This window comes from Clostridium cylindrosporum DSM 605, from assembly GCF_001047375.1.
Classification (GTDB): domain Bacteria; phylum Bacillota; class Clostridia; order Clostridiales; family Caloramatoraceae; genus Clostridium_AB; species Clostridium_AB cylindrosporum.
This window is the reverse complement of sequence record NZ_LFVU01000027.1, coordinates 1-230,686: the sequence shown is the minus strand read 5'-3', so window position 1 is coordinate 230,686 and position 230,686 is coordinate 1. Positions and strand designations below refer to the sequence as shown.

General features: G+C 31.3%; 233 protein-coding genes, 1 tRNA gene, 1 rRNA gene, 1 other RNA gene, 1 riboswitch and 4 other annotated features (1 of these 241 cut by a window edge). Of the genes, 17 read left to right on the top strand and 219 right to left on the bottom strand.

Annotation, left to right across the window (positions count from 1 at the left end):
• Nucleotides 1–396: the beginning of an acetate/propionate family kinase gene (locus CLCY_RS09580; RefSeq protein WP_048570907.1), read on the bottom strand. 801 nt of this gene lie to the left of the window's left edge; the window shows 396 of its 1,197 coding nt (coding positions 1–396); it begins with the start codon at nucleotides 394–396; its stop codon lies beyond the left edge, outside the window.
• 30 nt (nucleotides 397–426) lie between these two features.
• Nucleotides 427–1,437 (bottom strand): phosphate acetyltransferase, encoded by a 1,011-nt coding sequence (gene pta, locus CLCY_RS09575; RefSeq protein ID WP_048570906.1) that lies wholly within the window; start codon nucleotides 1,435–1,437, stop codon nucleotides 427–429.
• Nucleotides 1,438–1,677: 240 nt separating this feature from the next.
• On the opposite strand from pta, the gene CLCY_RS09570 reads away from it, so the two are divergent.
• Nucleotides 1,678–2,892: a nucleotidyltransferase gene (locus tag CLCY_RS09570; RefSeq protein ID WP_048570905.1), complete on the top strand. Its 1,215-nt coding sequence runs from the start codon at nucleotides 1,678–1,680 to the stop codon at nucleotides 2,890–2,892.
• 60 nt (nucleotides 2,893–2,952) lie between these two features.
• Nucleotides 2,953–4,119, top strand: coding sequence for a hypothetical protein (locus CLCY_RS09565; RefSeq protein ID WP_048570904.1), 1,167 nt, complete (start codon nucleotides 2,953–2,955; stop codon nucleotides 4,117–4,119).
• A 22-nt stretch (nucleotides 4,120–4,141) separates the two neighbouring features.
• On the opposite strand, the gene coaD is transcribed toward CLCY_RS09565, so the two are convergent.
• The 8 genes from coaD to CLCY_RS09525 form a co-directional block, all read right to left on the bottom strand.
• Nucleotides 4,142–4,633, bottom strand: a complete 492-nt coding sequence (gene coaD / locus CLCY_RS09560) for a pantetheine-phosphate adenylyltransferase (protein WP_048570903.1) — start codon at nucleotides 4,631–4,633, stop codon at nucleotides 4,142–4,144.
• Nucleotides 4,626–5,189, bottom strand: coding sequence for a 16S rRNA (guanine(966)-N(2))-methyltransferase RsmD (rsmD, locus tag CLCY_RS09555; RefSeq protein ID WP_048570902.1), 564 nt, complete (start codon nucleotides 5,187–5,189; stop codon nucleotides 4,626–4,628). The genes coaD and rsmD overlap by 8 nt, the downstream gene beginning before the upstream one ends.
• Nucleotides 5,190–5,342: 153 nt before the next feature.
• Entirely contained in the window at nucleotides 5,343–5,561 is a 219-nt protein-coding gene (locus CLCY_RS09550) for an alpha/beta-type small acid-soluble spore protein (protein WP_048570901.1), read from the bottom strand.
• 188 nt (nucleotides 5,562–5,749) lie between these two features.
• On the bottom strand, nucleotides 5,750–5,968 hold the full coding sequence (locus CLCY_RS09545; RefSeq protein WP_048570900.1) for an alpha/beta-type small acid-soluble spore protein: 219 nt from the start codon (nucleotides 5,966–5,968) through the stop codon (nucleotides 5,750–5,752).
• A gap of 241 nt (nucleotides 5,969–6,209) precedes the next feature.
• Entirely contained in the window at nucleotides 6,210–6,419 is a 210-nt protein-coding gene (locus CLCY_RS09540; protein ID WP_048571163.1) for an alpha/beta-type small acid-soluble spore protein, read from the bottom strand.
• Nucleotides 6,420–6,528: 109 nt separating this feature from the next.
• On the bottom strand, nucleotides 6,529–8,574 hold the full coding sequence (gene recG / locus CLCY_RS09535; RefSeq protein ID WP_278336155.1) for an ATP-dependent DNA helicase RecG: 2,046 nt from the start codon (nucleotides 8,572–8,574) through the stop codon (nucleotides 6,529–6,531).
• A gap of 79 nt (nucleotides 8,575–8,653) precedes the next feature.
• Nucleotides 8,654–10,309: a DAK2 domain-containing protein gene (locus CLCY_RS09530; protein ID WP_048570898.1), complete on the bottom strand. Its 1,656-nt coding sequence runs from the start codon at nucleotides 10,307–10,309 to the stop codon at nucleotides 8,654–8,656.
• Between the two features lie 17 nt (nucleotides 10,310–10,326).
• Nucleotides 10,327–10,677, bottom strand: coding sequence for an Asp23/Gls24 family envelope stress response protein (locus tag CLCY_RS09525; RefSeq protein WP_048570897.1), 351 nt, complete (start codon nucleotides 10,675–10,677; stop codon nucleotides 10,327–10,329).
• Nucleotides 10,678–10,943: 266 nt separating this feature from the next.
• Between CLCY_RS09525 and rpmB the strand changes: the two genes are divergently transcribed.
• Nucleotides 10,944–11,135, top strand: a complete 192-nt coding sequence (gene rpmB, locus CLCY_RS09520) for a 50S ribosomal protein L28 (RefSeq protein WP_048570896.1) — start codon at nucleotides 10,944–10,946, stop codon at nucleotides 11,133–11,135.
• A gap of 36 nt (nucleotides 11,136–11,171) precedes the next feature.
• Here rpmB and CLCY_RS13905 read toward each other — a convergent pair whose 3' ends face one another.
• The 18 genes from CLCY_RS13905 to dapF all read right to left on the bottom strand — a co-directional run bounded on the left by CLCY_RS13905 (nucleotide 11,172) and on the right by dapF (nucleotide 27,582).
• On the bottom strand, nucleotides 11,172–11,339 hold the full coding sequence (locus CLCY_RS13905) for a hypothetical protein (protein ID WP_200899973.1): 168 nt from the start codon (nucleotides 11,337–11,339) through the stop codon (nucleotides 11,172–11,174).
• Nucleotides 11,340–11,434: 95 nt separating this feature from the next.
• Entirely contained in the window at nucleotides 11,435–12,073 is a 639-nt protein-coding gene (locus CLCY_RS09515) for a thiamine diphosphokinase (RefSeq protein WP_048570895.1), read from the bottom strand.
• Nucleotide 12,074: 1 nt separating this feature from the next.
• Complete coding sequence (rpe, locus tag CLCY_RS09510) at nucleotides 12,075–12,728, bottom strand: ribulose-phosphate 3-epimerase (protein WP_048570894.1); 654 nt, start codon at nucleotides 12,726–12,728, stop codon at nucleotides 12,075–12,077.
• Nucleotides 12,725–13,597, bottom strand: a complete 873-nt coding sequence (rsgA, locus tag CLCY_RS09505; RefSeq protein WP_048570893.1) for a ribosome small subunit-dependent GTPase A — start codon at nucleotides 13,595–13,597, stop codon at nucleotides 12,725–12,727. The genes rpe and rsgA overlap by 4 nt, the downstream gene beginning before the upstream one ends.
• Nucleotides 13,598–13,639: 42 nt before the next feature.
• Nucleotides 13,640–15,586, bottom strand: coding sequence for a Stk1 family PASTA domain-containing Ser/Thr kinase (gene pknB, locus CLCY_RS09500; protein ID WP_048570892.1), 1,947 nt, complete (start codon nucleotides 15,584–15,586; stop codon nucleotides 13,640–13,642).
• A complete protein-coding gene (locus CLCY_RS09495; RefSeq protein WP_048570891.1) occupies nucleotides 15,579–16,304 on the bottom strand; it encodes a Stp1/IreP family PP2C-type Ser/Thr phosphatase in 726 nt (241 codons plus the stop codon). Before CLCY_RS09495 ends, pknB begins: the two co-directional genes overlap by 8 nt.
• A gap of 13 nt (nucleotides 16,305–16,317) precedes the next feature.
• Nucleotides 16,318–17,346 (bottom strand): dual-specificity RNA methyltransferase RlmN, encoded by a 1,029-nt coding sequence (gene rlmN / locus CLCY_RS09490; RefSeq protein WP_048570890.1) that lies wholly within the window; start codon nucleotides 17,344–17,346, stop codon nucleotides 16,318–16,320.
• A 4-nt stretch (nucleotides 17,347–17,350) separates the two neighbouring features.
• Nucleotides 17,351–18,685 (bottom strand): 16S rRNA (cytosine(967)-C(5))-methyltransferase RsmB, encoded by a 1,335-nt coding sequence (gene rsmB / locus CLCY_RS09485; RefSeq protein ID WP_048570889.1) that lies wholly within the window; start codon nucleotides 18,683–18,685, stop codon nucleotides 17,351–17,353.
• Between the two features lie 157 nt (nucleotides 18,686–18,842).
• A complete protein-coding gene (locus CLCY_RS09480) occupies nucleotides 18,843–19,517 on the bottom strand; it encodes a zinc metallopeptidase (RefSeq protein ID WP_048570888.1) in 675 nt (224 codons plus the stop codon).
• A gap of 12 nt (nucleotides 19,518–19,529) precedes the next feature.
• The gene (gene fmt, locus CLCY_RS09475) at nucleotides 19,530–20,459 is read right to left on the bottom strand and encodes a methionyl-tRNA formyltransferase (protein ID WP_048570887.1); all 930 of its coding nucleotides are present in this window, start codon (nucleotides 20,457–20,459) and stop codon (nucleotides 19,530–19,532) included.
• A 17-nt stretch (nucleotides 20,460–20,476) separates the two neighbouring features.
• Nucleotides 20,477–20,923: a peptide deformylase gene (gene def, locus CLCY_RS09470; RefSeq protein ID WP_048570886.1), complete on the bottom strand. Its 447-nt coding sequence runs from the start codon at nucleotides 20,921–20,923 to the stop codon at nucleotides 20,477–20,479.
• A gap of 13 nt (nucleotides 20,924–20,936) precedes the next feature.
• Complete coding sequence (gene priA, locus CLCY_RS09465; RefSeq protein ID WP_048570885.1) at nucleotides 20,937–23,360, bottom strand: primosomal protein N'; 2,424 nt, start codon at nucleotides 23,358–23,360, stop codon at nucleotides 20,937–20,939.
• A gap of 35 nt (nucleotides 23,361–23,395) precedes the next feature.
• Nucleotides 23,396–24,586 carry a bifunctional phosphopantothenoylcysteine decarboxylase/phosphopantothenate--cysteine ligase CoaBC gene (gene coaBC, locus CLCY_RS09460; protein WP_048570884.1) on the bottom strand — a complete coding sequence of 397 codons (1,191 nt, stop codon included), beginning with the start codon at nucleotides 24,584–24,586 and terminating at the stop codon, nucleotides 23,396–23,398.
• Nucleotides 24,587–24,595: 9 nt separating this feature from the next.
• A complete protein-coding gene (gene rpoZ / locus CLCY_RS09455) occupies nucleotides 24,596–24,814 on the bottom strand; it encodes a DNA-directed RNA polymerase subunit omega (RefSeq protein WP_048570883.1) in 219 nt (72 codons plus the stop codon).
• A 5-nt stretch (nucleotides 24,815–24,819) separates the two neighbouring features.
• Entirely contained in the window at nucleotides 24,820–25,425 is a 606-nt protein-coding gene (gene gmk, locus CLCY_RS09450; RefSeq protein ID WP_278336154.1) for a guanylate kinase, read from the bottom strand.
• A 20-nt stretch (nucleotides 25,426–25,445) separates the two neighbouring features.
• Nucleotides 25,446–25,721: an extracellular matrix/biofilm regulator RemA gene (remA, locus tag CLCY_RS09445; RefSeq protein WP_048570881.1), complete on the bottom strand. Its 276-nt coding sequence runs from the start codon at nucleotides 25,719–25,721 to the stop codon at nucleotides 25,446–25,448.
• Between the two features lie 13 nt (nucleotides 25,722–25,734).
• Nucleotides 25,735–26,616 (bottom strand): YicC/YloC family endoribonuclease, encoded by an 882-nt coding sequence (locus tag CLCY_RS09440; RefSeq protein WP_048570880.1) that lies wholly within the window; start codon nucleotides 26,614–26,616, stop codon nucleotides 25,735–25,737.
• 141 nt (nucleotides 26,617–26,757) lie between these two features.
• Nucleotides 26,758–27,582, bottom strand: a complete 825-nt coding sequence (gene dapF / locus CLCY_RS09435) for a diaminopimelate epimerase (protein ID WP_048570879.1) — start codon at nucleotides 27,580–27,582, stop codon at nucleotides 26,758–26,760.
• Nucleotides 27,583–27,699: 117 nt separating this feature from the next.
• Between dapF and CLCY_RS09430 the strand changes: the two genes are divergently transcribed.
• Nucleotides 27,700–29,445, top strand: coding sequence for an Rqc2 family fibronectin-binding protein (locus CLCY_RS09430; protein WP_048570878.1), 1,746 nt, complete (start codon nucleotides 27,700–27,702; stop codon nucleotides 29,443–29,445).
• A gap of 42 nt (nucleotides 29,446–29,487) precedes the next feature.
• Here the strand turns inward: CLCY_RS09430 and uraA are convergent, their stop codons facing one another.
• The 46 genes from uraA to yfmF all read right to left on the bottom strand — a co-directional run bounded on the left by uraA (nucleotide 29,488) and on the right by yfmF (nucleotide 77,058).
• Nucleotides 29,488–30,765: a uracil permease gene (gene uraA, locus CLCY_RS09425; protein WP_048570877.1), complete on the bottom strand. Its 1,278-nt coding sequence runs from the start codon at nucleotides 30,763–30,765 to the stop codon at nucleotides 29,488–29,490.
• Between the two features lie 74 nt (nucleotides 30,766–30,839).
• Nucleotides 30,840–31,379, bottom strand: a complete 540-nt coding sequence (pyrR, locus tag CLCY_RS09420) for a bifunctional pyr operon transcriptional regulator/uracil phosphoribosyltransferase PyrR (protein WP_048570876.1) — start codon at nucleotides 31,377–31,379, stop codon at nucleotides 30,840–30,842.
• 150 nt (nucleotides 31,380–31,529) lie between these two features.
• Complete coding sequence (locus tag CLCY_RS09415; RefSeq protein WP_048570875.1) at nucleotides 31,530–32,459, bottom strand: RluA family pseudouridine synthase; 930 nt, start codon at nucleotides 32,457–32,459, stop codon at nucleotides 31,530–31,532.
• Nucleotides 32,460–32,468: 9 nt separating this feature from the next.
• Nucleotides 32,469–32,921, bottom strand: a complete 453-nt coding sequence (gene lspA / locus CLCY_RS09410; RefSeq protein WP_048570874.1) for a signal peptidase II — start codon at nucleotides 32,919–32,921, stop codon at nucleotides 32,469–32,471.
• A 109-nt stretch (nucleotides 32,922–33,030) separates the two neighbouring features.
• Nucleotides 33,031–33,597, bottom strand: a complete 567-nt coding sequence (locus CLCY_RS13360; RefSeq protein ID WP_053083302.1) for a TraR/DksA family transcriptional regulator — start codon at nucleotides 33,595–33,597, stop codon at nucleotides 33,031–33,033.
• 11 nt (nucleotides 33,598–33,608) lie between these two features.
• Nucleotides 33,609–33,920 carry a DUF5665 domain-containing protein gene (locus CLCY_RS09400; RefSeq protein WP_048570873.1) on the bottom strand — a complete coding sequence of 104 codons (312 nt, stop codon included), beginning with the start codon at nucleotides 33,918–33,920 and terminating at the stop codon, nucleotides 33,609–33,611.
• 151 nt (nucleotides 33,921–34,071) lie between these two features.
• A complete protein-coding gene (gene ileS, locus CLCY_RS09395; protein ID WP_048570872.1) occupies nucleotides 34,072–36,876 on the bottom strand; it encodes an isoleucine--tRNA ligase in 2,805 nt (934 codons plus the stop codon).
• Nucleotides 36,877–36,938: 62 nt separating this feature from the next.
• Nucleotides 36,939–37,138, bottom strand: a binding site (T-box leader).
• A gap of 47 nt (nucleotides 37,139–37,185) precedes the next feature.
• On the bottom strand, nucleotides 37,186–37,878 hold the full coding sequence (locus CLCY_RS13515; RefSeq protein WP_082141783.1) for a DivIVA domain-containing protein: 693 nt from the start codon (nucleotides 37,876–37,878) through the stop codon (nucleotides 37,186–37,188).
• Nucleotides 37,879–37,896: 18 nt separating this feature from the next.
• On the bottom strand, nucleotides 37,897–38,670 hold the full coding sequence (locus CLCY_RS09385) for a YlmH family RNA-binding protein (RefSeq protein WP_048570871.1): 774 nt from the start codon (nucleotides 38,668–38,670) through the stop codon (nucleotides 37,897–37,899).
• A gap of 17 nt (nucleotides 38,671–38,687) precedes the next feature.
• Nucleotides 38,688–38,942, bottom strand: coding sequence for a YggT family protein (locus CLCY_RS09380; RefSeq protein WP_048570870.1), 255 nt, complete (start codon nucleotides 38,940–38,942; stop codon nucleotides 38,688–38,690).
• An 11-nt stretch (nucleotides 38,943–38,953) separates the two neighbouring features.
• Nucleotides 38,954–39,478, bottom strand: a complete 525-nt coding sequence (locus CLCY_RS09375) for a cell division protein SepF (RefSeq protein ID WP_048570869.1) — start codon at nucleotides 39,476–39,478, stop codon at nucleotides 38,954–38,956.
• 30 nt (nucleotides 39,479–39,508) lie between these two features.
• Nucleotides 39,509–40,198 carry a YggS family pyridoxal phosphate-dependent enzyme gene (locus tag CLCY_RS09370; RefSeq protein WP_341372102.1) on the bottom strand — a complete coding sequence of 230 codons (690 nt, stop codon included), beginning with the start codon at nucleotides 40,196–40,198 and terminating at the stop codon, nucleotides 39,509–39,511.
• Between the two features lie 12 nt (nucleotides 40,199–40,210).
• Entirely contained in the window at nucleotides 40,211–41,059 is an 849-nt protein-coding gene (locus tag CLCY_RS09365; RefSeq protein ID WP_048570868.1) for a biotin/lipoyl attachment domain-containing protein, read from the bottom strand.
• A gap of 208 nt (nucleotides 41,060–41,267) precedes the next feature.
• Nucleotides 41,268–42,749: a stage IV sporulation protein A gene (spoIVA, locus tag CLCY_RS09360; protein ID WP_048570867.1), complete on the bottom strand. Its 1,482-nt coding sequence runs from the start codon at nucleotides 42,747–42,749 to the stop codon at nucleotides 41,268–41,270.
• A 92-nt stretch (nucleotides 42,750–42,841) separates the two neighbouring features.
• The gene (locus CLCY_RS09355) at nucleotides 42,842–43,843 is read right to left on the bottom strand and encodes an NAD(P)H-dependent glycerol-3-phosphate dehydrogenase (protein WP_048570866.1); all 1,002 of its coding nucleotides are present in this window, start codon (nucleotides 43,841–43,843) and stop codon (nucleotides 42,842–42,844) included.
• Nucleotides 43,844–43,853: 10 nt separating this feature from the next.
• A complete protein-coding gene (gene der, locus CLCY_RS09350) occupies nucleotides 43,854–45,173 on the bottom strand; it encodes a ribosome biogenesis GTPase Der (RefSeq protein WP_048570865.1) in 1,320 nt (439 codons plus the stop codon).
• Nucleotides 45,158–46,486 carry a DUF512 domain-containing protein gene (locus CLCY_RS09345; RefSeq protein WP_048570864.1) on the bottom strand — a complete coding sequence of 443 codons (1,329 nt, stop codon included), beginning with the start codon at nucleotides 46,484–46,486 and terminating at the stop codon, nucleotides 45,158–45,160. The genes der and CLCY_RS09345 overlap by 16 nt, the downstream gene beginning before the upstream one ends.
• Before the next feature lie 125 nt (nucleotides 46,487–46,611).
• Complete coding sequence (gene pstB, locus CLCY_RS09340) at nucleotides 46,612–47,400, bottom strand: phosphate ABC transporter ATP-binding protein PstB (protein ID WP_048570863.1); 789 nt, start codon at nucleotides 47,398–47,400, stop codon at nucleotides 46,612–46,614.
• 10 nt (nucleotides 47,401–47,410) lie between these two features.
• Nucleotides 47,411–49,150 (bottom strand): two-component system histidine kinase PnpS, encoded by a 1,740-nt coding sequence (gene pnpS / locus CLCY_RS09335; RefSeq protein ID WP_048570862.1) that lies wholly within the window; start codon nucleotides 49,148–49,150, stop codon nucleotides 47,411–47,413.
• 10 nt (nucleotides 49,151–49,160) lie between these two features.
• Nucleotides 49,161–49,853: a response regulator transcription factor gene (locus CLCY_RS09330; protein ID WP_048570861.1), complete on the bottom strand. Its 693-nt coding sequence runs from the start codon at nucleotides 49,851–49,853 to the stop codon at nucleotides 49,161–49,163.
• Between the two features lie 12 nt (nucleotides 49,854–49,865).
• Nucleotides 49,866–50,636: a peptidoglycan editing factor PgeF gene (gene pgeF / locus CLCY_RS09325; RefSeq protein WP_048570860.1), complete on the bottom strand. Its 771-nt coding sequence runs from the start codon at nucleotides 50,634–50,636 to the stop codon at nucleotides 49,866–49,868.
• Between the two features lie 14 nt (nucleotides 50,637–50,650).
• Nucleotides 50,651–51,142 (bottom strand): anaerobic ribonucleoside-triphosphate reductase activating protein, encoded by a 492-nt coding sequence (gene nrdG, locus CLCY_RS09320; RefSeq protein ID WP_048570859.1) that lies wholly within the window; start codon nucleotides 51,140–51,142, stop codon nucleotides 50,651–50,653.
• Between the two features lie 137 nt (nucleotides 51,143–51,279).
• Nucleotides 51,280–53,313, bottom strand: coding sequence for an anaerobic ribonucleoside-triphosphate reductase (nrdD, locus tag CLCY_RS09315; RefSeq protein ID WP_048570858.1), 2,034 nt, complete (start codon nucleotides 53,311–53,313; stop codon nucleotides 51,280–51,282).
• A 13-nt stretch (nucleotides 53,314–53,326) separates the two neighbouring features.
• The gene (gene nrdR, locus CLCY_RS09310; RefSeq protein ID WP_048570857.1) at nucleotides 53,327–53,782 is read right to left on the bottom strand and encodes a transcriptional regulator NrdR; all 456 of its coding nucleotides are present in this window, start codon (nucleotides 53,780–53,782) and stop codon (nucleotides 53,327–53,329) included.
• A gap of 188 nt (nucleotides 53,783–53,970) precedes the next feature.
• Nucleotides 53,971–54,249 (bottom strand): YlmC/YmxH family sporulation protein, encoded by a 279-nt coding sequence (locus CLCY_RS09305; RefSeq protein WP_048570856.1) that lies wholly within the window; start codon nucleotides 54,247–54,249, stop codon nucleotides 53,971–53,973.
• Between the two features lie 139 nt (nucleotides 54,250–54,388).
• Nucleotides 54,389–55,162, bottom strand: coding sequence for an RNA polymerase sporulation sigma factor SigG (gene sigG, locus CLCY_RS09300; RefSeq protein WP_048570855.1), 774 nt, complete (start codon nucleotides 55,160–55,162; stop codon nucleotides 54,389–54,391).
• Between the two features lie 89 nt (nucleotides 55,163–55,251).
• Complete coding sequence (sigE, locus tag CLCY_RS09295; protein ID WP_048571159.1) at nucleotides 55,252–55,956, bottom strand: RNA polymerase sporulation sigma factor SigE; 705 nt, start codon at nucleotides 55,954–55,956, stop codon at nucleotides 55,252–55,254.
• A 42-nt stretch (nucleotides 55,957–55,998) separates the two neighbouring features.
• Nucleotides 55,999–56,877, bottom strand: coding sequence for a sigma-E processing peptidase SpoIIGA (gene spoIIGA, locus CLCY_RS09290; protein ID WP_048570854.1), 879 nt, complete (start codon nucleotides 56,875–56,877; stop codon nucleotides 55,999–56,001).
• A gap of 316 nt (nucleotides 56,878–57,193) precedes the next feature.
• Nucleotides 57,194–58,975, bottom strand: coding sequence for an oligoendopeptidase F (gene pepF / locus CLCY_RS09285; RefSeq protein ID WP_048570853.1), 1,782 nt, complete (start codon nucleotides 58,973–58,975; stop codon nucleotides 57,194–57,196).
• 108 nt (nucleotides 58,976–59,083) lie between these two features.
• Nucleotides 59,084–60,184 carry a cell division protein FtsZ gene (gene ftsZ, locus CLCY_RS09280; protein ID WP_048570852.1) on the bottom strand — a complete coding sequence of 367 codons (1,101 nt, stop codon included), beginning with the start codon at nucleotides 60,182–60,184 and terminating at the stop codon, nucleotides 59,084–59,086.
• 22 nt (nucleotides 60,185–60,206) lie between these two features.
• A complete protein-coding gene (ftsA, locus tag CLCY_RS09275; RefSeq protein WP_048570851.1) occupies nucleotides 60,207–61,475 on the bottom strand; it encodes a cell division protein FtsA in 1,269 nt (422 codons plus the stop codon).
• 122 nt (nucleotides 61,476–61,597) lie between these two features.
• The gene (locus CLCY_RS09270) at nucleotides 61,598–62,350 is read right to left on the bottom strand and encodes a DUF881 domain-containing protein (protein WP_048570850.1); all 753 of its coding nucleotides are present in this window, start codon (nucleotides 62,348–62,350) and stop codon (nucleotides 61,598–61,600) included.
• The gene (locus tag CLCY_RS09265) at nucleotides 62,340–62,723 is read right to left on the bottom strand and encodes a small basic family protein (protein ID WP_048570849.1); all 384 of its coding nucleotides are present in this window, start codon (nucleotides 62,721–62,723) and stop codon (nucleotides 62,340–62,342) included. The genes CLCY_RS09270 and CLCY_RS09265 overlap by 11 nt, the downstream gene beginning before the upstream one ends.
• A 5-nt stretch (nucleotides 62,724–62,728) precedes the next feature.
• Entirely contained in the window at nucleotides 62,729–63,442 is a 714-nt protein-coding gene (locus tag CLCY_RS09260) for a DUF881 domain-containing protein (protein WP_048570848.1), read from the bottom strand.
• Between the two features lie 13 nt (nucleotides 63,443–63,455).
• Complete coding sequence (locus tag CLCY_RS09255; protein WP_048570847.1) at nucleotides 63,456–64,199, bottom strand: cell division protein FtsQ/DivIB; 744 nt, start codon at nucleotides 64,197–64,199, stop codon at nucleotides 63,456–63,458.
• Nucleotides 64,200–64,223: 24 nt separating this feature from the next.
• On the bottom strand, nucleotides 64,224–65,327 hold the full coding sequence (gene murG, locus CLCY_RS09250; protein WP_048570846.1) for an undecaprenyldiphospho-muramoylpentapeptide beta-N-acetylglucosaminyltransferase: 1,104 nt from the start codon (nucleotides 65,325–65,327) through the stop codon (nucleotides 64,224–64,226).
• Between the two features lie 3 nt (nucleotides 65,328–65,330).
• Nucleotides 65,331–66,440 (bottom strand): putative lipid II flippase FtsW, encoded by a 1,110-nt coding sequence (ftsW, locus tag CLCY_RS09245; RefSeq protein ID WP_048570845.1) that lies wholly within the window; start codon nucleotides 66,438–66,440, stop codon nucleotides 65,331–65,333.
• 15 nt (nucleotides 66,441–66,455) lie between these two features.
• Nucleotides 66,456–67,409, bottom strand: coding sequence for a phospho-N-acetylmuramoyl-pentapeptide-transferase (gene mraY / locus CLCY_RS09240; RefSeq protein ID WP_048570844.1), 954 nt, complete (start codon nucleotides 67,407–67,409; stop codon nucleotides 66,456–66,458).
• A gap of 1 nt (nucleotide 67,410) precedes the next feature.
• Nucleotides 67,411–68,778, bottom strand: a complete 1,368-nt coding sequence (locus CLCY_RS09235) for a UDP-N-acetylmuramoyl-tripeptide--D-alanyl-D-alanine ligase (RefSeq protein ID WP_048570843.1) — start codon at nucleotides 68,776–68,778, stop codon at nucleotides 67,411–67,413.
• Complete coding sequence (locus CLCY_RS09230) at nucleotides 68,778–70,223, bottom strand: UDP-N-acetylmuramoyl-L-alanyl-D-glutamate--2,6-diaminopimelate ligase (RefSeq protein ID WP_048570842.1); 1,446 nt, start codon at nucleotides 70,221–70,223, stop codon at nucleotides 68,778–68,780. Before CLCY_RS09230 ends, CLCY_RS09235 begins: the two co-directional genes overlap by 1 nt.
• A 62-nt stretch (nucleotides 70,224–70,285) precedes the next feature.
• Nucleotides 70,286–72,460 carry a stage V sporulation protein D gene (locus CLCY_RS09225; protein ID WP_048570841.1) on the bottom strand — a complete coding sequence of 725 codons (2,175 nt, stop codon included), beginning with the start codon at nucleotides 72,458–72,460 and terminating at the stop codon, nucleotides 70,286–70,288.
• A gap of 13 nt (nucleotides 72,461–72,473) precedes the next feature.
• Complete coding sequence (locus tag CLCY_RS09220; protein ID WP_152668141.1) at nucleotides 72,474–72,962, bottom strand: FtsB family cell division protein; 489 nt, start codon at nucleotides 72,960–72,962, stop codon at nucleotides 72,474–72,476.
• 35 nt (nucleotides 72,963–72,997) lie between these two features.
• Nucleotides 72,998–73,930 carry a 16S rRNA (cytosine(1402)-N(4))-methyltransferase RsmH gene (gene rsmH / locus CLCY_RS09215; protein WP_048570839.1) on the bottom strand — a complete coding sequence of 311 codons (933 nt, stop codon included), beginning with the start codon at nucleotides 73,928–73,930 and terminating at the stop codon, nucleotides 72,998–73,000.
• A 13-nt stretch (nucleotides 73,931–73,943) separates the two neighbouring features.
• Entirely contained in the window at nucleotides 73,944–74,375 is a 432-nt protein-coding gene (gene mraZ, locus CLCY_RS09210) for a division/cell wall cluster transcriptional repressor MraZ (protein WP_048570838.1), read from the bottom strand.
• Nucleotides 74,376–74,519: 144 nt separating this feature from the next.
• Nucleotides 74,520–75,797, bottom strand: a complete 1,278-nt coding sequence (gene yfmH, locus CLCY_RS09205) for an EF-P 5-aminopentanol modification-associated protein YfmH (RefSeq protein ID WP_048570837.1) — start codon at nucleotides 75,795–75,797, stop codon at nucleotides 74,520–74,522.
• On the bottom strand, nucleotides 75,778–77,058 hold the full coding sequence (gene yfmF / locus CLCY_RS09200) for an EF-P 5-aminopentanol modification-associated protein YfmF (protein WP_048570836.1): 1,281 nt from the start codon (nucleotides 77,056–77,058) through the stop codon (nucleotides 75,778–75,780). Before yfmF ends, yfmH begins: the two co-directional genes overlap by 20 nt.
• 197 nt (nucleotides 77,059–77,255) lie before the next feature.
• Between yfmF and ychF the strand changes: the two genes are divergently transcribed.
• Nucleotides 77,256–78,353: a redox-regulated ATPase YchF gene (gene ychF / locus CLCY_RS09195; protein WP_048570835.1), complete on the top strand. Its 1,098-nt coding sequence runs from the start codon at nucleotides 77,256–77,258 to the stop codon at nucleotides 78,351–78,353.
• Between the two features lie 36 nt (nucleotides 78,354–78,389).
• On the opposite strand, the gene CLCY_RS09190 is transcribed toward ychF, so the two are convergent.
• A complete protein-coding gene (locus CLCY_RS09190; RefSeq protein WP_082141778.1) occupies nucleotides 78,390–80,765 on the bottom strand; it encodes a Lon protease family protein in 2,376 nt (791 codons plus the stop codon).
• 413 nt (nucleotides 80,766–81,178) lie between these two features.
• On the opposite strand from CLCY_RS09190, the gene CLCY_RS09185 reads away from it, so the two are divergent.
• Nucleotides 81,179–82,522 (top strand): nucleobase:cation symporter-2 family protein, encoded by a 1,344-nt coding sequence (locus CLCY_RS09185; protein ID WP_048570834.1) that lies wholly within the window; start codon nucleotides 81,179–81,181, stop codon nucleotides 82,520–82,522.
• Nucleotides 82,523–82,585: 63 nt separating this feature from the next.
• On the opposite strand, the gene deoC is transcribed toward CLCY_RS09185, so the two are convergent.
• The gene (deoC, locus tag CLCY_RS09180; protein WP_048570833.1) at nucleotides 82,586–83,254 is read right to left on the bottom strand and encodes a deoxyribose-phosphate aldolase; all 669 of its coding nucleotides are present in this window, start codon (nucleotides 83,252–83,254) and stop codon (nucleotides 82,586–82,588) included.
• Between the two features lie 219 nt (nucleotides 83,255–83,473).
• Between deoC and CLCY_RS09175 the strand changes: the two genes are divergently transcribed.
• Complete coding sequence (locus CLCY_RS09175; RefSeq protein WP_048570832.1) at nucleotides 83,474–83,875, top strand: hypothetical protein; 402 nt, start codon at nucleotides 83,474–83,476, stop codon at nucleotides 83,873–83,875.
• Between the two features lie 45 nt (nucleotides 83,876–83,920).
• Here the strand turns inward: CLCY_RS09175 and CLCY_RS09170 are convergent, their stop codons facing one another.
• Complete coding sequence (locus CLCY_RS09170) at nucleotides 83,921–86,551, bottom strand: calcium-translocating P-type ATPase, SERCA-type (protein WP_048570831.1); 2,631 nt, start codon at nucleotides 86,549–86,551, stop codon at nucleotides 83,921–83,923.
• Nucleotides 86,552–86,828: 277 nt separating this feature from the next.
• Between CLCY_RS09170 and CLCY_RS09165 the strand changes: the two genes are divergently transcribed.
• Nucleotides 86,829–88,463: a putative manganese-dependent inorganic diphosphatase gene (locus CLCY_RS09165; RefSeq protein ID WP_048570830.1), complete on the top strand. Its 1,635-nt coding sequence runs from the start codon at nucleotides 86,829–86,831 to the stop codon at nucleotides 88,461–88,463.
• Between the two features lie 40 nt (nucleotides 88,464–88,503).
• On the opposite strand, the gene CLCY_RS09160 is transcribed toward CLCY_RS09165, so the two are convergent.
• The 6 genes from CLCY_RS09160 to surE all read right to left on the bottom strand — a co-directional run bounded on the left by CLCY_RS09160 (nucleotide 88,504) and on the right by surE (nucleotide 94,772).
• The gene (locus CLCY_RS09160; RefSeq protein ID WP_048570829.1) at nucleotides 88,504–90,408 is read right to left on the bottom strand and encodes a bifunctional 4-hydroxy-3-methylbut-2-enyl diphosphate reductase/30S ribosomal protein S1; all 1,905 of its coding nucleotides are present in this window, start codon (nucleotides 90,406–90,408) and stop codon (nucleotides 88,504–88,506) included.
• The gene (locus tag CLCY_RS09155; RefSeq protein WP_048570828.1) at nucleotides 90,389–90,994 is read right to left on the bottom strand and encodes a lysophospholipid acyltransferase family protein; all 606 of its coding nucleotides are present in this window, start codon (nucleotides 90,992–90,994) and stop codon (nucleotides 90,389–90,391) included. The genes CLCY_RS09160 and CLCY_RS09155 overlap by 20 nt, the downstream gene beginning before the upstream one ends.
• 4 nt (nucleotides 90,995–90,998) lie before the next feature.
• On the bottom strand, nucleotides 90,999–91,652 hold the full coding sequence (cmk, locus tag CLCY_RS09150) for a (d)CMP kinase (protein WP_048570827.1): 654 nt from the start codon (nucleotides 91,650–91,652) through the stop codon (nucleotides 90,999–91,001).
• 11 nt (nucleotides 91,653–91,663) lie between these two features.
• On the bottom strand, nucleotides 91,664–92,887 hold the full coding sequence (locus CLCY_RS09145) for a BaiN/RdsA family NAD(P)/FAD-dependent oxidoreductase (protein ID WP_048570826.1): 1,224 nt from the start codon (nucleotides 92,885–92,887) through the stop codon (nucleotides 91,664–91,666).
• A gap of 129 nt (nucleotides 92,888–93,016) precedes the next feature.
• The gene (locus tag CLCY_RS09140) at nucleotides 93,017–93,895 is read right to left on the bottom strand and encodes a MurR/RpiR family transcriptional regulator (RefSeq protein WP_048571157.1); all 879 of its coding nucleotides are present in this window, start codon (nucleotides 93,893–93,895) and stop codon (nucleotides 93,017–93,019) included.
• 124 nt (nucleotides 93,896–94,019) lie between these two features.
• Nucleotides 94,020–94,772 carry a 5'/3'-nucleotidase SurE gene (gene surE / locus CLCY_RS09135; RefSeq protein WP_048570825.1) on the bottom strand — a complete coding sequence of 251 codons (753 nt, stop codon included), beginning with the start codon at nucleotides 94,770–94,772 and terminating at the stop codon, nucleotides 94,020–94,022.
• A gap of 96 nt (nucleotides 94,773–94,868) precedes the next feature.
• Here surE and CLCY_RS09130 point away from each other — a divergent pair, with 96 nt between their 5' ends.
• Nucleotides 94,869–95,513 (top strand): hypothetical protein, encoded by a 645-nt coding sequence (locus tag CLCY_RS09130; RefSeq protein ID WP_048570824.1) that lies wholly within the window; start codon nucleotides 94,869–94,871, stop codon nucleotides 95,511–95,513.
• Nucleotides 95,514–95,579: 66 nt separating this feature from the next.
• Here the strand turns inward: CLCY_RS09130 and CLCY_RS09125 are convergent, their stop codons facing one another.
• A complete protein-coding gene (locus tag CLCY_RS09125) occupies nucleotides 95,580–96,287 on the bottom strand; it encodes a pseudouridine synthase (protein ID WP_048570823.1) in 708 nt (235 codons plus the stop codon).
• A 129-nt stretch (nucleotides 96,288–96,416) separates the two neighbouring features.
• Nucleotides 96,417–96,518: riboswitch (purine riboswitch) on the top strand.
• 76 nt (nucleotides 96,519–96,594) lie between these two features.
• Between CLCY_RS09125 and CLCY_RS09120 the strand changes: the two genes are divergently transcribed.
• Nucleotides 96,595–97,164, top strand: coding sequence for a xanthine phosphoribosyltransferase (locus CLCY_RS09120; RefSeq protein WP_048570822.1), 570 nt, complete (start codon nucleotides 96,595–96,597; stop codon nucleotides 97,162–97,164).
• 88 nt (nucleotides 97,165–97,252) lie between these two features.
• Here the strand turns inward: CLCY_RS09120 and CLCY_RS09115 are convergent, their stop codons facing one another.
• The 12 genes from CLCY_RS09115 to CLCY_RS09060 all read right to left on the bottom strand — a co-directional run bounded on the left by CLCY_RS09115 (nucleotide 97,253) and on the right by CLCY_RS09060 (nucleotide 106,871).
• Nucleotides 97,253–97,927, bottom strand: coding sequence for a hypothetical protein (locus CLCY_RS09115; protein ID WP_048570821.1), 675 nt, complete (start codon nucleotides 97,925–97,927; stop codon nucleotides 97,253–97,255).
• A gap of 112 nt (nucleotides 97,928–98,039) precedes the next feature.
• Nucleotides 98,040–98,735: a hypothetical protein gene (locus CLCY_RS09110; RefSeq protein ID WP_048570820.1), complete on the bottom strand. Its 696-nt coding sequence runs from the start codon at nucleotides 98,733–98,735 to the stop codon at nucleotides 98,040–98,042.
• A 64-nt stretch (nucleotides 98,736–98,799) separates the two neighbouring features.
• Nucleotides 98,800–99,021 carry a DUF4176 domain-containing protein gene (locus CLCY_RS09105; RefSeq protein ID WP_048570819.1) on the bottom strand — a complete coding sequence of 74 codons (222 nt, stop codon included), beginning with the start codon at nucleotides 99,019–99,021 and terminating at the stop codon, nucleotides 98,800–98,802.
• A gap of 59 nt (nucleotides 99,022–99,080) precedes the next feature.
• Nucleotides 99,081–100,358 carry an FAD-dependent oxidoreductase gene (locus CLCY_RS09100; protein ID WP_048570818.1) on the bottom strand — a complete coding sequence of 426 codons (1,278 nt, stop codon included), beginning with the start codon at nucleotides 100,356–100,358 and terminating at the stop codon, nucleotides 99,081–99,083.
• Nucleotides 100,359–100,362: 4 nt separating this feature from the next.
• Nucleotides 100,363–101,346, bottom strand: coding sequence for a sulfide/dihydroorotate dehydrogenase-like FAD/NAD-binding protein (locus tag CLCY_RS09095; RefSeq protein ID WP_048570817.1), 984 nt, complete (start codon nucleotides 101,344–101,346; stop codon nucleotides 100,363–100,365).
• Between the two features lie 111 nt (nucleotides 101,347–101,457).
• Entirely contained in the window at nucleotides 101,458–102,567 is a 1,110-nt protein-coding gene (locus CLCY_RS09090; RefSeq protein WP_048570816.1) for a D-alanyl-D-alanine carboxypeptidase family protein, read from the bottom strand.
• A 15-nt stretch (nucleotides 102,568–102,582) separates the two neighbouring features.
• On the bottom strand, nucleotides 102,583–103,017 hold the full coding sequence (ytfJ, locus tag CLCY_RS09085; protein WP_048570815.1) for a GerW family sporulation protein: 435 nt from the start codon (nucleotides 103,015–103,017) through the stop codon (nucleotides 102,583–102,585).
• Between the two features lie 12 nt (nucleotides 103,018–103,029).
• Nucleotides 103,030–103,593, bottom strand: a complete 564-nt coding sequence (locus tag CLCY_RS09080; RefSeq protein WP_048570814.1) for a DUF2953 domain-containing protein — start codon at nucleotides 103,591–103,593, stop codon at nucleotides 103,030–103,032.
• A 45-nt stretch (nucleotides 103,594–103,638) separates the two neighbouring features.
• Complete coding sequence (scpB, locus tag CLCY_RS09075; RefSeq protein WP_048570813.1) at nucleotides 103,639–104,208, bottom strand: SMC-Scp complex subunit ScpB; 570 nt, start codon at nucleotides 104,206–104,208, stop codon at nucleotides 103,639–103,641.
• 5 nt (nucleotides 104,209–104,213) lie between these two features.
• Nucleotides 104,214–104,939 (bottom strand): segregation/condensation protein A, encoded by a 726-nt coding sequence (locus CLCY_RS09070; protein WP_048570812.1) that lies wholly within the window; start codon nucleotides 104,937–104,939, stop codon nucleotides 104,214–104,216.
• A gap of 9 nt (nucleotides 104,940–104,948) precedes the next feature.
• Nucleotides 104,949–105,572, bottom strand: a complete 624-nt coding sequence (locus CLCY_RS09065) for a site-2 protease family protein (protein WP_048570811.1) — start codon at nucleotides 105,570–105,572, stop codon at nucleotides 104,949–104,951.
• A gap of 90 nt (nucleotides 105,573–105,662) precedes the next feature.
• Complete coding sequence (locus tag CLCY_RS09060) at nucleotides 105,663–106,871, bottom strand: D-alanyl-D-alanine carboxypeptidase family protein (RefSeq protein ID WP_053083299.1); 1,209 nt, start codon at nucleotides 106,869–106,871, stop codon at nucleotides 105,663–105,665.
• 180 nt (nucleotides 106,872–107,051) lie between these two features.
• Here CLCY_RS09060 and recQ point away from each other — a divergent pair, with 180 nt between their 5' ends.
• On the top strand, nucleotides 107,052–108,839 hold the full coding sequence (recQ, locus tag CLCY_RS09055; RefSeq protein ID WP_048571155.1) for a DNA helicase RecQ: 1,788 nt from the start codon (nucleotides 107,052–107,054) through the stop codon (nucleotides 108,837–108,839).
• A 27-nt stretch (nucleotides 108,840–108,866) separates the two neighbouring features.
• Here recQ and CLCY_RS09050 read toward each other — a convergent pair whose 3' ends face one another.
• The 48 genes from CLCY_RS09050 to CLCY_RS08810 all read right to left on the bottom strand — a co-directional run bounded on the left by CLCY_RS09050 (nucleotide 108,867) and on the right by CLCY_RS08810 (nucleotide 149,679).
• Nucleotides 108,867–110,183 carry a pyrimidine-nucleoside phosphorylase gene (locus CLCY_RS09050; RefSeq protein ID WP_048570810.1) on the bottom strand — a complete coding sequence of 439 codons (1,317 nt, stop codon included), beginning with the start codon at nucleotides 110,181–110,183 and terminating at the stop codon, nucleotides 108,867–108,869.
• A gap of 17 nt (nucleotides 110,184–110,200) precedes the next feature.
• The gene (locus CLCY_RS09045) at nucleotides 110,201–111,016 is read right to left on the bottom strand and encodes a purine-nucleoside phosphorylase (RefSeq protein WP_048570809.1); all 816 of its coding nucleotides are present in this window, start codon (nucleotides 111,014–111,016) and stop codon (nucleotides 110,201–110,203) included.
• The gene (locus CLCY_RS09040) at nucleotides 111,016–112,200 is read right to left on the bottom strand and encodes a phosphopentomutase (protein WP_048570808.1); all 1,185 of its coding nucleotides are present in this window, start codon (nucleotides 112,198–112,200) and stop codon (nucleotides 111,016–111,018) included. Before CLCY_RS09040 ends, CLCY_RS09045 begins: the two co-directional genes overlap by 1 nt.
• 154 nt (nucleotides 112,201–112,354) lie before the next feature.
• Nucleotides 112,355–113,233, bottom strand: coding sequence for a site-specific tyrosine recombinase XerD (gene xerD / locus CLCY_RS09035; protein WP_048570807.1), 879 nt, complete (start codon nucleotides 113,231–113,233; stop codon nucleotides 112,355–112,357).
• A gap of 307 nt (nucleotides 113,234–113,540) precedes the next feature.
• The gene (spoIIM, locus tag CLCY_RS09025) at nucleotides 113,541–114,182 is read right to left on the bottom strand and encodes a stage II sporulation protein M (RefSeq protein ID WP_048570805.1); all 642 of its coding nucleotides are present in this window, start codon (nucleotides 114,180–114,182) and stop codon (nucleotides 113,541–113,543) included.
• Nucleotides 114,183–114,253: 71 nt separating this feature from the next.
• Nucleotides 114,254–114,784, bottom strand: coding sequence for an NUDIX hydrolase (locus tag CLCY_RS09020; protein WP_048570804.1), 531 nt, complete (start codon nucleotides 114,782–114,784; stop codon nucleotides 114,254–114,256).
• A 325-nt stretch (nucleotides 114,785–115,109) separates the two neighbouring features.
• Nucleotides 115,110–115,916: a sporulation transcription factor Spo0A gene (gene spo0A, locus CLCY_RS09015; protein ID WP_048570803.1), complete on the bottom strand. Its 807-nt coding sequence runs from the start codon at nucleotides 115,914–115,916 to the stop codon at nucleotides 115,110–115,112.
• Between the two features lie 179 nt (nucleotides 115,917–116,095).
• The gene (gene spoIVB / locus CLCY_RS09010) at nucleotides 116,096–117,325 is read right to left on the bottom strand and encodes a SpoIVB peptidase (RefSeq protein WP_082141775.1); all 1,230 of its coding nucleotides are present in this window, start codon (nucleotides 117,323–117,325) and stop codon (nucleotides 116,096–116,098) included.
• Between the two features lie 183 nt (nucleotides 117,326–117,508).
• Nucleotides 117,509–119,203, bottom strand: coding sequence for a DNA repair protein RecN (gene recN, locus CLCY_RS09005; RefSeq protein ID WP_048570802.1), 1,695 nt, complete (start codon nucleotides 119,201–119,203; stop codon nucleotides 117,509–117,511).
• Nucleotides 119,204–119,214: 11 nt separating this feature from the next.
• On the bottom strand, nucleotides 119,215–119,667 hold the full coding sequence (locus CLCY_RS09000; RefSeq protein ID WP_048570801.1) for an arginine repressor: 453 nt from the start codon (nucleotides 119,665–119,667) through the stop codon (nucleotides 119,215–119,217).
• Between the two features lie 20 nt (nucleotides 119,668–119,687).
• Nucleotides 119,688–120,545 (bottom strand): NAD(+)/NADH kinase, encoded by an 858-nt coding sequence (locus CLCY_RS08995; protein WP_048570800.1) that lies wholly within the window; start codon nucleotides 120,543–120,545, stop codon nucleotides 119,688–119,690.
• A gap of 26 nt (nucleotides 120,546–120,571) precedes the next feature.
• On the bottom strand, nucleotides 120,572–121,393 hold the full coding sequence (locus CLCY_RS08990; RefSeq protein WP_048570799.1) for a TlyA family RNA methyltransferase: 822 nt from the start codon (nucleotides 121,391–121,393) through the stop codon (nucleotides 120,572–120,574).
• Nucleotides 121,380–123,260 (bottom strand): 1-deoxy-D-xylulose-5-phosphate synthase, encoded by a 1,881-nt coding sequence (dxs, locus tag CLCY_RS08985; protein ID WP_048570798.1) that lies wholly within the window; start codon nucleotides 123,258–123,260, stop codon nucleotides 121,380–121,382. Before dxs ends, CLCY_RS08990 begins: the two co-directional genes overlap by 14 nt.
• 20 nt (nucleotides 123,261–123,280) lie before the next feature.
• Nucleotides 123,281–123,874, bottom strand: a complete 594-nt coding sequence (locus tag CLCY_RS08980; protein ID WP_048570797.1) for a hypothetical protein — start codon at nucleotides 123,872–123,874, stop codon at nucleotides 123,281–123,283.
• Between the two features lie 717 nt (nucleotides 123,875–124,591).
• Nucleotides 124,592–125,470, bottom strand: a complete 879-nt coding sequence (locus tag CLCY_RS08975; protein WP_048570796.1) for a polyprenyl synthetase family protein — start codon at nucleotides 125,468–125,470, stop codon at nucleotides 124,592–124,594.
• Nucleotides 125,471–125,472: 2 nt separating this feature from the next.
• Complete coding sequence (gene xseB, locus CLCY_RS08970; RefSeq protein ID WP_048570795.1) at nucleotides 125,473–125,715, bottom strand: exodeoxyribonuclease VII small subunit; 243 nt, start codon at nucleotides 125,713–125,715, stop codon at nucleotides 125,473–125,475.
• On the bottom strand, nucleotides 125,673–126,986 hold the full coding sequence (gene xseA, locus CLCY_RS08965; protein WP_048570794.1) for an exodeoxyribonuclease VII large subunit: 1,314 nt from the start codon (nucleotides 126,984–126,986) through the stop codon (nucleotides 125,673–125,675). Before xseA ends, xseB begins: the two co-directional genes overlap by 43 nt.
• The gene (locus CLCY_RS08960; protein ID WP_048570793.1) at nucleotides 126,976–127,827 is read right to left on the bottom strand and encodes a bifunctional 5,10-methylenetetrahydrofolate dehydrogenase/5,10-methenyltetrahydrofolate cyclohydrolase; all 852 of its coding nucleotides are present in this window, start codon (nucleotides 127,825–127,827) and stop codon (nucleotides 126,976–126,978) included. The genes xseA and CLCY_RS08960 overlap by 11 nt, the downstream gene beginning before the upstream one ends.
• Before the next feature lie 163 nt (nucleotides 127,828–127,990).
• Complete coding sequence (locus CLCY_RS08955) at nucleotides 127,991–128,914, bottom strand: tRNA (adenosine(37)-N6)-threonylcarbamoyltransferase complex transferase subunit TsaD (protein ID WP_048570792.1); 924 nt, start codon at nucleotides 128,912–128,914, stop codon at nucleotides 127,991–127,993.
• Nucleotides 128,914–129,357 (bottom strand): transcription antitermination factor NusB, encoded by a 444-nt coding sequence (nusB, locus tag CLCY_RS08950; protein ID WP_048570791.1) that lies wholly within the window; start codon nucleotides 129,355–129,357, stop codon nucleotides 128,914–128,916. Before nusB ends, CLCY_RS08955 begins: the two co-directional genes overlap by 1 nt.
• A gap of 125 nt (nucleotides 129,358–129,482) precedes the next feature.
• A complete protein-coding gene (locus tag CLCY_RS08945; protein WP_048570790.1) occupies nucleotides 129,483–129,848 on the bottom strand; it encodes an Asp23/Gls24 family envelope stress response protein in 366 nt (121 codons plus the stop codon).
• Nucleotides 129,849–130,012: 164 nt separating this feature from the next.
• Nucleotides 130,013–130,534: a SpoIIIAH-like family protein gene (locus CLCY_RS08940; RefSeq protein WP_048570789.1), complete on the bottom strand. Its 522-nt coding sequence runs from the start codon at nucleotides 130,532–130,534 to the stop codon at nucleotides 130,013–130,015.
• Between the two features lie 59 nt (nucleotides 130,535–130,593).
• Nucleotides 130,594–131,232, bottom strand: coding sequence for a stage III sporulation protein AG (gene spoIIIAG / locus CLCY_RS08935; RefSeq protein WP_048570788.1), 639 nt, complete (start codon nucleotides 131,230–131,232; stop codon nucleotides 130,594–130,596).
• Between the two features lie 141 nt (nucleotides 131,233–131,373).
• On the bottom strand, nucleotides 131,374–131,946 hold the full coding sequence (gene spoIIIAF, locus CLCY_RS08930) for a stage III sporulation protein AF (protein ID WP_048570787.1): 573 nt from the start codon (nucleotides 131,944–131,946) through the stop codon (nucleotides 131,374–131,376).
• Nucleotides 131,947–131,951: 5 nt separating this feature from the next.
• On the bottom strand, nucleotides 131,952–133,100 hold the full coding sequence (gene spoIIIAE / locus CLCY_RS08925; protein WP_048570786.1) for a stage III sporulation protein AE: 1,149 nt from the start codon (nucleotides 133,098–133,100) through the stop codon (nucleotides 131,952–131,954).
• 10 nt (nucleotides 133,101–133,110) lie between these two features.
• The gene (gene spoIIIAD / locus CLCY_RS08920; RefSeq protein WP_048570785.1) at nucleotides 133,111–133,497 is read right to left on the bottom strand and encodes a stage III sporulation protein AD; all 387 of its coding nucleotides are present in this window, start codon (nucleotides 133,495–133,497) and stop codon (nucleotides 133,111–133,113) included.
• 11 nt (nucleotides 133,498–133,508) lie between these two features.
• Complete coding sequence (gene spoIIIAC / locus CLCY_RS08915) at nucleotides 133,509–133,703, bottom strand: stage III sporulation protein AC (protein WP_048570784.1); 195 nt, start codon at nucleotides 133,701–133,703, stop codon at nucleotides 133,509–133,511.
• A 13-nt stretch (nucleotides 133,704–133,716) separates the two neighbouring features.
• A complete protein-coding gene (gene spoIIIAB / locus CLCY_RS08910; protein WP_048570783.1) occupies nucleotides 133,717–134,235 on the bottom strand; it encodes a stage III sporulation protein SpoIIIAB in 519 nt (172 codons plus the stop codon).
• A 47-nt stretch (nucleotides 134,236–134,282) separates the two neighbouring features.
• Nucleotides 134,283–135,254 (bottom strand): stage III sporulation protein AA, encoded by a 972-nt coding sequence (gene spoIIIAA, locus CLCY_RS08905; protein ID WP_242844964.1) that lies wholly within the window; start codon nucleotides 135,252–135,254, stop codon nucleotides 134,283–134,285.
• Between the two features lie 114 nt (nucleotides 135,255–135,368).
• Complete coding sequence (locus tag CLCY_RS08900; RefSeq protein ID WP_048570782.1) at nucleotides 135,369–135,797, bottom strand: CD1247 N-terminal domain-containing protein; 429 nt, start codon at nucleotides 135,795–135,797, stop codon at nucleotides 135,369–135,371.
• 54 nt (nucleotides 135,798–135,851) lie between these two features.
• On the bottom strand, nucleotides 135,852–136,409 hold the full coding sequence (gene efp, locus CLCY_RS08895; RefSeq protein WP_048570781.1) for an elongation factor P: 558 nt from the start codon (nucleotides 136,407–136,409) through the stop codon (nucleotides 135,852–135,854).
• Nucleotides 136,410–136,481: 72 nt separating this feature from the next.
• Nucleotides 136,482–137,552 (bottom strand): M24 family metallopeptidase, encoded by a 1,071-nt coding sequence (locus CLCY_RS08890; RefSeq protein WP_048570780.1) that lies wholly within the window; start codon nucleotides 137,550–137,552, stop codon nucleotides 136,482–136,484.
• Nucleotides 137,553–137,555: 3 nt separating this feature from the next.
• Nucleotides 137,556–137,990 (bottom strand): type II 3-dehydroquinate dehydratase, encoded by a 435-nt coding sequence (gene aroQ, locus CLCY_RS08885; protein WP_048570779.1) that lies wholly within the window; start codon nucleotides 137,988–137,990, stop codon nucleotides 137,556–137,558.
• Between the two features lie 93 nt (nucleotides 137,991–138,083).
• Nucleotides 138,084–138,587, bottom strand: coding sequence for a shikimate kinase (locus CLCY_RS08880; protein WP_242844963.1), 504 nt, complete (start codon nucleotides 138,585–138,587; stop codon nucleotides 138,084–138,086).
• 44 nt (nucleotides 138,588–138,631) lie between these two features.
• Nucleotides 138,632–139,084: a hypothetical protein gene (locus CLCY_RS08875; protein WP_048570778.1), complete on the bottom strand. Its 453-nt coding sequence runs from the start codon at nucleotides 139,082–139,084 to the stop codon at nucleotides 138,632–138,634.
• 1 nt (nucleotide 139,085) lies between these two features.
• A complete protein-coding gene (locus CLCY_RS08870; protein ID WP_048570777.1) occupies nucleotides 139,086–139,493 on the bottom strand; it encodes a PilW family protein in 408 nt (135 codons plus the stop codon).
• Complete coding sequence (locus tag CLCY_RS08865) at nucleotides 139,493–139,873, bottom strand: hypothetical protein (protein WP_048570776.1); 381 nt, start codon at nucleotides 139,871–139,873, stop codon at nucleotides 139,493–139,495. The genes CLCY_RS08870 and CLCY_RS08865 overlap by 1 nt, the downstream gene beginning before the upstream one ends.
• Nucleotides 139,874–140,098, bottom strand: coding sequence for a hypothetical protein (locus CLCY_RS13785; protein ID WP_161797121.1), 225 nt, complete (start codon nucleotides 140,096–140,098; stop codon nucleotides 139,874–139,876). It abuts the gene before it with no gap.
• A gap of 235 nt (nucleotides 140,099–140,333) precedes the next feature.
• Nucleotides 140,334–141,098, bottom strand: a complete 765-nt coding sequence (locus tag CLCY_RS08855) for a prepilin peptidase (RefSeq protein WP_048570774.1) — start codon at nucleotides 141,096–141,098, stop codon at nucleotides 140,334–140,336.
• A gap of 17 nt (nucleotides 141,099–141,115) precedes the next feature.
• The gene (locus tag CLCY_RS08850) at nucleotides 141,116–141,502 is read right to left on the bottom strand and encodes a prepilin-type N-terminal cleavage/methylation domain-containing protein (RefSeq protein ID WP_161797120.1); all 387 of its coding nucleotides are present in this window, start codon (nucleotides 141,500–141,502) and stop codon (nucleotides 141,116–141,118) included.
• A gap of 10 nt (nucleotides 141,503–141,512) precedes the next feature.
• Entirely contained in the window at nucleotides 141,513–142,514 is a 1,002-nt protein-coding gene (locus CLCY_RS08845; RefSeq protein WP_048570772.1) for a type II secretion system F family protein, read from the bottom strand.
• Between the two features lie 51 nt (nucleotides 142,515–142,565).
• Nucleotides 142,566–143,624 (bottom strand): type IV pilus twitching motility protein PilT, encoded by a 1,059-nt coding sequence (locus tag CLCY_RS08840; protein WP_048570771.1) that lies wholly within the window; start codon nucleotides 143,622–143,624, stop codon nucleotides 142,566–142,568.
• A 13-nt stretch (nucleotides 143,625–143,637) separates the two neighbouring features.
• Nucleotides 143,638–145,185, bottom strand: a complete 1,548-nt coding sequence (locus CLCY_RS08835) for a GspE/PulE family protein (RefSeq protein WP_048570770.1) — start codon at nucleotides 145,183–145,185, stop codon at nucleotides 143,638–143,640.
• 17 nt (nucleotides 145,186–145,202) lie between these two features.
• On the bottom strand, nucleotides 145,203–146,021 hold the full coding sequence (gene aroE / locus CLCY_RS08830; RefSeq protein ID WP_048570769.1) for a shikimate dehydrogenase: 819 nt from the start codon (nucleotides 146,019–146,021) through the stop codon (nucleotides 145,203–145,205).
• A 208-nt stretch (nucleotides 146,022–146,229) separates the two neighbouring features.
• On the bottom strand, nucleotides 146,230–146,889 hold the full coding sequence (locus CLCY_RS08825) for a hypothetical protein (protein ID WP_048570768.1): 660 nt from the start codon (nucleotides 146,887–146,889) through the stop codon (nucleotides 146,230–146,232).
• On the bottom strand, nucleotides 146,873–147,568 hold the full coding sequence (locus tag CLCY_RS08820; protein ID WP_048570767.1) for an ABC transporter ATP-binding protein: 696 nt from the start codon (nucleotides 147,566–147,568) through the stop codon (nucleotides 146,873–146,875). Before CLCY_RS08820 ends, CLCY_RS08825 begins: the two co-directional genes overlap by 17 nt.
• Before the next feature lie 130 nt (nucleotides 147,569–147,698).
• Complete coding sequence (gene sigK / locus CLCY_RS08815) at nucleotides 147,699–148,376, bottom strand: RNA polymerase sporulation sigma factor SigK (protein WP_048571151.1); 678 nt, start codon at nucleotides 148,374–148,376, stop codon at nucleotides 147,699–147,701.
• Nucleotides 148,377–148,512: 136 nt separating this feature from the next.
• Complete coding sequence (locus tag CLCY_RS08810) at nucleotides 148,513–149,679, bottom strand: THUMP domain-containing class I SAM-dependent RNA methyltransferase (protein WP_048570766.1); 1,167 nt, start codon at nucleotides 149,677–149,679, stop codon at nucleotides 148,513–148,515.
• Between the two features lie 161 nt (nucleotides 149,680–149,840).
• On the opposite strand from CLCY_RS08810, the gene CLCY_RS08805 reads away from it, so the two are divergent.
• Entirely contained in the window at nucleotides 149,841–150,665 is an 825-nt protein-coding gene (locus CLCY_RS08805; RefSeq protein WP_048570765.1) for an aminotransferase class IV, read from the top strand.
• 79 nt (nucleotides 150,666–150,744) lie between these two features.
• On the opposite strand, the gene CLCY_RS08800 is transcribed toward CLCY_RS08805, so the two are convergent.
• The 4 genes from CLCY_RS08800 to CLCY_RS08785 form a co-directional block, all read right to left on the bottom strand.
• Nucleotides 150,745–151,122, bottom strand: coding sequence for a desulfoferrodoxin (locus tag CLCY_RS08800; protein ID WP_048570764.1), 378 nt, complete (start codon nucleotides 151,120–151,122; stop codon nucleotides 150,745–150,747).
• Nucleotides 151,123–151,300: 178 nt separating this feature from the next.
• A complete protein-coding gene (locus tag CLCY_RS08795) occupies nucleotides 151,301–152,053 on the bottom strand; it encodes an aminotransferase class IV (protein ID WP_048570763.1) in 753 nt (250 codons plus the stop codon).
• 3 nt (nucleotides 152,054–152,056) lie between these two features.
• Nucleotides 152,057–153,397 (bottom strand): aminodeoxychorismate synthase component I, encoded by a 1,341-nt coding sequence (gene pabB / locus CLCY_RS08790; RefSeq protein WP_048570762.1) that lies wholly within the window; start codon nucleotides 153,395–153,397, stop codon nucleotides 152,057–152,059.
• Nucleotides 153,397–153,966: an anthranilate synthase component II gene (locus CLCY_RS08785; RefSeq protein ID WP_048570761.1), complete on the bottom strand. Its 570-nt coding sequence runs from the start codon at nucleotides 153,964–153,966 to the stop codon at nucleotides 153,397–153,399. The genes pabB and CLCY_RS08785 overlap by 1 nt, the downstream gene beginning before the upstream one ends.
• Before the next feature lie 219 nt (nucleotides 153,967–154,185).
• Between CLCY_RS08785 and CLCY_RS08780 the strand changes: the two genes are divergently transcribed.
• The gene (locus tag CLCY_RS08780) at nucleotides 154,186–155,220 is read left to right on the top strand and encodes a GerMN domain-containing protein (protein WP_048570760.1); all 1,035 of its coding nucleotides are present in this window, start codon (nucleotides 154,186–154,188) and stop codon (nucleotides 155,218–155,220) included.
• A 54-nt stretch (nucleotides 155,221–155,274) separates the two neighbouring features.
• Here the strand turns inward: CLCY_RS08780 and CLCY_RS08775 are convergent, their stop codons facing one another.
• From CLCY_RS08775 to CLCY_RS08680, 21 genes are all read right to left on the bottom strand, one after another.
• Nucleotides 155,275–156,498 carry a peptidase U32 family protein gene (locus CLCY_RS08775; RefSeq protein ID WP_048570759.1) on the bottom strand — a complete coding sequence of 408 codons (1,224 nt, stop codon included), beginning with the start codon at nucleotides 156,496–156,498 and terminating at the stop codon, nucleotides 155,275–155,277.
• Complete coding sequence (locus CLCY_RS08770; protein WP_048570758.1) at nucleotides 156,491–157,153, bottom strand: O-methyltransferase; 663 nt, start codon at nucleotides 157,151–157,153, stop codon at nucleotides 156,491–156,493. The genes CLCY_RS08775 and CLCY_RS08770 overlap by 8 nt, the downstream gene beginning before the upstream one ends.
• Before the next feature lie 159 nt (nucleotides 157,154–157,312).
• Nucleotides 157,313–158,335, bottom strand: coding sequence for an endolytic transglycosylase MltG (mltG, locus tag CLCY_RS08765; RefSeq protein ID WP_048570757.1), 1,023 nt, complete (start codon nucleotides 158,333–158,335; stop codon nucleotides 157,313–157,315).
• A 65-nt stretch (nucleotides 158,336–158,400) separates the two neighbouring features.
• A complete protein-coding gene (typA, locus tag CLCY_RS08760) occupies nucleotides 158,401–160,224 on the bottom strand; it encodes a translational GTPase TypA (RefSeq protein WP_048570756.1) in 1,824 nt (607 codons plus the stop codon).
• A 126-nt stretch (nucleotides 160,225–160,350) separates the two neighbouring features.
• Nucleotides 160,351–162,096, bottom strand: coding sequence for a hypothetical protein (locus tag CLCY_RS08755; protein ID WP_152668137.1), 1,746 nt, complete (start codon nucleotides 162,094–162,096; stop codon nucleotides 160,351–160,353).
• Between the two features lie 180 nt (nucleotides 162,097–162,276).
• Nucleotides 162,277–163,941 carry a ribonuclease J gene (locus CLCY_RS08750; RefSeq protein WP_048570754.1) on the bottom strand — a complete coding sequence of 555 codons (1,665 nt, stop codon included), beginning with the start codon at nucleotides 163,939–163,941 and terminating at the stop codon, nucleotides 162,277–162,279.
• 132 nt (nucleotides 163,942–164,073) lie between these two features.
• Nucleotides 164,074–164,532 (bottom strand): Fur family transcriptional regulator, encoded by a 459-nt coding sequence (locus CLCY_RS08745; protein ID WP_048570753.1) that lies wholly within the window; start codon nucleotides 164,530–164,532, stop codon nucleotides 164,074–164,076.
• A gap of 143 nt (nucleotides 164,533–164,675) precedes the next feature.
• A complete protein-coding gene (locus CLCY_RS13780) occupies nucleotides 164,676–164,819 on the bottom strand; it encodes a hypothetical protein (protein WP_161797119.1) in 144 nt (47 codons plus the stop codon).
• Between the two features lie 13 nt (nucleotides 164,820–164,832).
• Nucleotides 164,833–166,674 carry a ferrous iron transport protein B gene (gene feoB, locus CLCY_RS08740; RefSeq protein ID WP_048570752.1) on the bottom strand — a complete coding sequence of 614 codons (1,842 nt, stop codon included), beginning with the start codon at nucleotides 166,672–166,674 and terminating at the stop codon, nucleotides 164,833–164,835.
• 15 nt (nucleotides 166,675–166,689) lie between these two features.
• Entirely contained in the window at nucleotides 166,690–166,908 is a 219-nt protein-coding gene (locus CLCY_RS08735) for a FeoA family protein (RefSeq protein ID WP_048570751.1), read from the bottom strand.
• Nucleotides 166,909–167,011: 103 nt separating this feature from the next.
• Complete coding sequence (gene sfsA / locus CLCY_RS08730) at nucleotides 167,012–167,698, bottom strand: DNA/RNA nuclease SfsA (RefSeq protein ID WP_048570750.1); 687 nt, start codon at nucleotides 167,696–167,698, stop codon at nucleotides 167,012–167,014.
• 66 nt (nucleotides 167,699–167,764) lie between these two features.
• The gene (locus CLCY_RS08725) at nucleotides 167,765–168,043 is read right to left on the bottom strand and encodes a DUF1292 domain-containing protein (RefSeq protein ID WP_048570749.1); all 279 of its coding nucleotides are present in this window, start codon (nucleotides 168,041–168,043) and stop codon (nucleotides 167,765–167,767) included.
• Between the two features lie 68 nt (nucleotides 168,044–168,111).
• On the bottom strand, nucleotides 168,112–168,528 hold the full coding sequence (ruvX, locus tag CLCY_RS08720) for a Holliday junction resolvase RuvX (protein WP_048570748.1): 417 nt from the start codon (nucleotides 168,526–168,528) through the stop codon (nucleotides 168,112–168,114).
• A 73-nt stretch (nucleotides 168,529–168,601) separates the two neighbouring features.
• Complete coding sequence (locus CLCY_RS08715; protein WP_048570747.1) at nucleotides 168,602–168,859, bottom strand: IreB family regulatory phosphoprotein; 258 nt, start codon at nucleotides 168,857–168,859, stop codon at nucleotides 168,602–168,604.
• A gap of 189 nt (nucleotides 168,860–169,048) precedes the next feature.
• Nucleotides 169,049–171,685 carry an alanine--tRNA ligase gene (gene alaS / locus CLCY_RS08710; RefSeq protein ID WP_048570746.1) on the bottom strand — a complete coding sequence of 879 codons (2,637 nt, stop codon included), beginning with the start codon at nucleotides 171,683–171,685 and terminating at the stop codon, nucleotides 169,049–169,051.
• A 71-nt stretch (nucleotides 171,686–171,756) separates the two neighbouring features.
• Nucleotides 171,757–171,966 (bottom strand) — a binding site (T-box leader).
• A gap of 51 nt (nucleotides 171,967–172,017) precedes the next feature.
• A complete protein-coding gene (locus tag CLCY_RS08705) occupies nucleotides 172,018–173,025 on the bottom strand; it encodes an AI-2E family transporter (RefSeq protein ID WP_048570745.1) in 1,008 nt (335 codons plus the stop codon).
• 2 nt (nucleotides 173,026–173,027) lie between these two features.
• Entirely contained in the window at nucleotides 173,028–173,546 is a 519-nt protein-coding gene (locus tag CLCY_RS08700) for a PRC-barrel domain-containing protein (RefSeq protein ID WP_048570744.1), read from the bottom strand.
• Between the two features lie 106 nt (nucleotides 173,547–173,652).
• The gene (nifU, locus tag CLCY_RS08695; protein WP_048570743.1) at nucleotides 173,653–174,096 is read right to left on the bottom strand and encodes a Fe-S cluster assembly scaffold protein NifU; all 444 of its coding nucleotides are present in this window, start codon (nucleotides 174,094–174,096) and stop codon (nucleotides 173,653–173,655) included.
• A 1-nt stretch (nucleotide 174,097) separates the two neighbouring features.
• Nucleotides 174,098–175,282 carry a cysteine desulfurase NifS gene (gene nifS / locus CLCY_RS08690; RefSeq protein ID WP_048570742.1) on the bottom strand — a complete coding sequence of 395 codons (1,185 nt, stop codon included), beginning with the start codon at nucleotides 175,280–175,282 and terminating at the stop codon, nucleotides 174,098–174,100.
• 2 nt (nucleotides 175,283–175,284) lie between these two features.
• Nucleotides 175,285–175,725, bottom strand: coding sequence for an RrF2 family transcriptional regulator (locus CLCY_RS08685; RefSeq protein ID WP_048570741.1), 441 nt, complete (start codon nucleotides 175,723–175,725; stop codon nucleotides 175,285–175,287).
• A gap of 97 nt (nucleotides 175,726–175,822) precedes the next feature.
• Nucleotides 175,823–177,091 carry a replication-associated recombination protein A gene (locus CLCY_RS08680; RefSeq protein ID WP_048570740.1) on the bottom strand — a complete coding sequence of 423 codons (1,269 nt, stop codon included), beginning with the start codon at nucleotides 177,089–177,091 and terminating at the stop codon, nucleotides 175,823–175,825.
• Nucleotides 177,092–177,288: 197 nt separating this feature from the next.
• Here CLCY_RS08680 and CLCY_RS08675 point away from each other — a divergent pair, with 197 nt between their 5' ends.
• Nucleotides 177,289–178,248 carry an alpha/beta fold hydrolase gene (locus CLCY_RS08675; RefSeq protein WP_048570739.1) on the top strand — a complete coding sequence of 320 codons (960 nt, stop codon included), beginning with the start codon at nucleotides 177,289–177,291 and terminating at the stop codon, nucleotides 178,246–178,248.
• A 45-nt stretch (nucleotides 178,249–178,293) separates the two neighbouring features.
• Here the strand turns inward: CLCY_RS08675 and CLCY_RS08670 are convergent, their stop codons facing one another.
• From CLCY_RS08670 to tgt, 31 genes are all read right to left on the bottom strand, one after another.
• Nucleotides 178,294–180,528 (bottom strand): PA14 domain-containing protein, encoded by a 2,235-nt coding sequence (locus tag CLCY_RS08670; protein WP_048570738.1) that lies wholly within the window; start codon nucleotides 180,526–180,528, stop codon nucleotides 178,294–178,296.
• 85 nt (nucleotides 180,529–180,613) lie between these two features.
• Nucleotides 180,614–183,346 carry a hypothetical protein gene (locus tag CLCY_RS08665; protein WP_048570737.1) on the bottom strand — a complete coding sequence of 911 codons (2,733 nt, stop codon included), beginning with the start codon at nucleotides 183,344–183,346 and terminating at the stop codon, nucleotides 180,614–180,616.
• A gap of 15 nt (nucleotides 183,347–183,361) precedes the next feature.
• Nucleotides 183,362–183,859, bottom strand: a complete 498-nt coding sequence (locus CLCY_RS08660; RefSeq protein ID WP_048570736.1) for a type II secretion system protein — start codon at nucleotides 183,857–183,859, stop codon at nucleotides 183,362–183,364.
• Nucleotides 183,837–185,027, bottom strand: coding sequence for a hypothetical protein (locus CLCY_RS08655; protein ID WP_048570735.1), 1,191 nt, complete (start codon nucleotides 185,025–185,027; stop codon nucleotides 183,837–183,839). The genes CLCY_RS08660 and CLCY_RS08655 overlap by 23 nt, the downstream gene beginning before the upstream one ends.
• Before the next feature lie 6 nt (nucleotides 185,028–185,033).
• Complete coding sequence (locus CLCY_RS08650; protein WP_048570734.1) at nucleotides 185,034–185,582, bottom strand: PilN domain-containing protein; 549 nt, start codon at nucleotides 185,580–185,582, stop codon at nucleotides 185,034–185,036.
• 12 nt (nucleotides 185,583–185,594) lie between these two features.
• A complete protein-coding gene (locus CLCY_RS08645) occupies nucleotides 185,595–186,599 on the bottom strand; it encodes a type IV pilus biogenesis protein PilM (protein WP_048570733.1) in 1,005 nt (334 codons plus the stop codon).
• 15 nt (nucleotides 186,600–186,614) lie between these two features.
• Nucleotides 186,615–187,289, bottom strand: a complete 675-nt coding sequence (locus tag CLCY_RS08640) for a PilW family protein (protein ID WP_048570732.1) — start codon at nucleotides 187,287–187,289, stop codon at nucleotides 186,615–186,617.
• Nucleotides 187,289–187,894: a type II secretion system protein gene (locus CLCY_RS08635; RefSeq protein WP_048570731.1), complete on the bottom strand. Its 606-nt coding sequence runs from the start codon at nucleotides 187,892–187,894 to the stop codon at nucleotides 187,289–187,291. Before CLCY_RS08635 ends, CLCY_RS08640 begins: the two co-directional genes overlap by 1 nt.
• A gap of 39 nt (nucleotides 187,895–187,933) precedes the next feature.
• Nucleotides 187,934–188,434: a prepilin-type N-terminal cleavage/methylation domain-containing protein gene (locus tag CLCY_RS08630; protein WP_053083298.1), complete on the bottom strand. Its 501-nt coding sequence runs from the start codon at nucleotides 188,432–188,434 to the stop codon at nucleotides 187,934–187,936.
• 50 nt (nucleotides 188,435–188,484) lie between these two features.
• Nucleotides 188,485–189,681, bottom strand: coding sequence for a type II secretion system F family protein (locus CLCY_RS08625; RefSeq protein ID WP_048570729.1), 1,197 nt, complete (start codon nucleotides 189,679–189,681; stop codon nucleotides 188,485–188,487).
• Nucleotides 189,682–189,701: 20 nt separating this feature from the next.
• Entirely contained in the window at nucleotides 189,702–191,381 is a 1,680-nt protein-coding gene (locus tag CLCY_RS08620) for a GspE/PulE family protein (protein ID WP_048570728.1), read from the bottom strand.
• Between the two features lie 446 nt (nucleotides 191,382–191,827).
• Nucleotides 191,828–193,063 (bottom strand): serine hydroxymethyltransferase, encoded by a 1,236-nt coding sequence (gene glyA, locus CLCY_RS08615; protein WP_048570727.1) that lies wholly within the window; start codon nucleotides 193,061–193,063, stop codon nucleotides 191,828–191,830.
• 109 nt (nucleotides 193,064–193,172) lie between these two features.
• Nucleotides 193,173–193,436, bottom strand: a complete 264-nt coding sequence (locus CLCY_RS08610; RefSeq protein WP_048570726.1) for a metal-sensitive transcriptional regulator — start codon at nucleotides 193,434–193,436, stop codon at nucleotides 193,173–193,175.
• Between the two features lie 188 nt (nucleotides 193,437–193,624).
• Entirely contained in the window at nucleotides 193,625–194,377 is a 753-nt protein-coding gene (locus CLCY_RS08605) for a tRNA threonylcarbamoyladenosine dehydratase (protein ID WP_048570725.1), read from the bottom strand.
• 53 nt (nucleotides 194,378–194,430) lie between these two features.
• Nucleotides 194,431–194,608, bottom strand: a non-coding RNA gene (gene ssrS / locus CLCY_RS13510) — 6S RNA.
• Between the two features lie 87 nt (nucleotides 194,609–194,695).
• Complete coding sequence (gene aspS / locus CLCY_RS08600) at nucleotides 194,696–196,495, bottom strand: aspartate--tRNA ligase (protein ID WP_048570724.1); 1,800 nt, start codon at nucleotides 196,493–196,495, stop codon at nucleotides 194,696–194,698.
• A gap of 12 nt (nucleotides 196,496–196,507) precedes the next feature.
• Nucleotides 196,508–197,764, bottom strand: a complete 1,257-nt coding sequence (gene hisS / locus CLCY_RS08595) for a histidine--tRNA ligase (protein WP_048570723.1) — start codon at nucleotides 197,762–197,764, stop codon at nucleotides 196,508–196,510.
• 51 nt (nucleotides 197,765–197,815) lie between these two features.
• Nucleotides 197,816–198,028: a binding site (T-box leader), on the bottom strand.
• Nucleotides 198,029–198,084: 56 nt separating this feature from the next.
• Nucleotides 198,085–199,518: a coproporphyrinogen dehydrogenase HemZ gene (gene hemZ, locus CLCY_RS08590; protein WP_048570722.1), complete on the bottom strand. Its 1,434-nt coding sequence runs from the start codon at nucleotides 199,516–199,518 to the stop codon at nucleotides 198,085–198,087.
• A gap of 26 nt (nucleotides 199,519–199,544) precedes the next feature.
• Nucleotides 199,545–200,162, bottom strand: coding sequence for an MBL fold metallo-hydrolase (locus CLCY_RS08585; RefSeq protein WP_048570721.1), 618 nt, complete (start codon nucleotides 200,160–200,162; stop codon nucleotides 199,545–199,547).
• A gap of 12 nt (nucleotides 200,163–200,174) precedes the next feature.
• Nucleotides 200,175–200,624 carry a D-aminoacyl-tRNA deacylase gene (gene dtd, locus CLCY_RS08580; protein WP_048570720.1) on the bottom strand — a complete coding sequence of 150 codons (450 nt, stop codon included), beginning with the start codon at nucleotides 200,622–200,624 and terminating at the stop codon, nucleotides 200,175–200,177.
• A gap of 13 nt (nucleotides 200,625–200,637) precedes the next feature.
• Nucleotides 200,638–202,812: a RelA/SpoT family protein gene (locus CLCY_RS08575; RefSeq protein ID WP_048570719.1), complete on the bottom strand. Its 2,175-nt coding sequence runs from the start codon at nucleotides 202,810–202,812 to the stop codon at nucleotides 200,638–200,640.
• A gap of 152 nt (nucleotides 202,813–202,964) precedes the next feature.
• Nucleotides 202,965–203,483 carry an adenine phosphoribosyltransferase gene (locus CLCY_RS08570; protein ID WP_048570718.1) on the bottom strand — a complete coding sequence of 173 codons (519 nt, stop codon included), beginning with the start codon at nucleotides 203,481–203,483 and terminating at the stop codon, nucleotides 202,965–202,967.
• Between the two features lie 2 nt (nucleotides 203,484–203,485).
• Entirely contained in the window at nucleotides 203,486–205,867 is a 2,382-nt protein-coding gene (gene recJ, locus CLCY_RS08565; RefSeq protein WP_048570717.1) for a single-stranded-DNA-specific exonuclease RecJ, read from the bottom strand.
• A gap of 185 nt (nucleotides 205,868–206,052) precedes the next feature.
• Nucleotides 206,053–206,931 (bottom strand): protein translocase subunit SecF, encoded by an 879-nt coding sequence (gene secF / locus CLCY_RS08560; protein WP_152668135.1) that lies wholly within the window; start codon nucleotides 206,929–206,931, stop codon nucleotides 206,053–206,055.
• Between the two features lie 15 nt (nucleotides 206,932–206,946).
• Entirely contained in the window at nucleotides 206,947–208,179 is a 1,233-nt protein-coding gene (gene secD / locus CLCY_RS08555; protein WP_048570716.1) for a protein translocase subunit SecD, read from the bottom strand.
• A gap of 188 nt (nucleotides 208,180–208,367) precedes the next feature.
• Nucleotides 208,368–209,729 carry a thioether cross-link-forming SCIFF peptide maturase gene (gene scfB, locus CLCY_RS08550; RefSeq protein ID WP_152668156.1) on the bottom strand — a complete coding sequence of 454 codons (1,362 nt, stop codon included), beginning with the start codon at nucleotides 209,727–209,729 and terminating at the stop codon, nucleotides 208,368–208,370.
• A 54-nt stretch (nucleotides 209,730–209,783) separates the two neighbouring features.
• Nucleotides 209,784–209,924 carry a six-cysteine ranthipeptide SCIFF gene (gene scfA / locus CLCY_RS08545; protein WP_048570714.1) on the bottom strand — a complete coding sequence of 47 codons (141 nt, stop codon included), beginning with the start codon at nucleotides 209,922–209,924 and terminating at the stop codon, nucleotides 209,784–209,786.
• Nucleotides 209,925–210,048: 124 nt separating this feature from the next.
• On the bottom strand, nucleotides 210,049–210,435 hold the full coding sequence (locus CLCY_RS08540) for a TIGR04086 family membrane protein (protein WP_048570713.1): 387 nt from the start codon (nucleotides 210,433–210,435) through the stop codon (nucleotides 210,049–210,051).
• A 67-nt stretch (nucleotides 210,436–210,502) separates the two neighbouring features.
• Nucleotides 210,503–210,913 carry a preprotein translocase subunit YajC gene (gene yajC, locus CLCY_RS13505; protein WP_082141771.1) on the bottom strand — a complete coding sequence of 137 codons (411 nt, stop codon included), beginning with the start codon at nucleotides 210,911–210,913 and terminating at the stop codon, nucleotides 210,503–210,505.
• A 69-nt stretch (nucleotides 210,914–210,982) separates the two neighbouring features.
• Complete coding sequence (gene yajC / locus CLCY_RS08530) at nucleotides 210,983–211,240, bottom strand: preprotein translocase subunit YajC (protein WP_048570712.1); 258 nt, start codon at nucleotides 211,238–211,240, stop codon at nucleotides 210,983–210,985.
• A 16-nt stretch (nucleotides 211,241–211,256) separates the two neighbouring features.
• The gene (gene tgt, locus CLCY_RS08525) at nucleotides 211,257–212,393 is read right to left on the bottom strand and encodes a tRNA guanosine(34) transglycosylase Tgt (RefSeq protein WP_048570711.1); all 1,137 of its coding nucleotides are present in this window, start codon (nucleotides 212,391–212,393) and stop codon (nucleotides 211,257–211,259) included.
• Nucleotides 212,394–212,585: 192 nt separating this feature from the next.
• Nucleotides 212,586–212,835 (top strand) — a binding site (T-box leader).
• 88 nt (nucleotides 212,836–212,923) lie between these two features.
• Here tgt and CLCY_RS08520 point away from each other — a divergent pair.
• Nucleotides 212,924–213,427 (top strand): tryptophan transporter, encoded by a 504-nt coding sequence (locus tag CLCY_RS08520; protein ID WP_048570710.1) that lies wholly within the window; start codon nucleotides 212,924–212,926, stop codon nucleotides 213,425–213,427.
• Nucleotides 213,428–213,472: 45 nt separating this feature from the next.
• Here the strand turns inward: CLCY_RS08520 and queA are convergent, their stop codons facing one another.
• The 11 genes from queA to CLCY_RS08465 all read right to left on the bottom strand — a co-directional run bounded on the left by queA (nucleotide 213,473) and on the right by CLCY_RS08465 (nucleotide 222,155).
• Complete coding sequence (gene queA, locus CLCY_RS08515; RefSeq protein ID WP_048570709.1) at nucleotides 213,473–214,498, bottom strand: tRNA preQ1(34) S-adenosylmethionine ribosyltransferase-isomerase QueA; 1,026 nt, start codon at nucleotides 214,496–214,498, stop codon at nucleotides 213,473–213,475.
• Between the two features lie 19 nt (nucleotides 214,499–214,517).
• A complete protein-coding gene (gene ruvB, locus CLCY_RS08510; protein ID WP_341372104.1) occupies nucleotides 214,518–215,519 on the bottom strand; it encodes a Holliday junction branch migration DNA helicase RuvB in 1,002 nt (333 codons plus the stop codon).
• A gap of 17 nt (nucleotides 215,520–215,536) precedes the next feature.
• Complete coding sequence (gene ruvA, locus CLCY_RS08505) at nucleotides 215,537–216,139, bottom strand: Holliday junction branch migration protein RuvA (protein WP_048570707.1); 603 nt, start codon at nucleotides 216,137–216,139, stop codon at nucleotides 215,537–215,539.
• 11 nt (nucleotides 216,140–216,150) lie between these two features.
• Nucleotides 216,151–216,645: a crossover junction endodeoxyribonuclease RuvC gene (gene ruvC / locus CLCY_RS08500; RefSeq protein WP_048570706.1), complete on the bottom strand. Its 495-nt coding sequence runs from the start codon at nucleotides 216,643–216,645 to the stop codon at nucleotides 216,151–216,153.
• A 123-nt stretch (nucleotides 216,646–216,768) separates the two neighbouring features.
• The gene (locus CLCY_RS08495) at nucleotides 216,769–217,374 is read right to left on the bottom strand and encodes a hypothetical protein (RefSeq protein WP_048570705.1); all 606 of its coding nucleotides are present in this window, start codon (nucleotides 217,372–217,374) and stop codon (nucleotides 216,769–216,771) included.
• A 138-nt stretch (nucleotides 217,375–217,512) separates the two neighbouring features.
• Nucleotides 217,513–217,845 carry a hypothetical protein gene (locus CLCY_RS08490; RefSeq protein WP_048570704.1) on the bottom strand — a complete coding sequence of 111 codons (333 nt, stop codon included), beginning with the start codon at nucleotides 217,843–217,845 and terminating at the stop codon, nucleotides 217,513–217,515.
• A gap of 78 nt (nucleotides 217,846–217,923) precedes the next feature.
• Nucleotides 217,924–219,231, bottom strand: a complete 1,308-nt coding sequence (locus tag CLCY_RS08485; protein ID WP_048570703.1) for a CCA tRNA nucleotidyltransferase — start codon at nucleotides 219,229–219,231, stop codon at nucleotides 217,924–217,926.
• Nucleotides 219,232–219,308: 77 nt separating this feature from the next.
• A complete protein-coding gene (locus CLCY_RS08480; protein WP_048570702.1) occupies nucleotides 219,309–220,040 on the bottom strand; it encodes a YebC/PmpR family DNA-binding transcriptional regulator in 732 nt (243 codons plus the stop codon).
• A 75-nt stretch (nucleotides 220,041–220,115) separates the two neighbouring features.
• The gene (locus CLCY_RS08475) at nucleotides 220,116–220,847 is read right to left on the bottom strand and encodes an NAD+ synthase (RefSeq protein ID WP_341372101.1); all 732 of its coding nucleotides are present in this window, start codon (nucleotides 220,845–220,847) and stop codon (nucleotides 220,116–220,118) included.
• Between the two features lie 2 nt (nucleotides 220,848–220,849).
• Nucleotides 220,850–221,500 (bottom strand): YigZ family protein, encoded by a 651-nt coding sequence (locus tag CLCY_RS08470; RefSeq protein ID WP_053083296.1) that lies wholly within the window; start codon nucleotides 221,498–221,500, stop codon nucleotides 220,850–220,852.
• Nucleotides 221,490–222,155, bottom strand: coding sequence for a HEAT repeat domain-containing protein (locus tag CLCY_RS08465; RefSeq protein ID WP_048570701.1), 666 nt, complete (start codon nucleotides 222,153–222,155; stop codon nucleotides 221,490–221,492). Before CLCY_RS08465 ends, CLCY_RS08470 begins: the two co-directional genes overlap by 11 nt.
• Nucleotides 222,156–222,331: 176 nt before the next feature.
• Here CLCY_RS08465 and CLCY_RS08460 point away from each other — a divergent pair, with 176 nt between their 5' ends.
• Nucleotides 222,332–222,523 carry a DUF1858 domain-containing protein gene (locus CLCY_RS08460; RefSeq protein WP_048570700.1) on the top strand — a complete coding sequence of 64 codons (192 nt, stop codon included), beginning with the start codon at nucleotides 222,332–222,334 and terminating at the stop codon, nucleotides 222,521–222,523.
• 37 nt (nucleotides 222,524–222,560) lie between these two features.
• Here CLCY_RS08460 and pdxR read toward each other — a convergent pair whose 3' ends face one another.
• The 5 genes from pdxR to hflX all read right to left on the bottom strand — a co-directional run bounded on the left by pdxR (nucleotide 222,561) and on the right by hflX (nucleotide 228,586).
• A complete protein-coding gene (gene pdxR / locus CLCY_RS08455) occupies nucleotides 222,561–224,015 on the bottom strand; it encodes a MocR-like pyridoxine biosynthesis transcription factor PdxR (RefSeq protein WP_048570699.1) in 1,455 nt (484 codons plus the stop codon).
• Nucleotides 224,016–224,075: 60 nt separating this feature from the next.
• On the bottom strand, nucleotides 224,076–224,924 hold the full coding sequence (locus CLCY_RS08450; protein ID WP_048570698.1) for a DegV family protein: 849 nt from the start codon (nucleotides 224,922–224,924) through the stop codon (nucleotides 224,076–224,078).
• A gap of 18 nt (nucleotides 224,925–224,942) precedes the next feature.
• On the bottom strand, nucleotides 224,943–225,830 hold the full coding sequence (locus CLCY_RS08445; RefSeq protein WP_048570697.1) for a nucleotidyltransferase domain-containing protein: 888 nt from the start codon (nucleotides 225,828–225,830) through the stop codon (nucleotides 224,943–224,945).
• A gap of 68 nt (nucleotides 225,831–225,898) precedes the next feature.
• Nucleotides 225,899–226,603, bottom strand: a complete 705-nt coding sequence (locus tag CLCY_RS08440) for a hypothetical protein (protein ID WP_048570696.1) — start codon at nucleotides 226,601–226,603, stop codon at nucleotides 225,899–225,901.
• A 177-nt stretch (nucleotides 226,604–226,780) separates the two neighbouring features.
• Nucleotides 226,781–228,586 carry a GTPase HflX gene (gene hflX / locus CLCY_RS08435; protein ID WP_048570695.1) on the bottom strand — a complete coding sequence of 602 codons (1,806 nt, stop codon included), beginning with the start codon at nucleotides 228,584–228,586 and terminating at the stop codon, nucleotides 226,781–226,783.
• A gap of 247 nt (nucleotides 228,587–228,833) precedes the next feature.
• Between hflX and hpt the strand changes: the two genes are divergently transcribed.
• A complete protein-coding gene (gene hpt, locus CLCY_RS08430; RefSeq protein ID WP_048570694.1) occupies nucleotides 228,834–229,361 on the top strand; it encodes a hypoxanthine phosphoribosyltransferase in 528 nt (175 codons plus the stop codon).
• A 38-nt stretch (nucleotides 229,362–229,399) separates the two neighbouring features.
• On the opposite strand, the gene CLCY_RS08425 is transcribed toward hpt, so the two are convergent.
• The 3 genes from CLCY_RS08425 to rrf form a co-directional block, all read right to left on the bottom strand.
• A complete protein-coding gene (locus tag CLCY_RS08425; protein ID WP_048570693.1) occupies nucleotides 229,400–230,143 on the bottom strand; it encodes a peptidylprolyl isomerase in 744 nt (247 codons plus the stop codon).
• Between the two features lie 194 nt (nucleotides 230,144–230,337).
• Nucleotides 230,338–230,412: transfer RNA gene (locus CLCY_RS08420), tRNA-Asn, on the bottom strand.
• Nucleotides 230,413–230,422: 10 nt separating this feature from the next.
• Nucleotides 230,423–230,539 (bottom strand): 5S ribosomal RNA (gene rrf / locus CLCY_RS08415).
• Nucleotides 230,540–230,686: the final 147 nt, after the last annotated feature.

The window sequence follows — 230,686 nt, the reverse complement described above, 5'->3', positions numbered from 1 at the left end:
ATTAATTCCTATTAAATTTGGTGGGTTATGTAGTGGTGCTAGTGATGTACAGTCCTCTAGAGCTCTCATAACTTCATCATCTATAAGAACAGATTCTGAATACTTTTCTCCTCCGTGTACAACTCTATGTCCTACAGCTCCTATTTCTGACATATCCTTAATAACACCGTAGGTTTCATTAACAAGGGCCTCTAAAACTAATCTAATAGCGTCGGTATGGTCCTTCATTGACTCCTCAATCTTTATCTTATCCCTTCCCTCAGGTTTATGAGTTAAAATTGATCCTTCAATCCCTATTCTTTCAACTAATCCCTTAGCCATTACCACTTCTTTTTCCATGCTGATTAGCTGATATTTTAGTGATGAACTACCACAGTTAATAACTAACACATTCATTGATAAACATCTCCCTTGCTTTTAAAAAATTTATTTAGATGACATATCCATAGCTTGAACAGCGGTTATTGCAACAGCACTTACAATATCATCTACATTGCAACCTCTTGAAAGGTCGTTAATAGGTGCTGCAAATCCTTGACATATAGGTCCTATAGCCTCTGCTTTTGCAAGTCTTTGTACTAGCTTATAGCCAATGTTTCCTGCATCTAGGTTGGGAAAAACAAGTATATTTGCTCTACCTGCTACACTACTGTTTGGAGCCTTTATCTTAGCAACATTTTTGTCAATTGCAGCATCCAATTGTATTTCACCGTCAATCAGAACATCTTCTGGAAGTGTTTCTTTTGCTATTTCAGTTGCCTTTATAACTTTTTCAGTACTTGGGCTTTTAGCGCTTCCCATAGTTGAAAACGAAAGCATAGCAACCTTAGGTTTAATTGCTGCAAGGCCAATTGCTGATTTTGCTGTTGAAAGTGCAATAGATGCAAGCTCCTCTGCATTTGGGTCAGTATTTACTCCACAATCTGAAAAGAAGAATACCCCATCTTCACCATATTCACAATTTGGAACTTCTATTACAAAAAAGCTTGATACAATTTTTGCATCCTTTGCAGTTTTAATTATTTGAAGAGCTGGTCTTAGAAGGTCTCCAGTAGAATGAATAGCACCTGAAACTAATCCATCTGCTTTTTTATCTTTAACCATCATTGTTCCAAAGTAAATCTCATCCTTTAGTGTTTCCCTTGCTTTTTCAATGGTCATTCCCTTATGTTTTCTTAGTTCATAAAATTCTTCGGCATATTTTTCAAACTTTTCAGAATTTAAATAATCTAATATCTCAATTCCATTTAAATCAGCCTTCTCTTCCTCTGCAATCTTTTTTATTTCTACTTCATTTCCTAAAAGAATAATATTTGCTATCCCTTCTTGCTGTATGATTTGTGCAGCCTTTATTGTTCTCCTTTCATTTCCTTCTGGCAAAACAATAGTCTTCTTTTCGGTTTTAGCTTTTTCTCTTATTCTTTCTATAAGACCCATTTTGTACATCCCCTTATCTTTAAATTAGTTAAAATTATCTTATAAAACCCTATTTTGCAAATTTTCTATTGTAATTTAATTATACTATATTTGTGTAAAAACACTATAGTTATTTTGCACAGTTTGTATTATTTTTAACACGTTTTTCACTTAGCTACTTATACACTTTTCTTTTTGTGATTTATATTATAATATATCTTTTATATAGAAAATTAAAATAATAGTTAGGAGTGCCTATTTATGAAGGTTTGCGGCATTATTGTTGAATACAACCCAATGCATAATGGACATATTTATCATATAAAAAAAGCAAAGGATACAACCTCTTGTTCTCATCTAATTGCTGTTATGAGTGGTAACTTTGTTCAAAGAGGAGAGCCTGGGATTGTTAATAAATGGACAAGAGCTGAAATGGCTTTAAATCAAGGTGTAGATTTAGTAATAGAACTTCCATTTATTAATAGTATTTCTAGCGCAGAGGGCTTTTGTTATTCATCTGTAAAGATACTCGATTCACTTAACATTGTTGATAATATTTGTTTTGGAAGTGAAGAAGGATCCCTAGAGTCACTTAAGTTTATTGCTAAAATTCTTGTAAATGAACCCTTAGAGTACAAAAATATTCTCACTAAGTACTTAGATGCAGGAATTTCTTTCCCAAGTGCTAGACAATATGCACTAAATGAATACATAAAAGATTATACTCATAATCTTAAAGATTTAAACTTTATTTCTTACTCAAATAATATTTTATCAGTAGAATATTTAAAGGCATTACTTAAACTTAATAGTAGAATAGAACCTGTAACTATTGAGAGAATTAACAATTCATACAAAGAAATAAATCTTACCGGTGAAATATCAAGTGCAACATCGATTAGAAATAATATTTTAAACATACATGATATAAAAAATGCTATGCCCTATGAAAATTTTGATCTCTTAAGTAAAGACTTTGAAAAAGGCCTTGGTCCAGTAAGCCTTAATAGCTTTTCTGATATTATTATGTATAAACTTAGGGAATGTACTGTTGACTACTTAGAATCTTTAGTAGATGTATCTGAGGGGCTGGAAAACAAAATAAAAAAGGCAAGCGAAAACTTTTCAGATGTAGTCTCCTTGATAAATGAAGTTTCGGGTAAAAGATATCCTAAAACTAGAATTCAAAGAATACTTTTGTATGCTTTATTTGGAATTACAAGGGATGTTTATAAAAATTATTTCGAACCAACATACGTTAGAGTTCTAGGCTTTAATGAAAAGGGACGTGAAATCCTAAGTAAAATTAAGAAAACATCTTCTCTACCTATTATATCTATGCCAAATTCAAAGGATATAGATTCTTTAAAGTACGATATATTATCAAGTGATATATACTCACTTGCATATTCAAATATAGACTTTAAGACTTCGAAAAAAGATTTAAAAACACCTCCTATTTACATTAAGAATTGATTTTTTCATATAATCTTTAAAATACTCATACTATATAGAGAGTATTTTAAAGGAGTGACTATGGAAGTTTTTTTTATTATATCTTTAATATTTTTCTTATTGCTTTTGCTACATAAAAAATATAGAACATTTAGTATTACCTGTTTACTAGGTCTTTTGCTAATACTTCTGATAATATATCCAAATGATTCTCTTAATGCAGCGAAGGAGGGAATAAATCTTTGGCTTTTTATAGTGGTTCCTTCCCTTCTTCCTTTCTTTATAATTAATGACATGCTGTCCTCACTTAAAGTTCCTGAGAACATTGGAATTTTATTTTCACCTATTGCTAAAAAGTTATTTAATACCTCGGGTTATGGAGCCTACACTTTTATTATGAGTATATTTGCTGGCTACCCATCAGGTGCTAGAATTGTTTCTACGTTACTTGATGAGGGTAAGATCTCTAAGATGGAAGCAGAGAAAATACTTACTTTTAGTAGCACATCTGGTCCACTTTTTATCATTGGAGCAGTTGGTACAGGAATGCTAAGTAGTACATTAGCAGGATACATACTTTTTATATCACATATACTTGGTGCAATTATTAATGGAGTATTTTCAAGACTTCTGTTTAAAGGGTCGTTCTCTTCATTAGGTCCAAGTTCAAAACTCGGCCTTAGAAAATTAGATGAAGATATTATATCTAAGGGAATAAAAACATCACTTATAACCTGTGGATACATAGGGGGATATATTATATTATTTTGTGTAATTGTAGAACTCATTAAAAACATTAACTTTTTTGACTTTTTAACAAGTGTTCTTAATAGTCTAGGAGTCCTCTCTTCTACACTAGTATCTAACATTATTATTCTTTTAGAATCACTGATAGAGGTGTCAAATGGTTGTAAGATTATTTCTATATCCTCAACTCCTTTTAACACAAAACTTATATTGTTAAGCTTTCTAATTGCTTTTAGCGGACTCGCAGTTGTTGGCCAGGTATCTGGTATACTTTCTAAATTTAAATTAAATATGAAAAAATACATATTCTTCAAAGTAACCCATGGTGCATTTTCAGCTTTAATCTGCTACTTATTTCTTAAGATAAATTTATTTACTACAGAAACAATATCTACATATAAACCTATTGAAGGTAATCTATTAACCAGTTCACTATTAATATTTTTAGTACTGATTCTTATATTCAATTCACTTGGTTTTATAATTAATAAATCAAAATAATAAAGTAACTAGGATACCTTTCCTAGTTACTTTCCTTTATTTTATTATATATATCATCTATAATTGCATCTGGAACAAGGCCCTTTATTCCTCCTCCAAAATGTGCAACTTGCTTTATTACACTAGAGCTTAGATAGGAATAATCTGTTTTCGTCATCATAAAAAATGTTTCTATATCAGGATTTAGATTTCTATTCATAAGGGTCATTTGAAATTCATACTCAAAATCTGATATTGCCCTAAGGCCTCTAATTATTACACTAGAATTTTTCTTCTTTACATAGTTTACTAAAAGTCCTTCAAATGACTCTACCTCTATATTAGGTATATTACTAGTAACCTTTTTTATAAGGTTAACTCTTTCTTCAGCGGTAAATAAATGTGACTTTTTATCAGGATTTTCAAGAACAGCTACTATAACCTTATCAAAAATATTACTTGTACGCAAAATTATATCTAAATGACCATTTGTAATAGGATCAAAACTACCTGGATAAACAGCAATCTTATTCATTTCCTATCTCCTTTCTCCAAAACGAGATTCTAACTCTTCCATATTTTTCAGTCCTATAAACTTCGAAGTTACCTATTTTTTCAGATACATTGTCAACATTATCATACTCACTAACAATTAAACCATCTTCCTCTAAAAGATTTAATTTATCAATTTCCTCAATAGACTTTTCAACATATCCTTTCCCATATGGAGGGTCTAAAAATATTAAGTTAAAACTTTTACCTTCAATAGCTAGCTGATTTAGTATACTAAATGAATCTTTATTGTATGTAACTGCTTTTTCTCCAAACCCTAAATCACTTATGTTTTCTCTTAAAGTATTATAGGCTTTTTTATTTTGTTCAACGAAAATGCATTGATTTGCACCTCTACTTAAAGCTTCAAGTCCTAAATTACCTGTTCCTCCAAACAAATCTAAAACATTTGCGTCAAAAACATATCTTAAAATAATGTTAAAGACAGACTCTTTCACCCTATCTGATGTAGGTCTAGTATCTAACCCATCAGGTGTTTTTATTTTTCTTCCTTTAGCACTTCCTGAAATTATTCTCATAAAAGCTCCTCCTAATATTATAAAGTAGTTTCTGTAATCTTAATAATATATATAAATATAGCATAGAGTAGAGCAAAATAAAAAGAAAAGGAATAGAAATTTCTTTCTACTCCTTTTCTTTTTATTTAAATTTAATTAATTATAAAATTAATTTTACTTTCCAGCTAGACCATTTTCGTAAGCTTCTACCATTCTCTTAACCATAGTTCCACCTACATATCCATTTTGTCTTGATGTTAAAGTACCCTTGTCTATTTGGTCATAGTTTGAAAGTCCTATTTCATTTGCAACTTCTAGTTTAAATTTATCTAGTCCTGACTTTGCCTCAGATACTAGTACTTGATTTCTTCCTGATCTACTGTTTGTGCTCATATTAAGCACCTCCTATAATATTATTTTTAAAAGATGTTTTTCATCTTTGTAATATTAATTTGCCCAGATAATGTTTTTATATTCAACATTTTATCCTAAGTTTAGATGTAATTTTTGGTATTACTATAAATATATATACACAAAAATAGAGGAACTAGAATATTCTAGTTCCTCTATTTTTTATTTAATTACTTTCCAGCTAGACCGTTTTCGTAAGCTTCTACCATTCTCTTAACCATAGTTCCACCTACATATCCATTTTGTCTTGATGTAAGGTTACCCTTATCAATTTGATCATAATTTGAAAGTCCTAGTTCACTTGCAACCTCTACCTTAAATCTGTTTAATCCTGATTTTGCTTCAGATACTAGTACTTGGTTTCTTCCTGAATTATTGTTTGAACTCATATTGAGCACCTCCTATTAATTTATTTTCAAAAGATGTTTTTCATCTTTGTAATATTAATTTACCCAAAAAACCTTTGTAAATTCATTGTAAATAATACCTTTTAAACCTTTATTATCTTAATCTAGAAAGTATACATAGAAAATAACTTTAGCATTCCAATAAAATAATTGAGGCATAAATAAAATCTTTTATTTATGCCTCAATAAATTTAACTTGTATATATTTAGGATTATAGTAATATTACTTTCCTGCTAATCCATTTTCATAGGCTTCAACCATTTTCTTAACCATAGTTCCACCTACGTATCCATTTTGTCTTGATGTAAGGTTACCCTTATCAATTTGATCATAGTTTTCTATTCCAAGCTCTCTAGCTACCTCTATTTTAAATTGGTCTAAACCACTCTTTGCTTCTGGTATTAGTACTCTATTTCTATTTGATCTTGCCATTTTATATGCACCTCCTATTTGATTTTGTAGTATTAATTTACCCCAAAATTCGACTTTTAAACAAGGAAGTTTTAATATAAAAGGGGAAAATCTAGGAATAGCTAGTATACTAATTAAAAGATCCTTTATCAATTTCCTCAAAGTACTTAAGTCTTACTTCTAAACCAAGCTCTTTATATTCTTCTAACTCTAATTTACAACTATTAATAATATCCTTTGCAATCTCTCTAGTTTGCTTTAACAATTCAATATCTTTAAAAAGATTTGCTACTTTAAATTGAAAAATCCCATGTTGACGTAGTCCAAAAAACTCTCCAAATCCTCTAAGCTGCATATCTTTTTCTGCAATTATAAATCCATCTGTTGTAGATGTCATTATCTTCATTCTTTCTCTGCTTTCTTTTGTTTTAGAATCAGATGATAAAATGCAGTATGACTTGTATTCTCCTCTTCCAACTCTTCCTCTCAATTGATGAAGTTGAGAAAGCCCAAATCTCTCAGCATTTTCGATATACATAACGCTAGCATTTGGAACGTTTACACCAACTTCTATAACTGTAGTAGACACAAGTAATTGAATACTACCACTTTTGAATCCTTCCATTACTAAATCTTTTTCCTTTGACTTCATTTTACCATGTAGAAGTCCTATAGAATATCCTTTAAAATAATTATTCTCTAACTCTGTAATCATTTCTTCTACGGATTTTAAACTTAGTTTTTCTGATTCCTCAACTAACGGACAAACAATATAACATTGTCTACCACTGTTAATTTGTTTTTTTATAAAAGAAAATGCCCTTTCTTTTTTCGAGGAATCTATGTGATATGTTTCAATTTCTTGTCTTCCAGGTGGAAGTTCATCTATTATAGAAATATCCATATCACCATACATAAAAATAGCTAGTGTTCTAGGGATTGGTGTTGCTGTCATAACTAATACATGTGGATTTTTCCCCTTATTAACAAGTTTAGCTCTTTGTCTTACTCCAAATCTATGCTGTTCATCTGTAATAACAAGTGCTAAGTTTTTAAACTCTACATTATCTTCTATAAGTGCATGGGTTCCAATCAATATGTCTATTTCACCATTTTTTATAGCATCTAATATGATTTTCTTTTGCTTTTTTGTTGTACTTCCAGTTATTATTTGAACATTTATATCAAATCCATTAAGAGTCTTTGTAATAGATTCATAATGCTGCATTGCGAGTATTTCTGTAGGTGCCATCATAGTTGCTTGATATCCATTTTTCACTACATTAAACATTGCTATAATTGCAACCATTGTTTTACCTGATCCAACATCACCTTGAACTAGCCTGTTCATAGGAGTGCTTGATTTCATATCTGTAAGTATTTCTCTAGTTACTTTTGATTGTGCATTAGTTAAACTAAATGGAAGGGAATTTTTTAAATTTACTAATTCTTTAGAAATTAAAACCGTTGTTCCTAATTCATCTCTTGAAAATTCCTCTTTAGCCATTAGCACAGCAAGATTTAGTATAAGTAATTCATTAAATTTTATTCTTTCTTTTGCAAAGTTTAATGAATCCTTATCCTTTGGAAAATGTATATTATCTATGGCATTCATCAAATCCATTAAATTATACTTTTTTAAAATTTCATTTGGCAAAAATTCTATAATTTCTTCATGCTTATACTTTAATCCTTCTAAAATTAATTTTCTTAAAGTACTTTGGGTTAGGTTCTTATTTAAAGGATATATAGGATATATTTTTCTTAAAGTATTATCATCTAACTTACTATGCTGTATTTCCTTCATTTCTACATGGGAGTTATATATTTCAACCTTTCCATATAAAAATACCTTTTCACCTACTTTAAAGGACTTATATATATATGGTTGATTAAACCACACTCCTGTAATATACTCATCTTCACTTTTAAATACTATCTTCCCATATCCTTTAAATTTACTATATTTTTTATAAGGGTGAAAAGCATACACTTCTCCTATAAAGGATGCCATTTCTCCATTTATCATTTCTGCAACCCTTTTACTTTCACCTCTAAATTCATAGTCTCTAGGAAAATAATTAAAAAGATCATTTAAAGCATATATATTAATTGAAGATAATGCCTTTTCTGTTTTTTCTCCTACTCCTTTAATTTTATTAATTTCCATCTTCATCACCTTATTAAAGATTTTTCGTATAAATTTATAAGGGTACACTTTAAAAAGCATACCCCTTATATAGCCTAATTTAATTTTATTCAACTGATAATATATAGTAATATATAGGTTGTCCACCATAATTAACACTTACTTCAGCAGATGGACATTTTTCTTGTATATATCCTTCTACCTCAAATGCCTCTTCTTCAGAAGTATTATTTCCATAGAATATAGTTATAATCTCACTATCCTCATCTACCATTGAATCTACGAGATTCTTCGCAGTTTCCTTTAAACTCTCTCCTGAATTAATAAGGTTACCCGCTGAAATACCTATATAATTTCCTTCTTTAACTTCAACATCATTAAAAACAGTATCTCTAACCGCATAGGTTATTTGACCAGTTTTAACACTCCCTATAACTTCATTCATCTCTGAAATATTTTCTTCTAAGCTTAACTCAGGATTAAATGATATAATTGAAGTTATGCTTTCAGGTACACTTTTTGTTGGTATAACAATAACATTTTTATCAGAGATTTCCCTTGCCTGCTCTGCAGCCATAATGATATTTTTGTTATTTGGGAAAACAAACACATTATTAGAATTTACAGAATTAATTGCATCTAATATATCATGTGTACTTGGATTCATTGTTTGTCCACCTTCAATAACAAAGTCTACCCCAAGATCCTTAAGTATATTTACAATACCATCTCCTGCGGCAACTGCAACCATTGCATATTCTTTTTCTGTTTCTATTACTACCTTGTCTAAAGAGACAGAATTCTTTTCATGGAAGTTCTCCTCTGATTCATTAGAAATAATACTTTCATGTTGTTCTCTCATATTATCTATTTTAATTTTAGAAAGCTCTCCAAGTTTCATAGCCTTATTAATAACATCTCCAGGCCTATTTGTATGAATATGTACCTTTATTAATTCTTCAGTTCCAACAACTACTAAAGAATCCCCAAAATTTAAAATTTCATTTTTAAAGTCATCAGGGTTTTGATTCTTAGTCTTTATAAAAAATTCAGTACAATATCCAAACTCAATTTCATTTGAAATAACTGAAGTTTTATCTACTTTCACCTCTTGCTTAATAGATGTACCTTCATCTTTAGATAGTATCTTTCCTTGAAGTCTTTTTATCATTCCAAGATATATAAGACATAAACCCTTTCCACCTGCATCTACTACTCCTGCTTGTTTGAGTGCTGGAAGCATATCTGGTGTTCTCGAAAGCGTCTCCTCTGCCTTTTCATGTACCTTAACTAAAAAGTCTTCGAAGTCTTCGATTTCCTGTGCGTAAAGCATTGATTCTTCTGCTGATTCTCTAGCAACAGTTAAAATAGTACCCTCTGTTGGTTTCATAACTGCTCTATATGCAGTAGCAACCCCTTCATTAAGTGCCTCTGCAAAAACGTCAGTATCAATCTCATCACTTTCTTTAAGCTTTTTTGCAATTCCTCTTAAAAGCTGTGATAAAATAACTCCTGAATTCCCACGTGCTCCCATAAGAGATCCCATAGATGCTGCATTTGCAACTGACTCTATAGTATCATCTGCAGCTTTTATCTCTTCAGCAGCTGACATTATAGTTGCTGACATATTCGTTCCTGTATCTCCGTCTGGAACTGGGAACACATTTAAGGAGTTTATATATTCCTTATTATTTTCTAGTTCATAGGCACCATTAATAAGCATTTCTTTTAATAGCTGCCCACTTAACGTAGTGTATTTCAATGTCTGTACCTCCTAGATTATACTCTAATACCTTGAACGTTTACTACTACCTTAGATACGTTTAAACCTGTTAAAGATTCTACCGTATACTTAACCTTTTGTATAATATTATCCGCTACAGTAGAAATCCTTGTGCCATATTCAACAATTATATATACTTCAACCTTTATAGAATCTTCCTCTAGTGTAGTTTTAACGCCACGACCTAGATTCTCCTTTTTTAAAAGTTCCCAAAATCCGTCACTAACTCTTTTTGATGCCATACCTACAACTCCATAACATTCCGTTGTAGCAACACCTGCTATATTTGCAAGTACCTCATCACTGTACTCAATTAAACCAAATTCAGTATTTGTTATTATCGCCATTTGCATAACCTCCCTAAATTTTTTTAAAGGGAATACTTCTTTTAACAAAAAGTACTTTATATAATTCTATATTAAAGATGTAATTTCTTCAAGCTAAATTATATTTTTACTGTAAGCTGTAAAGTAATTTACCTTTACAAAGTGGTAATATATATATATAATATATTATGTCATAAAATTTATTGCAATCCCATCATACATTATGATAAGATATATATGTTTGTATGAGGTATTTATTCGTCATAGGATGTAAGGAGGTGTTATATATGTCAAGAAAGTGTGAAGTATGCAATAAGGGATTATCATTTGGTATTCAATATAGCCACTCACATCGTAAGTCAAACAGAACTTGGGCGCCAAACCTAAAGAGAGTTAAGGCTGTTATCGATGGAACTACTAAGAGAGTGTACGTTTGTACAAGATGCCTACGTTCAGGTAAGGTTCAAAGAGCTCTTTAATAAAAAAATGTGCTTAACAGCACATTTTTTTTTAGTTTAACAGAGATATTGCCATATGCCATAGGATATAAGTCCAATTCCTGCTACTAATATCCAAAGCCAAAATGGAATTATTATAGCAAGTATCATGCCAAATCCTATAAGACACAGTGAAGGTGCAAGCCAATTTCTAAAAAGACATCTTATAAATTTTTTCCTTGACATCATTCCTCCCCCTTACTCTAAATAAAAAAAGTCCCCTAAGCGTCTTACTATTATTCTATGCAAACAAACAGTTTAGTTGACACTTAAGGAAACCTTTATACATTTAATTGTTTTATAACAATTAAACATCCCTCTTTAATTTCTATAGAAGCACTTTCACTTAAAAGTTCATTACAAGTTCCGAAAACAGACCCAAAATCAAAGCTTGCATTATTAAGTGGATATTTAAAACCTTTCAAAGTTATCCCTTTTATATTTTCAAAAAGCGGAACTATAGATACTGTATCTCCTATACTTCCATCTACCTGTAGAAATCCATTACATATATATACCTCTGCTGTTTCAGAAACGATTGATGCTGATATGCCCTTCTTTATTGTGTTATATAGCAAATGTATGTTTCCAAGGTTATGATCTAGTCTATCACCAATTCCACCTAAATAAATAACCTCAGTAGCACCAATCTGTAGTGCCTTATTAAGACAGAGTTCTGTATCTATATAATCTTTCTCACTAGGATATTTTTCAATTTTACTTCCTAGACTTTTAAAATATTCAAGAATATCTTCTCTAATTGAATCCATATCTCCTATTATATAATCTGGAAATAAACCTTCTTTATAGGCTATATTAGCCCCTCCATCTGCAGCTATTATGTAATCTGAATTTTCACATACATCCTTAATTTTTGAAGATGAAGTTATATTTCCATTTACTAATATAACCGCTTTCATTTTATTTACCCTTATTTAAAAACTCAACAACAGTTTCTGAAACATTTTCTGATCCAAAAACAGCTGATCCTGCAACTAGTATATTTGCTCCAGCTTCTATAATTTCCTTTGCATTACTTAATTTTATACCGCCATCTACTTCAATATCTACATTTAGTCCTCTAGAGTCAATTATAGACTTAAGCTCCTTTATTTTTGATATTGCTGATGGAATAAAGCTTTGTCCTCCAAATCCAGGATTTACACTCATTATTAAAACCATATCAACATCTTCTAAAATATAGTTTATTGTACTAAGATCAGTTGCTGGATTAAGAGCAACAGCGGCCTTTACTCCAAGTTCTTTTATTCTTTGAATTACTCTGTGAACATGCTTTGTTGCCTCTACATGGATACATATAATATCTGCTCCTGCCTTTGCAAAGTCTTCAACATAAGCTTCTGGATTTTCAATCATTAAATGTACATCAAAGATCATTTTTGATTTATTTCTTAATGATGATACCACAAGTGGTCCTATAGTTATATTAGGTACAAAATGTCCATCCATAACATCAATATGGAGATACTGTGCCCCTGCATCCTCTACTTTTTTTACATCCTCTATTAGATTTGAAAAATCTGCTGATAGAATTGATGGTGCTAATTTTATCATCTATTGCCCCTCCTATTGTCTTGAAGTTCTTCTAAAATATTTATATATGCTGTATATCTTTCCTGTGGAATCAATCCATTTTCTAGATCTTCTTTAATTTTACATCCTATTTCTTTATGATGTAAACATGATGAAAACTTACACTCGCCTACTTTAAATTCCTTAAATACGTATTGTAGTTCATCAGCTTTTATAAAACTTAAATCAATTGATGAAAAACCAGGAGTATCAACTATATAGGTATCATTTGACACTTCAATTAATTGTGCGTGTCTAGTTGTATGTTTTCCTCTACTTATTTTTTTGCTAAGACCTCCTGTTTCCATAATAATATCCTTTTGAATATTATTAGATATTGTAGATTTCCCTACACCTGAAGGTCCTGCAAATACAGATATCTTGCCTTTAAGTTTTTCTCTTAAGGCATCTATCCCCTCACCAGTTAGTGCATTTACTTTTAAAACATCATATCCTATAGTTTTATAAATCTTTTTAACTTTTTCAAATTCAAAGTCATCAAGGTCAGATTTATTCAAACAAATTGTAGCATCTATTCCGTAGTGCTCAATAACTATAAGTATCTTATTTAAAAGAGTATAATTAATATCTGGATCCTTTAGAGCAAATACAACTATTGCCTGATTTACATTTGCAACATTTGGTCTAATTAATAGAGATTCCCTAGTTTTTATCTCTTCTATTGTGCCGTGGGTTTCATCTATCATACTAATTGCTACTCTATCTCCAACAAGTGGAGTTAGTTTAGACTTTCTAAATTTCCCTCTAGCACTGCACTCTATTATTTCTCCCGACTCAACTCTTACATAGTAAAAACCTGCTATTCCTTTTACAATTACTCCTTGGTTCATAAACATCTCCTTACAAAATTACAAAATATACTGATTCATAATTTAATTATTTGTTTCTCCATTAGGTAAAGTCCCATTTTCAGTGTTACTTGTGTCATTCTCTTTATTTCCTCCATTATCCCCTTTGTTAGGCTTATTCCCTTTATTAGGTTTATTGGAGTTATCTTTATTATCTGTATTGCCTGTATTGTCAGTATTATCCTCATTATCAGGTGATTGATTTTCAACTATCTTATTTACTAGTATATCAACTGAACTGCCTTGTTTAAGTGAAGTTCCCTCTGAAACACTTTGTTCAATTATAACATTGTCAGGGTAATTTGAATCTGATCCATATTTTACACTACCAATATCTAATCCAGCATTTTTTAGAGCCGCTTTAACTTCTGATAAAGTCTTGCCTACTAATGATGGCACTCTTGAATACTTTTCCTTTTCACCTTGACTTACAACTATATTAATTTCACTTCCCTCTTCTACTTCCTCATTAGAATCAATTGATTGCGAAATAATCGCACCTTTATCTACTGAGCTACTATATCTTTCTGTTACTTTACCAATTGTAAGACCTACTGTTTTAAGTTCTGCCTCTGCCTCTTCAATAGTTAACTTTTTAAGATTAGGTACCTTTACAAGGGTTTTACCTTCACTAACTGTTATCTTTACCGTGCTTTTCTCTTTAACTTGCATTCCCTCATTTGGATAAACAGAAACAACTTCACCTGCTGGTTTATCACTTTTAACCTTTGTTACCTCAGCATTAAGCTTTTTTCCTTGAAGTAATTTTACAGCTTCTCCTTCAGTTAAACCCTGTACCTTAGGAATAACAACATCCTTTGGAGTAGTACTAGTCCAAAGTGCGAAACCCCCAATAAGAACAATTAGTAAAGTAGCCACTAATCCAAATGTAGCAACCGCTAACTTTTTCTTTTTACCACCTTTTAGCTTTGGCTTCTCTTTAATCTTTAACTTTCTACTTGTTTCATATTCATCTTCGAAGTCATCTTCCTCATAATCATCAAAATCCTCAGGTTCATCAACCCTATTATAACTTGATGTATTGATTTTAACAGTATGTCCCTGCATAGCTTTTTCTATTTCTTCTATAGGAATAACCCTTGTACTTTCATCAATATCTGCTGACAGCCCTACTCTTAAACTTGGATTCTTTTCAATAATATTAATATCTTTTATCATATCTGTAAGCGAAACATATCTTTTCAAAGGATCCTTTTGTGTTGACTTGATTAGTATGTCACAAACACCCTCTGGAATATCTTTCTTTATTTCTGATGGATTTTTTATTTCTTCCTGAATATGTTTAATTGCAACAGCTACAGGGCTTTCTCCATCAAAGGGAACCTTTCCTGTTAAAAGTTCATACATAACTATACCAAGTGAATATATATCTGTTCTGTTATCAGTAAAACTCCCCTTTGCCTGTTCAGGAGAAACATAATGAACAGATCCTAAAACAGTTTTTGTATTAGTCATTGTTGAACTTGTTGCGGCTCTTGCAATACCAAAGTCAGCAACTTTAACTACCCCTTCATCAGTTATAAGAATATTATGGGGCTTTATATCTCTATGAACTACTCCATTTTTATGTGCATGTTCTAGAGCCTTTGCTATCTGCTTTACTATATTTAAAGTTTCATCATAACTTAAACTCCCATGCTTTTTTATATAGTCCTTTAAGTTTATCCCCTCAATGTATTCCATTACTATGTAGCTTATTCCGTCTTCATTTCCTACATCATATACATTTACTATGTTAGGATGAGATAAGCTTGCAACTGCCTGAGATTCACTTTTAAACTTCTTTACAAAATCCTCATCTGACATGTATTCAGGTCTTAATATTTTTACTGCTACATTTCTATTTAGGAGCTCACATTTAGCCTTATATACTAATGCCATACCCCCATCCCCTACTTTTTCAAGTAAAGTATATCTGTTACCTAGTTTTTTGCTGTCAAAGTTATGCATCGTAATCCTCCTTTCTAGCAACGATAATAGAAATATTGTCCTTTCCCCCTCTTGCATTTGCAAGATTCAAAAGACTTTCTACCTGATTATCTTCACTTTTGACTATTTCTAATATTTCATTATCAGTAACGTGTCTTGTAAGACCATCACTACACATAATTAAGGTATCTCCTTTATTTAGGCTACCTTCATATGTATCAATAACTATATACCTATCAGTTCCTACCGCTCTTGTAATTATATTTTTCATTGGATGCACCTTTGCTTCTTCTTCTGTTATTGCACCTTTTTTCAAAAGTTCATTTATATAAGAATGATCTTCTGTGATTTGATGCATTATTTCACCTTTTAATAGATATGCCCTACTATCACCTACATGTCCTATATAAACATCATTTTTTAGTATAAGAGAAATTGTAATCGTCGTTCCCATTCCCTTTAAATCAGAATCATTTAAAGATTTTTCATATATTCTTTTGTTAGCTAGCAAAATAGCTTCCCTAATAAGTTCCTCTTTATTAGGATATACAGAAAAACTATTTTCTATAAAATCTTTAATAGAGGTCACTGCAATTTCACTTGCAATTTCTCCTCCACTGTGCCCCCCCATGCCATCTGCTACAATTAAGAGATAAAATTCATCATTTTTAAATGTTAGTATACTATCCTCATTTATATCTCTTACCATTCCAACATGGGTAATTTCTTTAACTATCATTAAAATCACCTCATTAGTCCAGCTCTTTAAGATACTGTCTTCTTAGCTGTCCGCAGGCCGCCTCTATGTCACTACCTAGCTCCCTTCTAACAGTAACTTCAATGCCTCTACTTTCTAGCATGTTTTTAAAAGCTTCCACTCTCTCTTTTTGAGACTTTTTATAATCCCTTTCCTTTACTAAGTTTATAGGAATTAAATTTACATGACATAGCAGTCCTTTTAGTAAGGCAGAAAGTTCCCTTGCATTTTCTAAATGATCATTTACACCATCTATTAAAGAATACTCAAAGGTTATTCTTCTATTTGTTTTATTAATATAATATCTACATGCATCTAATAATTCATCTAAACTATACTTTTTAGCTATTGGCATTATATTTCTTCTAAGTTCATCATTTGGAGAATGTAAAGATATCGCTAAGGTTACTTGGTTATTTTCATCTGCTAGTCTTCTGATTTCAGGTACAAGGCCACAGGTAGAAATCGTAATATGTCTCATCCCTATATTAAGCCCTTCCTTTGAATTAACAAGCTTTAAAAACTTCATAACATTTTCATAGTTATCAAAAGGCTCTCCAGTTCCCATAAGAACAATATTAGATATACTCTCTCCTGTATCTTTTTGCACCTTTAATATTTGACCAATCATTTCCCCAGATGTTAAATCTCTGTTTTTACCTCCAATAGTAGAAGCACAAAAAGTACATCCCATTCTACACCCTGCTTGAGTTGAAATACAAATTGAATTTCCATGCTTATATCTCATAAAAACACATTCAATAATATTTCCATCCTTCATTGCCATAAGATATTTTCTTGTTCCATCTACCTTGGATTCTTCCATGCCTACAATATTCATATTACATATATAAACGTCATTTTTCAACTTTTCTCTTAGATCTTTTGATAGATCTGTCATTTCATCAATATTTTCAATTGATCGATGAACCCACTTAAATATTTGCTTTGCTCTAAATGGTTTTTCTCCTATAGTTTCTAAATAAGACTTTATTTCATCAATTGTTAAATTTCTTAAATCCACTAAATCACCTTTTTCTTCTTAGTTTTGCAATAAAGAAACCATCTGTATCATAAATCCCTGGAAGAAGCTTTATATATCCTTTTTTTGCAGAATCAATATTAAAAGGAACAAACTCTGATATATCTACCATCTCAAAATTATTATTTTCCTTAAGAAAATCTTCAATAATGTCTTCATTTTCTTCCTTTGTAATTGTGCAGGTACTATAAACAATTTCTCCCTTTGGCTTTACATATTTAGATGCATTTTTTAAAATTTCCCTTTGAATTTTTGTAAGAGAAATAATATCCTCTTCTTTTATATTCCATCTTATCTCAGGTTTCTTTCTAATTATTCCAAGTCCTGAGCATGGAACATCTACTAATACTTTATCCGCATAATCTAAATACTCTTCGTTAAAAATAGTTGAATCAAATAGCTTTTCTTTTATAATGTTTATTCCAAGTCTTTCAGCAGAGTCCTTAATAAGATTTAACTTGTGTTCATGTATATCAAAGGAATTAATCTCTCCAATATTTTTCATAATCTGAGCCATATATGTGGATTTTCCACCTGGGGCACTACATAAATCTATTACTTTATCTCCTTCATTTGGTGATAAACAAATAGCTGCTAGCATTGAACTTTCATCTTGAACAGTAAATAAACCATTTAGAAACTCTTCACTTTTTTCTAGGGAACTTAGGCCTTTAACTTTAATAGAATCCTGCACTTTTCCAAGCTCTACTTTGCAGCCCTTTTCAATTAGAATATCTGAAAGATATTCCCTAGAAGTTTTAAGTGTATTTACTCTTAAAGTCAGCATTGGAGTTTTATTGCTTTTTTCCATTATATTCTTTGCTGTCTTTTCACCGAAGTCTTTAATAAGTTTTTGAACAAACCATTCCTCCTGTGAATATTCTACAGCCATTTTCTGAATTTTGTTTTGGATTTTTATATTATAAAATTCATCCCTATTTCGAAGTATAGTCCTTAGAATTCCATTAACAAAGGATGCATCACGAGGTTCCTTTACTTTTGTCATCTCAACAGCTTGATTAACCGTTGCAAAATCAGGTACCCTATCTAAAAAATATATTTCATATATCGCTGTTCTAATACAACATAAAGTCCATACAGATATCTTCTTTATCTTTATTTTAGAAAACTTTTTTATAATGTAGTCTAACCTTTTTTTCCATCTAATCGTCCCATATAGAATTTCAGTTGAAAACCCTCTATCTGAAGGCTCTAATTCATACTTTTTAAAGTAATAATTAAGCTTAAGATTAGAATAGGCACCTTTAGATTCTATATCAAATAGTGTTTTAACTGCAACATACCTTGCCTTATCCTCCATACGTTCCTCCAATTCATAAATATAACTTTATTTCTTATATAAATCTATATATAAAAACTATCACTAAATAATTATATATTTTATTGTTCCTTTTGACTAGAAATATAATCAATAATACTTAAAAGGGTAAAACCGAAAATTCGGCTTTACCCTTTAGCTAGTCATTACTTCTGTTAAAGATAAGAATTAATCTTAAAAGCTCTAGAACTGATACTAATGCTGCTGCAACATATGTTAGTGCTGCTGCATCTAAAACCTTTTTGGATCCCTTTACTTCTTCTCTACTTAGAATAGCATTTTTCTCAAGCATAGTAAGTGCACGTGAACTTGCATTAAATTCAACAGGTAGAGTTATTACCTGAAATGCAACTGCACAAGTAAAGAAAATTATCCCTAGCAGTATTAAATTTGAAGCTTGAAAAAATATCCCTGCTAGAACTAATATCCATGAAAGGTTTGATCCTATATTGGCAACCTTAAAAATTCTGTGTCTAATCATTAGTGGTGTGTAGGATGTAGCATGCTGAATTGCATGACCTGTTTCATGTGCAGCAACGCTTATTGAAGCAAGTGAGTTTCCATAATATACATCCTCTGAAAGCCTAACTACCCTAGAAATTGGATCATAGTGATCAGATAATCTTCCTCCAGAAACCTCTATAGGAATAGTATATAACCCATTACTGTCAAGCAATCGCCTAGCAACACTGTAACCTGTTTCTCCACTTACAGATGGTACCTTTAAATACTTATTAAAAGTTGACTGTACCTTAAACTGTGCGTACAATGATAAAATTATAGCTGGTACTATAATTATGTAAGATGAATACATTTTAAATCACCTCTATTTTAGTATTTCTCCAGAAGCCAATGTATTTCCATTTAGAAAACTTGCTACATCTAATCTTTTTCCCCCGATTTTTTGAAGCTCTTTAATTAGTATTGCACCACTTTTTGCTTTAACGAGTATTCCTTCTTTATCAACCTTAATAATTTCACCTATATCGCCATTAAAATCATCACTGACATATGATGCACTCCAAATTTTTATAACTAAATCATTATAATAAGTATATGCACCTGGCCAAGGAATTACTCCCCTAATTAGATTGTATATTCTCTTTGCATCATCATTCCAATTTACATGGCCAAGGTCCTTTTTCATCATGTGTGCATAGGATGAGATAGAATTATCTTGTTTTTCACCTTTAATATTGCCATCTTGAATTTTATCAAGGGCCTCAACTAAAAGGTTACCTCCAAGGTTCATAAGTCTATCATGAAGTTCCCCTGCTGTTTCAGAGTCTCCAATTGTAATCTCTGACTTTAAAAGCATATCTCCTGTATCAAGACCTTCATCCATTTGCATTATTGTAACTCCTGTTACACTATCACCATTAATTATTGTCCAGTTTATAGGTGCTGCACCTCTTAGACTAGGCAAAAGTGATGCATGAACATTTATACATCCATACTTTGGAATATTAAGTATTTCGCTAGATAGTATTTGCCCATAAGCAACAACAACTATTACATCTGGATTTAAGCTTTTAATATATTCTATAACTTCTTTTTCTTCTTTAATTTTGTTTGGTTGAAGAACCTCTATATTATGTTTAACTGCAACTTCCTTAACAGGTGTAAACTGCATTTTTTGCCCTCTACCCTTAGGTTTATCAGGCTGAGTCACTACGCATAATACATCATGTAAATTTACAATACTTTCAAGTGAATACGCTGCAAAGTCAGGAGTTCCCATAAAAACTACTTTCATATTATATTTGAGCCTCCTTATTTATTAACTTTATCAACAAATAATACACCATTTAAATGATCTAATTCATGACAGAATGCTCTAGCAAGAAACCCTTCTCCCGTAACTACAATTTCATTACCATTTTCGTCTTGTGCTTTAACAGTAACAACATTTGGTCTTTCAACCTGTTCAAATACTCCTGGAATACTTAAGCATCCTTCATCATCTGTTTGACTACCTTCACTTGATATAATTTCAGGATTTATTAATTTGTAAACACCATTACCATCACCAATGTCTATAACTACAACATTCTTCAGTATTCCTATTTGTGGTGCAGCAAGACCTACTCCCTCAGCTGCATTCATAGTTTCTATCATATCTTCAATAAGTATTCTTAATTTGTCATCAAACTTATCAACATTTCTACTTTTTTTCCTTAATACTTCGTCACCCATTTTTCTTATTTCTCTTAATGCCATTATTTTTTCCTCCTTAAGTTAATGTATAGGGATCTATATCTATCATAAAGTTTATATCTTTATTTTGCATGTTTTTTTGTATTAAATCAAGAACCTTAACTTTAATACTATCAACATTTCCTTTAAAAATCATATGCCATCTATATTTATCCTTAATTTTTAAAAGATGACATGGTGATGGTCCAATTACAACAATGTCTTCATTTTTAACATTTTCTTTTATCTTATCACCTATATAGTTTACTTTTCCCTCCAAAGTAGAAGGATTTTCACATGTAAACAGAACATGCATAAGATTTGAAAATGGAGGATAATTTAAAAGTCTCCTAATTTCTATTTCCCTATTGTAAAAACCATCATAATCATGATTCATTGCATATTGAAGAGCATAATGAGAGGGAGTATATGTTTGAATAATTACCTTACCCTTTTTATTTCCTCTTCCTGATCTTCCTGAAACTTGAGTTAAAAGCTGAAATGTTTTCTCTGATGCTCTAAAATCAGGTATATTAAGACTTATATCAGCGGAAATTACCCCAACCAAGGTAACATCTGAAAAGTCCATACCCTTTGATACCATTTGTGTACCTATAAGTATATCCTTCTCTCTATTTTTAAACTCTTTATAAATCTTTTCATAGGATCCTTTTTTCCTTGTTGTATCTACATCCATTCTACTAATTTTAGCATTACTAAAATACTTCTCAACTTCTTTTTCAACTTTTTCCGTTCCTGCACCAAAGTATTTAATATATTTACTACTACATTTAGGACATATACTAGGTATATCATACTGCCTACTACAGTGGTGACACTTTAATTTTCTACTTCCTTGATGAAGGGTAAGTGTAACACTACAACTTTCGCACTCACATACATAGCCACAGCTTCTACATGATACAAATGTCGAATGTCCACGCCTATTTAAAAATAGTATTGTTTGATCATGAGACTTTAAGTTATTCCCTATACCTGTATATAGTTCTCTACTAAACATAGACTTATTGCCAACTAATAACTCATTTTTCATGTCTATTAACTTAACCTCTGGTAAGGGTATGCTTTTAACCCTCTTACTAATTTTAATAAGTGCATACTCTCCGTTTTTTGCTTTATAATAGGACTCAATTGAGGGTGTTGCAGATCCAAGTATAAGTATACCCCCAGAACGTTTAATTCTAAAACTTGCAATATCATGGGTTAAATATCTTGGACTACTTTCAGATTTATATGAAAACTCATGTTCCTCATCCATTATTATTAACTTTAAATCTTTAACTGGAGCAAAAACTGCAGACCTTGCACCAACTACAACTTTATAATATCCACTTTTTATCTTTCTAAACTGATCATACCTTTCACCATCTGAGAGCCTACTATGTAGAATTGCAACTTTGTCTCCAAATCTACCTTTGAATCTTTCAACAGTTTGAGGGGTTAAAGCTATTTCTGGAACCATAATAATAGAACCATAATCTTCACTAATAAACTTTTCTACCAAGTTTAGGTATATTTCTGTTTTTCCACAACCTGTAACTCCGTGAATTAAAACTGTTCTCTTACCATACTTAAAGTTTTCAATTACTGTATTTATTGCATATTCTTGATCAGCAGTCAGAGAGAATCTACCATACTTATAGTCTTCTGTAATAGGTGATCTGTCTATTTCCTCTTGAGACTTAATCAATACTCCCTTTTCTACTAATGATCTAACAATAGAATTTGATGTAGAAAATTTATCTACTAGCTCTGGTATACTAAAATACCTTTGTTTACTATCTAGCAAAAACTTTACCAGCTCTATTTGTTTCCTAGCTTTGCTAGATGAAAAGTTTAGAAACTCTAAAGCTTCCTCATTACTTTTTAAAGAGTAAACTGATATCTCTTTTTTATTACTTTTCTTTATAAAATCTCTAGTATATTTAATACACCCTATCCTTTCAAGAGAAAGTATATCTCCTGTTTTTATCTTATAACTGGCTTCTTTTTTTAGAGCTTCAAATGTTATAGTTTTATGCATTTCTATAATTTCTAAAACTTCTTTAAGCTTTTTAGTAAGACTATCATTTGCTTTTACATACTCTATAAATACTACCTGTTTAACGGCTTTTTTAGGTGGAATCATTAACTTTAATGCTTCACTTAAAGTACAAAGATATTTATTTTTAATATATTTTGCAAGATCTAAAAGGTCATTTTCTATATTTAAATCCTCATCAGAAATATCTGCGATTTTTTTTAGCTTTCCACTAGCAAAACTACTCTCGCCTTTTATATCTACTACATACCCCTCTATATAGTTATTATACTTACCAAAGGGAACAATTACATTTGAACCTTTTTCTATAAATTCTTCTAATTCACTTGGAATATAATAGTCAAATCCCCTATCTACTTCCCTAGATGAATTTGATATAATAACAGATGCTACCTTCATATTTCACCCCCTAAATCTTAGAAAAAAAAAGCGCCTTAGCGCTTAATTTCTAATATTTTATCTAGGATATTATTTGCTGCTTCGTCCTTAGTAAGAATATCATATGATATAATATCATCATTTGTTATGATACTTATTTTGTTAGTATCAACGTCAAATCCTGATCCCTTGTCTAAAACATCATTAGCAACTATCATATCAAGGTTTTTCTTGCTTAGCTTAAGCTTTGCATTGTCTAAAACATTATTAGTTTCCGCTGCAAAGCCTACTATTATTCTACTACCTTTAATACTTCCAACTTCAAGTAATATATCCTTGTTTTTTCTCAAAGGCAATGTCATGCTATCCTCTGATTTCTTAATCTTAATAGAACTATAGTCAAGTGGAGAATAATCTGAAACAGCTGCTGCTTTTATTACTATATCCGCTGACTCTAGATTATCCATAACAGCTTTGTACATATCCTCACTACTATAAACATTTACTACATCTATAAACTTTATTGGACTTAAAGATGTAGGTCCAGTGATAAGAGTAACATTAGCTCCTCTATCCCTCGCTGCACGAGCAATAGCGTATCCCATTTTTCCTGAGGATTTATTTGAAATAAATCTAACTGGGTCTATATCTTCTCTAGTTGGCCCAGCAGTAATTAATATATTCTTACCCTTTAGGTCCTTATTAGAATGTAGAAGCATCTCAACATATTCTACTATAACCTCCGGTGATTCCATTTTCCCTCTACCTACATCTCCGCATGCAAGTCTTCCTGATAATGGTTCTATAAAATGATATCCATAGCTTTTTAGATTTTCTATATTTCTTTGAACAATAGGATTCTCATACATAGCAGTATTCATAGCTGGAGCTATTACTACTGGAGCCTTGGTTGCCATTACAGTTGTAGATAGCATATCATCAGCTATTCCATTAGAAATCTTACCTATTATATTAGCAGTTGCAGGTGCAATTAAAAGTACATCTGCCCTTTTAGCAAGTGCAATATGTTCAACATCAAAACTATTCGGTCTATCAAACATATCTGTAGTTACAGGATTTAAACTTAAGGATCTAAAACTAAGTTCCGATGCAAACTCCTGAGCAGCTTTCGTCATTATAACGTGAACATCTATATCCTTTTTTTTAAGTCTGCTTACAATATCTAAAGCCTTGTAAACAGCAACTCCCCCTGTTACTCCTATAACAACAGTTTTTTTACATCTCATTGTAAACTCCTACTTTATACCTGACTTTAATGATTCAAAAACAAGTTTTCCCTCATTAATCTCATTAACCGCAAGAGTAACAGGCTTTGTTGATGGTATATCAACTAGTGACTCATCTCCATCTATTATATCTCTTGCTCTTTTAGCTGCAATAACAACTAGTGAATATCTATCTCCCACCTTATCTAGTAGATCAATAATTGGTGGATTTATCATTGAATTACTCATAATTATTAAACCTCCTGTAATACATCCATATGGTCTTTAATTCTATTTATTTTGCACTTTTCAGCAGTTATTATACTTTCAATCTTTGAAACCGCATTTTCAACAGTATCATTTAAAACAGCATAATTATACTTTTCAGCAAGCTTTATTTCATCAGCAGCTGAACTAAATCTTTTGTTTAAAGTTTCCTCAGTTTCTGTTCCTCTTCCTATGATTCTACTTTTAAGTTCATCTAATGATGGTGGCATAACAAATATAAATACACCATCACTAAAGCTTTCTTTTATATTTAAAGCTCCCTGTGTATCTATTTCAAGTATAATATCATAACCACTATTTAGTGTTTCTTCAACGTAAGATTTTGGCGTACCATAAAAGTTTCCGTACACATTTGCATACTCTAAAAACTTATCTTCTTTAATCATTTTTTCAAACTCTTCTTTTTCCGTAAAGAAGTAATTAACTCCGTCAACTTCTCCCTCTCTTGGAGCCCTTGTAGTGCAAGATATAGAAAGTCTAACACTTTTGTTTCTTTCTAAAAAAGCCTTACAAATTGTTCCTTTACCTGCTCCAGATGGACCTGAAAGTACAACAAGTATTCCCTTCCCCATTTTATTCACCCTATCTATAATTATTCTTCGTTTTCTTCAACCTCAACTTCTGTATCCTTAACAACAAGTCTATGGGCAACTGTTTCTGGTTGAACTGCTGAAAGTATTATATGATCGCTATCAGTTATAATAACTGCTCTAGTTCTTCTTCCGTATGTAGCATCAATAAGCATACCTCTATCTCTAGCTTCCTGAATTATTCTCTTTATTGGTGCTGATTCTGGACTGACAATAGCTACTATTCTATTTGCTGAAACTATATTTCCAAATCCTATGTTTATTAACTTAATAGACATTTTTAGCCTCCCCTTATTCTATGTTTTGAATTTGTTCTCTAATTTTTTCGATTTCACTTTTTATATCAACAACTGTTTTTGTAATAAGAAGATCATTCGCTTTGGAACCTATAGTATTTGTTTCCCTATTCATTTCTTGAATTAGAAAATCAAGCTTTCTACCTACAGAATCATTACTGTTTTTTAGAGTATCTTTTAGTTGAAGTATATGGCTCTTTAGTCTTACTATTTCTTCTGTTATACTACATTTGTCTGAGAAAAATGCAACTTCATTAAGAAGCCTTGCTTCGTCTACTTCAATTTCCCCTAAAAACTCATTTATTCTTTGAGTTATCTTTTCTCTGTATTCACTAACTACAGTAGGTGATCTTTCTTCTATTGTGTTCATCATAGATAGAATATCATCACATCTATTTAATACATCTTCACTTAATTTTTCTCCTTCAACTTGTCTCATGTCGACAAACATATTAAGTGCTTCACTTAAAGCCAAGGATAATACCTTATAAATTTCTTCTAAGTCCTCTTCATTTTTTTCAACTACTATAACATCTGGTGCCTTAGAAACTAATGATAATGGTATATCCTCTGTTATACCTAATAAATTCTTTATATGGGAATAAGCATTATAATATGCTTTTGCCATATTATCATCTACTTTTATTGATACATCTTTTTCACTTGAATCTTCTAATGTAATATAGACATCTATTTTACCACGTGAAACTTTAGATGTAATTTCTTTTCTTATCCTATCTTCTAAAGAATTAATCATTCTCGGAAGCCTAATGTTTATATCTAAGTACCTATTATTTACTGACTTTATCTCAACATTAAAGCCTTTTCCATCTGATTCTGCACTTCCTCTTCCATACCCTGTCATGCTTTTTATCATATTTTCACCTACAGTCATACCTATATTATTAATTATTAGCCGTTTTGTTTATTTTCTGCCACCCTTTGGCGTTTTCCTTCTAATTATACATAATTACTAATGATTATATCAAGTTTTATTTGGTTTTTATATTAAGTTTTATTATACTACTACTTCACCATCACATATAAATTCAGCAGGCCCTTCCATATACACCTTACCATCAGTATATTCAATAATCATATTTCCTGCAAAAAGCTTTGCAGTTACCTTATTATTATTAATTCCTCTAGTTATTCCACTAACTACACTAGCACAGGTTCCTGTACCACATGCAAAGGTAATTCCTGCACCTCTTTCCCAGGTTCTTACCTCTATGTTGTCTCTATCTATATACTTAACAAAATTTACATTTGTGTTATTTTCAAACTTTTCTAAAGTCTCAATAACAGCACCACTTTTTATAACTTCATCAGCATCAATATTATCAACATAAACTACAGTATGTGGAACCCCTAGAAGCATTGTTGTTGAGCTATAATCCTTATCATTAACTGATAAAACATAGTTTTTATTGTCCTCATCGCCTCTAAATGGAATATCTTCTTTAGCGTAGCTAAAGACTCCCATATCTATTTTTATACCCTTAACTATATTATCCTCGACATTAAGATAAGCAGTTAATATTCCAGCGCCAGTTTCAATTGTTATTACTTCCTTATTAACTATTCCCTTTTCATATACATATTTAGCAAAACATCTTATGCCATTTCCGCACATACTAGCATAACTTCCATCTGAATTAATTATCTCCATTTTTGTGTCAGCTAAACTTGATTTATATACAACTAATAGACCATCTGCCCCTAATGAAAAATTTCTATTACATACCTTTTTCGCAAGAGAGTATATATCTTCTCCATTTAAATTACTTTCCTCTACTACTATAAAATCATTTCCAAGACCATGCATTTTCGAAAACTTCATATAAACCCCTCCTGAGCTAAAGATAAATTAATGTTTCTAAGTTGCACTTTTTATATTATTATATTACTATAACTGAAATCAATTAAACATACAAATTTATTTTTATGGAGGTACAATATGCCATTTGACGGATTTTTTACCAATAGTATAGTAAAAGAATTATCCCTTTTATCGGATGGAAGAATAGATAAAATTCACCAACCTACAAAGGATGAAATTATTCTTTATATTAGAAAGGATAAAAAAGCATACAAGGTATTATTTTCTTGTAATCCATCCTTTCCAAGGGTACATATAACAGAAACTGATAAAGAGAACCCTTTAGTTCCTCCTGGATTTTGTATGGTACTTAGAAAATACATTGCAGGTGCAAAATTAAAAGGTGTTAATCAGATTAATTTTGATAGAATTGTAGATTTTGAAATTGAGGGAAGAGATGAACTTGGATATCCTCTTACATTTCACCTAATAATAGAAATTATGGGTAAGCATAGCAATATCATTCTAATAAACGATAAAGAAAAAATAGTAGACTCTGTTAAACACATAACTTCTGAAACAAGTAGATATAGAACTGTACTTCCATCATTTGATTATATATCTCCACCTTTATCAGGCAAGGTAAGTCCTTTAAATATTACTAAAGATGAATTTGACAAATACTTAAATTCAAAGGACTTAGAAACTGCATCTAAGGCTATTATGTCAAGTTTTCTTGGAATATCTAAAAAGTTTTCAGATGATGTTACTGAGAATTATAAAAATACAAAACTTATAGAGCTTTTAGCAGATGAAAGGGATACTATATCATCAAATTTTTTCTATTATATGGCCAAAGTAAAAAGCTGTAGTTTCAACTATAGAATCTATTATAATAATGACTTAATGAATGATTTTTATTGTCTCCCATTAAAAAGCTATAATGGACTTACATCCATAGACTTTGACTCTCCATCAAAATTACTTGATAGCTTCTATGGTCAAAGAGATCTTAAAAATTCTCTTAAACAAAAGTATAGCGATCTTTTCAAATTAATATCTAACCTATACGATAGAACACTGAAAAAGATTCAAATACACAAAGAAAAGCTTATAGAATGTAGTAATTATGAGACATATAAAGTTTATGGAGATATTTTAATGGCTAATCAGTTTTCTCTAGAGGATGGAATGAAAAGTGTAACCCTTCAAAACTTCTACGATGAAAACCTTAATGATATAACCATTCCACTTGATGATGATATTTCAATAAATCAAAATGCTCAAAAATATTATAAGAAATATAATAAAGAAAAAATAACAATAGAAACAGTAACCCTACAACTTAAGGAAGCTGAAGATGAAAAGCTTTATCTTGAAAACATTCTTTATAATGTAGAAAATGCTAATGATATAGAAACACTTGAAGAAATTAAATCTGAACTTTCATCTATTGGATACATAAAAAAGAGAGGAAAACAATCAAAAGGAAGTAAAAAGTCACTTCCTCATCACTTTGTATCCAGTGATGGATATGATATATATGTAGGTAAGAACAATAATCAAAATGATTATCTAACAACTAAGTTTGCTGTATCAAGTGATATATGGCTTCACACTAAGGAGATTCCAGGCTCCCATGTAATAATAAAATCAAAATCAGGGGAAGTATCAGATACAGCTATTTTAGAAGCTGCAAACCTTGCAGCATATCATAGCAAGGGTCAAAATTCTACTAATGTACCAGTAGATTATACTGAAAAGAAAAACGTAAAAAAACCTTCCGGTGCAAAACCTGGAATGGTTATATACACTACTAATAAAACTATATATATAACTCCTGATGAAACCAAAGTAAAGTCACTAACAAAGCTTAGTAAATAAGAAAAACCTAAGGTATTTAACTACCTTAGGTTTTATTTTTAATTAATTATCATTAGTAAGGTTTAATTTTTCTATAACTATAAATATAATATTTAATAGTATTGCAACTATTGTTGCAAGACCCATTCCACTTAGCGGAACTCCTATATTTACCTTAACTCCACTTAAACCAATTACCATTATAATAGAAGTTAAAATCAGATTTCTTGACTTTGAAAAGTCTACCTTTTGTTCTATAAGAACTCTAAGTCCTGCAACTGCAATTGTTCCAAATAAAAGCAAGCTTATTCCACCCATTACTGGAGTTGGTATAGTTCTTATAATCTCAGTAAGTTTACCTGATACAGATAGAAGTATTGAGAATACCGCAGCTCCTCCTATTACCCATACGCTATAAACTCTAGTTATTGACATAACTCCAATGTTTTCTCCGTATGTTGTTGTTGGAACTGATCCAAAGCATCCTGATAGCATTGTTGAAATACCATCTCCAAGTAGCGATCTGTGTAGTCCTGGTTCTTCTTCTAGCTTTCTTCCTACTAGATTACCTGTAACAATTAGGTGTCCAATATGCTCTGCAAGTACAACAAATACCGCAGGTAAAATTGTAAATATAGCAACTGAGCTAAATTTCGGAGTTGTAAAATGTGGTAGTGCAAACCATGGTGCATTTACAACTGCTGAAAAATCTACTACTCCAAGTGCAACTGATAAAATATATCCAGCTGCTACTGATATAAGTACTGGTATAACCTTTAAGAATCCTCTAAACATCATTGAACCAAAAATAGCAATAGCAAGAGTTACAACTGATATAGTTATATTTGTTGTATTTAATGCCCCGTTTTTTGGAATGAACCCTGCCATATCAGCAGCTACTGGCCCAAGTTCTAATCCCATTACTGCAAGTATTGCTCCCATTGCAGCTGGTGGGAAGATAAGATTAATCCAATTAATTCCTGTTTTCTTTACTATAAGTCCGACAATTGAGAATACTGCACCTGCAGTAATAAAACCTCCTAAAGCATACTCATATCCTTGTGAACCAATTATTGCAGCAGCTGGTGCTATAAATGCAAAGCTTGATCCTAGATATGAAGGAATTCCTGCTTTAGTAATTGCAATGTATAGTAGTGTTCCTATACCATTAAACAGTAGAACTGTTGCTGGATCTACTCCTAGTAAAATCGGAACTAAAACTGATGATCCAAACATTGCAAACATGTGTTGAAGACTTAGTGGTAGAGCCTTAATAAAAGGTAGTGTTTCTCTAACATCTACAAAGTCTTTCTTTGTTAGTTCTTCTTTCGTTTGATTCATATTTGTTTCCCCCTTATTCTTTTGGGAGAGCCATTTTGACTCCCTTTTTAGTCTCTCTGGACTAAATTAAAAGATTATTCACTTTCGCTTATGATAACCCTATCAATTCCATCAATTTCTTTTAGTTCAACCTGAACTATTTCATCAATGGATGTTGGAACATTTTTCCCAACATAATCAGCTCTTATTGGAAGCTCTCTGTGACCTCTGTCTATTAATATTGCTAATTGAATTGAATTTGGTCTACCTATATCTATAATAGCATCTAGTGCTGATCTAACTGTTCTTCCTGTGTATAAAACATCATCTACTAATACAACTATTTTATTAGATAAATCTGAAGGTATATCTGAATCATTAACCTTAGGTTCATAATTTTTCTCTGATAGGTCATCTCTATAAAGAGTTATATCTAAGGTTCCAATCTCTACCTTAGTTCCTTCAAATTCTTCTATATAGCCAGCTATTCTTTTAGCTAGTGGTACTCCTCTTGTTTTTATACCTACTAAAACAATGTTTTCTACACCTTTATTCTTCTCTATTATTTCATGAGAAACTCTAATCAAAGCTCTATTTATACTTTTTTCATCAAGCAATTGTGCTTTAACTTTCACTTAATCCACCTCCTAAGCATATAAAAAAACTTCCTGCATAACTGCAAGAAGTACAAATAACCATAATAATAGTATCTTCTCCTTACAGCCTCACTGGACTAGTTTAAAGGTTTCTACTTAGCTACATTATAATACACAATTCTATTTTAATCAACTATTTTCAACATTCCTTATTCTGCTAAGAACCCTTTTAAAGTCATCTGGAATATCAGATGAAAATTCAACATACTCCCCTGTTCTAGGATGCATAAACCCTAGTGTTCTAGCATGTAGGGCTTGACCCTTTATATTAAATTTTTGCTTTTTAAAGCCATATACAGGGTCTCCAACTAATGGATAACCTAAATGTGCCATGTGAACCCTTATTTGATGTGTTCTTCCTGTTTCAAGTCTTGCTTCTATTAAAGTATTTCTTTGAAATCTTTCAATAACTTTAAAATGGGTAATTGCATGACGGGAATTCTTCTCTGTTATAGCCATTTTCTTTCTTTCTACTGGATGTCTTCCAATTGGTGCATTTACTGTGCCACTATCTACCTTAATTACTCCTTCTGTTAAAGCAAGATAACATCTTTTTACCGTATGATTTTTTATTTGTTCAGAAAGACTTCTATGTGCCATGTCATTTTTTGCAATAACTAATACACCTGAGGTATCCTTATCTATTCTATGTACTATTCCAGGTCTTATAACTCCATTAATACTTGATAGGTTATTGCATTTATATAAAAGAGCATTAACTAGTGTACCTGTATAATTCCCTGCAGCAGGATGAACAACCATTCCCTTAGCTTTATTAACTACTGCAATATCATCATCTTCATAAATTATATCTATATCTATATCTTCAGCTATTAGTTCGAGATTTTTAGGCTCAGGGATAGTGATTTCTAAAGAATCATTTTCTTTAGTTTTATAATTACTTTTTATTATTTTACCATTTACTTTTACAGTCTCATCATCTATTAGCTTCTTAATTTGGGATCTTGACATATCCTCAATATTTTCGCTTAAGTAAACATCTATTCTTTTATTTGCATCCTCTTTATCTATAGTAAAGTTAAGTATTTCTTCAAACATTTTTTCCTCCTAATCTTCCTTAGAGAATAATATAGCAATAGCCATTAAAGTTGTTCCGCACACAACACTTATATCTGCTATATTAAATACAGGCCAGTCAAATATATCCTTTATGTAAAAATGAAAAAAGTCTACAACATATCCTAGATATATTCTATCTATTAAATTTCCAACAGCCCCTCCTATAATTAAGATAAGGGATATTCTTAAAAGTTTTGTTATTTTCTTATGTCTATATAAATAAACAATTAATGAAATAATCACTATAGCCGTAAGACCTATTAGTATAAATTTTTGATCCTTAAAAATGCCAAATGCTGCTCCTCTATTTTCTAGATACGTTAAAGAAAACATACCCTCTATGAGAACCTTATCATTACCACCTTCAAAGAAAAACTTAGCCATATACTTTGAAAACTGATCAAGGAGTATTATCCCAAGTATAAATAGAGCGTTAAACATAAAAACCCCACCTTTGATTTATCATTACTATTAAATAATATAGTAATGCATAGACTCTTTCAAGTAAAATACACTATAATTCCTTTAAAAAAAGAGGCATCTGCCTCTTTTATAATTGGTTTCTATATTCCTCATTACTAATTTCTTCTATCTTTTCTACGCATCCTGGTACAATATAGTTAGGATCTTGCATATTAATTGTTAACTCATCGCTCATATATGCTCCATTTTCTTCTTCTAACTCTTCATATACATCATAGAAATTTCTTAATGTAGCTTCACTAGTATAATTCTGCTTAACTGGAAGATTTACCGTACCCTCAATTGCACAATCTGCACAGGATGTTGTATATGGAAGTATTTCAAGCCTTTCTGGTTCAATACCTTTACCACACATTTCACATGTTCCATAGTTTCCTTCATTTATTCTATCTAAAGCATCTTCAATTTTATTAGTTAATTCTCTTTGGTTATTAATTAATGCAATGTTTAATTCTTTATCAAAAAGCTCTGTTCCAATATCAGCAGGATGATTAGTAACCTGAGAATGATTAACCGAAAATGCTGGGTCATTAACATCTCTTATTCTATCCGCTAGTGAACCTATTGTTTTCATTGTTTCATCTTTATAGGATTCAAGTTTATCTTCCATATTATTTATAAATTTACCATTCACATATATCACCTCTACCTTAGTTTAAGCTGAACTAGTTTAACCATTTCTGCAATTACCTCACTTATAACCGGAAGGTTTAGTACTACTATTTTCTGAAGGAGATATATAAGTACCGCACCTAAAATAGTAAATCCAACTGCAAGACCAAATCCTTTAGCAGCACCTGATAAAAAATTAAGGATAATCATTCTGCGAGGTTTTTGCATTAGATCTACATAGTCTGCAAGTCTTGCTCTTTCAAAATGCTCAGAAATTGCCCTTAGAAGATCATCATAATCTTCCCTACTGCTACTTTCTGATGAATTTGTGTTTTTGTTAGACATACCTTTACCTCCCATTATATTTTCTACCAATATGTCGAATTATATGTGTTATAAAAAAGCACCATGTGCTACATATTGTTCCAAATAAATTAAAAAAAATTAATTTTTTATAAAAAATAAAAGAGGTAACCTTTGTTACCTCTTTTATTCTTTATTCTATAACTGATGAACATCTAGCACATAGAGTTGGATGATTACTATCCTCTCCTATCGTACTACTAAATATCCAACATCTTTCACATTTTTCTCCTGGAGCTTGCTCAACTAAAACAGCAAGATCCTTTATTTCCTCTGACTTATATGCATTTTCAGCTACATTTTCAAGCCCCTTAGTTAATTCAAGTTGTGAAACAATGAATACTGTTTCAAGGTATTCTCTCATACCATTTAAGAATTCATAAACTTCACCATCTGCGTTAATGTATATTTTTGCATTTAGTGAGTTTCCAACTATCTTTTCTCTTCTAGCAAGTTCTAAGGCCTTTGAAACTTCCGTTCTTATTTCACGCATTTTATCCCATTTCGCCTCAAGTTCACTATCATTATTTTCATTTGAAGCCTTTGGCCAACTTGATAAAAGTACACTTTCTACATTATCTTCATCTTCATGTTTTATGAAGTTCCAGATTTCCTCTGATGTAAATGACATTATAGGTGATATCATCTTAACTAAAGCATTTAATACATCATACATTACTGTCTGTGCTGCTCTTCTTTCACTTGAGTCAGTTTTTTCTGTATATAATCTATCTTTAATTATATCTAAATAGAAGTTACTCATATCAACAACACAGAAATTGTGTATATCATGGTATACAGCATGGAATTGATAGTTTTCATATGAGTTAGTAACTCCATTTATAAGCTTTTGAAGTTTTAGTACAGCCCATTTATCAAGTTCGTTCATATCTTCATAACTTACCTTATCCTTAGTTGGATCAAAGTCTGATAAATTTCCTATCATATATCTAGCTGTATTTCTAATTTTTCTATATCCTTCTGAAAGTTGTTTTAGAATATTTTTAGATATTCTAACATCACTTTTATAATCAGCAGAACTTACCCAAAGTCTTAGTATATCAGCACCATTTTCCTTGATAACCTCCATTGGATCAATACCATTACCAAGTGACTTAGACATTTTCTTTCCTTCTCCATCAACAACCATACCATGAGTAATAACTGTCTTATATGGAGCTATTCCCTTAGCTGCAACAGAAGTTAAAAGTGATGATTGGAACCATCCTCTATATTGATCATTACCTTCTAAGTATATATCTGCTGGCCATGAAAGGTTTTCTCTAGCTTCAAGCACACCTGCGTGTGAAGAACCTGAGTCAAACCAAACATCCATAATATCCATTTCTTTTCTAAAATCACTACATCCACATTCACATACCGTACCCTCTGGTATAAGCTCACTTGCATCCATTTCAAACCAAGCATCTGAACCTTTTTCCTTAAATATAGATGAAATCTTAGAAATAGTATCTGTATTTATAATTTCTTTATTACACTTTTCACAGTAGAATATTGGAATTGGAACACCCCAAACTCTTTGTCTTGAAATACACCAGTCTGCTCTATCTGAAACCATACTAGTTATTCTTTCTTCGCCCCATTCAGGAATCCACTTAACATTCTTGATTTCCTTAACTGCAGCTTCTTTAAATCCATCAATTGATGCAAACCATTGTTCTGTAGCTCTAAATATTATAGGTTTTTTACATCTCCAGCAATGTGGATATGAGTGGTTTATCTTACTATCAGCTAAAAGTGCTCCACTTTCTCTTATGTCCTCAAGTATAGCATCATTTCCTTCAGTATACTTTAACCCTTCGTATTTTCCAGCCTCACTTGTAAATCTACCTCTATTATCAACTGGATTTATAACTTCAAGCCCATACTTTTGACCTACTTCAAAGTCTTCTTTACCATGTCCAGGTGCTGTATGAACACATCCAGTACCTGATTCTAATGTTACATGGTCTCCTACAATAACCTTTGAATCTCTATCAATAAATGGGTGTTTGCATACTTGCCCTTCAAGGTCTAATCCATTGAATTCTGCTATAATTTCAGCTTCTTCAAAACCAATTGCACTCTTAACAGATTCTAAAAGTTCCTTCGCTACTACATAGTAACTGTCTTTTTCTTTAACTATTGCATATTCTATTTCTGGTCCTAGCGCTATACCAAGGTTTGCAGGAAGTGTCCATGGAGTTGTTGTCCATATAATATAGTAAACCTTTGAAAGGTCTAGTCCTAAATTTTTAAACATTCCCTTATCATCTGTTACATTAAATCTAACATATATAGATGTAGAAGTTTTGTCTGCATATTCAACCTCAGCTTCAGCTAGGGCTGTTTCACAAGAACTACACCAATATACTGGCTTAAGTCCCTTATATATATATCCTTTTTCAGCCATTTTCCCAAATATCTCAATTTGCTTAGCTTCAAACTCTGGTCTTAAAGTTAGGTATGGATTATCAAAATCTCCAATAACCCCTAATCTTTTAAACTGCTTTGTTTGTCTTTCTACTTGAGTTAAGGCATAATCTCTACATTGACGTCTAAATTCTACTGTACTCATTGAATTCTTCTTAATTCCAAGCTTTTTAATTGCTTGAAGTTCTATAGGAAGCCCATGTGTATCCCATCCTGGAACATATGGTGCATAAAAACCATTCATAGTCTTGTATCTATTAATCATGTCCTTTAATACCTTGTTAAGAGTATGTCCAAGGTGAATATCTCCATTAGCATATGGAGGTCCATCATGTAGAATAAATGATTTATTTCCTTTATTTTTTTCTAATGCTTTGTTATATAGATCTTCCTTTTCCCATTTTTCTTGTATTACTGGTTCTCTTTGTGGAAGATTTGCCTTCATTGCAAAGTCGGTTTGTGGAAGATTAAGTGTTTTTCCATAATCAACTTTTTCTTTTTCCATATTTTTCCCTCCTGTAACCTTTTAAATTATCATAAACACAACAAAAAGAGTAGACATCGCCCCTATGGGGCGAAATTCTACTCGCGGTACCACCCAAATTTATAACTTTAATAGATAACGGACAAGTAATCCGGCACAGCTTACTACTAGTTCAGCCTACAACTTCAGGGTGATTTTCAAAAGACCATGTCTATGGGCTTTCACCTTCTCCCACTCTCTAATAAACCCTAGTCTATCTACTCTTCCCTATCACTGCTTTTCCAATATTTATGCTTAATATACTACAATTTTTTTGAGATGTCAACAATATTATGCTTCCACTTTTTCCGCCTTTTTGTGATTAAATCTATGCTTTTCTTTATGCTCTTTTTTACCTTCTCTTTTATAATCTTTTTTATGCTCTTGATGTGCCCCAAACTTTTTTTCTTTACTATCATTATTTTCTGTCTTAGATATTTCCGAATCCTTGTTAGAAGCACTTTTTGGGGAAGTAGTTGATTTATTTACATTAGCACTTTCCTCTAAAGTAGTACTAGAGACTATTGCTATTCCAGTTTCAATTTCTATTTTTTCTATTGTTTCTAGTTGAGATTCAACCATGCCTTTAAATCTTGACTTAAAAGCATTAAATTGCTGCTTTATAAATTCATACTCTTTATTTATTTCACTTATTCTCTTTTCAGCTTCCTTTATTATGATTTCAGCTTGTCTTTCTGCATCCTTCATAACAATACTTGCTTCCTTTTGTGAATTTTCCTTTGCTTGTTGGGCAGCTGTTTGAGCTAGGATAAGTGTGTTTTGAAGTGTATTTTCCATATTTGTATAATGATCTACCTTTTCTTTTAAAACCAATACTTGTTCTTTTAAGGCAGAGTTATTTTTGTATATTTTTTCATAATCTTCTCTTATGGCATCAAGAAAGGTATCAACCTCATCCATGTCATATCCTCTAAAGTTCTTTTTAAAGTCCTTATTACTTATTTCATTTGGCGTGATCGTCAAAGTTATCCCCTCCTAAAACTAAATATACTTGTAAACTGAAAGTACAAGTCTTTCCTTTTTTGTAGTAGCTATAACATCTCCAACTTTTATTTTTCCATATTTTCTAAGAGTTATAACTTGACCACTTTTTACTAAAGTAGATGAATCCGTGCTTATAATATTATTAATCTTAGCATCCCCACTTTTTATAAGGGAAGAAGATTTTGTTCTCGAGATGTTAAATATTCCTGAGAGCACAGCATCAAACCTTAAGGATGAAACATTTACATTTAGTTCTTTTAGATTTTGAGACTTTTTTCTAATACTGCTTATGTCAATCTCTAGCACCTTAACTCCAGTATGTTTTACCTTTATTAGATTAAATAAAATGTATTGTGCAACATCTCTATGTACTAATATTTCAGCCCCATCTTCATATACATTTATATCTCCGACTTTCTCTCTTTTAATTCCAAGCCCAAGTATTGAACCTAAATAGTCCCGATGATCAACCTTTTCAAACTTAAAATTTCCAGTTATTTTTAACGCCTTAATAGGAAAATCTTCCAAACACTCTATAGGAGAAATTAGAGCCATTTTTCTCTCAAAGTCATCTTCTATATAAAAAGATATATACACATCCTCTTCAAAGGCTAGAATCTTAAGAAACTCTTGCTCATTTAAAGTTAAAAAGTCAGTGTAAATAACATCCCAATTTTTTTTAGCTATTCTAATCTTTCCAAGAAATTGGCCTACTTTCTCCTTTTCTATAGAGAATTTTTTTTCTATATTCTTTATAAACTTATCGTCCATATTTTACATATTTCATACTAAAACACTAAATTTCTTAATAGTGATTCAACTATTGTTATAAAAAATATAGCTAGTATTGGTGAAAAATCTATAGGTATAGCCCCTGATGAAAATCTTTCTTGAAGTTTCCTAAAAGGCATCAAAATAGGATCTATAATTATACCTATCATTCTGGAAAAAGCATTGCTTCTTGGTGGTATGAACCAAGAAAGCAGTGCATCTAAAATTATTAACCATTGAAGTAAATTTAAAAATTTTAATATTATTATCAAAGACTTACCTCCTACTCCTCAGTAATGCTAAATGCATCGGCGCTTTGCTTATTAACCTCTGTTTTTATATAGTTTGTAAGATCTACATTTTCACCTACAACTATATATACAAGATGAGAAATTTGAGCAAACTTTCCATTTATGGCATAGCAAGCTCCCCCAACGTAGTCTATCATTCTTTGTGCAAGTGGAAGGTCTACATCTAAAAGATTAACTACTGCTATCTTTCTTGACTTAACAGCATCCACAACCTCCATCATATCTTCCATTTCCTTAGGCTTTTTAAGTATTACCTTAGGAGGTGCTGATGTATTAATGCTAACAACCTTACCTCCTTTGTTTGTACCTTGAATTGTTTCTATTTCTCTTTCTTCAAATTCTTCTCTTTCTCTCATTCTATCGCTCTTTTCTGGTTTTTTTGTTCTCTTTTCATATACCTCTTCTTGAACATCGTCTAATTCCATATCATCATCATCATCACTTCCAAGACCTAGTGATCCAAACATCTTTTTTAGTATTCCGTCGTTGTTTTCCATAGCTTTAACCTCCTTAAATAACTTTTAAAATTACTTTGTGTAATCTCTATCTCCAAAAATTCCGGTTCCTACTCTAACCATGTTAGCACCTTCTTCAATAGCAACTTCATAGTCTCCTGTCATTCCCATTGATAGATATTTCATAATTAACTTACTATTTTCTTTAGTCTTTAAATTATCAAACAATATTTTCATTTGTTTGAAATAGTATCTTACTTCATCACCTGTGCACTTTGGTGGTATTGCCATAAGACCACATACTTTGATATTTTCAAATACTTTTAGTTCCTCTATAAATTGATTTAATTCTTCCTTAAGTATTCCAGACTTTGATTCTTCTTCTCCTATATTTATCTGAATAAGCACATTAGCTATAATGCCTTTTGCCTTCGCTCTCTTATCAATTTCTTTTGCTAAGTCAAAGTTATCTAAAGAATGAATTAAGTCAACTTTATCGATTATGTACTTAACCTTATTTTTTTGAAGAGTACCTATTAAGTGCCAATGTACGTCTTGTAACTTTTCGTACTTTTCAACCAATTCTTGCACCTTATTTTCTCCAAAAACTTTTACTCCTAAATTATAAGCCTCCTCTAGCATTTCTATAGGCTTTGTTTTACTAACTGCTATTAGTGTAATATCTTCCTTTTTTCTTCCTGTTAAATTTGCAGCTGTTTCAATTTTCAAGTAAACATTTTGTAAGTTTTGTAGCATGTCCATACAATCACCTCATTACCTAACCTTTGTACCATCCTTTAATATTTTAGGAGGATCTATAATTATTTCATCATATTGCTGTATGGTATTTTGTCCTTTTGGAATTACTACAGCATTTTCTCCATCATCATAAACTACATTTACATTTTTTATATCGGCATAGCCATTTACCTTTTTAACGAAGACCTTATATGTATCCCCCTTTAACTTAATGGCACTTGATGGTATTAAAATACCTTTATGGCTTGACTTTATTATATCCCCTGTTATACCTCTATGCAAATTTTTGTAGTTAATGTCTTCAACTAATTTTAAAACTAAAAAATTACCCTCTTTTCTACTAACTGTATCTAGAATTTTACACATATATCTACTACTTCCTATAGATATATAAAAATTCTGTCCTTTTTTAAAACTTCCATCTTTACCTATAAAAGAGTATATGTAAAGACTCTCATTATAAATAACTTTTAGTCCTGGACTAATAACATGATTATCTATAATTTTATCCATATCTAATAAACTTAAACTTTTAATATTATTTAAGTTAAACTTATTTTCATAGCCATCTATATTATACATTAATATTCCAACATCATTACTAATTAGATTATCTGAAATTTTATCTCCCTTGCCTATTTTAGTTCCATTCTCTGCGTTTAACTTCCCTAATGTCTCAATAGGATTTTTATAAATTACATTTTCATCTGCAAAGTAAATGCCCTTAAAATAAACTTTATCCTCATAGATTGTATATTCTGCCCTTGTAGTATCAACAGGAATTCTAAAAATAAATGTAAAGTAAACTATTAATAAACAAGCTAAATATATTAACGTATTCCGTATTCCTATTTTTTTAAGCATGATTATACCTCCACTATTTTATCTATTCTTCAAAGACAACTATATTCCTTCAAAAATCTCAGTTTTATTTAATGTATTTAATTAATTTTACTCGATTTTTAACTATATTACAAAAGTAATAAGATAATTTAACATTTTATAGGATATTTCAAATAAGTTTTACATAATTAAAAAATAGCCTTGATATAAATCAAGACTATTTTCCAATTTAAAGTATTATACAAATAAGGCTTCCACTTCCTTCATTTACAATCCTTTGAAGGGTTCTTTGTAGCTTTGCTTGTATATCCTCTGGCATTTTTTGAATTTTACTTTGAAGTCCTTCCTTTACAAGTTCCTCAAGTGACTTTCCAAACATATTTGCCTGCCATAGCTTTTGAGGATCAGTTTCATACTCTTCTAGTAGTGCCTTAACCATATCTGAACCTTGCTTATCTATACCTACTATAGGAGTAACTTCAGTTTCTACATTGGCTCTTATTAGATGTAAAGATGGTGCACTTGCACGAAGCTTTAAGCCACATCTACTTCCTTGTTTTACAGGTTCTGGCTCTTCTAGTCTCAATTCATCCATTTGAGGTGGTACAATTCCATAGCCTGTTTCTCTTACATCCCTTAAAGCTTCCGATATTTTATCATACTCTTTCTTTGCAACTGTAAGATCCTTCATTAAATTAAGTAATCCAAATTCACTTTCTATACTACTGCCTGATATTTCACCAAGTATTTTAAAGAATAGTCCATCTTGGACCTTCATATCAAGTGTAGCTTTTCCTTCACCAAGCTTAATTTCATTAAATTTAACATTGCCAATAAAATCAAGTTCTTCATAACCCTTTGCTACAAATTTTATGTCTCTTAGCTTATCTAAGTCTACAACAGATGACTTTATAGCTAATACAAAATTCTTCTTCAGCCAGTGACTATTATCTAGTGCTTCTACCCACTCAGGAATATTAACACCTATTTCCTTTACCGGAAACTCATATAGAACCTTTTCTAGTATATCAGTAATATCATCAAGCTTCATATTCAGCGCATCAATTACTTTTACTGGAACTTGATATTTTTCTTCCATTAGACTTTTTAAATCCTTAGTTTCATCACTATATGGAGTAAGTGAGTTAAGTAATACTACAAATGGCTTATTAAGCTCTTTTAATTCTGATATAACCTTTTCTTCAGCCTCTAAGTAATTATCCCTTGGAATGTCTGTTAAGCTTCCATCTGTTGTAACAACAAGACCTATGGTTGAGTGTTCTGAAACTACTTTTTTTGTTCCTATTTCTGCAGCCTTAATAAATGGTATTTCCTCTTCAAACCAAGGCGTCTTAACCATTCTTAGTTCATCATTTTCAATATGTCCAGTAGCTCCATTTACCATATATCCAACACAATCAACCATTCTTACTCTCATTCTAGCGTTGTCACTTAGAAGAATTTCTACAGCTTCTTCATTAGGTACAAACTTTGGTTCAACAGTTGTTATAGTTTTACCTGATCCACTTTGTGGTAAAGTATCCTTTGCCCTTTCCTTCTTGTAGCTATTTTCAATATTAGGAATAACTAATAAGTCCATAAATCTTCTTATAAAGGTTGATTTTCCAGTTCTAACAGGACCCACAACACCAATATATATGTCTCCTTGGGTTCTTTCGGATATATCTTTATATATATCAAAGTTATCCACAGCCCTACCTCCCTTATTTGGTTTTCTGTTAATATATATTGTAAATTAGTCCTGTTTAGAACAAAAAAGATGCAAGTGACTTGCATCTTTTTTTATAATAAGCTATCTATCTCATGGGCCTTATCTCTAATCATAAGCTCTGATACAGCATCCTTTGCATTTTTACCTTCAAATAACACACTATATAGGGCTTCTACTATAGGCATATCAACATTTACCTTCCTAGATAAATGATATGTAGACTCTGTAGCACTTATCCCTTCTACAACCATGTTAACCTCACGTAGAGCTTCCTCCATAGTTTTTCCTTGGCCTATTAATATACCTGCTCTTCTATTTCTTGAATGCATACTTGTACAGGTAACTATTAAATCTCCAATACCTGAAAGACCAGCAAAGGTTAATCCTTTAGCACCAAGCGCAACACCTAATCTTCCTATCTCAACAATACCACGTGTCATAAGCGCTGCCTTAGTATTATCTCCATAGCCAATACCATCTGCAATTCCTGCAGCAAGTGCTATTACGTTTTTTACAGTTCCTCCAAGTTCAACCCCTATTAAATCATCATTTGTATAAACTCTAAAGTTTGAAGTCATAAACATATCCTGAACATTTTCTGCTTCTTGTTTATGCTTTGATGAAACAACTACAGTTGTTGGAATACCTCTAGACACTTCCTCTGCATGACTAGGTCCTGACAAAACTACTACCTTTGATTTAGGTAAAATTTCCTCAATAACCTGTGACATTGTTAAAAGTGTTCCATTTTCTATTCCCTTAGAAAGGTTTACAATAACCTTATCTGTATCACTTATCGCTTTTATTTTTAAACATATTTCCCTAATACCATGTGATGGAACAGCTAAAACAAAAACATCTGTATCCTTTACAGCCTCCTCAAGTGTTGAAACAGGTGTAACATTATCCGGTAGTTTTACCCCTTTCAGATATCTTTCATTTTCTCTTTTTTCCCTCATGAAATTAATTAGCTCTGAATTTCTATCATATGTATATACATTATACCCTTTATTTCCAAGTAAAATTGATATAGCAGTCCCAAAACTCCCTGAACCTATAATAGAAACCTTCATTTTTTTCCCCCTAATCATCCTTTTTTTCTCTATAAATAATCTTTATAGGAGTACCTTCAAGTCCAAAATGTTGTCTTAGTTGGTTTTCTAAGTATCTTTGGTATGAAAAATGAACTATATTTGTATAATTTACAAAGAATACAAATGTAGGTGGCTTTGTTGAAACTTGTGTTACATAATATATCTTTAGAGGTTTACCCTTTTCAACTGGTGGCTGCTTCATCATAACAGCTTCACTTATAACCTCATTTAGTACTCCTGTTTTTATTCTCATATTATGCTTTTCAGCTACGAACTTTATAACATCTATTAACTTATTTACTCTCTGTCCTGTTTTTGCAGATATAAATACAATAGGTGCATATGGCATAAATGCAAGATCACATCTCACCTTATCAGTAAATTCATTCATTGTCTTATCATTTTTCTCTATAAGATCCCACTTATTAACAACAATTACGCTGGCCCTTCCTGCTTCATGTGCAAGTCCTGCAATCTTTTCATCCTGTTCTGTAACTCCCTTAGTAGCATCTATCATAATAACACAAACATCTGCTCTTTCAATTGAAGTTATGGCACGAAGCACACTATATCTTTCTACTTCTTCACTTACTTTACTTTTCCTTCTTATTCCAGCAGTATCTATAAATAAAAACTTTTCTTCTCCAAATTGAACATAACTATCTATTGCATCTCTAGTTGTGCCTGGCACATCACTAACTATTGCTCTTTCTTCACCTGAAAGGTTATTTAAAAGTGAAGACTTTCCTGCATTTGGTTTACCAATTATAGCTACCTTAATATCTGTTTCATTCTCTACTGAGTCATCACTTGTATTAAAGTTCTCAACTATTTCATCAAGCATATCTCCAAGTCCTAAACCTTGTGATGCTGATATAGCTATAGGGTCACCAATTCCTAAATTATAGAATTCATATTTATTTTCTTCTAGTGAAATGTTATCTAGTTTATTAACAACAAGTTCAACTGGCTTTTTACATTTTCTAAGCATAGTTGCAACTTCATAATCTGCTGCAACAATTCCTTCTCTTCCATCAACTATAAATACAATTACGTCAGCAGTTTCGATTGCAATTTCCGCCTGTCTTCTCATCTGCTTCACAATTATATCTTCACTATCAGGCTCTATCCCACCAGTATCTATAAGTGTAAATTTATGTGTTAACCATTCAACCTCTGCATAAATTCTATCTCTTGTTACTCCTGGAGTATCTTCTACTATTGATATTCTATCTCCTGCTAATTTATTAAAAAGTGTAGATTTTCCAACATTAGGTCTTCCGACTACTGCAACTATTGGTTTTGACATGTTATCACCTCGTCTATTATTTTTCCAACCAGGTCTTCTCCTGTATACTTACATTTGATTATTTTAACTCCTAGTTTATCTTTTAGTTCATCTAAAGTAGTGTCATCTAAAAAAATATCCTCATCGGCTTTAAGCATATTTGAAGGAAGTATTAAAAAGTCTTCTACCTTTTTATCCTTAAAATGAGCTATAATATCACTTCCTACAATAAGTCCTGCAACTGTTATCTCTCCACCAAAAAAGTTGTTTTTTATCATATGAACATTTATTTTTAAATTTAATTTGCTTTCTATTTTGTCTGCAACTGACCTTATATAGCTATAGGCAGATTCTCCTGTTACAAATCCTATCTCTATATTATTTCCATTAACATCACTATTAATCAAATCCTCATCTACACAACTTTCTAGATATCTTATCATACCTATACCATCTTCAATCTGATGAAAATCACCATAGTGACTGATGCTTGGTAAACTTCTATTTGCCATAACATAAAACTCATCAGCAAGCCTTACAAATGGTTCCCCTACTTCCTTTACAATTTCTTTTTGCAACTTTTCAATCATATCAATTACGTTAATTGAAGTTTCATTTGTAAAGGTTTGCATTTTATGTAGACCTTCTCTATATCTTGTAACTCCAACTGGAACTATAGCAACATTTGAAACATTAGGATAAAGGCTAAAAAGATCCTTTACTGTTTTATTCAGCTCTTCTCCGTCGTTTATACCTGGACATAAAACGATTTGGCAATTCATATCTATTCCATTTTCCGAAAGTCTTTTTAATCGCTCCATTATAAGTCCAGCATCTTTATTATTTAGCATTATACGTCTTAAGTCTGGATTAGTTGTATGAACAGAAATATTTATAGGACTTATTCTATACTTTATAATTCTTTCAATATCTTCATCCTTCATATTAGTAAGAGTTACAAAATTTCCTTGGAGGAATGATAACCTTGAATCATCATCTTTAAAGTATAAAGTTTCCCTTAGATTTTTAGGTAGTTGGTCTATAAAGCAAAATATACATTTATTATGACACCTTTTAGCATGATCTATTATAGGATCTTCAAAATCTATACCGATATCTTCATAATAATCCTTCTCGATTTCTATCTCCCACTCTTCACCATCTGGCTTTCTTATGATAACCGTTAAAAATTCCTCGCAAACGATATATCTATATTCAATTATATCCTTAATCTCTACTTCATTTATACTTACTAAAATGTCTCCTACTGATATTCCAACTTCCTCTGCAATACTACCACTTTGAACGTTACTTATTACTATCTCTTTCTCCATAAACTCACTCCATACTTTTTCCTTATATCTCACTAATTCATTAAGTTATAATAACACTTTACATATTAAATATCAAGGTAACTATAATTTCATGATATTCTATTATACCATAAAAAAAGGTAGGTTTAATCAAACCTACCTGTAATATAGTCCTCTGTTTTTTTGTTACTTGGATTGTAGAATATCTTTTCTGTTTCATCATATTCTACAAGATCACCATTTAGGAAAAATGCGGTATTATCTGATATTCTTCCTGCCTGTTGCATGTTATGAGTAACAATAACAACGGTATATTGCTTTTTCATTTCAGTTATAAGCTCTTCAATTTTTGATGTTGATATAGGATCAAGTGCTGATGTTGGCTCATCCATTAGAAGAACATCTGGTTCTGTTGCTATAACTCTTGCAATGCAAAGTCTTTGTTGCTGACCTCCTGAAAGTGAAAGGCCTGACTCTGTTAATCTATCCTTTACTTCATCCCATATAGCAGCTTCCTTTAGACTTTTCTCTACTATTATGTCTAGTTCTGATTTTTTAGTCACTCCATGAAGTCTTGGTCCATATGCAATATTGTCGTATATAGACATTACAAATGGATTTGGCTTTTGGAATACCATTCCTATCTTCTTTCTTAATACATATACATCTAAATCTTTATATATATCATTACCGTTATATAGAATTTCTCCTGTTATCTTAACATTATCTATTAAGTCATTCATTCTATTTAAAGTTCTAAGAAAAGTTGATTTTCCACAACCTGAGGGACCTATTAGGGCTGTAACCTTATTTTTTGGTATCTCAATGTTTATGTCTTTTAGTGCATGATTTGTTCCATAATGTAAATTCAGGTCTTTTACAGATATTACTTTATTCAAAATCTTTTCCCCCTTAAGGCTTAAGTACTTTTTCATATTAATTTACCTATGTTAATTTCTGATTAAATAAAGGTAAAGTTATAGTAAAAGTTGTTCCACTATTAATTTCACTTTCAACTTTAACTTCTCCTTTTAAAAGTATAACAATATGTTTAACAATTGCAAGACCAAGTCCTGTTCCTCCTGAATCCCTTGATCGTCCTTTGTCAACCCTATAAAATCTTTCGAATAATCTCGGAATATGCTCACTTGGTATTCCTATACCAGTATCCTTAACCTTTATAATTAGATTATTTCCTTCTCTAGATAAGGATATATATATATATCCTCCTTCATTTGTATATTTTATAGCATTGTCTACCACATTAATTAGCATTTGTTTAAATTTATCTCTATCTCCTACTACAATGTATTCTTCTAAGTTCTCTTTATAAACTATATTGATATCTTTACTATCTGCAATAGGTTTTGTAATATGATAAACTTCATTTATCGAATCATTAACTTTAATCTTCTCAAACCCTTCTAGCATATCTCTGTTCTCAAGTTCAGAAAGAGTCAAAATATCACTTATAAGTCTTGATAGTCTTTCAGCTTCAATGTTTATTATATCAAGAAACTTATCTCTCGTTTCCTTATCTTCAACATATTTTAAAGTTTCTGCAAAACCCTTTATTGATGTTAATGGTGTTTTAAGTTCATGTGATACATTTGCTACAAAATCACTTCTCATCTGCTCTAACAATTTAACCTTTGTAATATCCTGAACTATAATTAAAACACCTAATACTTCTTCACCATTCTCATAATTAATTGCACTTGTAGCTCTTATTTTAAGATGTTTAACAGATGGATAGCTAATGGTAATTTCAACCTCTTCCTCTGGAACATCTTTTATAATATTTTCCAAGTCATAATTTCTAATAACCTCAATAAAATACTTTCCAATTATATTTTCATCAAGATTAAACATCATTTGTGCTGCTGGATTAAGTAGTAGTATTCTTTTATTATTGTCTAGTACAATTACTCCATCTTCACTATTTGATAGTATAGACATTAGCTTATTTTGCTTGTCCCCAAGGTTTGCAATAGTATCTTGGAGCCTTTGGGCCATAAGGTTAAAAGCAGTGCTTAGCTGCCCTATCTCATCCTTTGATGAAACTTTAATTCTTTTATCGTAATTCCCAAGGGATATTGTAGTTGCAAGTTTTGTAAGTTTTATTATAGGCTTTGTAATCATACTTATATATTTATACATAAAAATTGAAGAAATCATTATTCCGCCTATTATGGTGAACAATATTATCTTAAAGTAGTTATACTGAATTTCCCTTATTGAATCGAATTTAATAGCAAGCCTTACTACATAATCTTTTCCGTCTATGCTCATTTTACGTGCATAATAGTACATAGGAATTTTCTCAGTATCACTAAATCTTATAGAATCTCCCTCTCCACTTTTAAGAGCTTCAACTACTTCTTTCCTATTCTTATGATTATCAAGCCTTTTAGCATCAGCGTCGGAATCTCCAACTACAACTCCATTACTATCCACAATAGTAACTCTTCTTTTTATTTTTTCCTTAATTATTTTTGTTATATCGTTAAAGCTACTTCTTTCATGCTCTTTGATATATTCTTGAGTTATTAATGCTTCAGCTTGAAGAGATTCCTTGTTAGTTTGTAATATAAGATTCTTTGTAAACCTATAGGAAACAATACCTGTTACCCCAACGGTTAAAATTATTATTATCATAAAAAATCCAAAAAGTTTTTTCCTCATAATAAATCTCCTAATCTGTAAACTTGTAACCTATTCCTCTTACTGTTTCTATAAACTTAGGATTCTTATCATCATCTTCAACTTTTTGTCTTAAGTGTCTTATATGGACATCCACAGTTCTAGTTTCACCATAATATTCATATCCCCAAACCTTATCAAGTAAAAAATCCCTTGTTAGAACTTTTCCTCTATTAACAATTAAAAGCTTTAATAATTCAAATTCCTTGAGAGTAAGGTCTATCTTGCTTCCATTTTTAGTAACTTCATGTTTATCCATATTAACAATTAAGTCACCTAAACTTAAAATCTGAGAAGTATTTTCTTCTTTAAAATTTCTTCTTAAAACAGCCTTTATCCTTGCAATTAGTTCTCTAACAGAAAAAGGCTTTGTAATATAATCATCTGCACCAAGCTCAAGTCCTAGTATTTTGTCTAGTTCCTCGCCCTTTGCTGTTAGCATAATTATCGGTATTCCTTCCGTTTCCTTGGACTTATTTATATTTTTACAAACATCAAAGCCATCCATTTCAGGAAGCATAACATCTAAAAGTATAAGGTCTGGTCTTTTTTCAGTAGCTAACTTAATTGCTTCCTTTCCAGTTTGAGCAAATATAACTTTATAACCATTTGATTCAAGATTATATTTTAAAAGTTCTATTATATGAAGCTCATCATCGACTATTAAAATTTTTTCATTTGCCATGATAAATTCCCCCTAAATAATCTCTATAAATGAACCTATTCTACCTGTTTTACCCTTTTCTCTTCTATATGAATGAAAAAGACTATCACTGCATACCGTACATTTTCCTAAAACATCTATATTTTCTTCTAAAATATTTAAATCTTTTGCTTCACTATAAACTTCCTTTAATAGGTCTACATATATAGAGTCATCTACTGTAAATACAAAGGTAAACTTATCTGCTACATCACGTGATACCTCAAAACAGCATGGACCAATTGCCGGTCCTATTGCACAAACTACATCCTCTACACAAGATTGAAATTTAAATTTCATAACATTTAGAGTCTCAGTAAGTATTCTTCCTTCTACCCCTCTCCATCCTGCATGAATAGCTGCAGCTACCTTTTGTTTCTTATCATATAAAAGAATAGGTACACAATCCGCTGTAAAAACCCCAATAGGAATATTTTTTTGTGAAGTAATTATAGCATCTCCCTTTTTTCCTACTATATCATCATAGTTATCCTTATCTACAACATAAACCTTTGTACCATGTTCTTGATTAAGGTACGCTATGCTTTTATTCATATTAAGTGATGAACAAATAATATTAAAATTTTCCTCTATGTTTTCCTTGTAATCATTAGTATATACACCAAGGTTTAAGCTTTCAAACTCACCTTTACTAACACCACCATTTTTTGTGCTAAAAAAGTGCTTAACCTCTCCAGTTTGCATAAGCATATTGCTTTGAAAGTATTCTAATCTCCCATCTTTTTTCAAGGTGAATGTACTCAATATAAGCCCTCCTTTTATAAGTCTAATGTTATAACTTTATCATCTAAAAGACTTTTTTTAACATCTATTGCTCTTTGATTTTCTGATCCTCTAAATGCCATTTTAAAAGTCTTTTTATTTTCAATAAATGGGCCATCTATTAAAATGTCCACATTCTCTAAAAGTTCTTTCATTTTATAATTATCTAATATATTTTCATATTTAAACCCAGTATAAGAAATTATATGTATATTTTCTTCACGTAGCCTCTTGGCAATATATCCAAATTCCTCAGGCTGATAAAAAGGATCTCCACCACTAAATGTAACACCATCAATATGCTTTCTATTTAAAATATCCTGCAAAATCTCTTCAACGTCAAATTCCTTCCCTTTGTCAAAGCTATGGGTGCTAGGGTTATGACACCCCTTACAGTTATGATTACATCCTTGCGAAAAAATCACATATCTTATTCCAGGTCCATCAACTAAACTTTCCTTTGTTATTCCTGCTAATTTTACCTTCATTACTTTATCACCCTTTTTAATTATATCATAATTATTGAATATGATAGTTAACAATTGATTGAACAATTAACCTTAATTTAACATTTCTATTATAAAAAAGGCCTATATAGAGTTTCCATATAGGCCTTTATGTTAATTTATTTGTCGTGCTTAACTCTCATATCAAGTTCAGACTTCTTTGCATCATTAAATCTATCTACAGTTGAAAGATAGCCTGTAATTCTTCTAATTCTTCTTATATCTATACTACCACATTCTGGACAAAGATCTTCTTCTATTATTCCACTATGTCCACATGTTCTACACTCATCAATTGGGAAATTTATACCAGCATAACCTATATCACACTTATTCATCCATCTTAATATCTTTTCAAATGCATCAAGATTTTGATTTATGCTTGAATCAAGCTCTACATACGATATATGTCCTCCATTACATAGACTATGGAATCTACCTTCGATTTCCATCTTATCAAATAAGCTAATTTCTTTTTGTACTGGAACATGATATGAGTTAGTATAATACTCCTTATCTGTAACTCCCTTAACTATTCCAAATTTTTCTCTATCCCTTGGAGTAAATCTACCTGCGGTACCCTCCGCTGGTGTTGCATAGCAAGCAAAGTTTAATCCGTCCTCTTCACCTACTTTATCACAGAATTCTCTTATATGAGAAATTATTTCATATCCAAGATCCTTTGCTTCCTTAGTTTCTCCATGATGTGATCCTATAAGTGCAGTAAGAGTTTCTGCAAGACCTATAAATCCTATACCTAGCGTTCCATTTTTTATAGCTTCCTTTATTGAATCATCTAATTCAAGACTATCTGATCCTAAATAAAGTTTTTGTCCCATTAAAAATGGTAAGTCCTTAACCTTCAGCTCACATACAACTGAAAATCTGTGTATAAGCTGTCTGTGACAAAGGTCTAGTGTATTATCTAACTCATCAAAGAATCCTTTTATGTTATTTTTTCCCGCTTTTAAAGCAAGTCTTGGAAGATTAATAGTTATAGGAGCCACATTTCCCCTACCTGCTGAAACTTCTTCCCCATTTCTATTTGCGATAGTTCTAGTTCTACATCCCATGTATGAAACTTCATCTCCAAACTTTTTGTTAAAGCTTGTATCCATGAAACTAAAGGTTGGATTCATTCTATGTGCTGCTACCTTTATAGCTAACTTAAATAAGTCATAGTTAGGGTCTCCTTCATTAAAGTTAACCCCTGCTTTAACCCTAAATACAAGGTTTGGGAAAATAGGACTTTCTCCTTTTCCAAGGCCCTTATCAAAAGCTTCAAGCATAGCCTTTATAACCATTCTTCCCTCTTCAGTTGTATCTGTACCAAGATTTATACTACTAAAAGGAACTTGTGCTCCCGCTCTTGAATGCATACTGTTTAGATTATAAACAAGTGCTTCCATAGCTTGAAATACTTCATTGTATTCAGGCTTTACATCTAATTTTCTTATTACATCTGCCATTGATTTATCAAAATGAGGAAAACTTTGCCCGCCGAACATATCATTTTGGTTACTTTGAAGAATAATAGCAGATTGAGCAGTTGCTGAGGCTATTCTCTTAGGTGGTCTTATATAGCCATATCCTGTATTAAAACCTGTTTCTAATAGTTTACCAAGGTCTATTTGAAGACAGTTAATAGTTTTACCATAAAAATCAAGGTCATGTATATGAACATCACAACTAGTGTGAGCCTTTGCCATATCCTCTGGAATAATGTTATTCAAATAATATTGTTTACTTGCAGCCGATGCAATTTGAAGCATTTTTGCTGATGGTGAGTTACCAATATTCGCATTTTCTCTGCTAGTCTCAACAAGAATTTCTCTAACTACATCCATAAGTTCCGACTTTGCTTCTCTATACCTTGTCCTCTTATTTCTGTGTAAAATATATGCTTTTGCTGTTTTTGCATGTCCCTCTTCTATTAAAACCTTCTCAACTGCATCTTGTACATCCTCAACCCCTGGAACATCTCCATATGTTAGAGATCCTAAAAGATATGATATAACTTTTTCTGCTAAAAATTCAGCTGTCTTAAAATCTGATCCACCTACACCTTGGGCAGCTAAAAATATTGCTCTAGCTATTTTCTCCTTACTAAAATTAACTAATCTTCCATCTCTTTTTCTAATTTGTGTAACCATTTAATGCACTCCTTTATTTTTCCTCTAGTATCTTATGCAGCTCATTTAAAAATGTATTTATATCCTTAAACTGTTTATATACGGAAGCAAATCTTACATAAGCTACATCATCTAACTTTTTAATTTTTTCCATAACTATTTCCCCTATATAGTTACTACTAATTTCTCTATTCATTGTATTTTGTACATGTCTTTCAATTTCATCTACTAGACTTTCAATATCTGAAATTGATACAGGTCTTTTTTCGCATGACCTTAAAACACCATTTAGTATTTTTCTTTTACTAAATGGCTCTCGAGTTCCGTCTTTTTTAATTACGTATACTGGTATATCTTCAATTTTCTCATATGTAGTAAATCTTTTTAAGCAATTTAAACATTCTCTTCTTCTTCTAATAGAAGCACTATCCTCTGTTGGTCTAGAGTCTAATACCTTAGTTTCTACATTCCCACAAAATGGACACCTCAATATAAATCATCTCCAAACACTATATATAGTATCTACAATCAGTAGATTTACCTCAATATTTAGTAACATTGATAATTATAACAACTATATATAGTGTAGTCTAACTTTAAATTTCTATATTATTAATATTAAATCGGGGATTAATAAGTATATCATTGTTTTCCTTTCATATTCTCCATATATGTATCTTAATCAACATTTGCATTTTCATTTAATAAATCTACAAGCATTATGTCAACACCAATAACTTTGATTTGCTCCCATTTTATCTCTAACTCTTCTCTTTTTTTAAATACAGAAAAAATTCCGCTTTGATATGGTATCACAAATGATTTTATATATGTAAGGTCTTCATCGAATATTATATCTCCAATAAACCCAAGTCTTTTCCCCTCTGATATATCTATAACTTCCATACTTTTAAGTTCTGATAGTAAAAGTTTATTTTTCTCTTCTCTTAAATCCATGCCCAGCACCTCCTATAAAATTATATGCTAAGAATATGTAAAGTATTATTTAAAAATAAAATAGTATATGTAAAATAATTTAAAACTTCGACATAAAAAATAAGCTAGAAAATTCTAGCTTATTAAATTCTATATTAAGTTATAGGTATTTTCTCATATGAGATAATGCAGTTTTTTCCAGTCTTGATACCTGAGCTTGAGATATTCCTATCTCCTGTGCAACTTCCATTTGGGTTTTTCCTTCAAAAAATCTTAGATTAAGTATATGCTTTTCTCTATTATTTAATCGTTGTATTGCTTGCTTAATGGAAATATTCTCAATCCAGCTCTCATCATGATTTTTACTATCGCTTATTTGATCCATTACAAATATGGCATCTCCTCCATCATGATAAATAGGTTCAAATAATGATACAGGGTCTTGTATAGCATCTAGTGCAAAGTATACCTCTTCTCTTGGGAGATCTAGTTCCTTAGCTATTTGTGATATGTTAGGTTCCTTATTATTTTTGCTAATTAACCTTTCTCTTACTTGAAGGGCCTTATATGCTATGTCCCTTAAAGATCTACTAACTCTAATAGAGTTGTTATCTCTAAGATATCTTCTTATCTCACCAATTACCATAGGAACAGCATATGTAGAGAATCTTACATTTTGACTTAAGTCAAAATTATCTATTGCCTTAATAAGCCCTATACAGCCTACTTGAAATAGATCATCTAAGTTCTCTCCTCTATTGTTGAATCTTTGTATGACACTTAAAACAAGTCTCAGATTACCCTGTATAAATTCCTCTCTTGCAGCTTCATCGCCTTGTCTAATCTTTAACATAAGCTCTTTCATTTTATCTGCCTTTAAAACAGGTAACTTTGATGTGTTAACTCCACAGATTTCAACTTTATTAATCATCATAGGTCATCTCATCCCCTTCAGTAATAGTTGTATTAAAATTATTTCCTTTTAGGGATTTTTTTATACCGGAGATGCTCTACCAAATTTTCCTATATCATTTTATTAATCTCTTTTTTAAGCCTTTTGATAATTCTCTTCTCTAGTCTTGATATGTAGGATTGTGATATACCAAGAATATCAGCAACCTCTTTTTGTGTTTTTTCACCTCCACCTTGAAGACCAAACCTTAACTCCATTATTTGTTTTTCACGACTATTTAATCTTCCCATAGCATTTTGAAGTAGTTCCTTTTCAACCTCTGATTCAATTTCATGATATATCAGGTCATTCTCTGTTCCTAGTATATCTGATAACAATAGCTCATTTCCGTCCCAATCAACGTTTAAAGGCTCATCAAATGATATTTCTGCCCTTATCTTACTATTTCTTCTTAGATACATTAATATTTCATTTTCTATACATCTTGAAGCATATGTAGCAAGTTTTATATTCTTTTGTGGATCAAATGTATTTACTGCCTTTATAAGTCCTATTGTTCCTATAGATATTAAATCCTCAACACTTATACCTGTATTTTCAAATTTTCTGGCTATGTAAACAACAAGTCTTAGGTTCCTCTCAATTAAAACGCTTCTGATTTCTTCATCCCCAAGTCTTAGTTTTTCAACTAAGTCTTTTTCCTCTTCACTTGTCAGTGGTGGAGGAAGAGCTTCATTTCCTCCAATGTAATAAACCTCATCTTTAGAGAATAACTTAAAATATAGTAAATTAAAATATGACCTTATATTTATTATTTTCTCCTTTAGAAACTTAAAAAAATTCAACCTTTTCCCCTCCTAACTTAATATCTCAGGATACGCAATTGCATCATATGCCCCATCACCTAAAAATGACTTATTATGCAGTGCAACTGTTACCCCCTTATTAACCTTTACTTTATTTTTGCTTTTTGCAATTACCATGTCTGTTTTTATTCCTGTTAATATTCCATTGTCTACCCCTATAGCCTTATATGGGATAATTCTAAGCCTTGATGCTGCTATACAATCCCTGAATTCTTTATTTATTTCAAAGTTAGAAATATCTATTTTTTCAATTGGAATTATATCCTTTAATGCATATAAACAGCTTACAACTACTTTCGAGCCATTTAAAGGATCCTTTAAGTAATTACCAGTATCTATAAACCCCTTTAATATGCAGCTTTTACCATCAATATATACCTCAAGTTCAACCTTACTTTCTTCTTCTCTACTATAGGATTCAAAAACATCAAAACCTATCTTAACAAATATAGTTGTAATAATACTTCCAACAATAATAAATCCCGGTGAAATTTTACTTAACAAAAATGCACTATCTAAAGTATTTATGTCACCATATATTAAATAAAATAAACCTATAATTCCTCCCCCTAAAAGAAATGCTTCTGTATAAAACACAAGGGTTAATCTTATAAATTTTTTAAAACCTTTAGGAGTAAAAGCTACTAGTATCATAATAAAAGAAACAATTATCTTAAATATAAGAGAGTAGAATATGTGAAGACGGGGTACGAATAATACAAAAACGTATAATGATCCAATTAACGCTGCTAAAATAATTTTCCACCATTTAGAACTAATATTAGTCAATCTACTTAGTAGATATAAAAGAAAAAAATTCATTGCGATATTTTGAAACATCAAAACATCTATATATACACTTTCCCCCACTAACTTACCTCCAAATAAAAAGTAAACCACTAATCCAATTATAGGCTTAACTACCTGTAAAATTTGTCACTATATCCAATCATATGTGTTAAAACTTTCCTCAAAGTATTACAGTTTTGGACATAAAAAAACAGGGCCAATAATGGCCCTATAGGGGGGGATTGGGATAAGTTCTTTAAAGTTATTTACATGTAGGAAAGGTATCCCTTACATGAATATACCTAGATTGTTTCCATATTTAATAAACTCTATACATATCAACAGAATAAATTATTCAAAAATTATGTCTTATTATAAAATTTTATTATGTTAAATTTTACTTCTTATATTCATCTAAAAGATACTTAAACATCTCAAGAGTATCATCTAAAGGTTTAGTGGTAGTAAAGTCAACTCCTGCCTTTTTCAAAAGCTCTATTGAATAGTCGCTTCCACCTGACTTTAAAAATTCAATATATTTGTTAAGGTTTTCTTCATTTTCTAAAATTGATTTTGCCATACTTATTCCTGCTGAAAGACCAGTTGCATACTTATAAACATAAAAGGAATCAAAGAAGTGAGGTATTCTTGCCCACTCTGATGAAATATCCTTGTCAATAACACATACATTACCATAATATTTCTTATAAAGATCAATCCAGATTTTTGATAATTCTTCCCCATTTAAAGCTTCATCTTTGTCAGCTTCTCCATGTGATAGCATTTCGAATTCTGCAAACATCCCTTGTCTAAAGAAAGTAGTTCTTATACTTTCTAAAAATTCATCTATAACATATCTTCTTTCTTCACCTTTTAATGTTTCCATAAGATAAAGATACATTAGGCATTCATTTGTAATAGATGCTACCTCTGCACAAAATATAGTATATGATGAATATACATATGGCTGTGTCTTTCTTGAGTAATAAGAATGTATAGAATGACCAAGTTCATGTGCTAGAGTCAAAACATCATCTAATTTTTCTTTATAGTTTAAAAGTATATAGGGTTTTGTATCATATGAACCCCATGAATATGCCCCTGTATACTTTCCTTTATTATAATAAACATCAATCCATTTATTATTAAAAGCTTCATCTAAAATTGATTTATAATCATTACCTAAAATATTAAGTGATGTTTTAATCATTTCCTTAGCTTTTTCGAAGTCTACCTTAGTATTTGAACTTTTAACTGTTGGTGCATATAAATCATATAAATGCATCTCAGAAAGACCAAGCTCTTTTTTCTTAATACCTATATACTCATCAAGTAAAGGAATACCCTTAGACACAGTACTTATAACATTTTTATATACATCTACTGGAATATTGTCTTCAAATAATGAAGCTTCAAGGGAAGATTTAAATCCTCTAGTTTTGCTATAAAAAACATCTTTTTTTATTGAACTTGATAATATAGCTCCATATGTGCTTTTAAATCCTTCATATGTACCAAGCATTCCCTTAAAAGCATTTTCTCTAAGTACCCTGTCATCACTTCTTATAAAGGTAGAATAATTAGAATCGTTAAGTTCAAATTCATCACCTTTAGAATCCTTTATTTTAGGGTATTTTAAGTCCACATAGCTTAGCATCTTATATATATTCTCAAAGGAAAGAGAAACTTCCTGTGATGCAGATAGTATTTTCTCTTCACTTTCAGATAAAACTATTTTCTTTTTTCTAATAAGCTCATCTAAAAGTCTTTTATATAAACTGAGTTTTTCGTAAGCTCCTATAAGGTTATATATTTTCTCATCTCCCTGAGATAAAATTTCTGGCACAATAAATGATAACTTTGAATCAACATCTACATTTATCTTTTCTCCAAGGCTAGCAAGATTTTGGTTATCCGAATTAGAATTATCCTCATCTCTTTTCATAAATGTAAAGCTAAGTATCTTTCCTGTTATTCTCTCTGCCTCATCTGAAAGCCATAAAACCTTATAAAGATTTTCTCCACTATCTAAAATTTTTCCCTTTAAAGAGATAATTTCATTAACTAAAAGATCTATTTTTTCTTTATCTCTTAGTATGTCTTCCTTACTGCTATAAATAGTATCAATATCCCATTTATATTTGTCCTCTATAGCACTTCTTTCTTTTACTTCTAACATATAAATCACCTCATTTATAGTTATACCAAAATTACTAAGATTTTAGTATTAAATTTCAATAAAAATAAGCAAAATAAAAAGCAGTCAAGATTGACTGCTTAAATTTACTTATCTTCTTCTTTGATTTCTAAAGAATGGAGGTATATCTAAGTCATCTGATGATACTGGCATCTCTATAGTTCTAGGTTGAGCCTTAGGTTCCTGAATTTCAGTTGTAGCAACTTCTTCCTTAACAGGTTCCTTAATCACTTCACCTTGTCCTTCAAATCCAGTTGCTATAACAGTTATTCTAACATCTTCACCAAGTGACTCATCAATTACAGCACCAAATATAATATTAGCATCTGGGTCCGCTGCTTCCTTAACTTGGTCCGCTGCTTCTGTTACTTCAAATAATGTAAGATCAGATCCACCTGTTATGTTTAGAAGAACCCCTGTTGCACCTTGGATAGTAGTTTCAAGTAACGGACTTGATATCGCTTGCTTTGCAGCTTCAACAGCTCTATTCTCTCCTGAACCTCTACCTATACCCATATGTGCAAGTCCTCTATTAACCATTATAGTTGTAACGTCTGCAAAGTCTAGGTTAATAAGACCTGGTACTGTTATAAGGTCAGATATACCTTGAACACCTTGTTTTAAAACGTCGTCAGCTACTCTAAAAGCTTCTGTAATAGGTGTCTTTTTATCAACTACTTGAAGAAGTCTATCATTTGGTATAGTAACAAGAGTATCTACTCTTTCCTTTAACCTTTGAAGTCCCTTCTCTGCATGAATCATTCTCTTTCTTCCTTCAAATAGGAAAGGCTTAGTCACAACTCCAACAGTTAATATTCCAAGTTCCTTAGCTATCTCTGCAACTACTGGTGCTGCACCTGTACCAGTTCCACCACCCATACCTGCAGTAATAAATACAAGATCTGCTCCCTTAAGAGCTTGTACAATCTCTTCTCTACTTTCTTCAGCTGCTTTTTCTCCAATTTCAGGGTTAGCACCTGCTCCAAGTCCACGAGTAAGTTTATCTCCAATTTGTATTTTTTGTCCTGCCTTTGATAGGAATAAAGCCTGCTTATCAGTATTAATTGAGATAAACTCTATTCCCTTAAGCTCAGCTTCTATCATTCTATTAACTGCGTTGTTTCCTCCACCACCGCAGCCAACAACCTTTATTTGAGCATTGCTGTCTATATCAAATTCAAAATCTAGCACATTATTTACCCCCTTTTATGTTTTAGAAAAAGTCTGTAAAGAATTCCTTAACTCTATTAAAGATTCCTGACTTTTCCTCCTGTTCGTCTAAATCATAATCTCCATCTACTGCAACTTCATCTGCTGCGTCATTTCTAAATTCGTTTGCTAATGTTTCACTTGTTTTTTTATTTTTTAGAGCATAAACTGCTATTCCGGTTGAAGCAGAATACATTGGACTTGCAACACCAATAAAGTTTGGATAACCAAATCTAACTGGAACATTAAAGTGAGCCTGAGCTACTTCTTGTATTCCTTTTATATTAAATAATCCTCCCCCTGTAATTACAATTCCCGCAGACAAACTCTCACCTAAATCTTCTTTTTCCAAGGTATCTCTAATTAAGTATAATATCTCTGATATTCTAGCCTCCATAACTTGAGATACTTCATAAAGACTTACGTTTTTTTCTCCCTTACCACCTAAAGCGCTTATTTTCACTGTATCCTCTGGCTTTACAAGTGTGCTTGTAGAAACCCCATACTGCTTCTTTAGATTTTCAGAGTCTGAGTGAGAAATCTTACATACCATAGATATGTCACTTGTAATGTGTCCTCCTCCAACAGGAATCATTTTGGTAAATACTAAAGATCCTTTATTAAAAACAGATATATCCGTAGTCTCAGAACCTATATCAACTAGTGCAACCCCAAGCTCTTTTTCATCATCACTTAATGTTACCATTGATGTTCCAAGTGGTTCAAGAACTATGCCATCTATTTTAAGACCAGATTTTTCTACACTTCTTATTATATTTTGAACCGTCGTGCATGATGCTACAACAAGACTAACATCGACTTCAAGTCTGACCCCTCGCATACCTATAGGGTCTTTTATATCTCCGTATCCATCTACAACAAACTGTTCCTTTATTATATCTATTATTTCCCTGTCGGAAGTAACAGAAAAAACCCTAGCAGCTTGAAGTACTCTTTTCACATCCTCGGAGATTATTTCCTTGTTATCACCTGAAACTGCAATAACCCCTTTGTTTTTATAAAGTGATGCATATCCTCCAGGTATATTTACAAATGTAGATTTTATTTCCCTATTTGACATTTGCTCTGCCTGAGAAACCGCATCTTGAATAGCTTCAACAGTAGAATCAATATCTACAATTATACCTTTTTTTACACCTTTACATTCGGAGGTTCCAACACCTAATATATTAAATTGCTTTTTATTTATTTCAGCAAGTACAACACATACTTTTGATGATCCAATATCAAGCGATACTACTGTATTACTCATTTAGTAAATAACCTCCTTATTCTGTTTCGAGTACTATTAAAATTTCTTTATCAATATTTTATTATTCAACATAAATTTGAATAATCCTCTAAATAATTTAAAATTTTTTAAAATATTTAGAGCTACTTGCTACTTCCTTCTTTAACCTCTTTCATATAATTAATGCCATCTTTCCCCTGAAATCTTGGAAGAGTTTTATCTTTAAAGTTTTCTACCTTTACTAAAAGTCCTCTTCTAGAAACGTCACCAAATTTATTCTCCTGTGATGAAATAGTGTATTCAAGCGCGTTAACATCCCCTATTACATCAATTTCAAAGGGTGGAACGATATTATTTCCATCAATCATTATAGTAGGCCCTTCACAGGTTATAGTAGACTCAGCAACAATTCTATAACCATTAATTGCTATTGCTTCAGCTCCTGAATTTCTAAGTTCATTAACAATTTCAAACAAATCAACGTTGTGTACAACACTATTTTGCACTGCAATATTTGTTAATTCCCGTGAATCGCTATAAGCTATTTTTCTATTATCATCTAAGGTTATAGTAGCTCCTGGCCCTTCAACTTCAGTTATTCCATAGAAAAGCTTTATATATTTAAGTTCTTCTTTAATAGCTTTATTAACCTTATCGTCGGTTTCTTCCCCAGAATGTTGATATTCATTGAGTTTTTTTTGTAAATCAAATAGTTTATTATATAAACCTCTATTTTCTGCCTTTAAACTATTTGATTTAATCTTCATATCCTTATACTGGTTGTAGGTTAGAATTTTTGTAGCCTCAGATGAATTATTAACAATAAAGATTACAAGTAGTATCCCTGAAAGTATACCTATTAGAAGTAAAAGAAGTTTACCTTCATTAATCTTCATATTTCTCATCCTCTTTAGATTCACCATGTTCAACTACTAAATCTTTTTTTCTTCCAAAAATAATTCTTCTTATATAGGCAAAGTTATTAAATATCCTTCCACCAAATACAAAAACTGCAGCAAGATACATTGGTACATTTAGCTTATCACCAAGATATGTAAGTACTGCGGCTATTATAATATTTCCAAAGAACCCTGAAACAAAAATATCAGAATTAAACTTCTTTTCAAGAGCAGCCCTAACTCCACCAAATATAGAGTCTAATGCAGCTAAAATGGCAACAGGCATATATGACATAAACGCGGTAGGTATATCAATATTTAGGAACGAACCTATAAGTATACCAACTATCAATCCTATTAATGGTATCATTCAAATCACCTTCCTACTTTAATATACTTGTACTCAACATTTTTGCTATATTTTAGTATTTTCACTTTATCCTGTTTCTCAATTTTAAAATCACAGGCACTTTGCTGTATGATTTTATCTGCTACACTAGAAGTTATCTTAAATGCTCCCTCTAGTATTTTAGGGTTCCCAATAGCTTTAATGACAAAAGGTTCTGCTGAATCAAATTTTGTACTATTTACTTTTATCATTTTCCCTGCTTCTCTTATAGGTGTATTACTAACATAACGCTCATCATTTATAGATATAGCTTCTGCACCTGCAGCTAAAAGTTCATTTACAGTACTTAATACATCATTATCAAGTACTGTTGAGGAAACCTTTGTAGTAACATCTACAATCGGTGAAATAGTTATTACAACACCTTTACCTTCAACATCTGTAAGACCTGCGAGTACTCTTAAGCTATCTAAATCCTCTTTCATTTTTCCAGCTGTTTCATTAACGCTTGCAGCTGATTTTTCATATTCATCTACCTTTTTCTGGTACTCCTCAACTTTATTACCTAACTCCTGCTTTTGCTTCGTTAATTCATCTATTTCCTTAGCAATGCTATCTTGAGTACGTCCAGGAGTTACTGCATTTTTCTCAACATTTGTAATTCTAAATTGAAAAGATAGCATAAGTCCTAGCACAAGACATACAAGGCCAAGTAACAACTTGGATTTTAAGCTTTTCATTTTTTCCTCTCCTTTAGTCCTTTTTAAAAGCGGCAGTTCCATTTCCTAAAATTTTTATATAGCCTTTTTGGTTCTTAACTTCATCTTTATTTAATATAGATATAGCAAGACCTATTTTATAGTCTATATTACTTTCTGTGCCTATATTAATTCTAGTCCCATTTGAGGTAGTAAAAGTAATATTAAAGGGATCTGAAACATCTAAAGCAGTAAATACTGAATTTATTTCTCTATTGTCTAGAACTTGTATGCATGTCTTAAGTGCCCTTCTCTGTTCTTCCTTATCAAAGACAAATCCATTTGGTACATATTTAGTAACAGGTATTTTTTCTAAAATAGGTATCTTACCCTGTGGAAATTTAGATACAACCTGAACCATTTTCCCATTTTCATCAACATTAACATATCCTTCTTTAAGATTTATAACTGCACCTATTTTCTTTTCTGTAACATCAACGGTTACACTTGAAGGAAAATTTCTTGTAATTTTTACACTTTCAACATATGGATGAGATTCAATCTCACTTATCGCAGCTTTTTTATCTAGTAAGAATATATTTCTGCCATTTAGCTTTGCTAAAATTTCTATTTCTTCCTTACTTATAACCCTATTGTTATTAACTTTTATATCATTAATAAGAAAATAGCTGGACTTTAAACCTACTCCAGCTACAATTCCTAATATTATTAAAAGTAACGATAAGTTTATAAGTACTTTTCTTTTTTTGGCCCTTTTTTTGCTTTTGCCACTTGCCATAACTTAAACCTCTATGCTTTAATATTACTTTTTTGATATAAGATTACATACTATATCATAAATCTTATCTGATGCATCTATGATCCCCATGCTTTTTGATGCTTTTTTCATCCCACTTAAACTTTCCTTGTTACCTACAAGTGAAAATAACTTTTTACCTAGTACTCCATTAGGCAAATCTACTTCCCTAAGCTTTATAGCTGCCCCTTTATTTTCAAGTGCATTAGCATTAAGTTCTTGATGATTATTAGCTACATATGGAGATGGTATTAAAATAGCTGGTATAGAAAGTGCTGTTACTTCTGATAAAATGGTAGCTCCTGCTCTACTAATTATTATATCACATGCTGCAAGAGCATTTTCCATTTTATAGATATATGGAAGAATTTTCACATCTTCTCCTAAACTATACCCTCTCTTTGTTGCTTCCTTTAAAATATCATCATATTGGGCTTCTCCAGTTATAAAAAGCAATTGTAGTGCATGTTTTTTTATTTCTGGAATTATGTCAAGTACTGCGTTATTAAGGTTTTTGGCTCCTCTACTTCCTCCAACGGCTAATACAAGAGATTTATCCTTTGAAAACCCAAGTTTATCCCTTGAAATGTTTTTATCTGCCTTTAGAATCTGACTTCTTATAGGGTTTCCTGTGTAAATAACTTTCTTAACTGGGAAAAATTTAGCTGATTCTTTAAATGTTATCGCAATCTTTTTTACAAATTTTGAAAGTATTTTATTTGTCATTCCTGGAATAGCGTTTTGTTCATGTATTATTGTAGGAATACCCTTTAATGCAGCAGAAAGTACAACTGGTCCACATACATATCCTCCAGTACCTATAACAATATCAGGGTTAAAATCTTTTATAATTTTACTAGCCCCAGAATATCCCTTAAAAACTTTTTTTATAGATGAAAAAGTTTTTAAGGATACCTTTTTATTAAGACCCTCAACTTCAATGAATTTTATATTAAAACCTTCCTTAGGTACTAAATCACCTTCAAGTCCGTTTTTACTTCCTATAAATAAAATTTCTACATCTTTATTCTTATCTTTAATCTTTTTTGCAATTGCCACACCTGGATATATATGTCCACCTGTGCCGCCTCCTGAAACTATAACTCTCATATCCTATTCAACTCCATTTCTTTTACTATAACGTGATATATTAAGCAGTATACCAAGTGATCCTAGGGTAAATAGTAGTGATGATCCTCCGTAACTAATTAATGGAAGTGTAACCCCTGTAACTGGCATAAATGATGATACAACGAGTAGGTTTATACTTGCTTGAATTGCAATAAATGCTGTAATCCCTGTTGCAACTAAAGTTCCAAATTTATCACTACAATTTAGTGCTATTTTAAACCCTCTCCAAACAAGAATACCAAATAATGCTATTACAAAAAAAGCACCTATAAAACCTAATTCTTCACCAATTATAGCAAATATAAAGTCATTTTGGGCCTCCGGTATGTATAGCCACTTTTGTCTTGACTGTCCAAGTCCTAGTCCAAAAAAACCTCCTGCTCCAAGTCCATATAGTGATTGTATTGCTTGATATCCATCACCTAATGGGTCCTGCCATGGATTCAAAAATGCAAATACTCTTTTACGTCTGTAATCAGCAGACATAGCAAATGCAGCAGCCGCTAAGATTCCACTTCCTGCAAGACCACCAAGATGGAGCCATCTAGCTCCTGAAACAAATAACATACAAAATGCTGTTGCAAATAGTATAACAGCTGTACTCATATTAGGCTGAAGCATTATAAGTCCTGAAAATAATCCAGCAACTAAAAGAGTTGGTACAACTCCCTTTATAAATGACTTAACATTGTTTCCTTTTCTTGCAAGAGAGTCAGCTAAATAAATGATAAGTATAATCTTTGCAAGTTCTGAAGGTTGAAATCCAAGACTTCCAACTCCAATCCATCTACTTGCACCTTTAGCTGCAGGCATAAAAAGTACTACAACTAGCAAGCCTAAAATAATTAACATAGAAAACTTGATAAGTTTTTTGTTTCTAAATTTTCTAAAGTCAACATTAGCTGCTGTAAGCATTGCAATTATTCCAAGAACTGTCCAAATCGCTTGTCTTTTTAGGTGATAATATCCATCTCCTTGCTTTTGTAAATCTGTTACCATACTTGCACTAAAGATCATAACAAGACCTACTGCAAGTAGCATTAGTATCACTATAAAAAGTACAAAGTCTATAGAATTTCTTTTTTCTTTCATTAAAGGCCTCCTATTTTAAAAACTAATAGCTAAGAACCCTATAAGACAACATATTGCAGTTATTATACAAAACATAGATACTATTTTTGTCTCATGCCATCCAATATATTCAAAATGATGATGTATTGGACTCATTTTAAATACTCTTTTTCCTGTTAATTTAAATGAAGTTACCTGAATAATTACCGATAATACTTCTATAACATAAACTAGTCCAACAATTAAAAGAATAAATGGCATTTTTAAAAGAACTGCTAGTGCTGATATTGCTCCTCCAAGGGCTAAAGATCCTGTATCTCCCATAAAAACCTTAGCTGGATAAGAATTATATTTTAAAAATCCAAGTAGTGCTCCTGCAATAGCGCCACAGAAAACGGAAAGATCTCCTTTCCCAAGTCCAAATGTTACAACTGCAAAAAACACACATATTATTAATGTTACACCGGATGCTAGTCCATCAAGTCCATCAGTTAAATTAACTGAATTAGTAGCTCCTACAATTACAAAAACCATAAATGGTATGTAAAACCAACCAAGATCAATAAAACTACTTGTAAAAGGTATATGTATATCACTTCCTATGTTGTTGTAAGCGAATACTGTTAAAATAAGAGCAAAGGTTACTTGACCTATAAGCTTTTGGTAAGCCCTAAGTCCTAGGTTTTTTCTTCTAATTATCTTTAAGCTATCATCAAGTAGCCCAATAATTCCATAACCTACTGTAGTAATAAGAGCTACTGCAAGTGGACCTGTTATATTTTGATAAACAACTATACTTGTTATTAACAGGGATATAATAAACATTACCCCACCCATAGTCGGCGTTCCCGCCTTTACTTGATGACTTTTAGGTCCCTCTTCTCTAATACTTTGACCAAATTTAAATCTTCTAAGTGCTGGTATAACAATAGGTCCAAGAAGCAGTACTATTAAAAAAGCGACGACTGCTGAAAAAATTGTAACTTTCATTTTAGTTTCCCCTCTCTGTGTCTTTAGTTATATAGTCAATTACTGTTTCAAGCTTCATTCCTCTTGAAGCTTTTACTAAAGCAATATCTCCAGGTTCTAGTATATTTCTTAGATATATCTGTGCCTCTTCTTTTTTTAGAAAATACCTTGATTCTATATAATCTTTAGCTTCATCGTAAATATATTTAGAATTTTCACCTATAGCAATAAGAACATTTGCCTTATTTCTAATATCTATTCCAACCTCCCTATGTCCTGTTTCACTATAATCCCCAAGCTCAAACATATCTCCTAAAACAGCAATTTTTTTATTTCCCTTAAATGAATTTAAAACACTTAGTGATGCCTTCATTGATTCTGGATTTGCATTATAGCAGTCTGCTATTATTTTTATTCCATCTTTTAAAGTTTTCACATTCATTCTCATTCCACAAGGCGCAAAATCTGCTATTCCTTCTTTCATATCTTCTATTCTCATGCCAAGAATATCTGCTATAGCAATAGCTGCCAATGCATTATATACATTATATACTCCTGGAGAATTTACCTTTATAGTCTCTTCACTACCCTTATAGATTATTTTAAACTCTATACCCTCTTCTCCATAATCAATTACATCAAAAGCATTGTAATCTCCTAAATTATTTATAGAAAGTTTAATAATCTTATAATGCATATCACCAACAGTTTTTAATAATTCATCATCCCCATTAACTATTAGTATGCTATCTTTATCAAAAAAAGTTGTGATTTCCATTTTTGCTTTTAAAATTCCCTCTTTACTACCTAGATTTTCAATATGTGCTGTTCCTATGTTAGTTATAACTCCTATATTAGGCTTTGCTATTTCTGAGAGTCTCTCTATTTCATGAAAGTTGTTCATACCCATTTCTAAAACTGAAACCTCATGTCCATGTTTCAAATTAAACAAGGTATGCGGAAGGCCTATTTCATTATTAAAATTTTTATCTGTTTTATGAACATTAAAATTCTTACTTAAAACTGAAGATATAACTTCTTTAGTTGAAGTTTTACCTACACTTCCAGTAACAGCTATAAAAGGAATATTAAACTTAGACTTATAGTAAGCTGCAATTTTCCCAAGTGCAAAAAGCGTATTATTCACTAGTATATATGGAATATCACTTTCTACAGGCTCTGAAACTATAGCACATATAGCACCATTTTCTACAGCCTTAGATACAAACTTATTTCCGTTAAAGTTTTCACCTTTAAGAGCAACAAATAAATCTCCTTCGTTTATAGTCCTTGTATCTGTTGAAACCCCATTAACAACTATATTTTCCTTGTAGTTCACCACATTTCCATCTAGTATATTAATAATCTCATCTAGGGTCATTTTTTCCATTATAGCTCCTCCTTAAGAAAATCAAGTACAATTTCTTTTTCATCAAAGTGAATAGTTTCATTTTTTAGTATTTGATAAGTTTCATGTCCCTTTCCTGCTATAACGATTACATCACCTTTTTTAGCATTATCAATTGCATATTTTATAGCATCTTTTCTATTTTCAATTACTGTATAGTTACATCCTGTTGCTTTCACCCCTGGTATTATATCTTGTATTATATCTGAAGGCTCTTCCCCTCTAGGGTTATCAGATGTTACAACGCAAAAATCTGCTATTTCCCCTGCAGCTTTTCCCATTAGTGGTCTTTTAGTTCTATCTCTATCTCCTCCACATCCAAATAGTGCTATTAAGTTCCCATCTGTATATTCTTTTGTTGTGCTTAGAATATTTGTAAGTCCATCTGGAGTATGAGCATAATCAATTATTACAGTAAATCCTTTACTTGAAGTTATTTTTTCACTTCTTCCTGGAACAGAACTTAGACTTTCAAGACCCTTTTTAATGTCTTCAAGGGTTATATTAAGTATTAATGCTGCACCAATACATCCTAATGCGTTATAAATGTTAAACTTACCTGGAAGATGAAGTAATATTTCTTCAGATTCCCCCTTATAGTTAAGTTTAAATTTTGCCCCTTCACTACTAATCAATATATCTGATGCAAAAAGATTTGCTTCATTTGTTAATCCATATGTAAGTACTTTCCCTTTAATTTTATTAACTGCTTTTCTTCCATATTCATCGTCAATATTAATAACTGCATATTCACTATTATCGAAAAGTTTCATCTTAGCATTAAAATAGCTTCCCATGTCACTATGAAAATCTAAATGGTCCTGTGTTAGATTTGTAAATATCCCTACCTTAAAATCTACTCCATAAACCCTCTTTAGGTCAAGAGAATGGGAAGAAACTTCCATAATGCAAGAATCATCACCAAAATTAATCATATCTCTAAATAACCCTTGAAGGTCCTTTGACTCCGGTGTTGTTCTTTTAGCTTCTTCCTTTTTACTTCCAATTATATTATATATTGTACCAAGTAGTGATGTCTTTTTATTTGCCACTTCAAGAATTGATTTCATCATAAATGTAGAGGTTGTTTTACCATTTGTACCTGTTATACCAATAACATCTATTTCCTTAGATGGATTACCATAAAAGTTACTTGAAATTAAACTCATGGCCTCCCTTGTATCCTTAACTTTTATAACTGTTACATCATTTAAAGGCTCTAAATCTTTAGAAACAACTATAGCTTTAGCTCCATTTTCAATAGCTTTTTTAATAAATGTGTGTCCATCTACATTAAGCCCTACTATACAGAAAAAAAGGGAATTTTCATCTATATCACTTGTACTGTAGCATAACTTTTTAATGTCTATATCATTTCCTATTACCTCAACCTCTTCCATGTTTTTTACTAAATCCGAAATCTTCATATAAATACCTCCCTAATCGTTTATAGCACAATATGGTGGAACCCCGCCATATTGTGCTAACACTATTCATTCAAATCCTGTGTATTCTGTAAAGTTATTTTTATAGTACTTCCTTTATTAACCTCAGTTGTAGGCTCCACATCTTGGCTTATAGCTACTCCTTCACCATCAAAAGTTACACTTAAGCCTAAAGATTTACAAACCCCTTCAATCTCAGCTTTGCTCATTCTTTCAAAGTTTGGAACAGCTACCTTACCTTTAAGATTTTCTTCTACACCTAGGTATAAGGAAACCTTTGTTCCTTGATTAACACTCATTCCTGGTTTTGGACTTATATCATATACAGTTTTACCAGTACCAACAACCTCAACCTCAAGTTTTAAATCGCGAAGTTTCTTTTGAGCCTCTTCTAAGGCAATTCCTCTGACATCAGGTATCATTACCTTTTGTTTATTTTCAGGTAAAATTGATTCATCTTGAGCAACTCCCATATATCTTAAAATATCTTGGAGTAGCTGATGTGCTGTAGGCGCTGCTGTTTGACCACCGTAGTAAGCTACAGCTGGATCTGGCTCATCAATTGATAGTAAAAGTACAAACTTTGGATTATCAATAGGAGCAATCCCTGCAAAGGATGATACATACTTTCCTGGCGCATATTTCCCATTTTCAACCTTTTGAGCAGTACCTGTTTTACCACCAATTCTATACCCTTCTACTCCTGCTTTTTTTGATCCACCATCAATAACAACTTGTTCCATCATCTCTCTAATGGTTTTAGAAGTTTCAGGTGATATAGCCTTTTTACTTATCTCTGGTGCAAAATCTTTAACTACAGAAGTATTCCCATTTTCATCTGTATGGGTTATTTTCTTAACAAGGTGAGGCTTCATAACGTCCCCATTATTTCCAAATGCCCCAATAGCCGTTATAAATTGTATAGGAGTTATTGATACCCCTTGACCAAATGCTATAGTTGCAGTTTCAACAACACCAACTCGACTAAGTGGCATTATAATACCCTTTTCTTCTCCTAAAAAGTCAATTCCTGTTTTCTTTCCTAGTCCAAATGCATCTATGTACTTATAAAGCTTGTCTTTCCCAAGTTTTTCGCCAAGCTCCATGTAACCAACATTACAAGAATTATTTAATATCTCTGGGAATGTTTGTACACCATGACCACTTGATTTCCAGCACTTTCTTACACCATCACCAACTCTTTTAGATCCATTACATACAAACTTATCGTTCATTGTTACAAGATTTTCTTCAAGTGCTGCTGCTGAAGTAAAAAGTTTGAAAATAGAACCTGGCTCAAAGTTTTCATTAACAATTGGCATTTTCCACTTTGCCATAGATTCGCTAGCACTACCTTCAACTGGTTTATTAGGATCATAATCCGGTTTACTAGCCATCGCAAGTATTTCACCTGTTTTAGGATCCATTATAACTGCATTAGCCTTCTTAGCCCTGAACTTAGACACTGCCTCTTCCAGTGCTTTTTCAGTAAAATACTGAATAGATTGATCAATTGTTAATACAACATCATTTCCATTTGTAGGCTTTATGTATGTTGACATATTGTATGGAAGTTCCCTATGAAACTTATCTGCTTCCCCCATAAATCTTCCAGGTATACCTTTAAGTTCTTGATTGTATTGCTTCTCAATTCCGGCTCTACCGTCACCATCAATATTTGTATTACCAAGAACCTGTGACAGTGAGTTTCCGCCTGGATAATATCTCTTTGTGTCCTCTGTTACAACTATACCTGGTAATTTAAGTTCTCTAATTTTATCTCCTTGATCTTTTTCTATTCTTCTAGAGATAGTTACACTAGACATAGGTAGACCATTAGGAAGTGTTTTGTTAAGCTTTTTTAGAATTTCTTCCTGAGTAAGTCCTAAAATAGGTGCAAGCTCAGATGATATCTTTTCCTTAGAAGTTTTATTCTTATCAATTGCTTTTCTAATGTCCTTTAGATATGCATCAACTCTCTCAACATTTCCACTTACAGCAAGAGGTTCTCCATTTCTATCTACTATATCTCCTCTTTTAGCATCGATTTTAGTGTCATAGGTCCACTGTTCCTTTGCCCACTTTTGCAGCTGTGGTGACCACATAATTTGAACCCATGCATACCTTCCAATAATAACTAGCTGAACGGTAAATATAATTAAAAGTAGAATTATAATTCTCTTTCTGTTAGTAACAGAAGTTTTTAGCTTAAACTTCAACAAGCACCCCCCCTTAATAAATTAGTCCTAATATCCTTTGCATGGTGGTTAATGCTGATTCTTTCTTATTTTCTTTAGTTACATTTTTACTTAGGGGATTTACACTTACAAAGTAAGTATTTTCTTTTGTAGGTTTAACCATACCGTACTTGCTAATAGCAACATCTTCTATAGCCTTAAGATTATTTAGTTTTGCAAGGTCCACATTAATATTTTGATTTTCTTTTTGAACCTTTTCAACTTCCATCTTTTCGCTTCTTATCTCAGATGATAAAGTTAAAATAGTTGTGTATCTTCCTACTGTTATAAATGCCATAGCAAATATAACAAAAACTGTCAACATTACTTTTATCTTTATTTTTGCTTTATTTTTTGATTTTTTCTTTTTAGGTTTAAGGCTTTCGGTAGGTTTTCTTTCTTTAACTACTTTCTTTTGCTTTTCGTAATCATAGGCAACATTTCCATAAACATATCCACTTGATTTTGGATAATTATTTTTCATTACCAATTTTATTCACCCCCGTAACTATTTAGAACTTAAAGCTTTTCAGCTACTCTTAATTTAGCACTTCTTGATCTTGGATTAACTTCTAACTCCTCTTCACTTGGTGCTATTGGTTTCCTAGTAATCACTTTTATTTCTTTTTTACTTCCACATACGCACATAGGGAAGCTTGGTGGACATGTACAAGGATTCTCCTTATTCTTGTATGTATTTTTTACTATTCTATCCTCTAATGAGTGGAAAGTTATTATACACAGTCTTCCTTCCTCATTTAAAACATCTAAGCAATCCTTAACTGCAGTCTCTAAAATATCTATTTCCTTATTTACTTCTATTCTAATTGCTTGGAAAGTTCTTTTAGCAGGATGTGGCCCCTCTCTTCTTGCAGAAGCTGGTATTGCTTTTTTTATTATTTCTACAAGTTCAAAGGTTGTTTCTATTTCCTTTTCTTCTCTTTCCCTAACTATAAAATCAGCAATTCTTGAGGCCCATCTTTCTTCCCCAAATTCTGAAATTATTCTATGAAGCTCTTTTTGGGAGTACTCATTAACTACTTCCCTTGCTGAAAATGCAGAATCTCTATTCATTCTCATATCAAGTGGTGCATCCTGCATATAGCTAAAACCTCTTTCTGGTACATCTAATTGATGTGAAGACACTCCAAGGTCTAAAAGAATTCCATCAACCTTTTGTATATTAAGTTCTCTTAGAACTTCTTTCACCCTACAAAAGTTACTATGAACATACTCTACATTTTTATAATCCTTAAGTCTTTCCTTTGAAGCCTTAAGTGCGTTAGTATCTTGGTCTATTCCTATAAGGCGCCCATTATCAGATAATCTTTTTATGATTTCCGAAGAATGACCCGCCCCTCCCATAGTACCATCGACATAAATTCCATCTTTCTTAATATTCAGTCCCTTAATACATTCCTCTAATAGTACTGAAACATGTTTAAAATTCATTTGTATCACCTTTCTATAACATGCCAAGTTCACCCATCTTTTCTGCAATAGCAGCAAAATCTATGTTTTGATCATTATATTCAAACCATTTTTCCCTGCTCCAAATTTCAACTCTATTTGAAACACCAATGGTTATAACTTCCTTGGTTATGTTACCATAGTCTATAAGATTTTGTGGTAAAAGCGCTCTCCCTTGTTTATCTATATCAACTTCAGTAGCACCTGAAAAGAAAAATCTAACAAACACTCTTGCATCCTTATTTGTTAAAGGAAGCTTTTTCAGCTTTTCCTCGAGTATTTTCCATTCAGGTAAAGGATAAGCATAAATACATCCATCAAGTCCCTTTGTCATTATAAAAGGACTTCCTAATTCATCTCGAAGTTTTACTGGGATTATTATTCTGTTTTTAGCATCAAGAGCATGTTGGTATTCACCTATAAACATTTTAATCCCCCATTTAAACCCTTCGCTCCACTTTCAACCACTTACAACCACCTAATATATATTCTATAATAAAACTTTGAATCCTTCTATAGAATTTAACAAAAACTATAGAATTTAATTAAAAAAATAATTAAATTAAATTCTTTATTTTAAATTTAATGGCTTAATCATAGATAATGTAGTTCTGTCTTTACCAAAACCTTGATTGAGAGCCTCGTTTAAATCATAGATATCAATAGATTTAACTATATCTATTACCTCAAGAAAGCATCCACCTTTATTTTTAGTACTTATAATATTATTTAAAAGTGAAAATGAATCATCAAATATTCTTGTATAGTTTCCTAACATCATTTTTTTAATATTATTAAATCCATCCTCTTCTATTCCATCCCCTATTAACTTGTATACATCCTTGTAAAACTCATCTAAAACTTTTTTAGGATCTCTTGAAACACCTCCTAATACATTAAAAGCAAATTTACTATGAAGATTGACACCGTAACCAAAACTTGAATCAATATATGCTTCATTATATAGTCTTTCAAAAAAAGGTGACATATTACCACATAAATATTCTAAAATCATATTATACATAATTTCTTTTCTAAGTATTTCTCTTCCCTTAAGCCCCTTTGTATCAAGCTTAAATCCTATTAAAAACCTAGTATCAACTACAGGCATAACTTCTTCTATAGTTTCTTCTTTAACCTTCATAATTTCACTTGGATATATCTTAAGAGCTTTATCTCCACTTCCAAAACCTTCAATAGAATCTATAAGACTAAATATCCTTTCAGGGTCAACCTGACCAACTATAACTAATTCCATGTTCCTACAATTATAGAAAGTGTTATAACAGGTCATTAAGGATTCAAATGTAATTGATTCTACATCTTCCTTTGTTCCTGCAACATCATACTTAATATGATTTCTATGAAACATTCCTTTAAGTAAGTTCTCATATACTTTAGAAGAGGGATTATCTTGATACATGTTAATTTCTTGAATTATAATTCCTTTTTCTTTTTCAACATTCTCAGGTGTAATATATGGATTTGATAAACAGTTTAGGAAAAGCTTAATATTTTCATCTATTTTATCTGTGCAAGAGAAATAATACACAGTAGCAGTGCCATTTGTATAAGCGTTTATACTAGCACTTTGCTTAGAAAATCTTTCAAATGTATCTTTATTTTTAGATTCAAACATCTTATGCTCTAAAAAATGTGCTATTCCCTTTGGAGTTTTTATGTATTGTTTATTCTTTAAAGTAATAAAATTCGTATCTACTCCACCAAAATTCACAAGCATAGCCATATGAAATGATGACGAATTATCCCTTTTAACAATCGATATTTTAAGCCCCTTTGAAGTTACGTAGGAATAATATTTTTCTATACTACTTTTTTTCATTTTCATTTTTTTCACCTCTACCTAAAAAATATACAGTATCAAGAGTTAATGTATTTGCTGCCTTTATTACCTCATCCCTTGTAACCTTACTAAGACTTTCACATAAGTCTTCAAGTCTATATTTTGCACCATATATATTTAATCCCTGAAGATAAGCTATATATGTATATTTATTATCCCTAATACTTGTTAAACTGTGCATCATTCCTGCTATAGATATTGAAAGGTGCTCATCTGTAAAGTCTCCATTTTTTATACTATTAAGTGTTTCTATTATCTTTTCTTTCGCTATATTTTTAACTGATGAATCTATTCCACATGCTACAAACATCATTCCCTTATGTTTTTCAAGGGTACTATAAATTGTATAACAAAGACTTTCCTTTTCCCTTAAATTAATGAATAGTTTTGAATCTGCTCCCCCACCAAATAATCTATTAACAATAGTTAGTGCAGCAAACTCCTTAGAATTAAGATCTATAGAGGTTCTAAATCCCATACAAAGTTTTCCTTGATTCGTATCCACATCCTCAAAGACTTCTTTTACCTTTTCAACTTCTTTATGATTAATATTAACTTCTAGATCTTTAGCATTATTAAATGTAAATATTTCTTTTAATGTGGAAGTAAAAGAATCCATTTCAATATCTCCCATTACATAAACTTTAAGGGGCGCATCTTTTATAATTTCTTTATATCTTTGGTAGCACTTTTCATTTGTCAAAGACTCTATCCAACTTATTTTTCCTAATTTATCAATAGAATAGGCCTCGCCTTCACACATTACTTCTATAGTTTTATCAAATGCATAACTTTCCTTATTATCTCCCTTACCCTTTAGCTGCATAAGAAGATTTTGCTTTTCAGTTTGAAAGTATTCCTCTTTGAATTTATTATTTTCCTCTAATGGGTGGTAAATTACTTCCTCTAAAAATTTAAGCATATCCCTTGTTATATCACCTTCAACAAATTCTAGATTAGGATTTATATAATTTAAATGAACCCCTAGCGTATATACCTCTCCCTTTAGATTAATATCTGTACCTATAATTGAACCATAGGCAGCATTTAAAAATTTTGATATTTCACGACTACTTTGGTGCTTTCTTGAACCTCTAAGTAAAATATTAGAAATAAGAGCATTCTCTGATGCTTTTTCATCTAGGGGCATATAAAACATAAACCATACAATTATGGATTTCATAGATTTATTTTTAATAAGATAAACTTCTTTATTTTTCGCTAAATTCTCTTTAATAATATTCATGTGAACCTCCAATACCAAACTATTTATACTTAACCTTCCCCTAAGCATACCTTTGTATTCCTTATAATAGCTTTTAAAAGGACTCAAAAACTTAAAATAAATTATCTTATATTAGAACATTCGAAAGCTTTTAACTTGAAGGATACATAACTATAGTTTATAATTTATTTGACATTCACTTGAAAGGAAGATAATAGATGAAACTTGGAATAGTTGGGTTACCTAACGTAGGTAAAAGTACCCTTTTTAATGCAATAACACAGGCTGGAGCTGAATCAGCTAACTACCCTTTTTGTACTATAGAGCCAAATATTGGAGTTGTTAGTGTACCTGATAATAGACTTAATGAACTTGCGAAAATTTACGGATCACAAAAAATACTACCTGCTGCTATAGAATTTTATGATATAGCAGGTCTTGTTAGAGGAGCTAGTAAAGGCGAAGGTCTTGGAAACAAATTTCTTTCACATATTAGAGAAGTTGAATCAATTGTTCATGTTGTAAGATGTTTCGATGATGGAAACATTGTTCATGTTGATGGTTCAGTTGATCCAATAAGAGATATTGAAACAATAAATCTTGAGCTTATTTTTTCTGATATAGACTCAATAGAAAAGAAAATAGATAGAACTAAAAAGCTTGCAAGATCAGGTGACAAAACTGCTCAAAGAGAAATGGATTTTTGCGAAAAACTAAAGGCTCACCTTGAAAGCGAAAAACCAGCTAGAACTATGGAAATGACTGATGACGAAAGAGAATTAATAAAACATTTATTCCTTTTAACATCAAAGCCAGTTCTTTATGCTGCCAATCTTTCAGAGGATGATTTAATTAATGGTTCAGATGAAAACCCATATCTTAAAAAGGTTATAGAATATGCAAAATCTGAAGGTTCAGAAGTTATTCCTATATGTGCGAGGGTTGAAGAAGAAATTTCAACACTTGAGGAAGATGAAAAAGCTGAATTTTTAGCTGACTATGGTTTAACTGAACCAGGACTTCACAGATTAATAAAGGCAAGCTATAGCCTACTTGGACTTATAAGTTACTTAACAGCGGGACCTAAAGAAACTCGTGCATGGACTATTAAGGCAGGAACAAAGGCTCCTGCTGCTGCTGGTAAAATTCATTCTGATATAGAAAGAGGATTTATCAGAGCTGAAGTAGTTGCATTTGATGATCTTTTAGCTTCAGGTTCAGAAGCTGCTGCAAAGGAAAAGGGACTTGTTAGACTTGAAGGTAAAGAATACATCATGAAAGATGGAGACGTTGTAGAATTTAGATTTAATGTATAGTATAAAAGCTACTAAGGCATGCCTTAGTAGCTTTTTTTACTTGCTATTTGAACTGAATATTTTTTTATATAAATTTAATTTATCCATAACACTATTTTTAATACTTTCATAGGCCTTTCCTTGATTACTATTACATAACTCCTTTGAACAAATAATGTTAAAGCATTCATCTATACTTTCAACAGGATAAATATGAAAAAGACCATTTTTAACGGCTTCAATTACTTCATCACTTAAAATAAGTTCTGCCACATTTCTACTTGGTAATATTACACCTTGACTTCCATCAAGACCAAACCTTTTGCAGACCTCAAAGAATCCCTCTATTTTCTCATTCAATCCCCCAACTGGTTGAACTATACCCTTTTGATTTACAGATCCTGTGACTGCTATTCCTTGATTTAAAGGTATATCTGAAAGACTTGATATTAATGTTATTAATTCTGCAAGTGAAGCACTGTCTCCGTCTACTCCACCATATAATTGTTCAAAACATATGCTAGCCCCAAAACTAATAGAATTTGTTTTCCCAAATGTTTCGTTAAAGTATCCTGATAAAACCAGTACCCCTTTGCTATGAATATTCCCACTCATATCAACTTCTCTTTCAATATTAACAATTCCACTTCTAGAGGCATAAGTTGAAACCGTTATTTTACTTTGTTTTCCAAATCTAAAATCACCGATATCTATAACAGATAAGCCGTTTATTTCACCTACTTTGTAACCCTTTGTATCTACAATATACTTGCCTTCTTCATATCTTTCCATTGTTTTATCTTTGTATATTCCATGTCTTCTTTCTATATTTTTAAGAGCATTTTTAATATTCTTTCTAGATATTTGCTTTTCTTTATTTTCCTTAGAAAATATTGCGGCCTCTTCTATAAGGTCTACTATTTTCTCCATTCTCCCAGTATAATAATTTCTACTGTCCGCACTTCTACACGAATACCTTAAAATTTCTTTTACCCCATCTCTTGTTATAGGAGGTATATTATTTTCCTCACAGTAATTAGATATAAAACCTAGTATTTTCAAAGAGTTTGATGAACAATTTTTTATCTCCTCATCAAATTCTGCCTTAACCTTAAAAAATTCTCTAAAGTACTCATCATTGTTGTAAAGAAGATAATATATATAGGGGCTTCCTAGCAGAACAACTTTTATATCTAATGGTATTTCATCAGGTTCTAAATTTGTTAGTGATATAATATCATATTGATTTTTTAAACTCTGAAGACTTTCAATTGATACCTTTTGAGTTTTTAAGCTTCTTTTAAGTGCTATCCAACCTCCATAGCTTTTTAGAAGTGCCTCTGCCTCAAGCACAATATATCCACCATTTGCTATATGCAAACTTCCTGGCTTTATCATTGTAAAGTCTGTAACTAAGCTTCCCTGCTTATTTTCATACTCTATACTTCCAATCAAGCTACTATATTCTGGTTGCTCTTCATAAATTACAGGGGCTCCTTCTACATCTCTTGAACTTATGAAAACATTAACACTATATCTTTTAAAAAAACTTTCATCAAATTCTTCTGAATCCTTTTCATCTTCGTAGTCAATAAAAATATCAATATTTTCTATTATATCAATCTCTAAATCTTCTATATAATCTAGTATATCTTCATTATATCCATATACTTTTCTTAGATTTTTTATTGAATCATCCATTATAGTTAATGCTACTTTAGTATCAAGTTCTTTTAGTTCATTTGCCATTTCTTTTTTTATTTCTTTAGTCTTCTTTATTACTTCCAGTGCCACGAGCTTTAGTTCTGATACTTTAGAATTTATTTCTTCTTTCTTATCCTCCTCAAGCTCATCATATTCTTTTTCACTCATTTCTTCATTTCCACTTATGGGCACAAAAGCAAATCCATCGGAAGTATTTTTAACCTTAAAACTATTTTCTCCTGCTCTTTGCTGAAGTACTGATACTACCTTTGATATCATTTTTTTATATTTATCAATAATATCGTTTCTTTCTCTTTCATAAATATGGTCTGAAAAACTCTTTGGCACATCTTTATAAAGAAGATTTATAAGCTCATCAATATCCTCCTTAAAGTTATATGCTGTGCCAGAATTTAGTTTTAATGCCTTTGGCTTATAGGGATCGTGAAAGTTGTATACATAACACCAATCATGTGGTGTAGGAAGTTCTTTTGCATGCCTTTTAAGCTTATCAAGAATATAACTTCTCTTCCCTGTTCCCATACTTCCAGATACATACATGTTGTACCCCTTTCTATAAATAGAAAGGCCAAACTCTACGGCCTCAATTGCTCTATCTTGTCCAATTATACCCTTATATCCACTTATCTCACTTGTATCTTTAAATTCTGGCAAAAAATCAAAATTCATCAAAAGGTCTTTATATGTTAGCTCTTTCTTATAATGCAATACTATCCCTCCTTTGCCTTAATATATAATATTCATAACTATTAATATTAAGCCATGAATTTTTAAGTTTTTTTAAATCTAAAAGCTTTATTACTTATGATATTTACAAAACTTAACATGTGTTACATAATATTTCTTTTTATAATAGGAATTTATCTATTTATCTAGAAAATAGTATAAATACTTCTATAAATCATAAATATAAAAGTATAGGTCTTGTCACTAAATTTTAAAATTCTTTTTATAATATTAACAATTATCTTAATATTTCAATATTTTTTTATTGACATCCTTATCAGAATATTATAAAATTTAGCCAAGACATAGTTAGAAGGTAATACCTATTCTTTAATCAGGTAATACCTATGACCTATATATTGTGAACCAATCATATTTTGAAGGAGGACGAAGATATGGAAAACAAAAAAATTAGCCCAGTTGATGAAAAGCTGCCTGTTGGTAAACTGATTCCGCTTGGATTTCAACACGTTTTTGCAATGTATGCAGGTGCCTTGGCGGTTCCACTAATTCTTGGAGGCGCGATGGGACTTGATACTGAACATCTAGCTTATCTTATCGCAGCTGACTTATTTACTTGTGGTCTAGCAACATTAGTACAGGCTCTTGGAATTGGTAAGTATTGCGGTATAAGACTTCCTGTTGTTTTAGGATGTTCCTTCGTTGCAGTAGGTCCAATGGTTGCAATTGGAAAAGATGCAACTCTTCCAGTAGTATTTGGTGCTGTAATAGCTTCCGGTTTGTTTATATGGCTTATTGCAGGGTTATTCGGAAAACTTACTAAGTTTTTCCCACCACTTGTTACAGGTATAGTTATAACAACAGTTGGATTATCACTTTTCCCTGTAGCTATAAACAATGCTGCAGGCGGAGCTAAAAGTCCTGGTTATGGAAGTCTTGAAAATTTATTCCTTGCAGGAGTAACATTAATCGTTGTAATCATAATGAACAGATTTTTTAAGGGCTTTTTACAAGCTATATCAATCCTTATCGCACTTATAGTAGGTACTATTATTGCTTCATTCATGGGAATGGTTAACTTTGATGAAGTTGCACACTCTGGTTGGTTCAAAATAGTAACACCATTCTACTTCGGAATGCCAGAATTTAGAGTAGATGCAATTGTATCATTATGCTTAGTTGCTATAGTAACAACAATTGAAGCTATCGGTGTATTTATAGGACTTGGAGAAATATGTGACAAAGAAATTACAGAAAAAGATATGGTAAGAGGTATCAGAGCTGAAGGTATAACAAAGATCATGGGTGGTGTTATGAACTCATTCCCATATGCTACTTTCTCTCAAAACGTTGGACTAGTTACACTATCAGGTATAAAGAGCCGTTACGTTTGTGTAACAGCAGGTATCATACTAGCTATACTAGGAGTTATTCCTAAGTTCGCAGCTCTAGGTACAGCAATCCCAGTTTCAGTTCTTGGTGGAGCAACACTTGCAATGTTTGGTATGGTTGCAGTATCAGGAATGAAGATACTATCAAAGGTTGATTTCTCAAAACAAGGAAATCTTCTAACAATCGCTATATCAATGGGTATTGGTCTTGGATTCAAATTCGCTCCAGCTGCACTTGTGAACATTCCACACGGTATCAAAATGTTCCTAGAAGATGGAATAGTTACAGCAAGTATACTTGCTATAGTTCTTAACATAGTATTTAATTACAAAGACCTTAACAAAAATAAGGTTGAAGGTATTACAGAAAGTGTTGGTGGACACTAAAATAATACTTAACTTTTCAAACCTACAAAAAAGGACTAGCTAAAAGCTAGTCCTTTTTTAATATTACTTTTCTTCATTATTTATCCCAATTATTTTAAGCGAACTACTAGTCCCAAGTCTATCTGCTCCAGCACTTATCATATTTATAGCATCCTCATAACTTCTTATTCCCCCTGATGCCTTAACTTTTAATGATCCTTCTACAGCTTTTTTCATAAGCTTTACATCATCAAGTGTTGCACCTCCACCTGAAAAGCCTGTTGATGTCTTTACAAAATCTGCTCCTACTTCCTTAGCTAGTTTACATGCTATTTCCTTTTCCGTGTCTGTTAATAGGGATGTTTCAATTATTACTTTAACAACAGCTTTATTTCTTGCCTCAAAAACAACTGAATTTATATCACTTCTTACATAGTCAATATCTCCTTCTTTAAGACGTCCTATGTTTATTACCATATCAACCTCATCTGCTCCATTTTCAATTGCATCCCTTGTTTCTAATGCTTTTACCTTAGAGGTAGATGCTCCTAGGGGAAAGCCTATAACCGTACAAACCTTTACTTTACTTCCTTCTAGTTCATTCCTTGCGTGAGATACAAAGCAAGGATTAATACAGACCGCTGCAAAACCATTTTTCTTAGCTTCACTGCATAAAGCCTTTACCTCCTCTAATGTCGCTTCAGGCTTTAAAAGTGTATGATCTATAAATTCTTTAATATCTTCCTTTTTCAAAGCAATTCTCCCTTCACTTAAATAATAGATAACGATTATATTTTATAATATTAATACATAAAATATAACATAAAGAACAATATAATAACATCTTAAGCTTTCCATGTGCTACTCCATTTAATTTAAAAATATATAGTAAAATTTATATAAAAATATGTTATAATTAAAGTGGTATCGTTTTATATTTTATAAAAATTACATATAAAGGAGATTGAAAATATGGGCTTCAAAGAGACAATTTCTAAAAAGTATGCAGATGCATACTACAAAAAGTATGGTGATAGAATTACTCAAGTCCAAGGACATGTGCTTAGCGTAAAAATTACAACTAAAACTATTCTTTGGATGTTTAACATATTTACAGCTGATATAGTTATAAAGCTTGATAGAACTAAATCAGTTGTTAGGTGTCAATACAAAGTTAAAAAATGGTTTAAGATGCCAGGATTTATGAACCTTTCCCAAGGACATTCTGTTATAGTTCAAGGTATCAAGGGTAAAAAAGGCAAGGAAAATAGTGATGTTATATCAGTAGTAAATATACGTAATCTTACTAACAAATCTGATCTTATTAAAGTGGATCAAAAGATAAAAAAGGTTCAACAAAGACAATATAGATAAAAAAACTCCTTAGATTAATCTAAGGAGTTTTCTAATTATTATACTTTATTTTTTATACCAAAACAAACTGGATATTAATGATATTGCTCCTGAAAGAAGAAGTACTACACCCCAATTTAAAATGCCTAGACCTTGTGTATGGAATATAGATTGCATCCATGGTGTATATACTATTAACATTAAAAGAGCAAATGATGATATTACTGCTAATATTAGATAGACGTTAGTAAATAGACCTACTTTGAACACAGAGTTTCTTTCAGATTTACACTCAAATACATGGAAAAGCTGTGACATAACAAGGGTACATAGTGCAACTGTTCTTGCCATTTTAAGATTTCCATCAGCATAGACTAATGTTACTGCAAATGCTACAACTGTAGAAACTCCGATTAGAGCCCCTCTTAAAACAATCTTGCTCCAAAGGCCATTTGCAAATATACCTTCATTTTTATTTCTTGCCTTTCTCATCATAACATCTTTTTCGCCTTTTTCAAGACTTAGTGCCATAGCAGGAAGACCATCAGTTGCAAGATTAACAAGAAGTATTTGTATAGGTAAAAGTGGTATAGGAAGTGACATTAAAGATGCTATAAACATGGTTAATACCTCACCAATATTACAAGCAAGTAAATATCTAAGGAACTTTCTTATATTGTCATAAATAACTCTTCCTTCTTTTACCGCCTCAACTATAGTTGTAAAATTATCATCTAAAAGTATCATAGATGATGCTTCCTTTGTTACATCAGTTCCTTGAATACCCATTGCAATTCCAATATCAGCTTCTTTAATAGCAGGCGCGTCATTAACACCATCTCCTGTCATGGCTACAACTTGATCTTTGCGCTTAAATGCCTTAACTATTCTGTATTTATGTGAAGGACTAACCCTTGCAAACACTCTTATTTTATTAATAACACTATCAAGTTTAGCATCACTCATTCTATCTAGTTCTTCCCCGGTTATAACCATGCTATCCTTCTCAATCATTCCTAGTTTATCTGCTATAGCCTGTGCTGTAAGCTTATGATCTCCAGTTATCATAACAGGAGTAATTCCAGCAAGTCTACATTCAAGTATAGCATCCTTAACCTCTTCCCTTGGTGGGTCTATCATACCAGCAAGTCCTAAAAATATAAGGTTATCTTCTACTATAGAATCAGCATCCTTATAAGCTAAAGCTAAAACTCTTAATGCTTCTTCAGCCATTTTATTACTAGCCTCTATAACCTTTTCCCTGAAAGTAGAATTTATTTTTACAACTTCCCCGTTAACCAGTGCATATGTACATCTTGAAAGTACTCTTTCGGTAGCACCCTTTGAAAACATTCTTTTATTACCATTTTCTTCACATAACACTGACATCATTTTTCTATCAGAATCAAATGGATTTTCCTTTATTCTTCTAAATTGATTTTTAACTAAATTTCTATTTCCAAAAGCTTTTTCACCTAGGATAACAAATGATATTTCTGTTGGATCTCCAACATAACTTGGTACCCCACCTCTTTTAGGTTCAGATATTGAGGCATTGTTACAAACAACTCCACACTCTAAAGTTCTTTTTAGAGTTAAATCACTTAGAAGGTTTACCCTTGAATCATTTTTAGTAATGTTACCACTTATGTCATACCCACTTCCTGATACTTCATAATAATTATCAATTGTATATATTTTTTTAATTGTCATTTTATTTTGTGTTAAAGTACCTGTTTTATCTGAACAGATTACCTTTGTACATCCTAAGGTCTCAACAGCTTGCAATTTTCTAACTAGAGCTTTTTTCTTCATCATCCTTTGGACTCCAAGTGCAAGTGATACCGTAACTATAGCTGGAAGACCCTCTGGAATTGCTGCAACTGCAAGTGAAACTCCAACTAGGAACATTCTGTATACATCTTCCCCTCTTATAATCCCAGTTATTGTTACCGCAGCACAAACTACTAAACATCCTACAACAAGTACTTTACCAAGATGATCTAATTTTTCTTGAAGTGGTGTTTGTTTCGTTTCTATTTCACCTAGCATGTCTGCTATTTTACCCATTTCAGTACTCATACCTGTTGCTATAACCTTTACTTTTCCTCTACCACTTATGACTGTACATCCCATGAATAGTGAATTTTTATTTCCAATATTTGAATTACCTTTATGTACAAATTTCTCAACTGGAACAGATTCCCCAGTTAATATAGACTCATCACTTTGAACCCCAAACCCTTCTATTAATACAGAATCCGCTGCTATTCTATCCCCGGCTTCAACTATTAAAATGTCTCCTGGAACAACTTCCCTAGCATTAATCGCTTGAATTTTACCATCCCTTATTACATTAGCAGTTGGGGATGCTAAACTTTGGAGCGCCTCTAGTGACTTTTCTGTTTTAAATTCCTGAACAAATCCTAATATTGCATTTATTAAAATTATAATTAATATCGTAACAGCATCAGCTTTTTCTCCCATGAATCCAGATATTAGTGTAGCACCAAGTAAAATCCATGTCATAAAGTCATTAAACTGTGCAATAAGGATTTTTATCGCAGATATTTTCTTTTTGGCTTCAAGCTCATTATAACCATACTTCTCTAGTCTTTTGTGTGCATCTTTAGATGTTAGTCCCTTATCTAAGCTTATACTTTCATGCTCAAGGGCATCTACTTTTTCTAATCTCATTAACTTACACCTCCCGTAATACTTTATTCTTATTTATATTAAGTAAACTTCTAAATTAGAAGTAAACTTTTATAAAAAAAGTGTATTAAATTTAGTCCTTATGTTATAATTAGGACGTTAGGCTACTATCTCTCAATGTTGATAATTCCTACACTTTAAGACTATTAAAGTTATATGCTAAATATTTATAAAGATTAATTAATCTTGTCTTCAAATATTTACATTTTTAAATAATTGTTTATAATGAATTGTAGTTATTTCGGAGGTGACCGTATAAATGAAAGATGTTATTTACATAACAGGACATAAAAGTCCAGACACAGATTCTATTTGTTCAGCTTTATCATACGCTGAATTAAAAAAACAACTAGGTTATGAAGCAAAGGCTGTTAGACTTGGAGATGTTAGTCGTGAAACTCAATTTGTACTAGACTACTTCGGTGTTGAAGCTCCAATGTATCTTGAAACTGTTAAAACAAAACTTTCAGAGCTTGAACTTGATGGCGCTGAAACTATATTACCTAGTGCTACAGTAAAAAAAGCTTTTAAGTTAATGAATGAGAAGGAAGTTAAAATCCTACCTATAACAGATGAAGACAAAAAACTTATAGGTATAACTACTCTTTCTGATATGGCTGAAAAGTATATTGGAACACTTGAAACAAACGTACTTTCAAAAAGCAATGTAACCATTGAAAACATTATAGATACCCTTGAGGGTACTGTAATTTCTGGAAATGACCTTGGTGAAATTTCAGGTGAAGTTGTAATTATTGCAATGTACCCAGATGATGCTAAAAAGTTCATCAATAAAGGTGATATAGTAATTACTGGTAATGTTGATACAAATCAACTAGCTGCAATTCAAAATGGAGCTTCAGTTTTAATTGTTACAGGTGCATTCAACGTAGATCCTATGATTATTGAGGAAGCAAAATCTAATGGTACAGTTATTATAAGTACTCCATATGATACATTTACAGCTTCAAAATATATACATCAAAGCATTCCTATATCATATATATCTACGCAACTTGATAATATAGTGTCATTTAAAGACTATGAGTTTTTAGATGATGTTAAGGAACAAATGACTAAAACTAGATTTAGAAGTTATCCTGTAGTAGACTCTTGTGGTAAGATAAAGGGCTTTATTTCTAGATATCATTTAATAACACAAAACAAAAAGAACCTTATTCTTGTAGACCACAATGAAAAATCTCAGTCTGTTGCTGGTATTGATGATGCTGAAATCTTAGAAGTTGTTGATCATCATAGAATTGCTGACGTACAAACTGCAAAACCAATTTACTTTAGAAATGAAACAGTTGGTTGTACTTGTACTATTATTGCAAAAATGTATTTTGAAAATGGTATTGAACCATCAAAGGAATATGCTGGTTTAATGTGTTCAGCTATACTTTCAGATACATTAAAATTCAAATCACCAACATGTACTAATATTGATATAGAAATAGCTACTAAACTAGCTAAAATAGCTGGAATTAATATAGATGAGTATGCTATGGAAATGTTTAAAGCAGGAACTTCACTTAAGGGGAAAACACCTGAGGAAATATTCTATCAAGACTTTAAAGATTTCTCACTATCAGGCTATAAGATAGGTATAGGCCAAGTTAATACTATGGATATAGATGGTCTAGGTGATACGAAGACTGATATCTTAAAGTTTATGGAAAAACTTTGTAATGATAAAAACTACAGTATAGTTACTCTAGCTTTAACTGATATAATTAAAGAAGGTTCTGAACTTTTATTTGTTGGACCAAATAAAGATATACTTGCTAGTGCATTTAATATAGATGTATCAGGAACTAGTGCATATCTTCCTGGTGTTGTTTCAAGAAAGAAACAACTAGTACCACCTATATCAACTGTTATAGAAAGATAATATAAAGGCTACTGAAAAATTCAGTAGCCTTTTTTACTATTTAATTTGCATCCTTTATAGATAATTCAACTTTTTTAGTTGTTTCATCAATTTTAATTATTTTAGCATTAACTGATTGACCTATTTTCAAAGCCTCTTCTGGTCTATTTATTCTATCCTTAGATATCTTTGATATGTGAACAAGACCATCAACACCTTCTACCACTTCTACAAAAACCCCAAAATCAGTAAATCTTAGAACCTTTACAGGTATAATATCCTCTTCCTTATACTTTAGAAGCATATTTTCAAATGGTTCTTTTTCAAGCCTTTTTATACTACCAGAAACCTTTTTATTTTCATTATCTACCCTTAGGATTACAGCCTCAGCTCTAGTTCCTTCCCTGTATTTATCCTTAATATTTAGATTTCTAGACCAAGATACTTCTGCTTTTGGTACAAAAACATCTACATCTCCTATATTAATAAATAATCCAGGTTCTATAATAGCCTTAACAGTACCTGATATCTTTTTTCCCTCGACTAAACTATCAAATGTTTCTCTTATTTTATTTTCTTTTTCTGCCTCAAGAATTTCTTTTCTTGAAACAACTAGTTGAATATCTTTTCTATCTTCTTTAATTTCACTAATATTTACTTTAACTTTCTTGTTTAATATTTCACTAGAGTCTTTCACCCCTGAAAGGGATGATGGCATAAATACTCTAAATCCATTGAAACTTGCTCTATATCCACCTTTAATTTCTTCCAATATTTTAACTTCTATTTCTTCCCCTGACTTTTCATATACTCTTATTTTTTCAATTTCATTATCCTTTTCTATAGAAACTCTACTTAAAAGAACATTTCCCTCTCCATTGTTTAGCTTAACAACATCAGCTTCAATAATCTCTCCCTTTGAGAAATAATTTTCGAAATTCTCGCTTACTGATGGTACCTGTGAAATTTCAAGTACTGCATCTGACTTGTAGCCTATATCAACGTACATTTCCTTGTTTCCTACATGTATAATTGTTCCCTTTACTCTTGAACCAACATGTACATTTTCCATTTTACTAAAATACATGTCAAAATCCTCATCGCTAATTTCTTCCATCTGTTTTTCTACATTTATATCAACCTCAAGTCCTTTAATCTTTTTTATAACCCTATCAATTAAATACTGAGGAGTTGATGCTCCTGCTGTAATACCTACTTTATCACAGCCTTTAATAAGACTTAAGTCAAGTTCTTCCTCTGTCTCAATAAAGATAGCATTTTCGCAGGTTTTATTAGCTATATCATAAAGCTTTCTAGAATTAGAGCTGTCCTTGCCACCTATTACTATCATTAAATTAACTAACTTTGACATTTCACGAGCTTCAGATTGTCTCTCATCTGTTGCACTACATATAGTATCAAAAATAACTATTTCCTTGGAAGTTCCTATAATGCTACATATTATTTCTTTCCACTTCTCTCTATCAAATGTTGTTTGAGCAACTACACATAATTTGCCGCCTTTTAAATTATTAACTTCTTCTTTTTTTGAGATAATAAAAGCATTATTGCACCAACCACTAATCCCCTTTACCTCTGGGTGAGATTCGTCTCCTATAATTACAACTTTATAGTTTTCATTGCACTTTTTCTCTACTATTCTATGTATATTCTTAACGAATGGGCATGTAGCATCAACTATATCTACTTCTCTTTCTTCGAGAACTTTAAATTCCGCCTTAGATATGCCATGGGATCTTATAACAACACTTGAACCTTTACGAGCATTGGATAAGTCATCTAAAATAGTAACTCCCTTTTGTCTTAAATCTTCAACTACTTGTTTATTATGTATTATAGGTCCATAGGTTTTAACTTCCTTTTCTTTATTTAAAGAATTAACCTTCTCTAAAGCATTTTTTACTCCAAAACAAAACCCTGCACTTTTAGCTACTATGATCTCCATTAATTGTACCCTCCTTTTTTAAGCTCCTAATCTTGTCTAGAACCATACCGCCTAACTCTTTATAATCATCGCTAGTTAATTTACCTTCTACATTATTAAGTAAATCAATAGGTTTACCATATATCACATTTATTTTTGAGAAAGTTTTAAAACTAGACTCTATGCAAACTGGAACTACAGGCTTTTTAGCTTTTATAGCAAGCATTGCAACTCCTCCTTTAGCCTCAGAGTCCTCACCTTCTTTAACTCTTCTTCCTTCAACAAATATACCAAGAAGCTTTCCATCCTTTAAATACTTTATACTTGTTTTAACAGCATTAAGATCTGCAACTTCTCTTTTAACTGGTATCATATCTGTATTAGTAAAAAACCACTTCCCAAGTTTACTACTAAAAAGTTCTGCCTTAGCCATAAAGGATACTTTTCTTGGGCAGCTTACAACCAAAACAACAGGATCCCAATTACTTAGATGATTAGCTGCTAAAACAGCTCCTCCTTTAGGAATGTTTTCAAGTCCCTTTACTTTAATTCTATATCTAAACATTAAATATAGCTTTACAGCACATTTTACAATCGAATAAAGCAATTCTCTACCCCCTTTTAATAAGAGCTATAATTTCCTCTACAACATCATCTATACTTTTGCCTGTAGTATCTACCAAAACAGCATCCTCTGCCCTCTTTAGTGGTGTCACCTCTCTTGTAGAGTCTACTCTATCTCTTTCCTCTATGTCTCTTATAACCTCTTCTAAACTAACTAAAATTCCCTTATTCTTAAATTCCTTATATCTTCTTTCTGCTCTTTCCTCTACACTCGCAGTTAAGAAAATTTTAAGTGTAGCATTTTTAAGTACCCTTGACCCTATATCTCTACCATCCATAATAACGTTTTTTTCATTTGCCATATCTCGCTGCATTTTTACCAAAACATCTCTAACCTCTGATATTTTAGCAATAGATGATACATTTTCACTTACATATGGAGTTCTTATTTCATCTGAAACATCTTTCCCATCTAAAAAAACACTTCTATTTATAAGGTCTATTTTTGTATTGCCTAAAATATTCATAATTTCTTCTACACTGTTTACATTAATATTTTTATTAAGAACCTTTAAAGTCAGTGCTCTATACATAGCACCTGTATCTATATATTCAAGATTTAATTTATTTGCGACTAATTTACATATTGTACTTTTTCCTGCACCAGCAGGTCCATCAACTGCAACAACTATTGATTCCATTGTATTCCCTCCTAGCTATTAATTCCTGCACAGTATCCCGTTGAAAACGCAACTTGCATGTTAAAGCCACCTGTTAGAGCATCAACATCTAAAAGTTCTCCAGCTATATGTAATCCTTGAATCTTTTTTGACTCCATTGTAGATGGATCCACTTCCTTAATGCTTACTCCTCCTCTTGTTACTATTGCCTCCTCAATAGGTCTTGTAGAAATAATAGTAAGTTTAAAGCCTTTTATTGTTTGTAAAAGCGCTCTTCTCTCTTCCTTTGTAATTGCATTTACTTGCTTATTTTCGTCTATATTTGAGATTTCTATAATAATTGGAATTAACTTCTTAGGTAACAACTCATCTAATGAATTTTTAAACTGTTTATTTTTATTCTTTTCAAAATCCTTCATTATTCTTTTATCAAGTTCTGATTCTGTTAATGCAGGCTTTAAATCTATAAAAAAATCTACTTCACTTGGTAGAATATCACTTACTTTTCTACTTGCTGAAAGTACTAGTGGCCCTGATAATCCAAAGTGAGTAAAAAGCATTTCTCCAAAGTCCTTATATATACTTTTTCCCTTATGTTTTATATTTATTTCAACATTTTTAAGTGAAAGTCCCATAATTTCACTTACCCATTTCTCCTTTGTAACTAAAGGTACCAGCGAAGGCTTTATATCAGTTATAGTATGACCATGTTTTTTTAATATTTTATAACCATCACCTGTTGATCCTGTTAGTGGATATGACTTACCTCCTGTTGCTAAAACCACACTATCACAGGATAACTTACTGTCATCATTTACTTGAACTCCACAAACCTTATTATCTTTAACTAAAATATCAGTAACCCTAGTATTAAATAATATTTCAACCTTATTTTCTCTTAGATACTTATCAAAACACTTTATAATATCACTTGATTTATCTGATTCAGGAAATACCCTATCTCCTCTTTCAACCTTAAGCTTAACGCCCTTAGCCTCTATCATATCCATTACATCTTGATTGGTAAATGTATAAAGGGAACTGTACATAAATATCCCATTTCCAGGTATATTTTTTATTATTTCCTCTATATCCTTATTACTTGTAACGTTACATCTACCTTTACCAGTAATAAACATCTTTTTACCTAGCTTATCATTTTTTTCAATTAAGGTAACTTTTTGTCCCTTTTCAGCAGCTTTAATAGCTGCCATCATTCCTGCAGGACCCGCTCCAACTACAATAACTTTTTTCATTTTTTTCTCCTTTATATATATCCTAACAAGTATAAAATTCAACATAAAAAACTATATTTACAATACCACAAATCCTATAAAAATTGAAGAATTAAAAGCAAGGGGTATCCCTTGCTTTTAATTCTTCAATTATATAGTACTTTTATTTTTATATGTGTACACATTGTATTCATCCCATATATTTTCTAGTGTCTCAAAGGTTTCTGATATCTTTTGCTTTTCCCTTATTCCTACTGCTACAATTAGCGCATTGATAACACTTAAAGGTGCTACAAGAGAATCTACAAATGATGCCATGTTACTTTGAGCTATAAGTGTATAATCTGCACTTGAGGCTAGTGGAGATAAAAGACTATCAGTAATAGCTACTACCTCGGCATTTTTACTTCTTGCAAATTTCAAAGCTTCAACAGTAGTACTTGAGTATCTAGGAAATCCTATTCCTATAACAACGTCATTCTCTTTTACTCTTAGAAGCTGCTCAAACACATCACTAACTCCATTTGAAATTAATCTTACATTATCGAGAACAAGACCCAAATAAAATGCTAAAAAGTCTGCAAGTGCTTGTGAACTTCTATACCCTACTATATAAATTCTATTAGCTCTAAATAAAGAATTAACTACATCTTCAAAAGTTGAATCATTAATCTTCTCAAGAGTAGCCCTTATATTCTCCATATCAGCCTTTAAAACACTTTTTAGTACATTTTCTTCACTCATATAATCACTTGATAGTTCTATTCTTTGTACAGATGTAAGCTTTGTCTTTATCATTTCTTGTAGTGCTTTTTGAAGTTTTGGATAACCACTAAAGCCTAATTCATTAGCAAACCTTACAACTGTTGATTCACTAACATTTACAGTCTGTCCAAGCTTTGCAGCTGTCATAAAAGCTGCTTTATCATAGTGTTTTAATATATATTCTGCTATTAGTTTTTGTCCTTTACTTAATCGTGAAAATTTAAGTTGAATAAGCTTCATTAAATCCTGTCTATTTTGTTCCATAGTCATCCAACCATCCTTTTTGATGCGGTATAATATTTCTAGATTGTAATGATTAAATTATTTAAAAAATGCAATATAATTTTAGCATTTTTTCATTTAATTTGCAAGAATTAAGTCATATTCTTTAAACCCATTTAGCTACATCATTAATAATATTAAAGTTTGTTAAATCATAATGAAGTGGTGTTAAAGTAACAAATCCTTCTCCTATATAGTATACATCTGTATTATCCGTTACATCATCCTTCGGATAACCACAGGTACTATACCCTTCATTTCCATTTTCATCTTTTATGATTTTATAACATCCTTGATAAATTTTGTTTCCTAAATTGCAAACCTTAATTCCTTTTATTTCATTTTTTGGTATATCAGGGACATTTACATTTAGCACAACATCACTTTTAAGATTGTTTAGTATAGCCCTATTTACAATATCTTTAGCATATTGTGCAGCTACTTTAAATCTATCATTTAAATTATCTTGAATTCTTAAAGAAATTGCTATAGAAGGTTTTTTCTGAATTGCAGCTTCAATAGCTGCAGAAACAGTTCCTGAATACAAAACATCGGTTCCAAGATTAGATCCAAAATTTATTCCTGAAATAACTAAATCTATATCATTTGCAATATATTCTATTCCTATTTTAACGCAGTCAACAGGAGTTCCATTTAGGCTGTAGCACTTAGAAGATATACCATCTATAAATGCTTCCTTAAGATATAAAGTATTTTTTAGTGTAATTGAATGACTACATGCACTTTTCTCTGTATCTGGCGCAATAACAATTATCTCATGTTCTTTTTCAAGTTCCATTGCAAGAAATTTAATGCCCTCTGCATTTATACCGTCATCGTTTGTTATAAGAATTTTCACTTATATACACTCCTTTTAAATTTATTAAATATTTTCTCGCCTTTTTATACATAATAAATATATACACATTCCCCTCTTTTAGAAAGGATGACATTTATGATACAAATAGACGATGCTGGAAGTGGTAGCCTAGTTGGTGGTACCGTTATAGGAATAATGCGTGTAGAAACAGGAGATTACTACTACGAAGTAATTCCTATAAAATACTTTAAGTCCCCTTATTTCGAGGATAAGAAATACAATGATTACTCAACTAAAATAATAAAAAGAGGCCTTAATGAGCTATTAGTTTCTAAGGATGAACCTATAGAAATATGTCAAGGATACATGTTTAACTCAGCTAGAAAATACTTACAAGAAAATGGATATAACTTTACAAGTGGAAAAATTGATCAGCCTCTTCAAAACATCATCGAAGAAACCTTTACTGATTACTGCGTAGGTCTTGGGATTCCACTTGATTACCTTGACTATACCAAATATCCTTTTCACTTTCATAGACTTATTAAATGGGTTTTTGCAGATTTTAAATCAAGGGAAAAACTCTGCAAAACTGCATGGAAGAGTTGGAAAAAACACTCTTCTATAGATATAACGAGTTCCTATGATTATATATATAGTGGCAATTACTACTGTTTAAAGTGTGGAAACCAAATAAAAGTTCCATCAAAAATCAAAACAATAAAATACCTTACAAACAAAGAGCATACAATCTATGTTCATACTAAGTGTAATGCTTAAACTTATACTATTATACCTATAAGTTTAGGGTACTTAAACTATATAACTATCCTAAACTTATTCTATTTAAATGCTTTTAATATAGTCTATTTCATCTTGATTTAAATATCTCCATTTTCCAATCTCAAGACCTTTTAGGCTGAGATTTCCTATCTTTTCTCTTTTCAAAGTAATTACATCATGACCGATTGCACTACACATCTTTCTAACTTGTCTATTCTTACCTTCATGTATTACAATTTCCAAAGTAGACTTTCCCTTAACCTTATTTATAATCTTTATACTTGCAGGGGAAGTTATATAATCTTCAATTTCAAGACCATTTCTAAACCTTTCTAATTCCTCTTCTGAAGGAATTCCTTCAACAAGAGCTATATAAGTTTTATTAACTTCATGTGATGGATGAGTCATTTTGTAGGATAAATCTCCATCATTTGTAAGTATTAAAAGCCCTGAGGTATCATAGTCAAGTCTCCCAACTGAAAAAACTCTTTCTTCAACATTTACTATATCCACAACTGTTTTTCTATCAAACTGATCCTTTGATGATGTTATTATACCTACAGGTTTATTTAGAATTATATAAACCTTTTTTTCTTCATAACAAACTCTTTTGCCATCTACTTCTATTATATCTAAATCAGGATCAACAAGAACTATATTTTCAACTATATCTCCATTTACCTTTACTCTTTTATTAAAAATAAACTCTTCTGCTTTTCTTCTAGAACAAACTCCAGATTTAGCTAGAAACTTTTGTAATCTTTCCTTCATAATAAATTCACCTCAACTATAATTAACATGAATAATTATATCAAATAATTTAAATGATAAATATAAAAATGCTACTATACTTTTTATTGATTTTTAATGAATTATAGTATATCATAGTACTAACTTATTTTAAAAATCGATTGATATTACCGTATATGTTTGATGATATGGTTCAAACGTTTCTACTAAGCAACCTATAATTGCTAAGCTACGGGAATTACTTTAATTATGTTATTTGAGGCATAGGTTATTTGTGATTCCTACTACGTTTGGTAGGAGTCTTTATTATTTGTTAGGAAGTGATTAAATGGAGCTATTAAAAAAGCGCATACTGACTGATGGAACAATATCTGAAGGCAATATACTTAGAGTAGATAGCTTTCTAAACCATCAAATAGACGTAAAATTATTAAACGAAATTGGTAAAGAACTACAAAGACGTTTTCAAAACGAAACTATAACAAAAATTCTAACTATTGAAGTTTCCGGTATTGCAATTGCATCAATAGCTGCACAATATTTTGATGTTCCTGTGGTTTTCGCTAAAAAACATCAAGGTATTAACTCCGATCCTGATAGTTATGAATCACATGTATTTTCTTATACTAAAAAACAACCTTATTCTATTAAGGTATCTAAGAAGTTCTTATCTAAGGATGATAAAATACTTATTATTGATGACTTTCTAGCAAGTGGAAGTGCAGTTTCAGGTCTTTTAGATATATTAGAACAGTCTGAAGCTACAGTATCTGGTGTAGGAATTATCATTGAGAAAAACTTCCAAGAGGGTAGACAACTTCTTGAAAGTAAGAACATTCACTTAGAGTCACTAGCTATTATTGATTCTATTAGTGATGGGACAGTAAATTTCGCCTAATTATCGCATTTATAAATTTTATTAACTTTAAATATACGTCTATAGTTTAAAAGCAGTTAAATGAGAGGAGTCATTTAACTGCTTTTTTCTATATTTTACAATATCCCTTGTTTATTAATTTTATAACATGATCATCAAATATTTTTTTAATGTTTATATTATATTTCTCCTCCATACTATAAAGCAAATTAAAACAATTTTGTACAATTGAAAATAATTCATAAACATACTTAGTATTTGAAGCATCTTGATCTATAACAGGAATTTCCCCATTGTCTCCAACAAACTTCCCAAGTTGCGCTATTTTTCCCATAGAGAATATTATCAGATTCATAGTTTTTTCTAAGTTTAAATTTCTATCTGTAGGTGCAAAGTGTATGTATCTACAATTTCCTTTTAACTCAAATATTATCTGCTTTTTATATTCATCTACACTATATTTATTCATATATCCATTAAATAAGCTTTGTACATCTATTTTTTTATTTTCAAAAACAAATAATTGAGATGCACAAACCTGAGCAATATCCATTATCTCTCCCATAACATTATTTAAATGAACTTTATACTCTTCTCTTATTCTATAAACTTCACTGTCACTTAAAAGAAGACAATTTGTATCATTAATTTCTTCATATTCTCTTAGTGACTCAATAGCATAATTGCATTCTGCCACTTCTTCTACTAACTTCTTAAATGTTGTTTGTTCATTTGGTCTTAAGCAATTAAGTTCTGGTAATTTCATTATATAACAATCTATCATATCTTTACTCCTAAATTTCTGCTTTTAGTGTTTATAAGCATATTATCTACATAATCAGAAGTAAATTCAACATATTTTTCAACTTTTTTGTCTGAAATTTATAGGAAAGTAGCTATACTTCACTTGATACTTCATTGTTTTTTTCAATAATATATTCTTCTTGCACCTCTGATATATCATCATTTTCAACATTTTCTACGATATTACTACTCTCTTCTTGTTCAGATACACTTTCACCATTCAAAAGAGAAAGCTGATTTGCTTTTAGAATGTCCTTTAAAGGACTTGCCATTATCATTCTTTCTAAATCACTTAGGGTTAGTTGATTTTGAACTTCCTCTTGAAATTCCTCACTTTTCTCAATAGCTTCCATACTTTTCTTATTAAACTTAATAAGATATAAAATATGGTTATGGACCTTTCTATTATCTATAACTTCAAAAAAAGCATCAATAACACTTACTTCTAAATCACAAAAGTCCTCCACCTCTAATGGTAAATAAACATAAGCCATAAATGGCATATTTATATTAGTTCTTTGTAACTTATCATGGGATTTTTCACTATATACTAGTGAATATATTTTCCTACCATATATATTTAACACTTTACCAGCAGGTGTATTAATAACCCTTCCCTCTACAGAGTCAATCTCTATAACCACTTTATTTAAATGTCTTATTTTCCCTTTATTCCTAGGAAGAAATATAGGCCCATTTTCCCAATAGTTTAAAACATAGGAACCCTCTAATGCAATACTCCTATTCTCAATTCCCTCTATTTCTATGTTATTTCTAATATAAGCCATAACCTCACCTATTCACTACATACTATATTAAATTCTATTCCCTATAGTCTCTTTTTATTCTTTATTAACCCTTTTTCCTTTTCGCCCCTATGGATATTATACTTTTAATATCTTTATAATTGAAAAGTGTTGCCCTATCATCTGTTAGATAACCTTGTGGATAATCACAGCCTATATAGTCATATATTCTACATCCACCTCTTTCCTTGCCTTCTTTCCCACAAATCATAACTCTTTTATTATTATTAAGTAATACTATAGAGCCAATAGGTAGTTCTTTTTCCATTGAAACCATCACCTTTCAAATTATTATGTATCCCTAAAGAGAATCTCTTTAGGGCTTTTTTACACTAACTTATTTTTAAACATATTTTTTAACATTAGTGATGATATTCTTTCCTCAACTTCCTGAATATTAGTTGTATATAGCTTATTCTCTTTCATTCTTTTAAAATAATCTGATCCTGCAAATGTATATCTTTTTCTAACTCCATCTATTGTTTCCTTACTTTCATTTTCAAATGCTATAATATCTCCAACGGAAAGTTCTCTTGGAAGAGAAACTCCATTAAGTCCTATTCCATTTCTCACAGCATTGTACCCTGCAAGCGTACCTGTAACAATAGCCTCTGTGTGTCCTACAAAAAGACCTGCTTTTTCTCCGCCTACAAATAGGTTTTTTATTCCTCTAACTTTCATAGTATTATCCCTTGGTGCCATTGATAAATATCTTATAGAGTTTGCAATTCCTCCTGAGTAAGGATCTTCATATCTTGCATTTTCAAGGCCATCTATTTTTCTAAGCTTTTCTATTGGATAATAACTAGTCATAAGCTTAGCATGTCCAGTATCTAAAATTATTATATTCTCTGCAAATTCCTTTAAAGCATATTGCTGGCAAACTTTCATACTAAGCTTCGAAAGATTAATGTCCTCTTCTGGAACCTTTATTACTACTACACCTGTTTCATCAAGCTTTTTTCTAATATCATTTGATAAAGAATCCTTATTTAACTTACAAGAACCACTCATAGCTCCATAGCTGTCATCTCCTCTCATGCCTAATATATCCTCAACTCCTGCCCTTTTACTGATACTTATTCTCGGTCCAAATGATGGACAACGTAGTATGCACATAGAGCATCCATTACCATACCTTACACAATTCCCCATAGGACCTGTTGATCCTGTTGTTTCAACAAACACATCTCCATCAACGAAAGTACCATCATGAAGATATATCCCCTTTATACTCTTATCATCCATCTCTACTTCACTTACTCTACTTTGAAATAGAATTTCAATTCCTGCATCTAACAAATATTTCCTAACCTCTGGTTCAACCCTACATACATCATATAAGGTTGCATGTTTATGCCCTGGAAACTCAATATCCTTGTGCCTTGCACAATTATCCATTACATGGAACAGTTCACCAGCACCTAAACCTATCATTTCTTCAGTAGCTGTATATCTACCATTATTTCTAATTATCCCACCAACATTACCAAGTCCTAAAAGCAAGTCTGTTTTTTCAATTAAAACAACATCTGCACCACTTTTTTTAGCCTGTAAAGCTGCGGCACAACCTGACCATCCGCCACCAATAACTATAACCTTCATAGAACTACCTCTCCTTTACAAATATTTCTGCTGGATTATATTGCTGTTTACATGCCTTGATAACTTCACCTTTTTTGCTTTTTATATGGCAACTTCCACATATGCCTTCTCCACAACATATTGTAGTATTGTTTATGGTAGCAAACTTAATATTCTTATTTAAACCGTAAACATAAGTTAATATTTTTTCATGGAAATTATCACTTCCTGCACTAAACACAACATCTATATTCATTTTTTCTAATATATATTTAATCTTTATTTTTATATCATCTAGTAGCTCCCCATTTTCATCTAAAAAGTTAACATCTTCAACATCCTTACATCCTAACTCTTCAAAGTAGGTACCTGAAAAGTTTTTATCACTTCTTCCTTTATCTAAAAGGGCATAAATGCTATTATTCTTATAAAGCATCTTTTTTGTAGCAAGTACTGTAGGAGCGGTACCAACTCCCCTACCTAGTATTAGACAAGAGCCATTTTCCAATTCTTTAAGATTCTTAACTCCTTGAATCCCATTATAATGTGGACCCTTTATTAATATTTTATCCTCAACTATTTTTAATGCCTTTGTTTTTACACCATCTACCTTGATTACAGTAGTTATTACATTATCATTAATATTACTATCTAATATAGAAATTGGAGTATTATATGCATCACCGTCTCCTGGTCTTTTCATAAATACATATGCCCCAAATTCATTTAATTCTCTTGCTAAGTAGCTATCAACTTGAACTTTTAAAATAAAAATATCTTCTCTTATAAACTTTTTTTCTAGAACTGAAAACTCCATGTACTCCCTAGCTTTTTTAGCTCTTTCCATGTTCCATATATAATTTTGGTATATACATGTACCCTTCCAATTTAAGCAATCACAAAACCTTTTATCTCTTAACTGAGAACATATTATACATTCTCCTCTCTCAGCTAAAGAACATGGGCAAAATTCCGTTCCTGAATCTATACAATCAACATACTTTAACATCTATTAAACCTCCTTTCCCATATAATTAAAATATTCTTCATGGGAAATTATTGTTACATTTTTCTATAAAATAAATAAAAAGATGCCAAAATTTTTGGCATCTTTTTTTAATTACATTGCTTTATTATAAATTTTATTTTCGATATTCTTATTACTTATAAAGGGAAATGTAGTTTCTAATTTATCATTAACATAAATAAGCAAGTTTCCTATATGATCATTTTTATATACAGGAGAATTAATAACTGAAGGTATTTGAACTTCTGTTTTTATATTATTTTCTTCACCTTTAAGAACAGGTAGATATATTTCTTTATCTATTGTACTTTGAAGATACTTTTCTTCTCCCCCAAGAACTCTACTTTTTAAGATATTGAGGGAATCTGTTTCTATTTTTATATGTGAGAAATTTTCTTTAGCATAGTTAACTAGGTTCTCACAGTCCTTCCATCTATCTCCACTATTAAGTGTAACAGCAATATACCTTCCATACTGATGGGTAACTGATGCAACTAAGCATTTACCTGCATTACCAGTATATCCAGTTTTAACACCGTCTGCATCAGGAAGTCTAAATAAAAACTTATTTATATTATTATAGGATTTATTAAATGCTCCACTTTCTCCCGATGAAATTTCTTTACATGCAGATACTTTTTGGAACACCTTATTTTTTAGTGCGTATGCAGTAGCTTTTGCAAGATCCCTCGCAGTAGTGTGATGAGTATCAGCATCAAGGCCATGAGGAGTAACAAAGTGAGTATTATAAAGTCCTAACTCTAAAGCCTTATGATTCATAAGCTTTATGAAATTTTCAACTTTTCCATCACCTATATGTTCTGCTATAGCTATAGCAGCATCGTTACCTGATTTCATCATAAGACCATAAATAAGTTCTTCAAGACTAACTTTCTCTCCTTCTTTAAGCCCTGCAGATGAACCATTAATAGACGCTGCTTTCTTAGACACTGTAACTTGATCTGTAAGTTTTCCATTTTCTATAGCAACGATTGCTGTTATTATTTTGGTTGTGCTAGCCATAGCCAAAATTTTATTATCATTTTTACCATATAAAATTCTTCCTGAATTTTGGTCTATTACCACTGCTGCATGTGAATTTAACTTAGGTGCTTGAATTTTTTTTTCTTTAGCAGTTACTATTGAAGATAAGGCAATAAACATTATTATTACCATAGATAATACTTGAAATTTTAATTTCATCTGATCACCACCAGATTAAGTTGGGTTTACAGTAAAATCTGGTTTAGAATCTTTAAAGTGCTTATCTTTTTTAAATGAATCAACAATTTTTTCTAAAACATCTGGTATATTATCTATAAGTCTTTCTAATGTATTCATTTGACCTACTGGAAGTAATCTAACTTGCTCTCTTGTAACTACAAGGAAAGATACAGGAGTTACAGCCATACCAGCTCCACTTCCTCCACCAAATGGATAAGATCCACAAGAACCTGATTCTTTGGATGAATTTGATCCTTCACACATTTCTGTTCCTCCTGAACCAAAACCAACTGTTACTCTAGACACAGGAATTATAATTGTACCATCAACAGTCTCAACAGGGTCACCTACAATTGTATTAACATCTATCATTTCCTTTAAGTTATCCATTGTTGTTTTCATTAGACCTTGTAATGTATTTTCTGACATATTCAACACTCCTTATATTTTATTTTTCTTTATTAATAGGATTTCCTGAAATACAATAAATATTATTAAAATCATTTTAAATAAAGTGGTTTTAAAGGTACTTATTACCTTAAAGTCAATTGAGGCAATATTAAAATTAGGATAAAGCTTAAATTCTAGATTAAAATTAGAGTTCACTCTACACAAAAAGCCCTTTAAAACAGGTAACAATGCACATAAAAATCCATAAAGTATAGCTGTAATATCTCTTCTTTCAAATCCAAATTTAAAGCAAATATTTATTGAAATTTCTAATTTTTTAGCTATTTTCTTTACTAGTTTTAAAAATTTCATATTTTTAAAATAGCTTTTTTCTTTTCTAAAATCATTTTCAACTATTTTATAGAACTTATGTGATTTTAACTTCTTAACATAGTCTTCTTCAAAGCTTACTAATTTATTTCTTTCAAAAACTTTAAATTTTATAAAATTCAAGATTATTAAATAAACTTTAATTTTATTATTATGTAATATGACCTTTAACTTAAAAGGAATGAATAACATTCCTAATATCAATATAAGAATAATTATCACCAATATTAATTCACCTCAAAAAAAAGAATAAAATACAGTAGTTGTATTTTATTCTTCCACAAAATCCATATTAAATTCAATAAGTTCTGGAAGTTCATTAATACTTTTGAATCCAAAATACTTTAGAAAATCATCTGTCGTAGTATAAAGTATTGGTCTTCCTGTGGCTTCAAGCCTTCCAGCTTCTTTAATTAATCCTCTTTCAAGAAGAGTTGTAACAGCTCTATCACTTCTTACTCCTCTTATATCATCTATCTCACTTTTAGTGATAGGCTGCTTATATGCAACTAGTGCTAATGTTTCAAGTGCAGCCTGAGAAAGATTTTGTCTTGAATCAGATTTTATTAATCTCTTTATATATGACCCATATTCAGGTTTTGTTGATAATTGCACTTTACCATTAAATTCTTTAATAGTAAGCCCCCTTGTAGGAACTTCATATTCTCTTTTCATATTAGAAATTATTTTCTTTACCTTTCTTACATCTAGTTCTAGAATCTCCCCTATATTTTTATATGATAGAGGTTCACCAAATGTAAATAAAAGAGACTCAATAATCCCTTTATTTCTCATTTCCTCTTCTTCTAGTATTCCAAGGCCTTCTAAGAAATTTTCCATATATCTTAAACCTGCCTTTCTATTGTAATATTATCAAAATTATTATTTTGATAAACTCTTATTTCTCTTAGTTTAATTAACTCTAGCATAGCCATAAATATTACTATTATTTCAAGCTTATTTTTAGCAAATTGAAAAAATGTATCAAAGTATACTTTTTCATTATTTTCTAATGTATATTTAATAAACTCCATTTTGTCTTCTATTTTAAATTCATCTGATGATATATTCTCATAAACCCTTTTTTCACTTCTATGTCTATTTTCATAATTATCCATTATTTTTCTAAATGCTATCATTAGATTTTCTACTGTAATATTTTTAAAGAAAACATCTTTATTCTCAATATCATCTATTATTTCAGGACCCTTAAAATAAATTAGTGTATTTTCTTCTATTTCTTTAAGATTACCTGCGAATTCCTTGTATTTTTTATATTCGATAAGCTTTTCTACAAGTTCAAGTCTTGGATCTTCTTCATCAAAATCATCTTCTTTTTTCTTTTTAGGTAACAACATTTTAGATTTAATCTCAACTAAAGTAGCTGCCATAACCAAAAACTCACTTGCAATATCAAGATCAAGCTCCTCCATCTCCTTAAGATAGGCTATGTACTGATCAGTTATTCTAGCTATAGGTATATCGTAAATATCCACCTCTGATTTTTTTATAAGGTGCAAAAGCAAATCTAAAGGACCTTCAAATGCATCTATTTTAATATTTATAGACATATTACACTCCTACAATACAAGATCTATTATGATATACATAAAATCTATCACACTTGAACTTAGAAATAACAATATACTTCTCGTAAAAGGAATCATTAGTAGCAAAAATAAAATTAGCATTCCTTTACCATCAACCTTATATATGAACTCAGCAACTTTCCCACCAAAGGCTTCAGCAAATATCTTAGAACCATCTAGGGGTGGTATAGGTATTAAGTTAAATACTGCTAAGTTTACATTTATATGTACCATACTATAAAAAAACATTGTAAGACCGTCACTTGGTTCGCTGTAGTTTTTAGCTATGAAGAAAAAGGTAAATAATGAAAAAAAGGCAAGTAATAAATTTGCAAATGGTCCTGCAAATGATGTTATTATTATTCCTCTTCTTTTATTTTTATAATAGTAAGGATTTATAGGCACAGGCTTGGCCCATCCAAACTTAACTAAAAAGAGAGCTATAAGTCCAAATAAATCTAAGTGTGATAAGGGATTAAGAGTTAATCTACCATCTAACTTAGCTGTATTATCCCCCTGGGAATATGACGCAAGTCCATGGGCATACTCATGAAAAGTTAATGCTATTATTACAACTATCCCGGTTATAATAAATTGAGCTATATCTATGTTCATAAACGATTCCCTCCATAATAGTTTATAGTAAACATAATTATAACATAATTATATAAAAAATAAATAAAAGAGGCCAAAAGCCTCTTTTATTTATTTTATGTTCAACCAAATTTTTAATGAACCTTTTAAAGTATCAAAGTATCCTGTTTTTTCAATGTTGCAATCTAAAATAAGATCCACAGATCCATACTTTTCGCTTCCAGAAGTAGCAGTTACTTTCCCTATCTTATCTCCCTTTTTAAGTGGAAGTTTTAAATTTTGATCTATTTCTATTACCTTTTCTATTTTTGATTTATTGCCCTTTTCCATTACTGCAACTAAATCATTTTTCGCTACAACTTTTACACTTTCTGGCTTACCTCTTGGAATCTTAACCTCTTTAACTACATCTCCCTTATTCACTATCTTTTGACTTGAGAACTTAGAGAATCCATAGTCTAGAAGCTGTCCCGCTTGAGCATTTCTTTCCTTCCAGCTTGGAGCACCCATAATTACAGATAACATTCTTGTATCTCCTCTTTTAGCTGTAGCTGAGATACAAAACATAGCTTCTTTAATGTATCCTGTTTTTAAGCCATCACAGCCATTATAGTGTCTTATCATTTTATTTCTGTTAGTAAGTGTAAATGGCTCTTTTCTACCTTCTGTTATAGTTTCCATCCAGATTTTCGTATAATCAAGTATCTTTGGATATGATAAAAGTTCCCTTGACATTAGTGCTATATCATATGCGGTTGTATAATGGTCTTTATTATAAAAACCATAGCTATTAACAAAGTTACTGTTTTTCATACCAAGCTCTTTTGCTTTTTTATTCATCATAGATGCAAATTCATCCTCTGTTCCACCTATAAACTCTGCTAGAGCTACAGCAGCATCATTAGCTGATTCAACAGCAATTCCCTTTAAAAGATCCTCAACTGTTCTAACTTCTCCTACCTCTAAGAACATGGTACTTCCACCCATAGACATAGCCTTTTCACTAATAGTTACCTTATCACTTAACTTAAATTTGCCCTTATGAGCACCTTCCATAGTTAAAAGCATAGTCATAACCTTTGTAACACTAGCAGGTGAAAACTTTTCATTAGCATTATGCTCATATATAACTTTTCCTGAGTTTGGTTCCATTAATATTGCTGAGTTACAGTCTAAATTAAAATTACCACTTGATGAGCCTTTATTTTCTGTTTTTTCTTTTATTTCCTTAGTTGATGGTCCTACGTTAGCAGTTACTGTTGGTGCCATAGAAAAACATAAAAATAGTGCCACAAGAAGTGAAGATATTCCTCTCTTCATAAAAATCTCTCCTTTCAAATATGTAGTACTAAACTCTCCTTTTATTCTCCCCTAAAAACGAAAATTTATTGAGACTTTTCACTAAAATAAACATTTTCTAATATTTACTATTATTAAGCTATTTCTTTGTATTTATGTTATTATAATTTAAGTTAATTAAATAGTTGTGAGGTGTTTATATTGTTTGAAAGATCCCTTCAGTATCTTCAAGGTTTTTTCGGATATCCATCATATAGAAAAAATCAAGAACCAGTTGTAAAAAGCATATTAAAGGGAGATGATACATTAGCTATAATGCCAACTGGTGGAGGTAAATCCATTTGTTATCAAATTCCAGCTTTATGCTTTGATGGTATAACGATAGTTATATCACCTTTAATTTCTCTTATGAAGGATCAAGTTGATTCAATAATCGAACTTGGAATAAGTGCAGCATTTATTAATAGTACTTTATCCCAAGATGAGTTATCTTCTATTATATATAGACTATCTAAGGGTAAAATTAAAATTCTTTATGTAGCACCTGAAAGATTAGACTCAAGAGATTTTCTTGATGCTACTGAAAATCTTAATATATCCCAAATAGCAATTGATGAAGCCCATTGTGTATCTCAGTGGGGACATGACTTCAGGCCTAGTTACAAGGGAATTTCAAGATTTATATCTAAACTTCCTAAAAGACCTGTTATAACAGCTTTTACAGCTACAGCTACTTCTGTTGTCCAAAATGACATTATAAATTTATTATCTCTTAAATCTCCTAATATATTTGTAACAGGATTTGACAGGGATAATCTCTTAATAAATTGCTTAAAAATTTCAAACAAAATGGATTATATAAAAGATTATATAAATGCGAATAAAAATTTGTCGGGCATAATATACGCATCTACAAGAAAAGAAGTTAATAAGATTTATGAATACTTGAAAGATGTAGGAATATCATGTGGTCGATATCATGCAGGCCTTTTAGAAGGCGAGAGAAAGCAAATGCAGGAAGATTTTGTATATGATAAAATTAATCTTATAGTAGCAACCAACGCCTTTGGAATGGGAATTGATAAATCAAATGTAAGATATGTTATTCACTACAATATGCCAAAGAATATTGAAGGATACTACCAAGAGATAGGGCGTGCAGGACGAGATGGTGAAAACTCTGAATGTATACTTCTTTTTTCTCCACAAGATGTTTCCATAAATAAGTATCTGATTGAGGTAGGATGTCAAAACGATTTTACTAAAAAGTTTGAATATGAAAAACTTCAATATATGGTAGATTTTGTACACCATAATGGATGCCTTAGAAAATATATTCTTACATACTTTGGTGAAGAGCCTGACTTTGATAGTTGTAATAATTGCAGTAGCTGTTTAAATGAAGGTACTTTAAGGGATAAAACCATAGATGCTCAAAAAGTTTTATCCTGTATTTATCGAATGAAAAAGGAATTTGGAACAACCATGGTTGTAGATGTACTTAGAGGTTCTTCTCAAAAAAAGGTTTTAAGTAATAGATTTGATTCACTTTCTACCTACGGAATAATGAAGGACTACTCCAAAAATGATTTAGTAAATTTTATTAATACTTTAGTATCCCATGGTTTTTTATCTCTTAAGGAAGGGGAGTTTCCTGTGCTTAAACTAAATTCTCTTTCTGGAAAAGTTCTAAAAGGTGAAGAAAAGGTTATTTTAAAGGAATTTAAAGTTTCTAATAAAATATCATCTGACAACGGTTTATTTGATAGGCTTAAAGTATTAAGACTTATACTTGCAAAGAAAAATAAAATTCCACCTTACTTTATATTCTCCGATACTACTCTTAAATCAATGAGTATATCTTGTCCAAAAACCCCTAATGAGATGCTTCAAATTTCAGGAGTTGGGGAAAATAAACTTAAAAAGTACGGAGATAATTTTATAAAAGAAATTTCTCTATATTTAGATAATGAAAATTTAAGAGCATAGCTACTGAAAGATCAGTAGCTATGCTCTTTACATATTATCCTTTGTTATTACATCTAAGATAAGTTTTGAAGGTGTAACTTTTTTTTCTGTTACTGTATATGCACTTAGGATTTTTTCTCTAGCCTCTTCTATATTACCAGAATCATTATAGTAAAGAAGTGCTATTGCCTCGCCTTCAGATACAAAATTCCCAACTTTCTTAATAAGCTTAACCCCTGCTGACATATCTATAATACTATCTTTATTTTCTCTTCCCGCACCAAGAAGTAATGCTGCTCTTCCTATTTCTTCCGAATCAATATGTTTAATATATCCTGTGTTCGACGATATAACCTTAAGTGTATTTTTAGCCTTTTTAAACAACTCAGGATTATCAATAAATTCTGGGTCTCCTCCTTGAATTTTAACCATTTCCTTAAATTTCAAAAGTGCCTGTTTATTTTCAATTACACTTAAAAGTTTTTCCCTTGCTTCACTTAGTGAATTAAACTTTTTAGATAATAAAAGCATATATGATCCTATTTCAAGTGATAATTCTAGTACATCCTCTGGACCTTTTCCATTTAAAACATCTATTGCTTCTATTACTTCAAGAGAATTTCCTATATTATATCCTAGAGGTTCATCCATATTGGTTACTAAAGCTACCATATGCTTCCCAGCACCTTCACCTATTGATACCATTTCCTTTGCAAGTTCTGTTGCATCATCAATAGTCTTCATAAATGCTCCTGAACCCATTTTAACATCTAGTACAACACCATCTGCTCCAGATGCTATTTTCTTACTCATAACACTAGCGGCTATTAGCGACAAATTATCTACTGTTGCAGTAACGTCTCTTAATGCATATATTTTTTTATCCGCTGGAGCTATCTTTCCAGTTTGGGAAGCAATTGATATACCTACCTCATTAACATTATTAATAAACTCCTCCTGAGTTAGATTAAGTCTCATACCATTTATTGATTCAAGCTTATCTATGGTTCCACCAGTATGTCCAAGCCCTCTTCCCGACATTTTAGCAACTGGAGCCCCTGCGGCTGCAACCATAGGACCTAAACATATTGATATTTTATCTCCAACTCCTCCTGTTGAGTGCTTATCTACCTTTATTCCCTTTATACCTGATAAATCAATTCTATTACCAGAGTTAACCATAGCCATAGTTAGGCTTAGCGTTTCTTCTCTGTCCATTCCCCTAAAGAAAATTGCCATTAAAAGTGCTGATGCCTGATAATCAGGTATACTTCCATTTGTGTATCCATCTATAAAAAACTCAATTTCTTCTTTAGAAAGACTATATCCTTTTCTTTTTTTTAGTATAATATCAGAAATCCTCATCGAAACTCCCCCTAAATTTAAATTTCTGAAACGATATTTTTAATAAGCAATTTAAATTTTTCTTTAACCAAGTTAGAAGTTTCTATAACCTCATCATGTGAAAGTGGCTTATCTAAAATTCCAGCAGCCATATTAGTAATACATGATATACCAAGAACATTCATACCGGAATGTTTAGCTACAATTACCTCTGGAACAGTAGACATACCTGTTGCATCTGCTCCAAGTACTCTAAGCATTCTAACCTCCGCTGGAGTTTCATAGGTTGGGCCTGTCATCATAACATAAACCCCTTCTACAACCTCTACTTCTAATTCTAATGCTATCTTCTTTACTAATGAAGTATATTGCCTGTCGTATGCATTTGACATATCTGGGAACCTTGCTCCAAACTCATCAAGATTTTTCCCAATTAAAGGATTAGTTCCTGACATATTTATATGGTCTTTTATTATCATTAAATCTCCTGGCTTAAATGATGTATTAACTCCACCTGCAGCATTCGTTACTATAAGTTTCTTCACTCCTATATAAGCCATAACTCTTATAGGAAATGTTACTAAAGACATTTCATAGCCTTCATAAAAGTGGAATCTTCCCTGCATCATTATAACTTTTTTGCCTCCGAGACTACCGTATACGAACTGACCTACATGACCTTCAACAGTTGATACCGGAAACCCTGGTATATCATTATAATTAATCTCTATTTTATCTTGAATATCCTCAGCAAGACTTCCAAGACCTGACCCTAATATAACTAGAACTTCTGGGATTTCTTTAATTTTTAACTTTATAAACTCACTAGCCTTTTTTATTTTTTCTATGCTCATTAAATACTCTCCTTTAAAATTTCTTTCTTAAAGCTTATGCCATCTATATCATTTTCAATATTCAATATGTCTAAAACTGTTTTTCCTATATCCGAGAAACTATCACGTGTACCAAGATTTACTCCTTGTTTAATGTTTTCTCCATATATTACAAGTGGAGTATATTCTCTAGAATGATCAGTACTCGGTGTTGTTGGGTCACAACCATGATCTGCAGTAATAATTAAAACATCCTCTTTTTTCATAGCATCTATAATTTCTTGAAGCCTATTGTCAAATTCCTCTAAAGCCTTTTTATATCCTATTGGATTGTTTCTATGTCCATAGTGCATATCAAAATCAACTAAATTAGTAAAAATAAGACCCTTTGAGTCACTTTTAATATATTCTAATGTTTTATTTACACCATCCATATTATCACTTATATGCACTGCATCTGTGATTCCTTCACCAGCATAAATATCTTCTATTTTTCCAACTGCTTGAACATCCATGTTACTATTTTTAATATAGTCGAGCATTGTTTTCTTAGGTGGTTTTAATGAAAAATCACGTCTATTAGAAGTCCTTTTAAAGTTACCCTTTGTGCCAATAAATGGTCTTGCAATAACCCTACCTACTCCATGCTCTCCTACTAGTATTTTTCTAGCTATAACGCATATCTCATATAGTCTATCTATAGGTATAATATCTTCATGTGCAGCAATTTGAAATACACTATCCGCAGATGTATAACATATAGGATTTCCAGTTTTAACATGTTCTTCACCAAGTTCCTCTACTATTTCAGTACCTGATGCAACCCTATTTCCTATAACCTTAAGTCCTGTCTTTTCTTCAAATTCCTCTATAACTTCCCTTGGAAAACCATTAGGATAAGTAGGAAATTCCTTTTCTACTATAATTCCTGCAATTTCAAAATGTCCAGTTGTAGTGTCCTTTCCCTTAGACTTTTCCATTAGTCTACCATAACTTCCTAGAGGATTTTCAACTTTACTTAGACCTTCTATTCCATCTATATTAGAAAACCCAAGTGAAGCAAGTTTATTTAAAGAAATTCCACCTTGAGATTTTGATATATTTCCTATGGTATTACTTCCATCATCACCATAAATATGAGCATCGGGCATTTCTCCAATTCCCACACTGTCCAAAACAATTAATATCACTCTATTCATTACCATATCTCCCTTCTATAGGTTATTTAGTATTATACTAGATATACTGTTAAATAAAAAGGTTATTATATATTCATATTTCTAAGGATAATAAAAAAAAGTACGAAAATTATATATTTTTCGTACTAATAAATTTTAGGTTAAATTACTTCAGATTCACCTATGCTCTAGGATGAGTCTTTTTATATACATCGCTGATTCTATTTTTTATTAGTTCAGCGTATACTTGCGTAGTCGATATATCTGAATGTCCTAGCATTTGTTGCACAGACTTTAAATCTGCCCCATTTTCAATTAGGTGAGCTGCAAATGAATGTCTAAGGGTATGTGGTGTTATATCTTTATTTATATCCGCCAATGATGCATAATGTTTTATTATTTTCCAAAACCCTTGCCTAGTCATTCTTTCTCCATGGAAATTTAAAAATAGTGCTGTTTCTTGTTGATTACTAAGTAATTTATCTCTGTAATCGAACATATATGTCTTAAGCATTTCTATTGCAACCTTACCCATAGGTATGATTCTCTCTTTATTTCCACTACATTTTATAAACCCTATTTCAAGATTAATATCATCAAAATTTAAGTTTATAAGCTCAGTTACCCTAATTCCTGTTGCATAAAGAATTTCGAGCATTGCTCTATCTCGAACCCCTTTAGATTCACTTACATTAGGAAGTGACAACAATTTTTCTATTTCCTGGACACTTAAAACCTGAGGAACCTTTTTTTCGGACTTTGGAGATTCAAGATTTAAGGTAGGATCTTTAGTAATTATATTGTTTCTAAGTAGCATTTTATAAAAGGCTCTGATAGAAGCTATACTTCTTGAAATTGAAGAAGTTGCTCTTCCAACTTTTTGAAGATATAAAATATATGCTATTATATTAGTTTTTCTTACTAACTTAAAGTCTAAGTTATTTTCTGCAAGGTACATTAAAAATTTCTTTATGTCCCTAGTATATGACTCTAAGGTATTGTCACTTAATCTTTTATCTTCCCTTAACTCCTGTACAAAATCCTTTAAAACCTTTTCCATTAACAAGTCCCCTTTATGAATTATTCACATCGCTAATATTCAACAAAAGTTTTATAAATCCTTCATTTTCTTATAAAAGCTGTATAAACTTTTGCAGAATATTATATAAAACAACTTTTAAGGTTACTTCTTCCGATCCCCTATGCATTACAAAAACACTATTCCCAGAGGGAATTTGATTGTTTAGAAAGTGGAATTTAACCACAAGTAACTTTACTAAATATGGAAGAAAAAATCCTAAAACTAATAATATAAAAAATACTTTTAAGAAAAGAACCAACCTTTTCCATATCAAAGCCTAACACCCCTAACCAATTATAAAATACCCTGAAAGAGCCTTTATTATTGTTGGACTTATAAAGCCTTCAACTAAACTTCCAAGTAGAGTTATAAGGAAGATAGTTCCTATAATAGTACTATAGGAAACAATACTTATTCCTCCTTGATTATAAAACCCTTTACTCCTTTTTCTTTTAATTACAGCTATAGAGAATGTTAAGCTAAGAGCTGACGTAATAAGTATACAAGGAATATATACTATGTTCTGTGGAATTATACCTACTAATGAAAACACAAGTCCTTTAAGTCCCATACTTTCAATAAAAAATCCTACTGAGAATCCAAGTATAAATCCTCTAAATCCTACTACAATTAATGCAACTGGAACTCCTACAATTGTCAAACTTAAAGCCCAAATTATTAAAATTGAAAACAAATTATTTTTAGCTGATTGAATAAATATTGAAAATCCTGATACTTGTTCTCCAGAATAAATCTTAAAAAAGCTATTCATATAGGCTAAAAGCTCTTGTTTTTCTCCTGCTTCGAGAGATTTAATAGCAAACCCTCCTATAGCAAGACCTACTGAGAAAAATAATAATATTAAAAAGTAAATTCCCATGTTCTCCTTTATATTTCTCGTAACTCGTTCATTTAAAAGAGTTCCCATAAAAAAATTCCCCCTTTCTTTTCATTTGTTTTCTTTAAATCTATATGAAAGAAAAGAGGATTTTATGAAAACTAAATATATTTTTTACTAAGCATTATTCCAATTGCTGTTTTAGCATCAGAGATTTCATCGTTATAAACCATTTCAAGTGCTTTTTCATAATCTAGTCTTAGAATTTCTAAATCCTCATCTCCATCAAGCTTTTGTAAACCTTGTTTCTTTACTTTACAAAAATATAAATACATCTTTTCACTTGAGAAACCTGCTGATAAATAAAATTCTCCTAGAAAAATCATCTCATCTGAAATTACTCCTGTTTCTTCTTCAAGTTCTCTAATTGCACAGTAGTATGGTTGCTCTCTTCCTTCAATTTTTCCTGCTGGTATTTCCATTAATACTTTTTCTACTGCTTTTCTGTACTGCTTAACTAAAATAACTTTTCCTTCATCATCAATACATACTATACCAACTGCTCCACCATGCTCCACAATTTCCCTATATGATGTATTACCATCTTTTACACTTACAAGATCTTTTCTAAGGCTTAGTATCTTTCCTTTATATATGTATTCACTTTCCAATGTTTTCTCTTTACAAACCATATTATCACCTCAATTAATAATAACTTTTATACTAATTATATTATATATAAACCATACTAAATATATTATTATGTATTATATTAAATAGATAGACAATATCTCTCTCCCTCTCTACCATTTGTCGAAAAACTATCATTTACTTATTAATATAATGACGTTATAATATATTTAATAAGTTTTTATGGCATATTTTGCAATTAAATAACATCTTTTACTTTATTTTAATTTTTGTAATTATGTCCTAATAATAAATAAAAAAAACTTTTTCTATAATATATAGAAAAAGTCCCTTTAATATAAAGTAATAAATTTATACTTTTATATTTTAGCCAAGTTTTTGTTGTAGTCTTAGTTTATCAGCAACCATAGCTATAAATTCAGAATTTGTAGGTTTACCTTTGTCATTATGTACGGTATATCCAAAAATTCTATTAATAGTTTCAACTTGTCCTCTTGACCATGCAACCTCTATAGCATGTCTAATTGCCCTTTCAACTCTACTTGCTGTTGTGTTATATTTTTTAGCAATAGAAGGATATAGTTCCTTTGTAACTGCACTAAGCAATTCTATATCTTTAACTACCATTTGAATAGCTTCCCTTAAATATAGATAGCCTTTTATATGCGCTGGAACACCGATTTCATGAATTATATTTGTAATCTCAGCTTCTAGTGAATTAACATTAGAAAATACATGACTTTCTGGCATAACAAGTGATGGAGTTCTTCTAATTTCTTGTTGCATTGACCCTAGGGAAAACATTTGTCTTATTCTTTTACTAAATATATCCATATCAAAAGGTTTTACAACATAATACTCCGCACCAAGGTTAATAGCTCTTTGAGTAATTTTATCTTGTCCAACAGCAGATAAAACTATAACCTTTGGTATATTTATTCCATTCATTGAATTTATCTTTTCAAGTACCCCAAGGCCGTCTAAATGAGGCATTATTATATCTAGAACCAAAACATCTGGTCTGTAATTTCCTACGAATTCAACTGCTTCTAGTCCATCATTGGCAATCGCAACAACCTCAAAGTCTTTCTGTTCCTTTAAGTATTGACTTAATATGCTTGAAAATTCCTTGTTGTCATCGGCGATAAGAATTTTGATCTTTCTATTTTCCATTGTATATCCTCCTAGCTTATTCCATTATCTCTTATTAATAACTAATTCGACAATAAAAAGATATTTCCTTCTCTTTACAGATAAAATTTATTACAGAAATTTCATATTTATTGTAGAGCTTAATTTCATAGAAAAAATTAGGGAGATTTGATATATAATCTCCCTAATTATTTATAGTATTAGGATGCTAATTTAACTTCATTTAACATCCATTCAATATATATACCATAACCCATATTAGGTTTATTAACAAACACATGAGTAACAGCCCCAACAAGTTTTCCATCTTGTATTATAGGACTTCCACTCATACCTTGAACTATACCACCAGTTTTTTCTAAAAGCTCATTATCTATTACCTTTATAATCATACTTTTAGGACTTGGTTTTGTTTGAGAATTAAGTCTCTCTATTATAATATCATATTCCTTCGTTTCTGTACCATCAACACAAGCTAAAATTTTCGCAGGCCCTTCTTTTACTTCACTTTGTCTTGCAATTGGTATTGCTTTCTTACTTTGTAAGTCACTCCACATTTCAGGAGATATCCCATATACACCACTAAATGTATTTTTGTTCAAACTTCCTACCTTATCTTTTTCGGTAAATACTCCTCTTAATTCTCCAGGTTTTCCTTTTTCTCCTTTTTCTACAGAAATTATTTTTGCATTATAAGTGCTACCTTCTTTTATAGAAAGCATCTTTCCTGTATCAACATCATTTATAGGATGACCAAGTGCTCCAAATTTACCGGAATTTTCTTCATAAAAAGTAAGTGTTCCAACCCCAGAAGTAGAATTTCTTACCCATAATCCTATTTTATATTGAGAAGATTCATCAGACTCTATAGGATTTATAGATTTGCTTATAATACTATCTTTTCTCTTAATCTTAAACTTTACTATTTTACCCTTTGACTTCGAAATTGTATTAGATAATGTATTTATATCAACTAACTCTTCTCCATTAGCTTCTAGAAGAATATCACCTATTTCTATTCCAGCACCAACTCCTGGACTTTCTTTTTTTCCATTTTTAGTTTCTACATCTGAAAAACCTACAACAATAATACCTTCAGTTAAAAGCTTAATTCCTACTGGTTTCCCTCCAGGTATTACCTTTACCTCAGGCTTTAAATTTAAAGTAACTTTTTTTACAGGTATTAAACCAAATAGTTTAACATTTAAATTTATATTTTGATTACTAGTAGATGAATTTTTACTAAAAGCTTCCACTGTATATATAAAGTTTGACTTTAACTTTTTATCAGATAGGTTAACTAGTTCTAGTTTATTATTAGTAATTTTAACTACACTAGGTAAAGATGCTACTTTAACAAATGCAAATGAAAAAGTAACGGCAATAATTATTGATAAAGTTATTAGTATTTTTGTGTATTTTATTTTCAAGATAATCACTCCTTATTGCCAGTTTGTTAAATCAACATCCTTCGATGTTTTTAACTTATCCTTTTTGTTGTCCACATATACTATAAGAAAAACAACAATAATAGCAATAAGAAGATTTTATGTAAAGCTTATGAAAAACAAAATAATCTTCATCTAGTAAACTAGTGAAGATTATCTCTTTTATTATATAGTTAATGAAGTTTTATAGCTTTGTGCTAACTCTAAAACTTCAAGAGCATTTTTTCTAGTTAGATCAGTTATTTCTGCTCCACCGAGCAATCTAGCTAACTCTTCTATTTTTTCATCTTTAGTAAGTAGTGCAACCTCTGTTAATGTAATATTATTCTTTACACTTTTTTGTATTTTATAATGATTATCACTCATCGCAGCTATTTGTGGTAAGTGAGTAATACAAAGTATTTGATGCTCTCTAGATATTATAGCCATTTTTTCAGCTACAGCTTGCGCTGTTCTTCCACTTACACCTGTATCTACTTCATCAAAAATAAGTGTAGGTATACTATCTATATCTGCTATTACAGTTTTAATAGCAAGCATTATTCTAGATATTTCACCTCCAGAAGCAATTTTTGAAAGTGCTTTTAAAGGCTGCCCTGGATTTGCAGTCATTAAAAACTTTACAGAATTTTTACCATTTATCTGGAATCTTTCTTCTTCAATTACTTTAACTTCAAAAATAGCCTTTTCCATTCCAAGAGATTTTAACTGAGACTCTATTAAATCTTGTAGCTTAATAGCATTTTCTCTTCTAATAACTGTCATTTCATGTGAAAGTAGATTAAGAGTTTTAGCTAATGACTCACTTTCATGTTCAAGATTTATAATTGTATCATCACTTTTTTCTATATCTGATAATTCCTTTAGAATTTTTTCATTATAATCTATAACCTCATCTATTGTAGAACCATATTTTCTTTTTAGTTTATTAATTAAATTAAGTCTTTCCTCTACTTCATTTAATATATCCTCATTAAAATCTATAGAAAGCCTATAATCTCTAACATCTTCTAATAAAGCTTCTAAACGATAGTATATATCTTCACAGGACTCCTTCATTTGTTTAATTCTATCATCATAATTCTCTATAGAATTAAAACTAGTTAAAGCTGACCCTAATGCATCATATGCTGCCTCTCCAATAGTCGTTGAATATAACTTATTATAAATCGTATTTAATGATGAATATATCTTTCCTGAATTCATCATTAATTCTTTTGATGATATAAGCTCTTCATCTTCACCGATTTTCAAATTTGCCTCAACAATTTCTTGGGACTGAAATGATAATAAATCTATCATTCTAAGCTTTTCTTTTTCATTTGTAGAAAGCTTTTTGATATTTTCTATTACATAAGAATATCTTTTATACTTTTCTATGTATTCTTCCTTAACTCTTTCTAATTTATTCCCACAAAATAAATCTAAAAGCTTTATATTTAATTCATCATTAAGTAAGGATTGATGTTCATGTTGTCCATGAATATCTATAAGGTATTTTCCTATAGATTTTAAAAATCCTACTGTAACTGCTTTTCCATTAATTCTGGATACACTTTTTCCTGTTTTACTTATTTCTCTTGATATTATTAGATTATCTTCTACTTCTATTCCATTTTCATTTAAAAGTAAATTTACTTCATCTATGTTTACTGAAAATATACCTTCAACAAAAGCTGAATCCTCTCCAAATCTTATAATATCCTTTGTTTGCTTATCTCCAAGTATAAAGTTTATAGAATCTATCAAAATCGATTTACCTGCCCCGGTTTCTCCAGTTAACATGTTAAGTCCTGAGGTAAATCTTATATCTGCTTCATCAATTAATGCAAAGTTTTTTATATGAAGTGCTAGAAGCATTTTTAGCCCTCCTATATATTTAATAGTTTCTTATATTTTCCAACAAGTTCACGAGCCTTTTCTTCAGTTCTAGCTAGAATTAGAATAGTATTATCACCTGCTATAGTACCAACAATTCCATCCCAACCTAAGGTATCGATTGCTTCAGCTGCTGCAGAACCTGATCCTGAAAGTGTTTTTATTAAAATTGCATTACCAACATAATCTATATTCACCACGGTTTGGGTAAATATATTAACTAATTTTTCGGAAAGAACATTTTCTCCCTGTGCAATTGATGCATACTTATATCTACCTGATGCAGATAAAACCTTTATAAGCTTTAATTCCTTAACGTCCCTAGATACTGTTGCTTGAGTTACATCCATTCCCTGCCCTCTTAGTGCATCTACAAGCTCTTCTTGAGTTTCTATATCTTTTTGTGTTATAAGCTCTAGTATTTTTGCATGCCTAGCAATTTTCATGTAAGTACCCCTTTCGTCCTCTATATAGTTCTCTGCTTTAATTTATTCCTCAATACATCAAAAAAACTTCTATTTGAAAGTTTTATAAGTTTAACGTTAAATGGTGCCTTATTAATTACTACTTTATCAAAGTTATTTAACCTAAGTCCCCTTTGTCCATCACATGTTAAAAAAGCTCCCTCATGACTACTCTCAATCTCAACAGTTATTGTTTGAGAGTCGGAAAGCACGATTGACCTTGAGTAAAGTGTATGGGGGCATATTGGTGTTATAAGCATAACCCCAAGCTCAGGACTAATAATTGGTCCCCCTGCTGATAGGGAGTATGCAGTAGACCCTGTAGGTGTAGATGTTAATATTCCATCTCCATTGTAAGTATCAACGAACTCATCATCTGCATATATATTAAGAGTTATAAGTCTAGATAAAGTTCCTTTAGTTATTCCAATATCATTAAATGAGTATAGGCTTTCTCCCTTTTCCCCATTTTTTATAACACTTGCCTCCAGTAGAATTCTCTCCTGAATAGTAAAATCATTATTAAGTATTTTATTTAAAGCTAAAAAAGTGTCTTCTCTTTCAACTTCTGTAATAAATCCTAAATGCCCCATATTTATCCCTAAAATTGGGATATTACTAGAAGCTACACTTCTTGCAACTCCAAGTAAAGTTCCATCTCCTCCTAGTACAATCAAAAAGTCTGCATTATTATATATTTCACTTTGTGTATATCCTATTTCTGGTCTATTAATTTTTGATGCCCCAATTTCTGTAAGTAGAACTGTGTTTCCTTTTTCCTCGAGCCAATTTATAATTGAAGATGTTAGCTCTAGTCCTATATCCTTAGTTAAATTAACTATTATCCCAAACTTTGCCATAAACTCACCGCCGAATTTATATTTCTTTACAAACTTTCATGTGATAGTCTTACTATGTCCTTTGCAAGACATTCGCTATCTAAAACTTCTTTACTTTCTTCTAAGCTAACTTCCTTTGTAAGATATAAAAGATATTCTATATTACCTTCTGGTCCCTTAACAGGAGAAAACTGAAGTCCTTTTATTTTATAACCAATTGATACTGCAAAATTCATAATTTTAAGTATTACTTCTTCATGAACAGCAGGATCCCTAACTACACCTTTTTTCCCAACCTTTTCTCTTCCAGCTTCAAACTGTGGTTTTATTAAAGCTACTATTTCCCCATTTTCACTTAATAGAGTCTTAAGAACTGGTAATACAAGTCTTAATGATATAAATGAAACATCGATAGATGCAAAATCAAGTTCTTCATCAAGATGTTCAGGGGTAACATATCTTATGTTTGTTCTTTCCATACACCTAACTCTTTCATCTGTTCTTAAGACCCACGCCATTTGTCCATAACCAACATCTACAGCATAAACCTTTTTAGCTCCATTTTTAAGCATACAATCAGTAAATCCCCCTGTAGATGCTCCAACATCCATACAAACCTTATTATCTAAAATAATATTAAATTCTTTCATAGCCTTAGCAAGCTTTAGTCCGCCTCGACTAACATAACCAATCGCATCACCTTTTACCTCTATATTTGATGCAACTTTTATTTTTTCCCCTGGTTTATCTACCCTATTGCCATTTACGAAAACAAGACCTGCCATTATGTTTTTTCTTGCTTTTTCCCTAGAGTCAAAAAACCCTTTTTCAACTAATAGGATATCTATTCTTTCCTTAGCCTCTGCCATGGTAGTCTCCTTTTATATTTTTTAGTATAGTACTTGTTATTCCCTTTGAATCTAAGCCATATTCTTCGTATAACTTATCTACACTTCCGTGGTGAATAAACTCATCATGATATCCTATAAGTACAGTTTTTTTGTAAGAGTTTATACTAGTTATATACTCTAAAACAGACTCTCCAAATCCTCCACCTATCATATTATCTTCTACAGTGAATACTATATCATGACATTTGTATATATATTCTAACATATTTTTATCTAAAGGTTTAATAAATTTAGCATTTATTACAGTAGAATTTATACCTTTGCTTTCAAGTTCCTTGCTTGCCTCTAGGCTATGTTGAACCATTTTACCTACTGCAATAATAGCTATATCTTTTCCCTTTTTAACTTCTTCCCATTTCCCAAGTTCAATTGAATCTTCTTCATTAAAACTTAAATTCCCATCACAACCTCTTGGATATCTAATAGCAAGAGGTGAATCATTGTACATAAACCCCCATTTAAGCATCTTTCTAAATTCTATAATACTTTTAGGGGACATAATAACCATATTAGGTATTGTTCTTAGGTATGAAATATCAAATACCCCTTGGTGTGTCTCTCCATCTTCACCAACTATTCCTGACCTATCAATACAAAACATAACCGGTAGATTTTGTATTGCAACATCGTGTAAAACCTGATCATAAGCTCTTTGAAGAAATGTAGAGTAAACCGCAAAAACAGGTTTCAAACCACTTGATGCCATACCTGCTGATAGTGATACCGCATGTTGTTCTGCTATTCCTACATCAAAAAATCTTTTAGGGAACCTTTTAGCAAAATCAGAAAGTCCTGTTCCATCTGGCATTGCAGCTGTAATTGCAACTAATTTTTCATTTTTCTCCGCTGCATCTATTATTTCTTCTCCAAAGACACTTGAATATGATGCCTTAGATTTTGTTGATTCTCCTGTTTCTATAGTAAAGGGACCTATCCCATGAAATTTATCAGGCTTTTTCTCAGCAAAATAATAACCTTTTCCTTTTTTTGTTATTACATGAATTAAAACAGGTCCTCTAATTTTCTTAGCTCTTGTTAATACACTTGAAACTTCTTTAATATCATGACCATCAATAGGTCCTAGATAAGTAAATCCTAACTCTTCAAATAACATTCCTTTAACAACTAGACACTTAACACTTTCCTTTACTCTTTCAGCTGCCTTATATAAATTATTTCCAACAGCAGGTATTTTTTTAACCATATATTCTAAATCATCTCTTATGTTCATATAAGTAGGTTGAGTTCTTATTTTAGCTAAGTAACTAGATACACTACCTACATTTTGAGAAATAGACATTTCATTATCATTGAGAATAACAATAACATTTGTATTACTATTTCCAGCATGATTCAAGGCTTCAAAAGCCATACCTCCGGTAAGTGCTCCATCGCCAATAACTGCTACAACGTCATTTTTATCACCTTTAATATCACGTGCCTTAGCAAAGCCTAGGGCTGCTGATATTGAAGTACTGCTATGACCTGTTGAAAAACTATCATATTCACTTTCACTTGGCCTTGGAAATCCACTTAATCCACCGTATTTTCTAAGGGTATCAAATCTATCTTTTCTCCCTGTGAGAATTTTGTGTACATAGGATTGATGTCCAACATCCCAAACAATCTTATCATCTGGCATATTAAACACTCTATGAAGTGCAATAGTTAACTCTACTACACCTAGATTCGGTGCTAAGTGTCCTCCTGTTTTTGATACAGATGAAATTAAAAAGTTTCTTATCTCATCTGCTAATTGATAAAGCTCATTTAATTTTAAATTTTTTATATCCTGTGGGTAATTTATACTATCTAGTAATGACATATTCTTCACCTATATTAATTTTATTTTTTCATCATAAAAGATTCCAAAACCCATGCTACGTTATATACTATACTGTTGCTTTTTGAAATTGCAAAAATCTTTCCTATCGCTTTCCCCCCAACAGTTAAAGAAGCTATTATACCACTTATAATTAAAGTTAATATTGTTGCATTATTAATAGTTGTAGATGAAATTATCTTAACAACTATTACAGCTCCTGTAGTACCACTTATAATACCACAAATATCTCCTATAACATCATTACAAAATGTTGAAACTTTACCTGCATTTCTAATTAGCACAACGGATATTTTAGATCCTTTAATCTTTTTAGAAGCCATGGAATGAAATGGTGTTTCATCTGCTGTGGCTACTGCCATTCCTATAATGTCAAATATAATTCCAATTAAAATTATAACAATCAATATTATAAAAGCTATGAATATATCTACTCTACCAAGGAAGATATCAGAAACATAGCCAATAGTTGAAGATATTATGAAAGATAAAACAAATATTAAAACAACCCATTTAACATTAGAACCTTTATCTGGTGTTTTACTTTGAAACTTTACTTTTTTTCTTTCTTTGTCTCTTAATTTATTTTCTCCCATAAAACCACCTTTATATAATACCCTTAGGTGGTAATAAAGTAGGTTAAGTTTGCGGCTTAGGTCTAGCAGGCTTTCCCATTTTCGAGACCACATGTCGCCATAATGGTGGTTTCCCTTTAACCGAAAATCTACATCGTTGCCAAGTATAGGGCTAGATTGCCACTTAGTCCGCACTGCAATCCCTACTTTATCACTTCTATTAACTAGTTGAACAGTCTAGTGGTTTTCCCAAACGACATAGCCTCTTCCTAGCCTCTTTTGCAAAATTGGTTTCCTGTAGCAATAACTATTACCTTCGGGCCCTGAAAGTAATAGTCTGATCCACCCTCCGCCAATTTCACTCAAGGCAGGCTACACTGCAAGTAGCTATTTCTAACCACTATGCAGGTTTAATCCTATACCGTAGAGTAATCTAGTTATCCACGAAGATAGGTCTCCACGAAAAGTAGGGTCGATTGCGCATGCCATTGCGGTCGCCCCACTTCTCTTACTCCCAGCACCAACCCATAACTGGGCGTAACGAGCCAGCACAAGAAGCTTCATCGATGTGCCCTTTGACGAATTTTTAGCCCCGCCTTCAAAAGAGGTATAGCCGACTAGAATACTGCACCACCTAAGCTAATTTATTATTCTAGCATATATGATATAAAGTAACAATATTTCATATAACTTTTATAAGTTATATTTCCCTATTCTTATGTAGGTTAATTTATATTTTTACTTACTTCGATTTAGAAGGTATCTGGTATAATCTGATAAAAAGCCACTTGGATCAATTTCTTTTGAAATCTCTAGGGCTTTATCTGTTAAACTCCTTGAAAGGTTTATAGATTCCTCTATTCCAAGTAGGGAAACAAATGTAGATTTATTATTCTCCTTATCACTTCCAATGTTCTTACCAAGTACTTTGGGATCTCCTGTGTAATCAAGTATATCATCAACAATTTGGAATACTAGCCCTATATTCTTACCATATTCCCTTATAATATCTAAGTAGTCTTCACGCTCTGCTGATAATGCTCCAACTATGCAAGCGGCCTCAATTAATGCTCCTGTTTTCTTGCTATGCATTTCAATTAATCTATCTATAGATATAGCTTTCCCTTCACTTTCAATATCTATAATTTGCCCTGCTATCATTCCCCTTATGCCTGAAGCATTAGAAATAATTTTTCCTATTTTAGCATAATAGGAATTATAATTAGACTTTTCAATCTCATCAAATATAATTTCAAATGCTAAGTTTAAAAGACCATCTCCTGCAAGTATAGCATTACCTTCCCCAAACTTAATATGATTAGTTGGAGATCCTCTTCTCAAATCATCATTATCCATAGCTGGAAGGTCATCGTGTATCAAAGAGTAGGTATGTATACATTCTATTGAAATAGCAAAAGGTAGTGCCTTATTTACGTCACCACCTAATGCCTTTGCTACTGCAAGGACTAAAACAGGTCTTACCCTTTTTCCTCCTGCAAGTAAACTATAATTCATAGCATCTGCTATGGTCTTTTCTGTTACTTTATAATCAACAATTGAGGCTATATTTCTATTGATGGATTCTATAATGGATTTTAACTCATTTTCAAAAGTCATTTCTATTCCCCCTGTAGAGAGAATTCTTCCTCTTGAACCTCTCCATTTTTAGCCTTAACTATAGAGTTAATCTTTTGTTCCGCTTCATCAAGCCTTGCATTACAAAGAGCAACGAGATCCATTCCCTCTTTGAATATATCTATAGATTCTTCAAGGGAGAGCTCTTCACTTTCCATTTTAGTAACTATCTCCTCTAATCTATCTATTGCTCCTTCGAAATTCTTCTCTTTTTTTCTAGCTGCCATTTTTTCCCCTCCACTATTTCTTCTACCTTACAATTCAACTCTCCATCTATCATATTAACATTTATAATATCTCCTAACTTAACATTACTAACACTATTTACAACCTTTTTCCCAATTTGGGTAAAGGTATATCCTCTTTTAAGAACATTAATAGGACTCATAGCATCAAGCTTAGAAATTAAAACTGCATATTTTGATTTTTTATTCATAAGAGACTTCTGTACAAGGGAAATAATATCCTTCTCTTTTATTAAAATATTACTTCTCTCAACTTTTATCTTATCATAAAAACTACTTAATATTTTGTCGTATAATCCATCTAGATATTGCATATTTGCCTTTAACTTTCTATCAGGAGATCTCATTTCTAGTATATTTTTATAGCTTTCAACCTTGCTAGATTTTTCTGTTAAGACTATATTCATTAATGCATATAACCTTTGGTCTATTGAACTTATTTTATATGATAAATTATCAAATGATGGAACTATTAATTCAGCAGCATGGGATGGGGTTGATGCCCTGTAGTCTGAAACAAAATCACAGATTGTAAAATCTGTTTCATGACCAATAGCTGATACTATAGGTATTTTGCTACTATAAACTGCTCTTGCTAAAGACTCTTCATTAAAAGCCCAAAGCTCTTCTATCGAACCGCCACCTCTTGCAATTATAATAACATCTATATCACTCTTTTTATTAAAATACTCTATCCCCTCTATTATTGTATACTCTGCTCCCTCTCCTTGAACCTTTGCTGGATAAAGAAGTATATCGGTTCCTTTATATCTATTAGTTGCTACGTTAATTATATCTCTAATAACAGCACCTGTAGGTGAGGTAATTACCCCTATTCTATTCGGAAAAAATGGCAAGGATTTTTTCCTTGCCACATCAAACAAACCTTCTGATTCTAGTTTTTTCTTAAGCTGCTCATATGCAATATATAAGCTGCCAATACCGTCAGGCTGCATAGCTTTGCAATATACCTGATATTTGCCGTCTCTTTCGTAAACTGAAACTCTTCCTCTAACTAGAACCTTTTGCCCATTTTGTGGTCTAAACTTCAATAGTAATGTATCTCCCTTAAACATTACACAGCTAAGCTTTGCCTTATCATCTTTTAATGTAAAATACATATGTCCCGATGAATGATGGGTGAAGTTAGATATTTCTCCATTTATGTATATATCAATTAATTCAATATCATTTTCAAAAATATCCTTAATGTATGAGTTTACCTCATATACACTAAAGTGTTTATTGTTCATATTCTAGTGAAGCCTCCAAAATGTTTTCAATAAGCATTGTAGTTGTCATTGCACCTACTCCACCTGGTACAGGAGTAATGTGTGATGCTTTTTCAAGTACTGCATCAAAGTCAACATCTCCCTTTAACTTTCCATCAACCATGTTAACTCCAGCATCAATAACAACAGTTCCTTCCTTTACCATATCAGCGGTTATAAGATTAGCCTTTCCAGCTGCACTTACTAATATATCGCAATTTAGAGTTTCTGCCTTTAAATCCTTCGTTTTTGAATGACAGATGTTAACAGTAGCACCTTCAGCAAGAAGTAGCAGTGCTACAGGCTTACCAACTATGTTACTTCTTCCAACTACACACACTTTCTTACCTACAAGTTCAATTCCTGTTTCTTTAATTAATCTAACAATACCCTTTGGTGTACAAGGAAGTAAACATTTTTCTCCTCTGAAAAGTTTACCCGTGTTGTCTAAAGTAAAGCAGTCTATATCCTTATTAGGTTTAATAGCTCTTGCAACATTATCTGGTGATATGTGCTTTGGAAGTGGAAGCTGTACTATTATTCCATTAACGTCTTCTCTATCATTTAATTCATTTATAAGAGATATAACTTCTTCCTCTGTACTTTCTGCTGGTAGTTCAAACATCTTATATTCTACACCTACTTCAGATGCAGTCTTTTGTTGTCCCTTAACATATGAAACAGATGAAGGATCGTTTCCTACTAGTATTGCAGCAACTCCTGGAACTCTTCCTTTAATTTCCTTGTGCTTATTAACTTTCACCTTTAACTCTTCTCTAATGTTTGCCGCTACTTGCTTAGCGTTAATAATTATTCCACTCATTTTCTCACCTCATAAGATAAAATGTATTTTATTTTGCTAAATAAACGGTATATCACATATACCCTTTAGTATATGTTAATTATAATTGAAATCAGTTTATCATTTTGATTAATAAATGTCTAGCAGAAAAATGTGATGAATTTCTCTTCCATTATTTGATATTTTATTTATATGTACTAACTATTTTTTTATAACCTATTTTAGCTACTCCAACAGCATTATCACATCCATATTGGCCTCTTGCAAAATAAACATTATTAAATTTATTTCTTTTAAAATACTCTTTTAAAAACTTACTTGAAGATACTCCCCCCATAAACACTATAGGTAAATCATAAAGTTTTTGTATATTTAAACATACCTTTTGCAGGGTTTTTGATATACATAACATCACAGCATAGGATATATCTTCACTATTATAGTTTAGGGATATATACTCATGAGCTTTTGTTTCTTGTCCAGAAAAATTCATAAATAACCCCTCAACCTTTGATGGTATTCTTAAATTAGACTCTTTAACCTTTAAAGCTAATTTATCAATACTTGTTCCTGCTGGAAAAGTATGTCCAAGACCAACACCTGTCCTATCTATAAATTGACCAATACTTATATCCTTTGTACCACCGATTATATCTATATTATATATCTCATTATTTTTAACATTTAAAACCTCTGTTGTTCCACCTGATATATGTATAGCAATAAAATTATTAAAATTTAAACTAATTGAATTCAAAGCTGCTTCTAAATGTCCCTCTTGATGTGTAGTTTCTAGTAATGGGATATTATTTAGATTTGCTATAGACTTCGCTATACTTTCTCCTGCTAAAAATACTGGCATATAGGACCCCTCAATAGGTCTTGGCTTCGTACTAACTGCAACAGCATCTAACTTATAAACTTTCAAACCCTCTAGAAGACTAGGCATATTTTTGATATGTTCAAAAAGGGCATCTGACTGTCTCAGACCCCTTTTACCCAAACTTACTGTAAGTAATTTTCTTCTATCTTCTATTATTCCATCATCTGAATATATAGCTATAGAAGTTGTATAGTTACTAGTATCTATTCCTAGTACATTTGCCACTAAGCTTCTATCTCCCTTTGAATGTTACCAAGAACTCCATTTATAAATGCTCTTGATTTATCTTCACAGTATATTTTTGAAAGTTCTATAGCCTCATTTATAGCTGATGCATTTGGTACATCCTCTCTGTTTAACATTTCGAATATTGCAATTCTCATAATTGCAAGTTCTACTCTACCAATTCTAGCTACTTTCCAACCCCTTGAATACTTTTCTATATATGAATCTATTTCCTTTATATTTTCTTCTATTAACATAACAGTTGATGTTATATATTGAAGGTCATTATCTGATAACTTTAAAGTATCAAATTCGCATTCGTTTTCTACTGGTATTTCACGTGCTTCATAATAATTTTCTACAATTTCTTGTCCAACTGCATTCTTTAAAGAAAGCTGATATACAAGGTGCATTGCAAGTTCTCTAGCCTTTCTTCTACTCATGTATTTTCCTCCATTAATATGCCTTTAAGCTTTATCGTATAATTTATTAAATTCCTAAGATTCCCAAGGCGGACTTAATAATTTAAATTAACCCTCTGCTTGCAGAGGGTTAATTTAAATAAGTACTATTCCGCCTTATCTTCCTTTGGCATTGTAATACCTTGTACATGTACATTAACACACGATACAGAAAGTCCTGACATAGTTTCAACCGACTTCTTTACGTTTTGTTGTACCTTAGACGCTACATCTAGTATTTTTACTCCGTACTCTATAACTAAGTGTATATCTATAGTAGTATCTTCTTCACTAACTTGCACTTTCACGCCTTTACTCGCGCTTTTCACTCCAAACTTCTCAGCAAAATCTTTACCGCCAAGTGACGCTACACCTTTAATTTCTGTAGCAGCTATAGAAGCAATAACAGTGATTACGTCAGAAGCTATTCTAACTGACCCTACTTCTTCAGTAACATTTATGTTCTCATCCATTATATACACCTCCTAGATTAGGAATCGGATATTTTAAAGATATTATAACAGAAAAACATTGAATTTACAAAGTTTAATATAGTATATACTAAATTCTATATTTCTATTAATAATATTAAAAATTTTACGCCTAGATAACACTAGGCGTAAAATTTTATGTAGATCTATTGATTTTGCTTTATTATTATTCCACTTGGAGCTACTCCACTTGATCTAACAGCAATATCTTTAATTTGGTTAACTTTTTCACTTGTTAATTTTTCACTACTTTTAACACTGATTTCTACTCCATTATCATCTATTATGCAAAGAGCTTCTTCAAATCCTTTTTCTTTAACCATAGTCTCAATCTTACTTTCTTTTTCCCCTTTTTCAATTAATCCCATAAGTTTTTGACTTGCTTTTTCCTTTGATTCTTTAGTAGCATTTTTATTGTTTACAATACTTTCAAGCTCTTGTTTCATTGTTGTTCTTTGATTTTCTCTAGCCATTCTTCCCTCTGAATAAAAGCTTTTACTTGAACTTGCTACCTTTTTGTTTAATGTCTCAGTTACCTCAGTACCTTGCTTTAAAACCATATCCGTATCCTTAAAAGAATCATTGAACTTCTTTGCAAAGAAGCTTGCACATCCTATTAGACCTATTAACACTGCAATTATAACTGTTTGTTTTCTGAAATTTGGCATTTAAAACCCACCTTCCTTTTTAATTAATAAATTATATGTAAAGTATTTCTTATATATGCTTAACTTTTTTTCATAGGAGAAACCACCACCTTATTAGCTGGAAGATTTAACAATGTCTTAACAGCATTTGTAACCTCTTCCTTAATACTTGAATTAACAGCGCCCTCTGCAACTATCATAACTCCACCAATGCTTGGTCTTATTTCTTTAACAATAAGAGCCTTATTACCCGAAGAGTCACCTGCGGTTACAACAGTACTAGTTTTACTACTCTCTGTTATGGTTCTTGTTCCACCTTCTTTATCTTTTTCATCTGTTTTTTTATTTGTATCAGTACTATTTACTGCAGGTATACTTTCACTACTTCCTTGAAAGTAAATCATTACATCTACTTTTCCTACACCTTGAATTTGAATTAGGGAATCAGCTAAATCTCTTTTAAGCTTTTCCTCATAGTCCTTAGCACCTGGAAAACTTTGAGAATTAGATGAAACCTCAACTTCAGCGTCATCTTCTTTTTGTACAGTTTCCTTAGGTAGCTTTTCAGCATTTGATTTATCCTTTTTAAAGTTAAAAAGACTACCTGTTACATCACCTATAATTAATAAAAGAACCCCTATAAGAAATGCTACTGCTATGTTTGTAAGAAACTTTTTAGGGTCCTTAAACCACTTTTCTAAAATTTCCTTAAACTTCATTTGATACTCCTCACTTTATCATCTGATAAACAGAATTCTTGAATCAGGAGTTTTAACTACCACTGATTCTTAGAAGTCATTATCCAGGAGCTTAGTGCTACTTATCCCTAACTTTTAGTGGCTAGGGTTAGCGACAGTTAGCTATCGGATAAATTTAACCTCTGCACCTTTAACATTAAAGCTATCCTCTAAAACCTTTAAAACGTCCTTCTCCCTTGGAACTTCATCTTTAGGTTTAGAATCATCACCTATTTGAACTTTATTTACAGTTACTACCTCCCCTTGTGAGGATTTTTTAACCTCAACCCATTTTATACCCTTAAAATCAAGTTCATTTTTATCGTTTTTTAGCTCTATAGATGTAACTATATAATCTTTACCTGTTTTCGACTTTATTTCTTTAGAAATATTTTCTTTTAAGCTTGTTTTAAAGGCCTCTCTAGTTTTTGTTTTAAATTCCTCATGTGCCTTTTTAGTATCTACCTTACTGTATGATGAAATAGCCTCTGAATATGAAGATATTTTTTCATTTAAACTAAAATCACCTACAAGTATTTTAAATAATGGAGACAAAACTGCAACCATAACTAAAAGTCCTGTTGCAAGCTTCACATACTTTTTTATATTTCCCTCTGGGAGTATAAGCTCTACTATTGTAATAATAATTACAGTAGCAACTACTGAGGTTATCCATCCTTTTAAAGCATCCATCATTTTAATCACCCTACCGTCATTATTAATCTACCTGTTGAGGTTATTATTGTTATCATTATAAAAAACATAATGGCAGTGCAAAGTACACTTGAAAATATCACTGTAAATGAACTTCCAACACTTGATAAGCAATTTATTATCTTTTTATCTACTACAGGTTCCATAACAGCACCTACAAACTTATATATTAAAGAAATCATTATTATTTTTAGTAACGGGAATATACATATCCATATCATAATTAAAAGACCTAATATACTTATTGCATCCTTTAAAACTAATGAATATCCTACAACAGTTGTTATTGCATCTGATAGTGATTTACCAACTAGTGGTATAAAGTTATCAACAAAAAACTTTGTTGTTTTAAGAGTAACCTGATCAATTGTAGCTGCAGTATTACTTCTTATAGTTATTAAGGTTATAAATATAGTCATTATAAAACCTAAAGCCCATAAGCTTATTTGTTTTATCAAAGATGCTAGTCTCATAACCTTTGGTTCATCACTTAAACTATTAACTATATTTAAAACAACCACAAAAGTTGTACAAGGTATAATAAAATTCTTAATAACAGAACTACTAACACTTAAAATTAAAATTGTTATAGGGTCTAGTGTCGCAGCTGATATTACCTGACCTGTTGTTGCTATTAGCATAATCAATGGTGGAATTAATATACTTGCAAACTCTGTCATCTGATCTATTGTGCCCTTTGCAAGATTAATTACAATAGTAAAACTTTTAACTATTATAATGACTATTGTACAAAAACAAGCATAGTGTGCAATTTTACTAATCCCACTATTATTAAATGCATTTTGAATATTTTGAAGAATGGCACTTAATATACCAAGGACTAATAATTCTACTAGTAACCTTGAGTTAGCAACCACTTCTTTTAAGATAAATTTACCTAAAGAAGCTAGTACATCTTTAAATGTAACTCCTATAGATCCTGTTTCTTTATACTTTTCGACTATCTCTCCTACGTTAAAACTTGGTATGTAATTTTCTTTCTGCTGAAGCTTATTTGAAAACTCTTCTATTTGTTTTAAATCAACACCTGTTCCTTCCATTGCAAATGCTACAGTGTTTAATTGAAACATAATAAAGCATCCAAATATTAAGCTTATAAGTACCTTTTTAATCATCTTTACCACCCTATGGCATTATTTTCATCACCAAATCCATTACCGCCATTAATATTGGTATTGCAAGTGAAATAATTATAATTTTTCCTGCAAACTCTATTTTGCTTGCTATAGAAGATTGCCCTGCATCTTTACATATCTCTACCCCAAATGATGCAAGATATGCTACACCAATTATCTTTAATACTATATTAAGATAGGTAATGTCTATATTGACTTTTAATGCTATTTCTTGAATAGCTTGTACTACTACAGTTAACCTAGTTATCATAAATAAGAATATAACAATTCCTGCTGCTAGACTAAGCTGAAGAGCAATTTCTGGCTTTTGATCCTTTAAGAATACTACTATCACTGTAGCTATAAGTCCTATTACAACTATTTGAGCTATCTCCATTTAATCACCTTCTAAAATTGGAACATAGACTTTATGCTTGAAAAAAGTTGAGTTATAAGTCCTAAAACCAGTAATAGAACTGTTAAAAGACCTGCAACGGTTAGCATAGATCCTTGTTCTCTTTTTCCCATACTGTCTAGAAGTCTATCTAGAACCGCTACCACAACCCCAATTGTTGCTATTTTAAATATTAGAGTTACATCCATCCAATCACCTCTTTTAAACTAGTATTATAACTACAAGTAGTCCACTACATACTCCTAAATATTTATATAACTTTTCGTTTTTAGTCATAGACTCCTCTGCTCTTTTTTCAAATCCCTCTAACTTTTTCATAGTTATATTAAAATTTGCTTTCTGCCCTTCTAAATCACTACTTTCTAAGGATTTAACGAATGATGCTAGTGTGTCTATTTCATCTTTTTCTAGCCTTAACTTACCCTTAAATTCCATCATGGTACTTTGGAACCCCTCTAGGATACCCTCTATTTCTTTTTTATAAAGCTTTTCTGAAAAAACTCTAAAAAATTCATTAATAGGTGCTCTACTTCTTTCTGCTACATACTCCATAGCTTGAATCAAAGGAGATGCTGAGTAAATTATTTCGGACTCAAGCATATTTAGGGAATATTGTAATTCCCTTATTTGTTTTAATCTCTCTGAAAACATCCTAGAATAATAAAAACCTACAAGAGTCGTAGACATAATAACAAGTATACTCCCAATAACTTTTAACAAACTATCACTCCTTCTTTAGTTTTTTGAAATAAACTTATTTAAGAGATTTATACTTTTGTTAGGTTAATTATTTCTTCAATTGTTCCTGGACCTTTTTTTCTACTTAGTATAACTACTTTTTCAAAGGCATCCTTTTCTAGTAAACTTCTAATTCCTATTCTTTTATTAATTTCACATATACTTTTTCCATGTACAGTTGCTATAATTTTAACTCCAGAATTTATTGCATCTTCTATAGCTACTGCATCCTCAAGACTCCCAATTTCGTCAACTGCAATAATCTCCGGAGACATAGACCTTAATAGCATAGTCATGCCTTGAACCTTTGGACATCCATCTAATACATCACTGCGAATGCCTACATCTCTTTGAGGAATTCCCATAAAGCATCCTGCTATTTCAGATCTTTCGTCAACTATACCTACTTTGTATCCTTTTAAAGATAAATCTCTATTTCCATCACTTAAATTTCTAACTATATCTCTTAACAAAGTTGTTTTGCCACATCCAGGTGGTGACACTATTAATGTATGTTTTATGTCTCCTTGATATAACCTGTTAAGTAAATTTAAAGAGCAATTTTTAACTTCTCTTGCTACTCTTATATTCATACCTGAAAGATTTTTCATTGTTTTTATTTTCTTATTTTCAGTTACAACTCTCCCAACCATTCCAACTCTATGTCCACCTTTTAAAGTAATAAATCCTTGCTTTAAATCTTCTTCAATTGCATATACAGAAAAGTTACTCATTAACTGCAAAGTTTTTTCTATATCACTTCTGCTAATCAAGAAATCTCCTAATACTATTCGAGATATCTTTCCATCTCTCATTACACAACGATCCTCTCCACTTATACTTATCATAAGTGGTCTATTTATTCTAAGTCTTATTTCTTCGATCTTTGAAATATCATTATTATGTAACTTTCTAAGCACAGATGATATATTTTCCGGTAAAGCTGAAAATATATCTCTATCAATCATTTCAATGATTTTTTCATCATATTCAGTTTGCAATATGTAACCCTCCCCTCTTGATATAATATTTATTACGTAAATCTTTATTTTATGATTAAATTAAAAAAGAGTATCTAAAAAATTTTAGATACTCTTTCATACTTATCTATTTAATTACTCTTCTGTCTCTTCGCAACTACAGTCGCATCCTCCGCATGAAGATTCAAATGATATTGGCTCATCACAATTAGGACAAATTATTTCATCTTCATCTTCAAACATTCCTTCATCAAGGAAAATCTGATCTCCACAATTTGGACATTCAATCTCTACATATCCATCTTCATCATGGCATCCACAATCACACTCATGGTCCTCATCTTCGAATAGAACCTCTTCAATTTCTAATACTGCTTCATCAATTGATTCAACATATGAATCTAATTCTTCATATAATTCATTTATTTCTCCAATTTCTTGAGTCATCTCTTCAAGCATATCTACTATTGCTAGAAGAACCTTTCCTTCCTTTGTGCTTTCTGAAATATCAAGTCCATCACACAGTCCCTTTAAGTATGCTGCTTTTTTCATTAGATTTTCCATAACTTTCCTCCTTATTAAAAAAATATTGACCTTACGGTCAATATTTATTATTACCTAAGCACGTGACATATAGTCACCTGTTCTAGTATCAATTCTTATTTTGTCTCCTTGGTTAATGAATATAGGAACATTAAATGTAGCTCCTGTTTCAACCTTAGCTGGTTTAGTTACATTTGTTGCAGTATCTCCCTTAACACCTGGCTCTGTTTCAACAACTTCTAGTTCAACAAAGTTAGGAGCTTCAACTGAGAATGCTTCACCTTTAAAGAACTTAATAATAGCGAATTCATTTTCCTTAATATACTTTATAGAATCTTCAACCTTTGCAAAGTCAAGTGGAACTTGATCATATGATGCCATATCCATAAAGTAGTATAATTCTCCATCATTATATAGGTATTGCATCTCTTTTCTTTCGATTACTGCTTCTGGGAATTTTTCAGTTGGGTTAAAAGTTTTTTCAAGTACTGCCCCAGTTTTAACGTTTCTTGTTTTTGTTCTAACGAAAGCAGCTCCCTTTCCTGGTTTTACGTGCATAAAGTCAATTATTGTAAGTACTTGTCCATCATACTCAAAAGTACTACCTTTTCTAAAATCTCCTGCTGTAATCATGAATGTTATCCCTCCATATAGTAATTATTAACATATTCTTATAAAAATATACGTTTAAAGTAAAAATATATATTATAATTCAATCAATGACTTTGGCGACTTTGAAAGAACCCTACAACCATCTTGAGTTATAACCAAAAGGTCTTCTATTCTAACCCCACCAGTACCTTCAATATAAATTCCAGGCTCATCGGTTATAACCATTCCAGGCTCTAAAGTATGTGTTCCCTTTGGACTAACTCTTGGAGATTCATGAATTTCACGCCCAACTCCATGACCAAGTCCATGGCCAAACTTTTCTCCATAACCGCCTTTTATAATTATGTCTCTTGCAACTTTATCAAGCTCAGAGCATTTTACTCCTGGCTTTGCACACTTAAGTGCCTCCTCATTTGCTTTAAGAACCAAATTATATATTTTCTTTTGCTCCTCTGTAGCTTTGCCTACTACAACAGTTCTAGTCATATCAGAGCAATATCCTTTATATACACATCCAAAATCAAGAGTTACAAAATCCCCATTTCTTATTAGCTTATCTGTTGCCACTCCATGTGGAAGTGAGGATCTTTCTCCTGATGCAACAATAGTCGGAAATGAAAGGCTAGATGCTCCTAACTTTTTCATATATAATTCAAGCTCAATTGCTACATCAAGCTCTGAAATCCCTTCTTTTATAAAGGATAAAATATATTCAAAAGCTTTATCAGCTATATTAGCAGCTTTAGAAATTAATTCTATTTCACTTTCATCCTTTATTATTCTTAAATTTTCTATTAATGATTCTAGTTTTACGATTTCTACATTAGTAAAATTTTCCCTATAGCCTTCATATTTTTTAAGAGTTACATAACCTTCCTCTATTCCTAGAATAGCTATATTGTTCTTAATTAAAATATCCTTGATACATGATTCAACGCTATGTTTATACTCTAAGACTTCATAATCTTTAACCTCTTCTCTAGCCTGCTGAGTAAATCTAGAGTCTGTTATAAAGTAAGCCTTTGAATCTGTAATTAATATATAACTTTCGTCACCTGTAAATCCTGAAAGATAATTTCTGTTATAATCATTAGAAATTAATGCTGCGTCAATACTTGATTCTATTAGTTTCTTTCTAAAGTTTTCAAGTCTTTTAGCTATCATCTACTAATTTCCTCCTAAATTAACTAAAGCCTTAATACCTAGTATATAGCTTTCAAATCCAAATCCACTTATTTGACCACTACATGCAGGTGCAGTTACAGAAGTTTTTCTAAACTCTTCTCTACTATGTATATTACTTAGGTGTACCTCAACTATAGGTACTATTATAGATTTTAAAGCATCATGTATTGCTATGCTATAGTGTGTATAAGCCCCTGGGTTAATAACTATTCCATCAACTTTTCCATAGGACTCTTGTATGAAATTAATAATCTCTCCTTCAATATTACTTTGAAGAATATTCACATTAACATTTAACTTTTTAGATTCACTTTTAATGTAGGTACAAAGATCATCATATGTTCCTGTACCATATATACCTTTTTCTCTTATTCCAAGAAAATTAAGGTTTGGTCCATTTATAACTAATATATTCATATTTATCACTTCCAAAAAAGTATTAAAACTATACTTATAGCACTTAGTATTTTAACAAATTTAATATAATAATGCAAACAGTTATAGATTCTCCTAAGGTCTATATGACTTTATTTCATCTATAATATCATCTACAACTTTGTCTATATGCGAAAGATTTTTTATATGTATGTGACAGGCACCTTTATATAATTCATATCTTTCATTATATAAGTTTATAAGAGCATCCTTATTATTCTTTAAAAGTGGCCTTGAATCAGTGTCTATATCTTCATATATATTATCAACAGGTCTATCAATAAAAACCACTAGAAAATTTTCCCTAAGGACAGAAACATTTTTAGTATTTTTAACTATTCCTCCACCTGTTGAAACTATAATTGACCCATTAAGTGAAGCTACTTCTCTTAATGCCCTTGATTCAGAGTTTCTAAAATTATCCTCACCCTTGCTGAATAATTCATCTATGCTCTTACCTTCCATTTTAGTTATGTAATCATCTAAATCTATAAGGCTTATACTAAGCTTACTCTCAAGTAGTTTTCCTATTGTACTTTTCCCGCAACCTGGCATCCCTATAAGTGCAACTTTATCCATAATACCCTTCAACCTCCAAAAACCTACTTATTTAACCCTAACCCTTAGGTTAAATTACCATTTTTTTTAGTATCTAAGTTTTCATGGGAATTGTCAACATTATTTTCTTCTGATTCTATATCTATAGTATAATGATGATTTAACTTATGGGAGTAGGACCCAACATTACTTATAGACTCTACTCCTATAGTTATACTTTCATCAGAACTCTTAACTCTAATTGTAACCTTTGTATATTCACTTCCCTCAAAATATTCACTTAATTCAATATTATCATTAATAAGATTAATATAGTATCCCTTTGCTACAATCTCCTCTTTAGACACCTTTATTCCATGCTTCAACCCTATATCTGCAAGATATTCTGCTTTTTGTTTACCTAAATAATTATTAGTTAATCCATGGGAAGATGTTATGCTTTGAACTACCTGTACACTTATAAACATAAGTGATAAAAATATAGGAAGTAGATATATGGTGATAAAACCTTTTTTCACCTTACTCACCTCTTTTAACTATTGTGCTTAAGGTTTCATATTCTCCAATAGTGTTAATTCTATAAAGGTTACTCCCTATATCCTCAACAGATACCTTCATTATATCAGGAGAAATTTGCTGAGATGCACTTCCATACCTTAATATACTTCTCTCTACAAACAATCTATCTCCATCTATTAAAATACTACTTCCATTTAATCTAATTGTTGAAGAATTTTTAACCTTATCTACTATAAACTCTTGAGCAATTCTAAGATTTGTATTTATTATCCCTTGATTTTCAGAACTTGAAAGTAGATTACCTGATATCTTATAAAAATTCAAACTTCCTATAACAACAATACTAATTATAAATAAAGATGAAATAGCCTCGATTAGTGTAAATCCTCTTTTTTTACCTTTAAACATTATTTTGCCACCACCATACTTATATCTTTAAACTTATTTTCACTTGATACAATTTTTATTTTTATCATTTGTATGCCTTCTTTGTAAACATTTTCTGTGTATAATATAAAATCTTTCTCACCTTTAGTTCTCTCTCCATTTTCAATAAAGCAATACAAATCTGAAATCTTACCTATATTAATTCCTGAATCTAGAGCTATTAACTTATCTGCTCTATATAAACTACTAACTCCTCTTACTATATCCAGTGCCTTTCCTTTTTCCCTAGTGTTTTCTAGTATTTTAACTCCTGTTAAACTTAGCTTTGAAACAGATACTATTAAAACTATTGTTATAACACTAGAAACAAGAGCTTCTATGTAAACCATTCCTTTTTTCATTTAATTAACCCTCATTATTCTTGTATATCCTATTGTTAATGTTACGCTTGCTTCTTTTTTGCTATTTACATCTCTTACCTTTAATGTTGTTGCTCTATGATTTAATGTACCATCGGACTTAAAAACAACATTTTTGTTATAAAGATCATTATTATTAGTAATAATCACAAAACCACTTGGCAATTTATAATCCTGTTGCTTTTTATCATTTAAATAAAATTCCAAAGATTTATATCCTCCATTATCTAAATTTAGAAATCTTATATATACACTTGCATTATTAGCTATTGCTAAACTCTTTCCATACTTTAGCTTACCTACTACTTGCTTTGTAACACTATCTAAACTGCTAGTCTTACCCTTAATAACAAAAGGAAATATAAGTGTAAATATAATCGTTATTATAAATAAAGAGGAGATTACCTCTATATAGGTAATCCCCCTTTTATACATTTTTTTATTAATATAGCCCATAATAACTTAAAAACGCTTTTACTATCCCTTCACCGTATAATAGTGCTATTAATCCCCCAATAGATATATATGGAGCAAAGGGAATAGCGTCCTTTCTTGATTTTTTCCCAAAAACAAGTAAAATTGATGCACCTATTCCACCTAAAACTATAGATAAAAATATCATAAGAATAGATGATGATAGTCCAAGGAATAATCCACACAAAAATGCTACTTCAGCATCTCCCCAGCCCATACCATTTGTTAAAAGTATAATTATAGCAATTATTCCTCCAGCAGCTACTCCTCCTAAAATATAGGTTAACATTTCACCACTAGATATATATTTATATACTATAAATACTACTCCTGCTATGATACCTACAAGGCTAACCCTCTCGTATATATAACCAGTATTAATGTCGATAACTGATGTAATAATTAATACTGAAACTAATACTAAATACAAGAAAAGTTCAACACTAAACCCAAAGTATAAGTAAATAATAGTAAACAATATACCTGTTAATAATTCAATTAGTGGATACTGAATAGATACCTTCTCACTGCAATTTCTACATTTGCCCCTAAGGATTAAATAACTAATTATAGGTATTAAATCATACTTTTTTATATTACTTTTACACTTTGGACAATTGGAAGGTGGAAACACAATTGATTCCTCACTTGGTATTCTAAAAATGCATAGATTAAAAAAGCTCCCGAGAATGCTTCCTATAATAAATACAAAAACTCCGTAGATACCCTCCATTTTTATTCCCCCTAAACTTAATAAAACTCTGTTTCTTTCTTAATTATATAGTTAAAAAGATTATTTAAATTATACGCACTTAGCTCTTGACCTTGAATTTCTATTTCCTTATTATCCTTTAAAACTACTAAGTTACTAGGCCATGATGAAAGATATTTCCTTGTACCACTAGTTAGCTTTAATCTAATAGACTCCAGGTCTTCTGCTTTTATTATTTTATTATCTATCATTTCAGAATTGTACATCTCTACTGCACTTTCAATTATTTTTGCTTCAATCAGATACTTTCTTTCCTTAGATTTTGTAATTTGACCTATTGTAACTGGAATTGCTACACTAGATAGAATAAGTATAATAGATACTACAATAATCATCTCAATTAAAGTAAAACCTTTTTTCATCATAACACTCACCCTATATCTCTCCATATATTTGGAAAAGAGGAAGCATAACTGCAGCTAGTAAAAATCCTACCACAACTGATAAGCTAATGATTAATGTAGGTTCAAATATCTTAGTTAACTTTTTAATACTAAACTCTATTTCCTTCTCATAAAATACCCCTATTTTATCAAGGACATAGTCTAGATTTCCTGACTCCTCTCCAGTTTCAATAATATTATAAAAAAATTCAGGGAAAACTGGACTATCTTTAATAGATAAGTATAGACTTTTCCCTGATTCTACAGAGATTCTTATATTTTTAATATAAATTTTATAAAAATCTCCAAGTAAAAATTCACACATTCTAAGGGCCTCTATTATAGGAACCCCACTTGCAAATAACATTGAAAGCGACCTTGCAAATCTTGCTGCTACAAATTTCTTATATATTAAATTAAGAAATGGTAGTCTAATTAACATTCCTCTTACTAATATATTTCTTTTAATATATAGAATAAGTATTGTAATACTACTAGAAATTATAATACTGCACACTAGAAACTTGTTTTTAAGTATTAAGTCTAATTCAATCAATATTTTTGTAGGCAAAGGTAGGCTTCCAAGATTTAAATCCTCTATCATAGTAGAAATCATAGGAAGCATAGTAGTTGCCATAGCAATAGAGGCTATAAAAGTAACTACTAAAATAAATATTGGATATGCCATTGCCTGTTTTATTGTCTGTTTTATCTTGTACTCCTTATAATAATAATCAGATAACCTTGAAAATACGCTATCAAGATTCCCACTATTTTCTCCAAGCATCACCATATTAGTAAAAGCCTCAGGAAAGTATTTAGAATTTTCCATAGAGGTATACAGTTTTTCACCTGATATAATTTCTTTTACAACTAAGCTAAGTGCTCTAGATGTACTTTTATTATTCTTTTGTGATTCTAGCATTTGAAATGCATTTACAATATTTATACCTGAAGATAACATAACCGAAAGCTGTCTACACATTAAATACATGTGCTTTAACCCTATACGTTTTTTTATTATAAGGTTTATTTTAAGCACCTCCTATAGGTTAATCAGCCTCATAACAATATCTCTATCAACTGCATATGTCATAGCTTCTTCTAAAGAAATTACTCCTTGTCTGCAAAGTTCAACTAGAGACATATCCATAGTTTTCATCCCCATTTTACTGCTAGTTTGAACAACTGAATCTATTTGATATGTTTTTCCTTCTCTTATAAGATTTCTTATTGCTGGATTAGCAGTCATTATTTCAAGAGCACATGCTCTCCCTTTACCATCTGCTCTTTTAATTAGCTGTTGTGATATAACTCCCTCAAGTACTGCTGCAAGCTGTACCTTTATTTGTTGTTGTTGGTGTGGTGGAAATACATCTACTATTCTATTTACTGTTTTTGATGCTCCTATAGTGTGAAGTGTTGCAAGTACCAAATGCCCTGTTTCAGCTGCAGTTATTGCTATTGAAATTGTATCAAGATCTCTCATCTCACCTATTAGAATAACATCCGGATCCTCTCTTAGCGCACTTCTTAAGGCATTTTTGTAGCTTTTAGTATCATAGCCTACTTCTCTTTGATTTATAATACTTTTTTTATGCTTATGCAAATATTCTATAGGATCTTCAAGAGTTATTACATGACAGTTTCTTGTTGTATTAATCTCATTAATCATAGCTGCAAGAGTAGTTGATTTACCACTTCCAGTAGGCCCTGTTACAAGTACTAGACCCCTTGTTTTTTTGATAAGCTCACCAAGTATTGGGGGCATATCTAAACTTTCAAGGGTCGGCACCTGTAGTGGAACAGCTCTTAAGGCCATAGCGTCACTACCTCTTTGCTTAAAAACATTAACTCTAAATCTTCCTATTCCTTTTTCTGCATATGATGTATCCATTTCACCAATTTCCTCATATGCTTTATATCCTTCATCGCCAAGTATCGCTTGTACGTATCTTTTTGTATCCTCCGGCATAAGTTTCTCATCCCCAATTGGAGTTAAATTCCCATTTACTCTAAGCATTGGTGGAACCCCTACAGTAATATGTAAATCAGAGGCTCCTCTTTCTCCACACTCTTTTAACAAATCCTTTAAGTTAATCACATTTCATCCCCCTTTATTTAATTAAATTACAAGTATTAAACATTTCTTCTATAGTTGTAATTCCTTTAATCACTAAATTCTTACAGGAATTTTCCAAAGTAGTCATACCCTTTTCTATACTTAACCCCCTAATAAAACTACTTCCCCTTTTTAACAATATAGCTTCTTTATGTTTATCTTTAATTTCCATAACTTCAAATATTCCTATTCTGCCATCATATCCTGTATATCCACATGCTTTACATCCAAGTCCTCTTGATAACTTATTAATTTTTTCAATACCTAATATATTCACTTCAAAGTCCCTTGGAGTGTATTCCTCCTTGCATATATTGCATATCCTTCTTACTAACCTTTGAGATATTATACCTGCAAGTCCTGAAGCTATCATATAGGGTTCTACATTCATATCTAATAATCTATCTATAACAGATGCACAGTCAAATGTATGAATTGTACTTAAAACCATATGTCCTGTTATTGCGGCTTTCATAGCAATATTTGCAGTTTCTCCATCTCTAATTTCTCCAACCATTATCACATCTGGGTCCTGTCTTAAAATAGATCTAAGACCAGATGCAAAGTCAAATCCTATTGTCTGGTTAACATTTATTTGAATAATGTCCTCCATATTTTGCTCAACAGGATCCTCTATAGTAACTATGTTCTGCCCAGAAAGGTCTAACTGTCTTATTAATGTATATAGTGTTGTGCTCTTTCCACTCCCCGTAGGTCCAGCAACAATTATAATTCCATTTTTACTATTTAAGAATTTTTTCACTATATTTAAATTGTCGTTTAATAATCCTATCTCATTAATACTCTCACCATTTGCCTCATCTTGAAAAATTCTAATAACAATTTTTTCTCCATTAATTGTAGGCATTGTTGATACTCTAAAATCCCATGACTTATTATTACTTTTAAAACTTAATCTTCCATCTAATGGTAATCTTTTTTCAGATATGTCTATTTTTGATAATACTTTTATTCTTGATATAACTGAATTGTATGAGGATTTGTTAAACCTAAAGCCTTCTCTAATTACTCCATCTATCCTAAATCTTACTTTATAAAATTTTTTAAATGGTTCTATATGTATATCACTTGCTTTAAGATTTATTGCTTCATGAAATATAGTATTAACAAGCTTTATAGCAGGGGAGTCTAATTCAATTGAACTGTTCTCCCCATATGATTCTACTTTTATATCACTTAGTAGTTTATATTCAGTTTCAGAAAGAAAATCATCTATGTAATCCTCTATTTCTTTACTTTCTTTTACGTAGAAAAAAGCAGGGTCATAACCACAAATAAACTTAATATCTTCCTTACTTATGTCAACTAGTGGATATTTAACTAATATATCCATTGTTTTTTTATGGTTATCAATTTTCATAGGTAGCATTGTATACTTTTTGCAAAAATACTTTGGCAAAAGCATTGCAGCCTCTGGGTCTATTTTAATCTTAGAAACATTAATAAATATTTCATTTGATTTATTTTTGCTTATAGACCTTATAATTGAATTACCCTTAAACTCACTTTTAGCACTAAACAATTCTATCTACTCCTAGCTTAATAATTAACAGCTATTTCCTCGCAAATATCATCTATTAATGTTTTATCTAACTTTTCTCCCCTAAAAATCTCCTGGGCATACACAGCCTGCCCAACTAGCATTGATAGTCCATTTTCCCCTTTTAAGCCAAGTTCTCTTGCTATTTTTAAAAACAATGTTTCTGATGGATTATAAATAATATCTAATGCCACATCGAATTTTGATATTATATTTTTGTCAATAGGTGTGCTATCAATATTTGGATACATTCCACATGGAGTACAGTTAATAACTATGTCTTTACACTTTATATCTTTTAGTTCATCATAGGATAGTATATTATAGTCTTTAAATTCCTTATTTTCCCTAGTTGATTCCTTGTGTCTACTAACTATTGATATAGATTCTGCCCCATTATCAACTAAGTACTTTATAATTGCTTTAGTTGCTCCTCCATCTCCTAATACATATGCACTTTTTGACCTTGGAGTAACATTTGCCCTTTCCATCATATATCCAAAACCATAGTAATCAGTATTGTAACCGTAACACTTACCATTTGAAAATCTAATAGTATTTATTGCTCCGATTGCCTTTGCTTCACTTGATATTTCATCCATAAAAGGAATAACACTACTTTTATAAGGAATTGTAACGTTAAGTCCTCCTATTTTAAGAAGTTTAAATCCTTTAAATGAGTTCTCTAAATTTTCCTTTTCAATTTCGAATATGTAATACTTGCCATTATAATTTGTTTTTTGAAATATCTTACTATGAATTTCTGGAGAGATACTATGCCCTAACTTTTCTCCAATTAACCCAAAAACATTTTCCATATATTACCTCCATTATAATTATTAACCAGTATTTCTTTTCTATACAATTATATAATTTTCAAATACTTAACTTAAAACATATAAATATTATACCTTTTCATACATTTTTTTTCTATTATTTATATCTTATTACTTTTATATTAATGCATAAAAAAATACAAGGCATATACCTTGCACTATAATTTATTATAATTTTACCCTTATTTAATTAATATATATCTACAGTTTTTATCTTTCTATAGGATAAGTATATTATGTATAGAGATATTATTATGCGAGTTATAACTTTTAACATAATAATACCTACAAGTTCTATAGCAACAATGTTAATAAACTGAATTACTACAAAACATATAAATATTCTCATTGATAAAAATCTAATTTTTTTACTTGTATACTTTCTACATAAAATAACCGAAATCATACCAACTGCAATAAAAGAAAACCATATATCAAAAATATTAATAAATGTATAAAATGAACAAAGTAAAAAGTTAGCATTATTATCTCCTAAATTAAAGAAGTAATTTAAACTATGTACTTGTCCATTTAGAGAAAATAGACAGATTGTTATTCCTATGTAATAGGTTATAAAAACAACTAATTCAGAAAGCAGATATCCATTAATTATAGAGCTATAGGGTTTTGGAGTTAAAAATAATATTCTACTTCTCCCAAACATTATACTTTTAAACCTTAATATTGGAGATAAAAGTGCTAGTATTGTCATAACTGCTACTAAGAATGCCGTAATATAATTCCCAAAGGACATAACTTCATGTAGTAATATTGTTAAAAGGGATAATGAAACAAGACCTAGAGTATTAGCATAGTTTAAATCTAATAAATATCTAAAAACTTTTTTCATTACTTTCCTCCATAAAAAGTTCCCTTATAGACTGTATTCCAAGCCCCTTTAAATCATCTATACTAGAATATATTGCAACCTCTCCACTTTTAAGAAATATTACATCATCTAGTATGTATTCAATTTCAGATATTAGATTTGTACTAATTATCATTATTGAACCCTCTTCAAAATTATTAAGTATAGTATCTATAACTCTTACTCTGTCCTCAGGGTCAACCCCTGCTAATGGTTCATCTAGTAGGTAAACCTTTGCTTTTCTAGAGAAAGTCAGTGCAACATTTAACTTTTCAAGATTTCCTCGTGACAAAGTATTTATCTTTTTACTTAAATCTATTTGAAATTCCGCAAGCATTCCCTTAGCATTTCCTTCATTAAAATCCCAAAAAAACATTTTATAAAACTCTAATGCTTCTTTAACAGTCATTCCCTTAAATAATATATTTTCATCCATCATATATGAAACTATTTCTCTACTTTTATATCCTATTTCTTTATTAAATATAGTAATCTTACCACTTGATGGCTTAACTATTGAGGATATTATCTTTAATAATGTAGTTTTCCCACTACCATTTTTCCCAATTAAACCAACTATTCTATTTCCTTTTATATTTAGGTTTATATCTTTCAAAACCATCTTGTCATATGATTTATATAGATTTTCAATTATAATCATGATTCCACTTATCCTTTTATCTAAATATATTAATTACTAACTACTTTAGATTTCTATAATATAAGTCTTATTCTTTTTTCTTATGTTACCCTTTAAAGCTTCATTAGTCAATAAAATGGGATAGCCGTAGCTATCCCTGATCTAATTCTTTTGCAAGTTTTTTAAGTGCTTTTTTCTCTATTCTAGATACATAGGATCTTGATATTCCAAGATTCTCTGCTATTTCTCTTTGAGTTTTTGGCTCGCTACTTAGTCCATATCTAAGCTTAATTATTTCTTTCTCTTTTCCTTCTAGTACACTTTCTATCATATCGTATAGTTTTCTCACTGATATTTTGTATTCTACTTCCTCAAGTACCACATCTCCGTCTGTCCCTAATACGTCGATTAAACATATTTCATTACCTTCTTTATCAACCCCAATAGGATCTTGAAGATATACTTCAGACTTTGTTTTTTTGCTCGATCTAACACTCATTAGTATTTCATTTTCTATGCACCTTGCTGCATAAGTTGCAAGCCTGTTCCCTTTTTTATAATCAAAGCTTTCAATTGCTTTAATAAGTCCCACTGTGCCTATAGAAATCAAATCATCTGCATCTCTTATTTGTGGACTAAACTTTTTAATTATGTGCGCTACAAGTCTTAAATTTCTTGTTATAAGTTCCCCTTTAGCTAAACTATCCCCTTCTTTATACTTTATAAAAAGTTCTTTTTCTTCTTTTTCATTTAAAGGAGTGGGAAATGAGTTCCCGTTACTTACATATCCTACAAGAACAAATACATTTTGAAAAAAATTAAGAAACATTTCCGGTAACAAGCTTAACCCCCCTAAAGATTAGGTCTCATATTCAGTATATGAGGCTTTGTTAAAAATTGTGCATTGATTCTTAATATAAATTAAGACACTTAATTAACTTCTTTAGGTTAAATACTGTTATATTTTAAAGATTATTTTCCTCAATATCTATATCTTTATTTTTTCTTCTAGGTGGAAGTGGCCCAAAATATTGGTAATAATAACATTGAAGAGTACCATTATAAAGCTTTCTATTTTTAGTTGCTTTCTTCCCATAGTGCTTTTGAAACTCTGGATGAGATGTAATAACAAAAATAGACCATGTATCAAGTTCTTTAAAAACTCTTCCCATATCCTTATAAAGCTTATTAACTTCCTTTGTTTCACCCATTCTTTCTCCATATGGAGGGTTAGTTATTATACATCCATATTTTTTCTTTGAGCTAAACTCTTGGACAGGCAATTTTTGAACATATATATAATCCTCAAGTCCTGCAAGTCTTATGTTTTCCTTAGCAGTATTTAGCACTCTATAGTCGACATCTGAACCTAATATTTTAAATTCTTCATCGTTTATAAGTCCTCTCGCTTCTTCACGAAGCTCATCCCACATTTCTTTTTTCATATTTGGCCATGTCTCTGAAACAAACTCACGATTAAGCCCTGGTGCAATATTTTTACCTATAAGTCCTGCTTCTATAAGAATAGTTCCTGAACCACAAAATGGATCTACAAGTGTTCTTGATGGATTCCATCTACTTAAAAGAACAAGTGCTGCAGCTAGTGTCTCCTTTAATGGTGCATCTCCTGCATTTTCTCTATATCCTCTTTTATGTAATCCTTTACCTGATGTATCAATTGTTAATGTTACAATATCCTTAAGTATTGCAACCTCCGTTTTATATACTGGTCCATCCTCTGAAAACCAATCTGTTTTATACTTTCTTTTCATTGATTCAACTACTGCCTTTTTAACTATAGACTGGCAGTCTGGAACAGAATAAAGTTTTGATTTAACTGACTTTCCTGTAATATGCATTTTACCATCTTGAGGTATAATGTCACCCCAATTTACATTCTTTGTTCCCTGAAACAGTTCCTCAAAACTTTCAGCCTTAAACTCAGCAGCCTTTATAAGTACTCTATCTGCTGTTCTAAGCCAAAGATTACATCTTGCTATATCTCTTTCATCACCTTTAAACTCAACCTTAGAATTTTCAACCTTTAAATCTTCATATCCTAAACTTCTCAGCTCATTTGCAACAACACTTTCAAGTCCAAATGTCGCTGTAGCTATTAACGTATACTTCATTTAACTTCTCTCCTTAAGACTCTTCTTATTTAGTACATATTATATTGTAACTAAAAAGCTCTCTTTATGAAACACTAACCTATGATTTTATGTGATTTAATTAGTAATATGTTGGATTTATTTTGATAAAAGATATAAAATACTAATTAGAGGTGATATAAATGTCAGATGCAAATCTAAAATTCTTTATTTTTAATAATAATGTTTACCCAGTTGAGGAGTTTGATAATCTATACGTAGAGGATAGCTCATCTCTTTATGAAGTTCTAAGAGTTAATGAGTCAGTTCCTTTATTTTTAGAGGAACATTATGAAAGACTAATTTCATCTGGAAAAATAATAGGACATAATATTAGCTTAAGTTTTGATGAATTGAAATCACAAATACAATTAATCACACAAAAAAATAATGTTGTTAATCACAATATAAAAATAGTAATCAATAACTTACATAATGAAGTTCCAAATATTTATTACTTTTTTATAAAAACTAACTATCCAGATGCCTCACTATATGAAGAAGGTGTAAAAACCTTTCTATATAGTGCAGAGAGAGATAATCCAAACGCCAAAATAATAAATACAAACCTTAGAAATACAATCAACACTCTACTTGAGGAGAAAAATTGTTATGAGGCAATTCTTGTAAATAGTGATGGATATATCACTGAGGGTAGTAGGTCAAACCTATTCTTTATAAAGGATAATACACTTTATACAACTGAAGGTAAGGATGTTTTACTTGGTATTACAAGAAAAAGAATTATTGAACTTGCAAGATCAAATGAAATAAACACTATTGAAAAACCTATACATATAGATGAACTAAAGGATTTTTCATCTTTATTTATTAGCGGAACATCTCCTAAGGTTTTACCTATTAATGCAGTAGATTCACTTAAATATAGTACTAAGGATAGCTTGCTTTTAAAAATAATGAAGATTTACGATAATGAAATAAATTCATATATATCTTCCCATAAATAAAAAGAGTCCCTAAGATTAATCTTAGGGACTCTTTCACACATTTTGGGGATTGTTATAAAGTTATATTTCAATTTATAAGTTAATTACTTTTCCAATATCCGTGTATGTTGCAATAAGCCTTTGCCACAACATCATTACTATCAATATTAAATAGTGCTTCAGGTTTATCTGATGGATTTAGGTACTTTCTATATACTCTGTCATTTGTATATACCTCTATCCACTCTATAAAATGCTTATCTTCCATAGGATGCTCTACACTTCCTATTTTAACAAGAATTCCACCATCTACTCTCTCTATAACTGGTACATGCTTTTCAGTTGAAGCATCTACAGTATTCTCTTCTTGTAGATTCATTGGCTTTCCACAACACACTAGTGTTCCTGCTCCTGATTTTACTACCTGCACAATGTTGCCACACAATTCACATTTATATAATTCATTTAATTTGCTCATTTATAACTCCTCCTAACAGATAATAATTATTTATTAGTAATAATATACCATTATCCCTTTAAAATTGCAAGACTTTTCTAACTAATTTCACTTCATTTAATATATTCCCCAATATAAACTCTCTTTATAAGTATTCTAAGCATAAAAAAACTATACTAAATTTAGTATAGTTTTTTATCTAAGAATTCCAGGGTCTATTAAAAGCCTTTTCCCTAATTATCTTATTAACAAACTCCCTTGATGTAAATTCAATATTGTCTATTCTCTTTATAGGATATATTGCAGATACTGAGTTTGATATAAATGCCTCATCCATTAGCTTTATATCATCTAACATAAGCTTTGTCTTCTTAACTTCATATCCATTATCCCTTGCAAACTTTATTATATCCTCTCTCATAATACCAGGAAGTATGCCACATGTTAAGCTAGGAGTATAAATAACATTATCTTTTCTAAAGAAAATATTAGCATAGGATGTTTCACAAACTTGATTATTGTAATTTAAAAATAAACATCCGTCATAACCTCGTTTTTTAGATCTTATATCTTCTAAAACGTTTTCTCCGTAATTCAAAGTTTTAAAATATGTAAATATACTTTTAGGATCCCTCTTTACAGAACTTACATAAAGTGATATTCCATTATTAAACCCTTCTTTTGTATAACTTGGTTTTCTTATTTTAAATTTAAGTTCACCATTTAAAAGTATAGCCTTTAAAACCCCATTTTCCTCATTTGATTCCTTTATAAAATCATTTATACCTTTCTTAAACTTCTCAAAATCATAATTATATAAAACATTAAGGACCCTTGAGGCCCTTAATAATCTTCTATAGTGATTTTCTAATCTTTGAGGAGTTTTATCTTGAAAGTATACGGTTTCAAATGGTGTTAAGCCAAATGCAATTGATGAATCAAATAAATCCATATACTAATCTTCCTTCCCTGTTAAAGATCTATTTATAGCTTTTCCCTTGTGTAGAGTTTCTTCGTATTCTTCTTCAGGATCAGAATCCCAAACCATTCCTCCACCTACACTATAAAATACTCCTTCATTTGTGATAACTGGAGTTCTTATAGCTATGTTAAAGTCAAAGTCTCCATTATTTGATATATAACCTATAGCACCTGTATATATTCCCCTTGAAACACTTTCAAGTTCATCTATAACTTCAAGTGAACGAAGTTTTGGAGCCCCTGTTATAGATCCTCCTGGGAATGTCCCTCTAATAATATCACCAAATGTAGTATCAACACTAACATCCCCTGCAATAGTTGATACTAAGTGATTTACAGTGGCATATTCTTCAACATCGAATAAACTTTCAACTCTTACTGTCCCTGGTATGCATACCCTTGAAAGATCATTTCTTTCAAGGTCTATAATCATTAAAAGCTCTGACCTTGTTTTTTCGCTATTATATAGATAATCCTTTAGTCTTTCATTTTCATCTTTATCATCTACCCTTGGTACAGTTCCTTTAATCGGTCTTGTTGTAAGTATATTTCCTCTTTTTCTTATAAACTGTTCAGGTGATGTTGATAAAATATAATTACCCTCTGAAATATCCATAAATGCATTATAAGGCCCACGATTAACTTTCCTAAATGTAGAATATACATCATATGGGTTTACACTACCGTATCCTGAATACTGCTGCGCTATATTTACTTCATATACGTCTCCCTTTTTGATGTAATCACGAACAGACTTTACTCTATTTTCAAACTCTTCTTTTGTGAAATTAGATGTTAACTTTACCCCTTCAATATCTTTTCTTGGATATTCAAGATCCTTTAAAGATTTTAACTCTTCTATTATTTCTTCATTATCTGTATATATATATGTCTTTGAATCTACGTGATCAATTACCACGAAGTCTTCATAATATCCAAAATAAATATCTGGAATTTCAAAGGAATTAGGGTTGGTCCTAGGAACTCCCATTAACTCCATTCCATAATCATATGAAAGATACCCAACAAACCCTCCATCAAATATAAGACCAGTTCCAAGCTGTTTTTTTTCTAAAATTATTTTATCAAGAGTACTTAGTATATCTTCTTTAACTTCAGCTTTATTTCCGTCTCTTTCTACATATGTTTTTCCACCTGCATAGCTTATAACTTCTTTTGGATTAAAAACAATTATAGAATAGTTTCCTGTATCTTTAACCTTTAAACTACTTTCAAGAAGATGTGTGTTTTTGTCTTTTACCTTCATATAAGTATAAAAAGGATCTAGGCAGTATTCTAGTGTAGTTAAAGCCATTATTTGTCACCTCTTAAAAAGTTTTTTAACATATCAATACCATGTTCCGTTAGTATAGCTTCTGGATGAAATTGTACTCCTTCTATTCTATACTCTTTATGTCTTACTCCCATTATAACTCCATCTTCAGTTTCCGCAGTTATTTCAAGCTCCTTTGGAAGTGTTTCCCTTGAAATAGAAAGTGAATGATATCTTGTAACATTTAAAGGATTCTTAAGCCCTTTAAATACTCCCTCATTATCATGTGTAATAGTATGAACCTTTCCATGAACAGGTTCTTTCCCTTGCAATACACTTCCTTTAAAATAATGTCCTATACATTGATGACCAAGGCATACTCCAAGTATAGGAATTCTTCCTTTAAACTTATCTAGCACTTCAAGTGGTAGTTTTGCTTCCTCAGGAGTACCTGGTCCTGGAGATAGGACTATAAAATCTGGGTTCATATTTTCTATATCTAATATAGTTATTTCATCTCTTCCCTTTACTATAGTTTCTTCACCTAACATTATAAAATAATTTTGTAGATTATAAGTGAATGAATCATAATTATCAACAATTAGTACCATGAAATCAATCCTCCAAGCCAAAAATACTCTTCTACTATTCTATCATAAATTCTTTAGATTTAAATGTATTTTTAGAGTTATTATGCCCATATACAACATTTTTTTTCCTTATTAGATTAACCATTTCAACAAAATTCTAACCTTAACTTCTTTATTTTGCCTTTTGAAATAAACTAAGTTATAATTAACTTAACTAAATATGAGTTTGGAGGTAATTTTATGAAAAATAAGATTCTTATAATTCTTCTTTCACTAACAATGTCTTCCTTAATATTTACATCATGTACTAAAAAGGATGTAGAAACTACAAGCAAACCAGTTACTACAAGCACTCCAAAAACTACATCCTTAGATTTAAAAAGTTTTCTACCATATTCCCAAGGAGTTACTTTAACTTATAAATACAGTGGTACTTCTAAGGAAATAAATGCGAAGATAGAATCAGTATCTGAAAACTCAGTTACTGTATCCCATGGTAAAAGTTCAAAGATTGAATTTAATAACGAGGGTCTAATACTAAATGGAGACTTCCTTTTAAAACTTCCTATAGAAAAAAATGCTTCTTGGGACTCATCAAAGGGAAAGGTAACAATTAAAAATTTAGATTATGTACTATCTACTCCTCTTGGTAATATATCAACAATTGAAGTTTTAGTTGAAGGAGATACAAAAACTACATACTATTTTGCTCAAAACCTTGGTGTAGTTAAAGTAACAACAGATGATGGCGAAAAAATTAGCGAACTTGATTTAGTACGTATTTCATCACCTTCAGTATCTTCAGATTCTAAAGATACAACTCCAAAACCTGATAATACAAATACGATAAAAACAAAGGTTAGTAAACTTTACTACTACGATGGCAATGAAGATGCTATAGTTTACACTTCAGCAAATACTTCAATTAGCGAAAAGGACGCCCCTAAATTCTTTGAGGATAAGTTTAAAAATCCACCAAAGGATACTCTATCAAAACTTATGCCGTCAACAACAAAAATAAAAAGTATTAAAGTAGATTCCAAAACATCAACTCTTACTATGGATGTTTCAGAAGTTTTTACTGAATCAATGAATCTTGGAACAAGCTTTGAAACTGGTATTCTACAAGGAATTGCAAATACACTTGGAGATGCATATAGTTGTAAAAAAGTAATTATTACAGCTAACGGCAAAGATTTTATAACAGGACATGTTGAAATAAATGCTGAAAATCCACTTGAAACTAGTATAAATGAATCTAAGGAATTGAAATAAATTAAGCCTTGGGAATTTTCCCAAGGCTTATTATTTTTATTGCAAGATAAGTTACTATTCAGCCTTTTCCTTAACTATCATATCAAAAGGCTTTAGTTCTTTTTCACATTTTATTTTAAATATCATTTGAGGATGTGGAGCTGATTCAATTTCTTCTCCATTTTCATTCCAAATAGTATCTAGAACTAGTGAGAAGTTGTCATTCTTTGGGCTTAATATTTCAACTTCTTCTCCCTTACATATCTTATTTCTTTGTTCAATAGTCGCGATTTTTGTTTCCTTGTCATAACCTACAACAAGTCCCATTATCTCATGACTTCTTTCATACGTTACAGTATCTAGAATTTGCTTATCTGGCTTTCCGTAATAGAATCCAGTTGAAAATGCTCTATGACTTGATCTAGAAACCTCTTCCATCCACTTAGGATTATACTTATATTCTTCTTTATTTTCTAGGTAAGCGTCAATTGCCATTCTATATGCCTTTATAACACTTGCTACATAGTATGAACTTTTCATTCTTCCCTCTATCTTAAAGCTCATTATTCCACTTTCAATAAGATCTGGAATATGTTCAATCATACAAAGATCATGTGAGTTTAGTATATAAGTTCCTCTTTCATCCTCTGTAATTTCGAAGTATTGTCCTGGTCTTTTTTCTTCCATTAGATGATACTTATATCTACAAGCATGTGAACAAGCTCCTCTGTTTGCATCTCTACCTGTCATATAGTTAGAAAGAAGACATCTTCCTGAGTATGACATACACATAGCTCCATGAACAAATGCTTCAATTTCCATATCCTTTGGCATTTTTGCTCTCATTTCTTTAATTTCTGCCATAGATAATTCTCTTGCAAGAACTATTCTTTGTGCACCTAGCTTATGCCAAAATTCAGCTGTTTTATAATTCGTGTTGTTAGCTTGGGTACTTACATGAACCTCAAGGTTTGGTGCAACTTCCTTAACAACAGAAAATATACCAAGGTCAGATACAATAACAGCATCAATCCCAACTTCTTCTAATGTCTTTATATATTGTGGCATTGCATCTATATCACTATTGTGTGCAAATATGTTAACAGTAACATATATCTTCTTTCCCCTTGAATGTGCAAATTCAACTGCCTCTTTCATAGTTTCAGGATCAAAGTTATCCGCCTTTGCTCTTAAACTAAATAACTCTCCACCTATATAAACAGCATCTGCTCCATATATAATTGCTGTTTTTAACTTTTCTAAATTTCCTGCTGGAGCTAGTAATTCTATCTTACTCATTTTTGCCACTTCCTATCTTACATGTTAATGCAATACCATCCCCAATTGGAAGTATTACAGTTTCTAAATTTTTATCATTTGAAATATTTTCTAAATATTTTCTCATTCTTTTAACTATAGTTATCTTTCTTCTAATAAGAAGGTCATTAGTCGCTACCATCCCTCTAAATAATACATTATCAGAAATAAGTAGCCCACCTACCTTAAGTTTTTCAAGGCATTGTTCTAGAAAATGATCATAATGCCCCTTTGCAGCATCAAGGAATATCATGTCAAATTCTCCTTTAACATCACCTAAAACCTCAAGTGCATCACCTTTAATTAGGGTAATATTTTTGTCATACCCAATCTTTTTTATATTCTCTACTGCAATAGCTTCCATCTCATCACTTCTTTCAATAGTTGTTACATGAGAATTATTTCCTGCAGCATTTACCATAACAGAAGCAGAATATCCAATAGCTGTTCCTACTTCTAGTATGTTTTTTATATTGTGAGACTTTATTATAACTCTTAAGAACTGTGCTACTTCCTTATGTATAATAGGAACATGATTTTCTATAGCATAATCCTCCATAGTTTTAATATAGCCTTCATTATCTTTTATTAAACCTCTTATATAGTCCTCTATATAATCGTGACTTACACTACTCATAAGTGCCTCCTCATAACAATTAAACCTTTAACTTGATATATAATTATAATTACCTATATATATCTTACTACAAAATCCTAAATAACAAAAATTTAATTATAAATCACACAAAAAATAATACATGGTAAGCCATTAAAGACCCGCCATGTATTACTTTTATTATATACTGTTAGAGGCTTTTTTAGCCTTTAAAAATTCATTATAATCCTTTGTAAAGAAATGCTTACCATTATTTTGCAGTACAAAATATATATAATCATGACTCTTTGGGTCAGCCGCTGCCTTTAGCGACTTTATCCCAGGATTTGATATAGGTCCTATTGGAAGACCAATATTTCTATAAGTGTTATAAGGAGAGTTTACCTCAAGATCTTTATAATATAATTTATCCTTATGCCTACCTAATGCATATAAAACAGTTGCACAGGACTGAAGCCTCATCTTTGACTTTAATCTATTATAAAATACTCCTGAAATTATAGGTCTTTCCTCATCACTTCTAGCTTCCTTTTCAATTACTGAAGCCATTTTAAGAATTTCATCCTCACCTACAGAAAGTCTTTTAGCACCTTCTTTAACAATAGGATATGCATTATCTTCGTAGCTTTCAAGCATTGCATTTATAATTTCTTGATTGCTTGAACCTTTCCTAAATTCATAGGTATCTGGGTATAAGTACCCTTCTAGACGAATTGGCCTACCCTCTGAAGCAGTGCTTATAAACTTAAATGAAGAAAAGTCACCTTTATTAATTTCATTCATAAAGCTATTTTTATCTGTAATAACTCCATCTGAAACTAATTTATTAGCTATTTGGACAGCTGTAAACCCCTCTGGAATAGTAACCTTAATTAAATAATCACCATTTACCTTATCTCCTGCTATACTGTCTAGCATAGATTTAACAGATACACTAGTACTAAACTTATAGGTTCCAGGTTTAACATCCTTTGCGTCCTTAAAATCAAGGTACATAGATGCTACAAGAGGAATCTTTACAGCCCCAAGCTTTTCAAGTTTTTTTATAACTGCTGACTTTTCATCACCTTTTTTTATTCTGACTTCAAATGTTCTATCTCGAGATGAAACTGGCATGTAAAGATATATAAATGATCCTATGATAGGTATTATTACTACTAAACAAACTAATATAAAAACCATTAGTTTTCTTTTAGACTTCATTAAATCACCACTCACTAAAATATAATAAAATCATTATACATCTTATACTATATTCTTACAAGTTTTTACTTATTTCTTTGTGCTCTCTTTCTAGCTGTTGGGTCTAAAGTTTTCTTTCTCATTCTAATTGTCTTAGGTGTTACCTCTACTAGTTCATCACTTGAAATAAACTCTAATGATTGCTCAAGAGATAATTCAGTTGCTGGAGTAAGTCTTAATGCTTCATCTGCTCCAGATGATCTTGTATTAGTTGCTTGTTTCTTTTTACATACATTAACATCAAGGTCTTCCGCTCTTGCACAAACACCAACTATCATACCTTGGTATACAGGAACTCCTGGCCCTACAAATAAAGTTCCTCTATCTTGAGCATTAAATAGTCCATATGTTACAGATTCTCCTGTTTCAAATGCAACAATTGCTCCTCTATTTCTTTCAGCTATATCTCCCTTAGCTGGTTCATATCCTTCAAATAAGTGATTCATTATACCATTACCCTTAGTATCAGTCATAAACTCACTTCTATATCCAATAAGTCCTCTTGCAGGAATCTTAAATTCTAATCTAACATATCCATCTACTGCTGAAGTCATATTTGTCATTTCCGCTTTTCTTTGACCAAGTTTTTCCATAACAGAACCCATGAATTCTTCAGGAACGTCAACAGTTAGAAGTTCAATTGGTTCACACTTAGCTCCATCAACCTCTTTATAAATAACATTTGCTCTTGAAACTTGGAATTCATATCCTTCTCTTCTCATAGTTTCTATAAGAACTGAAAGATGTAGTTCTCCTCTACCTGATACTATAAATGTATCAGCTTGTTCTGTTTCTTCAACTCTAAGACTTACATTTGTTTCAAGTTCCTTCATAAGTCTGTCTCTTAAATGCCTTGAAGTAACATAGTCTCCTTCTTTACCAGCAAATGGACTATCATTTACAGTAAACGTCATTGATAGTGTTGGCTCATCTATATTAACAAAAGGAATAGCCTCTGGATTACTAGCATCTGCTATTGTTTCTCCTATAGCTATATCAGTTATACCAGATATAGCTATAATATCTCCAGTAGTTGCTTCTTCAACTTCTTCTCTCTTAAGACCATTAAATGTATATAGTGTAACTATTTTACCATTTCTTGTTTTTCCATCTGGGCTACAAATAGCAACTGGTTGATTCTTCTTAACAGTTCCTCTTTGAACCTTACCTATAGCTATTCTACCTACATATTCATTTGAATCTATAGTAGTAACTAGCATTTGAAGAGTTTCTTCTTCATTTCCTGAAGGTGCTGGAACATTTTCTATAATTGTGCTAAATAATGGTGTAAGATCAACTAATTCATCTTCCATTTTAATCTTAGCAACCCCAGCTTTACCTGAAGCAAATACAACTGGGAATTCTAATTGCTCATCATCTGCTCCAAGCTCTATAAATAGTTCAAGTACTTCATCTATAACTTCTTCAGGTCTTGCACCTGGCTTATCAATCTTATTAATAACAACTATTGGCTTAAGTTTTAGTTCAAGAGCCTTTCTTAAAACGAATCTTGTTTGAGGCATAGCCCCTTCAAATGCGTCAACAAGTAGAACAACACCGTCTACCATCTTTAGTACTCTTTCAACTTCTCCACCAAAATCAGCATGTCCTGGAGTATCTATTATATTAATCTTTAAGTCTCCATAAACTACAGCAGTGTTTTTTGAAAGTATAGTAATTCCTCTTTCCTTTTCAAGGTCATTAGAATCCATCATTCTTTCATTTACTTTTTCATTATTTCTAAATGTACCACTTTGCTTAAGCAGTTCGTCAACAAGTGTAGTCTTACCATGGTCAACGTGTGCGATTATAGCAATATTTCTTATATTTTCTCTAGTGAAATTTATCATAAAAACCTCCAAACTTTCCGATTGTAAAAAATTGGAAAATAACTTTCTAAACAAACAAGGATACCACAAATTTGTGACATCCTTGCTTATTCTACATTATGTATATATTAATTGTCAATGAAAGTTTCATCTCAATCTACTAAATATTTTACATTTTTTAATATTTCTTAACAAAACTTTCATATAAAAATTATCTCCATTTAAATGAATAACAGTTAAATTATTAATACCTATATCGCTTTTTATTTCCTTATCCTTGCTTCTTAGAGTTTCTTCCATTGTAAAAAAGTTTAAGTTAAATTTAACCCAAAGAATATAATGTGGAATATTTTTAAATGTGCATAACTTAAGTTTTGAAATATAAGCATAATTTACATACTTTTTTTTTCCTAGGCATTCTTTTATATTCATTAAATTTTCCTTATCTAAATCTAACTTAGTAAAGGATGATTCATGAATTTTAGGTCTTTCCCTCTCCTTTATTCCCTGTTTACATTGGAACTTCATACGTGTATATTCCTTTTCGTATTTAGAAGCAGTTTCATAATTTTCTTTTCTTATATAGTAATTTATTATATCTTTATAACTTTCCACTCCTACAAAGGGGTTTAGTTTTACTGCTGATTCTATATAATCTATTCCTTGAGAATTATCTCCTGACAAAAGTAGCTTTCCAACAATACTTCTTATCTCTGCATTTGAGGGATATGCAAGGCAAAGCTTTTTTCCTTCAACTATTGCTGTGTTAATACCTGCAAATTTCACTCTTAAATCCATGTAAGTTTTGAAATCTTTTTCTTCCAATTGATAGGCTGAAAATGCAATTACTAATTTTTCATAAACTTCCTTTTCACCTATAATCTTTTTTGAAAGTGTGTTCCAAAGTTTCTTCTTTTCTTTATACCAAACCGAATTAAACTTTTTTATAATTTTTTCAAAACTTTTACCTAAAATTCTTGCAGCATTATCCCCAAACTCATACTGAAAATTTTCTATTTTATAATTTATAAGTTCTATTCTATTAAGTGATGTACCCATAAATAAAAGAGTATCCCTATCACAATTTTTCATAACCTTTAACGCCTCAATAATATTTCTTCCACTTATGTTCTCATTTAAATATTCATTCATAATTGTAAATATATTTTCTGGAGGCATTCCATCTTCCTCAAGTGTTTTGTTTACTTTTTTTATAAATATATTTTCAACCAAATACCTATGAACATAGTTTTTCAAGATCATATTAGCAATCTCTTCTTTTGTGTATTCTCTAATTAAAATTTCATCTGTTTCTATATAATTTTCCCTAATTATTAGTACTGAAACTTCCTTATAAAATATATAGAATCCTTTAAGAATGGGCTTCATAAAAAAATCAAAAACTTTATTTGTTTTTATTAATGCCTTATCATCATTAAACATATATTCAAGGAATAAATATGTATTTCTAATTTTTCTATTTTTTCTTTTATGATGTTTAGAACTTTTACAAATAGCAAATGCAATTGCAAGCTCTACTTCCTTTTCGCTATATCCGAGTAGAATTGGAAGCCCTATAACTAGCGAGGCTCTTTTTCTTCCCCATACTCCAAATCTTTTCTGAGTTACTATGTCTACTTTACATTCATCTGTTATTATTATATTATGAATCTTTACACCTTTAAACTTATCTGTTAATGACCTTACAATATTCCATAGCATCTCATAATTATCACAATCTATATAAATTCCTTTTATTTTTTTACTCTTTATAAATATTAAATTAATTAGTACATAGAACAATATTAATGATGATACTAAGAATATAAAATATGTATATATTGATGAGTCCTTTTTAATTGTAATTACATACATGAAAGCAATAATAGCCATAATTAATAATATGACTCCCCCATAAATCATATAAAAAGATTTACTTAAAAGAGAACAAATCCTCCTATAATGTGAAGGCTTTATCCTATAATATCCTCTAATCTTACCACTGGAAATCATTTCATCTAATTCCTCCTTTACCTATATAATAACATAAAAAAAATCCCCAGTGGGGATTTTTTAAACTTCCATTATTATAGGAAGTATCATAGGCTTTCTCTTTGTTTTTTGATATAGGTAATCTCTTAATTCATCTCTTATATTTGATTTTAAGGCTGACCATTCTCTTATTTGATTTTCAAGACAAGTCTCTAAGCAATTTCTTACTATTATCTTTGCCTCATCCATTAAATGTTCTGATTCTCTAACATATACAAATCCTCTTGATATTATATCTGGACCTGCAATTACCTTACCTGTTGTTCTATCTATAGTTACAACAACAGTTAATATACCATCCTGTGAAAGATGCTTTCTATCTCTTAAAACAATATTTCCAACGTCTCCAACACCTAACCCGTCAACTAGAACCTGACCTGCTGCAACATTTCCATTAATTCTTGCGCTATCCCTAGTTAATTCAAGTGTTTGACCTAAATCTAAAATAAATACATTCGATTTATTCATACCCATTTTTTGGGCTAAGTTAGAATGCTGTTTTAAGTGTCTGTATTCACCGTGTACTGGCATAAAGAATTTTGGCTTTGTAATTGAATGTATAAGCTTTAACTCCTCTTGAAATGCGTGTCCTGATACATGAATATGAGAGATTGATTCATAAATAACATTTGCACCTTTTTTGAATAGTTGATTAATAACCTTTGATATAAGCTTTTCATTACCTGGTATTGGAGAAGCAGAAATTATTATTAAATCTCCTTCTATAATCTCCACCTTTCTATGTTCTGAATTACTCATTCTAGAAAGGGCTGACATAGGTTCACCTTGACTTCCAGTTGTAATAATTACAATCTTATTCTTAGGATACTTTTCTATATCATCAATGCTTACAAATATATCCTCTGGTCCATTTAAATAACCAAGTGTACGTGCAACCTCAACTATATTCTCAATACTTCTTCCTGATATAGCAACCTTTCTTCTATACTTATAGGCTGCGTCAATGATTTGTTGTATTCTATGTACATTAGATGCAAAAGTTGCTACTATCACTCTACCTGTAGCCTCTGAGAACATTCTCATAAAAGTGTCTCCAACAGCTTTCTCTGATACTGTACTTCCTGGTCTTTCTACATTAGTACTGTCAGCAAGTAATAGTAATATCCCTTTCTTACTAAGTTCTGCAAATCTTCCAAGATCCATTACGTCTCCATTTATAGGAGTGTAATCAACTTTAAAGTCTCCTGTATGAATTATTATCCCTGCTGGAGTATGTATTGCAAGTGAACATGAATCTGGAATACTATGATTATTTCTTATAAACTCTACACTAATTTCATCAAAGCTTATAATGTCCCTTGGACTAACTACTTTTAAAGTTGATGAGCTTAATATTCCGTGCTCCTTAAGCTTAGTCTCAATTATACCAATAGTAAGTCTTGTGCTGTAAACTGGTACATTAAGCTGCTTTAAAAAATAAGGAAGAGCTCCTATATGATCTTCATGACCATGTGTCAACACAACTCCCTTAACCTTATCCTTGTTCTTTATTAGATAAGATACGTCTGGAATTACAATATCAACACCGTACATCTCTTCATCTGGAAATGCAAGACCACAATCTACTATTACGATTTCATTTTTCGTCTCGATTACCGTCATGTTTTTTCCGATTTCGTTAACTCCACCTAGAGGAATAACTTTTACTTTTTCTTTTCTACTCAAATATATCTTCCCTCCTTATTTCAAGTCAACCGATCACCTATATAAATAAAATTATACCTTTCAAGTATAATGTTTATACTATTTTAATATTTCGTCTATTATAATTATGTACATAATAAATATTTATTAAAACTATTTATCTTTTTTAGAACACTTTGTGCATATACCATAAAATTTAACATCATGATTTGTTATTTTAAAGTCATACTTAGTCTCCACTTTGTTTTCAAGACTTTCAAGTAATACATCCTCAACCTCTTCTACTGAGCCACATATGTTGCATATTAAATGGTGATGCTGATGTGTTTCATTAGAATGAACAAGTTCATATCTACTGCATCCATCATCAAAATTAAGCTTACATATCACCCCTATTTTCTCAAGAAGTTGAAGGGTTCTATAAACTGTTGCAAGTCCTATTTCAGGACAATCTATTTTAACTATATCATAAACTTCTTCCGTAGACAGATGTTTTCCTTCGTTTTCAACTACTACATCAAGTACCGCTCTTCTTTGTGGTGTAAGCTTATAGCCTTGTGTCTTCATCTGTTCTTTTAAAATATTATATTCTTCATTTGAAAAAATAGCCATTTATTACACCTCACATGATAAATTTAATTACAATTATTATAATTCTACAGTCATGCTTCTTTATTGTCAAGGAATAATCAATTGAAAATGATTATTAAACAAAAATATACTCCTAAAGTATAGGAGTATATCTTATATTAACGTTATTTTTTATTTTTAACCTTAGATGAAGAGCAGGAAAGACAATTTCCTGAACATGCTGCGCTACATGCTAAGTTTGCTCTGCATCTTGGACAAACTACAGTATCTTTAGCTAAATAGCCACAGGTTGGACATTTTATTTCCATATAGTCACCCCTATTACATTAATATTTGAGCCAGTGCTCCACCAATTATAAATGCAAGGATAAAGCTTCCAAGCCAAATACTTATAGCCTCTGTTTTACTTCTTTCCTTAAATATAATCATAATAGCAGCTATACAAGGAACAAATAAAGTAATTGTTACTAGAGAAACTATTGTTTGCACAGGTGTAAGTGTAAGTGCTGTAAGTCCTGCTGCCCCAAAGTCTCTTCTTATAATACCCATAACAAAAGCTGTTGCTGCTTCCTTTGGAAGACCTAGGAAGTTCTCTGTTATTGGTGCTACAGCATTTTGAATCCACACTAAAATATGGGCTTCATTAAGTACAGTAATTATTACAGCTCCTAGTGCAAACAAAGGCGTTGCTTCCATTACAAACATCTTAGTCTTTGTCCATGTTTTTAATAAAACATTAGAAACCTTTGGTACTCTAATAGGCGAAAGATCTATAAAAAGGTCTGATGAATTTCCTGGTAAAACCTTATTAAGTATAGTTCCTGCAGCAACAAAGACAACAAGGATTGTAAGTAGATATATTGTCATATATTTAGCTCCAAGAGGTGAAATTAACCCTGCTATAACACCAATTTGAGCCGAACATGGAATAGTAAGACCAAGAAGTGCCGTAGCTATTACCTTTTCTCTTCTTGTTCCAAGAAGTCTTGTTGTTATAGTAGCCATTGTTACACAACCAAATCCAAGTATCATAGGAATTACCGCTCTACCGTTTAGTCCGAAAAATGATAACACTCTATCTGTAAGTGCTGCAAGTCTTGGAAGATATCCTGAATCCTCCATTATAGCCATGAATAAATAGAATGCTACAACTAGAGGAAGTAGAAGCCCAAATACATAACTTACTGTTAATGTAATAACTCCAAATTCTCCTGCAAGAAGCTTATATATAAATCCACTATCTCCTACAACTGAGGATACTATACCTCTAACAAATGGTTCGAAAATTGGTTGAAAGAAATTACTTAAAAGAAAATCAACAAGATCTCCAGCTACAAATGTACCTATAACCTTAAACATAACATATAGTATAGCAAGTAGTATTGGTATACCTGTTAAAGGACTTAACATATAGTAACCTATTTTTTCTCTAATGCTTTTACCACTAGCATCTGTAATTATTATACTTTTAACTATACTATCAACTTCTTGTCTTCTAGAACTATATATCTCTTCTCTTTTATTTGGTGACTCTATTTTGTACTTTTCAAGCGTAGCCTCGTCCTCTTCACCTATCATTAAGGCTTCACTTTCAATTTCAACTATGTTTTTATACTCCCTAATTATATCTTCTATATGGGAGTTAATATTTCCTACCTTAGCTGAGTAAATTTTTTCTTTTACTTCAGCTAATCCCTTTCCCTTTGTTGCAACTGTAGGTATAACTGGTACTCCTAAAAGATTACTTAGCTTGTCTATGTCTAGCTTTATACCATTTCTCTCTACGTCGTCCATCATATTAAGAGCAACTATTACTTTTTTTCCTGAATCTATAATTTGTTTTGTTAGGAAAAGGTCTCTTTCTATATGAAGAGCGTCAACTACATTAAGTATTATATCCCCTGTTAATATAACATCCTTTGCAACTCTTTCCTCATCGTTAAATGATGATACTCCATAAACTCCAGGTGTATCTATTACTACATCATTTTTAAACTTTCCATGTGATATATCAACTGTTGTTCCTGAAAAGTTTGAAACATCTACATATATTCCTGTTAATGCATTAAAGAATACAGACTTACCAACATTTGGGTTACCTGCAAGTACTATTGTTTTTGCACCCTTTGGTATATCAATTTTTAATTCTTGACAACAACTCATTTTCTACTGCCTCCACTACATTAGTTCTATTTCAATATTTTCTGCTAAATTTCTCCCTATTGCAATTTCTTGCATTCTACTACTTAAAACTACTGGTCCAAAGGGTATTTTTGCTGAGCAATTAACCTTAGCCCCTTCATAAAGTCCAAGTCTTATAGCCTGTATTTTGATATTAGCGTCATTTATTTTTTTAATAAGAATACTTTGTCCTCTTTTTGCATCTGATAATTTCATATTCTTCCCTCCAAAACGAAAATCATTCTCAATCAAACTTTATATAATTCCTGCGTCTTTTATTTAATATTATTATAAAGTAATTGATAATCAATGTCAATACCTAAAAATAATAGGATATTTCATCTGAAAGTTCAATACTGTCAACCTTAATACTACATCTATAAACATGTACACCAATACCGATATCAAGTGCTTCTTTTAGCATTACCCCAAATCTTTCATCTATCTTATAATTTGGGGTAAATTCTGTGATGTAATCCATAAAACCAATAATTACAATAGCACCTTTATATCCATTTTCCTTAGCATTTATTAACTCTCCTATATGCTTTCTACCTCTACTAGTTGGAGCATCTGGAAACTTAAGTATACCATCCTCTTCATATGTTCCACATTTAACCTCAATAAAACACTTTTCTTCACCTTCAACTAGGAAATCAAATCTACTATTTTTATATGTTACTTCCCTTTTTATTGTTCCACTTACCCAATTTATTTTATTATTATTAAAAGCATCTTCAAAAACGTTATTTGCAAGGGCAGATTTAATACAAATAAGCTTATCTTTTTTATTAACAAACATTAAAGAATACTTTGTTTTTCTCTTTGGATTATTTGAAGCTTGTAGAATTACCTCAACACCTGTATGAAGCATTTCAGCCATTCTTCCTGTATTTGCAACATGTGCAATTTCTATCTTATCATCTACTAAAACCTCAGCTTCAAACCTATTTAATCTTCTTAAGAATATTGCATTTATCTTTTCTCCACCTATTTCAACAGCCATTGTCTCCTCCTAAAAACAAGAGACTTTCCTAAAAGGTATCCTTTTATGGAAAGTCTCTCTTAAATATTATTCTTCGTCTTCAGCGTCTTCTGAATCTAGCCATTCTTGGTATACATCAGCAACCTTATCAAATTCGCTATCATCTTCTACAACTTCAAGGATATCTGAACCTTCTGCATCCTTACCTATTCTAAAAACAACTGCTGAATCTTCTTCATCTCCAGCTTCTACGTCGTATAGAATTGCGTATTCTGTATTATCAACATTAAGCACAGTTATAACTTCGAAATCTCTTTCTACACCTTCTTCATCAGTAAGGCTTATGATGTTTGTATTTTCTTCCATGTAAAACACCTCTATTCTTAATTATATTAACCATTCTAATGTTTTAGTACCTCTTTTGTCAACTTTATCTATAGCTTGGATACTCTATCTAGGTAAGTTTGGAGAATATAGGTAGCTGCTACGGTGTCTACTACCTTTTTTCTCTTTTTTCTAGACATATCTGCTTCAATTAAAGTTCTTTGTGCTGCTGCAGTTGTTAACCTTTCATCTTGTAGTATTACTTCTAGTCCTGTTTTGTTTTTTAAAGCCTCTGCAAATGCTAAACTTCTCTCACCAGCTTCTCCTACTGTACCGTTCATATTTTTAGGCATACCAAGTACAATTTTGCTAACTGAATACTCATTTATAATATTTTTTATTTCTTCTATATCTTTTTTTAGTCCAATTCTTTGAATTGTTTTTACTCCCTGTGCAGTCCATCCTAATGGATCACTTACAGCAACCCCTATGGTTTTAGTACCAAGATCAAGTCCTATTGTCCTCATAACTTTCCTCCAATAAAAATTTTAACGGTACATAGCTGCACCGTTAATTATTGTAAAATAATATACTCTAAAATTATTTATCCTTTAAGTAACTTTTTAGAAGTTCCTCTACTATCTCGTCTCTTTCTATTTTTCTAATTTGACTTCTTGCGTTATTGTGACTAGTTATGTAGGTTGGGTCTCCCGAAAGTATGTATCCAACAAGTTGATTAATTGGATTATATCCCTTTTCTTGAAGAGCAATATAAACAGTTTTAAGTATTTCTCTTGCCTTAGCCTCTGTTTCCATGTTAACGCTAAACTGCATTGTTCCTTCATGGCGTTCGGTCATTGTAACCACACCTTTCTTAAGTTCTTATTTTTTATTCTTATTAATAAATATATCATTTTAATTCATTTAAATCAAACAATATACCACTGTATTTTTAGATAAAATACATACAATATAGCATATAAATCTATTTAAAATTAATAAATCTGCCTAAAATCAATAAATTTTAGGCAGATTTTTATTAGTTAACTATTTTATCATATCTTCAATTAGTTTTTCTGCAAAGCTTAAAGCTTCTTGAACCTTTGATTTATCTTTTCCACCAGCTTGGGCCATGTCTGGTCTTCCACCACCACCGCCACCTGCGATCTTAGCAACTTCCTTAACAATATTACCTGCATGTACTCCGCTTGATACTGCATCTTTACTTGCCATAGCAAGGAAGATTACCTTATCATCCTTTGTACTTGAAAGAACTACAACTGATTTTCCAAGTTTTTCACGAAGGTTATCTCCAAGGTCTCTTAGAGCATTTGCATCTAAATCAACAACTGATGTTATAACCTTAACTCCCTTAATTTCCTTTGCAGATTCTATAATGTCCCCTGCCGCTCCCTTAGCCATTTCAGCCTTGAAAGCTTCTATTTCTTTATCTTTTTCCTTAAGTTCTAAAACAATAGCCTCAGCCTTCTTTACAATATCCTTAGCATTTGCCTTTAGAGCCTTTGCTGCTTCTTTAACTGTGTTTTCTAGATTCTCAACATATTCAAGAGAAGCCTTACCAGTTACAGCTTCTATTCTTCTAACTCCAGCTGCTACTCCACTTTCAGAAATTATTTTGAACATTCCAATTGATGAAGTATTCTTAACATGGCATCCACCACAAAGTTCCATACTATAATCTCCAGCTGAAACAACTCTTACAACATCTCCATATTTTTCACCAAATAGGGCTGTTGCTCCCATTTCTCTTGCCTCATCAATTGATGCTTCAACAGTTACTACCTCAAGTGAATCCATTACCTTTTCGTTAACTATAGATTCTATTTTCTTAATATCCTCACTTGATACTCCCTCAAAGTGAGTAAAGTCAAATCTTAATCTATCTCTTTCAACAAGTGAACCTGCCTGTGCAACATGTGTTCCTAAAACATCTTTTAACGCCTTATGTAGTAGATGAGTTGCTGTATGGTTTCTTGTAATATCCATTCTTATACTTGAATTTACTCTTGTTTCAACAGCATCGTATTGGCTTAGTTTTCCATTTATAACCTTAACAACATGAATCACCTTTCCATTACCTGTCTTTTTACAGTCAATAACTTCAAGTTTCGCGCCTTCGCTTAGAATCTCTCCATTATCTCCTATTTGTCCACCCATTTCAGCATAGAAAGTTGTGTTATCAAGTATAACAGCTCCCTCGTCACCTTCTTCTATAGAGCTTACTATTTCACCACTTTTTACAAGTACTAAAACCTTAGCATTTGCTGAAAGGTCATTATATCCATTAAAAGTAGTGTCTATATCTGTTGAAAGCGTAGTATAAACATCTTGCTCTGCTCCCATATAGTTAGTTTCTCCTCTAGCTGATCTCGCTCTTTCTCTTTGAGCTGTCATTTCCTTCTCGAAACTATCCATATCAACATCTAGAGCATGTTCTTCAAGAATTTCTAGAGTAAGTTCAACTGGGAATCCATATGTGTCATAAAGTTTAAATGCATTTTCCCCTGATAAAGTCCTTTCATTTTTTTCTTTCATTTCAGAAATATACTCATCAAGTATAGCAATTCCTTGCTCTATTGTTTCTTCAAATCTTTCCTCTTCAAGTCTTATAACCTTTTTGATGTAATCTTTCTTTTCAACAAGTTCTGGATATCCACCCTTAGCACCATTTATAACTATGTCACATAGACTATTAAGGAAGGCTTCTTTAACTCCAAGAAGTTTTCCATGTCTTGCAGCACGTCTTAAAAGTCTTCTTAATACATATCCTCTACCTTCGTTTGATGGAATAACCCCATCACAAACCATAAATGTAACACTTCTAATATGGTCAGTTATAAGTCTTATTGATACATCTGTATCCTTATCCTTTTTATATTCTTTCCCTGAAATTCTACAAACTTCAGTTAGAATATCCTTCATTGTATCTATTTCAAATATATTGTCTACACCTTGCATTATAGTTGCAATTCTCTCTAGACCCATACCTGTATCTATATTCTTCTTTTCAAGTTCATTGTAGTTACCATTTTCATCTTTATCAAATTGAGTAAATACTAAGTTCCAGAACTCTACTACTCTATCTTCATCAGCAGCCTTTATAAATTCTTCAACAGTTGTAATAGTTCCATCGCCTCTGTCAAAATGAATCTCAGTACAAGGTCCACATGGTCCTTGACCTATTTCCCAGAAGTTATCTTCCTTACCAAGTCTAAATATTCTCTTTGGATCTACATCTGTTAAAGATGTCCATAGTTCAAATGCTTCATCATCATCTTGGTATATAGTTACATATAACTTATCCTTTGGAATTTCAAGTACACTTGTTACGAATTCCCATGCCCAAGGAATTGATTCCTTCTTAAAATAATCTCCAAATGAGAAGTTACCAAGCATTTCGAAAAATGTACCGTGTCTTGATGTCTTCCCTACGTTTTCAATATCACCTGTTCTGATACATTTTTGGCAAGTTGTTATTCTAGTTTTAGGTGGCTTTTCTTGTCCTGTAAAGTATGTTTTTAGAGGAGCCATCCCTGCGTTTATTAATAGTAAGCTATTGTCATTTTGAGGAACAAGTGGAGCACTAGCAAGTCTTAAATGCTCTTTATTCTCAAAAAATGATAAGTACATTTCTCTTAATTCATTTGCACCAAAGTATTTCATTTTCTTCCTCCTAAATATTAATTATAATTAATATAAAATTCTTCAAAAATATAAAAAAGCTCCATCCCTAAAATAGGGACGAAGCTGTATTCTCCGCGGTACCACCCTGGTTACCATATGGTCACTCACAAATATAACGGTTTAACCGTTTCTGCCTAAACCTTAGCCTTCAGCAGAAAAACTCTAGGACTGCTTCCATATAATTCTGTAAAGATTTTCACCTACCATCTTCTCTCTAAAACTAGAAATTTATATGTACTACTTCCTATCAATGCTTTAGCAATATAACTCCATAAATTATACAAAAATACACATTAAAAGTCAATTCTAAATCAGTACATATTTCTTACAATATATTTATAGCTTATTTTAACTGTAGCTGCTATAGGTACCGATAATACCATTCCTATTGTACCGAAAAAATGTCCACCTATTAATAATACTATCATAACTTCCACAGGGTGCATACCTGTACAGTCACTTACTATTTTAGGAGATATTATATTAGCCTCAACTTGTTGAATTATCAAAAATGCTATTGTTACCATTATAGATTTATTTACAGATTGAGTTAATGCAAATAATAGTGCAGGAATATATCCTATAACAGGTCCAAAATAAGGAATGAAATTTGCAATTCCATTTATTATTGCTATAACAAGTGGAAACTTAACACCTATAATCAAAAGTGCTATAAATGTAAGTACAGAAACTATTATTGAAAGAATTACTTGGCTTAAGAAATACCCTTGAATAACCCTATTTATATGTCCACCAAGTTCTAAGGATTTTTTCCTAAACCTTAATGGAATAAAGAATTTTATTTTCTTTATAAAAAAATCCTTATCTGATAAAAAGTAATAGATAAAAATCGGTGCTAAAAAATATGTTGGAAGCTTCATTGCAAAATTAAATATACTTTCAAATAAACTATTAAGATATGTAGACAAATTACCTTGAATCTTGAAAATAGTTGTATTAACAACCTCCTTAAGATACTGTGGCAGTTTTTCATATCCTACAGAATCCATAATTCTTTGGATGAAGCTTTCAAAGGCACCAAAGTTATTTAGTATTCCCATAAGTTCCTTTATTATCCCTGGAATAACATAAACTATTATTAAAGCAAATAATGCCAGAATACCAAGTACAATAGAAAGTGATGCTATACTTCTATTCATACCACGCTTAACAAGTCTTTTAACAATAGGGTGTAATATATATGAAAGTACTATGGAAAGTATGAGAGGTTCTAGTACACTTTTCGATGAAAAGATAATAATGATAAAAATCACAATAATAATGCCTGCTAAAATTTTTCTAAATGTTATATCTTTCATTGCTACATTTCCTCGAAATCATTATTAAATGATATTTCGCTTATTATCTCAACACTACTTTTTGAGGCTATAATCTTATCTTCCTTAATTTCTAAATTATCATTTATAAGCATTATCTTCTTACCTTGAACTAAATCATCAAAAAAACCTCTTTTACATATAATTGCTTTAATATCTCCTGTAATATGGTTTAGTATAACATCCTCTACTTCACCTACTATCCTTCCATCTTCGTTTACAACTTCTCTTCCTAAAATCCCTTCAACAGTGTATCTATAATTCTTTTTTATAAGTTTTTTCTTACATGGTATAAGGCTGGATCCTGTAACTATTTCATCCTTCTTATACTCAATATTACTAAGCGGTGCAATATATACTTTGGTGACTATACCTCCATCTGAAACTATGTATGATGTAATTTTTCTAGATTTATAATCAATAATTCCATTATCTATAAAGCCTAACTTCTTATGGTACTTGTTATATAAATTCTTGCCATGTATATCAAGATACTTTCTCATTATAAAAACCCCTTAATTATTTATAATTTTAGTATCCCTTAATATACAAAAAATTATTATAAGCTAGGCTTAAATAAACCTAGCTTATAATTATATAAATACTATATTATTCTGCTTCAACATGGTGGTGATCATGTCCACCACAACATGCTCCACCCTTTATTGTTTCTTCACGTGGTTCAAGACCCTTCTTAACTCTATAATCATTAATTGCTTTATGGATAGCTTCTTCAGCTAAAACTGAACAGTGCATTTTTACAGGTGGAAGACCATCTAGTGCTTCTGCAACTGCCTTGTTTGTAATTTCCCAAGCTTCGTCAATTGATTTTCCCTTGATTAGCTCAGTTGCCATACTACTTGATGCTATAGCTGCACCACATCCAAATGTCTTAAACTTAACATCCTTAATAATATCATCCTCAACATCTAGATATATTCTCATTATATCTCCACACTTAGCGTTTCCAACTTCTCCAACACCACTTGCATTATCTATTTCTCCTACGTTTCTTGGGCTCATAAAGTGCTCCATTACCTTTTCTGTATACATACTATTTTACCTCCCCCATTGCTTTACTATATAAAGGTGACATATCTCTTAATCTTTGTACTATCTTAGGCAGTACATCAAGTACATAATCTATTTCTTCGTCTGTAGTCGCTTCTCCAAGTGACAGTCTAAGTGAACCATGTGCAATTTCATGTGGAAGTCCTATTGCAAGCAATACATGTGATGGATCAAGTGATCCTGATGAACATGCACTTCCTGTTGATGCACATATACCTGCTTGATCTAAAAGAAGTAACAATCCTTCTCCTTCGATAAAGTGGAAGCTAACGTTTAGGTTATTTGGAAGTCTACTTTCTAAGCTTCCATTAACCTTAGTGTATGGAATCTTAGCAACTATTCCATTAAGTAATCTATCTCTCTTTGATGCTATTTCCTTGTTCTTTTCATCCATGTTTTCAGTTGCAAGCTCTATTGCACGTCCTATACCTACAACAGCTGGAATATTTTCAGTTCCTGCTCTTTTCTTTCTTTCTTGTCCTCCACCATGGATTATATTATCTATTTTTATACCTTTTCTTATATAAAGAGCCCCAATTCCCTTAGGTCCATAGAATTTATGAGCTGCAATTGATAAAAGGTCTACATTCATCTCATCTACATTTATATCTACATGTCCAACTGCTTGAACAGCATCAGTATGGAATATAACTCCACTTTCCTTTGCTATCTTTCCAATTTCACTTATAGGTTGAATAGTCCCTATTTCATTATTAGCAAGCATTATTGAAATTAATATAGTAGTATCTTTAATAGAATTTTTAAGTTCTTCAAGGCTGATTAAACCCTCTTCATTAACCCCTAGGTATGTTACCTCAAAGCCTTGCTTCTCTAAATATTTACATGTATTAAGTATCGCTGGGTGTTCTATATTCGTAGTTATTATGTGATTTCCTTTATTCTTATTTGCAAAGGCTACTCCCTTAAGAGCCCAGTTATCAGCCTCTGATCCACCTGCTGTAAAGTATATTTCTTCCTTCTTAGCACCTAGTGCCTTTGCTACTTTCTCTCTTGATGTATCAATTGCTGATTTTGTTTTTCTAGATATTGAGTATAAAGATGAAGGATTACCAAAGTTCTCAGTAAAATATGGTAGCATATCATCTAGTACTTCCTTCTTTACGTATGTTGTTGCTGAATGATCTAAGTACACTATTTTTTTATCCATAGCTATTCTCCTTTTTTAGAAGCAATCATGTTTTTATAGTCTTCAACCATGTCTTGTAGGGTAGTTGTGTCGATAACACTATTAACACTATCACTAATCTTTCTCCATAGCAGTCTTGTAGCACAACAGCCTGCTCTATTACATGAGTGTGATTCATCATCAAGTATACATTCTGAAATTTCAATAGGTCCCTCAAGAACATTAAGTATATCTGCAACCGAAATATCCTTTGGATCTCTAGATAAAATATACCCTCCTTGAGCTCCCCTAATACTCTTAATAAGTCCCGCTTTTCTTAGTCCTGAGAAAAGCTGTTCTAAATAATAATCTGAAATATTTTGTCTTTCTGCAATTGTTTTTATTGAAACAGGGTCAAGTCCATAGTGAAGTGCTAGTTCAAACATAGCCTTAACACCGTATCTTCCCTTTGTAGATAACTTCATTTACTCAACTCCAATTCCGAGTGATTAAGTGCGAATTATTTTATGATTAAAGATTATCATATCCGAGAAAAACTGTCAACTTTAATATATGAATTATTTAAATATTTTTCCCTAAGACTTTATTCCAGTATAATTTGGTCGCCTCTTCCATTTTATTATTGCCATAATTATAGTATTTTTTACCCTTTAGACCACTTGGCATATATGTTTGTTCCACATAACTATTATTATAATCATGTGGATACTTATAAAGCTTTACTTTATTTAACCTATCTGAACCTACATAATGACCATCCTTAAGATAAGAGGGTATTTCACCTATATCATTACTTTCAATATCTTTTATTGCCTTTGAAATAGCCATATATGCAGTGTTTGACTTTGGACTTGTTGCAAGAAGTAATGTTGCCTCAGATAGTGGAATCCTAGCCTCAGGAAAACCTATTTGAAGTGCAGAATCAACACATGCCTTAACTATTACTATAGCCTGAGGATATGCAAGACCTATATCTTCGCTTGCTATAACTAAAAGTCTTCTGCATATAGACATAATATCTCCTGTCTTTATAAGCATTGCAAGGTAAACAATAGCTGCATCTGGGTCACTTCCTCTAATTGATTTTTGAAATGCACTAAGAAGATTGTAGTGTTCATCTCCTGTAGCATTAAATGATACAGACTTTTCTGTTATGGAATTCTTAACAACTTCCTCGTCTATTATTATTTCATCTAAATCTGAATAGGATGTAACAATTAACTCCAGATTGCCTATAGCTTTTCTCATATCGCCACCACTTAGTGAAGCAATTAATTCAAAAACCCCCTCTGATATAGAAATAGCCTTTTCATTGTAGTCACCCCTAAGTATATTAAGTGCCCTATCTAGTCCCTCTACAATATCCTTATTACTTAAGGGTTTAAATTGAAATATAGAACATCTACTTAAAATAGCATTATATATGTAAAAGAATGGATTTTCAGTTGTACTTGCAATTAAAGTAATCTTCCCATTTTCTATAAATTCTAATAGAGACTGTTGCTGCTTTTTATTAAAGTTTTGAATTTCATCAAGATATAGAAGTATTCCCTTTGAAGAATCTAATCTATCAATATCATTTATAATATTTTTAATGTCTGCAAGAGAGGCATTGGTAGCATTTAGCTTATAAAACTTTTTATCTGAAACTTTTGCTGCTATATTTGCAACTGTTGTTTTCCCGGTACCAGGAGGGCCATAAAAAATCATATTCATAACATTTCCATACTCAAGCATCCTACTAAGAACCTTATTTTTTCCTAGTATATGCTTTTGGCCAAAGACTTCCGAAATTCTCTCTGGTCTTATTCTGTCTGCAAGTGGCTTCACCTATATCCCCCCAAAATGTTTTATTCTAACTTTATTATTTTTTAATCATTGTGTATATTATACAAATAATTTTCACAATATTAAAATGTAACATATAACTTAAAACTTTCAAATTCAAAAATCTCCCTATAAGTGTTATAATTAATAAAATACCAATGTTGGTAATTTAAACTCATTATTTTCGTGAGGTGAATTATATGAAAAAAAAGCTACTAAAAGGTTTGGCTGTATTAGGTGCTGCTTGTGCATCTATGGAAGTTTACAACAGAATTACATATGCAAAAGTTAAAAAACTTGAAAATACATTAAGCGGTGAAACAGGATATCATGATACGGTTTTCGGAAAAGTATTCTATACAAAGAAGGGATTCGGTCCTAGTTTATTATTAGTTCATGATACAAGTGTTGGTTCTTCTTCTTTTCTATGGAGAAATAACTTTGAAGAATTAGCAAATAACTTTACTGTTTATGCAATAGATTTACCTGGATTCGGAAGATCAGAAAAAAGACCATTAACATATACATCTGAAGTATATACCTATGTTATAAAAAACTTTGTAGATGAGGTAATAGGCAAAAAATGCTCATGTATATCATCAAGCCTTTCCTCTGCCTATGCAATACAAGTAGAGCATGATGACCCAGGAACATTTGATAGAATAATTGCAATCTCTCCTACTGGGATATTCCACAAGTCAGATATTCCAGGCAGTCTTGGAAAAGTTACAACTAAAGCATTTAACATTCCTATAGTAGGTTCATTTGTATATAACATACTTTCATCAAAGCCTAGTTTATCAGGGTTTATGAAGGAAAAAATATACCATAACAAAGACATAGCTTCAAGCTATGTAGTTAACCACTATGCAAATAGTGCAAAACAAGATGGTGACCTTTCTAAGTACGCACCTGCATCCTTAATAGGTGGTTACTTAAATCAACCAATATCAGAGGCACTTGCTAATCTTGAAACTCCACTTTACGTTATCTGGGGTGCTAACTCTACAACTAACCCTATAGATAATCTAAAGACATTTTTGGATGTTAACCCATCACTTAACTACCATGTGTTTGAAAACTGTGGTGAATATCCTCAGGAGGAATACGCATACGACTTTAATGTTAAAGCAATAGAATTTCTTAGTAGAGAACTTTAAAATAGAAAACATCCTTCTCTAATTATGTTTAGAGAAGGATGTTTATTATTTAAGGTTAGGTGGATTAACCGTAGTTATACCCATGGAATTTGAATTACCTAATTCATCTGACAACCTTATTGTAAGAACTCCCCCACTTTGAGGTGCTTTATTAGGTTTTAACTTGTATACTACTAAATATTCCTTACTATTTTGAATATTAAACCCATTACCTTTATAGATTTCAATTGGTAGTTTATTTTCTCTTCTTGTTTCCACATTTCCTGTTTTAGTTAATGTTCCATCACCTTTTAACTCATATTTTATTAAATCAAATGAATAATTTGAAGCATTTGATTCAATTTTTATTTTGGGAGTTGCGGAATTTGCCTTAAAATGCACTGCAAAATTAACTGGAACTAAAGCTATTAATTTTGTTTTATTGTTTGCTTGTATAAATTTATTTTTATTTACATCATATAATCCATTTTCAATTATACTTGTAGAGCCTTCTATTAATATATTTTGGGTATCAAACTTTACTTCTCTATTTGCTCCATCAGTATCTTTATATGTGATCTTACTACTTTCACTGTCTAATACATAACTACCATAATTATCAGCTCTAATACTATGGATAAATATAGCTGGAGCTGTTATTGGGTTATATACTCTCTTTGCCTTATCTAACTCATATTGAATCTTAGCAATACTTAAGCTATTAATAGACTTTTTCCCACCTTCTACATCAATTGCACCATTTTCACTTGGTTTACCATAACTTAATCCACCTGGAAGGATAACTGTAAGTTGTGGATCAGTTATATTCACTTCATACTGATTTGGTGCTTGGCTTACATTTTCAAATAGCTCCTCCGCTGGAATAGGTATCGGTGATATTTGATATTTTATTTTAAAATCTTTGTCTTTTAATCTGTACTTATTATCTATTAAAAGAGCTTCTGTATTATTTGAGGTCATTATAGTTCTAGAGAAACCTAACTTCGCCTTCACAATTGATTCAACTATAAAGGGTCCCATTATTCCTGTTTTAATAACAGTTTGATTACCATTGTTCTTTTGGTATGTTTTATAAGCTATATAATATCTACCAGGCTTTGTTGGCATTTGTACACCACCTGTACCAGCGAAAACACTTTCAGCATATTCCCCTGGAGTATCGGTCTTCGATGGATAAAACCAGTTACTAGGAATCTGTGCATAACTCTTATAGCTATTATCATTTTTCATTTGCATCTGAAATGAAGCATCTCCACCCCAGTTAAAGTATTCAATGTAAATTGGGTAATATTTAGCTGAATCTAAATACAAATTGCTATTATAGGTATATCCAGTGTTTCCCTGCACCTTAAACATTGATCTAGGTACTATTTCTTTCTGCTCACCATTTACCATTATATATGCGTATAGTCCATCATCTGCAAAGCTTTGAAAGTTATAATTTCCTGTTTGAGCAACCTTTATATAACCCCATATTTTTGATGCCTCTTTATAATCCTTACCAAGATATACATCACGTACTAGGCTCCAATACTTAGTTACATTATTAGTTACATACTTTTTTGAACTATTAGTATAATAAACTTTTTGATTAGTTGTATTATTTAAGAATATTGAATTATTTACAAACCTTGTTTGAGTATTACCACCTTCAAGATATTTTTCTACTTTACCATAATCCTTAGCATCAACTTTAGAAGCACTTAAAATTGAAGAACCTGCATAGGGATTTTTATATACTACACTTCTGTTATTCCAATCTTTTTGATTTGTTATAGTTGGAAGATGATTAACATTATATGGTTTATGTTTTAAATATCCTTTTTTATCAAGCATTACATCATCAGTATTGATGTCTTTTTGTTCGTTTAATTTAATTTCATTCCAACTTGTTGAAGTTGTACTACTGCCATTATTTTCATTAACTTCGTCATCTAAATCTTTGTCGTTCCAATCATCCTTAACTATGTTATTACCATTACCTTTAGTTGAATTTACTATTTTATATTCAAACTTGTAATATTCATTTGAATTTACTGTAAAATTGGCATATGCATTTCCTTTTAAAATAACAGGATTATTCTTAAATTTATCATTAGGGTTACTATCTGTATAGTTAAATTCTCTCCTTAGTCCAGTTGAATCCGAAACTTTTATGTTGATTATAGACTCTTTATTATCTGCAGCCTTAACCTCTATGTTGCTGTGGGAAATAAGCATTACTACTAGAAGTTGTAAAATCAAAGTTAAACATATAAGTCTTTTACCCACTACCTTCATTGTTACCTCCTCCTTGTAAAATTCTAAAGTTTTAAATAAATATTATTACTATTATCCTATTCACCTATAGAATAATAGTTCAAATTTAATCTAAAACCTGTCTTTTGTTAATTATGTCAATGTTAGTTTTAACTGTTCTAGTAACTCCAGCAACTGTGTCTTTTTCTCCTATTAAATACTGTGAGGGTGCTAAAAATTCTTGAAATTCTTTGTGGTTATAATTTGATATTTCTTTTGCTATACTTAGATTAGTAGTAATTGTTATGTCCTCTCCCTTAGTTATAAGGTTTTTCTTTGCGAATATACATCCATTGATATTAACATTTGAAGTTGTATTAATAACAACATCTCCTTCACTTGCTATAAATACATACTTCTTATTATTTATAGCATCCCCATTTAAAATTATATCTCCCTTAGATACTTTAATAAATACATCTTCATTGCTAATATTTATATCACTACTAACTTTATCCCAATCAAAGCACCTGTCTAGTCTCCTCTTATCTTTAAAATTTTTATAATACTTTTCTTTTTTATCATAGGTATCCTTAAGAGTTTTATATTTTACCACATCTTCTAAGTTGAGTCTTTTAGATAATGTGTCCTTTATAGCTGGAAATACTGTTGAATTAAAAGCTCCTTCATTATCTGTTACACTATATTCAGGAGTAGCAGTTACTATATCACTACTACTATCAACTTTTTTAACAGCTATTCTTGCACTATCTAATAAGGTTTTTTCTGGAGTTCTTGTTAGAAACATTTTTCCACTTGCATACATAATATAGTTAAAATAACTTATATTTAAACCATTTGATCTGTTTCCATCACTATCTAAAAATCCTTCTCCGTTAACCTCATTTGCTACACTATCTATATTAGTAGTTTCTGGAAGATCCAATTCACTATTTTTAACACTATCTACTGCCTTCTTATGGTAATCCATATTACCTAGGAATTTATCACCAAGTTTATTATCTATTTTGATATTTTCAGCTGTTAATGAACTTTTCCCCATATCATATATATTGCTTAATTCACTCTCAAAATCTACAAGATAAGAAAGAATAAACCTTATTCCAAACAATGCTTGATCATCTAAAGGTGCTATAGAATTCCCCTCATCATCTATTGTTCCTTCTTGTACTCTATACTTATCAAACATATCAATAGGTATTATTTCTTCATTACTAGACTCACTTTTATATGTATAGGCTTTGTAATAATTATCAAACTCACGATTAGTATTTAGATAATTACTGTATGATACATAGTTAGGATAAATAGCTGTTGTTTCAAAGGTTTTAAAAAGCCTACCATCTTCTCCTATGAGATTTTCAACAAAACCTTCACCAGCTAGTGCTACTTGCTTTCCAATGCTTAGTTTACTTAACCTAAAACCTTCTTCTTCCCTATGATTATTTATTACTATAGAGGGTGAAGAAAGATATCCCTTAGTTAAATCTGCTCCATCTTCAAAACCTATTAAATTCTCCTTTATATCAATACTGTTGTTTTGTCCATTTACACTTACATTATCTGCTACAAATGCACTTTTGCCTATTTCTATATTTCCATCTGAAGAACTTTCATTTGTAATTATGCTGTGTGAAAAAGAATTTCCTAATATATTTATTTTAGAACCATTATTTACGGTTTCAATAAATCCTCCATGAACATTTCCATTCGAGTCTAATTCTCCTACATAAGCATTTCCCTTGATAGTTATATTCCCTTTACCTACTCCACTCATATTAGGAGTACTATTAGAAATTCTCTCAAACAAACTATCGTCAATTCCTGAAATTAATCCACCATATTCTATAATATTACTACCATCTAATTCCTCTTCCTTACCCTCTCCCCCTACTATAACATCAGAATTTATAGTTAGGTTACTTCCAGCTATTAGATTATCCTCTGTTATTACTCCGTAGTTTAGTACGTCATTTTTTTTAATTTCATTTCCTTTTTTCATAATAGCCTTATCACGTGAAATAGGGTCAAAATCTATGGTTATAGATGCATAGGTTTTTGTTTGTTTATCATCTACAGATTTAATGTAAAAGGTTTCTCTTAAGGTAAGATTTTTATATATATAATCCTCATAGCTTGGCATTGATATTATCTCATTAGATACCTTAGGTAGCTTACTTAAATTGGAGCTTTCATATTCTATATTACTAAATTCTTTTACATAATTTTCATCTTGAGAAGTTGGCTTAAATCTATAGAATTCATTACTTGCATCTGTTATTTCCTGAAGTGCTTCAATTTTGCTTTCTCCAACTTTCTCAGCTTCATCTTTTACTTCTTTCCATGTATAACATTTAACTCCTGGCTCTCTACTAGTAACACTTCCCTCAACAAGACTTAAAACATCATTTTTGCTTGAATTAAAAAATGCGTTAATTCTTATATTAAACTCATGCTTGTAGTAGTTTATTAACTTCTGTTTAAATATCTCGTAATCAAATGCAGGCTTAATTGGATCTCCATTTGCATCTAATCCTGGGTTATATCCTCTATATATATTATTTACATATATATTATTAAGATTAGGCTCTCCCTTTTCTGTAAAGCATTCCCTATATGCACTTATTCTTGCCCTTTCTGAAAATACATCTATATAATGAAGCATCTTGTCCATAGTTCCCTCACCCGTATAATAGGTCCTATTTCTTCCATATATCATATTGCTTTGTTTTACACTTGTTAATGTTAATGGAATAAGGCTAAAGGAAAGAATAAGAATAACACTCATAAGCATAACAACAATAAAAACAGCTGAACCTTTTTTCTTTTTTCTTTTCATTCTTATCCTTCCTTTCTAGGGCATTGAGCCTTTAATTCTAAAAGTATATTCCTCACTTTTCAGTGGGTTTTCTGACCTTTTTCCATCTACTTCTTCATATAAGTTAAGTGAAACAGTGGCTATCCTACTTTCAAACTCTAATCCACTTTCATTACTAGCATTATCCTCAATAGGAGATGTTGTTCCAGCTTTTGTTGTAAATTCATCTTCTTTATTGATTTTCACAGTATAACCATAAACATATTTAGTGAATTTTCCTAAGTATTCACATTCAAGTTCATATGTATCTTCTCCAACTTCTAAAGAACCACTTTCCACTAAAGCTCTTAGGTTCTCATAAGCATAATTCATAGCCATAACTTCGTCTTTTTTCATGTCAGCTATCTTATTAGATTTTATGTTTTGAATTATCGCATTTGATATAGGTATTGCGAGTATGATAAATATAGATAATGCTATTGTAAGTTCTATTAGAGTAAATCCTTTTTTTCTATCTTTTTTCAACATATACATTACTACCACCCTTTGTAATGCTACATCTTGGAAGTTTTTCGTCATCACCTACAACATAGACATAAACCTTTTTGTCCGTATTGTTATTTACCTTAATATTTATAACATTTTTGTCTAGTTCACCTTTTCTAGCAGTTGAATATATAAGAATAACTATATCCTTCCCTCTTGGAGTTAACTCTCCATATCCTGAACCCGGATATTTTTCCGTACTTGTAGACATATTAAATTGATATTTTCCTGATTTCCCTTTAACATCTATAGTTGCATTTTCAAAGGGCTTGTTACTTCCGAATATACTTTTTCCTTCTCCTACCTTTTCCATAACAACGTTACTTGTAGGTGAACTAGTAGTAGATAATGCTACAACGAAATCTTTATTCTTATCTATAGATGCTATATCACTATTCGTTGATATTGATGTTGTATTATTAGATATGTTATTACCTGTTGTTCCTGTTTGTATACCTGCTGAAGATGTAGTTACTCCTCCAATTGGAATTGAAAATATACCATTCCTTACTTTGTCTAATCTTAACCCATTCCACACTCTTAAAGGAGCCTTATTATCATCATACCCAATAAAATTAACATTAAATGATACATTTAATCTACCATCTTCTTGAGGAGAAATTGATAGATTATCTAGTGCAAATATACTTTCATATGTTTGAGACAGCTTCAAAAGTTTCTTTAAATCTCCATAACTTACATTCCAGCTAGTTGTAACTGCATATGCATAAAGCCCCTTAAGAGGACTTGAAGATTCTTTCTGTGATTTTTCTCCTCCTTTAAGTGCCATTACATCCTTTAACTCTGCTCTAGGTGAAAACGAATAATCTCCTGCCTCAGCTGATATTTGACTTGATATTTTGTACATATCACTTATAACATACTTCTCACTTAAATTAGTAGGAAGCTCCCTTGATATCTTCATATAGTCTAATCTTTGCTGATCATACTTTGTTTTATTTTTGTCAAGATCCCCTTCTATTCCCTTTAATTCAGCATATTCTTCGCTTAATTGTCTATTTTTTATCTTTTCATTACTCATTCCTGAATATATAGGTGAAAGTGCAAAAATATAGAACAATACACCTATAACTATTATGCTAAGCATAGCCAGCAGCTTTTGATCTCTTTCCGTAACCTTCATACTTAACTTCATAACTCATCACTTCCTAATAATCTCTGCATTTACTGATGCTTTTCTATTTCCCTCTTCATCCTTAGAACTTATTGCTGTTATTTGAACCTTACTAAAAAGTCCACTTGACTCCATATTATTAATTAACTGTGCAAAGTTCTCTTCTTTAGCCCCTCGTACTATAAAATTTATACTTTTCATATCCATAGTCATATTTTCAATAGCCATATCAGAGGATAAAACCTCTTCAAATATTGTTAAGGTATTATAGGTAACTTCGTTTATCTCCAATGCTTCATCTTTTATTAGCTTTTTTGTCTTAAGTAGTTTACCTTCATACCTTACTTCATTTATGTCCTTCTTAATATGCTCTAGTGATTTTATATTGTTAATTAGTTCAATATTCTTATATTCAGTAACCTTTTTAATTCCAAACATAAACCCACTAATACCTGCTAATAAAAAAATCTCAACTAAGATTACTAAACCGAAAATCTTAATATCCATAGCTGACTTTTTCTCCCTAAGACTGTATGCATCAAGGAAGTTTATGTCCTTTTGTATAATTCTAAACATACAAATCCTCCTCTACTTTAGTAATCCTGCAAAAACATTTTTGTATTTATATGCATCTTTATCCTTGTAATCTTTATTACTTATGACTACTTTCAAATCATCTATATTCTTTGTTTGAACTTCAATTCTTTCCCTTATTCCACCTGCTATATCTAATTGATCTCCTACCTTACCTAAAATATATACAGTTTCTATTTCTTCTCTTTGTTTAGAAGTATAAAAGTTTATATATCTAACTATACTATCTGAAACATCATTAATAACTTCTACTTTTACCTGTTCACTAGCACTTGTATAGGAATTATTAGCATTATCAAATTCATTGGTAGGTGCTACCTCATTTAAAGCTGGTTGATTAAGAGTTGTATCTACACTTTCATATGAATTTGTCTTTGACATTTGTATTACACCTTTTTTCACTACTACCATAGTAATATAGGTGTCTTGAATAGCACATATAATGCTAGGTTTTTCTGATATAACTCCCTGCTGCTTTTGATATTCATATAGAAGTTTTGAAAGAGTATTTGCCTCTATATCAATTTTATCAAGTCTTAAATCTGCTGCATTAGCTATTCCTATAAGTCTTTCAATTAAAAACTTTGGGACTGCTATTCCTATTAACTTTTGCTTTTTTATTTTATCTTCTACATAATTGTCAACTACTCTATAATCTATTACATAGTTGTCCATATTTATTGGAAAATGTGCCGCCGCCTCTTGCTTCACCATTCTATAGGTATCACTTTTTTTAGCTAGTGGTACATTGATTTCTCTAACTAACATATTTGGCATTGCTGAAATGATAAAAGTAACTCCCGTGTCCTTTATCTTCTTATCCTTTAACTTATTTCTTATAGTTTCTCCTAAAACTTCTTCACTATAGGAACTATTTATTAAAGACTCACCATCAAGTGAAACACTAAAAAAGCTATCTATAATGAATCCTTTTCTATACCTTCCCCTGGCGAATCTAATCTTATTTGAACTAAAATCTATACAAAGTTTATTACCCATACTCTTCACCTTTTCCTAATTTCTTATGGTATAGTCTAACTTAATATTGTCAGTTTTGTTTTTTGATTGTTTATATTCTAGTTTGATTTTTATTTTGCTTAATATTAATCTAGCTTCTGCATTTTCATTAACCTGAACATATTCAGGTTTTATAGTAAAGTTTTCTACTATTCCCTTTAAGGACTTAGTCTTAATTTGACTATCCTCTATAATATTTGAAATAGTTTCAATATATTTTCCACCATTTTCTTCTTTTAAGCTAAACATTATATAGTGATAGTCAGTATTCTTAACTTCTTCACTATTTATAATGTCTTTTAGCCTTCCTCTGTAATAATAGCTACCTGAAAGATTTTCTATATAGCTATCAGAACATTCTACAGGGTCTCCCTTTTGTGGTATTAACATAAGTATACTTTTCTGCTCCTCTATAACTTCACTCCATTTTACATCTTCTAGCTTTTCGCTATTTCCAACCTCTATAGAGTTTTGATATGAAGCCTTAAGATATGAATATAAAGAATCACAAAAATTTTTTACCTGTAATTCAGATTTAACCTTCATCTCATCTTTTTTATAAAGAGATAGGTTATTCATATAAAGGTCATAAACAACTGTAAATAGTATTACTAATATAGAAAGTGATACTATAAGCTCAATTAGTGTAAGTCCACTTTTACGCCTTCTCATTAACCCATCTCCTTTTCCATAACTATATTTCCTGCTGGAGGAGTAGTTATAATAATATTTCTAAAAAAGTTCTTATTCTCTATTCCTATTTGAATTGTTAATGATTTTAAAATCTTTGTCTCTGGTGTCCCCATGCCATCCTCTATAGTTCTTACAACTCTTCCCTTAGAATCAAAGGTTAATATATACTTTTTTATAGAGCTTGTATTCTTTGGGAGAATTATATTATCCCGAGTCTCCTCTTCGCCTACTACCTTATCCTTAAACTTAAGGCTCATATCCTTTATAGATGCAATATTTGAAATTAATACCTCATCTATAGTCTCTTGCTTATCCCTTAGCTTCGCCTTAATTTCTCCATTATCCTCTTCAAAAACGATATTATAGGTAGCCTCTGCATTATTACTATTTATCTGATCAAGAAATCTTGCCTTACTACTTTGATTATCATAAAGCCTACTTATTAAAGAAAGGGCTTCATTACTAAAGCCCTCTACTTTTGAAGTTCTAAATGAATTCAACGAACTCAAAAACACAACTCCAGATAAAATTGTAATAATCGCTACTACTATAACCATTTCAATTAAAGTAAATCCTTTTTTCATAAAATCACGATCCTGTAATAGCATTTAATTATTAATCAATTATTTAACATAATTAGCCCATTCACTACCACTATCTACTGATGGATAAATTCTTTTTGCAGTTCCAGCTGCTTTTCCAACAAGTATTTCTATACTATCATTTCCATTTGGATCTTTTGTATACTTTACAAACCAACCTTGAGTATCATCTAATTTAAGTGGCGCTACACTTGAACCAAGTAAATCTGTGGCAGTTCCAGCAGATGCGTTAGTCCCAGTTGTTGCATTAGTTATCGCTTTAGCTGTACCTGACTTTAAAACGTTATTTTCCGTATCATCTCCAGCAGCATCTACTGTCTTTACATCATCATTTGCTATTCTATTCATTATTTGTCCTGCATAGGCTCTTGCATTTGCAATATCTGTTGATGCCCTTGATTTGTTAACTGCTTTTAATGCTTGTGGTATTGCTATCGCAGCTATAATTACAACGATCGCTATAACTACAACCATTTCGATTAAGGTAAATCCACCTTTTTTCCTTTTTCTTAAATTTTTCATTGCCATATCCCCCTTAAAAATATATCTATACAACCTATATTGGTTATATCTTACATGTTTCCATATAAAGTAAACATAGGTAACATTACAGATGCCATTATTCCTCCTAGAACTATTGCTAGGAATACTATTATAACCGGCTCTATTATTGTGTTTATTCTTCCTACCTTTACATCTACTTCATTTTCATACATTTCCGCTGCTTTAAGAAGCATATAGTCAAGTCGCCCTGAGTCTTCACCTGTTCTTACCATTACTGTGAATATCTTTGGAATTATATTTATTCCCCCTAGATTTTCACTTAAAGGTTCACCTGACTTTATACCATCTAACATTCCATCCATGTTTTTCATCATGTATTTGTTTACAACAACATTTTTAGTAATTTCAAGTGCTGATATCATAGATACTCCAGCTTCAATTAGTGCTGAAAGTGTTCTAGAAAATCTAGCGAGTGCCGCAAATGCTAGTATATCCCCGATTACAGGAATTCTTAGCTTTACTTTATCAATTGCAACTCCTCCATTAGGTGATTTATAGTACATCTTGTATCCACTAGATATTAGTGCAACTGCTAGAACTATTAAGTACCAGTATGTTTTCATTCCACCTGCTAGTCCAAGAACGAATTTTGTTATACCAGGCAGTGGAATTTGCATCTCTTGAAATACGCCTAAAAACTGTGGTATTGCAAATATCATAAGTGCAGTTATAGCAAGTGCAGATACACCTGCTAGTATACTTGGGTAAATAGTAGCATTTACTATCTTTTGTCTCATTTTGTTTTCCTTATCATAATATGCTGCCATTCTGTCAAATGCTTTATCTAAGTCCCCTGTCATTTCTCCTGCCTCTATCATTGTGCATAATAGTGGTGGAAATACTGCTGAATTATCTCTCATAGCCTCTGATACTGATATACCCTTTTGTACCTTACTTTTTATATCCCTTAAAGCAGCTCTAAATCTTTTATCATCATTTTGGTCTTCTAGTGCTTCAAATGTAGTTATTATACTAACTCCTGATGCCATCATTGTTGATACTTGTCTTGCAAATACCGATATATCACTAAGCTTTGTTTTACACTTCTTACTAGATGAGAAGCTTAATCCCTCTTCTACTATATCTATTATATACATTCCCTTAGATTGGAGAATTTCTATTGCTGCATCTTCACTTGAGGCTTCAACTGTGCTTCTTTGTCTTTTTCCTGACCTGTTTATTACCGTATAATTGTACTGTGGCATTACTCTTTGTCCCCTTTAAATTATATTGAGTATGCAACTCTTATATATTCTTCATATGTTGTTTCACCTTTTATAATTTTTTCTATACAGCTTTGAGAAAGTGTAGTCATTCCCTCAAGAATTGCTACCTTTTCTATATCATCACTATTTCCCTTGCTTAATATGACCTTTTTTATAGCATCATTTACTACCATAATTTCATATATTCCTGTTCTTCCACTATATCCTGTACCTTTACAGTGCTTACATCCTTCCCCATTAGCGAATATATAGTCTACATTTTCATTAAGACCCATTGCCTTTATCTCTAAAGTATCTGGTTTATATTGTACTTTACAGTGTTCACATATTCTTCTAACTAATCTTTGAGATATTACCCCAACTAAAGATGAACCTATAAGAAAGTCTTCAATCCCCATATCTATAAGTCTTGAAACTGTAGTTGGCGAATCATTAGTATGAATAGTTGATAGAACCAAATGCCCTGTTATAGCAGACCTTACTGCTATTTCTGCTGTTTCAGAGTCTCTTATTTCCCCTATCATTATTATGTCAGGGTCTTGCCTTAGAATAGACCTTAGTGCACTTGCAAAGCTAAGTCCAGCTTTATGATGTACCTGCACTTGATTTACTCCATGTATTTTACTTTCAACTGGATCTTCAACTGTTATTATATTTCTATTATCAGAGTTAAGTTCATTAAGTATTGTATAAAGTGTTGTTGTTTTTCCACTTCCTGTAGGTCCTGAAACTAATATTATTCCATTTGCAGAGCCTATCATTCTATCAAATGCCTTAAGGTCATTTTCACTAAACCCTATTTCTTTTTTATCCTTTATAAAGCCTTTTTTGTTCTGAATTCTTATAACTATTTTTTCTCCAAAAACAGTAGGGAGTGTCGATACTCTCATGTCATATTCATTATTAAAATAGCTATAGCTTATTCTTCCATCTTGTGGGAGTCTTCTCTCACTTATATCTATGTTTGCCAAAATCTTAATTCTAGCAACCATAGGAGGAAGTAATGAACTCTTTACAGACATATGTTCATGAAGAAGTCCATCTACTCTATATCTAACCCTAACTATATAATCATAGGGTTCAATATGAATATCACTTGCCTTAGCATTTATTGCTTGTTCAATGATTGAGTTTACTATCTTAATAATAGGGGCTGAGTTCTCATTCTCTTCACCTATGTCTTCGTAGTCATCCTCTTCCTGTACTTCCCTTGCAAATGATTCAGCGGCCCTTATAGCCTCTTGCTTTGAGTAATATATATCTAGGTTCTTTTTAATATCTTCTTCTCTAGCTAAAACAACCTTTACCTGTTTTCCTGTATATATCGCCACGTCCTCTATAGCAAATATATTTAGTGGATCATTTAGTGCTACAATAATACTGCTTCCGTTTATTCTAATAGGTATTAAATTATGGTTTCTAGCTATTGTCTCTGAAAGTGACTCTATAGCCTCATTATCTATTTGTTCTACATTTAGGTTTACATACTCTATTCCAAGTTGAACCTTTAAAACTTCTAATATATCATCCTCAGTTACAAATCCAGCATTAATTAATACCCGACCAAGCTTGTCTCCTGAAGATTTATGAATTACTAAAGCTTCTCTTAACTGTTCCTCGGTAATAATATTTTCTTCAAGAAGCATTTTACCAAGTTTTTTCTTTACTGAGGCTACCATGGAAATCACCTACCAAACTCATATTTTTCCTTTTTAATTATTTATTAAAAACTTCGTCATAATAAGCTATCTAAAGTTAACACTTTGTTAATACATATATATACTATTATAGCGACTTTCCATTCCAATTAATAGGTGTTCATTATTATTTTTCCATACAATTGTACATAAAAATACTAATCATATACAGATTAAATCAATATTCGTGATTTTCGGATACATCCTGGGATAATATATATAATTTACATATTAATTACTAATATACCATATTACTCATTGTATAAAGAAGTGTTTTTATTTTAAATGTTTATTAATTTTCCATGAAAAATGCAAATAATAGATTGATATAAATATATTTATATCAATCTATTATTTGCATTTAAAATTATACAAAATAAAAAAGGATACCAGTAACTGGTATCCTTTCTATATATAAATATTAATGATTACTTGTAAAGTGGGAACTTAGCACAAAGAGCTTCTACTCTCTTAAGAGCTGGAGTTAAATCTCCGTCCTTGTTATCAATTACCCAGTTAATAATGTCAGCTATTTCAACCATTTCTTCTTTTCCGAAACCTCTTGAAGTAGCAGCTGGAGTTCCTATTCTTACACCACTTGTCACAAATGGGCTTTGAGTTTCGTTAGGAACTGTGTTCTTATTAACAGTGATCTTAACTTCGTCAAGTAGCTTTTCAGCTTCCTTACCAGTTACACCCTTGTTTCTTAGGTCAACAAGCATTAGGTGGTTATCAGTTCCTCCTGATACTAGGTTGAATCCTCTTTCAGTAAGAGCATTAGCTAGAGTTGCAGCATTTTCAACAACCTTAGTTTGGTATTCCTTGAATTCTGGAGTAAGAGCTTCACCGAAACATACAGCCTTAGCAGCTATAACGTGCTCAAGTGGTCCACCTTGGATTCCTGGGAATATTAGTCTGTCAACAGCCTTAGCGAATTCAGCCTTACAAAGGATAAGTCCCCCTCTTGGCCCTCTAAGTGTCTTATGAGTTGTTGATGTTACGAAATCAGCGTATGGAACTGGATTTTGGTGTAGGCCAGCAGCAACAAGTCCTGCAATGTGAGCCATATCTACCATGAAGTAAGCTCCAACTTCATCAGCGATTTCTCTGAACTTAGCGAAATCGATTGATCTTGAGTATGCACTTGCACCTGCAACGATCATCTTAGGCTTTAATTCAATAGCCTTGTTTCTTAGGTCTTCGTAATCTATGTATCCCTTTTCATCTACTCCGTATGAGCTAAAGTCATATAGTGTTCCTGAGAAGTTAACTGGGCTTCCATGAGTTAAGTGTCCACCGTTTGAAAGGTCCATTCCTAGTACCTTATCTCCTGGCTTAAGAACTGACATGTAAACTGCCATGTTAGCGTTTGAACCTGAGTGTGGTTGAACGTTAGCATGTTCTGCTCCAAATAGTTCCTTGATTCTTTCGATTGCTAGATTTTCTACAACGTCTACGAATTCGCATCCACCGTAGTATCTCTTTGCTGGATATCCTTCAGCATACTTGTTTGTTAATTGTGAACCTTGTGCTTCCATAACAGCAAGACTAGTGAAGTTTTCTGAAGCTATAAGCTCGATGTTTTCTTCTTGTCTCTTCATTTCGTTTTGAATTGCTTCAAATATTTTTGGATCTGAGTTTTTGATTTTTTCTAACTTACACATTATTAAGTTCTCCCTCCTAGTAATATCTCCCGTAATATCTTTTATTATAGTAATATAAATAATTTTTTCAAGAACTATTTATAAAATAACATTTTTAAGAATTTTCTATTTATTTTGTAAATCGTACGATAGTGTCAATTAATTTATTCATTTCATCCTCTGCGTCCTTATTTTCTGCTACTTTGAGTATACAATTTTTAGAATAATTCTCTAGAACTACTCCTCCAACCTTATTAATAGCAGCTCTAACCGCTGCAATTTGAACAAGTACTTCGGTGCAATCTTCATCATTTTCAATCATTCTCTGAATGCCCTTGACTTGCCCTTCTATTCTTCTGAGTCTTGTTATAATATTTTTTTTACTACACTTCATAATTATTACCTATCCTGCATATTATATAAAATGGTAAATCGAAGTTATAAATCCATAATCTCTATACTCCAGAGGAGTATGAATAACTGAATGACATATATATTATTCCTCGTACATTGTTAATTATACAACATAATTTTTTAAAAAAATAGTACTTTTGCTAAATTCATAATTTTCTAAATATTTAGTTATTTCATTAAATCCTTAATAACCTCTCCTGCCATAATTAATCCTACAACAGATGGAACAAAGGATATACTTCCTGGAATACTTCTTTTAACTGAACATTTTCTATCAGCACCTGGTGGACATATACAATTTGATTTACATGAATGTAAATCATTTTCACGAGGTTTAACAGGAACTTCCTTAGAGTATACTACCTTAAGCTTTTTTACTCTTCTTTTCTTAAGTTCGTGTCTCATAACCTTAGCAAGTGGACATACACTTGTTTTTGATATGTCTGTAACCTCAAACTTTGTAGGGTCCAGCTTATTTCCAGCTCCCATACTACTGATTATTTTTATTCCAAGTTTTCCACATCTTTCAGCCATATCTATTTTAGATGATACTGTATCTATTGCATCTACAACATAATCATATTCTGTAGATATTAAACTTTCTGCTGTATCCTTTGAATAGAAGGACTTGTGGACTTCAACTATGCATTTAGGATTTATATCTAAAATTCTGTCTCTCATAACCTCTACTTTATCTTTACCTACAGTTTTGGTAGTGGCATGAATTTGTCTATTAATATTAGTTAGACATATATTATCATCATCTATAAGAATAAGTTTTCCAACACCGCTTCTAGCAAGGGCTTCCGCAGTAAATGATCCTACTCCCCCTATACCAAAAATAGCTACAGTTGATGACTTAAGTTTATCTAGTCCTTCTTGTCCAATTATCAACTGAGTTCTTGAAAATGGTCCTAGCATATTCGTCCTCCTGTAAAGTTAAATAAATCATTGAATTAAATTCAAGAAATTAAATTAAGCCCACCGTACCGATAGATGGAAAGTTAGTTCCTGGATAACCAGGTGGGTGTCCTCTCAGAAAAGTTTTGCTTCTGAAACAAGTCAGCATGCGCCTATCTTCTGAATGTGGACTCCCATATTCAATGCATTGGAACAATACATAATCCACCCTCTCGAATACAGCAGGCAATAAATCTATATAATTTATTATAATATATCACTAGACGGGAAAGTTATCAATAGATTATTTATATTATGCTCTATTTTAACTTTTATATTCTAGTTTTCTTCTGTTTCAGTAGCCTTTAAAATATCAATTGCTAGCTCATTAAGCTGCTTATTATCTACTTCCCCTGGTGCATTAGTCATTGGGTCTGCAGCATTTTGGTTCTTAGGGAAGGCTATAACATCCTTTATGTTATCTGTTCCAGCTAAGAACATTACAAGTCTATCAAGACCATAAGCAAGTCCTCCATGTACTGGTGTTCCATACTTAAATGCCTCAAGAAGGAATCCAAACTTTTCATATGCTGATTCCTTCGTAAATCCAAGTGCTTCAAACATTTTTTCTTGAATAGCACTATCGTGGATTCTAATACTTCCTCCACCTATTTCTTCTCCATTTAGAACTATGTCATATGCCTTAGCTCTTGCATTTTCTCTATCTGTATCAAGTAGTTCAATGTCCTCTTCCATAGGCATTGTAAATGGATGATGCTTTGCAACATATCTTTCTTCTTCATCATCATATTCGAATAATGGGAATTCCGTAACCCATAGGAAGTTAAGGTCCTTGTTATCTTTTCCTATAAGATTTAGCTTTCTAGCAAGCTCTAATCTTAATTCACCAAGTGACTTATATACAACTGATGCCTTATCCGCAACAATTAGTAAAAGGTCTCCATCTTCTCCACCAAGAGAATTTATAATCTCTTGAAGTTTTTCCTCTGTAAAGAACTTAGCTATAGGGGATTTAACTTCGCCTTCCTTTAGCTGAATCCATGCAAGTCCCTTAGCACCAAAGGTCTTTACGAATTCACCTAGTTTATCAATTTCCTTTCTTCCAAATGATGCACATCCCTTAGCATTTATAGCACGAACTGATCCACCATTATCAATTGCATCCTTGAAAACTTTAAATTCTACATCCTTTACTACACTGCTAATATCTTGCAGTTCAAATCCAAATCTAGTATCAGGCTTATCTGATCCATATCTATCCATTACCTCTTTATATGTCATTCTCTTAAATGGAATTTCAACATTGATATCTAAAACTTCCTTCCAAAGTCTTTGAAGAAGCTTTTCGTTAAGTCCTATAATATCTTCAACATCTATGAAAGACATTTCCATATCTATTTGAGTAAACTCTGGCTGTCTATTTGCTCTAAGGTCTTCGTCTCTAAAACATTTAACTATTTGGAAGTATTTCTCGAATCCTGATACCATTAACAGCTGCTTAAATAGCTGAGGTGATTGAGGAAGAGCATAGAAACTTCCTGGATAATTTCTACTTGGAACTAGGTAATCACGGGCCCCTTCAGGTGTACTTTTTGTAAGCATTGGAGTTTCCACTTCTAGGAATCCATTTTCGTCTAGGAAGTCACGAACCACCTTTGAAGCTTTATGTCTTATAATAAAGTTTCTTTGCATATCTGGTCTTCTAAGGTCTAGATATCTATGTTTTAGTCTAATATGCTCCGCTGCATCTAGGTCTTCTTTTATGTATATTGGAGGTGTTTCAGCCTCTGATACTATTCTTAAAGACTTACCAAGAACTTCGATCATACCAGTTGGCATATCTTTATTTGGTGATTGTCTCATAGTAACTTCACCTTCAATTGCTAAAACGTATTCTCCTCTTATTGACTCTGCTTTCTTAAATGCTTCTTTGTCTATTTCTTCTCCAAAAATAACCTGTACTATCCCACTTCTATCTCTAAGGTCAACGAAAATAAGTCCTCCAAGGTCACGTCTTCTTTGTACCCATCCCATTATGGTAACCTTTTCACCAACGTTACTTTCGAAAATTTCTCCACATCCGCTTGTTCTTTTAAGTCCTTTAATGCTTTCTCCCATTAACTTTTCCTCCTAAATTCTAGCCTTCATTATTGAAGCTATATCTGATAATTGTATTTCTTCCTCAGCACCTGTTTCCATATTCTTAAGATTGACTTTATTTTGCTTTAGTTCATCTTCACCAAGTACTATTACATATCTAGAGTTTAGTTTATTAGCATATTTCATTTGTGCCTTTAGGCTTCTACCAAGTAGGTCTCTTTCACAGCTGATTCCTGAACATCTTAATTCAAATGCTATTTTTGATGCCTCTATTTTTGCCCCATCACCAAGAGATGATATAAATAATGCTGGTCCCATTGGCTTTGGAACTTCTATATTCATTGCCTCAAGGGTTAGAATAAGTCTTTCAAGTCCTATTGCAAAACCTACAGCTGGAGTACTTTTTCCTCCACATTCCTCTATAAGTCCATCATAGCGTCCTCCACCACAAACAGTACTTTGAGCTCCTATGTTCTCTGATATTATTTCAAAAACTGTCTTTGTATAGTAATCAAGTCCTCTAACTATATATGGATCTACTACATAGTTAACATTTAATGCTTCAAGTTCACCCTTTAGTCCATCAAAATGATCACGGCATTCGTCGCATACATAGTCAATAATTAAAGGTACATCCTTTGCAACTTCCTTGCAGTCTGGATTTTTACAGTCAATTATTCTTAAAGGATTCTTTTCGAATCTATCATTACATGTTGTACATAATTTATCTATATTGCTTCTTAGGTATTCCTTTAAAGCATCGTTGTATTTCTTTCTACATTCACTGCATCCAAGGTTATTAATATTTACCTTAAGATTATCTATACCTAGTTTTTTTAGGTATGCTATAGCAAGAGAAATAAGCTCAGCATCAGCAGAGTATCCTGCTGCACCAAAGAATTCTACACCAAATTGGTGGAATTCACGAAGCCTTCCCGCTTGTGGTCTTTCATATCTAAAGCAAGGAGTTATATAGAACATCTTAAGTTGTTGGTCTACTCCTAGGTTGTTTTCTATATAGCTTCTTGCAGCTGGTGCAGTTCCCTCTGGCTTTAATGTTATACTTCTATCACCTTTATCCATAAAAGTATACATTTCCTTTTGTACTATATCTGTTGTTTCACCAACACCTCTTAAAAAAAGTTCAGTATGCTCAAATATCGGAGTTCTTATCTCACCTACTCCAAAGCCACTTGCAACTTCCCTTGCTGCATTTTCTATGTAGTTCCACTTATATGCTTCACTTGGTAATACGTCCTTGGTTCCTCTTGGTCCCTTTGTTATCATATAAAAAACCTCCTTACTAAAAGTTAATATCAAAAAACCGCCCCTTGCAAAGCAAGGGACGGGTTATGTTCTACCCGCGGTACCACCCTAATTGGTATTTACCCACTTAAAGGCTTAACGCGCCAAACGTGTAGTCCTACTAATATTCAAACTACCAACTCAAAAGTGTGATTCATTATCCTTAACTATAGATATACTCTCAGCCTATGATATATCTTCTCTTTATAGTGTTTGAAAACTACTATTCTTTATCCCTGTTTTTAAATTTATTATTTTACTAAGATATTATAACATCACCAAATAAAAATTGTCAAAGCACCTTATCTAAAGGATTCCTCAACCATATCTAATGCCTTTTTCTTATTACCTAGTATCTCATCTATTCTCTTAATATATTCTCTAACATCCTTTAAATTAGCTATTCTTTCCAATCTATTTTCATCTCTATAAATAGCCTTAGACACAGAATCTGCACCAAGTCCTATTATAGATATATTTTCACTAATCATTTGAACATTATAAATTGACTCTTTCCCTCTATAGGAATATCCAATATTCTCAAGGGGACTTACCATGTTCTTTTGTCTATACATATAATATGGCTTCATGCCCATGGAGATAACCCCATTTACTGCTACATCATACATATTCTTAGCTTCACTATTTTCTATACTATAACCATCTTCACATAGCTTCGATGCTCTTTTAATTGCCATGGTGTGAATTGTTATACTATCTGGATTTAACTGTTTTATTTCTGAAATTGTAGTTTCAACATGGTTAGCAGTCTCACCTGGAAGTCCTATAATTATATCCATATTAATGTTGTCAAACCCAAGGCTACGAGCTATATTAAATTTATCTTTAATGTCACTAGAAGTATGTGTTCTCCCAATGTTTTTAAGGGTTTCATCACTCATTGTTTGAGGGTTTATGCTTATTCTTGTAGCACCATATTTCTTTATTAACTTTAACTTTTCTTCATTAATAGAATCAGGTCTACCTGCCTCTACTGTATATTCCCTTATTCTATCTGTTTCTATATTTTCTGAAACTGTTTTAAGTAAGATCTCTAGCTGTTTCTCATTTAAAGATGTAGGTGTTCCCCCTCCAATATAAAGAGTATCCACCTTTATTCCCTTATCTTTTATTAGAGAAAAAGTATAATTGATTTCCTTAACAAGTGCTGATAAGTAATCATCAACTAGATGCTTATTAGTTCCAATTGGGTTAGATGTAAAGGAACAGTAAACACACCTTGTTGGGCAAAATGGAATACCAATATATACCGAAACGCTACCATCTTCATAGGTTAGAAAAGGCTTTTCTCCCTTTGCTACTTCTATTAAAAGATCAGCTTTATCTGGATTTAGGTAGTATTTATTAATAAGTACTTCTTTTATCTCCTCATCAACCATACCCATAGATACAAACTCATGATAAAGTTTTGTTGGTCTTATTCCTATTAAAATCCCCCAAGGGATTTCCTTACCTGTTATACTTTTTAAAGCATTTATCATAGATGACTTTAACCCAATTTTTATATTTTTCTTTGTATCATCTACAATCTCTTCATACATTAAAGTACTATCTTTTGATTTAAATGTACATGTTTTTGCATTTTCATCATATATACTATAATAATCAGCTTCATCATAATCTACAAACTGAAATTCATTTTTTTCATAAAAAAGAGAGGCTATTTGGAAAGCCTCATATCTAAATTCATGCCCTACTAATGCTATTTTAATCATAATACTCTCCTTTTGTTAAAGTAATTTTACTTTAGGAAAGGATTAAGCTCCTTTTCATCCTTTACCGTTGTTGAAGGTCCATGTCCTGGATAAAGAATAGTATCCTCTGATAAAGTTAATATCTTTTCCTTAAGTGAAGATATTAGTAATTCTGCCGATGCACGACCTAAGTCTGTCCTACCAATACTTCTTAAAAATATGCTATCTCCTGTAAATACCTTGTTTCCAATTTTAATACATACTCCGCCCATAGTATGACCAGGTGTCTCTATAATCTCTAACTTTAGATTTCCTATATTAATTATATCCCCTTCTTTTATACATCCATCTACCTTAACTAGTGTCATGTTTTTAAGAATAGGGATAAGTTCTTTGGTTTCCCATTCTACTAAATCAACATCTTCCTTATGAACATAAAGAGGTATTCCTAGTTCATCTTTCACCTTATATGCCCCTGTAAAATGGTCACCATGCCCATGGGTTAATATTATTAAATCTATTGAAAGTCCTAGTTCCTTAATAGTTTCTAATATGAAATCAGGCTTTCCTGATGGGTCTATAATAAGTCCTTTTTTAGTTTCTTCATCACCTATAATATAACAATTAGCCTCAAATGGACCTAATGGAAATACCTTCAAAATCATATACTCTACCTCCTAAAAGTTCTTCTTACTATCTAATAATATAGTTACTGGACCGTTATTTAGAAGGCTTATGTTCATATGTGCACCAAAGCTTCCTGATTCAACCTTTTCTATGTGGCCTCTAGCTTCCTTTAAGAATTCTTCATACATGGAATTTGCAAATTCAGGTTTTGCAGCTCCCATAAAGTTTGGCCTTCTTCCACGTCTACAATCTCCATAAAGTGTAAACTGTGAAACAACTAATAATTCTCCATTTATATCCTTTAGTGAAAGATTCATCTTCTCATTCTCATCTTCAAATATTCTAAGATTAACAATTTTGTCTACCATATACTTAATATCAGAGTCCTCATCACTATCTTCAACTCCAAGTAGTACAAGAAGTCCACGGTTTATACTTCCTATTACCTCTTTATCTACTTCAACCTTAGAAAAATCTACTCTTTGAACAACCGCCCTCACACTAAACACATCCTTAACTCTTACTTCTGTATACCTCTGCAACTCCTTGAATATTCTTAATATTCTTCATAACCTTATCAAGTTGATCCGCATCTATTACCTTAACTGTAAGGCTTATAAATATAGCCTCACCTTGCCCTGTTCTTGCATTCATTGCTCTTAGAGAAATCTTTGAATCAAATAAAATCGATGTAATATCTGATAAAAGCCCTCCTCTATCTGTTCCACGAATATTAATATCCGCAAGGAAATCTGTAGTATGTTCACCAGTCCAACATACATCTATTACCTTTTCAGGTTCTGCTTGCTTTAAGTGATAGTAATTTTCGCAGTCTGTTCTGTGTATAGATACTCCACGTCCCCTAGTTATAAATCCTTCTATCTCATCACCTGGAACCGGACTACAACACTTCGCAAATCTAACTAAAATATCCTTTTCACCTTTAACATCAACGCCTGGCTTTTTATTTATAATTCTTTTCTTCTTATCAGATGATGTTTTATCACTTGGCTTATAAACAAGTTTTTCAGGCTCTTGCTTAACCTCCGCTTTTTTGATTTCATCCTTAACCCTTGTTAAAAGTTGAGCTGCTGTTATCGCACCACTACCCATTGATGAAAACAAATCATCTAGTGTTTGATAGTTAAATCTTCTTAGAAGCATATCAACATGCTCATGCTTCATAACTTCTGAGAAAGGAATCCCTTGTCTTTTACATTCTCTCTCTAAGGATTCACGTCCCTTTTCAAGGTTCTCTTCCTTGAAGCTTCTCTTAAACCAATGTTTTATTTTACTTTTTGCCTGTGAACTTTTTGCAATACTTAACCAATCTCTGCTTGGACCCTTTGCTGAAGAAGAAGTAATTATATCAACAATGTCTCCAGTATTTAATACATAGTCAAGTGAAACCATTTTTCCATTTACCTTAGCGCCTACACACTTGTTTCCTACATCTGTGTGTATTCTATAGGCAAAGTCTATAGGTGTTGATTCAATAGGTAAATCAATTACCTTTCCCCTTGGAGTAAATACAAATACCTTATCTGAGAAAAAGTCTATCTTCACAGTTTCCATAAATTCCGTTGCATCCTGGGCCTCTGTTTGATACTCTGCAATTTCACGAAGCCATGAAAGCCTTGATTCTATATCATCGCCTTTTATGCCCTCTTTATATTTCCAATGTGCCGCAATCCCATACTCTGCAATTTTATGCATTTCAAAGGTTCTTATTTGAATCTCAAAGGGCTGTCCCTCAGGACCAATTAAAGTAGAATGTAGGGATTGGTACATATTAGGTTTTGGCATTGCTATATAATCCTTAAATCTACCTGGTATTGGCTTCCAAAGAGTATGAACAATTCCAAGTGCCGCATAACAATCCTTAACAGAATCTACTAGAACTCTCACTGCTAATAAGTCAAATATCTGATCAAAGGTTTTGTGCTTTAAAATCATCTTTCTATATATACTATAGAAGTGCTTAGGTCTTCCTTCTATATCCGCCTCTATTGATGATTTACTTAAAGAAGAGTGAAGAATGTTTACAATCTGATCTATTGTCTTTAATCTTTCTGCTCTCTTTTGTGATATCAGCTTACCTATACTATAATAATCCTCTGGACTTAAATATCTTAGCCCTAGATCCTCTAGTTCCCACTTAACCTTTGAAATACCAAGTCTATGGGCAATAGGTGAAAATATATCTATAGTCTCCTTTGCCTTTACCTTTTGTTTCTCAGGTGGTAGAAACTTTAGAGTTCTCATATTATGTAGTCTATCAGCAAGTTTAATCAGTATAACTCTAACATCATTTGCCATAGCAAGTAACATTTTCCTTATGTTTTCTGCTTGTTGTTCTTCCTTAGACTTATACTTAATCTTCCCAAGCTTTGTTACACCTTCAACTAAATTCGCAACATCTTCGTTAAACATATCAACTATATCATCATATGTATAGTCTGTATCTTCAACTACATCATGTAAAAGGGCTGCACAAATTGTATCAGTATCTAGTCCCATTTCAATCAAAATCAGTGCAACTTCAACGGGATGTATTAAATAAGGTTCACCTGATTCTCTAAATTGACTACCATGAGCCTCTTCTGCTAGAAGGTATGCTTTTTCAATTTTTTCTATATTCACATTTAGTTTTTGCTCTTTAATCTTATTTACTAACTTATCAAGCATTACAAGCCCTCTTTTCTATAAGCACATATACTAACCTAAAATACAAATAAAACGCCCAATACTTGCATATGCAAGTATTTAACGGGCGATTTTAATTCTTCTTAATTATAAATTATATATTATCTTTAAAGTTTTGGCAATTTGTTTTAACTTTAGAATTCATACTTTAAAAGTGACACAACCTCATATTTATCAAGCTTTTCTATACCCTTTAATCCTGTTAATTCTATAACAAAATTCATTGATACTACTTCTCCACCTAGTTCCTCTACAAGTTTTGCAACTGAAGAAATTGTCCCTCCTGTTGCAAGTAAATCATCAACTATCAGAACTTTTTGACCCTTTTTAATAGCATCCTTATGGATTTCAAGTGTATCTGTTCCGTACTCTAATGCATATTCATATCTTAGTGTATCTCCTGGAAGTTTACCTGGCTTTCTAACAGGAACAAATCCTACTCCAAGTGCATATGCAAGTGGTGCACCTATAAGAAATCCTCTCGCTTCAGGCCCTACTACTACATCTACTTCCTTATCACGTGCTAATTCTTTAAAGGTATCTATAAGTTCCTTTAAAGCTTCTCTATCCTGAAAAACAGGAGTTACATCCTTAAAACTTATACCTTCTTTTGGAAAGTCTTCAATTATTCTTATTTTATCCTTAAAACTCATAATCAATCCTCCATGGTTAACTCTTTTAGCTTTGATTCTACCCGTTTAATTTTTTGTGTCATTATATTATCAATATCATATAAATCTATATTACTAATATCTTCTTTAAGCTTGATTTTTATTATATCTCCATTAGACAGTATTTCTACTACACCTTTCCTCCTTAAAAATACAATTGTATTATACATTAGAAAAGGATTAGCATTAAAGTCCTTAGATATATCTGAAAGTCTTCCACAGATCTCCCCTTGTACTAGAAAACTAATAATACTATCAATTAATTCATTTTTAACTTCTATTTCATCTATATAATTATCTATTTTTTCAAATAAGTTATTATCATAAAAATGATACACATCCCCAGGTACCTTTTCCAAAAGAATTTTATATTCTGCTCCACCTGGAAGAAAGTCGTATATTAGTACATCTGAGGAAAAGTCTATTTTTGAAATATCCGGGCATATAACTATACCACGTGAATCATCTTTTACTACATTCCCTGAAAAGTCAAATAAATCAAGGAAATAATCTAATTCATCTAGTGATTCCCTCGATGAGACCAACACATGTCCTTTTTCAAAACATAGAAACTCTTTAACAAAGTCAGTATCTTTACTTATAAACTTTATGTTTTCCATAGAAACTTCTTCATCATGTGAATTTTGAATACTCTTAAGGTATTTATAGTAATTATCTTTAAGATTACTTTTCATCCAGCTTTTATATGGCTTCATATCTCTAACTATAAACTGAATACTCTTTTTACCCATCCAATTATTTTCATCCATATTAAAAGCAATATCTACATTTTCCCAGTCTTTGTGCATATAATTTTTACCATAGTTAAAAAGAATACCATCATAATAAACCTCATTCTTGATAAACTGAAGTTTAATATGCTTCTCTCCACTACCAACATATCTTTTTGATAGAAGCTGAATATCCTCAATTCCAAATACAGGTGTTGGATTTCCCTCACCAAATGGTTCAAGGGCTTTTATGGCATCTAAATTTTCAAAATTAATATCACTAGAATCTAACATCATATCAATGTTTAATTTGCTCAGATAAACATCCGGGTCTATTCTCTTCCCATAGGAGTTTAACTTCTCTCTTAAATCTTTTATATTAGAAGTATTGACTTTAAGTCCAGCTGCCATTTCATGTCCACCGAAGCTTTGAAGCACATCTTCACATTCAACTAAAGCTTTAAATAAATTAAAACCTTCAATGCTTCTTCCTGAACCTCTAGCCATATCCCCTTCTTCACATAAAATAATGGTAGGTCTATGGAAAATATCTACTATCTTAGATGCCACTATTCCTACCACTCCAAGGTGCCAATTAGTCGAAGATACTACTATAACCCTATCATTTTGAAGATCTACCTCTTGGCTTATCTTAATTATTGCCTCATTAAGTATTTCCTCTTCTATTTTTTGTCTACTTCTGTTTTCTTGGTCCAAATATTTTGCTATTTGCATGGCTTTATCAGAATCACATGTAATAAATAATTCTACTGCTATTTTAGCATCACGAAGTCTTCCTATTGCATTTATTCTCGGTGCAATCTGAAAAGCAATATTACCTGAAGTAATATTATCTTCCAGTCCTGATATTGACTTAAGTGCTATTAACCCACATTTATCAGTAGTTTTCAACTTTTCCATGCCATGTTTAGCAATTATTCGATTTTCTCCCCTAAGTTCTACTATATCAGCAATAGTTCCAATTGCTGCTATATCTAAAAACTCATCTACCCCGTCTATATTATAATACATCCAAAGAGCCTGAATTAATTTAAAGGCTACACCGCATCCCGCAAGATTTTTACATGGATATGTACAATCTTGTCTTTTAGGATTTATAACAATGGTATCTGGAATCTCTTCCCTACACTCATGATGATCTGTTATTATAACGTCCATTCCAAGGGATTTTATATAATCTACTTCTTCCAGAGCAGATATACCACAGTCTACCGTAATAATTAAATCAGTTTGCAGACTCTTTAAATATGTAACTGCCTCAATATTTAATCCATAACCTTCATCTAATCTATCAGGTATATAATAACTAACATCTATACCTAGTTTCTTAAAAGCTCTAAAAAGAATCGATGTACTAGTGATTCCATCTACATCATAATCACCATAAATAACTATTTTTTGACCCTTTTTTATAACCTCATCAATTCTCTCTATTGCTTTATCCATATCTTTTAACAAAAAAGGATTATTAAGATTACCCATAGATGGATCTAAAAAGAGCCTGGCTCCCTTATTATCTTCTATCCCTCTAATATGAAGTAATCTATTTAAAAATTCATTGCTATGTAGTTTTTCCTTTTCTGTTTTTGTTTTTTTTACCATCCATTTTTTCATAGCCTATATACCCCTTAGAATAATTGAAAGCATATAATATTATACATTGTACTTCACTGTATTAGCAATGAAAATTCGCTAAAAAATATCAAAGTTTTAAATAATTTATTATTTAATTTTTCTTTATTATACAAAACAAAAAGGAAGAATCGAAATTCTTCCTTTTTTTATATTTTTATGATAATTTATTTATCCTTCTTCTTACAACTATCTACAAGCTTTACCCATACTGGAACTGCTATAAATATTGATGAATATCCACCAAATGCTATACCAATTATAAGAGGTAGAGCAAATTCCTTAATAGCTGAAACACCAAATATATATAGCGATGTTATCGCTATAAGAACAGTTAACACTGTATTAATAGATCTTGCCATTGTTTGTGTTAAACTGGCATCTCCAAGTAATACATTAGTGTTGTATATTTTTTTCTTGCTATTTTCTCTAATTCTATCAAATACAACAACTGTATCATTAATAGAATATCCAAGTATAGTAAGTATAGCTGCTATAAAGCTACTATTTACCGGTATCTGGAAAATAGAGAATATACCTATAGTAACTATCAAATCATGTATAAGTGATGCAATAGCAGCTAGTCCAAATTTCCACTCGAATCTTAAACTAATATATATTAGTATACCTAAAATAGCTACTAGAGATGAAATTATTGCTTTTTGAGTTATTTCTTTACCTATAGTTGGCTCTATTCTTTCAGATGATACAGGTTCATTCTTCTTTAAAGAAAAATCCTTTTTTATCTCCTTAAATAAAGTCGCTACTTCTTCGTTACTTAGATTATTACTTCTAATAGATACGTTATTTCCTTGAACTTCTTGAACCTGAGCAGACTTATCATACTTTTCTACGATAGTTCTAACCTTGGTTACATCAAAACCTTTTTCCATGTTTATATTAACAACAGTTCCACCTACAAAGTCTATTCCATAATTAAGTCCTCTAAACGCTATAGAACCTAAACAAACTACAAGTATAACAGCTGATATAATAAACCATAGCTTACTTTTCTCAACTATCTTAAAAATTCTTTCTTCTTTCATCTATAACCCTCCCCTCTATTTCCTACTATAAAGTCTAGGGTTTTTTACCCATCCTGCATTAACAAATGACTTTAGTAAAAATCTTGTAACAATTACCGCTGTAAACATACTACATATAACCCCTATATTTAGAGTTAAAGCAAAACCTTTTACAGAACCTGACCCTAAATAGTATAGGGAAAAACCAGCTATAAGAGTTGTTATATTTGAATCAAGAATAGATGATAATGCTCTTTTAAAACCTATATCTATTGATGTACTTAAAGACTTACCAAGTCTAAGCTCTTCCTTAGTTCTTTCAAATATAAGTACATTAGCATCAACTGCCATACCGACAGAAAGCAGAAGCCCAGCAATACCTGGAAGAGTTAATGTTGCTCCTATATTTACAAATACTAAAAGCGTTAATATTATATAAACAACTAAAGCAATACTTGCTACAGCGCCTTGTATTCTATAGTATCCAATCATAAATAATACTATAAGACCTATACCAATTGCAGCAGCAGTCATACTTGTAGGAATTGCTTCCGCTCCAAGTGATGGACCTATTGTTTTTACTGTCGCAGGCTTAAGTTTTACAGGTAGTGAACCTGACTTAATAAGACCTGCAAGTCTTCCTGCTTCTTCAACATCAGCACTTCCTGTTATTATTGCCTCTCCATTTGTAATCTCACTTTGTACAGTTGGAGATGAAATAATATCCTCATCCATGTATATTGAAATTTGTTTATTTATATATTTTTTAGTTGCATCTGCAAACTTCTTTGTTCCCTCTTTAGTTAATTGAAGTTGTACAACTGGCTTATTTGACTGATTATCAACGCCAACTGTTGCGTTTTTAACATCTGTTCCAGCTAATACTTCTTTACCATCTGGAGATGTAAACTTAAGTTTTCCTGTCTTACCAACCTGTTCTAGGGCCTTTTGAGAATCATAAATTCCTGGGATTTCAATTCTGATTCTATTGTCACCTGTTATAGCAACAACAGATTCAGAAACTCCAAGTCCATTTACTCTAAGCTCTAGAAGTTCCTTTGTTCTTTGTAGAGTTTCCTTACTAACTTTACCTCCAACAATTTCTTCTTCTATATATACTCCACCCTTTAGATCAAGTCCTGGCTTTAGACTCTCACCTAGAGAAAGTATTTTATAATTACCAAGATTAATACCAAATGCTAGTACATATGCACTTATTAAAATCACAATAATAGATATAATAAACTTCAGTGCACTCTTTTTCTTCATATATCTCCCTCCTTCTTAAACACGCTATGCTAATTATACAACTGAGGTTTTTTTTAGTCAAACGACTTAATGTTTCATAATCTTTTATTTTTTGTAAATTATCCCTCTAGGTTTTATTTTACACATATATACAAAAAAAATCCTACAGAATATATATTCTGTAGGATTGTCCATTTTTTCATTTAAAATTAATCTTCTAGTAGCTTAGCTCTTATAGCAATTGCACATTCTACTCTTTTCTTCATCATTTCACATCCAAGTTCATATGGAATATGAATATCATTGTTAAAGTTGTAGTTGTTTGCTTGACATCCACCACTACAATAGAATTTTGCCCAACATTTTTCACACTTAGGCTTGTTATATATATGTCCATTTTTAAATAGAGTCTCTAGTGATGCATCTATATTACCTTCATCTAGGGTTCCAAGTTTAAATTCTTCTTTTCCAACAAATTGATGACATGGATATATATCTCCATCTGGAGTTACAGCTACATACTCATATCCTGCACCACATCCTGATATTCTCTTATAAACACAAGGACCACCGTTTATATCCATTGCAAAGTGATAGAATTTAAATCCTCTACCTTCTTTTTCTCTTTTGATCATTTCATCTGCTAGTTTATCATATTGCTCAAAAATAACAGGAAGATCTTCAAGTCTTAATGCTAGAGGATGAGAAGGTTCAAGAACAACAGGTTCATTTGATACTTCTTTAAAACCTTCATTTGCCATAAGCATTACGTCTTCAAAAAAGTCAAGGTTTTCCCTTGTAAATGTTCCTCTTACATAGTACTGCTTTGACTTATCTCTCTTTTCTACCATTTTCTTTATTTTAGGCATTATAGCATCATATGTTCCACTTCCATCGTATCTAACTCTTATATTGTCATTAACCTCTGGTCTTCCATCTATGCTAAGTACGATATTGCCCATATTCTTATCTATATATTCCATTATCTCATCATTAAGAAGAGTTGCATTTGTTGTCATTGTAAATCTTATATTCTTATTATACTTCTTTTCTTCAATCCTTGCATAATCAACAATTTCTTTAACTGTGTTAAAGTTCATTAAAGGCTCTCCACCAAATAAATCAACCTCTATGTTCTTTCTTGGTCCTGATGATTTTATTACAAAGTCTATAGCCTTCTTACCTATTTCTGGTGTCATCATACTACGTGCACCATGATATTCACCTTCCTCAGCAAAACAATATTTGCACTTTAGGTTACAATCATGGGCTATATTAAGGCACATTGCCTTAATGAAAGATGGACCTTCATCATTTAGTATAATGTCTTTATATGGATCTTCAGTGAATAGCATATTCTCATTAATTAGGTACTTTACTTCACTTAACCCTTCTTCTATTTGTTCAGCTGTATAATTTGGAAGTAGGGATTCAAAATCCTTTACTGTACTATTATCTACATAATGGTCTAAAATATCATAAACAACATTGTCCACAACATGAATTGCGCCACTATTTACATCTATAACTATTTTTAAACCACATTGTTCAAACTTATGAATTTTCATTATTTTTCCTCCCATAAAAAGTTAAAAAGCAGTAACTATCAGTTACTGCCCAAAGCACTAGTTGTTTTCACATTCAAGGTTAGCTACTGTACATGAAGTTTTACAAGCTGATTGGCATGAGTTAGCGCACTCCTTGCATCCTGGCTTGTTAATGCTAGCCTTTAAAGCACCTAGATTAATAGTCTTTATATGCTTCATCATAAATTCCTCCTTTATCATAAAACAAGCTAAAAAATACTTAATTAGTCCTATGTAACAAGTAATCTTAAAGTTACCATGTCAATTATAGCACAAGTAATAGCTTTACTCAATAAAATAAATTTTACTTTTTAAGCATCATTCCTATCATTCCAGATAGCATTCCAACAACAACAGACATTATAAATGTTACCAAGAAGGTTTGCATATTAACCTTCCCTGCCTCTGTTAAAAGACCTATTATTCCTATAATGATAGTATATAGTCCTCCTAGAACTGCACCATGTAGGTATCCCCTTGAACCTATTTTTATAGCTCCAAAAACTCCACAGTAGCATATTCCAAGAACAGTTATAACCCATACAGATGTGTTCATTTGCGAGTCAGTGAAGCTCATAAAATAAAACATTAAAGATGCTAGTACTAAAAGTATAATTGAAAGTACCCCCGATCCTATAATTGCCTTAAGATACGCAACATAAAGTTTATCTTTTTCATTAATACTTTCCATAGTAAAATCCACCTCCCTATTAATACATATGAAAGGTGGATTTTATATATTCTATAAAGTTTAATGATTACTTTGAAGTTTCCTTCTTCTCCTCATCATCTTCTTCATCTTCGTCTTCATACTCATCTTCGTCTTCGTCTTCGTCTTCAAATTCTTCAACATCTTCATCAAGAATTTCTTCTGAAGCAGTTTCAGATGATACTATTTCCTTCTTTTCTTCTTCTACTACCCTAGAAATAGCTACCTTTGACATTATTAGCGTAGTATCTTCTCCATCACCAGTTGCAATTATAACTGTATCATTATCAATAGCAACTACAGTTCCATGGATTCCTCCAATCGTAACTACCTTATCCCCTGTTCTTAAGTTTTCAAGCATTTGGCTTTGCTGTTGTTGTCTCTTCTTTTGTGGTCTTATTATCATAAAATAGAACACAGCAAAAATTAAAACTAATGAAATTAAATTTGCAGCTACCATATGTAACCCTCCTAATTATGTAGTTTTGATAGGAATAAATCCAAAATTCCTATTCGGTATTATTATTTTTTACTTTTTTATGTGGTCTATAGCTGTTTTTGACATTACTAGTCTTGTTTTATTAGCCTTTCCAGTTAAAATAGCTATTTTATCAGAGTCTATTTTAACTACTTTACCATGAATTCCTTCTATGGTAACTATGTTATCCCCAACCGTTAAGGCCTCAAGCATTTGTCTGTACTTACTCTGTTTGTTCTTTTGAGGTCTTATTATCATAAAGTAAAAAACCCCTATCATTAGTACTAAAAACATTAGGTTTGTTGTCATTTTCCTGCCTCCTAATTTATTTTGTATACTTTTGAGTATACCCAAACTTTCTATAAAATTCATCTCTAAAGTCTAGAAGGTAGTCTCCCTTTATAGCCTCTCTAATCTGTTCTACTAACTTAAGTGTAAATCTAAGGTTATGAATTGTTGTAAGTCTTGCTCCTAAAATTTCCTGTGCCTTAAACAGATGTCTTATATAACCCCTTGTGAAGTTTTGACATGCATAACAATCACATTCCTCATCAAGTGGTCTCATATCCTCTGCATACTGTGCATTCTTAATTACAAGTCTACCATTACTAGTAAAAACAGTTCCATTTCTTGCTATTCTTGTTTGGAGTACACAATCAAACATATCAATTCCGTTTAAAACTGCTTCAAATATATAGTCTGGACTTCCTATTCCCATAAGATATCTTGGCTTATGCTCTGGCATTTTCTCAGCAACCCATGAAAGCACCTTAACCATTGTTTCCTGTGGTTCTCCTATACTAAGGCCTCCAAGGGCATATCCTGGAAAGTCCATTTTAACCATTTCATCTAATGCCTCTTCACGAAGATCTTTATACATACCACCTTGTATAATACCAAATAATGCTTGATCATTTGGTCTACTGTGAGACTTTAAACATCTTTCTGCCCATCTTAAAGTCATAGCTAGAGACTTTTTAGTATAATCATAATCAGCTTCGTATGGTGGACATTCATCAAATGCCATCATAATATCTGCTCCTAGTGAATTTTGAATTTCCATTGCTTTTTCAGGTGATAGAAACTGCTTAGATCCATCTATATGAGACTTAAAGGTAACCCCTTCTTCCTCAATTTTTCTAAGGTCAGTTAAACTAAATACCTGAAATCCTCCACTATCAGTAAGAATTGGTCTATCCCAATTCATAAACTTATGAAGGCCTCCTGCTCTTTCAATTAACTTGTGTCCAGGTCTTAAAAATAAATGATATGTATTACTTAGTATTATTTGTGAACCTATATCTTTAAGCTCATGAGGTGTCATAGCTTTTACAGTTGCTTGTGTTCCAACTGGCATAAATATTGGAGTTTCTATTACGCCATGAGGTGTGTGTATTCTTCCAAGTCTTGCACCAGACTGCTTGCAACGTTTTATCAGTTCGTACTTCACAACCGGTTCCATTAATTTCCTCCCTTATTGTGTAACTTTTTATATTATTGTATTTTAATTAACTTAATAAAGTATATCATATCTTATAAATAGGCTCAACAATCATAATAAGCGCTGTTTTCCAAAAAAATAATATTATTCCCTTGACACTATTACAAATTTCATCTTATAATGAATTAACAAGATTTAAAAAGCCTAACTCTTACAAATTCTTTGATTGAAAAAAGTAAGTATATGCATAGGTTTCAGCGAGTTGGGAATGGTGAGAGCCTAACACTGATTGGTATACCGAATGGGTTCATGAGAAGCAGGGTGAACAATAGTAGCCTGAGCCGTTAGCTTTACGTTATAAAAGCGGGATATCGAGATAACCTTCTCCGTATCTTAATTAAGTGAGATGATTTTTTCATCTAATTTAGGTGGCACCACGGAAGTACAGCCTTTCGTCCTATTCTATAGGGACGATGGGCTTTTTTGTTTACCTAAAAACATATTTTGAACTAATTAAAGTATCATAATAAAAATTTCAAGGAGTGATTTAAATGGATATTAGAAAAATAACATTATCAGGAGTTTTATTTGCTGCGGGACTTATAATTCATCAATTAATGCCACCAATTTTCGGGGTAACTCCTGATGTTCAACTTGCTGTACTTTTTATAGTTATATTAATTAATGGTAGTTTTAAATCTACTATTGCAGCTGGGATTGTATCAGGAATTATTACCTCTTTAACTACTAAGTTTCCTGGTGGACAAGTTCCTAACTTTGTAGAAAAAATAATAACTTCAATTATTATGTATTTTGTTATTGTTTTCATATTAAAGTTTGCTAATAAGATTATTACTATGGCTATAGTTGGATTACTTGGAACTATCCTAAGTGGATTTATTTTCTTAACACTAGCACTTTATATAGTAGGGCTACCATCTGGACTAACTGTAAATATTGGAATTATATCAGTTGTTCTTCCAGCAGCAGTTATAAACCTATTCTTAACACCTGTTCTTTATAAAATAGTAGAAAAGTCTTCAAAGGCAGTTTAATATATAACAAAAGGACCAAAAGCTAACTTTTGGTCCTTTTTATATTTACTTAATAAACATTGCATCTCCAAAACTAAAGAATCTATATTTTTCTTCAACAGCTTCCTTATATGCATTCATAGTGTTTTCCTGCCCAGCTAGTGTACTTACAAGCATAATAAGTGTTGACTCTGGAAGATGGAAGTTCGTAATAAGGTTATCTACTACCTTAAATTTATAACCTGGATATATAAATATATCTGTCCATCCAGAGCATTCTTTTATAAATCCATTTTCATCCCCTACTGTTTCAAGTGTCCTAGTAGATGTTGTCCCAACCGTAATAACTCTTTTACCTTGTCTTTTTGTGTTGTTAATTATATCTGCATTTTCCTTATCAATACTATAAAACTCGGAGTGCATAATATGTTCATTAATATCCTCTACCTTAACAGGCCTAAAGGTTCCAAGTCCTACATGTAGAGTTACATATGCAATGTTAACTCCCTTTTCCTTTATCTTCTCCATAAGCTCCTTAGTAAAATGAAGACCTGCTGTTGGTGCCGCAGCTGAACCATTTATCTTAGAATAAACTGTTTGATATCTTTCCTTATCTTCAAGCTGCTTTGTAATGTATGGAGGAAGGGGCATTTGTCCTAATTTATCTAAAACTTCTTCAAATATACCCTCATACTTAAATTCGATTATTCTTCCTCCAATTTCAGTAGTTTCAAGAACCTTGCATTCAAGCTCTCCATTACCAAATACAAATTCTGTTCCTGGCTTTGCTTTTTTACCAGGCTTCACAAGTGTTTCCCACTTATCCTTATCAACTCTTTTAAGAAGAACAAATTCTATCTTAGCCCCTGTTTCCTTCTTAATTCCAAATAATCTTGCAGGTATTACCCTACTATTATTAAGAACTAAGGTATCTCCTTCCTTAAGATACTCTAAAATATCCTTAAACCTTCTGTGGTTAATTTCTCCTGTATTTTTATCTAGAACAAGAAGTCTAGAATTATCTCTCTCCTCTAATGGCTCCTGTGCTATAAGCTCTTCTGGTAAATCAAAATAAAAGTCACTTACTTTCATTATTTATCCTCCTTAGTTTCTATTCATTAGGAAATGGAATTTCTAAATGATCATATGCTGCCTTTGTAACTACTCTTCCCCTTGGAGTTCTATTTATAAATCCAAGTTGAAGAAGATATGGTTCATATACATCCTCTATAGTTTCATTTTCCTCTCCTATTGAATAGGCAAGTGTATCAAGTCCTACTGGTCCACCATTAAATTTATTAATCATGGATGTAAGCATTTTTCTATCTATATTATCAAGTCCTAAGTTATCAACTTCTAAAAGATCTAATGCTGCCTTTGCTGCCTCATTATCTATATATCCATTTCCCCTAACCTGAGCATAATCTCTAACTCTCTTAAGTAATCTATTAGCAATTCTAGGTGTTCCTCTAGAGCGTCTTGCAATTTCAATTGCTGCATCCTCATCTATACCTATCCCAAGTATACCTGCACCACGAATAACTATTCCCTTTAGTTCCTCTTCATTATAAAGTTCAAGTCTACACATTACCCCGAATCTATCTCTTAAAGGTGATGTTAGCATACCCGCCTTAGTAGTAGCCCCAATTAAAGTAAACTTCGGAAGGTCTATTCTAATACTTCTAGCACTCGGCCCCTTACCTATAATAATGTCTAGCGAATAATCCTCCATAGCTGGATAGAGTATTTCCTCTACACTTCTATTTAGTCTATGTATTTCATCTATGAATAACACATCGCCCTCAATAAGATTTGTAAGTATTGCAGCTAAATCTCCAGCTTTTTCTATTGCAGGTCCTGATGTTACTCTTATTGATGATGCCATTTCATTTGCAATTATAGCAGCAAGGGTTGTCTTTCCAAGTCCTGGAGGTCCGTATAAAAGCACATGATCTAGTGCCTCTCCTCTTTTTTTTGCTGCCTCAATAAAGATTGAAAGCTTCTCCTTTGCTTTAACCTGTCCTACGTATTCCTCAAAGCTTTTAGGCCTTAAACTTCCCTCTATGTCCATATCCTCAGACTTAAAGCTAGAGGTTATTATCCTTTCCTCTATATCCATTTATAAAACACCTATCCTCTCATAAGTAGTTTTAATGCCTCTTTTAGCATATCTTCAATTGAAAGGTCATTATCTATTTGGCTAAGAGTTTTAACTGCTTCCTGTTTTGTATATCCAAGTGCCATTAGACCTTCTGTAGCATCAGCTATTTTAGATATATCTTCCTTTTCACTTCCTAACTCAAGTAGAGGAAGTGGTGTTTCTATATTTAACTTTTTAAATTTATCACGAAGTTCTAAAATAATCCTTTGTGCAGACTTCTTTCCAATTCCCGGTGCCTTAGATATTGTCTTCTCGTCTCCTGATATTACAGCAAGTATAAAGTCCGAAGGGGACACCGTTGATAAAATAGAAAGTCCAGCCTTTGGTCCAACCCCAGAGACACCTATAAGATTCTTAAATAAACTTAATGCTTCTTTATTATAAAATCCATATAAAAGCTGCTGATCCTCTCTTACATAATGATATGTATGTACTGTTACCTCATTATCTACCTTTTTAACTTTTTCTATATCTTGAATTGGCATATAAATAATATACCCTATGCCCATATTATCTACTATAATATAATCTTCCCCATATTCAAAAACTTTTCCCTTAACATAAGCTATCATTTACTTTCCCCCTACTTAATTCTAAACATTTTAGCCATATGTGATGAATGAGAGTGACATATAGCCACAGCTAAGGCATCCGCAGTATCATCTGGCTTTGGAACTTCCTTTAGGTTAAGAAGAACCTTAACCATCTGCTGAACTTGTTTTTTTTCTGCTCTTCCATATCCTACAACAGCTTGTTTTACCTGTAGCGGTGTATATTCAAAAACATCTACCCCAAGCCTTTGGGCTGCTAGTACTGAAACGCCTCTAGCTTGTCCAACACTTATTGCTGTTTTTACATTTTGATTAAAAAAAAGTTCCTCAAATGCAATAGCATCTGGGTTATATTTTGAAAATATATGTGTTAATGCCTCAAATACTAAATTCAGTCTTTCTGGCATTGTATTTTTAGGTGTTGTTGTAACTGCACCATAGTCAATTACTTTAAACTTATTATTCTCATAATCAATAATTCCATAGCCAACAATGGCATACCCTGGGTCAATCCCTATAATTCTCATAATAACCTCCCTTAGCGAAAGTCTGTTCGAATAGTATTATATCATTTTTAAATATATAGGCAAAGCTTAAACACAATAAAAAGTAAAAGTATGGATAATATCCAACTTCTACTTTTTATAAGTTTATGAATCGTAGTCCGCCAATGTATGTTCTGCTTCTTCTATAGTAGCATATACCTTTCCCTTTACAAGTCCTGCTTTTTCTTGTTCTGAGACCTGATCTAATGTTATTCCTGTTTCCTCAACCTTAGTTAGATTCCCTGTCTCATCTACCTTAAATATTACTATACCTTGATCAATTGCTTTAAGAACATATAGTCCCTTTGGCCACTCATTTATCTTCTCAGAAATAACAACCTTCTCACTAGTAAACTCTTCTATAGAATATCCTATTTTCTTTGCATACCCATCAAACTGAGTTTTATCCATACCTAGTAAATCTTCTGTTATTTCTTGATTAACTACTTTCTCATATGTGTCACCTTTTATGTATATCTGTTTTTTTACTATTTTTGTTGCTGGTCCTATAGAGTTAATCTTTGGAGCCTTTGATTTATTTTCTGCAAGTACAGTAGTTTTAGCTGATGTCTCAATGTCATTCTTTTCCACTGTAATACCCTGTATATTTTTATTATCAGTACTATTTTGGGATATATAAAGGCTCGTTCCTACACTTACTGCTATAGAGAAAATAAGTGCAACTAAAACTATTATTTTACCTACCTTCATTTTCCTCACTCCTTTATTGGGTATTATATCCACATGAATCCCTTTTATACAAAATACACTAACTAATTTAAAATTAATATAAAAAGGACTATATTAAAAGATAACCTTTTAATATAGTCCAAAGTGATATTATAGATTTTATGACCAGTCTTTAACTAATCCCTCTAATCTATTAACATCCCCTTTACAGTTTTGAAGAAATGCCCTAACTTCATTTATAACTATAGTCTTTATATGTTCCTTTTCTTCCTCTGTAAATCCACCTTTACAGTTGTCTAGCTGAGTTAAGTCTTGTCTAAATAAAATATCATTAAATGATCCTTTACCTATTTTAGAAATTATATCTTCAAGTATTTGTACTGTACCCCATTCTTTATCTAAATAAAAAGGTAAGTTTTCCTTAACAATAGCTACTGCAGTATTTCTTCCAAAGTCTCCATTTACATAAACATTGTTCTTCATATAGTGCATGTTATCCACTCCTTAAAGTAAGTATAGATGATCATAGCATCTATATAGTAGTTTGTGAAATTTACTTATATTTATGCTCTAATTAATAATCTTTTTAGCTTCACATAATAACCTATTATGTGAATTTATATCTGGATTTCTTAAAACCATCTCTAAAAGCATCTCTAGAACTTCTCCAACCTTTTTGCCTTTAGCACAACCTATATTTATAATATCATTTCCAGTTATTTTCAAATCCTTTATACTGTAACATTCACTATTTTCTATAATGTTATTTAACTTATTCTCAACTTCCAATATGTTTTCTAATTTAGTATCGCCTAAAATAAAATCAAGATATGTATGCTCTATTTTTTTTATTTTTAGAATACTTCTTAAAACATCTTCTCCAATAGAATTTAAAATCTTTTTAATGTTATAGTATTCATCTTCTATAGTAATATCTAAATACTCTATAATCTTATCCACTTTATTTATTGTTTTATTATCATATTTTAATCTTTTAAGGATTTTATTTGAATCAAAGCTATAGGATTCTTTTCTATAATCTAATTCTAATCTTTTAAAACCATGAAGTAAAAGCGCATATCTTAAGCATATATCTTTATTTAATAGGTTTACTGAATTAAGTATTATGTTAATATAATTAATTATGCTTTCATTACCAATAAACTTATCATATATTAGCTTTAACTCAGGTAAAATGTACTCTAAAACCTGTAATTTATATAGATCATTTACTATATATGGATTTGAAAGTATCATCTTATTAAACTCTTCTCTTATTCTTTCAACTGAAATATCATTTAATTTATAGGACAGGATTTTAATAGATTCTAATGCGCTATTATCTATATCAAAGTTTAGTTGTGCTTTAAATCTTAGTGCTCTAAGAATTCTAAGTGCATCCTCATTAAAACGATGCTCTGGATTTCCAACACACTTAATTATTTTATTATTTAAATCTTCTCCTCCATTAAAATAATCAACTAAGCCTAGTCTTTCGTTATATGCCATTGCATTTATAGTAAAGTCCCGTCTTAAAAGGTCTTCTCTAAGGGAAGAAGTAAATTCTACATTCTCTGGCCTTCTGCTATCTTTATACTCACCATCTATTCTATATGTAGTAACCTCATAAACTTCACCATCATTTTTATCAATTAATGTAATTGTCCCATGCTTCTCACCTGTAACAATTACTTTATGTGTATTTTCAAATAGCTTTATAGTTATATCTGGAGTACTATTTGTAGTAATATCATAGTCATTAGCCTTTCTTCCCATTAAAGCATCTCTTACACACCCGCCAACTATAAATGCCTCATATCCATTATTATAAAAAGTATTTATTATATTCTTACAGCTACTTGGCATATAGATCTTCATTATTTCACCCCCTTAAAAAGAAAAACCGTGTTAGTCTAAACTTAGAATAACACAGTTCATATATATGTTAAATTATTTTATTCTTCATCAAATTCAGCATTATGCCAATATCCTTGAACATCTTCATCATCGTCAAACTTATCAAGCATCTTTAGGAATTTAACAAGGTCATCTCCTTCAATCTTTGTTGTAGTTGAAGGTAACATTGAAACCTCAGCTGAAACAAAAGTTATACCCTTAGCCTCTAACTCTTCACGAACCTTAGAAAAGTCTTCAGGGGAAGTAATTATTTCATAAACATCCTCCTCAGATGAAAAATCCTCAGCCCCAATGTCTAATGCAGACATCATTAAATCATCTTCATCTATTTCATCTGACTTTTCAACAACTATAAGACCTTTTTTCTCGAACATAAATGAAACGCATCCTGTAGTTCCAAGGTTACCACCAAACTTATCAAATGCATGTCTTACCTCTGATGCAGTTCTATTTCTATTGTCTGTTAATGCATTTACTATAACCGCAGTTCCTCCTGGTCCATATCCTTCATAAACTATTTCTTCATAGTTTACAGCTCCAAGTTCACCAGCTGCCTTCTTTATAGCTCTAGTTATATTATCAGATGGCATGTTATTTGCCTTTGCCTTTGCTATAGCGTCTCTAAGTCTTGTATTGGATTCCGGACTTGATCCACCTTCTTTAACTGCAACTGCTATTTCCTTACCTATCTTAGTAAAGATTTTACCTCTAATAGCATCTTGCTTACCCTTCTTATTCTTTATGTTAGCCCATTTTGAGTGACCTGACATCGTAACTCCTCCTTACAAACCTATAAATCAACTATTAATTTTATCATATTTGAGAAGTTTTTTAAAGATTAAGGGTTATTTTGAAGGAGTAAAAATAGGTGGATAACTTCTTTTATGTGCACTTCTATAGTTTAATAAATCAATTTTATCCTTTACCTCATCCTTTGCGTCACCTGTTAATATGTACTCATCTAATTCCTTATATGTTATACCCATTTCATCCTCATCTGTTTGGTCTTCCCAAAGTCCTGCTGATGGTGCTTTATTAATAATTTCTTCTGGTATATTAAAATATTCAGCAAGTCTAAATACATCTCTTTTTACAAATGAAGCAATAGGTAGCATATCTACTCCACTATCACCATGCTTTGTAAAATATCCTACTGTTAATTCACTTTTGTTACCTGTTCCAGCTACTAAATATCCCTTCATAGCAGCATAGTAATAAAGGGTAGTCATTCTTAGTCTTGGTTTAATATTTGCTATGGCCATTTTATCATATGTATGGTCCACCTCAGAGATAAAGCTGTCAAATACATTATCAAGAACTACCTTTTTGTAGTTAATATTAAGTGCATCAATAACTTTCATAGCATCTATCTCATCCTTATCGCTACTTTTACATGGCATAATTATTCCTAATGTATCCTCTGGAAATGCTCTTTTAGCTGCTGCTGCAACAACAGCAGAATCTATTCCTCCGCTTATACCAAGTACTACTCCTTTGCACCCTGCATCTTTAACCTTTTCCTTAATCCAGTTTACAAGTTCTTCTGCTACCTTTTCTACATCCTTCATATTATACATATTTAAACCTCCATTAAAACCTCATTTTCATCTACAAAACACTGAACCGTTTTTTCCTCTGATATTATATTATTTCCATTCATCATTTCTATTATTTCATTTTTTATTGAATCAAAGTCTTTTTTCAATGAAATAACATCTATTGTTACATTTTCAAGAAAGTTAACCTCTTCAATCTTTATGTTAAGTGCTTGAAGATAGTTATTTATTTTTCCGTACTTTTCATAATCACATGTTATATTGAATCTGCACCCTTCAAGCCTTTTAACCTTAATTCCAGCATCAATTCCCTGCTTACAAGATGCTCCATATGCACGAATAAGTCCACCTGCACCAAGCATTATACCACCAAAATACCTAGTTACAACAACTACAACATCATTAAGCTGCTCTCTTTTAAGCACTTCAAGAACTGGAGGCCCTGCTGTTCCCTGAGGTTCTCCATCATCAGAATATCTCATAGATATCCTATTATTAGTTACATATGCAAATACATTATGTCTAGCATCCTTGTACTTTTCTTTAATCTCTCCTACAAATTCCATAGCCTCTTTTTCATTTGATATTCTTTTAATATTGCATATAAATTGAGATTTTTTCTCTTCAAATGATACTTCTAAATTTTTTAATATAGTATAATCTTCACTTAACAATTTCTAGCCCCCCATTTTTTATCGCCTCTATAGCTTTAATTGCCGAAAGCTTTACATATTCTTTATCTGATGAATTTGAGATCTTTTCAAGATATGGAAGAGACTTTTCACTTTTAATGTTTCCAAGAGCTTTTATTGCATACTCTTTAACTTGAGACCTATTTTCTTTAAGTGCTAAAATAAGAGCATCCTCACCCTTTATACTTCCTATCTTACCTATAGCTGAACAGCACATTCTTTTTATAGTTCCATCATTACATCTTAAAAAAGTAATAATGCGGTCAATTCCTCTTTGGCTTTTTATTTCTCCTAGAAACCATATATAAAATGCACACTCTTTTTGGGATGCATTAAAAATATTATTAATTACATAACTTTCAATATTCATAATTTCTGTCTTTTCCATTTTAGATATAATACTTAATCTCTCGTCCTTTGGACAATTCATTAGAGAGTTTAATATACTTTTTTCATCTGTACCATTTTTGTATATTTTATATTTGATTTTTGAGTGTATAATATGTTTTTCAACTTCTATCTTAGATAGATTTCTTATAATTGATATTGCCTTTATATCTTTACCCTCTTTATAAAGAAGATACGATACATCCTCCGATGATAAATCATTAATATTTTCCCAGCATAATTTTTTCATAATTATCATCCTTTATCGTTTCGTTATATACATTTTATAAATATTCTTTAAATAGTTCAACTTCTAATAGCATTGTTTATATTACTTGATTATTGAGCATACTATATGATATCATATTTCCATAATTTATTATCTTGTATAATATGAACATATATATAAATTGGAGGTGTACTTTTATGATAACAAAGGACATGAATATTATTGATATCGTTAACAAATTCCCTGAAACTGTTGAAGTTTTCACTAAGTATGGAATGGGATGTTTCGGATGTATGGCTGCTAGATTCGAAAATTTAGAGCAAGGTGCTTTAGCTCACGGAATTGATGTTGATGCTTTAGTTGCAGATCTAAACGAAGCTACAAAGTAATTTAAAGGGTGCATATAGCACCCTTTTTTGTTTATTTTTAAAGATAAGGAAATAGATTTCCTGAATTTAAATTCTTCAAGTCCATATAAGCATTTCTTATAATTTTTATTCCCTCTTCTATCTTATCATCCTCTACAGCTGCAAAACTTAGTCTAAAGTGGGTATCTTCCCTATTATCAAGATAAAAAACCCTACCTGGTACAACAGATGCACCTCTTTGCTTGATTATACTTCCAAGCATCAATGAATCCATATCTGACTTACAATATATATGAATTCCACCCTCTGGGTTATCAAACTCAATAAAAGGAGTAACCTCTCTTAAAGCCTTTATTGTTATATCATACTTATTTTTATATATTTTACTCATGCGTTCTATATGACCTTGCCACTTTTTCTTTCTAATATAAAGGTCAAATGTTCTTTGCATAAGACTTGATGTAGATATATCACTTGTGTGCTTTGCTGACATTATGTTAGAAGTTAAAGACTTTGGTACAGCGAGAAATCCTAGTCTAATCCCAGGCATAAATATTTTTGAAAAACTCTTTAGATATATAACCCTATCCTCTGTATCTATCGCTTTAACTGGGTATGTTTCTTTTCCACTAAACTTTAATTCTGGAAGATAGTCATCCTCTAGAATATAGGTATTATATTTCTTAGCAAGGAACAATAGTCCTTGTTTCTTCTCGTCACTATATGATATTCCCGTAGGATTTTGAAAACTTGTCATTACATATATTAGCTTTGGAGAATATTTTTTAAGTGCTTCTTCTAAAAGCTCTAAATCCATACCTCCACTAATGATTGGAACCTCGATAATATTAGCTCCCCTTGATCTAAAGGCAGCAAGAGCCCCTGTATATGTTGGACTTTCAACAACTATTGTATCATTAAAGTTTATTAATGCCTTAGACACGATATCTATTCCCTGCTGTGCACCTGAAATAATATGTATATCCTCTATATCCGTATTTACTTTTCTATTAATTATATAGTCCCTTAGTGACTCTCTAAGTGGATAATAACCCTTAGCCTCTTGATATGCAAAGGCATAACCACCATCTCTATCTAGAACCTCATTCATAGCTTCCTTAAACTCCTGAACTGGGAAATAAACAGGGTCCGGAGTTAAAGTTGCAAAATTTATTTCAGATTTATTCTCATGAACTGTTCCTTCCTTAGGTCCAGTTAAACTTTTCTTTATATTTTCTTTATCTTCTACATTTGATAAATTATCATCACCCTTAACAAAGGTGCCACTTCCAACCTTAGAGTAAACCAATCCATTTTGCTCAAGCATTTTATAAGCATTAACTATAGTAACATTATTAACTGAAAGTTTAGACCCTAAATTTCTTATTGCAGGTAGCTTCTCATGTGGCTTTAAGCTGCCATTTTCTATAAACTTTTTTATTTCATTGTATATTTGGATGTACATAGCCTCAGGGCTATTTTTATCTAATTGTATAAATTCATGAAAAGCCAAATATCTCACCTCTACCTTTTAATATTATATATACATCTTATCATATAATTTAAAAGTCTACTATTTTCTTATAAAGAACAGTGCAATAGTTGAAGGCCCTACATGACTTCCTATAACCGACCCAATTTCAGATATAAGAATATTATCTATTCCAAGCTTTTCTTTTATTTCATTTTCAAGTTCCCTTGCGAATTCCAAATCCTCAGAATAGCTAATACCTATTCTATTACTTTTTATATCTTCGCCTTTTTCCTCTAAAATTTGAATAAGTTTTTTTATTAGTCCTTTTTTTCCTCTAGTTTTATCAAGTGGGAAAATTGCTCCATCCACAAAATGCAATATAGGTTTTACACTTAGAAGATTCCCTATTACCGCCTGAGATGCAGATATTCTTCCCCCTAACTTTAGCATATCAAGAGAGCCTACACCAATGATGTGCTCCATTTTGCCACGCATTCTTATAACTTCATTTATAATTTCATCTTTATTTTTGCCTTCTCTTGCCATAAATGCTGCCTTTTCTACTATTAATCCTTGTCCAACAGAGGCAGCTAAAGAATCTATTACCTCTACTCTTTCATCATTATTAAGCATTTCCTTTGCAATTATTGCTGATTGATATGTTCCGCTAAGTTTAGATGAAAATGCTATACAAACAACTTCCATGTCATTATCGATTGCTTCCTTAAACAACTTATAAAAAGATGCTGGAGTTGACTGAGATGTTGTTGGTAGCTTTTTTATGTTTTTAAGCTTTTTATAAAATTCCCCTGGGGTTATTTCAACTCTATCTAAAAAATCCCCATCCTCTAAGATAGTTACTAGTGGACTCATTTCAACGCCTATTTCATTTAGATAATCTATATCAAGATCACATGAACTATCTGTAATTATCTTTACTTTTTGCATACTATTCCTCCATTATCACTAAACACTGTATACAATTTCATGGATTAAAAATTCACCGTTTTGTGTTTTATAATCTCTAGTATTTTCCCATACAACCTTATTTTTAGCCATTTCATGTATAACAAGACTTAAATCTTTATTAATGCAGTTAAATTCCTTACTTTCTTGTATGTCCATAACAGAACATGCCTCTTTACTATTCTTTATAAATTCAACAATGGGCTCTGTTATCTCTGCTATATTTTTCTCAATAAAGCTTTCGATGTACTTAAGTGTTGTTATTATCCTATCTTCTAAATCTCCATCGTAAACTAGAGTTTTAAAAAGATTTTCTATACTGCTATTCATGTTAATTGCTATTGATATAACATCTTTATCCGTTATATATCCACTTAAATTCATGTTTAACCTAGCAAAATTTTTAAACACAAGTAAAGTAAGTTCATATGCAGTTTCATATTTCTTAGTAAAATAGAATTTCTTAGCATAATGCATTAAGTTAAGCATTTCTGATAATATATCTATGTTCCTTATTTTTCTATCCCTATCAGAATAAAATCTTGTAGAGTGAAATAACTCCTCTATACTACAATCATTGCAATATACAAGCTTTCCACTTGAGAAAGCTTTGTGAAAGGTTCCACCTTTTACAATGCTTTCAAAGTTATTAATAAACTTTTCCTTTGATATATATTTTATATGCATATATATTCCATAGGCTTTTGTATAAAGGATTTCCATTTTGTCTTTTTCGCTAGTTACTACTATAAAGTCTATATCGGATTCCTGCCAGATATCCCCATTAACTATACTCCCATAAACAATTACAGCTAGCGTATGGGAACAACCTCTAAAACTCTGCAACGCCTTTTCATATGCCTTTTGATACTCTCTGATTTTAGACAAAATCTCTCCCCCTTTTATCAATTAGAATTATATCAAAGCAGAGTGTTATTTACAAATTAGAAGAAAAGTTACACTTTTCTCCTATAAATCTTTATTTTTAAAGCTCTTATAATGCTTTCTCTTTTCTTAAAAATATACATTATGGATACAAAAGCTATTATAATAAGCGCTATAATACTAATTAGCTTAATTGGAGAAAAGAAAAATTTAACCTTGAAATATAGGTATGGGACTTTTAGAAAATCACTAATGCTAAATTTTTTTCTTTCTCCTAAATCTAAAACATATTTACCATTGCTTTTTTCATTATATACCGCAACATAGTATTCTCCATTTTCAGGTATTTCTCCTCTTAAGGATTGTGCTAGATGGTAGTATGATCCTGTAAATGAATCAAAATACTTTGACTTATTATCCGTTGACTTTATAACTAGTGCACCATATCCCTTAGGGAGATCAAATGGAATAGCATCCTTTTGTACTATCTCCTTACTAATTAGTACTATTTCTGGGGAAAATCCCTTCTCACCTGTTAAGTTTGGAATTCTTAATTCTATGTAGAAATTTTCATATTTTTTTCCCTTAAACTTAATAAAATCTATATCATTATTTTTATTAATCTTTCCGTATATAGTATTAGAATTCATATGATTATTTATTGTAACTGGAGCACTAAAGCTTGCATCTTTCCTTTCAAATATTTGATTTTTGTCAAAGTCTATACTAAAACAAATTATAATAATTAAAATGATAATTCCAAAAAACTTTTTCATATATTCCTCCTTTAAAAAATACTTTTTAGTATTATACTTAAATTAAAATAAAAAAAGACTAACCATTTTATTTAACCTTTGCTTAGAAAATACAAAAAACAAAATAAACTAAGTTCAAATATAATATTCAAACTTAGTTTATTAAGATTATATGTTATTTACTTTAACAAAGAAATTCTATTGTACAATAAATTCCCTTACTCTACCTAAAATATCCTGAGTAGTATTAACAAAAACTTCTACTCCATCCTCAGTATATTCTTCACTCTCTACACATTTATTATTATGAAGATATGAAATTACCCTAGAGTCTGTGTATGGTACTAAAAGCTTTGCTTGTATAAAACTTTTATAAACACTCTCCTCAACTGACTTTAATAAAAGATCTAGGTTAATACCTTGTTTAGCAGATATGTATATAGCATCAGGATATTTAGCCCTTATAATAGACATTGCCTCATCACTTGCTTTATCTACTTTATTAAGTACAAGTAGTAATTCTTTATCTTCTGCTCCAATATCCTTTAGTACTCCATTTACAGTATCTATTTGTGCAACTACATTTTCACTTGATGCATCTGCAACATGTATAACAAGATTACTATATACTATTTCTTCTAGAGTAGATTTAAACGCCTCTACTAAATCATGTGGAAGCTTTCTAATAAATCCTACAGTATCTGATATTAGACATTCTTTACCTGAAGGAAGTTCAATTGATCTTGTGGTTGTATCAAGGGTTGCAAAAAGCATATTCGCCTCTAAAACCTTTTCCTTTTCTACTCCAGCCATATCACACAACTTATTTCTTATTGTAGACTTACCAACGTTAGTATATCCAACTAATGAAATAACAGGAATCTCCTTTGACTTTCTTCTCTCTCTTTGAAGTTGTCTTGTTTTCTTAACATCCTTTAGCTGTCTTTCAAGATCTATTAGCTCTCTTTTTATCCTTCTTCTATCTATTTCAAGCTTCTTTTCTCCTGGACCTCTTGTTCCTATTCCCCCACCTGTTCTAGATAGGCTTCCTCCAAGTCCTATAAGCCTTGGAAGTCTGTATTTAAGCTGAGCAAGTTCTACTTGAAGTTTTCCTTCCTTAGAAATAGCTCTTTGGGCAAATATATCAAGTATTAAGGTAGTTCTGTCTATTACCTTACATCCTAGGGCCTCCTCAAGATTTCTAACCTGTGCTCCACTTAACTCATCATCAAAAATTACAGTATGAGCCATAAGGGTTTGGCGCATTAGTGCAATCTCTTTAACTTTTCCAGTACCTATGTAATATGAAGGGTCAACCTTTGCCTTGTTTTGTATTACCTTAGCTACTACTTCTGCTCCTGCAGTATTAGCAAGCTCCTCAAGCTCTTCAATAGACTCCTCTGAAGAATAACCATCTTCACTTACTGTACCAACTAAAATAACCTTCTCAGTTTCATTATCAAAATTTGTATAAACCTTATCATATAGTCTCTCCTCTAGATAAGATATTACATTTAGTACATCAATTGACTGCAGTAGTTCTATTCTAAATGGTCCCTCATAAACAGACTCTTTAGAAAGTTTGCCCTCCACTGGCTTTATAATTGAAAAAGAAAAGTTGTCAGCTGTACCATTCTTTACACCAATTGCAACCATAAGATCAAACTTCATGTTAACAAGTGCAGTAAGATCTACACTTGAAACCTCTCCATTACCATTTGGATGGGTATGTATACACCTAATACCATTTAGAAACTCACTAGACCTTCTTTCAGTTACAAACTCTAAATTTACTGAGTTTTCATCACCAACTGCTACATCAACAACTTTACCTCTTCTATTTATATAAACTGAAACTTCTCTATTTATTTCACTTGTTATTGAAGAAATAATATTTACAATTTCTTCATCTACTATATTATTTTTATCTGTGTGTATATCAAAGATCTGGTCTAATAACTTTATATATGTTTTCTTTATACCTACAAGATTTCCTCTTATCATAGTATCCTCCTTAGGGTTAAAAACTTTTCAATATATGATATTATACACTACTATGAATACAATTTATACAAATACAATTACTTTATAAAATATACATAAATTATGAGTTCTTTTTCTTAAATAATTCAACTTAGTATATCTTTCTTTTTACTATGTCTTATTTTCTTGACAAGTATTTAAGTTTACATTATATTAGAGGTTATTGACACCTGAAATAATGTAAACGAAAGCTAAGGAGAAGATTAAAATGGAAAATAAAAAAGAAAATATTCTTTTTTCAAAGGAAGAAATTGCTGATAGAATTTCTGAAATATCTAAGGTGATTTCAGAAGACTATAAAGATAAAAAGCTTTATGTACTTTCACTACTACGTGGAAGCTTTATATTTGCTGCGGATTTAGTTAGAGAACTTAGCGTTCCTGTTAATATAGGATTTATGTCTACATCAAGCTATGGGCATGGAGAAGTATCAACTGGGGATGTTAAGGTAGTTCAAGATATCTCAGACAATATTGAAGGATATGATGTACTTATAGTTGATGACATAGTTGATACAGGAACAACAATGAAATTTATAAAAGAATACTTAACTAAGTATAATCCTGCTAGTATCAAGTCATGTGTGTTACTTGACAAACCTAGTAGAAGAAAAGTAGATATAGACCCTGACTATACTTGTTTTACTATAGAAGATGTTTTTGTAGTTGGTTATGGACTAAATTATGGTGATTATTATAGAAATATCCCTTATGTATTTAATTGGGAATCAAAATAAAAAAATCCTGAAGTATTTTCTTCAGGATTTTTTATTATTTACTTTATTTCTAAACTATACTTACTCTTAAGTCCTTCTATTAGATTCATATAGCTACTTCCTTGCTTTTGTTGTATTAGCATACTCATTATTTGTGCATCTACTTCTTGTAGTGACTTTTCTCTAGCTGGTAGCTTTTCTTCTACTACTATAATATGATATCCAAATTGAGTCTTAACTGGCTCGCTAACCTTTCCAAGCTCTAGTGCAAATGCCGCTTCTTCAAATTCTGGAACCATCATTCCACGTCCAAAACTTCCAAGTGAACCTCCTTGAGCCTTTGATGGACATGATGAATACTTATCAGCAGCATCCTTAAAGCTAAGTCCTGACTTAATTTCTTCAACTATTTCATTAGCCTTTTCCTCTGAATCTACTAGTATGTGGCTAGCTTTAACCTTTGCATCTTCTGTAAACTTTTCTTTATTAGCGTTGTAATATTCTTCAACTTCTTCATTTGATACCTTAATATTTGAAATAATATCATTAACAGCTATTTGAGATAAAATTTCTCTTTTAGCTTCTTCAATTTGAGTTTTGAATTCTTCTCTATTTTCTAATCCTTCATCTAAAGCATATGTATATAGAAGTTCCCATGCAATAACTTGATCTAAAAGGTACTTCTTTCCTTCCCCAGAAGTAAGTTGTGATCTTCTTTCAGGTGGAAATTTTGCAAGAGCAGAATTAAGAGTTGCCTCAGTTATCTCTTTCCCATTTACAACAGCTAAAACCTTATTTTCCATATTTAAATCTCCTTACACAGTTTGTTATTATATAGTTTATTATATTACAAAAGCCTTAGTTATACAAAGTAATTTAAGATCTATAAAAAAACATTATTATACAAAGGTCAAAAAATAAAAAATAGCGACTTGACTCAGTCCTCGACCTACAAGTTCGCTTTATTTCCACTATTAAAAAAGTCAAAAAATAAAAATGGCTCCGCGGAGAGGACTCGAACCTCCAACCTATCGGTTAACAGCCGAGTGCTCCACCATTGAGCTACCGCGGAACATTTTTAAACCAAGCGACTTCCTACCCTCCCAGTCCGTCTCCAGACTAGTACTATCGGCGTTAGAGAGCTTAACCTTCGTGTTCGGAATGGGAACGGGTGTATCCTCTCTGCCATCATCACTTGATGCTTTCGATAATATATAATATACACTATATATATCATTTTGTCAACACTTTTTTAAAAAAACATTTAGTTCTTTGAAAACTGCACAGCATTTTTTGAACTTAATCAAGATTAAGCCCTCGATCTATTAGTATCAGTCAGCTACACA

What these genes read in the sequence shown, in the direction of transcription:
- pta (WP_048570906.1), bottom strand. Translation starts at nt 1,437, where the DNA reads ATGGGTCTTATAGAAAGAATAAGAGAAAAAGCTAAAACCGAAAAGAAG.
- CLCY_RS09570 (WP_048570905.1), top strand. Translation starts at nt 1,678, where the DNA reads ATGAAGGTTTGCGGCATTATTGTTGAATACAACCCAATGCATAATGGA.
- CLCY_RS09565 (WP_048570904.1), top strand. Translation starts at nt 2,953, where the DNA reads ATGGAAGTTTTTTTTATTATATCTTTAATATTTTTCTTATTGCTTTTG.
- coaD (WP_048570903.1), bottom strand. Translation starts at nt 4,633, where the DNA reads ATGAATAAGATTGCTGTTTATCCAGGTAGTTTTGATCCTATTACAAAT.
- rsmD (WP_048570902.1), bottom strand. Translation starts at nt 5,189, where the DNA reads ATGAGAATAATTTCAGGAAGTGCTAAAGGAAGAAAAATAAAAACACCT.
- CLCY_RS09550 (WP_048570901.1), bottom strand. Translation starts at nt 5,561, where the DNA reads ATGAGCACAAACAGTAGATCAGGAAGAAATCAAGTACTAGTATCTGAG.
- CLCY_RS09545 (WP_048570900.1), bottom strand. Translation starts at nt 5,968, where the DNA reads ATGAGTTCAAACAATAATTCAGGAAGAAACCAAGTACTAGTATCTGAA.
- CLCY_RS09540 (WP_048571163.1), bottom strand. Translation starts at nt 6,419, where the DNA reads ATGGCAAGATCAAATAGAAATAGAGTACTAATACCAGAAGCAAAGAGT.
- recG (WP_278336155.1), bottom strand. Translation starts at nt 8,574, where the DNA reads ATGAAGATGGAAATTAATAAAATTAAAGGAGTAGGAGAAAAAACAGAA.
- CLCY_RS09525 (WP_048570897.1), bottom strand. Translation starts at nt 10,677, where the DNA reads ATGGCGATAATAACAAATACTGAATTTGGTTTAATTGAGTACAGTGAT.
- rpmB (WP_048570896.1), top strand. Translation starts at nt 10,944, where the DNA reads ATGTCAAGAAAGTGTGAAGTATGCAATAAGGGATTATCATTTGGTATT.
- CLCY_RS13905 (WP_200899973.1), bottom strand. Translation starts at nt 11,339, where the DNA reads ATGTCAAGGAAAAAATTTATAAGATGTCTTTTTAGAAATTGGCTTGCA.
- CLCY_RS09515 (WP_048570895.1), bottom strand. Translation starts at nt 12,073, where the DNA reads ATGAAAGCGGTTATATTAGTAAATGGAAATATAACTTCATCTTCAAAA.
- rpe (WP_048570894.1), bottom strand. Translation starts at nt 12,728, where the DNA reads ATGATAAAATTAGCACCATCAATTCTATCAGCAGATTTTTCAAATCTA.
- rsgA (WP_048570893.1), bottom strand. Translation starts at nt 13,597, where the DNA reads ATGAACCAAGGAGTAATTGTAAAAGGAATAGCAGGTTTTTACTATGTA.
- pknB (WP_048570892.1), bottom strand. Translation starts at nt 15,586, where the DNA reads ATGCATAACTTTGACAGCAAAAAACTAGGTAACAGATATACTTTACTT.
- CLCY_RS09495 (WP_048570891.1), bottom strand. Translation starts at nt 16,304, where the DNA reads ATGATAGTTAAAGAAATTACCCATGTTGGAATGGTAAGAGATATAAAT.
- rsmB (WP_048570889.1), bottom strand. Translation starts at nt 18,685, where the DNA reads ATGGAGGATAAGGCAAGGTATGTTGCAGTTAAAACACTATTTGATATA.
- CLCY_RS09480 (WP_048570888.1), bottom strand. Translation starts at nt 19,517, where the DNA reads ATGTATTCATCTTACATAATTATAGTACCAGCTATAATTTTATCATTG.
- fmt (WP_048570887.1), bottom strand. Translation starts at nt 20,459, where the DNA reads ATGAAAGTAGTTTTTATGGGAACTCCTGACTTTGCAGCGTATTCACTT.
- def (WP_048570886.1), bottom strand. Translation starts at nt 20,923, where the DNA reads ATGGCATTAAGAGAAATAAGAAAAATGGGTGACGAAGTATTAAGGAAA.
- priA (WP_048570885.1), bottom strand. Translation starts at nt 23,360, where the DNA reads ATGAAGGTAGCATCTGTTATTATATCAAATTCATCTAGGGAAGTAGAT.
- coaBC (WP_048570884.1), bottom strand. Translation starts at nt 24,586, where the DNA reads ATGAGATGTAAAAAAACTGTTGTTATAGGAGTAACAGGGGGAGTTGCT.
- rpoZ (WP_048570883.1), bottom strand. Translation starts at nt 24,814, where the DNA reads ATGAGTAATTCAATGATAAATCCACCAATTATTGATCTACTAGATAAG.
- gmk (WP_278336154.1), bottom strand. Translation starts at nt 25,425, where the DNA reads ATGGGGAAGGGAATACTTGTTGTACTTTCAGGTCCATCTGGAGCAGGT.
- remA (WP_048570881.1), bottom strand. Translation starts at nt 25,721, where the DNA reads ATGTCTATTAAGTTAATAAACATAGGATTTGGAAATATAGTTTCAGCA.
- CLCY_RS09440 (WP_048570880.1), bottom strand. Translation starts at nt 26,616, where the DNA reads ATGATAAAAAGCATGACAGGGTATGGAAGAGGAAGTGCAGAATCAGAT.
- dapF (WP_048570879.1), bottom strand. Translation starts at nt 27,582, where the DNA reads ATGAAGTTTTCGAAAATGCATGGTCTTGGAAATGATTTTATAGTAGTA.
- CLCY_RS09430 (WP_048570878.1), top strand. Translation starts at nt 27,700, where the DNA reads ATGCCATTTGACGGATTTTTTACCAATAGTATAGTAAAAGAATTATCC.
- uraA (WP_048570877.1), bottom strand. Translation starts at nt 30,765, where the DNA reads ATGAATCAAACGAAAGAAGAACTAACAAAGAAAGACTTTGTAGATGTT.
- CLCY_RS09415 (WP_048570875.1), bottom strand. Translation starts at nt 32,459, where the DNA reads ATGTTTGAAGAAATACTTAACTTTACTATAGATAAAGAGGATGCAAAT.
- lspA (WP_048570874.1), bottom strand. Translation starts at nt 32,921, where the DNA reads ATGTTTAACGCTCTATTTATACTTGGGATAATACTCCTTGATCAGTTT.
- CLCY_RS09400 (WP_048570873.1), bottom strand. Translation starts at nt 33,920, where the DNA reads ATGTCTAACAAAAACACAAATTCATCAGAAAGTAGCAGTAGGGAAGAT.
- ileS (WP_048570872.1), bottom strand. Translation starts at nt 36,876, where the DNA reads ATGGAAAAAGAAAAAGTTGATTATGGAAAAACACTTAATCTTCCACAA.
- CLCY_RS09385 (WP_048570871.1), bottom strand. Translation starts at nt 38,670, where the DNA reads ATGGACGATAAGTTTATAAAGAATATAGAAAAAAAATTCTCTATAGAA.
- CLCY_RS09375 (WP_048570869.1), bottom strand. Translation starts at nt 39,478, where the DNA reads ATGGAAAACAACGACGGAATACTAAAAAAGATGTTTGGATCACTAGGT.
- CLCY_RS09370 (WP_341372102.1), bottom strand. Translation starts at nt 40,198, where the DNA reads ATGGACATGCTACAAAACTTACAAAATGTTTACTTGAAAATTGAAACA.
- CLCY_RS09365 (WP_048570868.1), bottom strand. Translation starts at nt 41,059, where the DNA reads ATGCTTAAAAAAATAGGAATACGGAATACGTTAATATATTTAGCTTGT.
- CLCY_RS09355 (WP_048570866.1), bottom strand. Translation starts at nt 43,843, where the DNA reads ATGAAGGTTTCTATTATAGGTTCAGGGAGTTTTGGGACTGCTATATCA.
- der (WP_048570865.1), bottom strand. Translation starts at nt 45,173, where the DNA reads ATGTCAAAACCAATAGTTGCAGTAGTCGGAAGACCTAATGTTGGAAAA.
- CLCY_RS09345 (WP_048570864.1), bottom strand. Translation starts at nt 46,486, where the DNA reads ATGGAGAAAGAGATAGTAATAAGTAACGTTCAAAGTGGTAGTATTGCA.
- pstB (WP_048570863.1), bottom strand. Translation starts at nt 47,400, where the DNA reads ATGAAAAAGTACTTAAGCCTTAAGGGGGAAAAGATTTTGAATAAAGTA.
- pnpS (WP_048570862.1), bottom strand. Translation starts at nt 49,150, where the DNA reads ATGAGGAAAAAACTTTTTGGATTTTTTATGATAATAATAATTTTAACC.
- CLCY_RS09330 (WP_048570861.1), bottom strand. Translation starts at nt 49,853, where the DNA reads ATGGCAAATGAAAAAATTTTAATAGTCGATGATGAGCTTCATATAATA.
- nrdG (WP_048570859.1), bottom strand. Translation starts at nt 51,142, where the DNA reads ATGAAGGTAAAATTAGCAGGAATAACAAAGGAAAGTTTAGTTGATGGA.
- nrdD (WP_048570858.1), bottom strand. Translation starts at nt 53,313, where the DNA reads ATGGTTACACAAATTAGAAAAAGAGATGGAAGATTAGTTAATTTTAGT.
- CLCY_RS09305 (WP_048570856.1), bottom strand. Translation starts at nt 54,249, where the DNA reads ATGGATTTAAGAGAAGAGAAAAATAAACTTTTACTATCAGAACTTAAA.
- sigG (WP_048570855.1), bottom strand. Translation starts at nt 55,162, where the DNA reads ATGATGATTAATAAAGTTGAAATCTGTGGAGTTAACACATCAAAGTTA.
- pepF (WP_048570853.1), bottom strand. Translation starts at nt 58,975, where the DNA reads ATGTTAGAAGTAAAAGAAAGAAGTGCTATAGAGGACAAATATAAATGG.
- ftsA (WP_048570851.1), bottom strand. Translation starts at nt 61,475, where the DNA reads ATGAGTAATACAGTAGTATCGCTTGATATTGGATCATCAAAAGTATGT.
- CLCY_RS09270 (WP_048570850.1), bottom strand. Translation starts at nt 62,350, where the DNA reads ATGAAGATTAATGAAGGTAAACTTCTTTTACTTCTAATAGGTATACTT.
- CLCY_RS09265 (WP_048570849.1), bottom strand. Translation starts at nt 62,723, where the DNA reads ATGATACCATTAATAGGATTGATAGTTGGTATACTTATAGGTTCGTTC.
- CLCY_RS09260 (WP_048570848.1), bottom strand. Translation starts at nt 63,442, where the DNA reads ATGAAAAGCTTAAAATCCAAGTTGTTACTTGGCCTTGTATGTCTTGTG.
- CLCY_RS09255 (WP_048570847.1), bottom strand. Translation starts at nt 64,199, where the DNA reads ATGGCAAGTGGCAAAAGCAAAAAAAGGGCCAAAAAAAGAAAAGTACTT.
- murG (WP_048570846.1), bottom strand. Translation starts at nt 65,327, where the DNA reads ATGAGAGTTATAGTTTCAGGAGGCGGCACAGGTGGACATATATATCCA.
- ftsW (WP_048570845.1), bottom strand. Translation starts at nt 66,440, where the DNA reads ATGAAAGAAAAAAGAAATTCTATAGACTTTGTACTTTTTATAGTGATA.
- mraY (WP_048570844.1), bottom strand. Translation starts at nt 67,409, where the DNA reads ATGAAAGTTACAATTTTTTCAGCAGTCGTCGCTTTTTTAATAGTACTG.
- CLCY_RS09235 (WP_048570843.1), bottom strand. Translation starts at nt 68,778, where the DNA reads ATGGAAAAAATGACCCTAGATGAGATTATTAATATACTAGATGGAAAT.
- CLCY_RS09230 (WP_048570842.1), bottom strand. Translation starts at nt 70,223, where the DNA reads ATGAAGATTTCGGATTTAGTAAAAAACATGGAAGAGGTTGAGGTAATA.
- CLCY_RS09220 (WP_152668141.1), bottom strand. Translation starts at nt 72,962, where the DNA reads ATGAAAAATAATTATCCAAAATCAAGTGGATATGTTTATGGAAATGTT.
- rsmH (WP_048570839.1), bottom strand. Translation starts at nt 73,930, where the DNA reads ATGAATTTTAAACATGTTTCAGTACTATTAGAGGAATGTATTAAGGGA.
- mraZ (WP_048570838.1), bottom strand. Translation starts at nt 74,375, where the DNA reads ATGTTTATAGGTGAATACCAACATGCTCTTGATGCTAAAAACAGAATA.
- yfmH (WP_048570837.1), bottom strand. Translation starts at nt 75,797, where the DNA reads ATGAAAATGAAAAAAAGTAGTATAGAAAAATATTATTCCTACGTAACT.
- yfmF (WP_048570836.1), bottom strand. Translation starts at nt 77,058, where the DNA reads ATGAATATTATTAAAGAGAATTTAGCGAAAAATAAAGAAGTTTATCTT.
- ychF (WP_048570835.1), top strand. Translation starts at nt 77,256, where the DNA reads ATGAAACTTGGAATAGTTGGGTTACCTAACGTAGGTAAAAGTACCCTT.
- CLCY_RS09185 (WP_048570834.1), top strand. Translation starts at nt 81,179, where the DNA reads ATGGAAAACAAAAAAATTAGCCCAGTTGATGAAAAGCTGCCTGTTGGT.
- CLCY_RS09175 (WP_048570832.1), top strand. Translation starts at nt 83,474, where the DNA reads ATGGGCTTCAAAGAGACAATTTCTAAAAAGTATGCAGATGCATACTAC.
- CLCY_RS09170 (WP_048570831.1), bottom strand. Translation starts at nt 86,551, where the DNA reads ATGAGATTAGAAAAAGTAGATGCCCTTGAGCATGAAAGTATAAGCTTA.
- CLCY_RS09165 (WP_048570830.1), top strand. Translation starts at nt 86,829, where the DNA reads ATGAAAGATGTTATTTACATAACAGGACATAAAAGTCCAGACACAGAT.
- CLCY_RS09160 (WP_048570829.1), bottom strand. Translation starts at nt 90,408, where the DNA reads ATGGAGATCATAGTAGCTAAAAGTGCAGGGTTTTGTTTTGGAGTAAAA.
- cmk (WP_048570827.1), bottom strand. Translation starts at nt 91,652, where the DNA reads ATGGAATCAATAGTTGTTGCAGTTGATGGACCTGCTGGTGCAGGAAAA.
- CLCY_RS09145 (WP_048570826.1), bottom strand. Translation starts at nt 92,887, where the DNA reads ATGAAAAAAGTTATTGTAGTTGGAGCGGGTCCTGCAGGAATGATGGCA.
- CLCY_RS09140 (WP_048571157.1), bottom strand. Translation starts at nt 93,895, where the DNA reads ATGGAACAAAATAGACAGGATTTAATGAAGCTTATTCAACTTAAATTT.
- CLCY_RS09130 (WP_048570824.1), top strand. Translation starts at nt 94,869, where the DNA reads ATGATACAAATAGACGATGCTGGAAGTGGTAGCCTAGTTGGTGGTACC.
- CLCY_RS09125 (WP_048570823.1), bottom strand. Translation starts at nt 96,287, where the DNA reads ATGAAGGAAAGATTACAAAAGTTTCTAGCTAAATCTGGAGTTTGTTCT.
- CLCY_RS09120 (WP_048570822.1), top strand. Translation starts at nt 96,595, where the DNA reads ATGGAGCTATTAAAAAAGCGCATACTGACTGATGGAACAATATCTGAA.
- CLCY_RS09115 (WP_048570821.1), bottom strand. Translation starts at nt 97,927, where the DNA reads ATGATAGATTGTTATATAATGAAATTACCAGAACTTAATTGCTTAAGA.
- CLCY_RS09110 (WP_048570820.1), bottom strand. Translation starts at nt 98,735, where the DNA reads ATGGCTTATATTAGAAATAACATAGAAATAGAGGGAATTGAGAATAGG.
- CLCY_RS09105 (WP_048570819.1), bottom strand. Translation starts at nt 99,021, where the DNA reads ATGGAAAAAGAACTACCTATTGGCTCTATAGTATTACTTAATAATAAT.
- CLCY_RS09100 (WP_048570818.1), bottom strand. Translation starts at nt 100,358, where the DNA reads ATGAAGGTTATAGTTATTGGTGGCGGATGGTCAGGTTGTGCCGCAGCT.
- CLCY_RS09095 (WP_048570817.1), bottom strand. Translation starts at nt 101,346, where the DNA reads ATGTTAAAGTATGTTGATTGTATAGATTCAGGAACGGAATTTTGCCCA.
- CLCY_RS09090 (WP_048570816.1), bottom strand. Translation starts at nt 102,567, where the DNA reads ATGAAATTAAAATTTCAAGTATTATCTATGGTAATAATAATGTTTATT.
- ytfJ (WP_048570815.1), bottom strand. Translation starts at nt 103,017, where the DNA reads ATGTCAGAAAATACATTACAAGGTCTAATGAAAACAACAATGGATAAC.
- scpB (WP_048570813.1), bottom strand. Translation starts at nt 104,208, where the DNA reads ATGGAAAATTTCTTAGAAGGCCTTGGAATACTAGAAGAAGAGGAAATG.
- CLCY_RS09070 (WP_048570812.1), bottom strand. Translation starts at nt 104,939, where the DNA reads ATGTCTATAAATATTAAAATAGATGCATTTGAAGGTCCTTTAGATTTG.
- CLCY_RS09065 (WP_048570811.1), bottom strand. Translation starts at nt 105,572, where the DNA reads ATGAACATAGATATAGCTCAATTTATTATAACCGGGATAGTTGTAATA.
- CLCY_RS09060 (WP_053083299.1), bottom strand. Translation starts at nt 106,871, where the DNA reads ATGAAGAGAGGAATATCTTCACTTCTTGTGGCACTATTTTTATGTTTT.
- CLCY_RS09050 (WP_048570810.1), bottom strand. Translation starts at nt 110,183, where the DNA reads ATGAGGATTTCTGATATTATACTAAAAAAAAGAAAAGGATATAGTCTT.
- CLCY_RS09045 (WP_048570809.1), bottom strand. Translation starts at nt 111,016, where the DNA reads ATGAGCATAGAAAAAATAAAAAAGGCTAGTGAGTTTATAAAGTTAAAA.
- CLCY_RS09040 (WP_048570808.1), bottom strand. Translation starts at nt 112,200, where the DNA reads ATGGTAATGAATAGAGTGATATTAATTGTTTTGGACAGTGTGGGAATT.
- xerD (WP_048570807.1), bottom strand. Translation starts at nt 113,233, where the DNA reads ATGGAAAAGGTTTTAAAGGATTTTGTACAGGAGTTAAGGGAAGATAAA.
- spoIIM (WP_048570805.1), bottom strand. Translation starts at nt 114,182, where the DNA reads ATGGGAACTCTTTTAAATGAACGAGTTACGAGAAATATAAAGGAGAAC.
- CLCY_RS09020 (WP_048570804.1), bottom strand. Translation starts at nt 114,784, where the DNA reads ATGGTTTGTAAAGAGAAAACATTGGAAAGTGAATACATATATAAAGGA.
- spo0A (WP_048570803.1), bottom strand. Translation starts at nt 115,916, where the DNA reads ATGGAAAATAGAAAGATCAAAATTCTTATCGCCGATGACAACAAGGAA.
- recN (WP_048570802.1), bottom strand. Translation starts at nt 119,203, where the DNA reads ATGCTTCTAGCACTTCATATAAAAAACTTTGCATTAATTGATGAAGCA.
- CLCY_RS09000 (WP_048570801.1), bottom strand. Translation starts at nt 119,667, where the DNA reads ATGAAAATTGCTAGGCATGCAAAAATACTAGAGCTTATAACACAAAAA.
- CLCY_RS08995 (WP_048570800.1), bottom strand. Translation starts at nt 120,545, where the DNA reads ATGGCAAAGTTTGGGATAATAGTTAATTTAACTAAGGATATAGGACTA.
- CLCY_RS08990 (WP_048570799.1), bottom strand. Translation starts at nt 121,393, where the DNA reads ATGGCAGAGGCTAAGGAAAGAATAGATATCCTATTAGTTGAAAAAGGG.
- dxs (WP_048570798.1), bottom strand. Translation starts at nt 123,260, where the DNA reads ATGTCATTACTAGATAGTATAAATTACCCACAGGATATAAAAAATTTA.
- CLCY_RS08980 (WP_048570797.1), bottom strand. Translation starts at nt 123,874, where the DNA reads ATGGGAGAAAATAAATTAAGAGACAAAGAAAGAAAAAAAGTAAAGTTT.
- CLCY_RS08975 (WP_048570796.1), bottom strand. Translation starts at nt 125,470, where the DNA reads ATGACTTTTGAAAATGAGTTAAAATCCATTATAGAATCCATCAATAGA.
- xseB (WP_048570795.1), bottom strand. Translation starts at nt 125,715, where the DNA reads ATGGCAGCTAGAAAAAAAGAGAAGAATTTCGAAGGAGCAATAGATAGA.
- xseA (WP_048570794.1), bottom strand. Translation starts at nt 126,986, where the DNA reads ATGAACAATAAACACTTTAGTGTATATGAGGTAAACTCATACATTAAG.
- CLCY_RS08960 (WP_048570793.1), bottom strand. Translation starts at nt 127,827, where the DNA reads ATGAGTGGAATAATTATTAACGCTAAGCAAGTAGCGGCAAACATTAGA.
- nusB (WP_048570791.1), bottom strand. Translation starts at nt 129,357, where the DNA reads ATGAGTAGAAGAAAGGCTAGAGAACTTGCAATGCACCTTGTATATCAG.
- CLCY_RS08945 (WP_048570790.1), bottom strand. Translation starts at nt 129,848, where the DNA reads ATGGATGAGAACATAAATGTTACTGAAGAAGTAGGGTCAGTTAGAATA.
- CLCY_RS08940 (WP_048570789.1), bottom strand. Translation starts at nt 130,534, where the DNA reads ATGCCAAATTTCAGAAAACAAACAGTTATAATTGCAGTGTTAATAGGT.
- spoIIIAG (WP_048570788.1), bottom strand. Translation starts at nt 131,232, where the DNA reads ATGAAGTTTAAGGAAATTTTAGAAAAGTGGTTTAAGGACCCTAAAAAG.
- spoIIIAF (WP_048570787.1), bottom strand. Translation starts at nt 131,946, where the DNA reads ATGATGGATGCTTTAAAAGGATGGATAACCTCAGTAGTTGCTACTGTA.
- spoIIIAE (WP_048570786.1), bottom strand. Translation starts at nt 133,100, where the DNA reads ATGATTAAAAAGGTACTTATAAGCTTAATATTTGGATGCTTTATTATG.
- spoIIIAD (WP_048570785.1), bottom strand. Translation starts at nt 133,497, where the DNA reads ATGGAGATAGCTCAAATAGTTGTAATAGGACTTATAGCTACAGTGATA.
- spoIIIAC (WP_048570784.1), bottom strand. Translation starts at nt 133,703, where the DNA reads ATGGATGTAACTCTAATATTTAAAATAGCAACAATTGGGGTTGTGGTA.
- CLCY_RS08900 (WP_048570782.1), bottom strand. Translation starts at nt 135,797, where the DNA reads ATGGAAAATCTAATGAAAAAAGCAGCATACTTAAAGGGACTGTGTGAT.
- efp (WP_048570781.1), bottom strand. Translation starts at nt 136,409, where the DNA reads ATGATTACAGCAGGAGATTTTAGAAAAGGTAGTACTTTTGAGTATGAT.
- CLCY_RS08890 (WP_048570780.1), bottom strand. Translation starts at nt 137,552, where the DNA reads ATGATAGCTAAAAGACTTGAAAACTTTAGAAAGAAACTAATAGAATCA.
- aroQ (WP_048570779.1), bottom strand. Translation starts at nt 137,990, where the DNA reads ATGAATATATTAGTTATAAATGGACCAAACCTTAATTTTCTTGGAATA.
- CLCY_RS08880 (WP_242844963.1), bottom strand. Translation starts at nt 138,587, where the DNA reads ATGGATAAAGTTGCACTTATAGGGATGCCAGGTTGCGGGAAAAGTACA.
- CLCY_RS08870 (WP_048570777.1), bottom strand. Translation starts at nt 139,493, where the DNA reads ATGTTTAAAGGTAAAAAAAGAGGATTTACACTAATCGAGGCTATTTCA.
- CLCY_RS08865 (WP_048570776.1), bottom strand. Translation starts at nt 139,873, where the DNA reads ATGAAAAAAGGAATGGTTTACATAGAAGCTCTTGTTTCTAGTGTTATA.
- CLCY_RS08855 (WP_048570774.1), bottom strand. Translation starts at nt 141,098, where the DNA reads ATGGAGGGTATCTACGGAGTTTTTGTATTTATTATAGGAAGCATTCTC.
- CLCY_RS08850 (WP_161797120.1), bottom strand. Translation starts at nt 141,502, where the DNA reads ATGATGAAAAAAGGTTTTACTTTAATTGAGATGATTATTGTAGTATCT.
- CLCY_RS08845 (WP_048570772.1), bottom strand. Translation starts at nt 142,514, where the DNA reads ATGTATTTAATGTGTAGACAGCTTTCGGTTATGTTATCTTCAGGTATA.
- aroE (WP_048570769.1), bottom strand. Translation starts at nt 146,021, where the DNA reads ATGGAAAATGTTTTTGGGTTAATTGGAGAAAAGTTAGGGCATAGTATC.
- CLCY_RS08825 (WP_048570768.1), bottom strand. Translation starts at nt 146,889, where the DNA reads ATGAAAAAAGTTTTTAGATATTTATTAGATTTAAACTATGCTAATACT.
- CLCY_RS08820 (WP_048570767.1), bottom strand. Translation starts at nt 147,568, where the DNA reads ATGATTATAATTGAAAATCTATATAAATCATATGACAAGATGGTTTTG.
- sigK (WP_048571151.1), bottom strand. Translation starts at nt 148,376, where the DNA reads ATGTTTCTTAATTTTTTTCAAAATGTATTTGTTCTTGTAGGATATGTA.
- CLCY_RS08810 (WP_048570766.1), bottom strand. Translation starts at nt 149,679, where the DNA reads ATGAAGTATACGTTAATAGCTACAGCGACATTTGGACTTGAAAGTGTT.
- CLCY_RS08805 (WP_048570765.1), top strand. Translation starts at nt 149,841, where the DNA reads ATGTCAGATGCAAATCTAAAATTCTTTATTTTTAATAATAATGTTTAC.
- CLCY_RS08800 (WP_048570764.1), bottom strand. Translation starts at nt 151,122, where the DNA reads ATGAGCAAATTAAATGAATTATATAAATGTGAATTGTGTGGCAACATT.
- CLCY_RS08795 (WP_048570763.1), bottom strand. Translation starts at nt 152,053, where the DNA reads ATGGATTTATTTGATTCATCAATTGCATTTGGCTTAACACCATTTGAA.
- pabB (WP_048570762.1), bottom strand. Translation starts at nt 153,397, where the DNA reads ATGGCTTTAACTACACTAGAATACTGCCTAGATCCTTTTTATACTTAT.
- CLCY_RS08785 (WP_048570761.1), bottom strand. Translation starts at nt 153,966, where the DNA reads ATGGTACTAATTGTTGATAATTATGATTCATTCACTTATAATCTACAA.
- CLCY_RS08780 (WP_048570760.1), top strand. Translation starts at nt 154,186, where the DNA reads ATGAAAAATAAGATTCTTATAATTCTTCTTTCACTAACAATGTCTTCC.
- CLCY_RS08775 (WP_048570759.1), bottom strand. Translation starts at nt 156,498, where the DNA reads ATGAGTAAGATAGAATTACTAGCTCCAGCAGGAAATTTAGAAAAGTTA.
- CLCY_RS08770 (WP_048570758.1), bottom strand. Translation starts at nt 157,153, where the DNA reads ATGAGTAGTGTAAGTCACGATTATATAGAGGACTATATAAGAGGTTTA.
- mltG (WP_048570757.1), bottom strand. Translation starts at nt 158,335, where the DNA reads ATGAAGTCTAAAAGAAAACTAATGGTTTTTATATTAGTTTGTTTAGTA.
- typA (WP_048570756.1), bottom strand. Translation starts at nt 160,224, where the DNA reads ATGATAAATTTCACTAGAGAAAATATAAGAAATATTGCTATAATCGCA.
- CLCY_RS08755 (WP_152668137.1), bottom strand. Translation starts at nt 162,096, where the DNA reads ATGGCTATTATTGCTTTCATGTATGTAATTACAATTAAAAAGGACTCA.
- CLCY_RS08745 (WP_048570753.1), bottom strand. Translation starts at nt 164,532, where the DNA reads ATGGCTATTTTTTCAAATGAAGAATATAATATTTTAAAAGAACAGATG.
- CLCY_RS13780 (WP_161797119.1), bottom strand. Translation starts at nt 164,819, where the DNA reads ATGGAAATAAAATGTCCAACCTGTGGCTATTTAGCTAAAGATACTGTA.
- feoB (WP_048570752.1), bottom strand. Translation starts at nt 166,674, where the DNA reads ATGAGTTGTTGTCAAGAATTAAAAATTGATATACCAAAGGGTGCAAAA.
- CLCY_RS08735 (WP_048570751.1), bottom strand. Translation starts at nt 166,908, where the DNA reads ATGAAATTATCAGATGCAAAAAGAGGACAAAGTATTCTTATTAAAAAA.
- sfsA (WP_048570750.1), bottom strand. Translation starts at nt 167,698, where the DNA reads ATGGCTGTTGAAATAGGTGGAGAAAAGATAAATGCAATATTCTTAAGA.
- CLCY_RS08725 (WP_048570749.1), bottom strand. Translation starts at nt 168,043, where the DNA reads ATGGAAGAAAATACAAACATCATAAGCCTTACTGATGAAGAAGGTGTA.
- ruvX (WP_048570748.1), bottom strand. Translation starts at nt 168,528, where the DNA reads ATGAGGACAATAGGACTTGATCTTGGTACTAAAACCATAGGGGTTGCT.
- CLCY_RS08715 (WP_048570747.1), bottom strand. Translation starts at nt 168,859, where the DNA reads ATGACCGAACGCCATGAAGGAACAATGCAGTTTAGCGTTAACATGGAA.
- alaS (WP_048570746.1), bottom strand. Translation starts at nt 171,685, where the DNA reads ATGAAATACTTTGGTGCAAATGAATTAAGAGAAATGTACTTATCATTT.
- CLCY_RS08705 (WP_048570745.1), bottom strand. Translation starts at nt 173,025, where the DNA reads ATGAAAGATATAACATTTAGAAAAATTTTAGCAGGCATTATTATTGTG.
- CLCY_RS08700 (WP_048570744.1), bottom strand. Translation starts at nt 173,546, where the DNA reads ATGAGAAAGTATCTTGATATACATGGCAAGAATTTATATAACAAGTAC.
- nifU (WP_048570743.1), bottom strand. Translation starts at nt 174,096, where the DNA reads ATGTATACAGAAAAGGTAATGGAGCACTTTATGAGCCCAAGAAACGTA.
- nifS (WP_048570742.1), bottom strand. Translation starts at nt 175,282, where the DNA reads ATGGATAAAAAAATAGTGTACTTAGATCATTCAGCAACAACATACGTA.
- CLCY_RS08685 (WP_048570741.1), bottom strand. Translation starts at nt 175,725, where the DNA reads ATGAAGTTATCTACAAAGGGAAGATACGGTGTTAAGGCTATGTTTGAA.
- CLCY_RS08675 (WP_048570739.1), top strand. Translation starts at nt 177,289, where the DNA reads ATGAAAAAAAAGCTACTAAAAGGTTTGGCTGTATTAGGTGCTGCTTGT.
- CLCY_RS08670 (WP_048570738.1), bottom strand. Translation starts at nt 180,528, where the DNA reads ATGAAGGTAGTGGGTAAAAGACTTATATGTTTAACTTTGATTTTACAA.
- CLCY_RS08665 (WP_048570737.1), bottom strand. Translation starts at nt 183,346, where the DNA reads ATGAAAAGAAAAAAGAAAAAAGGTTCAGCTGTTTTTATTGTTGTTATG.
- CLCY_RS08660 (WP_048570736.1), bottom strand. Translation starts at nt 183,859, where the DNA reads ATGTATATGTTGAAAAAAGATAGAAAAAAAGGATTTACTCTAATAGAA.
- CLCY_RS08655 (WP_048570735.1), bottom strand. Translation starts at nt 185,027, where the DNA reads ATGAAGTTAAGTATGAAGGTTACGGAAAGAGATCAAAAGCTGCTGGCT.
- CLCY_RS08650 (WP_048570734.1), bottom strand. Translation starts at nt 185,582, where the DNA reads ATGTTTAGAATTATACAAAAGGACATAAACTTCCTTGATGCATACAGT.
- CLCY_RS08645 (WP_048570733.1), bottom strand. Translation starts at nt 186,599, where the DNA reads ATGGGTAATAAACTTTGTATAGATTTTAGTTCAAATAAGATTAGATTC.
- CLCY_RS08640 (WP_048570732.1), bottom strand. Translation starts at nt 187,289, where the DNA reads ATGAGAAGGCGTAAAAGTGGACTTACACTAATTGAGCTTATAGTATCA.
- CLCY_RS08635 (WP_048570731.1), bottom strand. Translation starts at nt 187,894, where the DNA reads ATGAAAAAAGGATTTACTTTAATTGAAATGGTTATAGTAGTAGCGATT.
- CLCY_RS08630 (WP_053083298.1), bottom strand. Translation starts at nt 188,434, where the DNA reads ATGAAAAATTTAAGAAAAAGGAAAAAAGGTGGATTTACCTTAATCGAA.
- CLCY_RS08625 (WP_048570729.1), bottom strand. Translation starts at nt 189,681, where the DNA reads ATGCCACAGTACAATTATACGGTAATAAACAGGTCAGGAAAAAGACAA.
- CLCY_RS08620 (WP_048570728.1), bottom strand. Translation starts at nt 191,381, where the DNA reads ATGGTAGCCTCAGTAAAGAAAAAACTTGGTAAAATGCTTCTTGAAGAA.
- glyA (WP_048570727.1), bottom strand. Translation starts at nt 193,063, where the DNA reads ATGTGTAAGTTAGAAAAAATCAAAAACTCAGATCCAAAAATATTTGAA.
- CLCY_RS08610 (WP_048570726.1), bottom strand. Translation starts at nt 193,436, where the DNA reads ATGAAGTGTAGTAAAAAAAATATTATAACAAGACTCAGAAGAATAGAA.
- CLCY_RS08605 (WP_048570725.1), bottom strand. Translation starts at nt 194,377, where the DNA reads ATGCTAGGACCATTTTCAAGAACTCAGTTGATAATTGGACAAGAAGGA.
- aspS (WP_048570724.1), bottom strand. Translation starts at nt 196,495, where the DNA reads ATGGGAGAAAGCATTAAAGGACTTAAAAGAACAAGCGGATGTGGAGAA.
- hisS (WP_048570723.1), bottom strand. Translation starts at nt 197,764, where the DNA reads ATGATAACAAAGGGACCAAGAGGAACCAAGGACGTATTACCAAGTGAA.
- hemZ (WP_048570722.1), bottom strand. Translation starts at nt 199,518, where the DNA reads ATGATTAAAATAGCATTAGTAGGGCATGAATTTAGATATGAGGCTTTC.
- CLCY_RS08585 (WP_048570721.1), bottom strand. Translation starts at nt 200,162, where the DNA reads ATGATTTTGAAGGTATTTCCATTAGGTCCATTTGAGGCTAATTGTTAT.
- CLCY_RS08575 (WP_048570719.1), bottom strand. Translation starts at nt 202,812, where the DNA reads ATGCTTGATAAGTTAGTAAATAAGATTAAAGAGCAAAAACTAAATGTG.
- CLCY_RS08570 (WP_048570718.1), bottom strand. Translation starts at nt 203,483, where the DNA reads ATGAGTTTTAAGGATAAAATAAGAATAATTGAAGACTTTCCAAAAGAA.
- recJ (WP_048570717.1), bottom strand. Translation starts at nt 205,867, where the DNA reads ATGAAAAAATGGATGGTAAAAAAAACAAAAACAGAAAAGGAAAAACTA.
- secF (WP_152668135.1), bottom strand. Translation starts at nt 206,931, where the DNA reads ATGAAAGAAGAAAGAATTTTTAAGATAGTTGAGAAAAGTAAGCTATGG.
- secD (WP_048570716.1), bottom strand. Translation starts at nt 208,179, where the DNA reads ATGAAGAAAAAGAGTGCACTGAAGTTTATTATATCTATTATTGTGATT.
- scfA (WP_048570714.1), bottom strand. Translation starts at nt 209,924, where the DNA reads ATGAAGCATATAAAGACTATTAATCTAGGTGCTTTAAAGGCTAGCATT.
- CLCY_RS08540 (WP_048570713.1), bottom strand. Translation starts at nt 210,435, where the DNA reads ATGGAAAGTATTAATGAAAAAGATAAACTTTATGTTGCGTATCTTAAG.
- yajC (WP_082141771.1), bottom strand. Translation starts at nt 210,913, where the DNA reads ATGGTAGCTGCAAATTTAATTTCATTAGTTTTAATTTTTGCTGTGTTC.
- yajC (WP_048570712.1), bottom strand. Translation starts at nt 211,240, where the DNA reads ATGACAACAAACCTAATGTTTTTAGTACTAATGATAGGGGTTTTTTAC.
- tgt (WP_048570711.1), bottom strand. Translation starts at nt 212,393, where the DNA reads ATGGAACCGGTTGTGAAGTACGAACTGATAAAACGTTGCAAGCAGTCT.
- CLCY_RS08520 (WP_048570710.1), top strand. Translation starts at nt 212,924, where the DNA reads ATGGATATTAGAAAAATAACATTATCAGGAGTTTTATTTGCTGCGGGA.
- queA (WP_048570709.1), bottom strand. Translation starts at nt 214,498, where the DNA reads ATGAAAGTAAGTGACTTTTATTTTGATTTACCAGAAGAGCTTATAGCA.
- ruvA (WP_048570707.1), bottom strand. Translation starts at nt 216,139, where the DNA reads ATGATAGCTTATGTTAAGGGAAAAGTTTTTGAATATGGGGAAGATTAT.
- ruvC (WP_048570706.1), bottom strand. Translation starts at nt 216,645, where the DNA reads ATGAGAATTATAGGGATTGACCCAGGGTATGCCATTGTTGGCTATGGA.
- CLCY_RS08495 (WP_048570705.1), bottom strand. Translation starts at nt 217,374, where the DNA reads ATGAAGGTAGGTAAAATAATAGTTTTAGTTGCACTTATTTTCTCTATA.
- CLCY_RS08490 (WP_048570704.1), bottom strand. Translation starts at nt 217,845, where the DNA reads ATGCACTATATGAAGAACAATGTTTATGTAAATGGAGACTTTGGAAGA.
- CLCY_RS08485 (WP_048570703.1), bottom strand. Translation starts at nt 219,231, where the DNA reads ATGAAGATCTATATGCCAAGTAGCTGTAAGAATATAATAAATACTTTT.
- CLCY_RS08480 (WP_048570702.1), bottom strand. Translation starts at nt 220,040, where the DNA reads ATGTCAGGTCACTCAAAATGGGCTAACATAAAGAATAAGAAGGGTAAG.
- CLCY_RS08475 (WP_341372101.1), bottom strand. Translation starts at nt 220,847, where the DNA reads ATGTATAATATGAAGGATGTAGAAAAGGTAGCAGAAGAACTTGTAAAC.
- CLCY_RS08465 (WP_048570701.1), bottom strand. Translation starts at nt 222,155, where the DNA reads ATGAAAAAATTATGCTGGGAAAATATTAATGATTTATCATCGGAGGAT.
- CLCY_RS08460 (WP_048570700.1), top strand. Translation starts at nt 222,332, where the DNA reads ATGATAACAAAGGACATGAATATTATTGATATCGTTAACAAATTCCCT.
- CLCY_RS08450 (WP_048570698.1), bottom strand. Translation starts at nt 224,924, where the DNA reads ATGCAAAAAGTAAAGATAATTACAGATAGTTCATGTGATCTTGATATA.
- CLCY_RS08440 (WP_048570696.1), bottom strand. Translation starts at nt 226,603, where the DNA reads ATGAAAAAGTTTTTTGGAATTATCATTTTAATTATTATAATTTGTTTT.
- hflX (WP_048570695.1), bottom strand. Translation starts at nt 228,586, where the DNA reads ATGATAAGAGGAAATCTTGTAGGTATAAAGAAAACATATATAAAGTTA.
- hpt (WP_048570694.1), top strand. Translation starts at nt 228,834, where the DNA reads ATGGAAAATAAAAAAGAAAATATTCTTTTTTCAAAGGAAGAAATTGCT.
- CLCY_RS08425 (WP_048570693.1), bottom strand. Translation starts at nt 230,143, where the DNA reads ATGGAAAATAAGGTTTTAGCTGTTGTAAATGGGAAAGAGATAACTGAG.